General features: G+C 68.8%; 179 protein-coding genes, 1 other RNA gene and 1 pseudogene. 88 read left to right on the top strand and 93 right to left on the bottom strand.

The window, feature by feature from the left end; all coding sequences use genetic code 11:
• Nucleotides 1-1,047: arginine deiminase (locus tag AC1DF3_RS15755; RefSeq protein WP_478140124.1), on the bottom strand; the 1,047-nt coding region annotated here is incomplete at its 3' end.
• Between the two features lie 116 nt (nucleotides 1,048-1,163).
• Nucleotides 1,164-2,585, bottom strand: coding sequence for a basic amino acid/polyamine antiporter (locus AC1DF3_RS15750; RefSeq protein WP_478140120.1), 1,422 nt, complete (start codon nucleotides 2,583-2,585; stop codon nucleotides 1,164-1,166).
• Nucleotides 2,586-2,951: 366 nt separating this feature from the next.
• Between AC1DF3_RS15750 and AC1DF3_RS15745 the strand changes: the two genes are divergently transcribed.
• Genes AC1DF3_RS15745 through AC1DF3_RS15735 form a run of 3 tightly spaced genes read left to right on the top strand, consistent with a single transcriptional unit; the run spans nucleotide 2,952 to nucleotide 5,228 of the window.
• Nucleotides 2,952-4,004 carry an SAM-dependent methyltransferase gene (locus tag AC1DF3_RS15745; protein ID WP_478140119.1) on the top strand — a complete coding sequence of 351 codons (1,053 nt, stop codon included), beginning with the start codon at nucleotides 2,952-2,954 and terminating at the stop codon, nucleotides 4,002-4,004.
• Nucleotides 3,997-4,809 (top strand): DUF1295 domain-containing protein, encoded by an 813-nt coding sequence (locus AC1DF3_RS15740; protein ID WP_478140118.1) that lies wholly within the window; start codon nucleotides 3,997-3,999, stop codon nucleotides 4,807-4,809. The genes AC1DF3_RS15745 and AC1DF3_RS15740 overlap by 8 nt, the downstream gene beginning before the upstream one ends.
• Nucleotides 4,806-5,228 carry a DUF2177 family protein gene (locus tag AC1DF3_RS15735; protein ID WP_478140117.1) on the top strand — a complete coding sequence of 141 codons (423 nt, stop codon included), beginning with the start codon at nucleotides 4,806-4,808 and terminating at the stop codon, nucleotides 5,226-5,228. Before AC1DF3_RS15740 ends, AC1DF3_RS15735 begins: the two co-directional genes overlap by 4 nt.
• A gap of 21 nt (nucleotides 5,229-5,249) precedes the next feature.
• On the opposite strand, the gene AC1DF3_RS15730 is transcribed toward AC1DF3_RS15735, so the two are convergent.
• Both AC1DF3_RS15730 and AC1DF3_RS15725 read right to left on the bottom strand, forming a co-directional pair.
• Nucleotides 5,250-5,909 (bottom strand): ChrR family anti-sigma-E factor, encoded by a 660-nt coding sequence (locus tag AC1DF3_RS15730; protein WP_286537983.1) that lies wholly within the window; start codon nucleotides 5,907-5,909, stop codon nucleotides 5,250-5,252.
• The gene (locus AC1DF3_RS15725; RefSeq protein ID WP_478140116.1) at nucleotides 5,906-6,568 is read right to left on the bottom strand and encodes a sigma-70 family RNA polymerase sigma factor; all 663 of its coding nucleotides are present in this window, start codon (nucleotides 6,566-6,568) and stop codon (nucleotides 5,906-5,908) included. The genes AC1DF3_RS15730 and AC1DF3_RS15725 overlap by 4 nt, the downstream gene beginning before the upstream one ends.
• 114 nt (nucleotides 6,569-6,682) lie before the next feature.
• Here AC1DF3_RS15725 and AC1DF3_RS15720 point away from each other — a divergent pair, with 114 nt between their 5' ends.
• From AC1DF3_RS15720 to AC1DF3_RS15700, 5 genes are all read left to right on the top strand, one after another.
• Entirely contained in the window at nucleotides 6,683-8,053 is a 1,371-nt protein-coding gene (locus AC1DF3_RS15720) for an NAD(P)/FAD-dependent oxidoreductase (protein WP_478140115.1), read from the top strand.
• Nucleotides 8,050-8,847, top strand: a complete 798-nt coding sequence (locus AC1DF3_RS15715) for a DUF1365 domain-containing protein (RefSeq protein WP_478140114.1) — start codon at nucleotides 8,050-8,052, stop codon at nucleotides 8,845-8,847. The genes AC1DF3_RS15720 and AC1DF3_RS15715 overlap by 4 nt, the downstream gene beginning before the upstream one ends.
• Entirely contained in the window at nucleotides 8,844-10,106 is a 1,263-nt protein-coding gene (locus AC1DF3_RS15710; RefSeq protein ID WP_478140113.1) for a class I SAM-dependent methyltransferase, read from the top strand. Before AC1DF3_RS15715 ends, AC1DF3_RS15710 begins: the two co-directional genes overlap by 4 nt.
• Before the next feature lie 76 nt (nucleotides 10,107-10,182).
• Complete coding sequence (locus AC1DF3_RS15705; RefSeq protein WP_478140112.1) at nucleotides 10,183-10,740, top strand: fasciclin domain-containing protein; 558 nt, start codon at nucleotides 10,183-10,185, stop codon at nucleotides 10,738-10,740.
• 46 nt (nucleotides 10,741-10,786) lie between these two features.
• Entirely contained in the window at nucleotides 10,787-11,074 is a 288-nt protein-coding gene (locus AC1DF3_RS15700; protein WP_478140111.1) for a DUF4148 domain-containing protein, read from the top strand.
• Here AC1DF3_RS15700 and AC1DF3_RS15695 read toward each other — a convergent pair.
• Nucleotides 11,071-11,550: an Lrp/AsnC family transcriptional regulator gene (locus AC1DF3_RS15695; protein ID WP_286537972.1), complete on the bottom strand. Its 480-nt coding sequence runs from the start codon at nucleotides 11,548-11,550 to the stop codon at nucleotides 11,071-11,073. The two genes, AC1DF3_RS15700 and AC1DF3_RS15695, sit on opposite strands and share 4 nt — an antisense overlap.
• A 142-nt stretch (nucleotides 11,551-11,692) precedes the next feature.
• Here AC1DF3_RS15695 and AC1DF3_RS15690 point away from each other — a divergent pair, with 142 nt between their 5' ends.
• Nucleotides 11,693-12,889 carry an amino acid aminotransferase gene (locus AC1DF3_RS15690; RefSeq protein ID WP_478140123.1) on the top strand — a complete coding sequence of 399 codons (1,197 nt, stop codon included), beginning with the start codon at nucleotides 11,693-11,695 and terminating at the stop codon, nucleotides 12,887-12,889.
• Entirely contained in the window at nucleotides 12,886-13,266 is a 381-nt protein-coding gene (locus AC1DF3_RS15685; RefSeq protein WP_286537969.1) for a RidA family protein, read from the top strand. The genes AC1DF3_RS15690 and AC1DF3_RS15685 overlap by 4 nt, the downstream gene beginning before the upstream one ends.
• 3 nt (nucleotides 13,267-13,269) lie before the next feature.
• Here AC1DF3_RS15685 and AC1DF3_RS15680 read toward each other — a convergent pair whose 3' ends face one another.
• Nucleotides 13,270-13,668 (bottom strand): tautomerase family protein, encoded by a 399-nt coding sequence (locus AC1DF3_RS15680; protein WP_286537967.1) that lies wholly within the window; start codon nucleotides 13,666-13,668, stop codon nucleotides 13,270-13,272.
• A 108-nt stretch (nucleotides 13,669-13,776) separates the two neighbouring features.
• Here AC1DF3_RS15680 and AC1DF3_RS15675 point away from each other — a divergent pair, with 108 nt between their 5' ends.
• Both AC1DF3_RS15675 and AC1DF3_RS15670 read left to right on the top strand, forming a co-directional pair.
• Nucleotides 13,777-14,646 carry a LysR family transcriptional regulator gene (locus AC1DF3_RS15675; protein WP_286537966.1) on the top strand — a complete coding sequence of 290 codons (870 nt, stop codon included), beginning with the start codon at nucleotides 13,777-13,779 and terminating at the stop codon, nucleotides 14,644-14,646.
• Between the two features lie 24 nt (nucleotides 14,647-14,670).
• A complete protein-coding gene (locus AC1DF3_RS15670) occupies nucleotides 14,671-15,342 on the top strand; it encodes a M23 family metallopeptidase (protein WP_286537965.1) in 672 nt (223 codons plus the stop codon).
• Between the two features lie 18 nt (nucleotides 15,343-15,360).
• Here the strand turns inward: AC1DF3_RS15670 and AC1DF3_RS15665 are convergent, their stop codons facing one another.
• Nucleotides 15,361-16,431, bottom strand: a complete 1,071-nt coding sequence (locus AC1DF3_RS15665) for an ABC transporter substrate-binding protein (RefSeq protein WP_478140110.1) — start codon at nucleotides 16,429-16,431, stop codon at nucleotides 15,361-15,363.
• Nucleotides 16,432-16,489: 58 nt separating this feature from the next.
• On the opposite strand from AC1DF3_RS15665, the gene AC1DF3_RS15660 reads away from it, so the two are divergent.
• Together AC1DF3_RS15660 and AC1DF3_RS15655 are read left to right on the top strand one after the other, a co-directional pair.
• Nucleotides 16,490-18,961 carry a sensor histidine kinase gene (locus AC1DF3_RS15660; RefSeq protein WP_286537961.1) on the top strand — a complete coding sequence of 824 codons (2,472 nt, stop codon included), beginning with the start codon at nucleotides 16,490-16,492 and terminating at the stop codon, nucleotides 18,959-18,961.
• Nucleotides 18,958-20,097: an adenylate/guanylate cyclase domain-containing protein gene (locus AC1DF3_RS15655; protein ID WP_478140109.1), complete on the top strand. Its 1,140-nt coding sequence runs from the start codon at nucleotides 18,958-18,960 to the stop codon at nucleotides 20,095-20,097. Before AC1DF3_RS15660 ends, AC1DF3_RS15655 begins: the two co-directional genes overlap by 4 nt.
• Nucleotides 20,098-20,106: 9 nt before the next feature.
• On the opposite strand, the gene AC1DF3_RS15650 is transcribed toward AC1DF3_RS15655, so the two are convergent.
• Both AC1DF3_RS15650 and AC1DF3_RS15645 read right to left on the bottom strand, forming a co-directional pair.
• A complete protein-coding gene (locus AC1DF3_RS15650; protein ID WP_286523703.1) occupies nucleotides 20,107-20,229 on the bottom strand; it encodes a hypothetical protein in 123 nt (40 codons plus the stop codon).
• Nucleotides 20,230-20,289: 60 nt separating this feature from the next.
• A complete protein-coding gene (locus AC1DF3_RS15645) occupies nucleotides 20,290-20,487 on the bottom strand; it encodes a hypothetical protein (protein WP_286537955.1) in 198 nt (65 codons plus the stop codon).
• A gap of 243 nt (nucleotides 20,488-20,730) precedes the next feature.
• On the opposite strand from AC1DF3_RS15645, the gene AC1DF3_RS15640 reads away from it, so the two are divergent.
• Together AC1DF3_RS15640 and AC1DF3_RS15635 are read left to right on the top strand one after the other, a co-directional pair.
• On the top strand, nucleotides 20,731-22,647 hold the full coding sequence (locus tag AC1DF3_RS15640; RefSeq protein WP_478140108.1) for a tannase/feruloyl esterase family alpha/beta hydrolase: 1,917 nt from the start codon (nucleotides 20,731-20,733) through the stop codon (nucleotides 22,645-22,647).
• A gap of 57 nt (nucleotides 22,648-22,704) precedes the next feature.
• Nucleotides 22,705-23,199: a MarR family winged helix-turn-helix transcriptional regulator gene (locus tag AC1DF3_RS15635; protein WP_478140107.1), complete on the top strand. Its 495-nt coding sequence runs from the start codon at nucleotides 22,705-22,707 to the stop codon at nucleotides 23,197-23,199.
• Nucleotides 23,200-23,220: 21 nt separating this feature from the next.
• On the opposite strand, the gene AC1DF3_RS15630 is transcribed toward AC1DF3_RS15635, so the two are convergent.
• Nucleotides 23,221-23,922, bottom strand: coding sequence for a glycosyltransferase family 32 protein (locus tag AC1DF3_RS15630; RefSeq protein ID WP_478140106.1), 702 nt, complete (start codon nucleotides 23,920-23,922; stop codon nucleotides 23,221-23,223).
• A 118-nt stretch (nucleotides 23,923-24,040) separates the two neighbouring features.
• Between AC1DF3_RS15630 and AC1DF3_RS15625 the strand changes: the two genes are divergently transcribed.
• Nucleotides 24,041-26,137 (top strand): O-linked N-acetylglucosamine transferase, SPINDLY family protein, encoded by a 2,097-nt coding sequence (locus AC1DF3_RS15625; protein ID WP_478140105.1) that lies wholly within the window; start codon nucleotides 24,041-24,043, stop codon nucleotides 26,135-26,137.
• Nucleotides 26,138-26,176: 39 nt separating this feature from the next.
• On the opposite strand, the gene AC1DF3_RS15620 is transcribed toward AC1DF3_RS15625, so the two are convergent.
• Complete coding sequence (locus AC1DF3_RS15620; RefSeq protein WP_478140104.1) at nucleotides 26,177-27,484, bottom strand: ClC family H(+)/Cl(-) exchange transporter; 1,308 nt, start codon at nucleotides 27,482-27,484, stop codon at nucleotides 26,177-26,179.
• A 261-nt stretch (nucleotides 27,485-27,745) separates the two neighbouring features.
• Here AC1DF3_RS15620 and AC1DF3_RS15615 point away from each other — a divergent pair, with 261 nt between their 5' ends.
• The gene (locus AC1DF3_RS15615) at nucleotides 27,746-28,891 is read left to right on the top strand and encodes an FAD-binding oxidoreductase (protein WP_478140103.1); all 1,146 of its coding nucleotides are present in this window, start codon (nucleotides 27,746-27,748) and stop codon (nucleotides 28,889-28,891) included.
• On the opposite strand, the gene AC1DF3_RS15610 is transcribed toward AC1DF3_RS15615, so the two are convergent.
• Nucleotides 28,866-31,067, bottom strand: a complete 2,202-nt coding sequence (locus AC1DF3_RS15610; RefSeq protein ID WP_478140102.1) for an ATP-binding protein — start codon at nucleotides 31,065-31,067, stop codon at nucleotides 28,866-28,868. The two genes, AC1DF3_RS15615 and AC1DF3_RS15610, sit on opposite strands and share 26 nt — an antisense overlap.
• 18 nt (nucleotides 31,068-31,085) lie before the next feature.
• On the opposite strand from AC1DF3_RS15610, the gene AC1DF3_RS15605 reads away from it, so the two are divergent.
• The gene (locus AC1DF3_RS15605; RefSeq protein ID WP_478140101.1) at nucleotides 31,086-31,658 is read left to right on the top strand and encodes an FmdB family zinc ribbon protein; all 573 of its coding nucleotides are present in this window, start codon (nucleotides 31,086-31,088) and stop codon (nucleotides 31,656-31,658) included.
• 58 nt (nucleotides 31,659-31,716) lie between these two features.
• Here AC1DF3_RS15605 and glmS read toward each other — a convergent pair whose 3' ends face one another.
• Complete coding sequence (gene glmS, locus AC1DF3_RS15600) at nucleotides 31,717-33,597, bottom strand: glutamine--fructose-6-phosphate transaminase (isomerizing) (protein WP_478140100.1); 1,881 nt, start codon at nucleotides 33,595-33,597, stop codon at nucleotides 31,717-31,719.
• 134 nt (nucleotides 33,598-33,731) lie between these two features.
• Between glmS and AC1DF3_RS15595 the strand changes: the two genes are divergently transcribed.
• On the top strand, nucleotides 33,732-34,211 hold the full coding sequence (locus AC1DF3_RS15595; protein ID WP_478140099.1) for an Lrp/AsnC family transcriptional regulator: 480 nt from the start codon (nucleotides 33,732-33,734) through the stop codon (nucleotides 34,209-34,211).
• A gap of 13 nt (nucleotides 34,212-34,224) precedes the next feature.
• On the opposite strand, the gene glmU is transcribed toward AC1DF3_RS15595, so the two are convergent.
• The gene (gene glmU, locus AC1DF3_RS15590) at nucleotides 34,225-35,661 is read right to left on the bottom strand and encodes a bifunctional UDP-N-acetylglucosamine diphosphorylase/glucosamine-1-phosphate N-acetyltransferase GlmU (protein ID WP_478140098.1); all 1,437 of its coding nucleotides are present in this window, start codon (nucleotides 35,659-35,661) and stop codon (nucleotides 34,225-34,227) included.
• Nucleotides 35,662-35,686: 25 nt separating this feature from the next.
• Between glmU and AC1DF3_RS15585 the strand changes: the two genes are divergently transcribed.
• The gene (locus AC1DF3_RS15585) at nucleotides 35,687-36,562 is read left to right on the top strand and encodes a DUF6279 family lipoprotein (protein ID WP_478140097.1); all 876 of its coding nucleotides are present in this window, start codon (nucleotides 35,687-35,689) and stop codon (nucleotides 36,560-36,562) included.
• 64 nt (nucleotides 36,563-36,626) lie between these two features.
• Nucleotides 36,627-37,559, top strand: a complete 933-nt coding sequence (locus tag AC1DF3_RS15580; protein WP_478140096.1) for a hypothetical protein — start codon at nucleotides 36,627-36,629, stop codon at nucleotides 37,557-37,559.
• A gap of 19 nt (nucleotides 37,560-37,578) precedes the next feature.
• On the opposite strand, the gene AC1DF3_RS15575 is transcribed toward AC1DF3_RS15580, so the two are convergent.
• The 7 genes from AC1DF3_RS15575 to AC1DF3_RS15545 all read right to left on the bottom strand — a co-directional run bounded on the left by AC1DF3_RS15575 (nucleotide 37,579) and on the right by AC1DF3_RS15545 (nucleotide 44,583).
• A complete protein-coding gene (locus tag AC1DF3_RS15575) occupies nucleotides 37,579-38,670 on the bottom strand; it encodes an NAD-dependent epimerase/dehydratase family protein (RefSeq protein WP_478140122.1) in 1,092 nt (363 codons plus the stop codon).
• A gap of 2 nt (nucleotides 38,671-38,672) precedes the next feature.
• Entirely contained in the window at nucleotides 38,673-39,773 is a 1,101-nt protein-coding gene (locus AC1DF3_RS15570) for a Gfo/Idh/MocA family protein (RefSeq protein WP_478140095.1), read from the bottom strand.
• On the bottom strand, nucleotides 39,770-40,642 hold the full coding sequence (locus AC1DF3_RS15565) for a glycosyltransferase (protein ID WP_478140094.1): 873 nt from the start codon (nucleotides 40,640-40,642) through the stop codon (nucleotides 39,770-39,772). The genes AC1DF3_RS15570 and AC1DF3_RS15565 overlap by 4 nt, the downstream gene beginning before the upstream one ends.
• Nucleotides 40,642-41,535, bottom strand: coding sequence for a glycosyltransferase (locus AC1DF3_RS15560; protein ID WP_478140093.1), 894 nt, complete (start codon nucleotides 41,533-41,535; stop codon nucleotides 40,642-40,644). The genes AC1DF3_RS15565 and AC1DF3_RS15560 overlap by 1 nt, the downstream gene beginning before the upstream one ends.
• 3 nt (nucleotides 41,536-41,538) lie before the next feature.
• Nucleotides 41,539-42,774, bottom strand: coding sequence for an ABC transporter ATP-binding protein (locus AC1DF3_RS15555; RefSeq protein ID WP_286533865.1), 1,236 nt, complete (start codon nucleotides 42,772-42,774; stop codon nucleotides 41,539-41,541).
• Nucleotides 42,764-43,603, bottom strand: a complete 840-nt coding sequence (locus tag AC1DF3_RS15550) for an ABC transporter permease (RefSeq protein WP_478140092.1) — start codon at nucleotides 43,601-43,603, stop codon at nucleotides 42,764-42,766. The genes AC1DF3_RS15555 and AC1DF3_RS15550 overlap by 11 nt, the downstream gene beginning before the upstream one ends.
• 209 nt (nucleotides 43,604-43,812) lie before the next feature.
• Nucleotides 43,813-44,583 (bottom strand): Crp/Fnr family transcriptional regulator, encoded by a 771-nt coding sequence (locus tag AC1DF3_RS15545; protein ID WP_286533867.1) that lies wholly within the window; start codon nucleotides 44,581-44,583, stop codon nucleotides 43,813-43,815.
• A gap of 91 nt (nucleotides 44,584-44,674) precedes the next feature.
• On the opposite strand from AC1DF3_RS15545, the gene AC1DF3_RS15540 reads away from it, so the two are divergent.
• On the top strand, nucleotides 44,675-45,070 hold the full coding sequence (locus AC1DF3_RS15540; RefSeq protein WP_286533868.1) for a BLUF domain-containing protein: 396 nt from the start codon (nucleotides 44,675-44,677) through the stop codon (nucleotides 45,068-45,070).
• Nucleotides 45,071-45,088: 18 nt separating this feature from the next.
• Here AC1DF3_RS15540 and AC1DF3_RS15535 read toward each other — a convergent pair whose 3' ends face one another.
• Nucleotides 45,089-45,400, bottom strand: coding sequence for a DUF2917 domain-containing protein (locus AC1DF3_RS15535; RefSeq protein WP_286523751.1), 312 nt, complete (start codon nucleotides 45,398-45,400; stop codon nucleotides 45,089-45,091).
• Between the two features lie 141 nt (nucleotides 45,401-45,541).
• Here AC1DF3_RS15535 and AC1DF3_RS15530 point away from each other — a divergent pair, with 141 nt between their 5' ends.
• Nucleotides 45,542-46,525 (top strand): LysR substrate-binding domain-containing protein, encoded by a 984-nt coding sequence (locus tag AC1DF3_RS15530; RefSeq protein WP_286533869.1) that lies wholly within the window; start codon nucleotides 45,542-45,544, stop codon nucleotides 46,523-46,525.
• Between the two features lie 21 nt (nucleotides 46,526-46,546).
• Here AC1DF3_RS15530 and AC1DF3_RS15525 read toward each other — a convergent pair whose 3' ends face one another.
• A complete protein-coding gene (locus tag AC1DF3_RS15525) occupies nucleotides 46,547-47,164 on the bottom strand; it encodes a 5-formyltetrahydrofolate cyclo-ligase (RefSeq protein WP_478140091.1) in 618 nt (205 codons plus the stop codon).
• 9 nt (nucleotides 47,165-47,173) lie between these two features.
• On the opposite strand from AC1DF3_RS15525, the gene AC1DF3_RS15520 reads away from it, so the two are divergent.
• The 8 genes from AC1DF3_RS15520 (at nucleotide 47,174) to otsA (ending at nucleotide 56,665) form a co-directional block, all read left to right on the top strand.
• Nucleotides 47,174-49,195, top strand: coding sequence for a lytic transglycosylase domain-containing protein (locus tag AC1DF3_RS15520; protein WP_478140090.1), 2,022 nt, complete (start codon nucleotides 47,174-47,176; stop codon nucleotides 49,193-49,195).
• Nucleotides 49,196-49,214: 19 nt separating this feature from the next.
• Nucleotides 49,215-49,847, top strand: coding sequence for a mechanosensitive ion channel domain-containing protein (locus AC1DF3_RS15515; protein WP_478140089.1), 633 nt, complete (start codon nucleotides 49,215-49,217; stop codon nucleotides 49,845-49,847).
• Nucleotides 49,848-49,928: 81 nt separating this feature from the next.
• On the top strand, nucleotides 49,929-50,492 hold the full coding sequence (locus tag AC1DF3_RS15510; RefSeq protein ID WP_478140088.1) for an MgtC/SapB family protein: 564 nt from the start codon (nucleotides 49,929-49,931) through the stop codon (nucleotides 50,490-50,492).
• A 32-nt stretch (nucleotides 50,493-50,524) separates the two neighbouring features.
• Entirely contained in the window at nucleotides 50,525-51,208 is a 684-nt protein-coding gene (locus tag AC1DF3_RS15505; RefSeq protein ID WP_478140087.1) for a glutathione S-transferase family protein, read from the top strand.
• Nucleotides 51,209-51,236: 28 nt separating this feature from the next.
• Nucleotides 51,237-52,502, top strand: a complete 1,266-nt coding sequence (locus tag AC1DF3_RS15500) for a multifunctional CCA addition/repair protein (protein ID WP_478140086.1) — start codon at nucleotides 51,237-51,239, stop codon at nucleotides 52,500-52,502.
• Between the two features lie 62 nt (nucleotides 52,503-52,564).
• Complete coding sequence (otsB, locus tag AC1DF3_RS15495) at nucleotides 52,565-53,332, top strand: trehalose-phosphatase (RefSeq protein WP_286533878.1); 768 nt, start codon at nucleotides 52,565-52,567, stop codon at nucleotides 53,330-53,332.
• Nucleotides 53,329-55,197 (top strand): glycoside hydrolase family 15 protein, encoded by a 1,869-nt coding sequence (locus AC1DF3_RS15490; protein ID WP_478140085.1) that lies wholly within the window; start codon nucleotides 53,329-53,331, stop codon nucleotides 55,195-55,197. The genes otsB and AC1DF3_RS15490 overlap by 4 nt, the downstream gene beginning before the upstream one ends.
• An 82-nt stretch (nucleotides 55,198-55,279) precedes the next feature.
• Entirely contained in the window at nucleotides 55,280-56,665 is a 1,386-nt protein-coding gene (gene otsA / locus AC1DF3_RS15485) for an alpha,alpha-trehalose-phosphate synthase (UDP-forming) (RefSeq protein ID WP_478140084.1), read from the top strand.
• A 12-nt stretch (nucleotides 56,666-56,677) separates the two neighbouring features.
• On the opposite strand, the gene AC1DF3_RS15480 is transcribed toward otsA, so the two are convergent.
• Nucleotides 56,678-57,007: a hypothetical protein gene (locus AC1DF3_RS15480; protein ID WP_478140083.1), complete on the bottom strand. Its 330-nt coding sequence runs from the start codon at nucleotides 57,005-57,007 to the stop codon at nucleotides 56,678-56,680.
• Between the two features lie 177 nt (nucleotides 57,008-57,184).
• On the opposite strand from AC1DF3_RS15480, the gene AC1DF3_RS15475 reads away from it, so the two are divergent.
• Together AC1DF3_RS15475 and AC1DF3_RS15470 are read left to right on the top strand one after the other, a co-directional pair.
• Nucleotides 57,185-58,639, top strand: coding sequence for an aminotransferase-like domain-containing protein (locus AC1DF3_RS15475; RefSeq protein WP_478140082.1), 1,455 nt, complete (start codon nucleotides 57,185-57,187; stop codon nucleotides 58,637-58,639).
• A 115-nt stretch (nucleotides 58,640-58,754) separates the two neighbouring features.
• Nucleotides 58,755-58,892, top strand: coding sequence for a hypothetical protein (locus tag AC1DF3_RS15470; RefSeq protein ID WP_478140081.1), 138 nt, complete (start codon nucleotides 58,755-58,757; stop codon nucleotides 58,890-58,892).
• A gap of 47 nt (nucleotides 58,893-58,939) precedes the next feature.
• Here AC1DF3_RS15470 and AC1DF3_RS15465 read toward each other — a convergent pair whose 3' ends face one another.
• Nucleotides 58,940-59,578: a hypothetical protein gene (locus AC1DF3_RS15465; RefSeq protein WP_478140080.1), complete on the bottom strand. Its 639-nt coding sequence runs from the start codon at nucleotides 59,576-59,578 to the stop codon at nucleotides 58,940-58,942.
• Between the two features lie 148 nt (nucleotides 59,579-59,726).
• Here AC1DF3_RS15465 and AC1DF3_RS15460 point away from each other — a divergent pair, with 148 nt between their 5' ends.
• Genes AC1DF3_RS15460 through cydB form a run of 5 tightly spaced genes read left to right on the top strand, consistent with a single transcriptional unit; the run spans nucleotide 59,727 to nucleotide 65,664 of the window.
• Nucleotides 59,727-61,478 carry a GMC oxidoreductase gene (locus tag AC1DF3_RS15460; protein ID WP_478140079.1) on the top strand — a complete coding sequence of 584 codons (1,752 nt, stop codon included), beginning with the start codon at nucleotides 59,727-59,729 and terminating at the stop codon, nucleotides 61,476-61,478.
• Between the two features lie 28 nt (nucleotides 61,479-61,506).
• Nucleotides 61,507-61,833 (top strand): Rieske (2Fe-2S) protein, encoded by a 327-nt coding sequence (locus tag AC1DF3_RS15455; RefSeq protein ID WP_286533887.1) that lies wholly within the window; start codon nucleotides 61,507-61,509, stop codon nucleotides 61,831-61,833.
• Between the two features lie 18 nt (nucleotides 61,834-61,851).
• Entirely contained in the window at nucleotides 61,852-63,237 is a 1,386-nt protein-coding gene (locus AC1DF3_RS15450) for an aldehyde dehydrogenase family protein (RefSeq protein ID WP_286533888.1), read from the top strand.
• A gap of 13 nt (nucleotides 63,238-63,250) precedes the next feature.
• On the top strand, nucleotides 63,251-64,660 hold the full coding sequence (locus AC1DF3_RS15445) for a cytochrome ubiquinol oxidase subunit I (RefSeq protein WP_286533889.1): 1,410 nt from the start codon (nucleotides 63,251-63,253) through the stop codon (nucleotides 64,658-64,660).
• A complete protein-coding gene (gene cydB / locus AC1DF3_RS15440; RefSeq protein ID WP_478140078.1) occupies nucleotides 64,657-65,664 on the top strand; it encodes a cytochrome d ubiquinol oxidase subunit II in 1,008 nt (335 codons plus the stop codon). The genes AC1DF3_RS15445 and cydB overlap by 4 nt, the downstream gene beginning before the upstream one ends.
• 20 nt (nucleotides 65,665-65,684) lie before the next feature.
• Here the strand turns inward: cydB and AC1DF3_RS15435 are convergent, their stop codons facing one another.
• The 9 genes from AC1DF3_RS15435 to AC1DF3_RS15395 all read right to left on the bottom strand — a co-directional run bounded on the left by AC1DF3_RS15435 (nucleotide 65,685) and on the right by AC1DF3_RS15395 (nucleotide 75,451).
• Complete coding sequence (locus AC1DF3_RS15435) at nucleotides 65,685-66,611, bottom strand: ROK family protein (RefSeq protein WP_286533891.1); 927 nt, start codon at nucleotides 66,609-66,611, stop codon at nucleotides 65,685-65,687.
• A 174-nt stretch (nucleotides 66,612-66,785) separates the two neighbouring features.
• On the bottom strand, nucleotides 66,786-66,980 hold the full coding sequence (locus AC1DF3_RS15430; protein ID WP_286504649.1) for a DUF2905 domain-containing protein: 195 nt from the start codon (nucleotides 66,978-66,980) through the stop codon (nucleotides 66,786-66,788).
• Between the two features lie 785 nt (nucleotides 66,981-67,765).
• Complete coding sequence (locus tag AC1DF3_RS15425) at nucleotides 67,766-68,713, bottom strand: LysR family transcriptional regulator (protein ID WP_478140077.1); 948 nt, start codon at nucleotides 68,711-68,713, stop codon at nucleotides 67,766-67,768.
• 35 nt (nucleotides 68,714-68,748) lie between these two features.
• Nucleotides 68,749-69,915: a CaiB/BaiF CoA transferase family protein gene (locus tag AC1DF3_RS15420; RefSeq protein WP_478140076.1), complete on the bottom strand. Its 1,167-nt coding sequence runs from the start codon at nucleotides 69,913-69,915 to the stop codon at nucleotides 68,749-68,751.
• Between the two features lie 15 nt (nucleotides 69,916-69,930).
• Entirely contained in the window at nucleotides 69,931-71,040 is a 1,110-nt protein-coding gene (locus AC1DF3_RS15415) for a zinc-binding dehydrogenase (RefSeq protein ID WP_301803297.1), read from the bottom strand.
• 10 nt (nucleotides 71,041-71,050) lie between these two features.
• Nucleotides 71,051-72,352, bottom strand: a complete 1,302-nt coding sequence (locus AC1DF3_RS15410) for a TRAP transporter large permease (RefSeq protein WP_478140075.1) — start codon at nucleotides 72,350-72,352, stop codon at nucleotides 71,051-71,053.
• A complete protein-coding gene (locus tag AC1DF3_RS15405; RefSeq protein WP_478140074.1) occupies nucleotides 72,349-72,894 on the bottom strand; it encodes a TRAP transporter small permease in 546 nt (181 codons plus the stop codon). The genes AC1DF3_RS15410 and AC1DF3_RS15405 overlap by 4 nt, the downstream gene beginning before the upstream one ends.
• Nucleotides 72,891-73,928, bottom strand: coding sequence for a TRAP transporter substrate-binding protein (locus tag AC1DF3_RS15400; protein WP_301803303.1), 1,038 nt, complete (start codon nucleotides 73,926-73,928; stop codon nucleotides 72,891-72,893). Before AC1DF3_RS15400 ends, AC1DF3_RS15405 begins: the two co-directional genes overlap by 4 nt.
• A gap of 68 nt (nucleotides 73,929-73,996) precedes the next feature.
• Complete coding sequence (locus AC1DF3_RS15395; RefSeq protein ID WP_301803305.1) at nucleotides 73,997-75,451, bottom strand: aldehyde dehydrogenase family protein; 1,455 nt, start codon at nucleotides 75,449-75,451, stop codon at nucleotides 73,997-73,999.
• 217 nt (nucleotides 75,452-75,668) lie between these two features.
• On the opposite strand from AC1DF3_RS15395, the gene AC1DF3_RS15390 reads away from it, so the two are divergent.
• Nucleotides 75,669-76,529, top strand: coding sequence for an HpcH/HpaI aldolase/citrate lyase family protein (locus AC1DF3_RS15390; RefSeq protein WP_478140073.1), 861 nt, complete (start codon nucleotides 75,669-75,671; stop codon nucleotides 76,527-76,529).
• Between the two features lie 17 nt (nucleotides 76,530-76,546).
• Here AC1DF3_RS15390 and AC1DF3_RS15385 read toward each other — a convergent pair whose 3' ends face one another.
• From AC1DF3_RS15385 to AC1DF3_RS15375, 3 genes are read right to left on the bottom strand one after another with little or no spacing between them, the layout of a single operon-like run.
• Entirely contained in the window at nucleotides 76,547-77,011 is a 465-nt protein-coding gene (locus tag AC1DF3_RS15385) for a RidA family protein (protein ID WP_478140072.1), read from the bottom strand.
• A 44-nt stretch (nucleotides 77,012-77,055) separates the two neighbouring features.
• Nucleotides 77,056-77,838, bottom strand: a complete 783-nt coding sequence (gene hisN, locus AC1DF3_RS15380) for a histidinol-phosphatase (RefSeq protein WP_286533892.1) — start codon at nucleotides 77,836-77,838, stop codon at nucleotides 77,056-77,058.
• Between the two features lie 40 nt (nucleotides 77,839-77,878).
• Entirely contained in the window at nucleotides 77,879-78,976 is a 1,098-nt protein-coding gene (locus AC1DF3_RS15375) for a class I SAM-dependent methyltransferase (protein ID WP_286533893.1), read from the bottom strand.
• Between the two features lie 21 nt (nucleotides 78,977-78,997).
• Here AC1DF3_RS15375 and AC1DF3_RS15370 point away from each other — a divergent pair, with 21 nt between their 5' ends.
• The 10 genes from AC1DF3_RS15370 to AC1DF3_RS15325 all read left to right on the top strand — a co-directional run bounded on the left by AC1DF3_RS15370 (nucleotide 78,998) and on the right by AC1DF3_RS15325 (nucleotide 96,919).
• On the top strand, nucleotides 78,998-79,792 hold the full coding sequence (locus AC1DF3_RS15370; protein ID WP_286533894.1) for an SDR family oxidoreductase: 795 nt from the start codon (nucleotides 78,998-79,000) through the stop codon (nucleotides 79,790-79,792).
• Nucleotides 79,789-80,178, top strand: coding sequence for a dihydroneopterin aldolase (locus AC1DF3_RS15365; RefSeq protein WP_286504645.1), 390 nt, complete (start codon nucleotides 79,789-79,791; stop codon nucleotides 80,176-80,178). The genes AC1DF3_RS15370 and AC1DF3_RS15365 overlap by 4 nt, the downstream gene beginning before the upstream one ends.
• 1 nt (nucleotide 80,179) lies before the next feature.
• Nucleotides 80,180-81,088, top strand: coding sequence for a tRNA 2-thiocytidine(32) synthetase TtcA (gene ttcA / locus AC1DF3_RS15360; protein WP_478140071.1), 909 nt, complete (start codon nucleotides 80,180-80,182; stop codon nucleotides 81,086-81,088).
• A 2-nt stretch (nucleotides 81,089-81,090) separates the two neighbouring features.
• The gene (locus AC1DF3_RS15355) at nucleotides 81,091-81,738 is read left to right on the top strand and encodes a DUF4136 domain-containing protein (protein WP_478140070.1); all 648 of its coding nucleotides are present in this window, start codon (nucleotides 81,091-81,093) and stop codon (nucleotides 81,736-81,738) included.
• A gap of 5 nt (nucleotides 81,739-81,743) precedes the next feature.
• Nucleotides 81,744-82,382, top strand: coding sequence for a histidine phosphatase family protein (locus AC1DF3_RS15350; RefSeq protein WP_286533897.1), 639 nt, complete (start codon nucleotides 81,744-81,746; stop codon nucleotides 82,380-82,382).
• Between the two features lie 350 nt (nucleotides 82,383-82,732).
• Nucleotides 82,733-89,419, top strand: coding sequence for an amino acid adenylation domain-containing protein (locus tag AC1DF3_RS15345; protein WP_478140069.1), 6,687 nt, complete (start codon nucleotides 82,733-82,735; stop codon nucleotides 89,417-89,419).
• Nucleotides 89,420-89,430: 11 nt separating this feature from the next.
• The gene (locus AC1DF3_RS15340) at nucleotides 89,431-94,437 is read left to right on the top strand and encodes an amino acid adenylation domain-containing protein (protein WP_478140068.1); all 5,007 of its coding nucleotides are present in this window, start codon (nucleotides 89,431-89,433) and stop codon (nucleotides 94,435-94,437) included.
• 10 nt (nucleotides 94,438-94,447) lie between these two features.
• A complete protein-coding gene (locus AC1DF3_RS15335; RefSeq protein WP_478140067.1) occupies nucleotides 94,448-95,173 on the top strand; it encodes a 4'-phosphopantetheinyl transferase family protein in 726 nt (241 codons plus the stop codon).
• Nucleotides 95,170-95,976 carry an alpha/beta fold hydrolase gene (locus tag AC1DF3_RS15330; RefSeq protein ID WP_286533903.1) on the top strand — a complete coding sequence of 269 codons (807 nt, stop codon included), beginning with the start codon at nucleotides 95,170-95,172 and terminating at the stop codon, nucleotides 95,974-95,976. The genes AC1DF3_RS15335 and AC1DF3_RS15330 overlap by 4 nt, the downstream gene beginning before the upstream one ends.
• A complete protein-coding gene (locus tag AC1DF3_RS15325; protein ID WP_286533904.1) occupies nucleotides 95,969-96,919 on the top strand; it encodes an alpha/beta fold hydrolase in 951 nt (316 codons plus the stop codon). Before AC1DF3_RS15330 ends, AC1DF3_RS15325 begins: the two co-directional genes overlap by 8 nt.
• A gap of 16 nt (nucleotides 96,920-96,935) precedes the next feature.
• On the opposite strand, the gene AC1DF3_RS15320 is transcribed toward AC1DF3_RS15325, so the two are convergent.
• Complete coding sequence (locus AC1DF3_RS15320) at nucleotides 96,936-100,070, bottom strand: efflux RND transporter permease subunit (RefSeq protein ID WP_286523799.1); 3,135 nt, start codon at nucleotides 100,068-100,070, stop codon at nucleotides 96,936-96,938.
• Nucleotides 100,067-101,308: an efflux RND transporter periplasmic adaptor subunit gene (locus AC1DF3_RS15315; RefSeq protein WP_286523800.1), complete on the bottom strand. Its 1,242-nt coding sequence runs from the start codon at nucleotides 101,306-101,308 to the stop codon at nucleotides 100,067-100,069. The genes AC1DF3_RS15320 and AC1DF3_RS15315 overlap by 4 nt, the downstream gene beginning before the upstream one ends.
• Before the next feature lie 205 nt (nucleotides 101,309-101,513).
• Here AC1DF3_RS15315 and AC1DF3_RS15310 point away from each other — a divergent pair, with 205 nt between their 5' ends.
• The 7 genes from AC1DF3_RS15310 (at nucleotide 101,514) to mdoH (ending at nucleotide 109,458) form a co-directional block, all read left to right on the top strand.
• The gene (locus AC1DF3_RS15310; RefSeq protein ID WP_286533906.1) at nucleotides 101,514-102,011 is read left to right on the top strand and encodes a hypothetical protein; all 498 of its coding nucleotides are present in this window, start codon (nucleotides 101,514-101,516) and stop codon (nucleotides 102,009-102,011) included.
• A 120-nt stretch (nucleotides 102,012-102,131) separates the two neighbouring features.
• Nucleotides 102,132-103,499, top strand: a complete 1,368-nt coding sequence (gene miaB / locus AC1DF3_RS15305; RefSeq protein WP_478140066.1) for a tRNA (N6-isopentenyl adenosine(37)-C2)-methylthiotransferase MiaB — start codon at nucleotides 102,132-102,134, stop codon at nucleotides 103,497-103,499.
• Nucleotides 103,499-104,926: a sensor histidine kinase gene (locus AC1DF3_RS15300; RefSeq protein ID WP_286523804.1), complete on the top strand. Its 1,428-nt coding sequence runs from the start codon at nucleotides 103,499-103,501 to the stop codon at nucleotides 104,924-104,926. The genes miaB and AC1DF3_RS15300 overlap by 1 nt, the downstream gene beginning before the upstream one ends.
• 32 nt (nucleotides 104,927-104,958) lie before the next feature.
• Nucleotides 104,959-105,591, top strand: a complete 633-nt coding sequence (locus tag AC1DF3_RS15295) for a hypothetical protein (protein WP_286533908.1) — start codon at nucleotides 104,959-104,961, stop codon at nucleotides 105,589-105,591.
• A 28-nt stretch (nucleotides 105,592-105,619) separates the two neighbouring features.
• Nucleotides 105,620-107,056, top strand: a complete 1,437-nt coding sequence (locus AC1DF3_RS15290) for a sigma 54-interacting transcriptional regulator (RefSeq protein ID WP_478140065.1) — start codon at nucleotides 105,620-105,622, stop codon at nucleotides 107,054-107,056.
• A gap of 195 nt (nucleotides 107,057-107,251) precedes the next feature.
• On the top strand, nucleotides 107,252-107,455 hold the full coding sequence (locus AC1DF3_RS15285) for a hypothetical protein (protein WP_301813781.1): 204 nt from the start codon (nucleotides 107,252-107,254) through the stop codon (nucleotides 107,453-107,455).
• A gap of 5 nt (nucleotides 107,456-107,460) precedes the next feature.
• Complete coding sequence (mdoH, locus tag AC1DF3_RS15280) at nucleotides 107,461-109,458, top strand: glucans biosynthesis glucosyltransferase MdoH (protein WP_301813779.1); 1,998 nt, start codon at nucleotides 107,461-107,463, stop codon at nucleotides 109,456-109,458.
• 361 nt (nucleotides 109,459-109,819) lie between these two features.
• Here mdoH and ffh read toward each other — a convergent pair whose 3' ends face one another.
• The gene (ffh, locus tag AC1DF3_RS15275) at nucleotides 109,820-111,205 is read right to left on the bottom strand and encodes a signal recognition particle protein (protein ID WP_286533916.1); all 1,386 of its coding nucleotides are present in this window, start codon (nucleotides 111,203-111,205) and stop codon (nucleotides 109,820-109,822) included.
• Nucleotides 111,206-111,285: 80 nt separating this feature from the next.
• Between ffh and AC1DF3_RS15270 the strand changes: the two genes are divergently transcribed.
• The 8 genes from AC1DF3_RS15270 (at nucleotide 111,286) to AC1DF3_RS15235 (ending at nucleotide 121,716) form a co-directional block, all read left to right on the top strand.
• Nucleotides 111,286-112,095, top strand: coding sequence for a cytochrome C assembly family protein (locus AC1DF3_RS15270; protein WP_286533917.1), 810 nt, complete (start codon nucleotides 111,286-111,288; stop codon nucleotides 112,093-112,095).
• On the top strand, nucleotides 112,092-112,328 hold the full coding sequence (locus AC1DF3_RS15265; protein ID WP_286523811.1) for a PP0621 family protein: 237 nt from the start codon (nucleotides 112,092-112,094) through the stop codon (nucleotides 112,326-112,328). The genes AC1DF3_RS15270 and AC1DF3_RS15265 overlap by 4 nt, the downstream gene beginning before the upstream one ends.
• 22 nt (nucleotides 112,329-112,350) lie before the next feature.
• Complete coding sequence (locus tag AC1DF3_RS15260) at nucleotides 112,351-114,039, top strand: two-component system sensor histidine kinase NtrB (RefSeq protein WP_478140064.1); 1,689 nt, start codon at nucleotides 112,351-112,353, stop codon at nucleotides 114,037-114,039.
• Between the two features lie 4 nt (nucleotides 114,040-114,043).
• The gene (locus tag AC1DF3_RS15255) at nucleotides 114,044-115,555 is read left to right on the top strand and encodes a sigma-54-dependent transcriptional regulator (RefSeq protein ID WP_478140063.1); all 1,512 of its coding nucleotides are present in this window, start codon (nucleotides 114,044-114,046) and stop codon (nucleotides 115,553-115,555) included.
• Nucleotides 115,556-115,760: 205 nt separating this feature from the next.
• The gene (gene ampD, locus AC1DF3_RS15250; RefSeq protein ID WP_478140121.1) at nucleotides 115,761-116,405 is read left to right on the top strand and encodes a 1,6-anhydro-N-acetylmuramyl-L-alanine amidase AmpD; all 645 of its coding nucleotides are present in this window, start codon (nucleotides 115,761-115,763) and stop codon (nucleotides 116,403-116,405) included.
• A 339-nt stretch (nucleotides 116,406-116,744) separates the two neighbouring features.
• Nucleotides 116,745-119,660 (top strand): ribonucleoside-diphosphate reductase subunit alpha, encoded by a 2,916-nt coding sequence (locus AC1DF3_RS15245; protein WP_478140062.1) that lies wholly within the window; start codon nucleotides 116,745-116,747, stop codon nucleotides 119,658-119,660.
• A gap of 149 nt (nucleotides 119,661-119,809) precedes the next feature.
• Entirely contained in the window at nucleotides 119,810-121,039 is a 1,230-nt protein-coding gene (locus tag AC1DF3_RS15240) for a ribonucleotide-diphosphate reductase subunit beta (RefSeq protein ID WP_286533923.1), read from the top strand.
• Between the two features lie 197 nt (nucleotides 121,040-121,236).
• Entirely contained in the window at nucleotides 121,237-121,716 is a 480-nt protein-coding gene (locus AC1DF3_RS15235; RefSeq protein ID WP_286523818.1) for a histone H1-like DNA-binding protein, read from the top strand.
• A 63-nt stretch (nucleotides 121,717-121,779) separates the two neighbouring features.
• Here AC1DF3_RS15235 and AC1DF3_RS15230 read toward each other — a convergent pair whose 3' ends face one another.
• The 7 genes from AC1DF3_RS15230 to AC1DF3_RS15200 form a co-directional block, all read right to left on the bottom strand.
• Entirely contained in the window at nucleotides 121,780-122,682 is a 903-nt protein-coding gene (locus AC1DF3_RS15230) for a carbohydrate kinase family protein (RefSeq protein ID WP_286533924.1), read from the bottom strand.
• A 45-nt stretch (nucleotides 122,683-122,727) separates the two neighbouring features.
• Entirely contained in the window at nucleotides 122,728-123,960 is a 1,233-nt protein-coding gene (locus AC1DF3_RS15225) for a zinc-ribbon and DUF3426 domain-containing protein (RefSeq protein WP_478140061.1), read from the bottom strand.
• Nucleotides 123,961-124,004: 44 nt separating this feature from the next.
• Nucleotides 124,005-124,889, bottom strand: coding sequence for a 50S ribosomal protein L11 methyltransferase (gene prmA, locus AC1DF3_RS15220; RefSeq protein WP_478140060.1), 885 nt, complete (start codon nucleotides 124,887-124,889; stop codon nucleotides 124,005-124,007).
• A gap of 15 nt (nucleotides 124,890-124,904) precedes the next feature.
• Nucleotides 124,905-126,254: an acetyl-CoA carboxylase biotin carboxylase subunit gene (accC, locus tag AC1DF3_RS15215; protein ID WP_286523824.1), complete on the bottom strand. Its 1,350-nt coding sequence runs from the start codon at nucleotides 126,252-126,254 to the stop codon at nucleotides 124,905-124,907.
• 2 nt (nucleotides 126,255-126,256) lie between these two features.
• Nucleotides 126,257-126,721: an acetyl-CoA carboxylase biotin carboxyl carrier protein gene (gene accB, locus AC1DF3_RS15210; protein ID WP_286533930.1), complete on the bottom strand. Its 465-nt coding sequence runs from the start codon at nucleotides 126,719-126,721 to the stop codon at nucleotides 126,257-126,259.
• 115 nt (nucleotides 126,722-126,836) lie between these two features.
• Nucleotides 126,837-127,370, bottom strand: coding sequence for a TlpA family protein disulfide reductase (locus tag AC1DF3_RS15205; protein WP_286533932.1), 534 nt, complete (start codon nucleotides 127,368-127,370; stop codon nucleotides 126,837-126,839).
• Nucleotides 127,367-127,966 (bottom strand): hypothetical protein, encoded by a 600-nt coding sequence (locus AC1DF3_RS15200; RefSeq protein WP_286533933.1) that lies wholly within the window; start codon nucleotides 127,964-127,966, stop codon nucleotides 127,367-127,369. The genes AC1DF3_RS15205 and AC1DF3_RS15200 overlap by 4 nt, the downstream gene beginning before the upstream one ends.
• 67 nt (nucleotides 127,967-128,033) lie before the next feature.
• Here AC1DF3_RS15200 and mpl point away from each other — a divergent pair, with 67 nt between their 5' ends.
• Both mpl and AC1DF3_RS15190 read left to right on the top strand, forming a co-directional pair.
• Entirely contained in the window at nucleotides 128,034-129,521 is a 1,488-nt protein-coding gene (gene mpl / locus AC1DF3_RS15195; protein ID WP_478140059.1) for a UDP-N-acetylmuramate:L-alanyl-gamma-D-glutamyl-meso-diaminopimelate ligase, read from the top strand.
• Between the two features lie 7 nt (nucleotides 129,522-129,528).
• Complete coding sequence (locus AC1DF3_RS15190; protein ID WP_286533935.1) at nucleotides 129,529-130,029, top strand: cupin domain-containing protein; 501 nt, start codon at nucleotides 129,529-129,531, stop codon at nucleotides 130,027-130,029.
• 24 nt (nucleotides 130,030-130,053) lie between these two features.
• Here the strand turns inward: AC1DF3_RS15190 and AC1DF3_RS15185 are convergent, their stop codons facing one another.
• The 3 genes from AC1DF3_RS15185 to rodA form a co-directional block, all read right to left on the bottom strand.
• Nucleotides 130,054-131,172 (bottom strand): 3-deoxy-7-phosphoheptulonate synthase, encoded by a 1,119-nt coding sequence (locus AC1DF3_RS15185; protein ID WP_286533936.1) that lies wholly within the window; start codon nucleotides 131,170-131,172, stop codon nucleotides 130,054-130,056.
• Nucleotides 131,173-131,468: 296 nt separating this feature from the next.
• A complete protein-coding gene (gene tldD, locus AC1DF3_RS15180) occupies nucleotides 131,469-132,929 on the bottom strand; it encodes a metalloprotease TldD (RefSeq protein ID WP_478140058.1) in 1,461 nt (486 codons plus the stop codon).
• 34 nt (nucleotides 132,930-132,963) lie between these two features.
• Complete coding sequence (gene rodA / locus AC1DF3_RS15175) at nucleotides 132,964-134,118, bottom strand: rod shape-determining protein RodA (RefSeq protein WP_286533939.1); 1,155 nt, start codon at nucleotides 134,116-134,118, stop codon at nucleotides 132,964-132,966.
• Nucleotides 134,119-134,198: 80 nt separating this feature from the next.
• Between rodA and AC1DF3_RS15170 the strand changes: the two genes are divergently transcribed.
• Genes AC1DF3_RS15170 through ruvC form a run of 8 tightly spaced genes read left to right on the top strand, consistent with a single transcriptional unit; the run spans nucleotide 134,199 to nucleotide 141,777 of the window.
• The gene (locus AC1DF3_RS15170) at nucleotides 134,199-134,789 is read left to right on the top strand and encodes a YqiA/YcfP family alpha/beta fold hydrolase (protein ID WP_301813750.1); all 591 of its coding nucleotides are present in this window, start codon (nucleotides 134,199-134,201) and stop codon (nucleotides 134,787-134,789) included.
• Between the two features lie 36 nt (nucleotides 134,790-134,825).
• Nucleotides 134,826-136,883 carry a ribonuclease catalytic domain-containing protein gene (locus AC1DF3_RS15165; protein ID WP_286533942.1) on the top strand — a complete coding sequence of 686 codons (2,058 nt, stop codon included), beginning with the start codon at nucleotides 134,826-134,828 and terminating at the stop codon, nucleotides 136,881-136,883.
• Entirely contained in the window at nucleotides 136,880-137,737 is an 858-nt protein-coding gene (locus tag AC1DF3_RS15160; RefSeq protein ID WP_286533943.1) for an energy transducer TonB, read from the top strand. Before AC1DF3_RS15165 ends, AC1DF3_RS15160 begins: the two co-directional genes overlap by 4 nt.
• 10 nt (nucleotides 137,738-137,747) lie before the next feature.
• Nucleotides 137,748-138,593 carry a shikimate dehydrogenase gene (gene aroE, locus AC1DF3_RS15155; RefSeq protein ID WP_478140057.1) on the top strand — a complete coding sequence of 282 codons (846 nt, stop codon included), beginning with the start codon at nucleotides 137,748-137,750 and terminating at the stop codon, nucleotides 138,591-138,593.
• A complete protein-coding gene (locus AC1DF3_RS15150) occupies nucleotides 138,590-139,339 on the top strand; it encodes a transglycosylase domain-containing protein (protein WP_286533946.1) in 750 nt (249 codons plus the stop codon). Before aroE ends, AC1DF3_RS15150 begins: the two co-directional genes overlap by 4 nt.
• Nucleotides 139,340-139,366: 27 nt before the next feature.
• Entirely contained in the window at nucleotides 139,367-140,158 is a 792-nt protein-coding gene (locus AC1DF3_RS15145; RefSeq protein ID WP_286534397.1) for a lysophospholipid acyltransferase family protein, read from the top strand.
• A complete protein-coding gene (locus AC1DF3_RS15140; RefSeq protein WP_286533948.1) occupies nucleotides 140,159-141,223 on the top strand; it encodes a phosphatidate cytidylyltransferase in 1,065 nt (354 codons plus the stop codon).
• Between the two features lie 5 nt (nucleotides 141,224-141,228).
• On the top strand, nucleotides 141,229-141,777 hold the full coding sequence (ruvC, locus tag AC1DF3_RS15135; protein WP_286533949.1) for a crossover junction endodeoxyribonuclease RuvC: 549 nt from the start codon (nucleotides 141,229-141,231) through the stop codon (nucleotides 141,775-141,777).
• A gap of 186 nt (nucleotides 141,778-141,963) precedes the next feature.
• On the opposite strand, the gene AC1DF3_RS15130 is transcribed toward ruvC, so the two are convergent.
• The 33 genes from AC1DF3_RS15130 to AC1DF3_RS14970 form a co-directional block, all read right to left on the bottom strand.
• Entirely contained in the window at nucleotides 141,964-142,140 is a 177-nt protein-coding gene (locus AC1DF3_RS15130; protein ID WP_286504600.1) for a hypothetical protein, read from the bottom strand.
• A gap of 13 nt (nucleotides 142,141-142,153) precedes the next feature.
• A complete protein-coding gene (gene lpxC, locus AC1DF3_RS15125) occupies nucleotides 142,154-143,077 on the bottom strand; it encodes a UDP-3-O-acyl-N-acetylglucosamine deacetylase (RefSeq protein ID WP_286533950.1) in 924 nt (307 codons plus the stop codon).
• A 205-nt stretch (nucleotides 143,078-143,282) separates the two neighbouring features.
• Nucleotides 143,283-144,488: a cell division protein FtsZ gene (gene ftsZ / locus AC1DF3_RS15120; RefSeq protein WP_286523849.1), complete on the bottom strand. Its 1,206-nt coding sequence runs from the start codon at nucleotides 144,486-144,488 to the stop codon at nucleotides 143,283-143,285.
• 162 nt (nucleotides 144,489-144,650) lie between these two features.
• A complete protein-coding gene (ftsA, locus tag AC1DF3_RS15115; protein WP_286368870.1) occupies nucleotides 144,651-145,880 on the bottom strand; it encodes a cell division protein FtsA in 1,230 nt (409 codons plus the stop codon).
• 22 nt (nucleotides 145,881-145,902) lie between these two features.
• The gene (locus AC1DF3_RS15110) at nucleotides 145,903-146,685 is read right to left on the bottom strand and encodes a cell division protein FtsQ/DivIB (RefSeq protein WP_478140056.1); all 783 of its coding nucleotides are present in this window, start codon (nucleotides 146,683-146,685) and stop codon (nucleotides 145,903-145,905) included.
• Entirely contained in the window at nucleotides 146,685-147,668 is a 984-nt protein-coding gene (locus AC1DF3_RS15105) for a D-alanine--D-alanine ligase (protein ID WP_478140055.1), read from the bottom strand. Before AC1DF3_RS15105 ends, AC1DF3_RS15110 begins: the two co-directional genes overlap by 1 nt.
• Nucleotides 147,665-149,116: a UDP-N-acetylmuramate--L-alanine ligase gene (gene murC, locus AC1DF3_RS15100; protein WP_286523855.1), complete on the bottom strand. Its 1,452-nt coding sequence runs from the start codon at nucleotides 149,114-149,116 to the stop codon at nucleotides 147,665-147,667. Before murC ends, AC1DF3_RS15105 begins: the two co-directional genes overlap by 4 nt.
• Entirely contained in the window at nucleotides 149,113-150,174 is a 1,062-nt protein-coding gene (gene murG, locus AC1DF3_RS15095; protein ID WP_301813732.1) for an undecaprenyldiphospho-muramoylpentapeptide beta-N-acetylglucosaminyltransferase, read from the bottom strand. Before murG ends, murC begins: the two co-directional genes overlap by 4 nt.
• Nucleotides 150,171-151,463, bottom strand: a complete 1,293-nt coding sequence (ftsW, locus tag AC1DF3_RS15090; RefSeq protein ID WP_286533955.1) for a putative lipid II flippase FtsW — start codon at nucleotides 151,461-151,463, stop codon at nucleotides 150,171-150,173. Before ftsW ends, murG begins: the two co-directional genes overlap by 4 nt.
• Nucleotides 151,460-153,190 carry a UDP-N-acetylmuramoyl-L-alanine--D-glutamate ligase gene (murD, locus tag AC1DF3_RS15085; protein WP_478140054.1) on the bottom strand — a complete coding sequence of 577 codons (1,731 nt, stop codon included), beginning with the start codon at nucleotides 153,188-153,190 and terminating at the stop codon, nucleotides 151,460-151,462. The genes ftsW and murD overlap by 4 nt, the downstream gene beginning before the upstream one ends.
• A 4-nt stretch (nucleotides 153,191-153,194) precedes the next feature.
• Nucleotides 153,195-154,373, bottom strand: a complete 1,179-nt coding sequence (mraY, locus tag AC1DF3_RS15080; protein ID WP_286523864.1) for a phospho-N-acetylmuramoyl-pentapeptide-transferase — start codon at nucleotides 154,371-154,373, stop codon at nucleotides 153,195-153,197.
• Between the two features lie 54 nt (nucleotides 154,374-154,427).
• Nucleotides 154,428-155,879, bottom strand: coding sequence for a UDP-N-acetylmuramoyl-tripeptide--D-alanyl-D-alanine ligase (locus AC1DF3_RS15075; protein WP_478140053.1), 1,452 nt, complete (start codon nucleotides 155,877-155,879; stop codon nucleotides 154,428-154,430).
• Entirely contained in the window at nucleotides 155,876-157,384 is a 1,509-nt protein-coding gene (locus AC1DF3_RS15070) for a UDP-N-acetylmuramoyl-L-alanyl-D-glutamate--2,6-diaminopimelate ligase (protein ID WP_478140052.1), read from the bottom strand. The genes AC1DF3_RS15075 and AC1DF3_RS15070 overlap by 4 nt, the downstream gene beginning before the upstream one ends.
• The gene (locus AC1DF3_RS15065; protein WP_478140051.1) at nucleotides 157,384-159,132 is read right to left on the bottom strand and encodes a peptidoglycan D,D-transpeptidase FtsI family protein; all 1,749 of its coding nucleotides are present in this window, start codon (nucleotides 159,130-159,132) and stop codon (nucleotides 157,384-157,386) included. Before AC1DF3_RS15065 ends, AC1DF3_RS15070 begins: the two co-directional genes overlap by 1 nt.
• Nucleotides 159,132-159,473, bottom strand: coding sequence for a cell division protein FtsL (ftsL, locus tag AC1DF3_RS15060; protein ID WP_286533960.1), 342 nt, complete (start codon nucleotides 159,471-159,473; stop codon nucleotides 159,132-159,134). The genes AC1DF3_RS15065 and ftsL overlap by 1 nt, the downstream gene beginning before the upstream one ends.
• 1 nt (nucleotide 159,474) lies before the next feature.
• Nucleotides 159,475-160,401, bottom strand: coding sequence for a 16S rRNA (cytosine(1402)-N(4))-methyltransferase RsmH (rsmH, locus tag AC1DF3_RS15055; protein ID WP_478140050.1), 927 nt, complete (start codon nucleotides 160,399-160,401; stop codon nucleotides 159,475-159,477).
• 8 nt (nucleotides 160,402-160,409) lie between these two features.
• Nucleotides 160,410-160,838, bottom strand: coding sequence for a division/cell wall cluster transcriptional repressor MraZ (gene mraZ, locus AC1DF3_RS15050; protein ID WP_286523971.1), 429 nt, complete (start codon nucleotides 160,836-160,838; stop codon nucleotides 160,410-160,412).
• 260 nt (nucleotides 160,839-161,098) lie between these two features.
• Nucleotides 161,099-162,421, bottom strand: a complete 1,323-nt coding sequence (gene hslU / locus AC1DF3_RS15045; protein ID WP_286523872.1) for an ATP-dependent protease ATPase subunit HslU — start codon at nucleotides 162,419-162,421, stop codon at nucleotides 161,099-161,101.
• A 17-nt stretch (nucleotides 162,422-162,438) separates the two neighbouring features.
• Nucleotides 162,439-162,987: an ATP-dependent protease subunit HslV gene (gene hslV, locus AC1DF3_RS15040; protein ID WP_286533963.1), complete on the bottom strand. Its 549-nt coding sequence runs from the start codon at nucleotides 162,985-162,987 to the stop codon at nucleotides 162,439-162,441.
• 53 nt (nucleotides 162,988-163,040) lie between these two features.
• Nucleotides 163,041-164,603 carry an STAS domain-containing protein gene (locus AC1DF3_RS15035; RefSeq protein WP_478140049.1) on the bottom strand — a complete coding sequence of 521 codons (1,563 nt, stop codon included), beginning with the start codon at nucleotides 164,601-164,603 and terminating at the stop codon, nucleotides 163,041-163,043.
• A 31-nt stretch (nucleotides 164,604-164,634) separates the two neighbouring features.
• Nucleotides 164,635-165,522 carry an RNA polymerase-binding protein DksA gene (dksA, locus tag AC1DF3_RS15030; protein WP_286533966.1) on the bottom strand — a complete coding sequence of 296 codons (888 nt, stop codon included), beginning with the start codon at nucleotides 165,520-165,522 and terminating at the stop codon, nucleotides 164,635-164,637.
• A 205-nt stretch (nucleotides 165,523-165,727) separates the two neighbouring features.
• On the bottom strand, nucleotides 165,728-166,780 hold the full coding sequence (locus AC1DF3_RS15025) for a CobW family GTP-binding protein (RefSeq protein WP_286523880.1): 1,053 nt from the start codon (nucleotides 166,778-166,780) through the stop codon (nucleotides 165,728-165,730).
• Between the two features lie 89 nt (nucleotides 166,781-166,869).
• Nucleotides 166,870-168,072 carry a class I SAM-dependent rRNA methyltransferase gene (locus tag AC1DF3_RS15020; protein WP_478140048.1) on the bottom strand — a complete coding sequence of 401 codons (1,203 nt, stop codon included), beginning with the start codon at nucleotides 168,070-168,072 and terminating at the stop codon, nucleotides 166,870-166,872.
• Nucleotides 168,069-169,100, bottom strand: coding sequence for a tyrosine recombinase XerC (locus AC1DF3_RS15015; protein ID WP_478140047.1), 1,032 nt, complete (start codon nucleotides 169,098-169,100; stop codon nucleotides 168,069-168,071). Before AC1DF3_RS15015 ends, AC1DF3_RS15020 begins: the two co-directional genes overlap by 4 nt.
• Nucleotides 169,084-169,701, bottom strand: coding sequence for a YdcF family protein (locus AC1DF3_RS15010; RefSeq protein ID WP_478140046.1), 618 nt, complete (start codon nucleotides 169,699-169,701; stop codon nucleotides 169,084-169,086). The genes AC1DF3_RS15015 and AC1DF3_RS15010 overlap by 17 nt, the downstream gene beginning before the upstream one ends.
• Nucleotides 169,698-170,387 (bottom strand): DUF484 family protein, encoded by a 690-nt coding sequence (locus tag AC1DF3_RS15005; RefSeq protein ID WP_286523886.1) that lies wholly within the window; start codon nucleotides 170,385-170,387, stop codon nucleotides 169,698-169,700. The genes AC1DF3_RS15010 and AC1DF3_RS15005 overlap by 4 nt, the downstream gene beginning before the upstream one ends.
• The gene (dapF, locus tag AC1DF3_RS15000) at nucleotides 170,384-171,259 is read right to left on the bottom strand and encodes a diaminopimelate epimerase (RefSeq protein WP_478140045.1); all 876 of its coding nucleotides are present in this window, start codon (nucleotides 171,257-171,259) and stop codon (nucleotides 170,384-170,386) included. Before dapF ends, AC1DF3_RS15005 begins: the two co-directional genes overlap by 4 nt.
• Before the next feature lie 44 nt (nucleotides 171,260-171,303).
• Nucleotides 171,304-171,807 carry an ABC transporter ATP-binding protein gene (locus AC1DF3_RS14995; protein WP_478140044.1) on the bottom strand — a complete coding sequence of 168 codons (504 nt, stop codon included), beginning with the start codon at nucleotides 171,805-171,807 and terminating at the stop codon, nucleotides 171,304-171,306.
• 24 nt (nucleotides 171,808-171,831) lie between these two features.
• A complete protein-coding gene (locus AC1DF3_RS14990; protein ID WP_478140043.1) occupies nucleotides 171,832-172,332 on the bottom strand; it encodes a nucleoside deaminase in 501 nt (166 codons plus the stop codon).
• A gap of 21 nt (nucleotides 172,333-172,353) precedes the next feature.
• The gene (locus AC1DF3_RS14985; protein ID WP_478140042.1) at nucleotides 172,354-173,550 is read right to left on the bottom strand and encodes an amidohydrolase family protein; all 1,197 of its coding nucleotides are present in this window, start codon (nucleotides 173,548-173,550) and stop codon (nucleotides 172,354-172,356) included.
• 5 nt (nucleotides 173,551-173,555) lie between these two features.
• Complete coding sequence (corA, locus tag AC1DF3_RS14980; RefSeq protein ID WP_478140041.1) at nucleotides 173,556-174,530, bottom strand: magnesium/cobalt transporter CorA; 975 nt, start codon at nucleotides 174,528-174,530, stop codon at nucleotides 173,556-173,558.
• A gap of 64 nt (nucleotides 174,531-174,594) precedes the next feature.
• Nucleotides 174,595-175,374: a slipin family protein gene (locus tag AC1DF3_RS14975; RefSeq protein ID WP_478140040.1), complete on the bottom strand. Its 780-nt coding sequence runs from the start codon at nucleotides 175,372-175,374 to the stop codon at nucleotides 174,595-174,597.
• A gap of 6 nt (nucleotides 175,375-175,380) precedes the next feature.
• Nucleotides 175,381-176,727: an NfeD family protein gene (locus AC1DF3_RS14970; protein WP_478140039.1), complete on the bottom strand. Its 1,347-nt coding sequence runs from the start codon at nucleotides 176,725-176,727 to the stop codon at nucleotides 175,381-175,383.
• A gap of 82 nt (nucleotides 176,728-176,809) precedes the next feature.
• Between AC1DF3_RS14970 and AC1DF3_RS14965 the strand changes: the two genes are divergently transcribed.
• Nucleotides 176,810-178,495: an MBL fold metallo-hydrolase gene (locus AC1DF3_RS14965; RefSeq protein ID WP_478140038.1), complete on the top strand. Its 1,686-nt coding sequence runs from the start codon at nucleotides 176,810-176,812 to the stop codon at nucleotides 178,493-178,495.
• A complete protein-coding gene (locus tag AC1DF3_RS14960) occupies nucleotides 178,492-179,202 on the top strand; it encodes an RNA pseudouridine synthase (RefSeq protein ID WP_478140037.1) in 711 nt (236 codons plus the stop codon). Before AC1DF3_RS14965 ends, AC1DF3_RS14960 begins: the two co-directional genes overlap by 4 nt.
• Before the next feature lie 66 nt (nucleotides 179,203-179,268).
• Here AC1DF3_RS14960 and rnpB read toward each other — a convergent pair.
• Nucleotides 179,269-179,605, bottom strand: an RNA gene (rnpB, locus tag AC1DF3_RS14955) — RNase P RNA component class A.
• Nucleotides 179,606-179,677: 72 nt separating this feature from the next.
• Between rnpB and cysK the strand changes: the two genes are divergently transcribed.
• A complete protein-coding gene (cysK, locus tag AC1DF3_RS14950; protein WP_478140036.1) occupies nucleotides 179,678-180,598 on the top strand; it encodes a cysteine synthase A in 921 nt (306 codons plus the stop codon).
• A gap of 108 nt (nucleotides 180,599-180,706) precedes the next feature.
• On the opposite strand, the gene AC1DF3_RS14945 is transcribed toward cysK, so the two are convergent.
• Complete coding sequence (locus tag AC1DF3_RS14945; RefSeq protein ID WP_478140035.1) at nucleotides 180,707-181,117, bottom strand: type II toxin-antitoxin system VapC family toxin; 411 nt, start codon at nucleotides 181,115-181,117, stop codon at nucleotides 180,707-180,709.
• Nucleotides 181,092-181,358 carry a ribbon-helix-helix protein, CopG family gene (locus tag AC1DF3_RS14940; RefSeq protein WP_286368833.1) on the bottom strand — a complete coding sequence of 89 codons (267 nt, stop codon included), beginning with the start codon at nucleotides 181,356-181,358 and terminating at the stop codon, nucleotides 181,092-181,094. Before AC1DF3_RS14940 ends, AC1DF3_RS14945 begins: the two co-directional genes overlap by 26 nt.
• A gap of 77 nt (nucleotides 181,359-181,435) precedes the next feature.
• Between AC1DF3_RS14940 and AC1DF3_RS14935 the strand changes: the two genes are divergently transcribed.
• Complete coding sequence (locus tag AC1DF3_RS14935; protein WP_478140034.1) at nucleotides 181,436-183,100, top strand: NAD(P)/FAD-dependent oxidoreductase; 1,665 nt, start codon at nucleotides 181,436-181,438, stop codon at nucleotides 183,098-183,100.
• On the opposite strand, the gene htpX is transcribed toward AC1DF3_RS14935, so the two are convergent.
• The 7 genes from htpX to AC1DF3_RS14900 form a co-directional block, all read right to left on the bottom strand.
• The gene (htpX, locus tag AC1DF3_RS14930; RefSeq protein ID WP_286533987.1) at nucleotides 183,101-183,976 is read right to left on the bottom strand and encodes a protease HtpX; all 876 of its coding nucleotides are present in this window, start codon (nucleotides 183,974-183,976) and stop codon (nucleotides 183,101-183,103) included. It lies immediately after the preceding gene.
• Nucleotides 183,977-184,127: 151 nt separating this feature from the next.
• Nucleotides 184,128-184,898 carry a DUF3025 domain-containing protein gene (locus AC1DF3_RS14925; RefSeq protein ID WP_478140033.1) on the bottom strand — a complete coding sequence of 257 codons (771 nt, stop codon included), beginning with the start codon at nucleotides 184,896-184,898 and terminating at the stop codon, nucleotides 184,128-184,130.
• A gap of 10 nt (nucleotides 184,899-184,908) precedes the next feature.
• The gene (locus AC1DF3_RS14920; RefSeq protein WP_478140032.1) at nucleotides 184,909-185,700 is read right to left on the bottom strand and encodes an NYN domain-containing protein; all 792 of its coding nucleotides are present in this window, start codon (nucleotides 185,698-185,700) and stop codon (nucleotides 184,909-184,911) included.
• On the bottom strand, nucleotides 185,697-186,737 hold the full coding sequence (gene pyrC / locus AC1DF3_RS14915; RefSeq protein WP_286533991.1) for a dihydroorotase: 1,041 nt from the start codon (nucleotides 186,735-186,737) through the stop codon (nucleotides 185,697-185,699). Before pyrC ends, AC1DF3_RS14920 begins: the two co-directional genes overlap by 4 nt.
• Nucleotides 186,738-186,763: 26 nt before the next feature.
• Nucleotides 186,764-188,206, bottom strand: coding sequence for a UdgX family uracil-DNA binding protein (locus AC1DF3_RS14910; protein ID WP_478140031.1), 1,443 nt, complete (start codon nucleotides 188,204-188,206; stop codon nucleotides 186,764-186,766).
• Nucleotides 188,206-189,468, bottom strand: a complete 1,263-nt coding sequence (locus AC1DF3_RS14905) for a putative DNA modification/repair radical SAM protein (RefSeq protein ID WP_478140030.1) — start codon at nucleotides 189,466-189,468, stop codon at nucleotides 188,206-188,208. The genes AC1DF3_RS14910 and AC1DF3_RS14905 overlap by 1 nt, the downstream gene beginning before the upstream one ends.
• 90 nt (nucleotides 189,469-189,558) lie before the next feature.
• The gene (locus AC1DF3_RS14900) at nucleotides 189,559-190,473 is read right to left on the bottom strand and encodes a LysR family transcriptional regulator (RefSeq protein WP_478140029.1); all 915 of its coding nucleotides are present in this window, start codon (nucleotides 190,471-190,473) and stop codon (nucleotides 189,559-189,561) included.
• Between the two features lie 129 nt (nucleotides 190,474-190,602).
• On the opposite strand from AC1DF3_RS14900, the gene AC1DF3_RS14895 reads away from it, so the two are divergent.
• The 9 genes and pseudogenes from AC1DF3_RS14895 to AC1DF3_RS14855 form a co-directional block, all read left to right on the top strand.
• Entirely contained in the window at nucleotides 190,603-192,729 is a 2,127-nt protein-coding gene (locus AC1DF3_RS14895) for a 3-hydroxyacyl-CoA dehydrogenase NAD-binding domain-containing protein (RefSeq protein WP_478140028.1), read from the top strand.
• Between the two features lie 29 nt (nucleotides 192,730-192,758).
• Nucleotides 192,759-193,949 (top strand): acetyl-CoA C-acyltransferase, encoded by a 1,191-nt coding sequence (locus AC1DF3_RS14890; RefSeq protein WP_478140027.1) that lies wholly within the window; start codon nucleotides 192,759-192,761, stop codon nucleotides 193,947-193,949.
• Between the two features lie 72 nt (nucleotides 193,950-194,021).
• A complete protein-coding gene (locus AC1DF3_RS14885) occupies nucleotides 194,022-195,230 on the top strand; it encodes an acyl-CoA dehydrogenase family protein (protein WP_478140026.1) in 1,209 nt (402 codons plus the stop codon).
• Between the two features lie 10 nt (nucleotides 195,231-195,240).
• On the top strand, nucleotides 195,241-196,377 hold the full coding sequence (locus tag AC1DF3_RS14880) for an acyl-CoA dehydrogenase family protein (RefSeq protein ID WP_478140025.1): 1,137 nt from the start codon (nucleotides 195,241-195,243) through the stop codon (nucleotides 196,375-196,377).
• On the top strand, nucleotides 196,377-197,576 hold the full coding sequence (locus AC1DF3_RS14875) for a CaiB/BaiF CoA transferase family protein (protein ID WP_478140024.1): 1,200 nt from the start codon (nucleotides 196,377-196,379) through the stop codon (nucleotides 197,574-197,576). The genes AC1DF3_RS14880 and AC1DF3_RS14875 overlap by 1 nt, the downstream gene beginning before the upstream one ends.
• 19 nt (nucleotides 197,577-197,595) lie before the next feature.
• On the top strand, nucleotides 197,596-198,594 hold the full coding sequence (locus tag AC1DF3_RS14870) for a Bug family tripartite tricarboxylate transporter substrate binding protein (RefSeq protein ID WP_478140023.1): 999 nt from the start codon (nucleotides 197,596-197,598) through the stop codon (nucleotides 198,592-198,594).
• Between the two features lie 66 nt (nucleotides 198,595-198,660).
• Entirely contained in the window at nucleotides 198,661-200,601 is a 1,941-nt protein-coding gene (locus AC1DF3_RS14865) for an acyl-CoA synthetase (protein ID WP_478140022.1), read from the top strand.
• A 34-nt stretch (nucleotides 200,602-200,635) separates the two neighbouring features.
• Nucleotides 200,636-201,622: a Bug family tripartite tricarboxylate transporter substrate binding protein gene (locus tag AC1DF3_RS14860; RefSeq protein WP_478140021.1), complete on the top strand. Its 987-nt coding sequence runs from the start codon at nucleotides 200,636-200,638 to the stop codon at nucleotides 201,620-201,622.
• A gap of 30 nt (nucleotides 201,623-201,652) precedes the next feature.
• Nucleotides 201,653-201,801, top strand: a pseudogene (locus tag AC1DF3_RS14855) (electron transfer flavoprotein subunit beta/FixA family protein); the annotation flags it as partial.

Raw genomic sequence — 201,801 nt, 5'->3', positions numbered from 1 at the left:
TGCATAAACCACGCCCGGCGATGCACAGACCAGGTTGGCGCCGCTGTCCCACTGGGTGCGCTCGCGCTGGTAGTCGCTGCCGCCGGCCTCGACCACGCGCAGCTTCTTGAAGCCGAGCGCCTGGGCCACGACGTCGACGAAGGGCTTGTTCTCGGCATGCAGTTCGACGCCGCTCGGATGGCTGCTCGGACGGTACGAGTAGGTGCGCGTCTGGTTCATGAAGTCCGGCGCCAGCAGCACGCAGTCGCGGTCGGCGAAGGTGAACACGGTGTCGAGGTGCATCGCGGCGCGGATCTTGGGCATGGCCGCGACGATGACGCGCTCGGCTGCGCCCTTCTTGAACAGCGTGGCCGCCAGCTGGCTGATGGCCTGGCGCGAGGTCCGCTCGCTCATGCCGATCAGCACGTTGCCCTTGCCTATCGGCATCACGTCGCCGCCTTCGAGAGTGGCCAGGCCGTGGTCTTCGGTCGGGTCGCCCCACCAGACGTTGACCTTGCCGGCGAAGTCGGGGTGGAACTTGTAGATCGCGGTGGTGAGGATGGTTTCCTCGTGGCGCGCCGGCCAGTACAGCGGGTTCAGCGTCACGCCGCCGTAGATCCAGCAGGTGGTGTCGCGCGTGTAGAGCGTGTTGGGCAGCGGCGGCAGCAGGTATTCGGTGACGCCTGCGGCCTCGCGCACGACCTCCAGCGCCTTGCCGCCGACCGACTCGGGGAAGTCGTTGGTCGACAGCCCGCCGATCAGCGTCTCGGCCAGCTTGCGGTTGTCCAGGCCCTCGAGGTAGCTGCGCAGCTCGTCGATGAAGCCGAGGCCGACCTGGTTGGGCACGACCTGGTTGTCGAGGATCCACTTCTTGCCCTCGGGCACCGCCACCGTCTCGGCCAGCAAATTGTGCATCTCGACCACCTCGACGCCGCGGTCGCGCATCTTGGTGACGAAGTCGAAGTGGTCGCGCTTGGCGTTCTCGACCCACAGCACGTCGTCGAACAGCAGCTGGTCGCAGTTGCTCGGCGTCAGGCGCGAATGGGCCAGGCCGGGGGCGCACACCATCACCTTGCGCAGCTGCCCGACTTCCGAGTGCACGCCGAAGGTTGTCTCTTTCGCTTCTTTGGTCGCCATGATGTTCTCCAGGAATCCGATGAGTGAACGGTATATCCAGCCTGTGACTAGATGGTGATGGTGCCGGTCGCGAGCCCGTAGATGCCCACCACGGCACCCACTGCCGCGACCAGGAAAATGACCCAGTCAGTGACCGTGAAGACGGTCTTGTCCTGCTCGCGCCGGGCCCAGATATAGAGCAGCGTGCCGGGCGCATAGAGCACCGCCGACAGCAGGATGAACTTGAGGCCGCCGGCGTAGATCATGAAGACCGTGTAGATCACCGCCACCGACGCCATGACCAGGTCGCGCGTGCGCTCCTCGGGGCGCAGTTCGTACGTCTCTGCGCGCTTCGAGATCATGAAACCGTAGGCGGCCACGAACAGGTACGGGATCAGCGCCATCGCGCTGGTGAGGTTCAGCATCAGCGCGAAGGCATCGTTCGAGAAGTAGGTGGTGATCACCAGCAGCTGGACGATGATGTTCGACAGCCACAGTGCGTTGGCCGGCACCTGGTTGGCGTTCTCCCTGGCGAAGATCGCCGGCATGTCCTTGGTCTTCGCCGCGGTGAACAGCACCTCGGCGCAGATCAGCGACCAGGCCAGGTAGGCACCCAGCACCGAGATGATCAGCCCGACACTCACGAAGATGGCACCCCAATGGCCAACCACCGCCTCCAGCACCGCGGCCATCGAGGGCTGGCGCATGCCGGCGATGTCCGCGCGCTGCAGCGCCGCATAGGGCAGCATCGTCACCAGCACCATCAGGCCGGTGACGCCGATGAAGCCCAGGATGGTGGCCTTGCCGACGTCCGCGCGCTCCTTGGCAAAGCGCGAATAGACGCTGGCGCCCTCGATGCCGAGGAACACGAACACCGTGACCAGCATGGTGGCGCGCACCTGCTCGAAGATCCCGCCCTCCAGCCCGCCGCCGTACAGGTTGGCGCTGAACAGGTCCATCTTGAAGGCGAAGGCCAGGAGCACGATGAAGACCAGGATCGGGATGATCTTGGCGACCGTGACCACGCTGTTGATGAAGGCCGCCTGCTTGATGCCGCGCAGGATCATGAAGTGGAACAGCCAGATGCCCACCGAGGCGACCACGATCGCCACCACCGTGTTGCCGTCGCCGAAGATCGGAAAGAAGGCGCCCAGCGTGGACTTGATGAGCACCCAGTACGACACGTTGCCGATGCAGCTGCCGATCCAGTAGCCGAAGGCCGACAGGAAGCCGGGGTAGTCGCCGAAGCCGGCCTTGGCATAGGCGAAGACGCCGGCGTCGAGGTCGGGCTTGCGTTCGGCCAGCGACTGGAAGACCCGCGCCAGCATGTACATGCCGGTGCCGGCGATGAGCCATGCGATGACGGCGCCGAGCGGGCCGGTCGCGTTCGCGAAGGTGCGAGGCAGGGAAAAGATCCCCGCGCCGACCATCCCGCCCACCACCATCGCGGTGAGCTGCATGCGCGACATCTTCTGGTCAGTCGAAGCCATTCCTACTCCTTGTTCTTCTATGCGAAATGTTTCGGCTGCAGGATTGATCCGTCAATGGGGTTTGTCAAGGCGCACGCATACGCACGCTGCGGAGTCCGGGTGGGCACGAACTCCCACACCAGGCAGGCACCGACCTCGCACAGGTTGTCCTTGCGGCGCAGCAGCACGCTGTTGTCGAGCCATGCCCCTTTTTTGGGCATTGAACACGGACCCTTCCGCGTCGGCAATCCGGACGAAAAGGACAGTACGTCTTGACAATGCCGGCAACTCTGCCCTCTCGGCCACCGCGCTGATCCAAACGACAGCAGGCCGCGTAGAAGCGACCGGGGCACCGCGTCGGTGCCGACCGTTCGAGGAAATGCGGGCATGCCGAATCACATCGCAGGAGCGATCAGCTGGGTCGAGAAGGGGCGGGTGCCGGACCGCGTCGTGCGTTTCGGCATCCGTCGACTGCTGAAAGACCGACTGGCCGAAATGAAAGCCGGCGACAGGGCCGCCACCGCCCGGCTGACGCGCGAATTCATCGCCGCGATGCACGGCGCAGAGTTGGCACCCCTGGCCGACAAGGCCAACGAACAGCACTACGAACTGCCGGCGGGCTTCTTCGCGGAGGTGCTTGGCAACCACCGCAAATACAGCAGCGGCTACTGGCCCGCCTCCGACTTCACGCTCGACCAGGCCGAGGCCGCGGCGCTCGCGCAGACATGCGAGCGCGCCGGGCTGGCCGATGGCCAGGACGTGCTGGAGCTGGGATGCGGCTGGGGCTCGCTGAGCCTGTGGATGGCCGAGCGCTATCCGGCCAGCCGGATCACCGCGCTGTCGAATTCGCAGAGCCAGCGTCAACACATCGAGGCCGAGGCCCGGCGCCGCGGCCTGCGCAACCTGTGGGTCGTCACCCGGGACATCAATGCCTTCGACACCCACGAGCGCTTCGATCGGATCGTCTCGGTGGAGATGTTCGAGCACCTGCGCAACTGGCCGAGGGCCTTCGCGCGTGTCTCGCGCTGGCTGGCGCCGCACGGCCGCTTCTTCATGCATGTCTTCACGCATCAGGAGGCGCCCTATGCCTTCGCGGCGCGCGACGACAGCGACTGGATGAGCCGCCACTTCTTCTCGGGCGGCATGATGCCGAGCGACGACCTGGCGGCGCGCTGCCAGGACAGCCTGCGGTTGGTGGAACAGTGGCGCTGGGACGGCACGCATTACCAGCGAACGGCTGAAGCCTGGCTTCGCAACATGGACCGGCGGGCGCAAGCCCTGCGCCCGCTGTTCGCGGCCACCTACGGCGCCGAGGCCGACATCTGGTGGAACCGGTGGCGCGTGTTCTTCATGTCGGTGGCCGAGCTGTTCGGCTTTGCCGGCGGCCGGCAGTGGGGCGTGAGCCACTACCTGTTCGAGAACGCGCAGCGCGATGCTTGAAAGATCGGCGCTGCCGCATGTCGCATTCGTCGGCCTGGCCGGGCTGGCATTGATCGTCGGCCTCGCGCTGCTCACCTGGCTGGCCAGCCTGCGCCAGCGCGACGCCAGCCTGGCGGACCGCGCCTGGCCGGCCTTCATGGGCGGCGCGACGCTGGTCTACGCGGCACTGCTGCCCGCCTCCGGCGTGCGCAGCCTCTGCATGGTGGTGCTCGCCCTCGCCTGGTCGCTGCGGCTGGGTATCTACATCACGCTGCGCAACCGGGGCCACGGCGAAGACCGCCGCTACCGGCAGATGCGCGAGCGCAACCAGCCGAATTTCGGATTCAAGAGCCTGTACCTGGTGTTCGGATTGCAGGCGCTGCTGGGATGGACCGTCACGGCGCCGCTGCTGGTCGGCATGGCGGGAACCCGCCCCTTCGGCCGGCTCGATGCGGCGGGGTTCGCGCTGGCGGCCTTCGGCGTCGTCTTCGAGGCGGTCGCCGATGCCCAGATGGCGCGTTTCAGGTCCCTTCCAGCGCAGCGCGCACGCGTGATGGACCGCGGCCTGTGGCGCTACAGTCGGCATCCCAACTATTTTGGCGAAGCTTGCGTCTGGTGGGGGGTCTGGCTGATGGCCCTGTCCGCCGCCGGGTGGGCGGGTGCCTGGTCCGTCATTTCGCCTGCGCTCATGACGTTCCTGCTGCTGCGCGTGTCCGGCGTCAGCCTGCTCGAGCAGGACATCGCCGAGCGCCGGCCCGCCTACCGGGACTACATCGCGCGCACCAACGCCTTCATCCCCGGCCCGCCGCGCAAGGACCCCGCATGACATTCAGACAATTCGCCATCGCCTATGGCGCCACCGCCGCGGTCTTCCTGACGCTCGACGCCATCTGGCTGAGCCTGATGGCGGATCGCCTGTACCGGCCGGCCCTGGGCCACATCATGCTGGAGCGCTTCGCGCTGGCTCCCGCCATCGGCTTCTATGCGATCTACATCCTGGGCGTGGTGGTGTTCGCGGTGGCTCCCGCGCTTCGGCAGCGCAACTGGCCGGCGGCGCTCGGCTTGGGCGCCCTGCTCGGGCTCGTCGCCTATGCGACCTACGACCTCACCAACCAGGCGACGCTGAAGGGCTGGCCCTGGCCGGTGACGTTGGCCGACCTGTGCTGGGGCACGGCCGTGACCGGCGTGTCGGCGGCGGCGGCCTGCTGGACGGCTGCCCGCTGGGGTGGCCGAGCTGCGGGCTGAAGCGGCTGCACGCCGCTCCGACTACATCCCGACCAGCGACCCCAGCATGCGGGCAATCGCGCCCTGAAACATCACGCGCCCCTCGACCGAGGCCAGGCAGATGCATTCGCCGGCCGCCAGCACCTTGGGCTGGTGATGGATGTCGCCGTCGGCCTCGTCGAAATCGCCCGGACCGAACAAGGCCCGGCCATCATGGAAGGCACCGTGCAGCACCTGGGTCAGCTCGCTCCGGCTGTGGGTGTGGAAGGGCAGCTCCTTGCCGGCGCCGATGCGCAGCAGAAAGACATTGGCCGCGGGGTCGTAAGGCACGGTGACCCGACTCCAGCGCATGCCGGGCCCGAGCCAGCGCCAGGCCGTGGCGCTGCAGCCATGGAGCGCGCGAGGCCACGACATGCCCGCGGGCAGCGCTGGCCGGCTGCTGCGCCGAGGCGCCGCCTTGGCTTTCGGCGCCGGGGGCGGCGCGTCGATCGCCGCCATGGCTTCGGCGAGCGACTGCGAAGGCAGCACCGCGGGGGCCAACTGCTCCAGCATGGCGCCGCCGATCGATTCGAGCTCGCGCAGGCGGGCCTGGCACTCGGCACACCCTTCCACATGGCTGGCGACCAGCAGCGAATGCCCGCTGGAAAGGGTGCCGGCCGCCTGGGCCAGCAAGAGTCCGTCGTCCGGATGATGGTGGATCATGGTTCAAGCTCGTCGAGCAAACGACGCAGGTGGTTCACGGCCAGCCGCACGCGGGACTTGACCGTGCCGAGGGGAATGCCCAGGTCTTGCGCGATCCGGGCATGGGGCTGATCCTCGTAGAAAGAAAGATGCAGCACTTGCGCCTGCTCGGCGGACAGCCGGGAAAGCGCTTCGCGCACGCTGCGCTCGCGGCGCCCGGCGCGCAACTGCTCGTCGAGCGGCGGGGCGGTGTCGGGCAGTTCGGCGCCGTCGTTGTCTTCGCCATCGACGAACACGCCTTGGCCCTGGCGCCGGAAATGGTCCACCCGCAGGTTGCGCGCGATGGTGAAGATCCAGGTCGACACGCCGGCCTGGCGCGGATCGAACATCGCCGCCTTGCGCCAGACGCTGACGAGGGTTTCCTGGGCCAGCTCCTCGGCCAGTCCCTCGGCACTGCCGCCGCGCATCAGGTAGGCCTTGACGCGCGGCGCGAAATGGCGAAAAAGCACGGCGAACGCCTGCCGGTCGCCCTTTTCGGCCACGGCCCGCAGCAGCTCGCTGAGTTCTTCGCTAGTCGGCATCGCTCCCCGGTTCTGATGCAGCGTCAGGATGGACCGGCTGGGCGGCCTGGGCAGGTCAGGCCTCGCGGCCGCTGCGGAGGACTGTCGCGCGGTGTTCATGGCCTTTGGTACGCACCAGGCCCGAAATTAGATCACAGCGATTTGCCGAAAAGTAATCCAAAGGCCGGCGGCCGGCGTAGAAGCCCGGGACCACCAGTGCCAGGATCGCCCGCCATGACAACCCATTTCGCGCCCGACGGCGTCTCCGCCACCCGCGCCGCCGACCGGCCCGCCCTCGACATCGCGGTGATCGGCAGCGGCATCTCTGGCCTTGCGGCCGCCTGGCTGCTGTCGCAGAAGCACCGTGTCACGCTGTTCGAGGCCGACCAGCGGGCCGGCGGCCACAGCCACACGGTCGACGTGCCGGCCATCGGCGGCCCGATCGCGGTCGACACCGGCTTCATCGTCTACAACGAGGCCGCCTATCCGAACCTGAGCGCGCTGCTGGCCCACTTGAAAGTGCCGACCCAGCCTTGCGAGATGTCCTTCGGGGTCAGCCTCGACGACGGCGCCCTGGAGTATTCGGGCAGCGGCCTGCGCGGCCTTTTCGCGCAGCCGAGCAACCTGGCGAGCCCGCGCTTCTGGTCGATGCTGCGCGACCTGGTCCGCTTCTACCGCCAGGCCCCCGGCGACGCCGAGCGCATCGGCATGATGCCGCTGGACGCCTACCTCGACCAGCGCGGCTACGGACGCGCCTTCCGCGACGATCACCTGTACCCGATGGCGGCGGCCATCTGGTCGACGCCGGCGGCACAGATCGGCAGCTATCCGACCGAGGCCTTCGTGCGCTTCTGCGAGAACCACCAGCTGCTCCATCTCGGCCAGCGCGATGCCTGGCGCACCGTGCAGGGTGGCAGCCGCAGCTACGTGCGGCGGATCACCGGCCTGCTCGGCGAACGGCTGCGGCTGGACAGCGCCGCGATCGAGGTGCGGCGCGGCGAGCAATGCGCCTTCGTGCGGTCCGCGCTCGGCGCCGAGGCCGAGCGCTTCGACCACGTGGTGATCGCGACCCACGCCGACCAGGCGCTGCGCCTGCTGCCCGACGCGAGCCTGGACGAGAAGCGCTTGCTCGGCGCCTTTCGCTACAGCCGCAACCGCGCCGTGCTGCACAGCGACCCGGCGCTGATGCCGCATCGCCGAGCGGTCTGGTCGAGCTGGAACTACGCGGCCGACCGCCGACGCCCGGACGCGTTGAGCGTCACCTACTGGATGAACCGGCTGCAAGGCATTCCCGAGGCCACGCCACTGTTCCTGACCTTGAATCCGATGCGAGACCCCGCCGCCGGCCACCTGATCCGCAGCGAGGTCTACGAGCACCCGATGTTCGATGCGGCGGCGATCCGCGCCCAGGCCGGGCTCTGGTCGCTGCAGGGCCGCGGCCGCACCTGGTTCTGCGGTGCCTACTTCGGCTCCGGGTTCCACGAAGACGGGCTGCAGGCCGGGCTGGCCGTGGCCGAGGCGGTCGGCCAGGTGCGCCGGCCATGGAGCGTCGCCAACGAATCGGGCCGACTCCGGTTGCCGACAGCTGGGTCGACGGTGGCATGAGCCTCCATTCGGCTCTCTACGTCGGCCGCGTGATGCACCAGCGGCTGCGGCCGGTGCGGCATCGGCTGGACTACCGGATGTTCTCGCTCCTGGTGGACGTGGACGAATTGGCCGATCTCGATCGGCGGCTGCGGGTCTTCTCGGTCGATCGCTTCAACCTGTTCAGCCTGCACCAATGCGACTACGGCGACGGCCGCGGCTTGCGCTCCCACGTCGATCGGCAGCTCGCCGCGGCCGGGCTTGGCACGGGCGGCCCGATCCGCCTGCTGAGCATGCCGCGCATCCTGGGCCATGTCTTCAATCCGTTGTCGGTCTATTTCTGCCACCGTGCGGACGGTGCGCTGCAGGCGATCCTGTACGAGGTCAACAACACCTTCGGCGAACGCCACGGCTACCTGATCCCGGTCGACGCCGCCGAAGCCAGCGGCGACTTGATCGCGCAGCAGTGCGACAAGCGCTTCCACGTCTCCCCCTTCCTCGGACTCGAGATGCGCTACGGCTTCCGCGTCGAGCCGCCGCGACCGGACCGGGAGGGGCTGGTCATCGGCGTGAGCGCGAACGACGCCAGCGGCGCGGTGCTGCATGCGCGGCTCGATGCCCGGCGCCGTCCACTCGGCGACGGCGCACTGCTGCGCGTCTTCGTCACCCATCCCCTGCTGGCGCTCAAGGTCGTGGCTGCGATCCACTGGGAAGCGCTGAAGCTGTGGATCAAAGGGGTGCGCCTGCACGCACGCCCAGCACCGCCGGCCACGCCGGTCACCATCATCCAGACCACCAAGGCCAGAGATTCATGAGTGCTTCTTCCTCTTCCTCCAACGGCTTCGCCGCCAACGCGAGCGCCGTCCGCCCGCCCGCCAGACCCGGTGCCGCTGGCGGCGGCCCGCTTCGCAAGCTGCTCGCGCGGCTGCTGCACGGCGTGAGCCATGGTGCGCTCAGCGTGCAGTTGCCGGATGGCGCCCGCCTCGAAGGCCGCGGCGTGGCCGACGGACCGCAGGCCTCGATCACGCTGCATCGCTGGCGCCCGCTGGCCCGGCTGCTGCTGCATGGCGACCTCGGGCTCGCGGCGTCGCACCGCGACGGCGACTGGAGCACGCCCGACCTGACCGCGCTGCTGGAGTTCGGCATCCGCAACGAAGCCAGCTGGGGCCGGGTGCTCGAAGGCTCGTGGTTGGCGCGTCGGCTCGGCGACCTGTTCCGTGCCAGCCGCGCCAACACGCGGCGCGGCAGCCGGCGCAACATCGCCTTCCACTACGACATGGGCAACGACTTCTATGCCCAGTGGCTGGACCCGGCACTGATCTATTCGAGCGCACTCTATGCGACAGGAGACGAGTCGCTCGAAGCCGCGCAGGCGGCGAAGCTCGATCGCATCATCGCCCTGCTCGATTTGCAGCCGCGCTCGACGGTGCTCGAGATCGGCTGCGGCTGGGGCGCCCTGGCCGCGGCGCTGGCCGCCCGCCACGGCGCCCGCGTCACCGGCTTGACGCTGTCGACCGAACAACTCGCGCATGCCCGGGAGCAGGTGCGTGCGCAGGGCCTCGGCGACGTCGACCTGCGCTTGCAGGACTACCGCGACGTGGATGGACGCTACGACCGCATCGTCTCGATCGAGATGCTGGAGGCGGTCGGCGAGCGCTACTGGCCGGTGTACTTCGACACGCTGCGCGAGCGGCTCGCCCCCGGCGGCTCGGGCGTGCTGCAGGTCATCACCATCGCCGAAGACTACTTCGACCGCTACCGGGGCAGCACCGACTTCGTCCAGCGTTTCATCTTCCCGGGCGGCAAGCTGCCGTCGGTGAGCGCGATGACGGCGCACGCCGAGCGCGCCGGACTCAGGCTGCAGACCGCGGAATCGTTCGGCGCGAGCTATGCACTCACCCTGGCCGAATGGCGCCGCCGCTTCCACGCGGCCTGGCCGGCCATCGCCGCACTGGGCTACGACGATGCGTTTCGCCGGCTGTGGGAGTACTACCTGTGCTATTGCGAAGCAGGCTTTCGCAGCGGCCGCGTCGACGTGGGTCTTTTCAGTTTCTCGCACGCCTCGAAGAGCTGATCCGCTGCGCCCGCGCCTGCGTATCAAGAGCAGCCGTCGCGCATCTCGTGGCGGTGCACTCAACCAGGAGCACTCCATGCAGATCAGATTCAAACGCGCCGCTTCCATCGCCCTCGCCGTCTCGCTCGCCGTCGGTGCCGCTTCGGCCATGGCGCAGGTGATGGTCGGCGGCGCGCCGATGCTGCCGACCAAGGACATCATCGACAACGCGGTGAATTCGAAGGACCACACCACGCTGGTGGCGGCGGTCAAGGCCGCGGGCCTGGTCGACACGCTCAAGGGTCCGGGCCCCTTCACGGTGTTCGCGCCGACCAACGAAGCCTTCGCCGCGCTGCCCGACGGCACCGTCGACATGCTGCTGAAGCCGGAGAACAAGGGCAAGCTGACCACCATCCTCACCTACCACGTGGTGCCCGGCAAGATCGACGCCGCGACCTTGCTGAAGCAGATCAAGGACGGCGGCGGCATGGCGTCGCTGAAGACGGTGGCCGGCGGCGCACTGACCGCCAAGACCGCGAACGGCAAGGTGATGGTCGTCGACGCCAACGGCAACGCGGCCAACGTGACCATCGCCGACGTCATGCAGTCCAACGGCGTGATCCACGTGGTCGACAAGGTGCTGCTCCCAAAGTAAGACCCCGGCGCATCGCCACGCTCATCCAATTCACCAGGACAACGCCATGAACTCCAGACAGATCGCCATCGCGGCCCTGTGCGGCCTCTCGGCTTTCGGCGCCCAGGCTTTCCAGGGCGAGCAGAACCCGCTGCCGCCGCCGCCCTTCCAGTCGATGCAATCGCGCGCCGAAGTGCGCGCGCAAGCCCTGCAGCCGATCGCGATCAGCAATGGCGGCACCGGCGTCGCGGCGCGGGTCGACATGGCCGACCGCGCGCAGGTGCGCGCCGGCGCGCGCGCCATCAGCGCCGAAGGCGCCGCGGCCTACGGCGACACGACGACGCGCTGGCGCTAAGCCGGCAGCGCCGGAATCGGCAGGTCGTCGAAGCGCCGGAACTCCTGCAGCGAGAAGCTGCTCTGCACCTGCCTGGCACCCGGCAGGCGGTGCAGCCGGGTGGTCAGCAACTCCGAATAGGCATCGAGGTCCTCGGCCACCACCATCAGCAGGAAGTCGGCGTTGCCGGTGATGCCGTGGAACATCACGACCTGCGGGATCGCCAGCACCGCCTCGACGAACTCGCTCGAGCGCGCCTCGGTCTGGAAGTCGATGCTGATGCTGACGAAGGCCACCACGCCATAGCCCAGCGCCCGGCGGTTCAGCCGTGCGTGGTAGCCATCGATCAGCCCCGACTCCTCCAGCCGCTTGATGCGGCGCCAGCAGGGCGATTGCGAGAGCCCGGTCATCTGCGCCAGCTCGCCGGTGGTCAGGCGGGCGTTCTGCTGGAGGGCGGCCAGCAGCTGGCGGTCCGTGTCGTCCGATTCGACGCGCATAAAAAAACCTCCAATGGATTCTCTCTGGACAAAATTATGCGTCGATGAAAAAACAGTTGGCATGACGATCCTTCGAACGAAGAATCCGGGCCTGGCCTTGCCCTTCTCGACGGACTTCTTCATGACCACCCCCACCACCTCGCTGTTCAGCCATGTCCCGCCCTACGAGGGCGACCCCATCCTTTCGCTGATGGAGGCCTTCCAGGCCGACCCGCGGCCGCACAAGGTCAGCCTCAGCATCGGCGTCTATTTCGACGGCGAAGGCCGCCTGCCGGTGCTGCCTTCGGTGCGGCAGGCCGAGACCGCGCTGTCGCAGGACATCGGTGCCCGGCCCTACCTGCCGATCGAAGGCATCGCGGATTTCCGCGCCGCCGTCCAGCGCCTGCTGTTCGGCGCCGGCCACGAGGCCGTGGCCAGCGGCCGCATCGCCACCCTGCAGACCCTCGGCGGCTCCGGCGGCCTCAAGGTCGGCGCCGACTTCCTGCGCCGCTACTTTCCGGGCGCCGGCGTCTGGGTCAGCGACCCGACGTGGGACAACCATCGCGCCATCTTCGAAGGCGCAGGCCTCGAGGTCCGCAGCTACCCCTACTACGACCCGGCCACCGGCGGCCTCTGCTTCGACCGCATGCTGGCCAGCCTCGATGCCCTGCCGCGTCGCAGCATCGTGCTGCTGCACGCCAGCTGCCACAACCCGACCGGGGTCGATCTATCGAAGACCCAGTGGCAGGCGCTGATCCCGGTGCTGCGCGAACGCGAACTGATTCCATTCGTCGACATCGCCTACCAGGGTTTCGGCGATGGGCTCGACGAAGACGCCTTCGCGCTGCGCGCGCTGGCCGACGCCGGCATCCAGTTCTTCGCCGCCAATTCGTTCTCGAAGAACTTCTCGATGTACGGCGAGCGCTGCGGCGGCCTCAGCGTGGTGTGCAGCGACCGCGCCGCCGCCGACACCGTGCTGGGCCAGTTGAAGGCGACGGTGCGCCGCAACTACTCGACGCCGCCCACGCACGGTGCCCGCGTCATCAGCCGCGTGCTGAACGACCCCGCCCTGTTCGCGCTCTGGCGCGACGAAACGGCCGCCATGCGCCAGCGCATCCGCGCCATGCGCGAACGCCTGCTGGCGGTGCTCGACGAGAAGTTCCAGGGACGGCGCGACTTCGGCTACCTGGTCCGGCAGCGCGGCATGTTCAGCTACACCGGCCTCGACGAGGCCCAGGTGGCACGACTGCGCGACGACCACGCGGTCTACCTGGTGCGCTCGGGCCGGATGTGCCTCTCTGGACTGACCGGCGCCAATGTCGACCACGTGGCGCAGTCGATGGCGGCGGTGCTCGCGTGAAGCAGGTGGTCGACACCGGGCTGCCGCCGCTGGCGCAGCCGTTCTCGTGGGCGGTCAAGGCCAGGGGCCTGCTGTTCACGGCCCACGGGCCGGTGCGCGCCGACGGCAGCATCGACACCGGCACGATCGAGGACCAGGCCCGCCTGACCTTCGGCAACCTGCAGCGCGCGGTTGCCGCCGCCGGCGGCAGCCTCGAAGACGTCACCCAGGTGCTGATCTGCATGACCGATGTCAAGGACATGCCGCAGGTCGATCGCGTCTACCGCGAGTTCTTCGCCCCACCCTATCCGAACCGCTCGAGCATGGGCGTCTCGGGGCTGGTGGTGCCGGGCATGAAGATCGAGATCGTCGCCTACGCGGCGATCGACGACGACTAGGGGTCAGACCCCCGCCTGCTGGTGCCGGAACTCCTGCGTCCTGCCGCCGTAGCCGTAGGCAGCGGCGCGGGCATCGATCAGGTGCACGTACGAGACCTCGTGCAGGTTGCTCCTGAGCGCGGCCATGGCGTCGAAGATCGCGCGCAGGTAGCGCGCCTTCTCGGCCTTGGTGTTGGTCTCGTCGGTGATGCTGATGTCCAGGTGGAAGGCCGACTTCCCGAGTTCGGCGAGCGACTGGCCGCCGATGAACCAGCTCTCGGCGCCGATGTATTGCACCGTGATCGCGATCACGGGCAGCTTCTTGTCGAGCACGGACTGGGTCAGCTCGGCCACCGTATCGACCACCTTGCGCGTGAGCTGCGGGTCGGGCTGGCCGGACAGATGAATGACGATGTGGGGCATGGTGCGTTGCTTTCCTCGTTGATCGAAGGCCCATTGTGAAATTCGCAGATCCTCCTGAAAAGCGGGAAGATATGATACGTGCCATCTGTTTCATGAATGAATGTGCGCATGCAGCCGCTCGATCTCGAACAACTGAAGACCCTGGTCGCCGTGGTCGATGCGGGCAGCCTCACGGCGGCGGCGCCGGTGGTGTTCCTGTCGCAGTCCGCCGTCAGCGAGCAGATGCGCAAGCTCGAAGAGCGCTGCGGCCATGCGCTGCTGACCCGCAGCAAGGCCGGCGTGGCGCCGACGCCCGCGGGCCTTCGCCTGCTCGACCATGCCCGGCGCCTGCTCGCCGCCAGCGACGAGGCCCTGCGCGACCTGAGCGGCGAGACGCTGCAGGGCGAGCTGCGGCTGGCCGTCACCGACTATTTCCGGCCCGGTGATCTGAGTCGGCTCCTGAGCCGGCTCGGGCAGGACTACCCGCAGCTGCGCCTGCACGTCAGCGTGCTGCAGGGCAGCGCCATGGAGGCCGCCTTCGGCCGCGGCGATTTCGATATCGGCCTCGCGATGCGGATCAATCCCGCGGCCCCCCGGGCCGGCGCCCGCGGGCCCGCCTCGCCATGGCGTCGCGAAGCGCTCGCCTGGGTCGGCGCCGAGGGCCTTCGCATCCGGCGAGGCGAGCCGCTGCGGCTGCTGGTGCTGCCCGACAGCTGCTCGCTGCACCAGTTCACGGTCCGGCTGCTGCGCCAGCGGCGCGTGCCGCATGCGGTGGCGCACGTCGCCTCGGGCGTGGCGGGCCTGCAGTCGGCCCTGGCGGCGGGGCTGGGCGTGGCCTGCCTCAACGAATCGGCGCTGTGCCCCGGTGTGGCCCGGCTGCCGGCGCCGCACGGCCTGCCGGCGCTGCCGCGGGTCGCTTTCCAGTTCCTGCCGGCACGGCGCGGCGAAGCCGAGCTGGTCACGCGCGTGCGCGAGCTGCTGGCCTCCCAGCTGGGCTGAACCGGCTGCCTTTAAAGTCGACCCATGACAGCTCAGTACAGGACATCCATCGGCCGCCGGGCGGCAGCCATCGCCTGCGCCGTGGCGGGCGCGCTGCTGGTCGGCTGTGCGTCGACATCGTCACCGCCGCCGAAGCGGGCAACGCCGGCCGCCGCCCCCTCGGAGGCGGCTTCCAGCCCCGGCGCCCGCGCCAACCCCAGCCCCCGCGCCGAGTCTTCGCGCAGCGCCAAGGCAGCCAAGCCCAAGCAGGACAAGGCGCAGCCGCGCGCCCGCGCCGACAAGCCGCAAGCCACGGCCAAGGTCGACCGCAGCTTCCTGCGGCCCTCGAGCGGCGCGGTCGTGTCGCGCTTCGACGGCGGCTCGAACAAGGGCGTTGACTTCGGCGGCGCCAAGGGCGATCCGGTCCGAGCCGCCGGCGACGGCAAGGTGGTCTTCGCGGCCGCCACGCTGCGCGGCTACGGCCGGCTGGTCATGATCAAGCACGACGCCACCTACATGTCGGCCTACGCCCACAACAGCGAGCTGCTGGTGAAGGAAGGGCAAGCCGTCAAGCGGGGCCAGGTCATCGCCCGCATGGGCAACACCGAATCGACCACCGTCAAGCTGCACTTCGAGCTGCGCCGCAACGGCAGCGCGATCGACCCGATGCCGTTCCTTACGGCCAGCGGGGGCGGTGCGAATACCGCCGACGACTGAGCGCCCCCGCGCAGGGGTTCACTGGATGATCCGGTCGGCCCGGTTCAGCACCGCCCGCGGAATGATCACGCCGAGGCGCTTGGCGGTCTGCAGGTTGATCAGCAGCTCGAACTTGGTCGGCTGCTCGATCGGCAGGTCCGCCGGCCGGGCGCCCTTCAGGATCCGGTCGACATAGCGGGCGCCGTCTTTGCCTTCCATGCCGTAGCCGGGCCCGTAGGCCATCAGGCACCCGTTCTCGGCATAGTCGCCGCGGGCACAGATCGACGGCAGCTTGTGGGCGATCGCCAGTTCCGCGATCTGCCGCTGGTTCGAATTGGCGACCGGGTTCAGCGTCACCCACACGGCGGCGCTGCGCGCCTTGACGGCTGCGTCGAAGGCCTCGGCATAGCTGTCCGGGCTGCTGGCTTCCATCGAGTAGAGCTGGAGGCCGAGTTTCTCGGCCGGCACCTGGCTGGCCTCCCATTGGGGCACGGAGCCGGGCGCGCGAGGGTCCCACAGCACCGCCACCCGGGTGATGCCCGCCAGGGTCTCTTTCAGGATCTCCAGCCGCTTGCCGGTGAGGATCGCCGCCACGTTGGTGATGCCCGTGCTGTTGCCGCCGGGCCGCGCCAGGCTTTCGGCGAGCCCGGTGGCGATCGGGTCGGTGACGCCCATGAAGACGATCGGCACGGTCCGGGTCGCCTTGCTGGCCGCCTGCGCCGCATTGGTCGTGACGGCGACGAGCACGTCGATATCGAGCCGGACCAGTTCGTCGGCCAGGCCCGACAGGCGCTGCAGGTCCTGGCTCTCGTGACGGTACTCGATCAGGATGTTCTGACCTTCGACATAGCCAAGATCGCGGAGCCCGCGGCGAAACGCCTCCAGCCGCGGCGCGTCGGCGCTGGCCGAGACGGCCGCCAGGTAACCCAGGCGCGGAATCTTCTTCTGCTGCTGGGCCCGCGCCAGCGGCCCGGCGACCGCCAGCGCCATGCAAAGAAGAATCCACCACCACCACCTGCTGCGCATCACGTCACTCCTCGGGGCCGGCAGCCGCGCCCAGCGATTTTGCGCCGCCGCGGGCGTCGCGAGCGCGATGGGCAGGTCGGCCATGAGGCCTAGGCGGCCGGGCTTCCCATCGCGCAGGCGACGGGTGTCCAATCGACAGGCCATGACGGCCCCGGATTCGTTTCCCGCCTCGCTCTCGGGCGAGCTTGCCTCGACGGCCCACAGCCGGCGCTCGGCCCATTTGCCGCCGGGCACGCGCGACGTCCACCGGGGCCGCCTGTTCCGCAAGTACCTGCTGCTGATCCTGTCGCTGGTGACCACGGTGCTGCTGGCATCGAGCGCCATCAGCCTCTATTTTTCCTACCAGGAGAACAAGTCGGCCCTCGCCAGCCTGCAGCATGAAAAAGCGCTGGGTGCGGCGTCGCGCATCGAGCAGTACGTGCAGCAGGTGTCGGAGCAGCTGGCCTACGCCTCGCTGGCCCAGCTCGAGGCCTCGGACCTGGAGTCCCGGCGGGCGGAATTCTGGCGGCTGCTGCGCCAGGCGCCCGAGGTCACCGACATCGCGCTGCTCGACAGCACCGGGCGCGAGCAGATCGAGGTCTCGCGGGTCGGCATGGACGTGCTGGGCTCCGGCCGCAACCGGGCGTCGGAGGCCGCCTTCCGGGGCGCCCTGCCCGACGCGCCCTGGTTCGGCCCGGTGTACTTCAACCGCGGCACCGAGCCCTACATGGCGGTCGCGATCCGCTCCGGCGGGCCCAAGGGGCCGGTCACGATTGCCGAGCTCAACCTGAAGTTCATCTGGGAGGTGGTCTCGCGCATCCACATCGGCGAAGCGGGCAAGGCCTACGTGGTCGACAGCAACGGCCTGCTGGTGGCCGACCCCGACATCGGCCTGGTGCTGCGCAAGACCAGCCTGGCCGCATTGCCGCATGTGCAGGCGGCGGCCGGCGGTGTGCCGCAGGGCCAGGCGATGGTGTCGCGCGACCTGCAGGGCGCCTCGGTCCTGACCTCGATGGCGCCGATCCAGCCGCTGGGCTGGAAGGTGTTCGTCGAGCAGCCGATCGGCGAGGTCTACGCCAAGCTCAACGACTCGTTCCTGCGCGCCGCGGTGCTGCTGCTGGCGGGGCTGGCGATCTCGGCACTGGCGGCGTCGCTGCTGGCGCGCAGCATGGTGCGGCCGATCCGCACCTTGGCGCGCGGCGCGCGGCGCATCGGCCAGGGCGACCTCAACCAGCAGATCGAGGTCAGCACCGGCGACGAGCTGGAAGGCCTGGCCCACCAGTTCAATCGCATGTCGGCCCAGCTGCGCGAGTCCTACGGCGAGCTGGAGCGCAAGGTCGAGCAGCGCACCGCCGAGCTGAGCGCAGCGCTCGAGCACCAGACCGCCACAGCCGAGATCCTGCGCGTGATCAGCCGCTCCCCGACCGACCTGCAACCAGTCCTGCAGGCCGTGGCCGAGCGTTCGGCGGCGCTTTGCCGCGCCTATGGGTGCAGGATCTGGCTGCCGGAGGAAGACCACCTCCGCTCCATGACCGGCTACCTGGGCGTGCGGGGCGACGAGGCCGTGGCGGGCCGCGACGAGGTCCTGCCGCTGACCCGCGGATCGGTGGTCGGCCGCGCTTTTGCCGAGCGCCGGACCGTCCATGTGCAGGACGTCACCCGGCTGTTCGATGCGGAGTATCCGGATTCGCGCGAACCCCAGAGCCGCCACGGATTCCGGACCGTGCTGGCCGTTCCGATGGTGCGCGACGGCGCATCGGCCGGCGTCATCGCCGTGATGCGCCGGCAGGTCCAGCCGTTCTCGAATGCCGAGGTCAGGCTGGTCGAGACCTTCGCCGACCAGGCGGTGATCGCGATCGAGAACGCGTGGCTGTTCCGCGAGATCGAGGAGAAGAGCCGCCAGATCGAAGTGGCCAACCAGCACAAGTCGGAGTTCCTGGCCAACATGTCGCACGAGCTGCGCACGCCCCTGAACGCCATCATCGGTTTCTCCGAGGTGCTGACCGAGCGGACCTTCGGCGCCGTCAATGACAAGCAGATGGAATACCTGCGCGACATCCATTCGTCCGGGCAGCACCTGCTGACCCTGATCAACGACGTCCTGGATCTGTCGAAGATCGAGGCCGGACGGATGGAGCTGGACCTGAGCTGCTTCGACCTCGGCCTGCTGCTGGAGAACGCCCTGACGCTGGTGCGCGAACGCGCGCAGCGCAGCGGCCTCTGGCTGTCGCTCGAAGTCGGCGACGGACTCGCCGAATGGGTCGCGGATGCGCGCAAGGTCAAGCAGGTGGTGGTGAACCTGCTGTCGAACGCGGTCAAGTTCACGCCGGCCGGCGGCCAGGTGCGGCTCATGGCGCGGCGCATCGAGGGCGCCGACGGCCACGCCATGGCCGAGGTGAGCGTCGCCGACACCGGCGTCGGCATCGCGCCCGAAGACCATGAATGGGTGTTCGACGAGTTTCGCCAGGCCGGCGACGACTACTTGCGCAAGGCCGAGGGCACCGGCCTGGGCCTGTCGCTCGCGCGGCGTTTCGTCGAGCTCCATGGCGGCACGCTGGCGCTCGACAGCCGCCTGGGCGAAGGCGCCACCTTCACCTTCGTTTTGCCGCTGATGACACGCGAGGCCGTCGAATGAATGCACAAGCGAACGCCCATATCCTGGTGGTCGACGATGTCGACAAGAACGTCCGGCTGCTCGCGGACATCCTGACCGCGCGCGGCTATCGGACCAGCACGGCCGCCTCGGGCGAAGAGGCCCTGGCGCGCATTGCCGACGACCCGCCCGACCTGGTGCTGCTGGACGTGATGATGCCGGGCATGAACGGCTATGACGTCTGCCGTGCCATCCGCGCCGACCCGGCCCAGGCGGTGCTGCCGGTGGTGCTGGTGACGGCGCTGAACCCCGAGCAGGAGCGCGTGAACGGCCTGAACGCCGGGGCCGACGACTTCCTGAGCAAGCCGATCCATCAGGCTGAACTGCTGGCCCGCGTGCGTTCCCTGCTGCGCGTGAAGACGCTGTACGACGAGGTCCAGCGGCAGCGGGCCGAACTGCTGGCCTGGAACCGCACGCTCGAGCAGCGCGTCGCGGAAAGCGTGCAGCAGCTGGAGCGCGTCGGCCAGCTCAAGCGATTCTTCTCGCCCCAGCTGGCGCAGGCGATCATCGCCGGCGGCGCCGACGATCCGCTCAAGAGCCACCGGCGCGAGATCACCGTCGTCTTCCTGGACCTGCGCGGCTTCACCGCCTTCACCGAGACCGCCGATCCCGAGGAGGTGATGGCGGTGCTGGCGCAATACCATGCTGCGATGGGCCGGCTGGTGCTCGACCATCAAGGCACGCTGGAGCGCTTCTCGGGCGACGGCATGATGATCTTCTTCAACGATCCGCAGCCCATGGACGACGCGCCCGCCCGGGCCTTGCGGATGGCGGTCCAGATGCAGCGCGAGATGGCGGCCCTCAGCGGGCAATGGCGCCGGCGCGGCTACGACCTGCACATGGGCATCGGCATCGCGCAGGGCTTCGCCACGCTGGGCGGCATCGGCTTCGACGGCCGCATCGACTACGGCGCCATCGGCACCGTCACCAACCTGGCGGCCCGCCTTTGCGGTGAAGCGGCGGGTGGCGAGATCCTGGTCTCTCAACGCATCAAGGCGGCCTTGCACGACATGGCGCTCGAGGCCGAATGGTCGATCGAGGCGGTCGGCGAGATCGAGCTCAAGGGCTTCCATCGCAAGGTGGCCGCCTGGCGCGTGTTCGGCGGGGTGGATCGCTGAGACGGCTGTTCAGGGCGCCCGCAGCAGGACCACCACTTCGGAGGTCAGCACGATCCAGCCCATGATCAGCAGCAGCCAGGCCGGCGGCCAGGCCAGGCGCTGAAGCAGCACGAGGATCGCGTAGAGCAGCATCGCCGCATTGTCCGGGCGACACTGCGGCGGGGGAATACCACCGAAGGGGGAGGCTGGCAGTCAGCGGCCGGACAGCGAACCCGAGGCCGTGTCGAAGCCCAGGGTCGTGGCGCATTCCCGCGCCAGGGCGGCCGAGCGAGACACCTGCTCGGTCATCCGGTCGTTCAGGTGCCTTCCGCCGCGCCATGCCATCCAGACCCACCCCGCCGACACGGCGATCAGGCTGGCGCCAAGCCAGATCAGGTGAACGAACTCCATCGACAAGCTCCTCGTATTGGAGGCGCGAGTCTGTCTGCAAGGCGCGTCATCGACATCCTACGGATTGGGGATGCGACGCAAGGCCGGGCCCCGTCTCGATACGGGTATGTCCCGAGCAATTCGTTAATTTAAATAACTATTCTGCGCTTCTCGCTCTGCCCGTTTCGTTGCCCACGCAACAAGCAAAGCGCGGCGCGAACAGCGAGGAATCGCTGCAAAGAATAGTTAACCACAGGAGACATCATGGAGTCCCACGCCACGTTGAAGGTCTTGATTGCGGGTGCCCTGTCCGCTGCCGCTGTGAGCGGTTGCGGCGGCGGGGGCGGCGGATTTTCGTTGCCGATCGCAAGCGCCCCCGCCCCTGCCCCCGCGCCCGCGCCAGCCGCTCCTCCGCCGCCTTCCGCATCGGCGCAGCCGCCGCTTCTCAACAACCCCGACGCCGCGGCCGGCTGCGCTGCGGTGGCGACGCTGGCGTCCGAACTGTCGGCGACCGGTCGCAAGGTCAGCATCACGTCCACCACGCTGTCGAAGACCACCGCCACCGACGCGAACGGCAATCCGCAGACCTATTGCGCCGTGGTCGGCACCATCAACGGCGGCCGGACGGGCTTCAAGGCCGCCGGCCAGACCGACGCGCAGACCACCTATGCGATCGGCTTCCAGATCAACCTGCCCAGCACGTGGAACAGCCGCCTCTTCTTCAGCGGCGGCGGCGGAACGGACGGATCCATCCCCAACACGACGGGCGTCATCACCAATGCCGAGGCGGTCAATCCGCTGCTTTCCGGCTACGCGACCGTATCGGACGACAGCGGGCACAGCGACAGCATCAACAGCGACCCGAACAACGCCGGCAGCTCGGCCTTCGGCCTCGATCCGCAGGCGCGCCTGGACTTCGGCTACAACGCCATCGGCCAGACCAAGCAGCTCGCCAACCAGTTGATCACGCGCTACTACGGCAAGAAGCAGGACTACGCCTATTTCATGGGCTGCTCCGAGGGCGGGCGCGAGGCGATGATGGTGTCGCAGCGCTTCGGCGACGAGTTCGACGGCGTCGTGGCCGGCGACCCCGGCTCCGATCTGCCCAAGGCGTGGCTGGCGGAAGCCTGGGACACCCAGCAGTTCGCTGCGGCAGCGGCCGCACAGCAATTGTTCGAGAGTGCCGGCCCAGGGGCCGGCACCACGCCCCTTCTCTCCTCGGCTTTCACGATGCCGCAATGGAAGGCCATGCAGACGGCGATCCTCGCCAAATGCGATGCCGACGACGGCCTGGTCGACGGCATGATCAACAAGTCATGCAACTTCGACGTCAGCACGCTGGCCTGCGGCGCCACGGGCGCGCCGGCGGATTGCCTCGTCCCGGCACAGGTCACGGCCATGCAGAAGGTCATGGGCGGCCCGAAGAACAGCGCCGGCACCGCGCTCTACGCGGACTGGCCGTGGGACGCAGGCATCGGCTCGACCGGCTGGCTGATCTGGAAGGTGGGAATCCCCGGCTTCGGCGCACCGGGCGTGAACGGCGCGATCAATGTGACGCTCGGCGGTGGCGCCGGTCCGCTGGTCTTCACCACGCCGCCCACGCAAGGCCTGTCGACCGCGAACTCGCTGGTGCAATACCAGTTGCATTTCGACTGGGACAACGACGCACCGAAGATCACCACCACCAGCGGCATCTACGGCACATCGGCCTATGACTTCATGGGCACGCATTCGACCGACCTGTCCACTTTCAAGAACAAGGGCGGCAAGCTGATCGTCTATCACGGCACCAGCGATCCGGTGTTCTCGTTCAACTACACGGCCAACTGGTACAGCGCGCTGAGTCAGACCGCCGCCAACGGCACGGTCAAGGACTTCGCACGGCTCTTTGCCGTCCCCGGCATGAACCATTGCAGCGGCGGTCCGGCAACCGATTCGTTTCCGGCCTTCACGGCGGTCGTGAACTGGGTCGAAAAAGGACAGGCGCCGGACCGGCTGATCGCGCGTTCCAGCACCACGACACCGGCCCAGTTCGGCTGGACGCTGCCGACAGGGGCGACGACCCGGGTACGGCCGCTGTGCCCCTATCCGCAGTACGCGAAGTACACCGGCGCGACAGGCACTTCGCAGACTGCGCTGGCAGCGCAGAACGATCCGGCCAACTACGTCTGCACGCCCTGAAGCGCTCCTGCGTGCCGGCATGACCGGCAGAAGGCGGCCGCTACACTGGCCGCCGACATGACGGCACGCACCTCAACCCCTACGCACGAGCCCGCCGTGCATTCCCCTCGCGGCGGCCTGGAGGACGAGCGCATGCGCCGGCTTCTCGGCTACAGCCTCGTGCAGGCAGCGATCCCCACGACCAACCTGTTCCTCAAGCACGTGGGGGAGCCATTCGATCTCCGGCGGGTCGAATATTCGCTGCTCGTGCTGGTCGACTCGAACCGCGATGTCGCCCCGAAACAGCTGGCGCGCGCGCTCGCCGTGTCAGTGCCCTACCTCACGGTGACGCTCGACCGGCTGGAGGCCCGCGGCTTGCTGAGTCGCAGCCGCAGCGAAGTCGATCGGCGCTCGCAGCATGTGCGGCTGACCCGCAAGGGCGCCGACCTGGTCAAGAAGGCGGAGGCGGTCGCCCTGTCGATGGAGAAGGAACTTCTGGGCCATCTGACGCCAGGCGAAAGTGCTTTGCTCTTCGAGTTGCTGCAGCGCGTGTCCGCGCATCGACGCGGCTGAGTCAGAACACGCGGAGTCGCTTCAGCCCGGCAGGACGACCGGTTCGTCGAGTGCCGAGTAGTGGGGCCGCGATTCGTACACCAGTTTCCTGTACTGAGGCCCCAGCGCATTGAAGATGAACCCCATCTTGTAGTTCGTCCTCTCAAGATGGTAGTTCGCGCTCTTGAGCAAAGGCACGATGGCCTCGGTGTAGGCAACCGGACCGGTCGTGTAGAAGACCCCTTCGGGGCCTACGCCGAACCGTTCGACCGTGTAGTTCTCGATGTTGTTCAGCACGTGTTCGATGACGGCTCTGAGAATGACGTGGCGGGGCGCAGCGGCCACATACCAGTTCTGGAACTCGCCTTGCGGGAAGTTCGAGAAGTGCCCGCCCCATCCGGGATGCGTTCCATCCGGCCCGTTGTCCCAGTGCGAAAGCAGATACTCGTGACTTGAAACGATGTCGTCGAGCCTCTTGGTCAAGCCGCTCTTGAGGTCCAGGTAGACGCCGCCCACCCTGTAGATCAACAGATAGCGAAAGAAGTCCGCCCGCGCAGCCCCGTACCGGGGATTGATCCTGTCATACGCCTTCTGGATCCGCGGGTCGTAGTTCTTGCGGATGAATTCGACGCAGGCGTTGTCATCGTAGAACTCGTAGCGCCAGCCCGGGTTCTGAACCTGAAGCTTCCGGACGTGCTCGGCCAGCTCCGCGGGAAGCGCGGCATGGGCATTGGTCTGATGCAATATCCTGGGTATGCGGGTAAGCAATGGCTTTTGAAGCATGCGTCGTCGAGAAGCTCAGCCTGGGTGGCGCGATTCTACGCTTGGCGTTCAAATCGAATCCCCATAGACTCGCGACCCCATGGACGTCCAGATCGCATGGGCCGAGCGCTACTTCCGCGCCGGCCAAATCAAGAGCGCAGAACCGCTGCTGCGCCAGATCGTAGCCAAGCCGAACCCTCCGTCCAAGGCCTACGAACTGCTGGCCTACATCTGCGGCAACCGCGGCGAGACGGAGGCTTGCGAGGAATACCTGACGAAGGCCGCCCAGCTGTCCAAGTGCTCGCCGGAGTGCTTGTTCTATCTCGGTCGTGTGCAGCTCCAGAGCGGCCGGGCGCGCGAGGCGACGACTTCATTCGAACGCTCGCTCAAAGCGGGCGGCGACTACTTCGAAGCGCTCCACGAACTCGGTGTCGCCTATGCCGCTTTGCACGAGGACGAACGCGCCGTGGCCGCGTTTCGCCGCGCCGAGCGCAAGAATCCGCGTTCGCCGTTGCTGTTGCACAACCTCGCGAATGCCTTGACCGGTTTGGAGCATTTCAACGAAGCGCTGGATTGCTACGACCGCGCCCTGGCGCTGGAACCGGATCGTGCCGGCGCCTGGAGCGATCGCGGCTCGGTACTCACTCGCCTCGGCCGCGGGCTCGAAGCGCTGCAGAGCTACGACCGCGCGCTGGCCCTGGACCCCGGCAATGTCGCCGTCCTGGAGGATCACGCCACCAGCCTGCTTGCGATGCGGCGCTATCCGGAGGCGCTGGCGGCCTACGAGGCGTTGGCGAAAGTGGCTCCGGACAGCGACTACCTGCCCGGCCACCTGCTGCATCTGCGCATGCACGAGTGCATCTGGCAGGACTGGGAACGCGACACTCAGGGATTGTTGGCGCGGGTCGGGCAGGGCGAACGAGTCGCGACCCCGTTCTCGTTGATGGGAACTCCGGCGGATGCTGCGACGCTGCAGGCCTGCGCGCGAACCTTCGCCGAGAGCAGGTATCCGGCGCGCGACGACGACGAGTCGGCAGCGGCGAGTGCGCCGCCTGGTGACGCCAGCCGAAAGCTTCGCATTGCCTACTTCTCCTCCGACTTCCGGAACCACGCGACATCGCAACTCATGGTCCGGCTTTTCGAATGCCACGACCACACGCGGTTCGAGTGGTTCGGCTATTCGCTCGACCGCGGCGAAGGCGACGAACTGGGTCGCCGGGTCAGCGAGGCCTTCGATCATTTCATCGAGGTCGGCGATCACAGTGACGCCGAGATCGCCGACATGGCACGCGAGGCGGGCATCGATATAGCTGTCGATCTCAACGGCTTCACACAGGGTTTTCGTGCCGGCATCTTCGCCCGTCGCGCGGCGCCGCTGCAGGTCAACTACCTCGGCTTCCCCGGGACGATGGGTTGCACCTACATGGACTACCTGATCGCCGATCCGCGCCTGATACGCAGCGGCGAGGAGGCGCACTACACCGAGAAAGTGGTGCGGCTACCCGAAAGCTACCAGGCGAACGACAACACCAAGCGAATCGCAGGAGACGTGCCTTCCCGAGAAGCCATGGGCCTTCCGGCGCAAGGCTTCGTCTTTGCCTGTTTCAACAACAGCTTCAAGCTCACGCCCGACGTATTCGACGTCTGGATGCGCCTGCTGCGCGATGTGCCTTCCAGCGTGCTGTGGCTGCTGGCGGGCAGCGAGCGCATGCAGGCCGAGGTCGCCGCCGAGGCGAAGGCGCGCGGCGTGGCGTCCGAGCGCATCGTCTGGGCCAGCCGGGCACCCCTGGCCGAACACCTGGCGCGCCACGCCCATGCCGACCTGTTCCTCGATACCTTCCACTGCAATGCGCACACCACCTGCAGCGATGCGCTCTGGGCCGGCCTCCCGGTGCTGACTTTGGCAGGAAGCACCTTCCCTGCACGCGTGGCGTCCAGCCTGCTGCATGCGGCTGGCCTGGATGAGCTGGTCACGCACAGCGTGGCCGACTACGAAGCGGCGGCACGAAGACTCGCAAACAACCCGGATGAACTGGCAGGCCTGCGCGATCGCCTGCGCGTGGACCGCGACCGGTTGCCGCTCTTCGACACGCCGCGCTTCGCTCGCCACATCGAGGCCGCCTATGAGGCCATGGCGGAGCGCAGGCGAAATGGGCTCGAGCCCGATCACCTTTGGATCGACGCGTTGCCGATTTGAAATGGCCCGGCCACGCGGCGGAGGCTTCCACCCCTCGTTCTATCCGGCGGTACGCAGTTTGCGTTCGGCCCGTTCGCGCAACAGGTCGTAGATCGGCGGGATGCCGAGCAGGTTCATCACCACCATGGCGCCAAAGCAGGCAGCCAGCATCGGCAGCAGCAAATTGACGCTGCCCGTCATCTCCACGGCCAGGCAGATGCCCGTCAGCGGCGCACGGACGACTGCGGTGAAGAATGCGGCCAGGCCGACTACGGCGTAGGCGGTCGGAGACGCGCTGTCCGGAAACCACTGCCCGTACAGCCGACCGAAGACGAGGCCGATCTGCGCGCCGAGGACGAGCATCGGCGCGAACAGGCCGCCGGGCGTGCCGGCCGCATAGGAAAGCGGACCGAACGCGAACCGGAATGCAAAGATCAGGCCGATGGTGGACAGGGATCCGGCGTTGAGCAGCGCTTGCTGCGTGAGCGCGTCTCCGCCTCCGACCCATTGGGGCGCCAGCCAACCCAGGAGGCCGACGCCGACGCCGATCAACGCCGCCCGAGCCGCTACCGGAATCCCGTCAGCCTGATCGGCCATCGCCAGTGCGCCCATGACGGCGCGCGTGTAGGCGGCAGCCGCGAGCGCTGCAACGACACCGAGGGCCACATGGACCGGCACCGTCGCGAAGCCCGGGAAGGCTTGCGCCGGCACGGCGAAATCCGGCTCCACGCCCACGAACACGCGCGCCACAGCGATCGCGCCCGCCGAGGCGCCCAATGCCGCGGCTGCGGTGCGCGTGTCGAAACGCCGCAGCAGTTCCTCCAGCACGAACACAGCGCCGGCGATCGGGGCGTTGAAGGCCGTGGCGAGCCCCGCGCCCGCGCCCGCGGCGAACAGCACGCGGGCGTCGACCTGACCGCGCCGGAACAACCGGCCGATCAGGTCCGCGATCGAGTGACCCATCTGCACACTGGGCCCTTCGCGACCGAGGGCGAGGCCGGAGCCGATGGCGAGCACTCCGCCGACGAACTTGACGATGGCGGTGCGCACGGGTCGGCCCGGTTCGCCGCCGTTGATCGCCGCCTCGACCTCAGGGATGCCGCTACCTGCCGCATTCGGGGAAATCCTGCTCACCAGCGCTGCGGCAAGCGCAGTCGCCGCAGCGGTGCTGGCGACGACGAGCAAAAAGCCGACGAGCCCCTCCTGATGCGCCCAGGCAATGTACTCGCCTCGCAGCGCATCGGCCGCTTGAAGCAGGCGCCTGAATACGGCGCAGACGAGCCCCGTGGCACATCCCACAAGCAGCGACAGCAGCGCGAGAACCAGCGTGCCGGCTCTGCTGTCGTCCTGATCGAGGTCTGGCGCCATATTGTTGTCACTAGAGGGGACTGCCTGCAGTGAGGCGATTTTGCAAGCTGGAGCACGTGCTGGTCTCACTATCTGGCGACCGTTTCGGCGTGTTACCAATCTTGCGCCGAAGCTTGCAGGGCACCAGCGTCGGCTGGCACTGTCGATTTCAGCGCTTGAAATCTGCCGCTCGATTGCCTTGGCCTGGTCGTCGTCGGCGCCGGAGTAAAGTGCTCCACTCGCAGGACTTCAGCGGAGGGCGCATGACGCATCGGTGGCCTGATGATCCACTTGGGCGCAATGAACGGCGTCATCGTCGATCCTTCGGCCCGGCGGGCGGTATGCGGCGGCGGCGCGACCTGGGCGAACATCGACGCGGCGACGCAGCTGCACGGGCTGGCGACTCCCGGCGGCTTCATCAGCCACACCGGCGTCGCGGGTCTCACGCTCGGGGGCGGGATCGGGTGGCTCACCAAGATGGCCGGACTCTCGTGCGACAACCTCGTGGCCGCTGAAGTCGTGACCGCGGACTCGCGCATCGTCCGCGCGTCAGCGGAAGAAAACCCCGAGCTATTCTGGGCGCTGCGGGGCGGCGGTGGCAACTTCGGCGTCGTCACATCATTCGAATTTGCTCTTCACCCCGTGGGCCCTCTGGTCAACCTCGGGCTGTTCTTCTTCGGTCTCGACAACGGGTCCGAGGCCTTGCAGTTCGCCCGCGGATTCGTCAAGACCTTGCCCACCGACGCGACCGCCTTCCTGGCGATCGGCTTGAGCGCGCCACCCGCGCCATTCGTGCCCGAACAGTATCGGTTTCGGCCCGGGCATGCGCTGCTGGTCGCGGGCTTCGGGTCGGCCGAGGCGCACCGCGAGGCCGTGGCCCCGATCCGCGAGGCCGTGACGCCGCTTTTCGAATTGGTCACGCCGATTCCCTACGTCGCGCTCCAGCAGATGTTCAACGAAAGCGCCACCTGGGGCACGCTCGGCTACGAGAAGGCCCTCTACCTCGACGAGTTGTCGGACGCGGCGATCGCGGTCATCGGCGAACACGTGCCGAAGAAGAGCTCTCCGCTGTCGTTCTGCCCGACGTTCATCATGCCCGGCGCCTACTGCACGCCTGGCGACGCCGACACGGCCTTTGGCGGAAGCCGATCTGCAAGCTACGTGTTCAACATCGGAGCCGCCGCCCTTGACCGCGAGTCGTACGAAGCCGATCGAACCTGGGTGCGCAATTTCTGGGAAGCGATGCGACCACATGCGACGGGGTCGGGCGGCTACGTGAACTTCATGATGGAGGTTGACGACGACCGCGTGCGCGCCTCGTACGGCGAGGCCAAGTACGAGCGCCTTGCACGCATCAAGGCCGAATACGACCCGGACAACATCTTCAGCCTCAACGTCAACATCAAGCCGACGCCGCAGGCTGCGTGAGATTCGGCTGGAATGCCATGGCCAGTTCGATAGCCTCGTCGATGTTCGGTATCCGCCCCTCCGCGAAGGCCGCCTCGACCTCTTCCTTGTGGCGATCGAACCAAAGCCTGGCCCTGCCGAGCTCCACCATGTTGGCGCTCGCGGACCGGAGTGAGCCGATCGAGTCATATACAGTGCGCACTTGCTCTACGCCGATGACGCGCAGCAGGACAGCGGTGCGAAAACCGTCGCCCAACGATTGATATATCGCCAGCGCTTGCTTCCACAAATCCAGCGCGAGTTCATTCTTGTGTTCCTCGTGCTTGTTTTGCCCCATATGCCAAAGCGTGAGGGCGACGCCCCAGAGGTCATCGACTTCGCGCATCATGCGCTGGCTCTCTGCGAAACGCTGGTCGGCCAGTGCGAAGTCCCGCTCCTCTACTGCGGACACGCCCAAGAAGTCGAGCGCATACGCCTCGCAGCGGCGATCTCCGCAGGCTTGGGCCATCTCCAAGCCTTGATGCAAGGCCTGCTGCATCGTGGACCTGTCCCCCTTGAAAAAGGAGATGTAGCCCAGGAAGAACAGCGCCCATGCATGGTCGGCAGGGTACTCGGCGGCATTCGGCGCCGCCATCGCGCGACGTAGCCAAAAGACGCCTTCGCTGTATTCGCTGCGGATGGCCCAGTATCGTCCAAGGCGGGATGCCAATCGAAGCCCAGGCAGCGTTCTGTGAGCGCTGGCCGCCCATTCCAGCGCCGCACGAACGTTGTCACCCTCCGTCTCTATCGCCTGAAGTGCAGCGAGCTGACCTGCCCCATACAAGCGCGGTTCGGCACCTTCGACGAGCTCCACGAAATGGTCGAGATGGCGATCGCGAACGACATCCAATTCCCCCGCCTCGACCAGCTTTTCAACGGCGTACTGGCGGACGGATTCGAGCAGTTGATAGCGCACCTTCTCTTGCTCTTCCCGCACGCCGACCAGCGACTTGTTGACCAGATGGCTCAGTGCCTCCAGCACGTCGATCTCGATCTCCGCACCCGACGCAACAGCCTCTGCGGCAACCAGCGTGCAGCCACCCGCGAACACGGAGAGCCACCTCAACAGTGCACGTTCGGGCGCTGGCAGAAGATCGAAGCTCCAGTCGATCGCGGCCCGGAGCGTCTGCTGGCGCGGCATGGCCGTCCGGCTGCCTCCGGTAAGCAAGCGGAATCGGTCGTTCAGGCGCGCAAGAATCTGATGGACGCTGAGCACCTTGGCGCGGGCTGCCGCCAGCTCGATCGCCAACGGTATGCCGTCCAGCCGGATGCAGATCTCCGCAACCGATGGCAGGTTCTGCCTGTCTGCTGCAAAGGACGGCTGGGCCGCAGCCGCCCTCTCGACAAACAACCGGACTGATTCGTATTGCAACAGAGATTTGGGCTCGGCGAGCGGGCTGGCGCCGACTTCAGGCATCGTGAGGGGACGGACCTGAAATACGAGCTCGCCTGGAACGGCCAGTGCCTCGCGGGTGGTGGTGAGAACCGTGATCGCAGGACACCGTGCCAGCAGCCGCTGGGCGAGTCGCGCCACTGCCTCGATCATGTGTTCGCAGTTGTCGATGACCAGCAGGACCTGCTTGTCCTTCAGGAAATCCGTTAGCACATCTTCGGGCTTGCGCACGCCCTCCTCACGCAGCCCGAGGGCATGGGCAACCGCACTCGGCAGAAACGTTGGGTCGGACACCGGCGCGAGTTCCACGAACCGTGTCCCGTCGACGAACGCATCGGCCACCGACGAGGCGACCTGAATCGATAGCCTGGTCTTGCCGGAACCTCCCGGACCCGACAAGGTGAGCAGCCTGGTCAGACGCAACTGCTCACGGATCGCGGCAAGTTCAACTTCACGGCCGATGAAGCTGGTGAGCGGGATGGGGAGGTTGTTCGGTGTCGCGCGCTGTGCCCCGAGGGACGGAAACTCGCTGCGCAGCCCGGGTGCCGCGAGTTGAAAGATTCTTTGCGGTTGCGCGAGATCCCTCAGTAGATGCTCGCCCAAGTCACGCAACGTCACCTCCCGGGGCAGGCGGTCGCTCACGAGCTCAGCCGTCGTCAACGACAACAACACTTGGTCGCCGTGGCCAGCGGACAGGATGCGCGACACACGGCTCAGCGTGATCCCAGAGACGCGGATCCCATCGCATCGGGGAAGTGCTGCCATAGCCTGGTGCTGCCCTCGATGTCGGTGAACAGAAAGGTGACCGTGCCCGTGGGGAGTTGCGTCATAGGTCACCGCGGGACGCAAATGGGCGCACCGTCCGACAGAACGCCCGCGATCCCGGCGCGGGGAAACGGCCGGTCGGCTTGGTTCATCGGTGGTGCAGGAACTGGTGACGGCATCCATTGTCGCGTGCATCCGCTGTGGATGACAATCATCTCCTCGCCAGAGAGCATGAGTTCGACGAGGCGATTTGAACGCTCCATACCTCGGTCGGCGCTGGCGAACAGACAGTCACGGCCAATCGCTGACCTCCACCACGTCCCGAAAGTGTTTCCACGGAAGCGCCATCGTCGTAGGATGAGACGCCAGGAGCGGGGCGCTTCCCTCATGGAACTTTCCCAACCCGCTCTCGGGTGGAGAAATGCCATGCCTACGTACCAATATCGTTGCTCAAAGTGCGGCGCGGTTTTCGAGCACATCGAACACGTCGCCGAGCATGAGACTGCTCGCCTGCGTTGCCCGAAGTGCGCCAGTGAGGCCGTTGAACACCAGCCGACGCAGTTCTTTGCGAAGACTTCCAAGAAAAGCTAGGCCATCCACCCGAATCCGCCGCCGCCGCCGCGCGCGCGCCGACCAGCACAGCGGGCCTCTATTCCACCGTCACGCTCTTCGCCAGGTTGCGCGGCTTGTCCACGTCGGTCCCGCGCGCGCATGCCGTGTGATAGGCCAGCAGCTGCAGCGGCACGACGTGCAGCAGCGGCGACAGCGCACCGTAGTGCTCCGGCATGCGGATCACGTGGACGCCCTCGCTGTTCTCGATCCGCGTGTCGCCATCGGCCAGCACGTAGAGCACGCCGCCGCGGGCGCGCACTTCCTGCAGGTTGCTCTTGAGCTTCTCGAGCAGCGCGTCGTTCGGCGCCACCGTCACGACCGGCATCTCGCTGGTCACCAGCGCCAGCGGCCCGTGCTTGAGTTCGCCGGCGGCGTAGGCCTCGGCGTGGATGTAGGTCACTTCCTTGAGCTTGAGCGCGCCTTCGAGCGCGATCGGATAGTGCAGGCCGCGGCCGAGGAAGAGCGCGTTCTCCTTGCGGGCGAAATCCTCCGACCAGCTGATGATCTGCGGCTCGAGCGCCAGCACCGACTGCAGCGCCACCGGCAGGTGCCGCATCTCCTTGAGGTAGCGCGCCTCGTCGGCATCGCCGAGCCGGCCCTTGGCCTGCGCCAGCGCCAGCGTGAGCAGGAACAGCCCCGCCAGCTGCGTCGTGAATGCCTTGGTGGATGCGACGCCGATCTCGACCCCGGCACGGGTGATGTAGGCCAGCTTGCATTCGCGCACCATCGCGCTGGTGGCCACGTTGCAGATGGTCAGCGTCTGCTCCATGCCCAGCGACCGCGCATGCCGCAGCGCCGCCAGCGTGTCGGCGGTCTCGCCCGACTGGCTGATGGTCACGACCAGCGTCTTCGGATCGGGCACCGAGTCGCGATAGCGGTATTCGCTGGCGATCTCGACCTGGGTCGGGATCTTCGCGATGCCCTCGAGCCAGTACTTGGCGGTGCAGCCGCTGTAGTAGCTGGTGCCGCAGGCCAGGATCAGCACGCTGTCGATTTCCTTGAAGACGCGCCATGCCGCCGCGCCCGGAGCACCATCGACGCCGACGCCGTCGAACAGCTCGGGCACGATGCCCTCGACGCCTTCGAGCGTGTCGGCGATCGCGCGCGGCTGCTCGAAGATCTCCTTCTGCATGTAGTGCCGGTAGGGGCCGAGCTCGGCGGCGCCGCTGTGGGCGTGCACGGTGCGCACGGTGCGGGTCACCGGCTTGTGCGCCCGGTCCACGATCCAGTATTTGCCGGGCTGGATGTCGACCACGTCGCCCTCCTCGAGGTAGACGATCTGGTCGGTCACGCCGGCCAGGGCCATCGCATCGCTGGCCAGGAAGTTCTCTCCGCCATCCTGGCCGACGCCGAGGATCAGCGGCGAGCCGGCGCGGGCGCCGACCACCCGCTGCGGCTCGTCGCGGCAGATGGCCGCGATCGCATAGGCGCCGTGCAGCTGCTTCACGCTGGTCTTCACGGCCTCGAACAGGTCGCCGTCGTAGTGGCTGTCGATCAGGTGGACGATGACCTCGGTGTCGGTCTGGCTCGCGAACACGTAGCCCTTGGCCTGCAGCGCGGCGCGCAGCGCCTCGTGGTTCTCGATGATGCCGTTGTGCACCAGGGCCACGCGGCCGGGCCGGCCGGTCTCGGCATCGGCGCCCGGGCCGTGGCTGAAATGCGGGTGCGCGTTGTGCACCGCCGGCGCGCCGTGCGTGGCCCAGCGCGTGTGGGCGATGCCGGTGCTGCCCTCGATCTGGTCGTCGCGCACATGGGCCAGCAGGTCGGCGACCCGCGAAGTGGTGCGCGCGCGCTGCAGGCCGTTGGCGTTGACGGCCACGCCGCACGAGTCGTAGCCGCGGTATTCGAGCCGCTGCAGGCCCTGAACAAGGACCGGGACGATATTGCGACCGGAAACGGCGCCGACGATGCCACACATGTGATCTGCTCCTGAGGTTGGAGCCCAGATGCTAGGCTTCGCCGGTTGAAATTTGAGATCGAATTATCATATTTTTTGTCTAGATATTTCATGAATCCAATGGCATCAAGTTTTCTTTCATAATCCACATTGAAATGAAATTTGAAGACCTGGACGACATCGACCTTCGCCTGCTCGACGCCTTGCAGCGCGACACCTCCGCCAGCAACCAGTCGCTGGCGGAGCGCCTGAACATCTCGCCCCCGACCTGCCTGCGTCGGGTGCGGCGCCTGCGGGCGGGCGGATGGATCGCCAGCGAGGTCGCGATCCTCGACCCGGTGCGGCTCGGGCCGCTGCTCACCGCGGTCATCGAGGTCTCGCTCGACCGGCAGGATGCGGACTCGCTGGAGGCCTTCGAGCGGCGAGTCGCGCCGGACGACGCGGTGCAGCAGTGCTACCGCGTCTCGCCGGGGCCGGACTTCGTGCTGATCGCGACCGTGCGCGACATGCCCGCCTACCAGGCGCTGGCGCAGCGGCTTTTCACCAGTGACGCCAACGTGCGCAACGTCAAGGCCTTCTTCAGCCTGCACCGGGCCAAGTTCGCGCCGCGGCTGCCGCTGCCCGCCCCGGCCTGAGGCGCGACGCGGCTCAGGACTTCGGGGCCTTCTGCGGCCGCTGCCAGTCGGCGTAGCTGGCCTGCTTGGCGCGCGAGATCGTCAGGGCGCCGGGCTCGGTGCTCTTGGTGATGGTCGAGCCGCCGCCGATGGTGCCGCCGGCGCCGATCGTGATCGGCGCCACCAGCACGCAGTTGCTGCCCACGTGGACGTCGTCGCCGATGATCGTGCGGTGCTTGTTGGCGCCGTCGTAGTTGGCCGTGATGCTGCCGGCACCGTAGTTGACGCGCTGGCCGACCGTGGCGTCGCCCAGGTAGGCCAGGTGGTTGGCCTTGGCCCCGGCCGCGAGCGTGGAGTTCTTGACCTCCACGAAATTGCCGATATGCACCTCGGCGCCCAGCCGGGCTCCGGGCCGCAGCCGCGCGAACGGCCCGACCAGGGCACCGGCGCCCACCGTCACGCCGGCCTTCTCGCCGTCGATGTGGGTGAACGGATGGATCACGGCGCCGGTCTCGATGCGCGCGTTGGCGATCACGCAGTTGGCGCCGATGCGCACGTCCGCACCGAGCGAAACCGCGCCCTCGAAGACGCAGTTGACGTCGATCTCGACGTCGGATTCGCAGACCAGCGTCCCGCGCAGGTCGAAGCGCGCCGGATCGGCCAGCCGGACGCCCTGCGCCATCAGGGCGTGGGCCTGGCGCAGCTGGTGGGCGCGCTCCAGCGCCGCCAGCTGCGCCGGGCTGTTGACGCCGGCCACCTGCAGGGCATCGTCGGTGCGGTGCGCGACCACCGGGACGCCGTCCACGGCGGCGAAGCCGACGATGTCGGTCAGGTAGTACTCGCCTTGCGCGTTCCTGTTGTCCAGTCGCGCCAGCCAGGTCTTGAGCAGCCGGGCCGGCACCGCCATGACGCCGCTGTAGATCTCGCGGATGGCGCGCTGCGCCTCGGAGGCGTCCTTTTCCTCGACGATCGACTGGACCTCGCCTTCGGCGTCCTGCTGCCCCTGCACCCGGACGATGCGCCCATAGCCCTGCGGGTCGTCGACCTCGATGGTCAGCAGCGCCAGCCGGCGGCCCGCGCTCTCGGCCACCAGCGCGCGCAGTGTGTCGGCACCGATCAACGGCACGTCACCCGACAGCACCAGCACCGTCCCATCGTCGGGCAGCAGCGGCGCCGCCTGCTGCACGGCGTGCCCGGTCCCGAGCTGCGGCATCTGGCGCGCAAATTGCGGCGTCACGCCGGCCACGGCGCCCTCGAGCGCCGTCTCGACATCGGTGGCGCCATGGCCGGTCACGACCACGACATGGCGGGCGCCGATCCCGGCCGCGGTATCGATCACATGGGCGACGAGCGCGCGCCCGCCCAAACGATGCAACACTTTAGGCAGGCTGCTTTTCATGCGCGTGCCCTTTCCGGCCGCCATGATGACGACGTCGACCGGCTCCTGGTTGTCCTTCTGAATCTGATTCATGCCACTTTCCCGAATGCGTTGCGCAATGCTGGCGCGGATTATCGGCGCGCTGATGGCCGCCGCGCTGCTCGCTTCCTGCAGCGCGCTCAAGCTCGCCTACAACAACCTGCCCGAAGTCGGCTACTGGTGGCTCGACGGCTACGTCGACTTCGACGACGCGCAGACGCCGCGGGTGCGCGAAGAACTGCAGCAGCTGCTGGCCTGGCACCGGCGCAACGAGCTGCCGAAGCTTGCCGACCTGCTGCAGCAGGCCCGGTCCCTGGCGCCGGGCGAGATCACGCCGACGCAGGCCTGCGACTTGCTCGACGCCTTCCGGGCGCGCTTGCTGACGGTGGCGCAACGCGGCGCGCCGGCCGGCGCCGAACTCGCGCGCAGCCTGAGCGAGGCGCAGTTGCGGCAGATCGAGCGCAAGTACCAGAAGACCAACGCCACCTACGCCGAAGACTGGCTCGCGCGCAGCCCGGCCCAGCAGCGCGAGAAGCGCTACGACCAGTTCCTCGATCGCAGCGAGGATTTCTACGGTCGGCTCGACGCCGGCCAGCGCGAGCTGCTGCGCCAGCAGGTGGAACGTTCGGCCTTCGATCCGCTGGCGGTCGACGCCGACCGCAAGCGGCGCCAGCAGGACGTGCTGGCCCTGCTGCGCCGGGTCCAGACGCAACAGCTGCCGCCGGGCGAGACGCAGGCGCTGATCCAGGCCTACGTGCGCCAAGTGGCCGAGCCGGCGCCAGGCCCCGCCGCCGCGCGGCAGGCGGCGATGATGCAGGAGGCCTGCGACACGATGGCGGTGCTGCACAACCGCACGACCGCGGCTCAGCGCGAGAAGGCGGCGCGGCGCTTGCAAGCCTACGCCAACGACCTGCGCCAGCTGGCGGATGCGCAAGGCGGCGCCGACACACCCTGAACGCGCCCTGAACCCTACCTTTAGAACGTTTGTTTACAATCAGGCCCAAATCGTAACCAGATCCATGACCATCACGCTCTGCACTCTGTTCGAAGGCAACTACCACTACGGCGTTGCCGCCCTGTCGAATTCGCTGATCGCCTCGGGCTTCGTGGGCGACTTCTGGGTCGGTTACCGCGGTGAACTGCCGGCGTGGATCGCGGACTCCCCCGACTTCGACCGGGCCAGCGGCGAATTGCGGGTCGCGCCGACGCTGAAGCTGCACATGGTGGAAATCGACACCCCGCTGCACTTCGCGTACTACAAGCCGACCTTCCTGCGCCAGGTCTTGGAGCACCACGCACCCGAGGCGACGCGGGTCGCCTACCTGGATCCGGACATCGTCCTCAAGTGCACGTGGCCAGCATTCGCCGCCTGGTTCACGGACGACGGGATCTCGCTGTGCGAGGACGTCAACCCCAACTTTCCCGAGCGGCACCCGAAGCGCCTGCAGTGGCAGCGCTTTTTCGCGGCGCACGGCGTCACCTCGCAGCGCAGCATCGGGCGCTACTACAACTCCGGCTTCATCGCCGTCCCGCGCGCGCACATCGAGTTCCTGGGTCTGTGGGGCCACTTGTGCGACCTGGTGGTCGACCACAACAAGGGCGTCAAGCACTTGAAGGCGGGCGATGCGAACTCCATCTTCCATTCCACGGATCAGGACGCGCTCAATTTCGCCCTCACCGTGAGCGAGGTGCCGCTCAACACGGCCGGGCCCGAAGCGATGGACTTCTTGCCGGGCGGCTACTACCTGTCGCATGCCATCGGCTGGCTCAAGCCGTGGGACGGCAAACACATCCTGCAGGCACTGCGCGGACAACCGCCGCGGCTCGCGGCCAAGGCGTACTACCAGTTCGCGAATGCGCCGATCAAGGTGTGGGGGGACGGCGATCTCGCGTGGCGGCGGATCAAACTGAAGATCGCCACCGCCATCGGCCGCGTCTACCGCTCGGCCTGACCCTGCCGGACTCGCGGCCTCAACGCTTCGCGGGGGGCTCGGTGACCCACAGGCCCGCGAGCCAGCGCGCGCTGCGGTCCAGCCCTTGCGCAGCGCCCAGCGGCGGCGCATAGCCGAGCACCTCGACCGCGCGATCCATCGGCAATCGCGTCGCGCAAGTGTGCAACTGGCTGATCTCGTAGTCCGCCGATGGCGAAGGCGCCTGCGGCAGCAGGAAGCCACTCGCGATCGGGGGTGCCGTGTAGCGCTCGAGACCGGCCTTCACCGCATCCTTCAGCCGCCGGCTGAACATCGGAAGGATCATCCGTGACGCCGGCACCTGCTTGGCCCACGCCACGCGGTCGCGCAGCGAGCGCGTCGGCATGCCCGCCGCCGGCACCTCGCGGAAGTCCGACATGTCGAAGCCGAGCGCCTGCGCCAGCGGCTGGTAGAACTCGCGCCACGTCATGCAGGTGCTGTCCGCGACATAGAAGGCGCCCTCGGCCGCGCGCGCATGCGTGAGGCCCAGCTCGATCGCATGAATCAGGTTGTCGACGTAGATGTGGTTGCAGAACCCATGGCCGCCCTCGACCAGGAACGCCTGCTTCGAATGCAGCGCGCGCGGCAGGCCGCCGAACCACTGGCAGCGCGGCCCGTAGACGATGYCCGGCCTCAGGATGCAGACCTCCACGCCCGAGGCTTCGCGCAGCACGCGCTCGGCCCGCACTTTGGCGTTGTTGTAGTCGTTGGGCTGGTCGTCCTTGAGCGGCGTCGCATCGTCGGTGCCTGCCGGCGGGTTCTGCCCGTGCACGGAGGCGCTGCTGAGGTAGACGAGCCGGCGTACGCCCGCGGTCTTGCAAGCCTGCACCGCAGCCTGCGCGGCGGCGACGATCTGCGCGGCATCGCCGACGATCGCATGCACCATCGCGTCGCAGCCGCGAACCGCTTCGGCCAGCGAGGCCGCGTCGAAGATGTCGGCCTGCTTCCAAGACGGCAACGCAAAACGCGCCATGCGGGCGAGGCTGTAGGGGCTGCGCACGATCGCACGCACATCGTGCGTGCCGCCGAGCACCCACTTCTCCATCAGGCGGGTGCCGACGAATCCGGAACCTCCGAGCACCGCGACTTGCATGGTCACGCCGCCTCCACGAGCTGGTGGGCGCGGACGGACTCTTCCGGATCGAAATAAGGCATGTCCATCAGTCGCTTGCGGGCGTACATGGTTTCGACGAGCGACAGCGCGGCCATGGCCGTGCCGCCGCTGACGCGGGGCTTTCGGTTCTCGCGGACCGCATCCACCACGTCCTTCCACTGCGCGGTGAAGGCGCCGAGGTACCCGTGGGCCGGGGTGGAGTACGTGGCGGTGCTGCCGTATTGCAGGCGGCTCGTTGCCAGCTGCGGGACGGGCACGCCGTCGATCTCGATCAGCAGGTCGGTCGCCTGCCCGGTGCGCCACGTGACGGTCGCGCGTTCGAACTCGACGCGATAGCAGTTGGCCAGCTCCACATCCCAACTGAGGCGGATGTCGGCCTCGGTTCCGCCGGGCCAGCGCAATTTGGCGGCGCTGTTGATCTCCACGCCTCCCATGGCATCGTCGGCATAGTCCACGACCTCGGGCAGGCCGAGCCACGACACCAGGATTTCGAGCATGTGGATGCCGATGTCCAAGGTGACGCCGCCGCCGCCCTCCTGCCGGGTGAAGAAACCCGCCGTCGCGGCCGGCCAGCGGAACATGCCGCCCTCGTCGGCCACGATGCGGCGCACCGGCCCGAACACCCCGGAGGCGATCATGGTGCGAATGGTCTCGATGGCCGGGAAGAAGCGCCGGAAGTGCCCGACCGCGAGCATGAGGCCCAACCGATCCGCTTCGCTGCGCATGCTGCGCGCCTCGGCGACGGTGGCACAGATCGGCTTTTCGACCAGCAGGTTGTAGCCGCGCCCGAGCAGCGACAGCGCGAGATCCGCATGGCTGCGCGCCGGCGTCGCGATCAGCGCGATGTCGGCTTCGCGCGCGTGCTCGAGGTCGTTGTAGCACTTGGCCGAGGGGAAGAGGTGCTGGCAACGCGCCAGTCGCTCTTCGCTGCGGTCCACCAGGCCGACCACTTCGAGCCACCCTTGCCGCTCTGCCGCGCGCGCCGCCGGGCCCTGGTATTCCTCCACCACCGCGCCGCAGCCGATGATGAGGACCTTGAGCGGAGCCTCCGCCTTGTTCTCGATTGCGCTCTCGCTATTCATTTCTTGATCCGAAAAACCAGTCGTAGTTGCCGGACCAACAGGACGGGATTGCGCAGCAGGATGCCGGCTGCACGCAACTTGCCGCCGGGTGAGCGGACCACGTCCCGCAGCAGCGGCCGCATCGTCAGCGAGAAGCCGGCGAAGCCGGCACGCCTCGCCTCGCGGCACGCACGGCAGTCCGCATGGGCGGGCGCATTGCGGCCGATGACCCGGCTCCCGGCGCGCCACATCACTTCCACGTTCCTGCTCATGCTGCCCGGCACGATGCGGTAGACGCTGCGCATGTCGCGTGCGAGCCCGAATTTGCCGCCAGCCGCGGCGATGCGCAGCCAGAGGTCCCAGTCCTCGCAGGAGCGCAGGCTGACATCGAAGAGACCGACTTGCGAGAGGATCTCGCGGCGTATGACGAAGGTGTTCGGGGGGCCGATGCAGCTCCGCAGCAGCGTGTGCAAGGCATCGACGGAGAGGTCCCGCCCGCCGAACTCGCTGATGACCGTGTCCCCGCCTTCGTCCACCACGTCGGCATAGCCGTGCACCACATCGAGGTCTGGGGACTGCGCGAAGGCGCGCGCCGCCGCGGCGAGCATGCCGGGGCGCAGGAAGTCGTCCGAATCGAGGAACAGCAGATACCGGCCGCTCGAGCGCAGGATGCCGCGATTGCGGGCCGCGCACAGCCCCGCATTCGGCTGACGGATCACGATCACGCCTTCATAGCGGCTCGCGACTTCGGAGGCGTTGTCAGGCGAACCGTCGTCCACCACGATCACCTCGAGATCCACGTCGCGCGCCTGCGCCAGGGCCGCCTCGATCGCCTTCGGCAGCAGATGCGCCTGCTTGTAGCACGGGATGATGACGCTGAACTCCGGCATCAATGCGACCCTTGCCGCCGCCACAGACTGGAAACACCGTCCCGCAGCACCAGCGGCCAGAAGCACACCGGCAGCCGCGCCACTTCGCGCAGCGCCGCCGAGATCGACGTGCGCGCGCGCTGGCGCAGCATCGGTGCGAAGGCCATGTTGTAGACGTAGCGCGCGCCGCCCTGCAACGCATGGCGCGCAGTGACGCGACGCAAGGTCGGCGAACCGACCGGCAGGCGAGACGCCATTCCGACCACCTGCCGGATGCCTCGCCACATGGCCTGCCCGTTCTTGCTCAGCGAGCCGCCGCGCAGGCGGTACACCGCGAGCGAGTGGTCCATGCGAACCCACTTGTCGGTCGCCGCCGCGATGCGCAGCCAGAGGTCGAGGTCCTCCGCGTGATGAAGCCCGGGCCGGAACAGGCCGGTGCGCGCCAAGACCTCGCGCCGCACGATGACGCCGTTGGTCGGCACCGGTTCTCCGCGCAGGACGCTCAGGAAGGCCGTCGGTTGCAGGCTGGGCGCGCCATGGCGGTCGACCGGACGGCCTTCGTCGTCGACGACCTGCATGCCGCAGACGAACACATCGGCATCCGGATTCGCAGCCAGCGCCGACTCGAACGCTGCGCGGTAGCCCGGCAGAAGCAGATCGTCGCTGTCGAGGAACAGCACGAATTCCGCCCGGCTTTCGAGGATCGCGCGGTTCCGCGCCACCGAAGGGCCGGCATTGCGCTGGCGGATCACGCGCACGCCTTCACAACGCTCGGCGTAGTCGGCCGAGCCGTCGCTGGAGCCGTCGTCCACCAGCAGCACCGGAACACGGTTGTCCCCCCACGCCGAGGCGAGGGTTTCCGACAGCGTCGCGGCAGAGTTGTACGAGGCCGTGAGGGCTTCCAGCGTCGCCATGGCTCACGCCTGTTGCGAAACGATGCTGTGGGCAGACAGGCGGCTCGCGAGCCTCAGCACACCATGGCGGCCTTCATAGGCGCGCGGCGCACCGGGCAGGGCGACGGGATGCACTTCGAGTTGCACGCACTCCGGCGCGGAAAACACTTCCTTGCCCGCCACGTCGTGCATATAGAAATCGATGAAGTAGCGGCCCGGCATCAGGCTCATGCGCTCCAGCGCGAGCCGGAACGTGAAGCGCCCGTCGTAGCGCTGGAAATCCACCGATTCCTCGGGTCCCCAGACTTCGGAAAGGGTGACGCCGTTGGAGTCGTGCCAGCGGAAGAACGGAATGCACAGCGGCGTCGGTTCGATCGCCTCGAGTTCGAACTCGATCTCCAGGGGCTCCAGGAAATCGATGTCGCCCACGGCCGTCTGCGCGCCGTTGATCAGCAGGTCCACCAGTTGCAGCTTCGACGACTTGCCGTACCGCGCCTGCACCGCAACCGGCGCCCGCGTCGCGTATTCGGCCAGCACCTCGTCGACCGAGCCCTGGCGCTTCAGCTTGCCGCCCTGGAGCAGCAGGCCCTTGTTGCACAGCGCCTTCACCGCGGCGATGTTGTGGCTCACGAAGAGCACCGTCTTGCCTTCCTGGCTGCTGACGTCCTTCATCTTGCCCAGGCACTTCTGCTGGAACTGCGTGTCGCCGACCGCGAGCACCTCGTCGACGATCAGGATCTCGGGGTTCAGGTGCGCGGCCACCGCGAACGCGAGGCGCACGTACATGCCGCTCGAATAGCGCTTGACCGGCGTGTCGAGAAAGCGCTCGACCTCGGCGAAATCGACGATGGCGTCGAACTGCCGGTCGATGTCGCGCTCGCGCATCCCGAGGATCGAGCCGTTGAGGTAGATGTTCTCGCGCCCGGTGAGCTCGGGATGAAAGCCCGTCCCGACCTCCAGCAGCGAGCCGACCTTGCCGTACAGGCGCACTTCGCCCGCCGTCGGCTCGGTGATTCGGCTCAGCACCTTCAGCAGCGTGCTCTTGCCCGCGCCATTGCGGCCGACGACGCCGACCACGTCGCCCTTCTTGACGTCGAACGACACGTCGTCGAGCGCCCTGAAGGTCTCGTACTCCTGGCGGCGGAAGACGTTCTTGAGCGCCGCGAATGCGGCCTCGGTGACCCGGCTGTGCTGGGCCATGTGCGCGATGCGGTACTCCTTGCTGAGTCCACGGACGGAAATCGCCAGATCAGATGACATCGGCAAATCTCCGCTCTGCGCGTTGGAAGATCATGGCGCCCACGGCGAACAGCACCACGGAAACCACGGCGCTCCAGACCACCGAGCCCCAGTTCATCGTCGGCGTGCCGAGCACGGCCCACCGGAACGATTCGAGGATGCCGACCATCGGGTTGATCGCGGCGAGCCATTGCGCCGACTGAGGAATGCTCGATGCAGCGTAGGCCACCGGACTCGCCCACAGCAGGAACTGGCTGAGAACCGGAATGACGTAGCGCACATCGCGATAGCTGACATTGAGCGCCGCGGTCCAGAAACCGAGCCCGAGCGCCAGCAGGATCGCCATGAGCATCGAGACCGGCAGGAAGAGCAGCGCGAAAGTCGGCGGAATGCGGTAGATCACGAGCAGCACCGACATGACGACCGCGCCGACCCCGAAGTCCAGCAGCACGCCGCGCACCGTCGACAGCGGCAGCACGATGCGCGGGAAGTAGATCTTGCTGACCAGCCCCGAATTGCCGACCAGCGAATCGCTGGCCTTCTGGAAGATCTGAAGGAACGTGTTCCAGATCAGCAGGCCGGCAAAACCGAAGACGAAGTATGGAATGCGCGCGTCGCCGGTCGGCAGGTTGGCTACCGCCCCGAAAACGAAGGCAAACAGCGCCGCACCGATGAGCGGCTGCAGCACCACCCAGAGCACGCCGACCGCCGTCTGCCTGTAACGCAGCCGCACGTCGCGCAGCGCGAGGATGCGCAGCAGGTCGCGGTACTCCAGCACATCCCGCCAGGGGAAGAAAGCCGCACGACGCTGCGGCTTGATAACAAGGTGAGGTTCACCTGCATTCGACATTGACGAGAGACCTTCCGAGCCTGAGAGAGCACCGAGGAGTCCTGCGAGACAGCCTCAGAGACATTAGTTGCACGATGATACACGTCAAGATTAACTCTTAACTACTAACATTCGGCCGACTGTGCGAAACGACACGGTGTTATGCCTCTCGCAGTATCTGCCGAAGGCGGTGTTGACTGCAGCGCGCGCCGAAACATCACGGCGACGGCTCAGATCAGCGGCAATGGCTGCATCGGCCGTTCGAAATAGTCGCCCAGCGTCTCCAGGGCGTGCGGCTCCAGGATGCGCAGCCAGCCGCTGTCGAGCTTGTAGAGCCCCAGGCGCTGCAGGCGCCGCAGCGTCTTGTTGGTGTGCACCAGCGACAGGCCCAGCGCATCGGCGATGTGCTGCTGGTTGAAGGGGAACTCGGTCCAGCCGTCGCGCACCATGCCGGCGCGCTCGGCACGCCGGTACAGGTGCATCAGCAGCATCGCGACCCTTTCGCTTGCATTGCGCCGGCCGGCCGTCACGAGGTTGTCGTCGACCAGCTTCTCTTCGCGCGCCGCCAGCCAGGTGATGTGATAGCCGAGCTTGGGACGGGCATGGAACAAGTTCCACAAAGTGTCGCGCTCGAAGCTGCACATCGTCGTATCGGTCACGGCCTCCACACCGTGCGTGTGGCCGTCGGCGAATTCGTCCTGCAGGCCGATGAAATCGCCCGGCAGCAGGAAGCCGAGGATCTGGCGCCGGCCGTCGCTCAGCGTCTTGTAGCGAAAGGCCCAACCCGAATACAGCGTGAAGAGCTGGGGCGAGGGCCGGTCCTCGCTGACGATGACGCCGCCGGCCTCGACCACCCGGGTGCCGCTGCGGAACGACTGGATGGTGCGCACCTCGTCGGAGCCGACCGCGAGAAACGTGGGGTTCGCGCGCAGCGTGCATTCCTCGCAAGGGTGGGCACACCGCGGGGGGTGGGATGGCGCTGGATAGTCCTCGAACTTCACTCGAACACTATAGGGCAGAGCGCTGTGTCTTTTGACGTTTTCTAGGGGCGGGACGACTCCTACACTTCGGGCGCCCTCCCTCGGACAAAGAATGCCGGAACTCGAAGAAATCCTCTATTGCAGCCTGTTGGCAGCCGATCAACCCACCCATGTCGTCGGCCGTATCGTGACCCAGGCCCGTTCGCGCAACGCCAGCGCGGGCATCACGGGCATCCTGGTGTTCGACGGCATGCGGTTCTGCGAGCATATCGAGGGGCCGGCGGAGCCGCTGCGCGCGCTGTGGGCGAGGCTTCAAGCCGACCCGCGCCATACCGACGTGCGCGTCCTGCACCAGGGCAGCGTGGCCGCCCGGCGCTACCAGCGTTTCGAAATGGGGCTGGCCGAGGTTGAGTTCGAGGACGACCTGGCCGGCATCGCGCAACTGCAGGGCGGTGAAGCCCTGCAGCGGTTCCTCGCGCTGCGGCCACGCTTCGACATCGGCGGCTGAGCCTCGGGCGCTCGAGGCTCAGGCGGCGTCCCAGCTGTAGGTGGCGCCGTGGCTGTCCCACGGTTCCATCACGATCCGCTCGCCGGCGGCCACCGCCAGCGACTCGCCGGGCGCCAGCACCAGGTCTTCGCTGCCGGCATGGGCGGTGGCGTCGCGGGTCACCCAGACCCGGCCCTGGCGGATGCGCAGCACGCTCGCGCCCGACGCCTTGAGGCTCATGGCGTGGCCGGCATCGAGCTGCCAGGCACCGCGGCGCACGGCCGGCGGCACGGCAGCCGGGCGGGCCAGGGTGGCGGACGAAAGCGAGGGCGAGGTGTAGACGGCGGACATGGGGGACTCCTGAGGTGACTGTGCGCAAAGGCGCGCTTCGGGAATGAATGATCTTCCTCGGCTCGTTGGCGGTCCAATGAAAACGCGGTAGCCTACTGATTCCGGTTTCGCATCAATCCACCTTCGGCCGAGGCCCGTCCCGTGCTCCATTCCCAGACCCATCTGCGTTCCAGGCCGATCTCGGCCGGCCACCTGCGCGCCTTCGAGGCGGTCGCCCGGCACCTGAACTTCCGCGCCGCCGCCGAGGAAATGGCCCTGACCCAGTCGGCCGTCAGCCGCCAGATCCAGTCGCTCGAAGAAGAGGTCGGCGTCAGCCTGTTCCTGCGCCATACGCGGGCGGTGGAGCTCACCGGCGCCGGGGCCCAGCTGCTGCTGGCGGTGCAGCAGTCGCTGCCGCGCATCGACGGCGCGGTGCGCCAGATCCGCCAGAACGCGGGCCGCAAGAGCGTCTCGCTCACCACCTTCGCCTCGTTCGCGTCGATGTGGCTGATCCCGCGCCTCGAGGCCTTCCAGCGCGACAACCCCGAGATCGACATCCGCATCGACGCCAGCGACGTCGCGCTCGACATGGACATCGCCGACGTCGACATCGCGCTGCGCTACGGGCCGCGCGAGCACATGCCGCCGGGCGCGCACCGGCTGTTCGGCGAAACCATCACGCCGGTGGCCAGCCCCTGGCTGATCAAGAGCAACCCGGCGATCAAGGCGCCGGCCGACATCGCCCGCTTCACCTTGATCGAGGCCGGCGACGCCCATCGCACGCACCTCGAATGGCTGACCTGGCGCCGCTGGTTCGAGGTCAACGACATGCTGCGGGCCCAGCCGCGGCGCTGGCTGTACTTCAACTACGCCTACCAGATGGTGCAGGCCGCATTGACCGGCCAGGGGGTGGTGCTGGCGCGCAGTTCGCTGATCGCCGAGAGCCTGGCCAACGGCGACCTGGTCGAGGTGCTGCCGCACCACCGCATGGATTCGCCGATGGCCTACTGGCTGATCACCGGCCCGCGCAGCGCGCCCCGGCCCGAGATCCAGGCCTTCTGCGAGTGGCTGCAGGCCCAGGCCGAGACGACCCGGGAAACGATCGGCGAGGTGCCGGACCCCGACACCGTCGACCAATTGGACTGAAAAGCGTGGCCCGGCCCGAGATCAGCCGATCGGCCAGACGACGCCGTTGTCGTTCAGGATGGCGTCCAGCGGGAGATCGTGCGCTTCCGGCTCGAAATCATCCAGGAAGCCGCCGGTGTAGCCGAGCCCGACCGTGAACGGGCGCGGCTCCAGCGCGGCCAGGGTGCGGTCGTAGAAGCCGCCGCCGTAGCCCAGCCGGTAGCCGCCCGCGCTGTAGCCCAGACAGGGCACGAACAACAGCGTCGGCACGATCAGCTCGGTGTCCTTGGGCTTGGGGATGTCGAAGGCGTCGTTCTCCATCGGGCAGCCGGGATACCAGGCATGGAAAGTCAGCGTCTTGTGGACCCGGTCGACCACCGGCAGGCCGATGCGGCGGCGCTGCGGCTCGTCGAGCAGCTCGCCGTCTTCCTTCCAGCGGTGCAACGCCGGCAGCGGATCGAATTCGCCCTTGATCGGCCAATAGGCGCCGATGACGGTGTCCGGCCGGCCCACCAGCCAGATCCGCATCACGCGCTGGAGCAGGTCGGCGCGCGCGAGGCGGTCGGGCATGGCCAGGCGCTGCTCGATCAGCGCGGCACGCAGTTGTCCCTTGAGAAAAGTGGCCGTTTCCGAGGTGTCGGCACCCTTTGACTTGTCCATAATCCCCCGATGCAGTTCGCAAGCATTTTGGCACCCGCGCGGCGCCTTCCCCGCACCTCTTTTTCCACCCTCGCTTTTTCGCTCGTCCTGGCCACCGCCGCCCTGTGGCAGCCGGCCCGTGCGCAGAGCGGCGGCGACGACGTCCTGCTGCAAATGAAGCAGGCCTCCCAGCGCGGCGACAAGGCCCGCCTGTCGGCCCTGCTGCCGCAGGCGCGCGGCCATGCGCTCGAACCCTGGGCCGCCTATTGGGAGCTGAAGGCCCGGCTCGGCGAGAGCAGCACCCAGGAAGTACAGGATTTCCTGGCCCGCTACGCCGGCACCTACCAGGAAGACCGGATGCGCAACGACTGGCTGCTGCTGGCCGGCCAGCGCCGCGACTGGGACAGCTTCAGCAGCCTCCACCCGGCCTACCGCATGAACGACGATGCCCAGGTGAGCTGCTATGCGATCCTGGTCGAGACCCTGCGCTCGGGCACCGCCAGCCAGGCCCAGGCCGACGAGGTCCGTCGCCACTGGTTCGCCCAGCGCGATCTCGATGACGGCTGCCTGACCGCCGCCGACCGCATGATCGGCGCTCGCCTGATGTCGCCGAACGACGCCTGGAAGAAGGCCCGGCTGGCGATCGAGGCCAACCGGCCGCAGGCAGCCCGCGCCGCGGTCATGCTGGTGGCACCCGACGCCATCGCCCTGTTCGACGAAATGAACGCCAACCCGGTCAAGTTCCTGGCCGGCCGCGCCACCGCGGTCGCCAAGTCGCGTCGCGAGCTGGTGGTGCTGGCCCTGATCAAGATGACCGTCGCCGATCCGGGCGTGGCCGCCGCGCAGCTCGAGGGCAAGTGGGACACCACGCTGTCGACCGAGGAGCGCAACTGGCTCTGGGGCGCCATCGGCCGCCAGTTCGCGACCAAGCTGTCGCCGCTGGCCGGCAGCTATTTCGCCAACGTCACCAAGCTCGGCGACCTGACCGACGACATGCTGGCCTGGAAGGCCCGCGCGGCGCTGCGCACCGGCAGCTGGAAAGACGTCCAGGCCGCCGTCGACGCCATGAGCGTGGCGCAGCAGCAAGACCCGACCTGGGTCTACTGGAAGGGCCGCGCCCTGCTGGCCGGCGGCGGCGAAGAGCGCCGGGCCCAGGCCCGCATCCTGTTCGAGAGCATCGCCGGGACCCGCGGCTTCTACGAGCTGCTGGCGCTCGAGGAGCTCGGCCAGCGCGCCGCCGTGCCGACCAGGCCGGCGCCGCTCACGCCGGAAGAGAAAGCCGCCGCCCGCAGCAACCCGGCGCTCAACCGCGCGCTCTACGCGATCGCGATCGGGCTGCGCCCCGAAGGCACGCGCGAATGGAACTACGCCACCAACCTGCACGACAAGGGCGGCATGGGCGACCGCGAACTGCTGGCCGCCGCCGACCTGGCCTGCCAGCGCGAGGTCTATGACCGCTGCATCAACACCAGCGAGCGCACCAAGGGCGTGATCGACGTCGACCAGCGCTTCCCGATGCCCTTCCACGACGCCGTGCTGCGCAAGAGCCAGGAGATCGGCCTCGACCCGGCCTACGTCTACGGCCTGATCCGGCAAGAGAGCCGCTTCATCATGGACGCGCGCTCGGGCGTCGGCGCCTCCGGCCTGATGCAGGTGATGCCCGCCACCGCGCGCTGGACGGCCAAGAAGATCGGGCTGGCCGACTTCACGCCGGGCCAGATCACCGACCGCGACACCAACATCACGATCGGCACCAACTACCTCAAGCTGGCGCTGGACGACTTCGACGGCTCGATGGCGCTGGCCGCGGCGGCCTACAACGCCGGCCCGGGCCGGCCGCGCAGCTGGCGCAACGGACCGACCATGGAAGCCGCGATCTGGGCCGAGAACGTGCCCTTCAACGAAACCCGCGACTACGTCAAGAAGGTGCTCGCGAACACCACCAACTACGCCGCCGTGATCAGCGGCCAGCCGCAGTCGCTCAAGTCGCGGCTGGGCAACGTGGGGCCGCGCAATGCGGCCGAGCCGGAGCCCAACAAGGACCTGCCCTGAGGCGCTCGCGAACCGGGCAATGAACCGAACCCTGCAGGGCCTGCGCGCCCAGCTCCCTCCCTGGGCCATCGAATGGCTCGAGGTCATCGTCCCGCTGGCGCAGGTGGCGCTGATCCTGCTGGGCGCCTGGCTCCTGGTGCGCTTCGCGCGGCGCCTGATCGAGCGCGTGACCACCGGCTATGCGTTGCCGGGCAACGTCGACCTGGTCACGCGGCGCACGGTCGCCTTCCTGATCTACGGCGGCGCGCTGCTCTGGGGCCTGGAGCGGCTGGGCGTCTCGGGCACCGTGCTCTGGACCGCCTTCACCAGCTTCGCCGCCGTCGGCGCGGTGGCCTTCTTCGCCGCCTGGAGCGTGCTGTCGAACATCTTCTGCGCGCTGCTGATCTTCACCACACGGATGTTCTGGCCCGGCGACACGATCGAAGTGCTCGAGAACGGCGAGAAGCCCGGCCTCAAGGGCCGGGTGCTCGACATCAACCTGGTTTTCACCACGCTGGAAGAAAGCGGCAGCGCGCAGGGCGGAACCACGCTGAAGATCCCCAACAGCATGTTCTTCCAGCGCGCCGTGCGCCGCTGGCACGGCAGCGCCCCCGCGTTGCCGCGCACCGTCGACCTGACGCCACGGCCCTCCACCGAGGCCCCGCCCGGCTGAGCGGCGCGAAAGTGCCGCCGTCCTACAGTCGGGCGCGCGCCGCCCGGCGACACTTCGGCCACCCCGACTTCCGCCCGCAGCATGGCCGCCTCCGTCTGGGCGGCGACCACCGAGGTGCTCGCCGCCGAGTTCTCCGACGTTCCCGATCTCCCGCAGGTGCTGCGCATCGCCGTGCGCCTCACGCTGGCCTCGGTGCTCGGCTTCCTGCTCGGCTTCGAGCGCGAGCAGCACGGCAAGGCTGCCGGGGTGCGCACCCACATGCTGGTGGCGATAGGCTCGGCGATGTTCGTGCTGGTGCCGCAGCAGGCCGGCATCGAGCCGGCCGACATGAGCCGGGTGATCCAGGGCCTGGTGGCGGGCGTCGGCTTCCTGTGCGCCGGCACCATCCTCAAGCAGGGCCGGGACGAGCAGCAGGTGCAGGGCCTCACGACCGCGGCCGGCCTGTGGATGACGGCCGCGATCGGCATGGCCTGCGGCCTCGGGCGCGAAGTGACCGCCGTGCTCAGCGCCCTGCTGGCGCTGGCGGTGCTGGCGCTGGTGCCCCGGCTGGTGGCGCTGATCGAACGGGTGGTCGGGCCGCCCGCCGACAACGGCGCCAAGCCCCGCGTGATCGCTCCGCCGGACGACGCGGCCGGGCGCCGCTAGCATTGAGGGCTTTGCATCACCGGAGGCCCTTCATGACCCAGCTCTACATCGGAAACAAGAACTACTCGTCGTGGTCGATGCGGCCCTGGGTGCTCATGAAGCAGGCCGGCATCCCGTTCGAGGAAGTGATGGTGCGCTTCGACTCCTTCGACGCCGGCTCGCAATTCAAGAACGCCATCGGCGCGCTCAACCCGGTCGCCAAGGTGCCGGTGCTGGTCGACCATGGCCTCGTGGTCTGGGACACCCTGGCCATTGCCGAGTACCTGGCCGAGACCCATCCCGACAAGAAGCTGTGGCCGCAGGCGACGGCCGATCGCGCCCGGGCGCGCAGCATCTGCGCCGAGATGCACGCGGGATTCGGCGGGCTGCGCGGCCATTGCGGCATGAACATCGAGGCCTCGCTGCCCGAAGTCGGCGCCCGGCTGCTGCGCGAACAGCCGGAGGTGAAATCCGATCTCGAGCGCATCGTCCAGATGTGGGGCGACCTGCTGGCCCAGCACGGCGGTCCGATGCTGTTCGGCGAGTTCACGATCGCCGACGCCTACTTCGCGCCGGTCGGAACCCGCATCAAGACCTACGGCCTGCCGGTGCCTGCCGCCATCACGGCCTACATCGAACGCGTGCAGGCCCTGCCGGGCGTCAAGGCCTGGATCGACGACGCGCTGGCCGAGAAGGACTTCCTTCCCTTCGAGGAGCCCTATCGCAGCGGCCGCTGAGCCCGCCTGCTGCGCCTAGACTCGCGGCATGCAAACCTATCTCGTCGGCGGCGCGATCCGCGATGCCCTGCTCGGCCGCGCCGGCAGCGACCACGACTGGGTCGTGGTCGGCGCCACGCCCGAGCAGATGGCGGCGCGTGGCTTCCTGCCCGTGGGGCGCGACTTCCCGGTCTTCCTGCACCCCGAAACCCGCGAGGAATACGCCCTGGCGCGCACCGAGCGCAAGAGCGCGCCGGGCTATCGCGGCTTCGTGGTCCACGCGGCGCCCGACGTCACGCTCGAACAGGACCTGGCGCGGCGCGACCTGACGATTAACGCGATCGCGCTGCCGGCGGACAGGCTCGCCGCGTCGGACCGGCTGGACATCGACCCGGCCGACCTGGTCGACCCTTTCCACGGCCAGCGCGACCTGCAGCGCAAGCAGCTTCGCCACGTGACCGAGGCCTTCCGCGAAGATCCGGTGCGCATCCTGCGGGTCGCGCGCTTCGCGGCCCGCTTCGCCGATTTCGACGTCGCGCCCGAGACCCTGGCCCTGATGCGCGAGATGGTCGCGGCCGGCGAGGCCGACGCCCTGGTGCCCGAGCGGGTCTGGCAGGAACTCGCGCGCGGACTGATGGAAGGCCGGCCCTCGCGCATGTTCGAGCTGCTGCGCGCCTGCGGCGCCCTCGCGGTGCTGCTGCCCGAGGTCGACCGCCTGTGGGGCGTGCCCCAGCCCGAGGCGCACCATCCCGAAGTCGACACCGGCGTGCACCTCATGATGGTGCTCGACATGGCGGCCCGGCTCGCGGCGCCGCTGGGCGTGCGCTTCGCCTGCCTGGTGCACGACCTCGGCAAGGGCACGACGCCGGCCGACGCGCTGCCGCGCCACATCGGCCACGAGCAGCGCAGCGCCCGGCTGCTGCGCGCGGTCTGCGAGCGCTGGCGGGTGCCGGTGGAAGTGCGCGAGCTGGCCGACGTGGTGGCGCGCGAGCACGGCAACATCCATCGCAGCGGCGACCTGAACGCCGCCGCCATCGTCCGCCTGCTGGAGCGCTGCGATGCATTCCGCAAGCCCGAGCGCTTCGACGAGGTGCTGCTGGCCTGCGAGTGCGACGCACGGGGGCGCCTCGGCCTGGAGGACACGCCCTATCCGCCGCGCCCCCGCCTCCTGGCCGCCCTGGCGGCGGCGCGGGGGGTGGCCACCGAGCCCATCGCCCGCGAAGCGCAGGCCAACGGGGCCGCGGGCCCGAAGATCGGCGAGGCCATCGCTCGGGCCCGGGTCGCGGCGGTCGCGGCCGCATTGCCCGCACCCTGAGTTCCGAATAGGGACATTGGCCGACGCGCCGCGGCGCGCGACTCTGCTATGGTTTTCCCTCCATGCAGAAGCCTCCCCGACTCACGCCCGACGCGGCCCTGTTCCTCGACTTCGACGGCACGCTGGTGGACCTCGCCGAAACGCCCGAGGCGATCCACGTGCCACCCGCGATGGTTGGGCTGCTCGGCGACCTCCGCGATCTGCTTGGCGGCGCGCTGGCGGTCGTCTCGGGGCGCCAGATCGACGTCCTCGACCGCTTCCTGGCCCCGCTGCGACTGCCCGCCGCCGGCGAGCACGGCGTCCAGCGCCGCGACGCCGAAGGTCGGATGCAGGAGCAGCGCGCCCCCGACCTGACGCGGGTCCTCGATGCCGCCAACGAACTGGCGCGGGTACACGAAGGCCTGCTGGTGGAGCGCAAGCACGCCGCCATCGCCCTGCACTACCGGCTCGCACCGCAGCTCGAGGCGGTCTGCCGCGACGCCATGGCGCGCATCATCTTCGACCAGCCGCAGCTGGAGCTGATGCACGGCAAGTTCGTCTTCGAGGTCAAGCCCGCGGGCATCCACAAGGGCGGCGCGATCGCCGCCTTCATGGACGAGGCGCCGTTCGCCGGCCGGGTCCCGGTGTTCGCCGGCGACGACACCACCGACGAGAACGGCTTCGCCGTGGTCCAGCCGCGCGGCGGCATCGCGATCAAGGTGGGCTCCGGTCCCAGCCAGGCACTGCACCGGCTCGACTCGCCGCGGGCGGTGTTCGAGTGGCTGATCGCGGCCCGCGACCAGCTGGCCTCGCCGCCCCTTCCAGAAACCCCGAAAAGGACCGACGAATGACATCCGCCACCGCAGAGGCCGCCGCCGCAGAAGACCACGCGGGCCCCTCCCCGGCGCCCGCGCCAGGGGGCTTCGGTCCGCCGGCGCCCGCCTCGCTGGATGTCGGCGTGATCGGCAACTGCGCCTACAGCGCCCTGGTCGACGCCCGCGGCCGCGTGGTCTGGTGCTGCCTGCCGCGCTTCGATGGCGACCCGGTCTTCAACGCGCTGCTCGACCCCGGTGCGGACGCCAGCGCCTGGGCCATCGAGATCGAGGATTTCGCCTCGTCGACGCAGTGGTACGAGCCGAACACCGCGGTGCTGCGCACCCGGCTTTACGACAGCGCCGGCCAGGGGATCGAGATCACCGACCTGGCGCCGCGCTTCCACAGCCGCTCGCGCTACTTCCGTCCGCTCACGATGGTGCGGCGGGTCAAGCCGATCAAGGGCACGCCGCGGATCCGCGTGTCGCTGGCACCGCGCTTCAACTGGGGCGCGCAGCCACCGGTCATCACCCGCGGCAGCAACCACATCCGGTACGTCGGGCCCGAATTCACGCTGCGGCTCAACACCGATGCCTCGGTCTCGCACATCCTGTCGCGCCAGCCCTTCGTGCTCTCGCGCGAACACAACTTCGTGCTCGGCGCCGACGAGACGCTGACCGACGGCATCGCCGACACCGCGCGCCATTTCGAGCAGGAAACCATCGCCTACTGGCGCACCTGGAGCAAGCGGCTGGCGATCCCGTTCGAATACCAGGAGGCCGTGATCCGCGCCGCGATCACGCTCAAGCTTTCGCTGTACGAGGACACCGGCGCGATCGTCGCCGCGATGACCACCAGCATCCCCGAGGCGCCGGGCAGCCAGCGCAACTGGGACTACCGCTACTGCTGGCTGCGCGACGCCTTCTTCGTGGTGCGCGCGCTCAACAGCCTGTCCGAGGTCGGCACCATGGAGGACTACCTGCGCTGGCTGTCGAACGTGGTGATCGGCTCGCACGGCGAGCACATCCAGCCGCTCTACGGCATCGGGCTCGAGCCCGAGCTGCCCGAGTCCTTCGTCGAAGGGCTGGGCGGCTACCGCGGCATGGGGCCGGTGCGCGTCGGCAACCAGGCGCAGGAGCATTTCCAGCACGACGTCTACGGCAACATCGTGCTCGGCGCGGCCCAGTCCTTCCACGACCACCGGCTGCTGAGCCGGGCCGGGGTCAACGAGTTCCCCTACCTCGAAGCGGTCGGCGAACAGGCGATCCGGGTCTACGGCACGCCCGACGCCGGCATGTGGGAGCTGCGCACGCGGGCCCGCGTCCACACCAGCTCGGCCCTGATGAGCTGGGCCGCCTGCGACCGGCTCGCGAAGATCGCGCGCACCCTGAACCTGCCCGAGCGCGCGGCCTACTGGCACGGCCATTCGTCGCGGATGCGCGAGGAGATCCTGGAGAAATCGTGGTGCGAGGAGCGCCAGGCCTTCGCCGAGAGCTTCGGCGGCCACGAGCTCGATGCCAGCGTGCTGCTGATGGTCGAGGTCGGTTTGATCGACGCCCGCGACCCGCGCTTCATCTCGACCGTCGAGGCGATGGAGAAGTCGCTCTGCGACGGCCCCTACATGCGCCGCTACGAGGCCGCCGACGATTTCGGCAAGCCCGAGACCGCCTTCAACATCTGCACCTTCTGGCGCATCGACGCCCTGGCCAAGATCGGCCGCAAGGCCGAGGCCCGGCAGATCTTCGAGACCATGCTGGCGGCGCGCAACCCGCTCGGGCTGCTGTCCGAGGACACCCACCCGGTGACCGGCGAGATGTGGGGCAACTTTCCGCAGACCTACTCGATGGTCGGCATCATCAATGCGGCAGTGAGGCTGTCGGCGCCCTGGGATTCGTGCATATGAGCAACGCCGGGCCGCCCCAAGTTGCGAGGGCCCCCTCGGGGGGCAGAGAGGACACGCCAGTGCCGAACGTGGGGGCTCGCATATGAGTCGCCTGGTCGTCGTATCGAACCGGGTCGCCGACCCGCGCAAGCCGGCTGCCGGCGGCCTTGCCGTGGCGCTCGGCGAAAGCCTGCAGCAGAGCGGCGGCCTGTGGTTCGGCTGGAGCGGCGCGATCGTCGAGGAAGGCCCGACCGGCGAGGGAGAACTGCACAGCCAGCAGGCCGGCAAGGTCACGCTGGCCACCATCGACCTCAGCCGCGAAGACCACGACAGCTACTACCTCGGCTACAGCAACGACGTGCTCTGGCCGGTGTTCCACAACCGGCTCGACCTGGCGCACTTCGATGCCGGCTTCATCGGCGGCTACCGGCGCGTGAACCAGCTGTTCGCACGCAAGCTGATGCCGCTGCTGCTGCCCGACGACATCATCTGGGTCCACGACTACCACCTGATCCCGCTGGCGGCCGAACTGCGCGCGATGGGCTGCAAGCAGCGCATCGGCTTCTTCCTGCACATCCCGCTGCCGCCGCAGATCATCATCGCGGCCATTCCGCAGCACGAGTGGCTGATGCGCTCGCTGTTCGCCTACGACCTGATCGGCTTCCAGGCCCAGCAGGACGTGCAGCACTTCGAGCACTACGTGCGCAACGAGGCGCACGGGGAATTGCTCGGCGATCACCAGTACCGCGCCTACGGCCAGACCGTGTGCTGCAACGCCTTCCCGATCGGCATCGATGTCGACGAGTTCGCCGCGCTCACCCACGCCAAGGAATCGCGCGACATGTACGAGACCATGAAGCGCGAGTATTCGAGCCGCCGCCTGCTGCTGGGCATCGACCGGCTCGACTATTCGAAGGGCATCCCGCAGCGCGTGCGCTCGTTCCGCGAGCTGCTGGCCAACTACCCCGAGAACCGGCGCAGCGCGACCCTGATCCAGATCGCCTCGCCGACCCGCGAGACGGTCGATGCCTACGGCGACATCCGGCGCGAGCTCGAATCGCTGTGCGGCGCCATCAACGGCGACTACGGCGAGCTCGACTGGATGCCGGTGCGATACATCCACCGCATGGTCGCCCGCAAGCGCGTGCCGGGCCTGTGCCGCGCCGCCGCGGTCGGGCTCGTGACACCGCTGCGCGACGGCATGAACCTGGTGGCCAAGGAATACATCGCGGCCCAGGACCCGGCCGATCCGGGCGTGCTGGTGCTGTCGCGCTTCGCCGGCGCGGCCGAGCAGCTCAAGGAAGCGCTGCTGGTGAACCCGTACGACACCCACGGCACCGCCGAGACCGTGCAGCAGGCGCTGCAGATGCCGCTGGAGGAGCGCCGCGAGCGGCACCAGAAGCTGCTGGCGCGCATCCGCGAGCAGGACGTGCACTGGTGGCGCGAGGGCTTCCTGAGCGCCCTGCGAGCGGCAGCGAACCTGCGCTGAGCCTGCAGGCCTCTACTGGCCGCGCCAGGCGACCTGGCCGGTGAGCAACTGCACCAGCCGTGCCACCAGGGGGGCGGCCGGCGCCGGCTGCGCAGCGGGCAGGGCCCGGAACTCGGCCGGCGACAGCGCGCAGATCTCGATCCAGCCGCCGCGCTCGACCACGTGGACATCGCCCGCCTGCAGCGGCGTCTTGACGCTGAACACGGTGTCGCCGAACCATCCCGGCGGCGACACCACGTTCAAGCAGCCTTCCAGCACCCACAGCGCATGGCCGGGATCGACCGCCACTCGCAGCGCCTGGCCCGGCAGCAGCCGCGTGGTTTCGTGAAGCTCGCTTGTCATGGAACACCTCGGAAGGTTGTTGGGGATGGGGTCATCGTAGGCAGGCGGGCGCCCAGAAAACAGGCACAACCGCCGCCCTTCGAGGGCACAACAGAGCGCGACAATGGCCATCTGTTACGGCCATTCTTCTAGAATCTGCATCTGTTTAAGACCGGGAGCGTGCGCCAGCATCGAGCCATGGAACAGGCACCTCTCTACCGCCAGCTGGCCGTCCACTACCTCGACGCGATCCAGGCCGGCTCGCTCAAGGCGGGCGACAAGCTGCCCTCGCTGCGGGCGCTGATGCGGCTGCACGACATCAGCCTGTCGACCGCGCTGCAGCTGTGCCGCACCATGGAAGGCGAAGGCTGGGTCGAGGCCCGCGACCGCTCGGGCTACTTCGTGCGGCGTCCGCGCCGGCTCGCGATCGCGGCCATGGAAGAGCCCGCGGCCCATGTGGCGCCCGATCCGGCGCAGTACGTCGGCATCCATGCGAAGGTCTCGGAATTCGTCGCCCGCCGGCGCCAGGGCGAGGTGCGGATCGACTTCTCGCTGGCGCGCGGTGCGCCGGAGCTCTATCCCGCGCAGGCGCTGCAGACGATCATGATGCGGCTGCTGCGCCAGCGGCCCGCGCTGCTGACGACCGCCGCGCCCTCGCGCAGCCTCACGCCCTTGCGCGAAGCCGCGGCGCGGCGCGGACTGCGCGCGGGCATGACGCTCGCGCCCGAAGAGGTGCTGTCGACCAATGGCTGCATCGAGGCGCTCAACCTCGCGCTGCGCGCCGTGGCCCAGCCGGGCGACACGGTGGCGGTCGAGTCGCCGACCTTCTACGGCCTGCTGCAGGTGCTCGAGAGCCTGGGCATGCGCGCCGTCGAGATTCCCACCAGCCCGCAGACCGGGCTGTCGGTCGAGGCCCTGGAGATGGCGCTCCAGGCCTACGACAACATCAAGGCGGTGGTGGTGGTGCCGCATCTGCAGAACCCGCTGGGCAGCGTCATGCCCGATGCGCACAAGCAGCGCTTGGTCGCGCTCTGCGAGCAGCACGGCGTGGCGCTGATCGAGGACGACACCTACAGCGAACTGCTCGACACCGACACGCCGGCGCGGGCCATCAAGTCATGGGACCGCACGGGCAACGTGATCCACTGCGCCTCGCTGCACAAGATCCTGGCGCCGGGCATGCGGCTGGGCTGGATCTCGGCCGGACGCTGGCATGGGCGGGTCGAGATGCTCAAGTACACGCAGACCCGCAGCAACGAGGAGCTGTCGCAGTGGACCGCCGGCGAATACATGGCCACCGGTGCCTTCGACCGGCATCTGCGGCGGCTGCGCGAACGCCTGCGGGAGCAGCGCGAGCGCACGGCCGATGCCATCGCGGCGCACTTCCCCCCCGGGACGCGGCTGAACCTGCCGCCGGGCGGACTGCAGCTGTGGGTGGAGCTGCCCGACCGGCTGTCGTCGATGACCGTTTTCGACCGGGCCTTGCGCGAAGGGATCCTGGTGGCGCCCGGCGCGTTGTTCTCGAACTCGTCGCGCTTCGATCACTACCTGCGCATCAACTGCGGCTGGCCCTTCACCGACGCGATCGAGGACGGGCTGCGGCGGCTGGGGGAGATTGCTTGCGAGTCGGGGGCGGTGCGGATGGCGGCTTGAGGGCCGGAGCGCGTACCAGCCCAGATCCGTCCAAGGAGACCACAATGCCCACTTACCCAGGAGACCGCGCAGCACGCATCCGGACACCATCCTGCGCCTGGGCACCAAGGACGTGTTGGTCGACACGCGCGACCTGCCCTTCGGCGGCGATGCGGTCCGCGTAGAAAGCCTCGACGCGCTCGCGGCCGGCCTGCCCGATCGCCTGCGCCACGGCGCGCGCGGGCCACGACGCATCATGTTGCGGACCGGCTGAGCAGATCGCGCGGTCCACATCGGGCCTGGAGCCGTCCTCGGGCTGCGTCAGTCCCACGCCTTGAGCTGCTTCGCCGCCGTGCCGAACTGACCCAGGTGGTAGATCGCAGCGCCCTTGAACGAAAAGCCGAAGGGCTCGAACGGTTCGGCAAGCATCGTGTCGAGGTACTTGCGCGCCGCCACCCCGGTCGTGACGTGCGGATTGAAGTGATCCCCGGAGGCCTTCGGCACGAACACCGAGACGTACTGGATGAGCGCCGGGTCGATGACGGGGTCTTCCGGCGTGGTGACGAACGCGGCCGAGTCGCCGGTCTCCACCGTGAACGGCGTCACCGCCTCGATCAGCGCCTGCTGCAACGCGAGCAGTTGCGCAGTGGGCTTCGCGACGATGCCCGCCAGCCCGATCTCCTGGCTCGGAATGTAGTAGTACTTGAAGGCCTCCAGCCGGATGTCGCCCAGCCGAACGCCCGCGAGAACGTTGCCGACTGCGGCATACACGTTGTCCAGGTCTGCGGTGCGCACGAAGCGCTGGACCAGCGTGACGTGAGGACGGTGCGTCGCGTCCAGCGCGAACCCCATTGGAAAGACCTTGCGCAATCGAGCGTTGTTGGCCTCGGCATGCTCCTGCATCGTCGAGTCCGGCTCGAGCAGGATGTCGATGGCCACGGTGTCTGAGGGATGCTTCATCTCCGAACCCCCTGTGTTCAGGATTGAGACACCGTCGAGCTTAAACGCCGCCATGGCGCGCGTCGCTGTCAGATGCCACGTACGTGGTCTAGGTGGCCACCGGGATGTTCAAGTTCCGTGCCCGAGTACAGACTGCCTCATTCGAAAAATGCGCGAGGTCATGATGGCCGATTTCGACTATGACGTGATCGTGATCGGCTCCGGATTCGGCGGCAGCGTCGCGGCGCTGCGCGCGACCGAGAAGGGCTACCGGGTGGGCGTCATGGAAGCCGGACGCCGCTGGCCCGACAGCGCGATCCCCAAGACCAACTGGGACATCCGGAAATACCTGTGGCAGCCCGAGGCCGAGATGTACGGCCTGCAGCGCCTCAGCTTCCTCGACGATGTGCTGGTGCTGCATGGCGCCGGCGTGGGCGGCGGCTCCCATGTCTACGGCAGCACGCTCTATGTTCCGCCGAAGAAGTTCTTCGCCGCCCCCGACTGGTCCTATATCACCGACTGGTACGACGAGATGCCCGCGTACTTCGACCAGGCCCAGCGCATGATGGGCGTCAACCGCGTGCCCTACATGGACAGCGACAAGGATCGGCTGATGCGCGAGATCGCCGTCGAGATGGGGCATGGCGACACGTACAACAAGGCGCCCGTGGCCACCTTCTTCGGGTCCCCGGGCGTCGAGGTCGACGATCCGTTCTTCGGCGGCGCAGGCCCGCGCCGAACCGGCTGCGTGAATTGCGGCAACTGCATGATCGGCTGCGGCCGCGGAGCCAAGAACAAGCTGACGGAGAACTATCTCTATCTGGCCGAAAAGAACGGCTGCGTGATCCATGACCTGCACGAGGTCATCGAACTCGCACCACTCGACGGCGGCGGCTACGAGGTGATCGCCAGCCACCCCGGCTGGGTGCAGCGCGCGGCCCATGTCGATCGCCATCGCTACACGGCCAGGCAGGTCGTCGTCTCCGCGCACGCCTACGGGTCGGCGCGGCTGCTGCACCACATGCGGCATGTCGACAAGCTCACCGGGCTGTCCGATCAGCTGGGCAAGCTGGCCCGCACCAATTCCGAGGCGCTGATCCTGGTCACGCGACCCTATGTAGCCTGGAAGAAGGACCCGGACCGATTCATCATCACGCCCGGCAGCGTCGCCATCACTTCGGGTGTCTGGCCTGACCCGGACACCAGCATCGAGCCGGTGTCCTATGGCGTGGGCAGCGACTTCTTCGCGCTGGCCACGACCTACTACGCGTCCGGCCCGCAGAAGCACCCCACGGAGACCTGGCTCAAGCACCTGATGGAGCATCCGGTCCAGACCCTCGGCCAGACCTTCGACGCACGGCACTGGTCGGAGCGCGCGATCACCCTGTTGTGCATGCAGACCACCGACACCTCGATCGACCTCTACTTCAAGGACGGCATCCTGCGCAGCCGGCATGGCTCCGGCGATCCGCCGCCCACCCACATCCCCGCCGCCGACGAGTTCGCGAAGCGGCTCGCGGCCAGGATGGGCGGGCTCGAAGCGGCCCTGGATTTCGAAGTCGTCAATCGCACGGCGTCGGCGCACTTCATCGGCGGCATTCCGATCGGCGACTCGCATGAAAAGGGCGTGGTCGATCCCTACCAGCGCGTCTTCGGCCATGCGGGCCTGCATGTCATGGACGGCAGCGTGATGCCCGCGAACCCGGGGGTCAACCCCTCGCTCACTATCCTGGCGCTGGCCGAGCGGGCAATGTCGTTCTGGCCGAACAAGGGCGACGCCGATCCGCGGCCTTCGCTGGGTGCCGGCTACCAGCGCCTGGCGCCCATCATGCCGCGCGCGCCCGCGGTGCCGGCGCAGGCGCCCGGCGCCTTGCGCTTCGACAAGCCGCAGCGCGAAGTGATTCCCGAGTATCCGTACTGAGTCGAAGGCCGACGCACAGGAGACGAGCATGGCGAACCCGACAGTCGAGTACCGAGACCTGGGCCCATCGGACCGATTGCCAGACCGGTCCGTCAATCCCTATTACCTGGCCGACCGCAAGCTGCGCGTGTCCGTCGCTCGCGTCGGCAAGAGCCTGTTCGCCTTCGACGACCTCTGCCCGCACGACGGCTGTCAACTCTCGGCGGGCATCCTGACCGGCACGACGCTGATGTGCCCCTGCGACGGCTCCCGCTTCGACCTCTCCACGGGCAGCGTGGCGGGTGGCCCGTCGAAGCAGCCGCTCCCCACCTACGAAGTGCGCGAGCAGAACGGAGAAATCTGGGTTCGCGCCTGACACCAGGAGTTCATTGCCATGTCCGTCCCCGACTACGCTTCGCTCGTCGCCCGCCAGCGCGCCTTCTTCCTCGAGGGGCATACGCGCCCGGTGGCGTGGCGCAAGACCCAGCTCGAAGCGGTCAAGGCCCTGTTCACCGATCACCACGACGAACTGTGCGACGCACTCTGGAAAGACCTGCGCCGCAACGTGAACGATGCCGACCTGATGGACGTCGACTACTGCGCCAAGGAGGCCGCCTACGCGCTCAAGCACATCGACACCTGGACCAAGCCGCTCCACGAGCCGATGCCGCTGGTGTTCGAGCCCGGCTACATCCGGGTGAACCGGGATCCGCTCGGCGTGTCGCTGATCATCGGCGCGTGGAACGAACCTTTCATGCTGGTCTTCGGTCCGCTGGTGGCGGCGCTGGCCGCCGGCAACACGGCCGTGCTGAAGCCTTCGGAGATTGCCGCCCACTGCGCTGCCGCCGCGGCGCGCCTCGTGCCCGAGTACTTCGATCCGCGCACGGTCGCGGTCGTCGAGGGCGCCGTCCCCGAGACCACCGCGCTGCTGGCGCAGCAGTGGGACATGATCTTCTTCACCGGCAGTCCGCCCGTCGGCAAGATCGTGCACCAGGCCGCCGCGAAGAACCTGACGCCCTGCGTGCTCGAACTCGGCGGCAAGAACCCGACCATCGTGCATTCGTCGGCGAACCTCAAGGCGGCCGCGCGGCGCATCGCCTACGGGCGCTACCTGAACTCCGGCCACATCTGCACCGCGCCCGACCATGTGCTGGCGTGGCCGGAAGTGAAGGACGAGTTCCTGCAGCACATGAAGGACACGATCCGCGAGTTCTACGGCGACGACCCCAAGCAGAGTCCGGACTACGGACGCGTGATCAACCGGCGCAACTTCGATCGCCTGGCCGCGCTGCTCGGAAGCGGCAAGGCGATTGCCGGCGGCCAGACAGATGCCGACGAGCTCTACATCGCGCCGACGGTGCTGGTGGACGTCGCGGTCGACTCGCCGATCATGAAGGAAGAGATCTTCGGGCCGATCCTGCCGGTGCTCGAGATCGATTCGGTCGACTCCGTCATCCGGTGGGTCAACAGCAGGCCGAGCCCGCTCGGCCTCTACATCTTTGCCGAGGACAAGGAGGTGATCGACACGATTCTGTCGGCCACGCGCTCGGGCGATGCGGAGGTCAACGACTGCGCCATCCACCCGCTCTTTCCCGAGCTTCCGTTCGGCGGCGTGGGCAACTCCGGCATGGGCAAGTACCACGGGCGCTGGGGCTTCGAAGCCTTCACCAATGCGCGCGGCGTGCTTCACCACAGCAGCACCGTCGACCCCGGTGTGCGCTATCCGCCTTACGCGAAGCACGGCCTCGAGCGCGTCGCCGTCAACAAGCTGATGCCATAGAGGCGACATCGAAGTGAACCTCGACCCCGTCCTCCTGTCGCGGATCCAGTTCGGGTTCCTGATCAGCTTCCACATCATCTTCCCCGCCTTCACGATCGGGCTGGCGGCATGGCTGGCAACGATCGAGGGGGCGCGGCTGGCGACCGGCAACGCGCTCTATCGCCGGGTGTTCGACTTCTGGCTGCCGATCTTCGCGGTCTCCTTCGGCATGGGCGTGGTCACGGGCATCGTCATGGCCTTCCAGTTCGGCACCAACTGGGGCGTGCTCGCCGTGAAAACCGGCTCGATCCAGGGCCCGCTGCTCGGCTACGAGGGTTTCACGGCCTTCATGCTCGAGGCGACCTTCTTCGGCGTGATGCTGCTCGGGCGCGACCGGGTATCGCCGCGCTTCTACTTCTTCTCGTGCTGCATGGTGTCGCTGGGCACGATGTTCTCGTCCTTCTGGATCCTCGCCAACAACAGCTGGATGCAGGTGCCGCTCGGCCACACGGTGGTGGACGGCAAGATCATTCCGACCGACTGGATGCAGATCGTGCTCGGGCCGGTGCAGATGGTCCGCTGGCCGCACATGCTGCTGGCCGCCTTGTTGACGACCTCGATGTGCGTGTCGGCGACCGGTGCCTGGTACCTGCTGCGCCGGGTTCACTTCGACGAAGGCCGGATGATGCTGCACTGGGGCCTCGGCCTGGCCGCGGTGCTGATCCCGGTCCAGCTCTTCTTCGGCCACCTGACCGGCGAATACGTGCTCAAGCACCAACCCGCCAAGTTCGCCGCGATCGAAGCGCGCTGGAAGAACGAGCAGCCCGCCAGCGAGGTGCTGATCGCCATTCCCGACGAGGCCAACGAGCGCAATCTCTACGCCATCTCGGTCCCGAAGCTGGGCAGCTTCATCGCCTCGGGCAATTTCACCTCCGCTGAAAGAGGGCTCGAATCCTTCCCGCGCGAAGACCGGCCGCCGGTGCTGATCCCCTTCTTCGCCTTCCGGCTGATGGTCGGCATGGGTCTGGTCATGCTGGCGGTCTCGTGGCTCGGCAACTTCCTGCGCTGGCGCGGCAGGCTGGAGTCGTCGCGCTGGTTCCTGTGGGGCGCGTTCATGTCGTTCCCGACCGGCTTCGTCGCCATCCTGACCGGCTGGTACACGGCCGAGATCGGCCGCCAGCCCTGGGTGGTCTACGGCCTGCTGCGAACCCGTGACGCCGTCACGCCCTCCCTGACGACCAGCGACGTGCTGGCTTCGCTGCTCATCTACGTGGCGGTGTATTGGCTCTTCGTCTGCTTCGGCATCTACTACATCTACAAGCTCCTGCGCGAAGGGCCGCGCGCGAAAACCGAGGCCACGGCCAACGTCACCGGCAGCCGGCCCCTGGCCGTTGCCGCGCGCACGGACACTCCAGTCAACGACAGAGCCGGAGGCACGGCGTGAGCCCGGCGGCCGCCAGCGATCTGGCGCTTTTCTGGGCGGCGGTCATTGCCGTCTCGATCCTGGTCTACGTGATCCTGGACGGCTTCGATCTCGGCGTCGGCATCCTCTTCGGCACCACCCGCGAAGAGAGCCACCGCCTGCACATGATGGACACCATCGCGCCGTTCTGGGACGGCAACGAGACCTGGCTGGTGGTCATCGGCGCCGGCCTGTTCGCAACCTTTCCGGTGGTGTATGCCGTGTTCCTGGGTGCGTTCTACCTGCCTGTCCTGCTGCTGCTCGTCGGCCTCATCTTCCGCGGCATTGCCTTCGAATTCCGCTACCGCAGCGTCAAGACGCGCTGGCTGTGGGACCTGGGGTTCTTCCTCGGATCAACGGTGGTCGCCTTCGTGCAAGGGGCCGCCGTGGGCGCATTGATGCGCGGCCTTCCGGTGGCGCAGGGCCAGTTCGCCGGCACCTCCTTCGAATGGCTGCATCCGTTTTCGGTGCTGACCGGCGTCGGCCTGGTCTTCGGCTATGCGTTGCTCGGCGCAGGGTGGATCGTGCTCAAGAGCGAAGGCGAACTGCGCGACTGGGCCTATCGCCGTATTCCGTGGCTGGCCGCGGCTGTCTTCGGCGTGCTCGGCCTGGCGTTCGCCGTGTCGTTGAGCGTCGATGCGGGCGCGATCGCGCAAAGCCATCTGAAGGACCGGCCCTGGGGCTGGTCCCTGGTCGCGCTGGCGATCGCCGCGCTGGCCGGCGTGGTGGCGGCCGCCCGGGCGCGCCGCGACGGCTTCGCGTACACGTTGACCGTGCTGTTCATCGGCGCCTCGTACCTGACGCTCGGCACGATGTTCTGGCCTTACATGGTCCCGTATGCGGTCACGGTGGCCAGCGCAGCGGCGCCGGAGGAGTCCCTGCGGTTCCTGTTCTATGGCGGCGTGGTGGTCTTGCCGGTGATCGCCGCCTACACCATCGGCGTCTACTGGGTGTTCCGCGGCAAGGTCCGCAGCGGCTACCGCTAGCGACTGCCTGGGTTGCAGGCTCAGTCGAGCAGCGCCATCGCCCCGTAGTCGCCGACCCGGTCGCCCAGGCCGGCCGCCACCAGCACCGCGCCCCGGGTCAGGGCCGCGAGCTTGCCGTCGATCTGGGCCTGCAGCCGCGGCAGCAGGAAGTCGCGGTTGTTCCAGAACACGCTGCCGCCGAGGCTGATGCGCTGCAGGTCGAGGGTGGCGACCAGGTTGAAGAGCATCCGGCCCATCACGCGGCACAGCGCGTCGGTGGTGGCCAGGGCCTTGGCTTCGCCGCGGGCCGCGGCGGCGAACAGGTCGACCGCCGGCTCGCCGAAGCGGCGTGCGATCGCATTGCCGGCCACCAGCCCCTCGACGTCGCCGAAATTGCCGCAGCCGCACAGCGCCTGGTTGTCGTCGTCGGACACGAAGCTGTGGCCGGCATGGCCGGCGTTGCCGTTCTTGCCGCGCAGCACGTGGCCGTCGACGCACAGCCCGACGCCCACGCCGGTGCTCCAGGTGACGAAGGCGCAATGGTCGACGCCCTGCAGCGCGCCCCAGCGGCGCTCGGCCTCGAGGGCAGCGACCGCGTCGTTTTCGACCCGCACATGGGCGAAGCGCCGCTTGAGCGGGGCCTCGATCAGCGCCGTCATCCACTCGTTGGGGAGCCCGCGCGCCGGGCCGGCGATGCCGCCGCAGATGTTCGGCGACGCCAGCTCGACCATGCCGTCGCGGATCTCGAAGGGGCCGGCAGAAGAGACGCCGACACGGTCGATCGAGGCGCTGGCGATGTTCTGCTCGGCGCAGGCCTCGTCGATCAGCCGCAGGATCTGCAGCGCCACCGCGTCGTTGCCGCCGGTCTTGGCGGTCGGTTCGCTGCGCCGGCCGACCAGCGGCGTGTGGCTGTCGGCGGAAAGGCTCACGGCGATCTTGGTGCCGCCGATGTCCACGCAGGCTCTCATGCGTGCCCCCACGCTCGGCACTTCGTGTCCTCGCTGCCCCCCGAGGGGGCGCGAGCTTGCTTGGGGCGGCCCGGCGCTGCGCTCATGTGCCCCCACGCTCGGCACTTCGTGTCCTCGCTGCCCCCCGAGGGGGCGCGAGCTTGCTTGGGGCGGCCCGGCGCTGCGCTCATGTGTTCATATCCATCGCGCGACCAGGGCCGCGATCATGCTCAAAACGACCGTGCTGGCGATCGGCAATTGCCATTCGCGTCCGAACGCACGGAACTCGAAATCGCCGGGCAGCCGCCCGAAACCGAAGCGCCGCAGCCAGGCCGTCAGCCCGCTCATGAGCACCAGGGCCAGGACGACGACGATCAGCCAGCGAATCATGGATGCAGTTTAGGGCTAGAGACCCGCCGCCTCGCGTGTTGTTTTATCGCAACCCTCGGGCAGCTGAGTGAGTGTCGGAGGTCGCTGGATCACGACCACGGCGATTCGTAGAGAATGCGCTACGGGCAGCCACATTGCCATTGCATACCGTGCCAGCGCGGTTTGTACGGAGCGGCGCGTTGAACGGACCGATCACCAGAGTGACACCGTAGGGCTCCTTCGAAGTCCTAGGATCCGCCCCTACTTTGAGGTGTAGCCGTCGTTGATCCGGATAGTCTGGCCGGTGACCCTACTGCTGTGGCGTGCAGTCAATCAGCAGGCCTCGAACTTGCTGACCTGCTGCAGCTGCCCATGACAGAGCGGCGGCCAAGCGCGTCCACCACCGCGCAACTCCCACGAGAACACAGCTGCCGGCGAACACGTACAGTCAGTCGAAACGTGGCGCACGCCACCCGATTCAAAATGCAGCCGCAATACGGGTGAACAGCAAGGCAAGCGACACGGCTTTGCCATACGCGCTGGATGGCCTTTGACGACGCGTTCGAGTCGAGGTGATCTTCCTTTCGTACGCAGCGCCTTTAGCGAGCGTTTTCGGTGGTGACATGAAGTGATCTGCATACATGTGTACGGCTCGCGGGTGAGCGCATCGAACCATGTCCGCAATCTCGATGAGATCCGCACACCCAGTCCTTGACAAATCGAAGACTCGGGCCCGAAGGCACAGCCGTCACGGAGAGCAGGTTTCAAATTGCGGGCAAGCTCCCCGACCTTCCGGGGCCGCAGCCTCAGCGGCCGTCAGAGCGCCTGCCGTCGGTCCACCAGCCCTTTTCCAGTTCCTGCGCAAACAGGGTCTTCAAGATCTCCTTGACCCGCCGCGCGGCGCGCGACAGCGGCCTGCCCGTGGTGTGGGCGATCGATATCCTTCGGTCGATGGTCGGCTTGACGATGCGCGCCGTCACCAGCGCGCCTTCGGACGGATCGTTCTGAATTGCCGCCAGTGAGAGGATAGTGAAGCAGCCGGTGCGGCGCACCATCTCCTTGAGTTGCTCGGTCGCATCGACCTCGGCCGTCACGTGCAGGCTGACGCCGACCTTGTCGAGCGCCCCTTCGACCACCGATCGAAGCCCGTGCTCGCGTCCGGGCAGCACCATCGGGAGGCCGGCCAGACGGCTGGCCGGCACCTGCCCCTTCGCTTCCAACAAGCCGTCGAGGTCGCACCGGGCGCGGGCGGCGAGGAACAGGTTCTCGTCCAGCACCCATTCGAGATCGAGGCCCGGCGCGCTCGAGGACGCATAGACCAAGCCGAAGTCGATCGCGCCTTCGGGCAGCCAGCGCGCGATGTGACCGGACAGGCCCGACACCACGCGCAGCTGCACGTTCGGCATCTCCTGTCGCACCGTCTGGATCAAGGGCACGGTCAGCAGCGAGGTGAGAGATCCCGGAATGCCGACCGCCACACACCCCACCTCCGACGACTGATGCACCCGCATGCTCGAGGCGGCGGCCTCCACCGCATCCAGCACCGTGCGGGCGTGGACCAGGAAATCCCGGCCCTCGGGCGTGAGGATGGCGCCGTCGAAGCGGCGCTCGAAGAGCTGAACGCCGAGCTCCTCCTCCAGCAGCTTGATCTGCGCACTCACCGAGGGCTGCGAAATATGCAGGACCTGCGCAGCCTGCAGGAAGGACCGCTGCTCCGAGATGGCGACGAAATACCTGAACTGCTTGAGATTCACCTTGGGCCTCTGGACGCTGCACAAGCGCCCAAGTATCAGGCCAACCGGTCAAGCTCCGCGAGGATCTCCAGCGTGTGCTCGCCGAGGCGCGGTGCCGGGCGCGTGAAGTTGCCCGGGCTCTCCGAGAGGCGCGGCACGATGTTGTGCATCGGGATGCTGCCGAGTTCGCGGTCCTCCATCTCGACGATCGCCTGCCGGCCGGTCACGAAAGGATGGTCGATCAGGTCGGCAACGGAGCACACCGGACCGACCGTCACGCCGGCCGCCTCGAAGGCATCGAGATTGGCTTGCTGAGTCCGCGCGCCGATGAAGGCCGCGATGATCGCATCGAGGGCATCGCGGTTGGCGACGCGGGCGTCGTTGGTGGCGAAGCGTTCGTCACTCTTCAGCTCCGGCCGGCCGATGGTGTCGAGGATGCGCATCGCCATCGACTGCATGGAGCCCGAGAGCGCGACGAACTTGCCGTCGAGGCATTCGTAGATGTTGCGCGGTGCGGTATGGGTCGACTGGTTGCCCGAGCGCATGGTCGGCACACCGGTGAGCTTGTACTTGGCCGCCTCCGAGGCGATCACCGAGAAGATCGGCTCGAACAGCGACAGGTCAATCACCTGCCCTCGCCCTTCCCCTTCGGCCACCCGTAGCGCGGTCAGCACGCCGGCCGCGCCGTAAATGCCCGCGATCATGTCGGCCAGCGCCAGCGGCGGCAGCACCGGAGGTCGATCAGCGTAGCCGTTCAGGAAGGCGAAGCCGGACATCGCCTCGACCAGCGTGCCGAAGCCCGGCTTGTGGTTGAAGGGTCCGGTCTGCCCCCAGCCCGAGATGCGCACCACCACCAGCGCCGGATTCAGCTCGAGCAGCAACGCGGGTGCGAGGCCCATGCGCTCCAACCCGCCGGGCACGAAGTTCTCGATGAAGACCTGCGAGTGCCGCACCAGCTTTCTGAGTCGTTCCAAGCCCTCGGCCGACTTGAGGTCGAGCACCAGCGAGCGCTTGTTGCGGCCGTAGACCTTCCAGTAGATGTCCTGGTCTTCCTCCCGCCAGCTGCGCAGGTCGTCGCCGACGCCATCACGCTCGACCTTGATCACGTCGGCGCCGAAGTCGGCCAGGTAGACGCTCAGCATGTTGCCCGCCACCAGGCGCGACAGGTCGAGCACGCGCACGCCCTCGAGCGGGCCCTTCGCATCGGAGTCGAATCGTTGCATCTTCTTGCTCCCGGCCTAGACGAGGATCACGGGCTTGATCTCCTGCATGTTCCGCATCCGCTCCAGGGCGATGTTCACGTCGTCAAGCTTGTAGCGCCCGGTGATCATCTTTTCAAACGGGAAGTCGTGGAGGTGGGTGGAGATGAAGTCGAGCGCCAGCGAGTAGCTGCGCGCATCGCCCGAGAAAGAGCCGACCACCGTGATGTTCTTCTTCACGATCAGCGAGGGCGCGAACTCGGTCTTGCCTTCGCCCAACTGCCCGACGATCAGGTACCGGGCGCCCCTGCGGCACAGATGCAGCCCCTCGACGAAGGCCGCCGGCACCCCGGTGAACTCCAGCACGATGTCCGCGCCGCGACCGCCGGTGAGAGCCTGCACCATGTCCAGCCGCTCCTGCGCCGTAGTCTCATCCACAGAGATGCAGAGATCGGCGCCGAACTCGCGCGCCAGTTCCAGCCGTGCGGCCGGAGCGCCGATCACGATCACCTTGCGTGCGCCGCGCACCTTGGCGTTGGCGGTCGCGAGCAGGCCGAGCGGCCCCGCGCCCTGCACCACCACCACCTCGCTCGGGTCGATCTCACCGAGCTGCGACATCGCGTTCATCACCGAGCGCAGCGCGCAGCTGGACAGGCTCGCCAGCTCGTTGGGCACGTTGTCCGGCACCTTGAGGCGGCCCGCCTGCGGCAGGACGTAGCCGTATTCCGAGAAGCCGCCCAGCAGGTAGGGCTCCTGCTCCATGTTCTCGTACATGTATGCGCGCCGGTTCATGCACAGTGTCGGCTTGCGCGCTGTGGTGCAGAAGAAGCAGCTGCCGCAAGCGGTGTGGGTGTAGAGCACACGGTCGCCCACGCGCAGCGGGTTCCCAACCGAGTCGCGGTCGGCCCCGTAGCCCAGCTTGAGCACGCTGCCCACCATCTCGTGGCCGATGATGACCGGCAGGTTGACAGTGAGCGAGAGCGAGCCCTGCCACAAGTGGACGTCGGTGCCGCAGATCGAGCAGGCCTCGATCTTCACCAACGCGGCGCCGGTTTCGACGTTGCGCGGAATCGGCACGTTCTCGATCTGCAGCGGCGCCTTGAACTTGCGGAGCACCGCGGCGCGGGAGAATTCTGGAAGGGTCGTCATGGGGTTTCGTTCAGAAGAAATAGCGATACCAGAGAGAGAGCTGGGGCACGTAGGTGATGGTGGCCATCACCAGCAACGCGGCGACCAGGAACCAGCCCAGATAGCGCAAAAGGCTCACCAGATCGGCGTTGTTGGTGCGCGCCGCGACGTAGAGGTTGGCCGCCATCGGCGGGGTGAGCAAGCCGATCTCGATATTGGTCACGAGGATGATGGCGAAATGCACCGGGTCGATGCCGAACTTGGCCGCCGCCGGCGCCAGCAGGGGGCCCATCAGCAGGGTCGCGGCGTTGGTCTCCATGAACATGCCGATCAGCAGCAGAACCAGGTTCACCACCAGCAGGAACACCAGCGCGCTGTCGGTGAAGCCGGTGGCGTAGCCGGCGATCGACTGCGGCACCTGTTCCAGCACCATGGCGCGGTTGAAGATGCTCGTAAAGCCGATGATCACGAGGATCGCGGCGGACGACAGCGCGGCCCGGGCAAAGATGCCATTGAGTTCGCCGAATTTCGTCATCCGCCCGAGAACCGTCACCAGCAAGGCGTAGAGCGCCGCCACCGCAGCCGCCTCGGTCGGCGTGAAGATGCCCGAGTAGATGCCACCCAGCACCAGGACCGGCAGCATCAGCGCCGGGATCGATCGGGTCATGATGGCGGCCATCGAGCGCTGGACCATCCGGCCGTCAACGGCGGCATGGGTGGTCGGCTGCGCACCGGCCACCAGCTCCTGCCCGCCCGGCAGCACGTGCCGCGACATCCAGGCGTGCACCACCCCGAGCGCCAGCATCATCACGATGCCCGGCATCACCGATGCCAGGAACAGCTGCGTGATCGAGACGCCAACAATCGAGCCGTAGAGGATCAGAGGGATCGACGGCGGAATCAGCACACCGAGCAGGCCCGCCGAGGCATTGAGCGCCGCGGTGTAGCCGCGCGGGTAGCCGCGCAGCGACATCTCCCGGCCGACCGTGCCGCCGATGGCCGCCACGGTCGCGACCGACGAGCCCGTGATAGCGCCCATCAGCGCACTCGCGAGGATCATCACGTGGCCCAGCGGCGCCCGCACCCATCCCAGCAGGATGTCGCAGACTGCCGTGAGCTGGCGGATCAGGCCGCCTCGGTTCATGAGTTCGCCGCCCAACAAGAAGAGCGGGATGGCGAGCAGCGGAAAGCTCGACACCGTGTCGTAGGGAATCGACGCCAGCGACGACAAGTCGATGCTCCAGGCCTCGGCCCGGACCATCACGATCAGCGCGAAGGCCACGCCCACAGGCACGCCGACCACCAGCAGAACCAGCAGCGCCAGCGCGATCATGTCAGCGACTTCTCATCGATCGGCAGTCGGTTGGTCAGGACGCGCCACAGCTCGACCGCCGCATGCAGCAACATCAGCAACATGCCCAGCATCAAGAAGAAAACCGGCACGACCACCGGTGTGCCCATGTCGAGCATGCGTTCGCCGGACTGCTTCATGTCGATGAAGAACAGGGCGCCGATCCAGGCGTAGACGCCCGCGAACCCCAGCAGGCACAGTGCGACCACACCGCGCGCGGCGCGCCTGATGGCGGCGTTGGGCATCAGCTTGACCACGTCGACCGCGATGTGCGACTGGGCGTAGGTGCACATCGCGGCGCCGATGAAAGTCAGCGGCGACATCGCGACGATGGCCCATTCGGCCACGTTCGGAAGTCCGAGATTGAAGTAGCGGGTCGCCACGCTGATCGACACCGTCAAGAGCATCACGAGGAGGCTCAGGACGCAGATCCAGCGTTCGATCCGGAAGACGCGGTACTCGAAGCCGTCTAGCCCATGGCTCGACGACGGCGAGGCGCGATGCATCAGCGCGGCGTGACTCACGGCTTGCGCAGTTTCGCGACTTCTTCGCGCAATGCCTTGATGCGCTCGGTGCCGTAGATCGGCGCCAGCTTGTCCCACAGCGAATCGCCGACCCGCTGGAACTCGGCCATCGCCTCCGGCGTGGGCACCGTGACGCGCACGCCACCGTCACCGATCTTCTTCAGGAAGGTCGCATTGAGCTCGCGGTTCTTCTGGATCTGCCGGGTGGAAACTTCGGCCGCCGTGTCCTGCAGGATTTTCCTCTGTTCCGCGCTCAGGCGGCCCCAGAACCGTTCGCTCGCGGTGATGGCGCCCATCGCGTAGACGTGGTTGGTGGTCGTCATGAACTTCTGCGCCTCGAACAGGCGCGAGTTGTAGGTGATGCTGGCGCCGTTGTCCTGGCCGTCGACCGTGCCTTGCTGCAGGGCCGTGAAGAGTTCGGGGAACGGCATCGCGACCGCCTGTGCGCCGGCGGCTTCGAAAAAGCCCTTGATGCCAGCCGAGCCCGGCACCCGCAGTTTGAGCCCCTTCAGGTCCGAGACCTTCTCGACCGCCTGCTTCGAATTGGTGACGGCGCGGAACTCCAGCTCGAAGAATCCGAGCGCCTGCATTTTGTGCCTGGCAAGGGTCGTGCGCAGGGTCGTCTGCAGCACGCCCTGCGGGTTATAGAAGATCGCATCCGCTTCTTTGAAACTGGTCGCGATGTAGGGCAGGTAGTGGATGTCCAGCAATGGGTCCAGGCCCGCCAGCGAGCCGGGATTCAGGAAGGCGAGTTCGATGGAGCCGCGCGACAGCTCGCGCGCCAGCGCCTCATCGCCGCCCAGCTGGCTGTTCGGGAACAGCGCGACGGTGATCTCGCCATTGGTGCGCTCCGACACCAGGCGCGCGAAGTCTTTGCTCGCCTCGTCGACCGGGCTGTTGATCGCGAACACATGGCCGAGCCGGATTTTCATCTCGGCGGCTGCCGTGCCGGCTCCCAGGGTGCCGACCGCCGTGACGACCAGGGTGGCAAGGACGCGCTTCGCCTTTCGCAACAGGGTTGCGTGATTCTTCATGTCTGTCTCCGTTCGTTTATTGTTGAAAAAGCGGCAGGGGCCACAGGCGCCCTTGAGTGAACCTGTTGTCAGCCGTGGTTCAGCACGATGGTCTTGGCCACTGTGTATTCGCGCAGCGCCTCGAAACCCTTCTCGCGGCCGTGACCGCTGCGCTTGAAGCCACCGAAAGGAAGCTCGATGCCCCCGCCCGCACCGTAGCCGTTGACGTAGACCTGGCCCACCCGCAGCTTCTTCGCCACCCTGATCTGGCGAGCACCGTTCTCGGACCAGACGCCGGCAATGAGGCCGTACTCAGTGCCGTTGGCGATCCGCACGGCGTCGCTCTCGTCGTCGAAGGGAATCACCACCAGCACCGGACCAAACACCTCCTCGAAGGCGAGCTCATGGCTGAGCGGCACTGGACCCAGCAGCGTCGGCTTGACGAAGAAGCCGTTCTTGCTCGCGCGCTCGTCAATGCGCCCTTCGCCGATCACGGGGATGCCGTCCTTGCGGGCGCGCTCCAGGAAGCCCATCACACGGCCGTGCTGCACCTTGCTGATCAGCGGGCCGCAGTCCAGGTCGGCCTCATGCGGGCCGACCCGCACCGCGTTCATTCGCGCCGCCAATGCACTCACCACCTTCTCGTAGATCGATCGCTGCACCAGCACCCGACTGCCGGCCGAGCAGGTCTGGCCAGCGTTCTGGATGATCGCGTTGATCACCACCGGCAGTGCCTTGTCGAGGTCCGCGTCCTCGAACACGAGCTGGGGCGACTTGCCGCCGAGCTCCAGCACGCAGGGCACGTGGTTGTCGGCTGCGGACTTCTGGATCAGCGTCCCGACCTCGGGCGAACCGGTGAACGAGAGGAAGTCGATGCCTGCGTGGCTCGCCAGAGCCGCACCCGCCTCTTCGCCGTAGCCCGTGACCAGGTTGATGGCCCCCGCCGGGATGCCGACCTCCGCGGCCAGCTGCGTCAGCCGTACGATGCTGAGACAGGCCTCCTCGGCGGGCTTGAGCACGGTCGCGTTGCCGGTGGCGAGGGCCGCGCCCAGGGTGCGGCCGAACATCTGGGCCGGATAGTTCCAGGGGATGATGTGGCCGGTCACACCGCGCGGCTCGCGCACGATCATCACCTGGTAGCCGTCGAGAAAGGGAATGGTGTCGCCGTGCAACTTGTCGGCCGCGCCGCCGTAGTACTCGAAGTAGCGCGCGGTCGCGATCACGTCGCTGCGCGCGAGCTTCAGCGGCTTGCCGGTATCGTTGGCCTCCAGCTGCGCCAGCTCTTCCTGGTTCGCCAGGATCGCCAAGCCCAGCCGCGAGAGCAGCCTGCCGCGCTCGGTTGCCGTGGTGCGGCCCCATTCGCCCTCGAAGGCGCGGCGCGCGGCGGCCACGGCAGCATCGATGTCCTCGGCGCCACCGCGGGCGATCTGCCCGATCACGTGGCCGTCGCTCGGACAGATCATTTCGATCGCGGCAGTGGAGGCGGGGCGCACCCATTGGCCGTCGATGTAGTTCAAGGGGGGAAGATCGGTCGTGAAAGGCATGGTCTCTTGTCTCGTCTCGCTGTGATGGGTAACTGGCTGCGAAGAGTACAAGTGACTGCGCTCCAGCAATAAATACTATTTAGCTGGAACCGCTGAAGCGAGGCCCTATAGGCCGAGCCGACGGCTACAGGCAAATCTGATAACGGCTAACCGAACATTCGATTTCCGCAAGCGGGTGCGGCGAACTACGATGCCATGCCCTTCAAGGAACATCTGCATGAGGACAACCCGCTACCGCTCTTTTCTCTTCGTCCCGGCGGACAACGATCGACTGCTGCAGAGCGCCGTCGCAAAGCCCTGCGACGTGATCATCCTCGACCTCGAGGACGGAACACATCCGAGCCGCAAGGCCAGCGCGCGCGCCACGCTGCACGCGTCCATCGAGCGCGTGAAGGAAGCCGGCAAGACGGCCGCGGTCCGTGTCAACGGCGACCTGGACACGGCCGTGACCGACCTTCGCGTGGCAGTAAGCGAAGGGCTGGACATGGTGCTGCTCCCGAAAGTCGAACACCCGCGAGACGTGCAGTTGCTGTCGGGCCTGGTCGCCGCGCTCGAGGCTTCCGCGGGCATCGCGGCCGGGCGAGTTCGCTTCTTGCTGCAGATCGAGAGCGCCGCCGCCCTGCCCCGGCTGCATGAGATCGCCGCGGCCGATGCGCGCACCATGGGAATGATGCTCGGCAGCGAGGACTTCTCGCTCGACTGCGGTGGCCTGCCCACCCCGGAAGCGCTAATGCAGCCGAGCCTGATGGTGCTTCATGCGGCCCGTGCCGCGCGCATTCAGGCGATCGGCTTCGTCGGCTCGATCGCCGACCTCGGGGATGTCGCGGAGTTCATGCGGAAGCTCGAGCAGGCGCGCTCATTCGGCTTCAGAGGCGCCGTCATCGTGCACCCGAAGTTTCTCGATGCGGTGAACACCTGCTACACGCCCGCGCCCGAGGCGCTCGCCGAAGCGCGCGAAGTCGTCGCTGTCTTCGAGGCAGGCGATGCCAAAGGCATCGGCGCCATGAAAGTGAACGGCAAGATGATCGACAGGCCGGTCTATCGAAGAGCGCTGGAGCTGATCGCGGAAGCCGACTAGTCTATAGCTAAGAGCCGTCACTCGAACTCGACGACCGCTTCGATCTCGACAGCAAGGCCCTTTGGCAACGAACCCACGCCGATTGCAGATCGCGCATGAACGCCGCGGTCACCCAAAACGGCAACCAACAGATCGGAGCAGCCGTTGATGACTTCCGTGTGCTCGGTGAAGTCCGGCACGGCATTCACCATGCCAAACACCTTGGCGATCCTCTTGACGCGGGACAGGTCGCCAAGCGCATCCTTCAAGAGCGCGAGGATGTAGAGCCCGACGTCGCGGGCGTGGCGTTGCGCCTCGACCACCGACACCTCTGCACCCACTTTCGGCACCGCGCCCGCGCCCTGGCGCAGCGGCGCGCCCTTGCCGGAGATGTAGATCGTCGACCCCACAACGACGTAGGAGGCGAAGTTTCCGCGCGGCTTGGCCACTTCAGGAAGTTGGAGGCCCAGGGCGGCAAGTTTTGCCTCGGCGGATTCGTTCATCGAGTTTCCTTCGGACGCGCACATCAGAGATGAAAGGGGAAGATTCAGGCCGCGAGCAGGTCCAGCGCCTGTCGGTGGAGTTCGCGTGTGGCCGCGGCGACCACCCGGCCGTCGGACTGCAGGCCCAGCGGCCGGCCCTGCCAGTCGGTGACGATGCCGCCGGCGGCTTCGATGAGGCCGGTCGGACCGAGGTAGTCGTAGGGCTGCAGGCCGGTCTCGACCACCAGGTCGATGGTGCCGCCGGCGAGCTGGGCGTAGCCGTAGCAGTCGCCGCCGAAGCGGCGCATCGCGCAGCGCCGGCTCAGCCGGTCGAAGGCGGCCCAGTCGGCGGCGTCGAAGATGTCGGGCGAGGTGGTCACGATGCGGGCCTCGGCCACGGCGGCGCAGCCGCTGACGCGCACCGCCTGCCCATTGCGCTGGGCGCCGGCGCCGGCCTGGCCGATCCAGCGCTCGCCGAGCACCGGCATGTCGACCATGCCGAGCTCGACGCGGCCGTGGCGCAAAAGGCCGATCAAGGTGCCCCAGAGCGGCGAGCCGGTGATGAAGCTGCGGGTGCCGTCGATCGGGTCGAGCACCCAGACGCGCTCGGCGTCGACCCGCTCCAGCCCGTGCTCCTCGCCGTAGATGCCGTCGGCCGGGCATTCGGCGCCGAGGATCTCGCGCATGGCGGCCTCGGCGGCGCGGTCGGCCTGGGTCACGGGGCTTTCGTCGGCCTTCGAGATGACGTCGAGCGGGGTGCGGAACAGGCGCATCGAGTGCGAGGCCGCCGCATCGGCCAGTGCGTGGGCGACGCGCAGGTCGTCGGCCGGTGTGAAGGTGGAACTCATGGGAGGATTAGAACCCAGCCTCCGCCCGCGGCAGCGGCCATCACAGCGTGTGGCTGCGGTCGCCTTCGGCAAAGCCGATCGCGTCCCAGGGCTCGCCCACCGCGAAGCCGATCACCTTGAACAGCTCGCCCATCTCGTGTTCATGGATCAGCCGCGCGGCCATCGCGCGTTCGGCCAGCGGGGCCGCTTCCATCATCGGCAGGATGCCGGCGTTGAGCAGGAATCGCGCCTGGCTGCAGTAGCCGAGCACCTGGAGGCCGGCGTCCTGTCCCGCCAGCGCCACCCCGGTGAAGTTGACGTGGGCCGTGATGTCCTTGGTGCCGACATCGGCCAGCGGATCGCCGTCGGCCTGGTGGCCGCGGTGGCACATCACGGTGCCCATGTGGCGCTGCGGATGGTAGTACTCGGCCTCCGGAAAACCGTAGTCGATGAAGAAGGCCGCGCCCTGCTTCAACCGGTCGGCCAGGGTGGCGACGAAGGCCTCGGCCTGGGGGTGGATTTCGGTCAGGTAGTCGTGAGGGCCGGCCACTTCGACCGGTGGGCGCAGTTCGGTCGGCCGGTCGGCCCAGGCGAAGCCGTCGCCCTGGCGGACCACGCCGCGTTCGTGCCATTGGCCGGCGGTGCGCACCAGCAGCTGCACCGGCATCGCATCGAGCACCTCGTTGCCGACCACCACGCCGCGCATCTCCGGCGGCAGTTCGGCCAGCCATTCGACTTTGCCGGCATGCCCGGCGAGCGTCTGCTGCTGGCGTTCGCGCAGCGTGCCGGAGAGATCGACGATGCGCAAGCGCTCGACTTTGTCGCCGAGGGCGTCGAGCAGCTGCAGGGCCAGCGCGCCGGTGCCGGCGCCGAACTCCCAGAGCTCCCGGGTGCCGGTCTTTTCGAGCGCCTCGGCCACCTGCACCGCCAGGGTGCGGCCGAACAGCGGCGTCATTTCGGGTGCGGTCACGAAATCGCTGCCCGAGGCCGGCATCCGGCCGAACTTGCGGCTCGCGCTGGCGTAGTAGCCCAGCCCCGGGGCGTACAAGGCCAGGGCCATGAAGCGGTCGAACGGCAGCCAGCCGCCGGCCCGCTGCAGCGAGGCATCGATAATCTTGGTCAACGGGGTGGCGCGTTCGGCGCCCTGCTCCAGGTTCATAAGTAACGGAAATCTATCAGGATGGCTGAATCGACCCCACGCCGAGGCGTGCTCGTGACCGGCGGCGGCCAGCGACTGGGCGCCGCGGTCTGCGAGGCTTTCGCGCGCGCGGGCTGGCGGGTGTGGTGCCAGTTCCGTGCCTCGCGGGTGCAGGCGCTGGCATTGTGCGCGCGCCTCGCCGACGAGGGCCACGAGGCCACGGCAATCGAGGCCGACATCGGCAGCGAGCCGGGCCGCGTCGCGCTGGTCGACCAGGTTTCGGCCGCGGAGCCGCTGGCCTGCATCGTCAACAACGCCTCGGCCTTCGAGCCCGACACCGGGCTCGACTTCGACGCCGACGCCGCGCTGCGCCAGCTGGGCGTGAACCTGATCGCGCCGCTGTCCTTCGCCCGGCTGCTGGCGCAGCGCGCCAGTCCCGACGACGGCATCGACCGCTCGGCGATCCACGTGCTGGACCAGAAAGTCTACAACCTGAACCCCGACTATTTCTCCTACACCGTGTCCAAGCTGGCGCTGGAGCGCGCCGTGGCGCTGCAGGCGCAGTCGCTGGCGCCGGCGCTGCGCGTCTGCGGCGTGGCGCCGGGCATCCTCTACCGCAGCGGCCCGCAGACCGAGGATAATTTCGCCCGGGCGCGCCAGGCCAACCTGCTGCGCCGTCCGATCGATGCGGCCGACGTCGCCCGCGCCTGCGTCTTCCTGGCCGCCACGCCCAGCGTGACCGGCACCACCCTTTGCGTCGACAACGGCCAGCACCTGGTGCCGCTGGCGCGCGACATCATGTTCGTCGTCGACGAACTGCTGAAAGCTTCACCATGACCACAGCCGCCCTCGACCCCCTCCTGCTGACGTGCCGGCGCGTCTTCCTGCGCGACTACGAGGTCTGGATCAACATCGGCGTGCACGAATTCGAGAAGCGTGCCGAGCAGCGCGTGATCATCAATGTCGACCTCTACGTGCCGCTCGACGTCTCGACGCCGAAGGCGGACGAACTCGACGAGGTGGTCGACTACGACTTCATCCGCCGCACCGTCGCCACCCGCCTGAGCAAGGGCCATATCCACTTGCAGGAAACGCTGTGCGACGACATCCTCACGCAGGTGCTGGCGCATCCGAAGGTGCAGGCTGCGCGGGTGTCGACCGCCAAGCCCGACGTGTATCCCGATTGCGACGCCGTCGGCGTCGAAGTGTTCCGGAGCAAGTGACATGAGTGCCGTATGGATCGACGAGACGCCCTCGTCCAACAATGACTTGAAGATCGAGCGCGAAACCCACAAGCTCGAGAAGCGGCTGTGCCGCGAGGTCGGGCGCGCCATCGTCGACTACAACATGATCGAGGATGGCGACAAGGTCATGGTCTGCGTGTCGGGCGGCAAGGACAGCTACGCCCTGCTCGACATCCTGCTCAAGCTGCGGGCCAGGGCGCCGATCCATTTCGACATCGTGGCGGTCAACCTCGACCAGAAGCAGCCGGGCTTTCCGGAAGACGTGCTGCCGGGCTACCTGAAGGCCCTCGGCGTCCCCTTCCACATCGAGGAGCAGGACACCTACTCGATCGTCAAGCGCGTGATCCCCGAAGGCAAGACCACCTGCGGCCTGTGCAGCCGGCTGCGCCGCGGCATCCTCTACCGTGTGGCCGACGAGCTGGGCGCCACCAAGGTCGCGCTGGGCCACCACCGCGACGACATGCTGCAGACCTTCTTCCTCAACATGTTCTTCGCCGCCAAGCTGAAGTCGATGCCGCCCAAGCTGGTGAGCGACGACGGCAAGCACATCGTGATCCGGCCGCTGGCCTATGTGGCCGAGAAGGACCTGGTGCGCTGGGCCCGGCACCGCGAGTTCCCGATCATTCCCTGCACCTTGTGCGGCAGCCAGGAGAACCTGCAGCGCAAGCAGGTCGGCGAGATGCTGCGCGAATGGGAGCGCAAGTTCCCGGGCCGGATCGAGAACATGTTCAGCGCCATGCAGAACATCGTGCCCTCGCACCTGCTCGACACCCAGGCCTTCGACTTCAAGGGGCTGAAGGCCACCGGCGTGGCCGACGAGGAAGGCGACAAGGCCTTCGATCCGCCGGAACTCCCGGCGCCATCGCCGCTGCGCATCGTGCAGCTCTGACCATGAAGGCCGTGCTCGGCGCCCTGCTGCTGGTACTCGGCCTGAGCGGCTGCGCCACGCGCTGGGTGGTCGACAGCGAGGTGCGCAGTTTCTCGGGCATGGACAGCCTGCCGTCCGGCGCCAGCTACCGCTTCGAGCGGCTGCCGTCGCAGCAGATCGACGAAGCCGCGCAGCAGCAGCTGGAGGCGTGGGCCGGCGCCGCCCTCGACGGCGTCGGCCTGCGGCACGACGACGGCACCCCGCAATTGAGTGCCCTGATCGGCGCCCGCGTGACCTCCGAACTCTCGCCGTGGGCCGACCCCTGGATGTTCGGCAACCCCTGGCCGGGCTGGGGCGGGCCGGGCTGGTGGGGCCCCCGGGCACCGGGCTGGGGTCCGCGCGGCTTGTACGGCGGTGGCTGGTATGGCGGCGGCTGGGGGCCGGCGTTCGGGCCGCCACCGACGCCCTGGTTCGGGCGCGAGGTCAGCATCGTGCTGCGCGAGCTGCCGTCGAACCGCGTGGTCTACGAGACGCACGCCCGCAACGACGGCCCCTACAGCAACAGCGCCGCCATCCTGCCGGTGATGTTCCAGGCCGCGCTGCAGGGCTTCCCGAATCCGCCGCCCGGCGAGCGGCGGGTCGACATCGAGCTGCCGCGCAAGACGCCCTGACCACCATGGAAGCCACCCGCGTCATCGCCGTACGCCATGGCGAAACCGCCTGGAACGTCGACACCCGCATCCAGGGCCAGCTCGACATCGGGCTCAACGACACCGGCCTCTGGCAGGCCCGGCGGGTCGCGCGGGCGCTCGAGGAGGAGCCGATCGCGGCGATCTATGCCAGCGACCTGTCACGCGCCTGGCAGACCGCGCAGGCGATCGCCCAGCCGCGCGGGATGGCGGTGGCCGCCGACCCCGGCCTGCGCGAGCGTGCCTTCGGCCTGTTCGAAGGCCGCACCTTCGCCGACATCGACGCCAGCCTGCCGGCCCAGGCCCGGCTCTGGCGCACTCGGGATCCCGAATTCGCGCCAGAAGGTGGTGAGTCATTGCTCACTTTCAAGGCACGCGTCACAGGCACGGCCGCGCGGCTCGCGGCCCGGCACCCCGGGGAGCTGATCGTCCTGGTGGCCCACGGCGGCGTGATGGACGTGCTCTATCGGAGCGCCACCGGCCAGGAACTGCAGGCACCACGGACCTGGGCCCTCGGCAACGCGGCCATCAACCGCCTGCTCTGGACGCCGCAGGGTTTCACGCTGGTCGGCTGGGCCGACGTCGGTCACCTGGACGACGACACGCTCGACGAAGCCTCCGCCTGAGCGCGCACCCGCTGGCACACGCCTTGCAGATCTCAAATAGAACTTTCCTATCGATTTAGTCGCGGAACTGGCGCCGCACGTCAGCTTTTTGTACTCATTTTTGAGAAAGAAGGGCACAATGCCCCGGCGCACTTTTCGTTTGTCAAGAAGGCAATCGCAACCAAGTGCGTCCGATGTAGCGGCCGCGGCGAGGGATGTATGCCTTTCGGCATGACTTTCGACAGGTGGCGAACGATGCGGCCCGAGTGCAAGATGCGAAAAATGGCAAAGTGACTGCTTTGTTATTAGTCTCTGTACATCGACACATCGTGTTGCGTTGATTTCGAGCTGATGGAGAGAGGGATTCCAAGGTGACCACATTCGTACCCCTACACCAACGCGTTGCGGCACTCGCGGCCACGCAGCCCGGTGCCGTGGCGGTCAGCGACGCTAGCGAATCCATCTCTTACGAGCAACTGAACCGACGCGCCAACCAGCTGGCGCGCCGACTGCAGCGCGCCGGCGCGGGGCGCGACCAGCTGATCGCCATCGGCATGGAGCGCTCGGTCGACATGGTGGTCGGCCTTCTTGCGATCCTGAAATCGGGCGCTGCCTACCTGCCCATCGATCTCGACTACCCGATGGACCGGATCGAGTTCACGCTCGGCGATGCCCGGCCGGTGGCCTTGCTGACCTCGTCCGCCAGCGCCGCCGCCTGGCCGAAGACCGACGTGCCGGTGGTGCTGATCGACGACCAAAGTCTGGCCGACGAGCAGGCCGGCGACATCGGCGACGCCGACCCCGAGGCCCTGGCCTACGTGATCTACACCTCCGGGTCCACCGGCCGGCCCAAGGGCTGCCTGGTGACCCATGCCAACGTGGCGCGCCTGTTCGACGCCACCGACGCCTGGTACGGCTTCGGTGCCGACGATGTGTGGACCTTCTTCCACTCCCATGCCTTCGACTTCTCGGTCTGGGAGATCTGGGGCGCGCTGGTCTACGGCGGCCGGGTGGTGGTGGTGCCCTACACGATCACGCGTTCGCCGGCCGAGCTGCTCGACCTGCTGGTGCGCGAGCGGGTCACGGTGCTCAACCAGACGCCGTCGGCCTTCCGTTCGCTGATCGAGGCCGACCGCCGCGCGGCCCTGCCGCCCGAGGCGCTGGCGCTGCGCTACGTGATCTTCGGCGGCGAAGCGCTGTCCTTCGAGACCCTGCGTCCCTGGTTCGACCGCCACGGCGATGCCCGGCCGCAGCTGGTCAACATGTACGGCATCACCGAGACCACGGTCCATGTCAGCTGGCGGCCGATCGCCCGTGAAGACCTCGAGGCGCGGCGCGGCAGCATGATCGGCCGCGCGATCCCCGACCTGCGCATCGACATCCTCGACGCCCAGCTGCGGCCGGTGGCGGCCGGGGAAACCGGCGAGATCGTGGTCAGCGGCGCCGGTGTGAGCAACGGCTACCTGCGCCGTCCCGAGTTGACGGCGGAGCGCTTCATCGACTGGACCGATCCGGCCAGCGGCCAGACGCTGCGGGCCTACCGCTCGGGCGACCTCGGCCGGCGCGGCGAGGACGGCGACATCGAGTGCCTGGGGCGGATCGACCACCAGGTCAAGATCCGCGGCTTCCGCATCGAGACCGACGAGATCGAGACCCTGCTGCTGCGCCATGCCGAGGTGCGCGAATGCGCGGTCATCGCCCGCACCGACACGCCCGATGGCGAAGCCCGGCTGGTGGCCTACGTGGTGCCGAAGGCACGGCCCTTGCCGATGGCCGAGCTGCGGGCCCTGCTGGCGAAGGACCTGCCCCAATTCATGCTGCCGTCGGCCTTCGTCGAACTGGCGGCCCTGCCGATCACCGAGAACGGCAAGCTCGACCGCCGGGCGCTGCCGGCACCGCCGCGCCAGCGCCCTGAACTGGCCTCGGTCTATCGCGAACCGGCGGGCCGGCTCGAGACCCGGGTCTGCCAGGTGTTCGCCGAAGTGCTCGATCTCGACCGCGCCGGCGCGCTCGACAATTTCTTCGAGCTGGGCGGCACCTCGCTGGCCGTGCTGCGCGTGATGCGCGAGCTCGAAGGCGCGGGCTCGCGCCGGCTGGTCGCCAACGACTTCTTCCAGGACCCGACGCCGCGCGCGCTGGCGCTGGCCCTGGGCGAGCCGCAGCCGGAGGCTGGCGCGGCGGCTGCCGCGCCCCTCGTGGCCCCGCCGGCCGCGGCGCTCGAACCCGTGGCCATCATCGCGATGGCGGGCCGCTTCCCCGGTGCCGCGGACATCGAACAGTTCTGGGACAACCTGCGCGCCGGCCGCGACACGATCCGCTTCTTCGACGATGCGACGCTCGACCCGTCGGTCGGCGCCGCACTTCGCAGCGACCCGGCCTACGTGCGGGCCCGCGGCGTGGTCGACGGCATCGAGATGTTCGATGCCGCGCACTTCGGCATCAGCCCGAAGGAAGCCGAGGTGATGGACCCGCAGCAGCGCCTGTTCCTCGAGCTCTGCTGGGAATGCCTGGAGCGCGGCGGCTACGCGCCCGACAGCACGCCCGGGCCGGTCGGCGTGTTCGCCGGCATGTACGGCAACAGCTACTTCCAGCATCACCTGCTGAGCCGGCCCGACCTGATCGAACAGCTCGGCGAGCTGCCGGTCGCGCTGGCCAACGACAAGGACTTCATCGCGACCCGCGTGGCCCACCGGCTCAACCTGACCGGCCCGGCGATCAGCGTCCACACGGCCTGCTCGACCTCGCTGGTGGCGATCGCCCAGGCCTTCTCGGCGCTGCGCAACGGCGATTGCGACATGGCACTGGCGGGCGGCGCGGCGGTGACCTGCCCGCCGAACAGCGGCTACCTCTACCAGGAGGGCGCGATGCTCTCCCCCGACGGCCACACCCGCAGCTTCGACGCCAAGGCCCAGGGCACGGTGTTCAGCGACGGCGCCGCGGTGGTGCTGCTCAAGCGCCTGTCGGCCGCGCTGGCCGACGGCGACCCGATCCATGCGGTGCTGCGCGGCGCAGCCGTCAACAACGACGGCGGCGTCAAGGCCAGCTTCACCGCGCCCAGCATCGACGGCCAGGCCCGGGTGGTGACGGCGGCGCTGGCCTCGGCCGGCGTCGATGCCCGCAGCATCTCCTATGTCGAGACCCACGGCACCGCGACGCCGATGGGTGACCCGATCGAAATCGCCGCGCTGGCCAAGGCCTACGGGGCCCACACCGCCGACACCGGCTTCTGCGGCGTCGGCTCGGTCAAAAGCAACATCGGCCACCTGGTGGCCGCCGCTGGCGCCACCGGGCTGATCAAGACCACCCTGGCGCTGCGCGAGCAGGTGATCCCGGCGTCGCTGCACTTCGAGTCGCCCAATCCGGCCATCGCCTTCGAGGCCACGCCCTTCCGCGTCGTCGACCGGCTGCAATCCTGGCCGCGCGGCGCGACGCCGCGGCGCGCCGGCGTGAGCTCCTTCGGCGTCGGCGGCACCAACGCCCACGTGGTGGTCGAGGAAGCGCCGCCGGCCGCGGCCGCCGAAGCCGGCAGCGGGCCGCAATTGCTGCAGCTGTCGGCGCGCACGCCGACCGCGCTGGCGGCCGCCACGGCGCGCCTGGCCGACCACCTCGCCGCCCACCCGGACGCCTCGCTGGCCGATGTCGCCCACACGCTGCGGGTCGGCCGCAAGGCATTTGCGCACCGCGCCTGCGTGGTCGCCGAATCGGCCGCCCAGGCCGTCGAGGCGCTGCGCACCGACGATCCATCGAGCCGCGCCACGGGCGAGATCGCGGCCTGGGTGCCGCAGGCCGTGTTCCTGTTCCCGGGCCAGGGCGCGCAGTATGCGGGCATGGGCCGGGCACTGCATGCCGGCGAGCCGGTGTTCCGCGCCGCCTTCGACGAATGCCTGCAGGCCTTCCAAGGCGTGCTGTCCTTCGACCTGCGCGAGCGCATGTTCTCGGACGACGACGCGGCGCTCAAGCCGACCTCGGTGACCCAGCCCGCCACCTTCGCGCTCGAATACGCGCTGGCACGCCAGCTGCAGTCGCTCGGTGTCCGGCCGGCGGCCCTGATCGGCCACAGCGTCGGCGAATTCGCCGCCGCCGTGCTGGCCGGCGTCATGCAGCTGGGCGACGCGGCGCGGCTGGTGGCCCGCCGTGGCGCGCTGATGCAGTCGATGCCCGAGGGCGACATGCTGTCGGTGCGGATGCCCGCGGACGAGCTTGCGGCGCAACTGCCCGAGGGCATCTCGCTGGCGGCCGAGAACGGTCCGAACGCCTGCGTTGCCGCCGGCCCGGCGGCGCTGATCGAAGCGTTCCGCCAACGGCTTGAAGCCGGCGGCGTGGCGGCCAAGCTGCTGCAGACCTCGCATGCCTTCCACTCGCAGATGATGGAAGGCGCGGTCGCACCGTTCGAGGCGCTGGTGCGCGAAGTCCGGCTGGCGGCACCGACGACGCCGATCTACTCGACCTTGACCGGACGCCTGCTCAGCGATGCCGAGGCGATCGACCCGGCCTACTGGGCCCGCCACCTGCGCGAGACGGTCCGCTTCGCCCCGGCCGCCCTGGCGGCGCTGGCGCAGACCGAGCACCCGCTGTTCATCGAACTGGGGCCGCGCAACACCTTGACGACGCTGGTCCGCCAGCATGCGTCGCGGCAGCGCCCGGTGACCGCCGTGGCCCTGCTGGCCGACGCGCCCGCGCGCGAATGCGCGAGCTGGCGCCTGGCCGCCGGCCGGCTCTGGACGCTCGGCCTCGACATCGACCCGGGCCGGCTCGACGGCCGCATCCGCAAGCTGCGCCTGGAGCTGCCCACCTATCCGTTCGAGCGCAAGCGCTTCTGGGTCGACATCGCGACTTCTGCAGCCGCTGTCGCGCCCGTGCCCGCTCTCTCCCTGCCACCCTCTTCACCGATCCCGGAGTTGACAATGACTGTCGCCGTTCCTGCCGCCAGCGCCGCCCCTGCGCGACGCGCTTCCCTCGCCATCCGACTGCGCGACTTGTTCGAGGAACTCTCGGGCATCGCCATGGCCGACGTGGCCGGCGCCTCGCCCTTCGTCGAAATCGGCCTCGACTCGCTGACCCTGACGCAGGCGGCGATCCAGGTGAAGAAGCAGTTCAAGGTCAACCTGAGCTTCCGCCAGCTGATGGAAAGCTACCGCAGCTTCGACGCCCTGGCCGAGTTCCTCGATGCCAACCTGCCGCCCGACCCGGTGGCCGCTGCGGCCACGGTGGCACCCACGTCGGCGGCGGCCATCGCCGTACCGCAACCGGCCGCCGTCGCTTGGGCGGCAACGGCGCCGGCGGCGCTGCCCGTGGCCGGCCCGGGCGCCGGTACGCTGGTGCAGCAGGTGATCGCGCAGCAGATGCAACTGATGCAACAGCAACTCGCATTGCTGTCGGCGGCGCCGCCGATGCCGACCAGCCCTGGGCTGCCGGCAGCGGCGGTGGAGCAACCTACGCCCATGGCCACCGCCGCGGCCACGGCGTCCACATCGCCCGCAGCCGCCGACGCCGAAGAGCCGGCGCCGCTGCAGAAATACGACGTCAAGAAGGCGTTCGGCGCGATCGCCCGCATCCATACGCAAAGCAAGGAACCGACCGAACGCCAGAAGGCGCGGCTGGCCGCCTTCATGCGCCGCTACACCGAGCGCACGGCCAAGAGCAAGGCCTTCACCGAACGGCATCGCCCGCAGATGGCCGATCCCCGCGTCGTCAACGGCTTCCGGCCGGCGACCAAGGAGATCACCTACCAGATCGTGGTCGAGCGCTCCAAGGGCTCGCGGCTCTGGGACCTCGACGGCAACGAATACGTCGACGTGCTCAACGGCTTCGGCATGAACCTGTTCGGCTGGCAGCCCGACTTCATCAACGATGCGGTGCGCGCCCAGCTCGATCGCGGCTACGAGATCGGGCCGCAGCATCCGTTGGCCGCCGAGGTCTCGGAACTGGTCTGCGAGCTGACCGGCTTCGACCGTGCCGGCCTGTGCAATACCGGCTCTGAATCGGTGATGGCCGCGATGCGGATCGCGCGCACCGTCACCGGCCGCAGCACGGTCGTGATGTTCACCGGCTCCTACCACGGCACTTTCGACGAAGTGCTGGTTCGCGCCGGCCGCAATGCCAAGGGCATGTCGGCGGCGCCCGGCGTGCTGCAGGGGATGTTCGGAGAGATCCGGGTGCTGGACTACGGCACGCCCGAATCGCTCGAGTTCATCCGCGCCCACGGCGACGAACTCGCTGCCGTGCTGGTCGAGCCGGTGCAGAGCCGCCGGCCCGACTTCCAGCCGCGCGAGTTCCTGCGCGAACTGCGCGCCATCACCGAGAAGTCCGAGACCTGCCTGATCTTCGACGAGGTCATCACCGGCTTCCGCTGCGACCTGCACGGCGCCCAGGCCCTGTTCGGCGTGCGTGCCGACCTCGCCTGCTACGGCAAGGTGATCGGCGGCGGCTTCCCGGTCGGGGTGATCGCCGGCAAGCGGCACTACATGGACGCGCTCGACGGCGGCGCCTGGCAGTACGGCGACGACTCGGTGCCGACCGTCGGCGTGACCTATTTCGCCGGCACCTTCGTGCGGCACCCGCTCGCGCTGTCGGCCGCCAAGGCCGCGCTGGAGCACCTGAAGCGCGACAACGGCGCGCTGCAGCAGACGCTGAACCTGCACACCGCGGCCATGGCCGACGAGTTGACGGCCTTCTGCCGCGAGGTCGGGGCGCCGATCGAGATCCGCTACTTCTCCTCGCTCTGGCGCGTGACCTGGCTGGAAGACCATCCGCTGCAGGACCTGCTGTTCGCGATGATGCGCAGCCGCGGCGTCCACATCCTCGACAACTTCCCCTGCTTCATGACGACCGCCCACAGCCAGCAGGACATCGCGACCATCAAGTCCGCCTTCAAGGAATCGGTGGCGGAGTTGCAGGATGCCGAACTGCTGCCGCGTCGCGCCGCGACCAAGCCCGACGTCGATCCGTCGCAGCCGCCGGTGCCCAATGCCCGCCTCGGCCGCGACCGGGACGGGCAGCCGGCCTGGTTCGTTCCCGATCCCGCCGCACAGGGCAAGTACGTGAGGTTCCAGGCATGATGGCCGCAGTCATGGACACACCGGAAGACGACGCCGCCGAGTTCGACCCCTTTGCGGGCGGCTCGATCGAGCAGGTCGTCGCGACCACCGAGGCCCAGCGCGAGGTCTGGCTCGGCGACCGGCTGGGCCAGGAAGCCTCGCTGGCCTACAACGAGGCGACGGCGCTGCGGCTGCGCGGCGCACTGGACGAACAGGCCCTTGCCAAGGCGCTCGATCGCCTGGTCGAGCGCCACGACGCCCTGCGAGCGACGATCTCCCCCGACGGCACCCAGTTGCTGATCGGCGGTGCGACGCCCGTGGCACTGGCCCGGCACGACCTCGGCGCACTCGATGCCGCGGCCCAGCGCCAGGCCATCGACGCCCAGGGCGCCGCCGCCGTGCGCGAGCCGTTCTCGCTCGAGCATGGCCCTCTGTTTCGCGCTGCCCTCTCGCGGCTCTCCGCCGACGAGCACGTGCTGCTGCTGTCGGCGCACCACGCGGTGTGCGACGGCTGGTCCTGGGGCGTGATCACCGAAGACCTGGGCCGGCTCTACGCCGAGGAGCTCGGCGCCGGCCCGACACCGGATGCGCCGGCCCGCTACGTCGACTACGCCGCCTGGGAGACCGACGAAGCCGCCGGCCCGGCAATGCAGGCGCACGTCGACTACTGGCTCGCGCGCTTCTCGGGTGGCACGCTGCCGGTGCTCGAGCTGCCGCTCGACCGCGCGCGCCCCGCGGTGCGCACCTTCCGTTCGAAGCGCATCGACCACCTGCTCGAGCGCGATCTGGTCGACGCCCTGCGCAAGCTCGGCGCAGGTTCGGGCACCAGCCTGTTCGCCGCGATGCTGGGCGGCTTCGCCGCGCTGCTGCACCGCCTGACCGAGCAGGACGACCTGGTGGTCGGCATCCCGGCCGCCGGGCAGATGGCCAGCGACATGCCCACGCTGGTGGGCCACTGCGTCAACCTGCTGCCCTTGCGCCTCGCGGTCGACGCCCAGCTGCCGTTCCAGACGCTGGTGCGCCAATCCGGCACCCTGCTGCTGGACGCCTTCGAGCACCAGACGCTGACCTATGGCGCGCTGCTGCGCAAGCTGCCCGTGCCGCGCGATCCGAGCCGGCTGCCGCTGGTCAACGTGATGTTCAACGTCGACCGCGACGCGGTCGCGGGCCAGGGCACCTTCCCGGACCTGGACGTGGCGCTGAGTTCGGTCCCGCGGGCCTACGAGAATTTCGAGCTGTTCCTCAACGTCACGCCGGTGGCGGGCGGGATGCAGGTCGAGACCCAATACAACGCCGACCTGTTCGACGACCAGACCGTGCGCCGCTGGCTGGCGATGTTCGAATGCCTGCTGCGCTCCGCGGTGCGTGACGCGGGCCAGGGGATCGCGGCCCTCGACATGCTGCCGGCCGCCGAAGAAGCCGCCGTGCGGGCCCTGCAGCCGGCGGCGACGCCGCTCGCCGGACTGCCGCTGATGCATGCGGGTTTCGTGGCCCAGGCGGCCGCAGCGCCGGAGCGCGCCGCGCTGCGCGATGGCGCCGCGCGGTGCAGCTACGCCGAACTCGACCAGGAGTCCAGCCGCCTGGCGCGCGCCCTGCGCGAGCGCGGCGTGCAGCGCGGCCAGCGCGTGGGCCTGTGCCTGAACCGCGGCACCGACATGGTGGTCGCCCTGCTGGCGGTGCTGAAGTCCGGCGCCGCCTACGTGCCGCTCGACCCCGAGTTTCCGAAGGCCCGCCTCGACTACTACGCCGAGGACGCCGGCCTCTCGCTGCTGCTCACGCAATCGTCGATCGCCAGCGCGCCGCGCGCGTGGCGCGGCGATGCCGCCGGGCGGCTGTTCGAGATCGACACCGACGCCGCCTGGCGCAACCTGTCCGGCGCGCCGCTGGCGGCCGGCCCGATGGACGCCCAGGCCGACGATGCGGCCTACGTGATCTACACCTCGGGCTCCACCGGCAAGCCCAAGGGCGTCTGCGTTCCGCACGGCGCGGTCGCGAACTTCCTGCAGAGCATGCGCGGCGAGCCCTCGATCGCCGCCGACGACCGGCTGGCGGCGGTGACCACGCTGTCCTTCGACATCGCCGTGCTCGAACTGCTGCTGCCGCTGCAGGTCGGGGCCGAGATCGTCATGGTGCCGCGCGAGGCCGCCATGGACGGTCAGGCGCTGGCCACCCTGCTGGACGACAGCGGCGCCACCATGATGCAAGCCACGCCGGGCATGTGGCGCCTGCTGGTCGACGCCCAGTGGCCGGGACGGCCGGGCTTCCGGGCACTGGTCGGCGGCGAGAGCCTGCCGGCGGACCTGGCCCATGAGCTGCTGCGGCGCTGCGGCGAGGTCTGGAACATGTACGGGCCGACCGAGACCACGGTCTGGTCGACCCTCTGGCGCGTCAGCGCGGCCGGCCTGGCCGAGCGCAGCGTGTCGATCGGCCGCCCGATCGCCAACACCACAGTCTGGATCGTCGACGCCCAGGGCAAGCCCTGCGCGATCGGCGTCCCCGGCGAGATCTGGATCGGCGGCGCCGGCGTCACGCTCGGCTATCTCGACCGGCCCGAGCTGACCGCCGAGCGCTTCGTCCAGGCCCGCCTGGACGGCAGCCCGGCCCGGATGTACCGCACCGGCGACCGCGGCCGCTGGCGCAACGACGGCCTGCTGGAGCACATGGGCCGCTTCGACTTCCAGGTCAAGGTGCGCGGCTACCGCATCGAGCTCGGCGAGATCGAGGCACGCTGCGACGAAGCCCCCGGCGTGGCGCGCAGCGTGGTGATGGCGCGCGAGGACCAGCCCGGCGACGTCCGCCTGGTCGCCTACCTCGCCATGGCGCCCGGCGCGGTTCTCGACGAAGCCGCCCTGCGCGAACAACTGCGCGCACGCCTGCCGCAGTACATGCTGCCGCAGCACGTGATGGTGCTGCCGGCGCTGCCGCTGCTGCCCAATGGCAAGGTCGACCGCAAGGCGCTGCCGCGCCCGACCGACCTGCGCCCGCAGGCAGCTGAACGGCTGGCACCGCGCAACGAGCGCGAGAAAGTCGTGCTGGCGACCATGGAAAAAGTGCTGAACCTGCCCGGCCTCGGTATCCGCGACGACTTCTTCGCGCTCGGCGGCCATTCGCTGCTGGCGGCCCGGCTGGCGACGCTGCTCGGACGCGAATTCGAACTGAAGGTGCCGCTGCGCACCCTGTTCGAGGCGCCCACGGCCGAGCGCCTGGCCGCCGCCATCGATGCCCTGAGCGCGCACGGCGCGCCGCGCGCCGAGCCGATCCCGCGCCAGCCAGGCCGCCGCAGCGCGCCCCTGACGCCGATGCAGGATCGCGTGCGCTTCGTCGAGGAGATGCATCCTGGCCGCTCGACCTACAACGCGCCCTCGGCGCACCGCTTCGGCGGTCCGCTGGATGTCGCGAAGTTCGAGGCGGCCGTGCGCGCCATCATCAGGCGCCAGCCCACCCTGCGCACCGCCATCGGTCCCGATCCGCAAACCGGCGCGCCCGCCGCCCTGATCGCCCAGCAACTCGACTACACGCTGCCGGTGGTCGACCTGAGCGGGCTTGGCACGGACGAGCGCGAGGCCGCCCTGGCGGCCCGCATGCGCGAGCTGGCGGACCGCGCGATCGACATCCGCCGGGCGCCGCTGTTCCATGCGACGCTGTTCCGGATGGCGGCCGACGACCATGTCTTCGTCTTCGTGCCGCACCATCTGATCTGGGACGGCTGGTCCTTCGACATCCTGCAGAACGAGCTGTCGGCCGTCTATGGCGCGCTGGTCAGGGGCGAACCCGACCCGCTGCCGGCCCTCGAAGTGACACACGGCGACTACGCCGAGTGGTTCTCGCGCTGGCTCGAGACGCCCGAATGCGAGGCCCAGCTGAAGTTCTGGAAGGACCGCTTCGCGAACTCGCCTGCGCCGAAGGCACCGCGCACCGACATGCCGCGCCGCGCCGGCATGAGCGGCCAGGGCAGCTCGCACTGGATCCGGGTCGACCTCGAACTCACCGAGCGCCTGCGCGAACTGAGCCGCCGCCACGACGTGACGCTCAACATGCTGACGCTGGGCGTGTTCATCCTGATGATGGGCAACATCGTGCGCAGCGATTCGATCGTGATCGCGACCCCGGTGCGCGTGCGCGAGGCGCCGGAGCTCGAATCGGTGATGGGCTTCTTCAACAACCTGCTGCCGCTGTCCTTCCAGATCGATCCGTCGCTGGGTTTCGGCGACTTCATGCGCTACGTGAAGACGGAGCTGCTGGCAGTCATGGGCGCCCAGCAGATCCCGTTCGAGCGCCTGGTCACCGAGCCCGAATTCGTCGAGCGGGCCCAGGGCGTGGGCCTCTACCAGGCGCTGTTCTCGTTCCAGGATGCGCGCGAGCGATCGCTGACCATGGGCGGCCTGGCCGATCGCCAGCTGCACCTGACGCAGAGCGGTGCCACCGACGATCTCGGCCTCTGGCTGATGGAAAAGCCCGGCGGCCTCGAGGGCGCGGTGATCTACAACACCGACATCTACCTGAGCGAGACCGGCGCCGCCTTCAAGGAGCGCTACGTCGAGTTGCTCGGCAAGCTTGCCGACCAGCCCGCACTGACGCTCGCAGCCCTGACCGACGCCGGCGACTCGGCCAGCGCGCGCTACCTGGAGCGATTGGCCGCCAGCGACGAGCCGATCGCCCCGGCACCCACAGCCACGGCCGAGCCGGTGTTCGCCGCAGCGGCGCCGCGGCAGACACTGCTGCTGCCCGAGCAGGCCCGACTGGCCCAGATCTGGGCCAGCGCGCTGAGCATCGACGTCAACGAGATCAGTCCGCACGAGACCTTCTTCGACCTCGGGGGCGACTCGCTGCTCGCGATGCGCGTGATCCAGCAGGCCGAGCAGGTCATGGGCTTCCGGGTCGAGCCGCGCCGCTACGTGTTCGAGACGCTGGGGCAGCTGGCCTCGGCCGCCGCGGGCACGCCGCTCGACGTGGGACCGGTCGAGGCCGTAGCGCCGCAGGGCGAGGCGCGGCGAGGACTGCTGGGACGCGTGTTCTCGGGTTGGGGCCGCAAGGGCTGAGGGGCGCGCCATGACCCTCGTGCAGCTTCCCGCCAGGTCCCACTGCCAGCTGTGGCGGGCCGACCTCGACAGCGCGCCGACCCCGGCCGCCGTCGCCTGCCTGTCCGACGACGAATGGGAGCGCGCCCGGCGCTTCGTCTTCGCCCGCGACCGGCATCGCTTCGTCGCCGCCCATGCCGCGTTGCGCAGCACGCTGGCCCAGCAGACCGGCATCCCCGGCGCCCTGTTGGACTTCACGCTCGGCGCGTTCGGAAAACCCCTCCTGATCGAGCCGGTCGGGCTGCACTTCAACCTCAGCCACAGCCAATCGGTCGCCCTGATCGCGATCAGCAACGGCGCCGAGATCGGCGTCGACGTCGAGTTGCTGCGCCCGATGCCGGACGCTGCCGCGCTGGCCGCCGACTATTTCACCGCCGCCGAGCAGCGGGCACTGGCGTCGTTGCCGTCCGAGCAGCGCGACCGGGCCTTCCTGGTCGGCTGGACCCGCAAGGAGGCGTGCCTCAAGGCCGTCGGAACGGGGCTCGGCATCGATACGCGCAGCTTCGAGGCGGGCCTGGAAGAAGACGCACGCGAAGTCCGGCTGCCCCTCGATGGCAGAATGGCGCGGCTCGCCCTGCACTCCTTCGATGGTGGCGAGGGCGTGGTGTGCGCCATCGCCCGGGTGCTCGAAACCGACGCGGGGGCGCCCGCGGTCGCGCCACGCCCTGTCCTCCAAGACAACGAGACTTACGCATGACCCCGATGCTCTTCGGACCGCCCCAGCGCCGCCTGTTCGGGCTTTTCCATCCGCCCGAACGCGAGCGTGACATCGCGGTCCTCGTCTGTGCGCCGTTCGGGCAGGAAATGGTCCGCACCCATCGGCTGTTCCGGGTGCTGTCCGACCGGCTCGCCCGCGCCGGCGTGGCGGTGCTGCGCTTCGACTGCCACGGCACCGGCGATTCGTCCGGCGACGACACCGACGGCGACCTCGAAGGCTGGCGGCGCGACGTCTGCACCGCGCACGAAGAGTTGCACCGGCTGACCGCCCCGCGCCGCATCGTGTGGCTGGGGTCGCGCCTGGGCGCCACCTTGGCGGTGCTGGCGGCCCGCAGCGGCCGCAGCGACCCGTCGCGCGTCATCCTCTGGGACCCGATCGTGGACGGCGCGGGTTACCTCGACACGATGCGGGAGAAGCACGTCTCGGCGCTCGAGGCCTCCTACTGGGTTCCCGACCGTGCCTGGCGCCGGCGTCTGACGGCCGACAAGGACGCCTTCACCGACGAACTGCTCGGCTTCGCCGTCTCGCCCACGCTGCGCAACCAATTGCGCGCGCTCACTCCGCAGTCGCTCCAGCTGACGGCATCGCATGAGACTATCGTGCTGGCCGACCCCGAGGACGAAGCCGCCAACCGGTGGGCGAAGATGCAGGCCGAGCGCCAGACCCCGGTCCGGTTGTCGCCGTTCCAGCACTCGCTGGTCTGGACTTCCGACCCGTTCCCCAACAGTGCCATGGTCCCGGCCGAGGCTTTGCAACGCTTGGTGGCAGAAATCAATGGATGACTACAACGAAACCCCTGTGCAGTTCGGGCCCGACGGCTCGCTGATCGGCATCATCACGACGCCTGGCGACGGTCCGATGGTACCGGTCGGCTGCATCCTGATGAACATGGGTGCGATCCACCGCATCGGCCCCCGGCGCACCAATGTGAAGCTGGCACGGCAGATGGCTGCCTGCGGCATCAGCAGCATCCGCATGGACCTGGCCGGACTCGGCGACAGCCGGCCGGCCGGCGAGACGGCGGACTTCAGGACCCAGGCAGTGCTCGACGTGCAGGCCGCCATGAATCTGGTGGGCACGATGCTCGGCGTCCATCGCTTCGTGCTGATCGGCCTGTGTTCCGGTGCCCACAACGGCCTTTCCATCGCCGTCGCGGACCCCCGGCTGATCGGCCTCCTGATGTTCGATGGGCCCAACTTCCCCGGCCGGCGCGCACGCTGGGAACGCAGCCTGCGCCGGGCGCTCGCGGATCCCAAGCCGGGTGCGTTCTTCGGCCGGGTCGTGGGCGTGATCCGGCGCACGCTGCTGCCGCGGCAACAGCAGGCGCCCGGCGACCAGAACATCTTCGACTCGACGGGGCCGCGCGACTCGGCCGACTACTTCTGCCGCTCGATGAACCAACTGGCCGAGCGCGGTGTCGCGACCATGATGTTCTTCACCGGCAGCGTCCAGACCAAGGACCGCCGGCGCGACCTGCTCGGGCCCTTCGGCAAGGAGCCCTTCGCGCGCCGGCTCGACTACCGCTTCGTCCCCGAGATCGATCACGGCCTGATCTCGCAGGCGTCCCAGCAGGCCTTCATGAAGCTGACGTGCGACTGGGTTCTGCGCGTGATTCACGGCGATGGCAGCCCGGCCTCGCCAGCGCTGTCGGCCGCCGGGCAATCTGCCCGAGGCCCGCGGGCCGCCAGCTCTCTGGCGACCAAGCTCGAGCACGCGGGCTCCTGAGTTCGAGCGGCGCCCCTCAGGCCGCGGCGACGTGCTCGCCCGGCAGTTCCTGCAGCGGCCCGCTGCCGCTGTAGCGGTCGAGCGCCAGGTAGATCGCCGGCGTGATGTAGAGCGTGATCACCTGCGAGAAGATCAGCCCGCCGACCACCGCGACGCCCAGCGGCTGGCGCAGCTCGGCACCGGCGCCGAGGCCGAGCGCCAGCGGCAGCGCACCCATCATGGCGGCCAGCGTGGTCATCAGGATCGGCCGGAAGCGCAGCCGGCAGGCTTCCCGGATCGCGTCCTGCGGCCGCATGCCCTCGCTGCGCTGGGCCTCGAGCGCGAAGTCGATCAGCATGATCGCGTTCTTCTTGACGATGCCGATCAGGAGCAGGATGCCGATGGTCGCGATCAGGGTCAGGTCGAAACCGAACAGCTTGAGCGACAGCAGCGCGCCCACCGCCGCCGACGGCAGGCCGGCGAGGATGGTCAACGGGTGGATGTAGCTTTCATAGAGCACGCCGAGCAGCACGTAGATCACCAGCACCGCCAGGATCAGCAGCGCGGCCTGGCTGCCCTGCGAACTCTGGAACACCGCCGCGTCGCCGCCGTAGCTGGTGATGATCGATTCCGGCATCTTCAGATCGGCCTTGAACTGGTCGATCTTGGCGGTGGCATTGCCCAGCGGCACGTCCGGCGCGAGATTGAAAGACACCGTCACCGCCTGCAGCTGGCCCTGGTGATTGACCGAGGTCGGGCCCACCGTGCGCTTGACGGTCGAGAAGGCCGACAGCGGCACCAGCTGCCCGGCCTTGTTGCGCACCGACAGGCGCGACATGTCCTCCTCGAAGCGGCGGTCGTCGTCGGCCGCCGAGAGGATCACCTGGTAGGTGTTGCTGGCGCCGTAGATGCTGCCGATCTGGCGATCGCCGTAGGCGTTGTAGAGCGCGGTGCGCAGGTCGCCGACCGCGACGCCGAGCACGCCCGCCTTGTCGCGGTCGATGTCCAGCGTGGCCTGCAGGCCGCGGTTCTGCGAGTCGCTGGTGACGTCGCGGAAGGCCGGGTCGGCGCGCATCTTCTCCATCAGACGGTCGGCCCAGACCCCCATGGTGCCGGCGTTCACGCTTTGCAGCGTGTACTGGAAGCGGGCCTTGCTCTGGCGGCCGCCGAGGCGCAGGTTCTGCACCGGCTGCATGTAGACGGCGATGCCCGGGATCTCGCGGAAACGCTTGCGCAGCGACTCCAGCACCTGGGCCATCGGCGGACGCTGGCTGCGCGGCTTCAGCACCGCGAACAGGCGGCCGGAGTTCTGCGTCGCGGTCGGGCCGCCGACGCCGATGAAGGAATTCACGTAGTCGACGCTCGGGTCGTCCTGCAGCGCCTGGGCCACGCGGTCCTGCAGCGCCTTCATGGCCGGGAACGAGATGTCCTCGGCGGCCTCGGTCGTGATCTGGATCTGGCCGATGTCCTCCTCGGGGAAGAAGCCCTTCGGGATCGTGATGAACATCCAGGCCGTGAGCGCGAAGGTCGAGGCCGCGAGGATCAGCATCAGCGGGCGGTGGCCGAGCGTCCAGTCGAGCGAGCGCATGTAGCTGCCGTGCACCCAGCGGTAGCCGCGTTCGAAGGCGCGGCCGATGGCGGTGCCCGGCTCGGGATGCTGCTCCTCGTGGTCGAGCGTGCCGTGCGCGCGCGGCGTGTGCTTGAGCAGCCGGCTCGCCAGCATCGGCACCAGGGTCAGCGAGACGATCGCCGAGACCATCACCGCCAGCCCGACCACCACCGCGAACTCGTGGAACAGCAGGCCGATCACGCCCGGCATGAAGAAGATCGGGATGAACACCGCGACCAGCGAGATCGAGATCGAGATGATCGTGAAGCCGACCTCGCGGGCACCGCGCAGGGCCGCCGCGAACGGCTCCATGCCCTTCTCGACGTAGCGCATGATGTTCTCGAGCACCACGATGGCGTCGTCCACCACCAGCCCGACGGCCAGCGTGATGCCCAGCAGCGACACGTTGTCCAGGCTGTAGCCGAAGGCATAGAGAAGCGCCACCGCGCCGATCAGCGAGATCGGGATCGTCAGTGCCGGGATCAGCGTCGCCACCAGCCGGTGCAGGAACAGGAAGATCACCAGCACCACCAGCAGGATGGTGCCGAGCAGCGTCAGCTGGACGTCGTGCACTGCCTCGCGGATCGACAGCGAGCGGTCGTTGACCAGGTTGATCTCGACCGATTGCGGCAGCTCGGCCTTGAAGCGCGGCATCAGCGCGCGCACCGCGTCCACCACCTGCACCGTGTTGGCGTTGGGCTGGCGCTGGACCGCCAGCGAGATCGAGCTTTCGCCGTTGAAGCTGCTGGCGGTCTTGACCGACTCGAAGCTGTCCTCGATGGTCGCCACCTCGTCCAGCCGCACCGGCGCGCCGTTGCGCTGGCCGACGATGACCTTGGCGAAATCAGCCGCCTTCAGCATCTGCTCGTTGGCCTGGATCGTCAGCGTCTGGCGCGGACCGTCGAGCACGCCGACCGGCGTGTTGGCGTTGGCCAGCCGCACCGCGTTGGCGAGTTCGTCGAGCGTGATGTTGCGGGCATTGAGCAGGTTGGCGTCGGCCTTGATGCGCACCGCGAAGCGCTTCTGGCCATAGACCGCCACCTGCGCCACGCCGTCGATGGTCGACAGGGTCGGCGAGATCAGGTTCTCGGCATAGTCGTTGAGCTCGGCCGGCGTCATCGAGTTCGACACCATCGCGATGAACAGCACCGGCGCGTCGGCCGGATTGACCTTGCGGTAGGACGGCAGCTGCGTGAGCTCGGCCGGCAGCTGCCGCTGGGCCCGCAGCAGCGCCGCCTGGACGTCGACCGCGGCGGCGTCGATGTCGCGCGTGCTGACGAATTCGAGCGTGACCGAGGTCACGCCCTGGGTGTTCACCGAGCTGATCGTCTGCAGCCCCGGGATGGTCGAGAACTGCTTCTCGAGCGGCAGCGCGACCGACGAGGCCATGGTCTCGGGGCTGGCGCCCGGCAGCTGCGCCGAGACGTTGATGACCGGCGTGTTGTAGCTCGGCAGCGCCGCCACCGGAATCTGGAAGTAGGCAAAGATGCCGATCACCACCACGGCGGCGGAGAGCAGCACCGTCATCGCAGGACGACGGATGCACAGCTCGGAGATGTTCATGTGCGCTCCCGGTCCGCGACGACGCTGGCGCTGGACGGCGCGACCGAGGCCGCGCTGCCCGGCGAGGGCCCGGGTGCCGCGTTGCCGGGCTGCTGCGGCTGCTTGTCGGGTTGCGCCTGGGGCGCGTCGATGCGCACCTTGCCGCCAGGGCGCACGTTCTGCTTGCCTTCGGTGACCACCTGCTCGCCGGGCTCGACGCCCTTCACCACCACCTGGGTGCCGAAGTTGTAGATCGCCTGCACCTTGCGCCGGGCGGCCTTGCGCTCGGCGTCGACCACGTAGACCGAGTTGCCGTCGGCCAGCATCATCAGGGCCGAGGCCGGCAGCACAGTGGCGCCGTCGATCGTGCGCACCGTGACCCGGGTCTCGACGAACTGGCCGGGCCAGAGTGCCTGGTCGGCGTTGTCGAACACCGCCTTGGCGCGCACCGTGCCGATCAGCGGGTCGACTGTGTTGTCGACGAAGCTCAGGGTGCCCTTGAGCGGCGCCTTGCGCCCGGTCACCAGGGCCTCGACCGGCGTGTGCTCGCGGGCCGCCTGCAGCAGGTCCTGCAGCTTGCCTTCAGGCACCGGGAAGCTCACGGCGATCGGATCGAGCTGGGTGATCGTGACCAGCGACAGGCTGGGCTGCACCAAGGTGCCCGGGTAGATGTTGACCGCGCCGATGCGCCCGGCGATCGGCGCCTTGAGCGTGGCATAGCCCAGCGCCACCTGCGCCGACTGCACGGCCGCCCGATCGGCCGCCACCGCGGCGCGCTGCGCCTCCAGCTGCGACAAGGTCGCATCGGCGGCGCTCTTGGCGATGAAGTTCTGCGCCACCAGGTCCTGGCTGCGCTTGTACTGGCGCTCCAGGTCGGCCAGCATGGCCTCGTCGCGCTGCTGCTGGGCCCGCGCCTTGGCCAGGTTGGCCTGGTCCGGGCGGTCGTCGAGCGTGAAGAGCAGCTGGCCGGCCTTGACGAACTCGCCTTCCTTGACATGCACCTCGCGCACCGTGTTCGTCACCTGCGGCCGCAGGTCCACGCTGTTCAGCGACACCACGCTGCCGTTGACCTGGACCGTGACCGGAACGTTCTGCCGCTGGGCCGACGCCAGCGTGACCAGCGCCGGGGCACCGGCGCCGGGGGCGGCGGCCTGGGTGGCCGCGGCGCTGCGGGTCTTGGCGCCCGACCACCACCAGGTGCCGCCCGCGACGGCCACGACCAGCACGCCGGAAAGGGCGAGAACGAGATTCTTCTTCATGGGGTTCCAGATGGATCGGGATGGATCGAGGGGGCGCGGTCACACTAAATATCGCGGCGGCAACTATTGGAGCAGCGAGCCGGGAAAAGAGCCCGCGCTTGCCGTAAAGAAATGTAAAGCGTCTGGGCAGAATGGCACGTTGAGCGAATCATTCTGCGCCCCCAGGCCGCTAGAATCCGCGCTCCACAGCCTCTGGATATACCCCATGAACCGCTGCAAGAAGCCTTTTCCCAGCCTCCTGTCGATCGCCCTCGCGGTGCTGATCGTCCCCGCCGGCGCGCTCGTTGCCGGCCCTGCCGCGGCCCAGGAGCTCGACCCTTCGGCGACCCAGAACGAAGCCGCCAACGGCGGTCGCAACTTTCCGCCGGGCACCCTGCGCGGCAGCTTCTTGGTCGTGAACCCGCCCGAGATCCAGCTCGACGGCAACGCCGAGCGGCTCGCCCCTGGCGCCCGCATCCGCAGCGCCGACCGCATGCTGGTGATGCCGGCCTCGATCACCGGCCAGAACCTGCTGGTGAACTACACCCGCGACGCCGCCGGCATGGTGCGCGACGTCTGGATCCTGACCCCGGACGAAGCCCGTGCCAAGCGGGCCTCGGCCGAAAAGCCGCTGCTCAATTTCTGGCCTTTCGTTTCGGCCGACAGCGGCCCGCGCGACGACGGCAAGACGCCCTTCAACCAGTTGCCGATCTTCGGCCAGTAGACCGGCTTCGCCGGTCTACTGGCCTGCGGCCCTCATGGGAAGCGCCGCACTGCGGCGCATGGCGCCCCATGGTGGCGCGCTGATGGATCGATCACGCCAACCTGCTCCCGGGAGAGCCTTATGACCCCCAAAGTTTTCATCAAGACCTTCGGCTGCCAGATGAACGAGTACGACTCGGACAAGATGGCCGACGTGCTGCGCGCCGCCGAAGGCTACGAGCCGACCACCAACGTGGACGAGGCCGACCTGATCCTCTTCAACACCTGCTCGGTGCGGGAGAAGGCCCAGGAGAAAGTGTTCTCCGACCTCGGCCGGGTCAAGCACCTGAAGGCCAAGGGCGTGAAGATCGGCGTCGGCGGCTGCGTCGCCAGCCAGGAAGGCGCGGCGATCATCGCCCGCGCGCCCTACGTCGACGTGGTGTTCGGGCCGCAGACGCTGCACCGGCTGCCCGAGATGCTGAGCCAGGGCGCCCGCGAGGGCCGCCCGCAGGTCGACATCAGCTTCCCCGAGATCGAGAAGTTCGACCACCTGCCGCCGGCCCGGGTCGAGGGCGCCACCGCCTTCGTCTCGATCATGGAAGGCTGCTCGAAGTACTGCAGCTACTGCGTGGTGCCCTACACCCGCGGCGAGGAGATCAACCGGCCGCTGGACGACGTGCTGGTCGAGATCGCCGGGCTGGCGGACCAGGGCGTGCGCGAGGTCACGCTGCTGGGCCAGAACGTCAACGCCTACCGCGGCCGCATGGGCGACACCGCCGAGATCGCCGATTTCGCCACCCTGATCGAGTACGTCGCCGAACTGCCGGGCATCGAGCGCATCCGCTACACCACCAGCCACCCGAACGAATTCACCCAGCGCCTGATCGACGCCTATGCCCGCGTGCCCCAGCTCGTGAGCCACCTGCACCTGCCGGTGCAGCACGGCAGCGACCGCATCCTGATGGCGATGAAGCGCGGCTACACGGCGATGGAATACAAGAGCACGGTGCGCAAGCTGCGCGCGATCCGCCCGCAGCTGGCGCTCAGCAGCGACTTCATCGTCGGCTTCCCGGGCGAGACCGACGAGGACTTCGGCAAGATGATGCGGCTGATCGACCAGCTCGAGTTCGACGCCAGCTTCAGCTTCATCTTCAGCCCGCGGCCGGGCACGCCGGCGGCGGCGCTGCACGACGACACGCCCCATGCGGTCAAGCTGGCGCGGCTGCAGCAGCTGCAGGCCGTGATCGACGGCAACGTGCGGCGCTTCGGCGAAAGCCGCGTCGGCACGGTCCAGCGGGTGCTGGTCGAGGGCGCCTCGCGCAAGGACGCGGGCGAGCTCATGGGCCGCACCGAGTGCAACCGGGTGGTCAACTTCGAGGGCGACGCCCGCCTGGTCGGCCAGATGGTCGACCTGCGCATCACGCGCTCGCTCGCCTACACGCTGCGCGGCGAGGTCGTCACCTCCGAATCCACCGCCGCCGGCCGCTCGGCCGCGCTGCCGGTCGCCTGATGGCGAAGCTGAGCGCAGCCCGCGGCTCGTTCCAGCAACTGCTGCTGTTCGCGTTCCTCCTGATCACCGCGCTGCTGGTGGGCGTGGCGCTGCGGGCGGTGTTCCAGTACGACATCCTGATGACCCAGAGCCGCGACGCGGCGGCGCGCGCGCTCACGCTGTCGGGCGCCGCGCAGTCCCTGGCCGAGCGCAGCGCCGCGATGGAGCGCGCCGGGCGCCAGTCGCTGGTGCTCAACGACGGCGTGCTGCGGCGCCGCTTCGAAGACGCCGCGCGCGACGCCCGCCAGGTGCTCGGCCGGCTCTCCGCCAACGGCCTGGGTCCCGACGGGCCCGACAAATGGCGCGAGCAGCTGGACGTGATCCAGGGCCTGATGAGCGGCGCCCCCGAGACCTCGCTGGCGCGCGAGAGCTCGATGGCGGTGCAGTTCCGCGAACTCGATGCGCTCAACACCCAGATCGCGCAGCAGGCGCAGTTCCTGATCGAGACCCAGAACAACGAGCTGGCCCAGCGCATCGAGACCGCGCGCAAGCGGCTGATGCGGCTGGTGATCGCCGCCAGCGCGCTGGCGGCGGCGCTGGCGCTGGCCTTCGGCGTCTGGCTGGCGCGGCCCTTCAAGCGCCTGGAGCGCGCGATCGTCGGCCTCGGCGAGAACCGGCTCGACGTGCCGATCGACATCCACGGGCCGTCCGACGTGCGCCGGGTGTCGCAGCAGCTCGAGTGGCTGCGGCTGCGGCTGACCGAACTCGATGCCGACAAGGCACGTTTCCTGCGACACGTCTCGCATGAACTCAAGACTCCGCTGGCCGCCCTGCGCGAAGGCGTCTCGCTGCTGGAAGACGGCGTGACCGGCGCGCTCAATCCGGCCCAGCACGAAGTCACGCAGATCCTGCAGCAGAACACGGTCGCGCTGCAGGGCCAGATCGAGGCCCTGCTGCGTTTCAACGCCGCCGCCTTCGAGGCCCGCGAACTGCGCCGCGAACGCACGCCGCTGCTGCCGCTGATCGAAGAGCAGATCGAGGCCCAGCGGCTGCAGTGGCAGGCCAACGGCCTCACGGTGCGCGCCGAGGGCGAGCCGATCTCGGTGGTGGTCGACCCGGTCAAGCTGGGCACCGCGGTGGCCAACCTGCTGTCGAACGCGATCCGCTTCTCGGCTCGCGGCGGCACCATCACGCTGACGGTGTCGAGCACCGCCGACACGGCGCAGATCGACATCGCCGACGCCGGCCCCGGCATCGCCGACGGCGACCGCGACCGCGTCTTCGAGCCTTTCTACCGCGGCGAGCGGCAGCCCCAGCATTCGGTCAAGGGCACCGGCATCGGGCTGTCGATCGTGCAGGAGTACATTGCAGCCCATGGCGGCCGCGTCACGCTGCTGCCCGAGGGACCGGGGGCGCGATTCCGCATCGCGCTGCCACGCTCCGCCTGACCTTCATCGCCCACGCGCCCATTCCTGAGTCCATGTTTTCTTCGATCGTTCGCGGACCCGCCATCGCCTTGAGCTGCGCCCTGCTGCTGGCCGGCTGCGCCGCGCCCCGCAAGCCGCCTCCCGCGCCGGTCGCGGTCGCGGTCGCCCCGACACCCGCGCCGCCGGCGATCACCCCGGTCGAGGCCGAGCCCCTGGCCCCCGCGACCCAGCCCGGCAGCCTCTTCACGCAATGGACCCAGGGCCCGGTGGGCGCCATGCTGGCCTATGCCGACAAGGTGCGGCCGCTGGGCGCACCCGAGCTGGCGGCCGAGCTCAACCGCCTGGGCGACCTGGTCGAGACGCCCGCGGTGCAGATGCAGATGGCGATCGTGCTGGCCCAGACCCGGGTCCCCGCCGACCTCGGGCGCGCCAGCGGCCTGCTGCAGCGCGTGATCTCCAATCCTTCCGCCGACGCCCTGCCGCTGCAGCCGCTGGCCCGCACGCTGGCGGCGCGCTACGCCGAGCAGCGCAAGGTCGAGGACGACCGCGACAAGCTGGCGCAGCAGCTGCGCGACAGTCAGCGCCGCATCGACCAGCTCAACGACCGCATCGAAGCCCTGCGCGCCATCGAGCGCAGCTTCTCGCGGCCCAATCCGGCGCCGGCGGCGCCGAAGCCGGCGCCATGAGCGCAATGCGAAGCACGAAGGTCCCTTCATGAGCAGCGCGCCGCCCCCGGCACCGAAGCCGCCCGATACAGCCGCGGTCCCGACGGCCCGCGGCGCCCGCCTGCTGGTGGTCGACGACGACGCCGACATGCTGCGCCTGCTGTCGATGCGGCTGATGTCGGCCGGCTACCAGGTCACGGCCGTGACCTCGGCCGAGTCGGCGCTGACCCAGCTCGAGATCGAACATCCCCAGCTGGTGCTCTCCGATGTCCGCCTGCCGGGCCGCGACGGCCTGGCACTGTTCGACGAGATCCGCAAGCGCCATCCGACCCTGCCGGTGATCCTGCTGACCGCGCACGGCACCATTCCCGACGCGGTCGAGGCCACGGCGCGCGGCGTCTTCACCTACCTCACCAAGCCCTACGACGCCCGCGAGCTGCTCGAGAAGATCGCCCAGGCGCTGGCCCTGGGCGCGCCGGCGGCGGCGCCCGGCAAAGGCGGCGACGAAAGCTGGCGGGCCGAGATCGTGAGCCGCAGCAACCGCATGGCCGAGCTGCTGGCCGAGGCCCGGATGGTAGCCAAGTCCGACGCCAGCGTGCTGCTGCGCGGCGACAGCGGCGCCGGCAAGGAAGTGCTGGCGCGCGCCATCCACCGCGCCAGCGCGCGCGCCGACAAGCCCTTCGTGGCGGTCAATTGCGGCGCCATTCCCGAGGCGCTGCTCGAATCCGAGCTGTTCGGCCACATGAAGGGCGCCTTCACCGACGCGGTCGCCAACCACAAGGGCCTGTTCCAGCAGGCCGACGGCGGCACCCTGCTGCTCGACGAAATCGGGGACATGCCGCCGGCGCTGCAGGTCAAGCTGCTGCGGGTGCTGCAGGAGCGCGCGGTGCGCCCGCTCGGCGGCAGCCAGTCGATCGCGGTCGACGTCCGGATCATCTCGGCCACCCACCGCGACCTCGACGCCGCGATGGAGGCCGGCCAGTTCCGCGAAGACCTGTACTACCGCCTCAACGTCGTGACACTCAGCCTGCCGCCGCTGTCGGCGCGGCGCGAGGACATCCCGCTCTTGGCCAATCACTTCCTGCAGCGGCTGTCGACCAAGTACGGCAAGCGGCTGTCGGGCTTCGCGCCCGAGGCGCTGAAGGCGCTGACCACCGCCTCCTGGCCCGGCAACGTGCGGCAGCTGTTCAACGTGGTCGAACAGGTCTGCGCGCTGTCGAGCTCGCCGCTGATCCCGCTGGCCCTGGTGCAGCGCGCGCTGCGCGTGCCGAGCGTCGAAGTCCAGACCTACGCCGAGGCCAAGCAGCGTTTCGAGCGCGACTACCTGGTGGGCCTGCTCAAGCTGACCGACGGCAACGTGGCCGATGCGGCCCGCCTGGCCGACCGCAACCGCACCGAGTTCTACCGCCTGCTGCAGAAGCACGAACTCACGCCCGGCCACTTCAAGGCCGAGACCCCGTCGCCGGGGGGCGAAAACGGTCGCTGACCAGCGACACGCCAAGTCGTTGATTTGATTGGGTTTTGTCGGTCAGGCTCGCAGGCTGTCGGGCCCAGGCGACAAATTCGGGGGTCTGGCGGCCTTTCTGGGGTCCGAGCTCCCCCGAAAAACCGGAAATTCAGTCCAAGCGATTGATTTCAAAGGGTTTTTCAGCCCTGGCACAGGGTTTGCCCCTGTACAGGCATGACAGCACTCACCAGCCCCTCTTTCGCACTGCGTCCGCAGCGCGACGGCCTGCGTCAAAAGCAGTTTTCCCTCTCGCGGCCCCGTGCCGCGGGTCAGTTGCTGGCATCCCAGGCGGGCGCCGGCCATTTCGCGCCCGAGAGCGTGTTCAAGCGCTTTCCGGCAATCGGCGACACGCCCTCCTTCGACAAGCAACGCGGCTGAAGCACATGAAGCCCACCCACTACGCCCAACCGAAGCTGCTGGCCGAGAGCGATTTCTCGCACCGCAGCCCGCTGCGCGAGGAACGCCACCCGAATTCGGTGACGGCGCCCCCGATCAACCGCGGCTCCATGGCGCCCCGCCCATGGCGTGGATTCTGGAACAGCATCGGCACCGCCCTGCTGGTCAAGCTCGGCGCCGGCCGCAATGCCGCCGCCCAGGCCGCGCCCTCGGCAAGGCAACCTTGGCAGCGCGCCGCGTCCCAGCGCCGCCTCGCCTTCCTGGCGCTGACGGTGCTCAGCACGGTGGCAGCCGCGACGCTGTTCGCCCGGGTCCAGCCCGACTACGACAACCTGTGGCTCGAATACAGCCAGATCGCGCTCTACGCCGTGCTGTCCGGTTGGGTCGTGACCGGTTTCGTGACCGCGCTGATGGGCTTCTATGTCTCGGTGCGCGGTGACAAGCACGCGCTGTCGGGCAAGCAGGTCGCCGACCATCCGATGAACCCCGAGGCACGGACGGCGATCATCATGCCGATCTGCAACGAGGACGTGGCGACCGTGTTCGCCGGCCTGCGCGCCACCTGCGAATCTGTGGCCGCCACCGGCCACGCGAAACAGTTCGACGTCTTCGTGCTGTCCGACAGCTACACGCCCGAGATCGCGGCCGCCGAGCGCGCCGCCTGGGAAGACCTGCGCGCCGCGCTGGCCGACAGCCCGAACCAGCCGCAGGTCGAGGTCTACTACCGCCTGCGCACCCGCCGCACGCACCGCAAGGCCGGCAACGTGGCCGACTTCTGCCGCCGCTGGGGCAAGGACTACCGCTACATGGTCGTGCTCGACGCCGACAGCGTCATGAGCGGCGACTGCCTGACCTCGATGGTCAAGCTGATGGAAGCCAACCCAACCGCCGGCATCATCCAGACCGCGACCCAGGCCATCGGCCACGTCACGCTGCACGCCCGCGCCCAGCAGTTCGCCTCGCGCATGACGGGCCGCCTGTTCACGCTCGGCATGCAGTTCTGGCAGCTCGGCGAATCGCACTACTGGGGCCACAACGCGATCATCCGCGTCCAGCCCTTTATGGACCACTGCGCGCTGGCGCCCATCAAGGGCAAGGGCGGCATGGCGGGCGGCATCATGTCGCATGACTTCGTCGAAGCCGCGCTGATGCGCCGCGCCGGCTTCCACGTCTGGCTGGTCGCCGACCTGGTCGGCAGCTACGAGCAGCAGCCGCCGGACCTGCTGTCCGAGCTGCAGCGCGACCGCCGCTGGTGCCAGGGCAACCTGCAGAACGCCCGCCTGATGGCCGAGCCCGGCCTGCACCCGGTGCACCGCGCCATGTTCGTCACCGGCACCATGGCCTACCTCTCGGCGCCGCTGTGGCTGGCCTTCCTGACCCTGGGCACCGCGCTGTGGCTGACCGGTTCGAGCGTGGTCGAGCACTGGCTCGCGATGCCGATGGAACTCGTCGGCCTCTGGCTGTGGACCCTCTGCCTGCTGTTCCTGCCGCGCATCCTGGGCCTGGTCGCGGTCGTGATCCGCGGCGAGCAGCGCCAGTTCGGCGGCATCGGCGGCCTGCTCAAGAGCGCCACGCTCGAAAGCGCGATGGCCATCGTCCAGGCACCGGTGCGCATGCTGGCCCACTCGCTGTTCGTGGTGGTGGCCCTCACCGGCCTCAAGCTCGACTGGAAGTCGCCCCCGCGCGAAGCCGCCGCCGTGTCCTGGCGCATCGCGGTCTCGCAGCTGGCTCCGATGTCCTTCGTGATCGCCGCGCTGGCCGTCGGCATCGCGCTGATCGATGCCAGCGCCCTCACCTGGCTGATGCCGGTGGGCCTGCCGCTGCTGCTGGCGATCCCGCTGACGGTGCTGACCAGCCAGATCGGCTTCGGCATCGCGCTGCGCGAACGCGGCTTCCTGCTGATCCCCGAGGAATCGCGCTCGCCTGCGGTGCTGCGCAGGGCCTGGATGCATGCGCTGCGGCTGTCGCGGCCGGTTGCGGCCTGAGCAGGTTCTAGCCTTTGAGAGAAAGCCCCGCGATGCGGGGCTTTTTCGTTGGCGGCTGCGGCCGGGGCGGGCTCACGCCGACGGCGTACTCTGCTCCGCGAATGTCCCCCGCCCTTCGGGCTCCTCCTTTATTTCGCTGCGCAGAGCACACCATCGGCGCGAGCCGTCAAGCCGGTGGTTCATCCTCGGCAGCACCCCACGGCGCTACCYGTGCCGAGGGCACCGGGTGGCCCCCGCAGCGAAGTAAAGGAGGAGGCCGCAGGCCGGGGGACATGAGCGGAGGGGGCCACCCGGTGCCCTCGGCACGCGCCCCAGCAGACCAGGGGTGCGCCAGAAAAGGCGCCTGCGCGGATCCAAGGACTCAGAAGCGCGGCATCCCGCCCCCGCCGCCCATCGGCGGCATGCCCTTCATGCCACCCATGCGCTTCATCATCTTCATGAGGCCGCCGCCTTTCATCTTCTTCATCATGGTCTGCATCTGCTCGAACTCGTTGAGCAGCCGGTTCACTTCCTGCACCTGAACCCCGGCGCCGGCGGCGATGCGGCGCTTGCGGGTGGCCTTGAGCAGCTCGGGCTTGCGCCGCTCCTGCGGCGTCATGCTGTTGATGATCCCTTCCTTGCGCCGGATGTCGCGCTCGGCCCGGGTCATGTCGGCCTCGGTGGCCTTGGCCGCCATCTGGGCGGGCAGCTTGTCCATGATGCTCGACAACCCGCCCATCTGCTTCATCTGCTGCAGCTGGCCGAGGAAGTCGTTGAGGTCGAAACCGACGCCGCTCTTGACCTTGGCCGCCAGCTTCTGCGCCGCCGCCACGTCGACCCCGGCCGTGACCTGCTCGACCAGCGCGACGATGTCGCCCATGCCCAGGATGCGGCCGGCATGGCGCTCGGCATCGAAGACCTCGAGGCCATCGATCTTCTCGCTGACGCCGGCGAACTTGATCGGCACGCCCGTGACCTGCCGCACCGACAGCGCGGCCCCGCCGCGCGAGTCGCCGTCGGTCTTGGTCAGGATGATGCCGGTCAGCGGCAGCGCTTCCTTGAAGGCCTTGGCGGTGTTGATCGCGTCCTGGCCCTGCATCGCGTCGACCACGAACAGCGTCTCGACCGGGTCCAGCGCCGCGTGCAGCTGCTGGATTTCCTGCATCAGCACCTCGTCGATGGCGAGGCGGCCGGCGGTGTCGACCAGCAGCACGTCGAAGAAGTGCCGCTTGGCGTGGTCGAGCGCGGCACGCGCGATGTCGAGCGGCTTCTGGTCGGGCGTGCTCGGGAACCACTCGGCGCCAGCCTGCTTCGTCACCGTCTTGAGCTGCTCGATGGCGGCCGGCCGGTAGACGTCGCCGGACACGGTCAGCACCTTCTTCTTGCGCTTCTCGATGAGGTGCTTGGCCAGCTTGGCGGTGGTGGTGGTCTTGCCGGCGCCCTGCAGGCCGGCCATCAGGATGACGGCCGGCGGCTGGGCGGCGAGGTTGATGTCGGCCACGCCCTCGCCCATGGTGGCGGCGAGCTCGCGGTTCACGATGCCGACCAGCGCCTGGCCGGGCTTCAGCGAGCCCAGCACCTCCTGGCCGAGCGCCTTTTCCTTGACGCGGGCGACGAAGTCGCGGACCACCGGCAGCGCGACGTCGGCCTCGAGCAGGGCCATGCGCACCTCGCGCAGCATGTCCTGGACGTTGCTTTCGGTGATGCGGGCCTGGCCGCTGACCTGTTTGACGAGGCGGGAGAATTTTTCTGTGAGGGCGCTGGCCATGATGCTTCCCGCTGGACGGGACCGGTATGAAGACGGGAGCGGCGGCATTCCGCAGAAGGCGAGAAGCTAAACTCCAGCCGATGATTTTAGCGATCCCCTCCCCGCTCGGCGTGGCACTGGGCATCGCCACCGCCGCCGCCTATGGCGTCACCGCCGCCGCCGCCTCCCGCCTCAGCCGCTCCTCGACCCAGTGGCTGCTGGCGCTGGCCTGGCTGCTGCACGGCCTGACGCTGGCCACCGGGCTGGCCGGCGGCACGCCGCGCTTCGGCTTCGCGCCGGCGATTTCGGTGACGGCCTGGCTGGTGTTGACGGTCTACGCCATCGAAAGCAGCCTCTATCCCCAGCTCAAGGTGCGCCGCGCGCTGGCGGTGCTGGGCGCGGTCGCGGTGATGCTGGCCGTGCTGTTGCCCGGCACGCCGCTGCATGTCTCGGCCTCGCCGTGGCTGCCGCTGCACCTGGCGCTGGGCATCGCTTCCTACGGCCTGTTCGGCGCCGCCGTGGTCCACGCCTGGCTCATGACGCGGGCCGAAAAGCAGATCCGGCTGGCGGCCGAACCGCAGGGCGGCGTCCCGCTGCTGACGATGGAACGGCTCACCTTCCGCTTCGTGACCGCGGGCTTCGTGCTGCTGTCGGCCACGCTGCTGGCCGGCCTGCTGTTCAGCGAGACGCTGTACGGGGGCGCGGTGCGCGGCTGGAAGTGGGACCACAAGACCGTCTTCTCGGTGCTGGCCTGGCTCACGTTCGCGATCCTCCTGACCGGCCGCGCCCGCTTCGGCTGGCGCGGACGCACCGCGCGGCGGGTCCTGTACGCGGGCTCGGCGCTGCTGCTGCTGGCCTACGTGGGCTCGCGCTTCGTGCTCGAAGTCGTTCTTTCTCGCGCCATCTCATGAAATACCTGCTCGTCTTCGCGGTGGTCTTCATCGCGGTCTGGCTCTGGCGCAAGAATCGGCGCGAAGAGATGCAATCGCGCCCGCCGCCGCAAAAACCCCCCGCCGTCGGCGCGCCGCAGGCCATGGTCCGCTGCGCCCACTGCGGCCTCCACCTGCCCGCCGCCGACGCGATCGCCGGCCCCGACGGCGCCGTCTTCTGCAGCGTCGCCCACCGCCAGGCCGCGAGCCGATGAAACAGCCCGCGCCGCGTCTGCCATGACCGCGCTCCTGCGTGCCCGGGGCGAGCCGGCGACCGACTGGAGTTCGCTCGAACACTTCGACGGCCAGAGCACCGCGCTGAAGCGCCTGTGGCGTGGCTTCGTGGCCGCGCGCTGCTTCGTGGCGATGGTGCTGCTGCTGCTCCAGGCGCTGGCCTTCGTGCTCGGACAGGCGACCCAATCGGCCACCGTCGCCCTGTGCGCCGGCTATCTGGTCGCCACCCTGCTGGCCGCGCGCTATGCGCCGGTGCAGCAGATCCGCAGCCTGGGCCGGACCTGGATCGCGACCATCGGCATCGACCTCGTGGTCTTCGCCGCGCTGCAGGTGCTGCAGGTCGGGGGCATCAATTACTCGCCGCTGTTCGCGCTGCCCGTGCTGATGGGGGCCGTGCTGGGCAGCGGCGCCGTCGGTCTCGGCACCACCGCGGCCGCCACCCTGCTGCTGCTGGGCCACGCGACCTGGTACTGGCTCGAACAGCCGGGCGACACCTCGCCGCGCTTCGTGCAGGCGGCGCTGACCGGCACCGGCCTGTTCGTGGTCGCGCTGATCGCCCACGAGATGGCCCGCCGGCTCACGCGCGAGGAAGCGCTGGCCCAGCGCAACCGCAGCGCGGCGCAGATGCACGCGCTGGTCAACGACCTGGTGATCGAGACCCTCAGCGAGGGCGTGCTGGTGCTCGATTCGGAGGGTCAGGTCCATGCCGCCAACCCCGCCGCGGATGCGATCCTGGGCCAGGGCCTGGCCCAGATGGAGCTGCCGTTCAAGCTCGACGCCCACCCGGCCTGGGTCGCGCTGGCGGCGCTGGCGCGCCAGACCTTTGCCCGGCGCAGCCCGCAGTCGAAAGAGATCCCGGTCGCCCAGGCCCAGGGCGCGGCGCGCGAGGTGCGGGTGCGCACCCGGCTGACCCGCTCGCCGGACCCGAACTCGGAGAGCCTGTGCGTGATGTTCCTGCAGGACCTGCGCGAGCTCGAGGCCCGCATCCGGACCGAGAAGCTGGCCGCCATGGGCCGCATGTCGGCCGCCGTGGCGCACGAGATCCGCAATCCGCTGGCCGCGATCACCCAGGCCAGCGCCCTGCTGGCCGAGGACCTGGTCGACCCGGCGCACCGCCAGCTGACCACCATGGTGCAGCAGAACGCCCAGCGCCTGTCGCGCATCGTCGACGACGTGCTCGACGTCGCCCGGGCCCGGCAGCAGCGCGTGCTGCCGCTGGGCGAGCAGGTGGCGCTCGACGCCACCGTGCGCACGCTGGCCGAGGAGTGGGTGCTGCATTCGCAGCGCCAGGGCGTGCTGCTGGTGCTCGACGCGCCGGGCCGCGACGTCCGCTTCGACATCGAGCACCTGCGCCGCATCCTCGTGAACCTGCTCGACAACGCGGCGCGCTACGCCGGCGATCGCGACGGCTCGATCCAGGTGGCGACCCGGCTCAACCCCGCCGGCCGGGCCACGCTGCAGATCTGGAGCGACGGCGCGCCGCTCGAGCCGGCGGTGCAGCGGCATCTGTTCGAGCCCTTCTTCTCGTCCGAGAGCCGCTCGAGCGGCCTGGGCCTGTTCCTCTGCCGCGAGCTGTGCGAGCGGCACGGCGCCACCATCGGCTACGAACGCCGCGCACTGTCCGCGGCCGGGCCCGAAGGCAACGAGTTCTTCGTTTCGTTTGCCGACGCCGAGACCCGGCTGACACAATAGCCGCGTGAGCACCCCCCATCCGTCCACGCCGCGCCCCGCCCAGATCCTGGTCGTCGACGACGAACCCGACCTGCGCACGCTCTATGAACTCACGCTGCTGCGCGAGGGCTACCGGGTCGAAGCCGCCGGCAGCGTGGCCGAGGCTTCCCAGCACCTCGACGCCGGCCGCTTCGACGCCGTGATCACCGACATGCGGCTGCCCGACGGGCTCGGCATGGAGATCCTGCAGCGCATCCAGCAAGACCAGCGCGGCGAGCGCTGCGTCGTCATGACCGCCTACGGCTCGGCCGAGAACGCGGTCGAGGCCCTCAAGGCCGGCGCCTTCGACTACCTCACCAAGCCGGTCGACCTGAAGCAGTTCCGGGCCGTGGTGGCTTCCGCGGTGCAGGCCACCGCGCAGCTGGCCGGTGCGCGGGCGGCCCGGCCAGTCGACGACCGGGTCGACGACGGCGCCAAGATCGCCAGCGCGGTCGGCAGCGGCGGCGCCGCCGCACTCGAGCGGCTGGTCGGCGACTCCGAGCCGATGCGCATCGTCAAGGCCCGCATCGCCAAGGTGGCGCGCGGCATGGCGCCGGTACTCGTGCGCGGCGAATCCGGCACCGGCAAGGAACTGGTCGCCCGCGCCGTCCATGCCTGCAGCCAGCGCAGCGACGGTCCCTTCGTCGCGGTCAACTGCGGCGCCATTCCCGAGAACCTGCTCGAAGCCGAGTTCTTCGGCGCCCGCAAGGGCTCCTACACGGGCTCCGCACAAGACCGCGATGGCTATTTCCAGGCTGCGCGCGGCGGCACGCTGTTCCTCGACGAGATCGGCGACCTGCCGCTGGCCATGCAGTCCAAGCTGCTGCGCGCGATCCAGGAACGCAGCGTGCGGCCGATCGGCTCGACCCAGGAGGACGCGGTCGACGTCCGCATCGTGAGCGCCACCCACAAGGACCTTCAGGCCGAGGTCCAGGCCAGCCGGTTCCGGCAAGACCTGTTCTATCGCCTCAACGTGATCGAGATCGCGGTGCCCGCGCTGCGCGAGCGCCGCGGCGACCTGCCGGCGCTGTGCAAGGCCCTGCTGGCGCGGATCGCGCGCGATGCCGGCATGCCGGTGCCGACCTTGTCGGCCGAGGTGCTGCAGCTGCTCGCCGAGCATCCGCTGCACGGCAACGTGCGCGAACTCGAAAACCTGCTGCACCGGGCCGTGGCCTTGAGCGACGGCGACATGCTGCACCTCGACTTCGTCGACAGCACCTTGCAGCCGAGCGAGCTGCCGCTGCGCGAGCCGGCCGCGCCGATCTACGCCGCGGCCGCCATCGCGTCGCCCCCGAAGGGCGGCGCCGCCGAGGTGCCGAACGACCTGCAGGGCTACCTCGACCAGCAGGAGCGCGAGATCCTGATCCGCGCGCTGCAAGAAACCGGCTTCAACCGCACCGCCGCGGCGGCCCGGCTGGGCCTGAGCCTGCGGCAGATCCGCTACCGGATCGCGCGCCTCGGCATCGCGACGCCAAACGGCGACGGCGCCGATGAATGAGCCCCCACGCTCCCCCACTGCGTGTGGGTCGCTGCCCCCCGAGGGGGCCGCAGGCCGCCTTGGGGCGGCCCGGCGCCAGCCTGAATCGCCCCCACGCTCCCCCACTGCGTGTGGGTCGCTGCCCCCCGAGGGGGCCGCAGGCCGCCTTGGGGCGGCCCGGCGCCAGCCTGAATCGCCCCCACGCTCCCCCACTGCGTGTGGGTCGCTGCCCCCCGATGGGGCCGCAGGCCGCCTTGGGGCGGCCCGGCGCCAGCCTGAGCCCCCGCTCTGCGCCACGGGTCTCTGGCACGACGGCTGGTATCGCTTCGCGCGCCCGCTGTGCTCGCCCAACTTCGGACCGCGGCCGGCCGGCGCCGAGATCGACCTGATCGTGCTGCATTCGATCAGCCTGCCGCCGGGGCAGTACGGCGGCGACCAGGTCCAGCAGCTGTTCACCAATCGCCTCGACTGGGATGCGCATCCCTACTTCGGCAGCATCCGCGGCCTCGAGGTCTCGGCGCACTTCTATGTGCGGCGCAATGGCGAGCTCTGGCAGTTCGTGAGCTGCGACGACCGCGCCTGGCATGCCGGTGCGTCGTCCTGGCGCGGCCGCGCGAACTGCAACGACGATTCGATCGGCATCGAGCTCGAAGGCATCGAGGGCGGGCCCTTCGAAAATGCCCAGTACGAGACCCTGGCCAGTCTCTGCCCGGCGATTGCGCAGCGCCATGCGATCCGCTTCATCGCCGGCCACCAGCACATCGCACCCGGCCGCAAGGAAGACCCGGGCGCCGGCTTCGACTGGCGCCTGCTGCGCGAGCAGCTCGGCTGGGACGGCGCGATGTTTCCCCCGGACACCATCAGCCGCTAGTTTTTTTCAATCGCCGGACGGCTCGCGATGCGTCCGCACGACGGCTTGCCCAGAGCGGCCCAAGTGCAGCAACCATGCGGTTTCCAAGCCCAAAAACGGCCGCAACGCCCGTCGGGCATGGGCTGCGCTACCGTCGATCAACGGACACGGGGCACAAGCGCATTCCAGCCCCGCCATGCACCTAAAAACATTTTTTAACATTTATGGAAAACACTACATCTAGTGGGTTGTAGACCCACCAGACCCTAGATATAGTGTGTCCTGCCCGGCGCCCGACGCCCACACCCATGGCCGCCCTGGCACCGCCGCCCCAACAAGAATTGCCAACCGAGGTTTCGCATGCAAACTGCCCTGAGCACCCCCTCCGCCCCCCATTCCTCCTCGACGCCGCTCCAGCAGCGCGATGTCGCCGGCTCACCCGCCAGCAACGCGCTGGCCCACTACCAGATCATCCGCCGCAACGGCGCGGTGGTGCCCTTCGAGCCCAACAAGATCGCGATAGCGATGATGAAGGCCTTCCTCGCCGTACACGGCACCCAGGGCGCGGCATCGGCCAGCGTGCGCGAGACGGTCGACACCCTGACCCAGGCCGTGGTGCGCGCAATGGTGCGCTCGCGTCCCGGCGGCGGCACCTTCCACATCGAAGACGTGCAGGACCAGGTCGAACTCGGCCTGATGCGCGGCGGCCACCACGAAATCGCACGCGCCTACGTGCTGTACCGCGAGCGCCGCTCCCAGGAGCGCAGCAAGCAGGGCGAACAAGAAGCCCCGATCGCGGTCTCCACGCTGCACGTGCTGGACCGCGGCGAACGCGTCGCGCTCGACCTCAACGAGCTCAAGGGCCTGATCGAATCCGCCTGCACCGACCTCGGCGAGAGCATCACGGCCGGCCCGATCGTGGCCGAGACCATGCGCAACCTGTATGACGGCGTGCCGCTCGACGAGGTCTACAAGGCCTCGATCCTGGCCGCCCGCACGCTGATCGAGAAAGACCCCGACTACACCTTCGCCACCGCCCGCCTGCTGCTGCACACGATCTTCAAGGAAGTGATCGGCCGCGAAGTGCCGCTGGGCGAACGGGCCCAGGCCTACGCCGACTACTTCCCGCACTTCATCAAGAAGGGCGTCGACAACGAGCTGCTCGACGAGAAGCTGCTGCAGTTCGACCTGGCCCGCCTGGGCGCGGCGCTCAAGCCCGAGCGCGACCTGCAGTTCGACTACCTCGGCCTGCAGACCCTGTACGACCGCTACTTCCTGCACGTGCGCAAGTCGCGCATCGAGCTGCCGCAAGCCTTCTTCATGCGCGTCGCGATGGGCCTGTCGCTCAACGAGATCGACCGCGAAGCCCGCGCCATCGAGTTCTATGAGGTGATGTCGTCCTTCGACTTCATCTCGAGCACCCCGACCCTGTTCAACAGCGGCACTCTGCGCTCGCAGCTGTCGAGCTGCTACCTGACCACCGTGCCCGACGACCTCGACGGCATCTACGAATCCATCAAGGAAAACGCGCTGCTGTCGAAGTTCGCCGGCGGCCTCGGCAACGACTGGACCCGCGTGCGCGCCCTCGGCAGCCACATCAAGGGCACCAACGGCGAATCGCAGGGCGTCGTGCCCTTCCTCAAGGTGGTCAACGACACCGCGGTGGCGGTCAACCAGGGCGGCAAGCGCAAGGGCGCCGTCTGCACCTACCTGGAGACCTGGCACCTCGACATCGAGGAATTCCTCGAGCTGCGCAAGAACACCGGCGACGACCGCCGCCGCACGCACGACATGAACACGGCCAACTGGATCCCCGACCTGTTCATGCGCCGCGTCATGGAAAAGGGCAGCTGGACCCTGTTCTCGCCGTCGAACGTGCCCGACCTGCACGACAAGTTCGGCCTCGACTTCGAGACCGCCTACGTCGCCTACGAAGAAAAGGCTGCCCGCGGCGAGATCACGCCGAGCCGCACGCTGCAGGCCTCGGACCTGTGGCGCAAGATGCTCACGATGCTGTTCGAGACCGGCCATCCCTGGATCACCTTCAAGGACGCCTGCAACGTGCGCTCGCCGCAGCAGCACGCCGGCGTGGTCCATTCGTCGAACCTCTGCACCGAGATCACGCTCAACACCAGCGACACCGAAACCGCGGTCTGCAACCTCGGCTCGGTCAACCTGCTGCAGCACCTGAAGGACGGCAAGGTCGACCAGGCAAAGCTCCAGCGCACCATCTCCACCGCGATGCGGATGCTCGACAACGTGATCGACATCAACTACTACGCGGTCAAGAAGGCGCGCGACTCCAACCTGCGCCACCGCCCGGTCGGCCTCGGCCTGATGGGCTTCCAGGACGCGCTCTATGAGCTGCGCATCCCCTACGCCTCGCAGGACGCCGTGCAGTTCGCCGACGAATCCATGGAAGCGATCTGCTACCACGCCTACTGGGCCTCGACCGAGCTGGCGCGCGAACGCGGCAAGTACTCGAGCTACAAGGGCTCGCTGTGGGACAAGGGCGTGCTGCCGCCCGACACCCTCGACCTGCTCGAGAAGGCCCGCGGCGGCTACGTCGAGGTCGACCGCTCGTCGACGCTCGACTGGGACGCGCTGCGCCAGAAGATCAAGACCGACGGCATGCGCAACTCCAACTGCGTCGCCATCGCGCCGACCGCAACCATCTCCAACATCATCGGCGTCGACGCCTCGATCGAACCCTGCTTCGGCAACCTGTCGGTCAAGTCGAACCTGTCGGGCGAGTTCACCGTCATCAACCACTACCTGGTGCGCGACCTCAAGCGCCTGGGCCTGTGGGACGACGTGATGGTGATGGACCTGAAGCACTTCGACGGCTCGCTGCGCCCGATCGACCGCGTGCCGCAAGACGTCAAGGCGCTCTACGCCACCGCCTTCGAGGTCGAGACCACCTGGCTCGTCGAGGCCGCGGCACGGCGCCAGAAGTGGATCGACCAGGCACAGTCGCTCAACATCTACATGGCCGGCGCATCGGGCAAGAAGCTCGACGACACCTACAAGCTGGCCTGGCTGCGCGGTCTCAAGACCACCTACTACCTGCGCACGCAGAGCGCGACGCACGCCGAGAAATCGACCGTGCAATCGGGTCGCCTCAACGCCGTGTCGTCGGGCAGCGGCGATGCTTCATCGGGCATGAGCGCACTCGAAGCGGCAGCGCGCGCAGCGCAAGCGCAACTCAGCGCGATGCCCGCCACCGACATCGCGTTCTGCGGCGTCGACGATCCGACCTGCGAAGCCTGCCAGTGATGTCGGCCTGAAGTTGTCGTGGTTCGCGGCATCGACTGACAAATTGCGATGCATGCGAACAACATAACGACCACATAATTGAAGCGCGATGTGAGGAGCACTTTGCAACTCACATCGTTGCTCACATAATTTGAGCATTGGATTTTTCTATGTTGACCTGGGACGAAGAAGTCAAGCCCTCCTTGCCAAAGGATCTGCCTCAAGGATTGCGGCACCCATCGAACAGCGGCGCGCCAGTCGCCCGCTCGTCGGAGTTCCCGACTTCGCAAATTGCTCCCCAAGTTTCTTCCGCTGCGCGCACGCTCGATGACGGCGCAGCGCTGCGCCCCGCGCAGGCCGCAGTGCCCGTCGCGCCGGCCGCGCACCGCGTCAAGGCCGCCGACAAGCGCATCATCAACGGCCAGACCGACGTCAACCAGCTGGTGCCGTTCAAGTACAAGTGGGCCTGGGAAAAGTACCTCGCCACCTGCGCCAACCACTGGATGCCGCAGGAAGTGAACATGACGCGCGACATCGCGCTCTGGAAAGACCCCAACGGCCTGACCGAGGACGAGCGCCGCATCGTCAAGCGCAACCTCGGCTTCTTCGTGACCGCCGACTCGCTGGCCGCCAACAACATCGTGCTGGGCACCTACCGCCACATCACGGCGCCCGAATGCCGCCAGTTCCTGCTGCGTCAGGCCTTCGAGGAAGCGATCCACACGCACGCCTACCAGTACATCGTCGAATCGCTGGGCCTGGACGAGAGCGAGATCTTCAACGCCTACAACGAAGTGCCGTCGATCCGCGAAAAGGACCAGTTCCTGATCCCGTTCATCGACGCCATCAGCGACCCGAACTTCAAGACCGGCACCCACGAGACCGACCAGACCCTGCTGAAGTCGCTGATCGTCTTCGCCTGCCTCATGGAAGGCCTCTTCTTCTACGTCGGCTTCACGCAGATCCTCGCGCTGGGCCGCCAGAACAAGATGACCGGCGCCGCCGAGCAGTATCAGTACATCCTGCGCGACGAGTCGATGCACTGCAATTTCGGCATCGACCTGATCAACCAGCTCAAGCTCGAGAACCCGCAGCTCTGGACGGCCGAGTTCAAGGCCGAGATCAAGGCCCTCTTCATGAAGGCCGTCGAGCTCGAGTACAAGTACGCCGAAGACACCATGCCGCGTGGCGTGCTCGGCATGAACGCCTCCATGTTCAAGGGCTACCTGCGCTACATCGCCAACCGGCGCGCGCAGCAGATCGGCCTCGAAACGCTCTTCCCGAACGAAGAAAACCCCTTCCCCTGGATGAGCGAAATGATTGACCTCAAGAAGGAGCGCAACTTCTTCGAAACCCGCGTGATCGAGTATCAATCGGGCGGTGCGCTCTCCTGGGACTGAGACTTTCCGACAAGAACAAAGTGCATTCAGAAAAAGCCTTCAGCAACACACTGCACCGGAGAGTGCGGCATTGCTGAGGGCGACGGTGTTCATGGTGCTGGAATCCGTTCCAACGCCATGAATCGCTTCACGCTGACCAACATGCGTGGAGTGCTTCAAAAGGTTGATTTTTTCAACTTGATCAAGGAGAAATAGAAATGGCAACTGCAAAGAAAGCGCCGGCTAAGAAAGCCGCTGCAAAGAAGGCTCCGGCAAAGAAGGCTCCCGCCAAGAAGGTCGTAGCCAAGAAGGCGCCGGCAAAGAAGGTCGCGGCCAAGAAGGCTCCGGCGAAGAAGGTAGCGGCCAAGAAGGTCGCCGCCAAGAAGGCGCCTGCCAAGAAGGCCCCCGCCAAGAAGGTAGCAGCCAAGAAGGCCCCGGCGAAGAAGGCCCCTGCCAAGAAGGCAGCAGCCAAGAAGGCCCCGGCGAAGAAGGCCGCTGCGAAAAAGGCGCCTGCCAAGAAGGCCCCGGCGAAGAAGGCTGCGGCGAAAAAGCCCGCTGCCAAGAAAGCCGCGAAGAAGCCCGCTGCCAAGAAGGCTGCGAAGGCTCCCGCCAAGGCTGCCGTAGCRCCTGCTCCTGCTGCCCAGACCACGCTGAACCCGCAGGCTGCCTGGCCGTTCCCGACGGCCAGCAAGCCCTGAGTCTTCCAGCGGCCTTGAAGGCACAAGCCCGGCACCGAAAGGTGCCGGGCTTTTTTCATGGGGTCAGAGGCCCAGAGCGTTGCGGTCGACCTGGTAGTTCTGCGGGCCGCGCTGGGCGATCTTGAGCGCCCCCAGGTGGTTGCCCAAGGCAGCGCAACGCGCCAGCGCCCAGCCCTGCTCGAGTCCGAACAGCAAGGCGCCGCGCCAGGCGTCGCCGCAGCCGGTCGGCTCGACCACCGCCGCGGGAGTGACCGCCGGCACATGTTCGCGCTCGCCGTTCGTCCACACCTCGCAGCCCTCGGCCGCCAGCGTCACGACCAGGCCTTCGACCCGCTTCGAGATCTCCGCCAGGCTCCATCCGGTCCGCTGCGACAGCATCTTGCCCTCGTAGTCGTTGACCACCACCCAGCTCGCCAGGTCGACGAAATGCGCCAGTTCCTTGCCGTCGAACATCGGCAGGCCCTGGCCCGGATCGAAGACGAACGGGATGCCGGCCGCCTTGAACTGCTCGGCATGCTGAAGCATGGCGTCGCGGCCGTCGGGCGCGACGATGCCGAGCTTGATGTCGTCGCGCGCGGCCACCTTCGTGATGTGCGCCTGCTGCATCGCGCCCGGATGGAAGGCCGTGATCTGGTTGTTGTCACGGTCGTTCATGATCATGGCCTGGGCCGTGAAGGTATCGCCGACCTGGCGCACGAACTCGGTGCTGATGCCCAGCGTGCGCAGGCGCTCGATGTAGTCGGCGCCGTCGCTGCCGACCGTCGCCATCGGCAGCGCGGTGCCGCCGAGGGCGTTCAGGCTGTAGGCGATGTTGCCGGCGCAGCCGCCAAAGTCCCGCCGCAAGCCCGGCACCAGGAAGGACACGTTGAGGATGTGCAACTGGTCCGGCAGGATCTGGTCCGCGAACCGCCCTTCGAAAGTCATGATGGTGTCGAACGCGAGGGAACCGCAAATCACTGCTGCCATGGATGAGCCACTGGTTGGATTGAAAAAGCTGAAAGGCCGTGGCGCTCAGGGATAGAGCGCCTCGAGACGAAAGCCGGCGACCGGCGGCATCGAAGCCGCCTCGTCGCCGCTGAGGCGAAGAGCCAGCGAGGCCGAGCGCTCGGCGTGCGCCGGCAGCACCGCCGGCGCACCGAAATCGGAAGGCATGAGCACGCGCCGCACCACGGCCCGCTCCTGGGTATCGAGCAGCGACAACTCCACTGCGGGCATCGCCAGCGGCAGGGTCGCGCTGTTGCGCACCGTGAAGCCGAGGTGGAAACCGTCGCCCTCCTTGTCGCGCGCGAACGAGGCGCCGTCGATCTTGATGTCGTTGATCTGCCGCAGGGCGGTCAGCGTGCAGCCGGTGACGCGGCACAGGCCGTCGAGCAGCGGCCGCAAGGCGGGCTGGCGGGCCGCGATCAGGTCGCGCTCCTGATGCAGGACCTGCGCCAGCAGCAGCAGTGCGGCCAGCACGGCGGCAACGACCAGCGAGCGTCGCACCGCGGGTCGCCGCCAGCCGATCGGGGCTTCGTCGATGCCCAGGAAGGCCGGCAACGGCTCGGCGTCCAGCGCGGTCGCGGATGCCGCATCGGCTCTGCCCGCTGCCGGCTCGGGCTCGCTCGCGGCCTGCACCACCGGCGCGACCTCGGCCACGGCAGCGGCAGCGGCCTGCTCCTTGGCTTTCGCGCGGGCGATCTTGGCCGACTTGATGCGGGCGCGGCGCAGCGCCTTCTCGAGTTGCATGTGGCCGCTGTCGTCGGCCTCCGGCGGCGTGACCGCGCTCGCCAAAGGGGCAGGACGCGACGGCAGCGCGAGGTCGATGTCCGGGAAGGCCAGCGGCGGCGGCACGGGAGGCCGCACGGCCGTGCGCCCTTGGTCGCCGAGCAGCAGCGAATCCGCATCGGGCCACGACATGGGGCTCGGAGCAAGGAAGCCGTCAGAGGGGGCCAGCGGTGCCGGGCCCGACGCCTGTTCGTCGTCGAAGAAGTCGGTCTCGGCGATCGCTTCCGCAGGAGCGTCGGCCGTTTCGGCTGCGGTGGCCGCCGGCGGCTCCGGCTCGGTGTGCGGCGGCGGCTCGCCCGGCTCCGGCGCCGCGACCGCAGGACCGGAGGAGGCCGGCGGTGTTTCCTGCAGGTCGATGGTGGCGTCGAACACCTGGCTGCAGCGTCCGCAGCGAACCCACCCGTCCGAGATGCGAAGCTGGTCCCGCACCACCTTGAAAGTGGTGTCGCACGCGGGGCAGCGGGTGACCAGGCTCATGTGGCGCCGATTGTATTGTTGCCGGAGGCAACAGCCTCGGCGTTCTACAGCCTTGCGGTCATCAGGATCCAGCCGTCCTCGCTGTCGCTGACCTCCAGCGCCGCGTAGGGCGCATAGGCGGCCTTCAGCTCGTCGGCCTGGCGCTCGAGGATGCCGGCCAGCACCAGCGCGCCGCCCGGCGCGACATGTGCGCAGAGCAGCGGAGCCAGCACCTTGAGCGGTGTCGCGAGGATGTTCGCCAGCACGACGTCGTAGCGGCCGGCCGATGCATCCGGCAGGCCGGCCTTGAGCCGGACGCCGTTGGCGTCGGCATTGAGGCCGGTCGACTCGACCGCGGCCGGATCGATGTCCACCGCGTCGATGTCGGTGGCGCCGTGTTTCGCCGCGCCGATCGCGAGAATGCCCGAGCCGCAGCCGTAGTCGAGCACACGCTGGCCGGCCAGGCCGCCGCGCGTGGCGATCCAGCGCAGGCACATGCGCGTGGTCGGATGCGTGCCGGTGCCGAAGGCCAGCCCGGGATCAAGCCGGATCACCTGGCGCGCCTGCGCCGGCGGCTCGTGCCAGGTCGGCACGATCCAGAACTCGGGGGTGATCTCGACCGGCGCGAACTGCGACTGCGTCAGCCGCACCCAATCCTGCTCCGGCACCTCGGCCAGGCCCAGCAGGCGGCACTCGGCGAAGAAGTCCTGCGCCTCGAGCAGCGCCGCTGCTTCGCGCGCCAGGGCCTCGGTCGCGAACAGCGCGATCACGCGCGACCGCTGCCAGCCATCCTTCGGCGGCGGCATGCCGGGCTCGCCGAACAGGGCCTGCTCGGCGTCGGTCTGGGCGTCGGCGTCCTCGACCGACACGCTGAGCGCATCGAGCGCGTCGAGCGCGTCGCTGACGGTCTCGACCAGGTCTTCAGGCGCCAGCAGGCGGAGTTCGAACATGGTTGATTCGCCCGCTCAGCGCTTGTGCGCAGCGAGCCACTCTTCCAGATAGTGGATGTTGGTGCCGCCACCCATGAACTTGGCGTCGACCATCAGCTCGCGGTGCAGCGCGATGTTGGTCTGGATGCCCTCGATCACGGTCTCGTTGAGCGCCGTGCGCATGCGCGCCATGGCCTGCTCGCGGGTATCGCCGTAGACGATGATCTTGCCGATCATCGAGTCGTAGTTCGGCGGCACGAAGTAGTTGGTGTAGACGTGGGAATCCACGCGAACGCCCGGCCCGCCCGGCGGGTGCCACATCGTGATGCGGCCCGGCGAGGGCGTGAACTTGTACGGATCCTCGGCGTTGATGCGGCACTCGATCGCGTGGCCGCGGACCTCGATCTGGCGCTGGGTGAACGGCAGCTTCTCGCCCGCCGCCACCATGATCTGCGTCTTCACGATGTCGATGCCGGTGGTGAACTCGGTCACCGGATGCTCCACCTGCACGCGGGTGTTCATCTCGATGAAGTAGAACTCGCCGTTCTCATAGAGGAACTCGAAGGTGCCTGCACCGCGGTAGCCGATCTTCTTGCAGGCCGCCGCGCAGCGCTCACCGATCTTCTCGATCAGCTTGCGCGGGATGCCCGGCGCCGGCGATTCCTCGATCACCTTCTGGTGGCGACGCTGCATCGAGCAGTCGCGTTCGCCGAGGTACACCGCGTTCTTGTGCTTGTCGGCGAGGATCTGGATCTCGATGTGGCGCGGGTCCTGGAGGAACTTCTCCATGTAGACCGCCGGATTGTTGAAGGCCGCGCCGGCCTCCGCCTTGGTCATCTGGATCGCGTTGACCAGCGCCGCCTCGGTGTGCACCACCCGCATGCCGCGCCCGCCGCCGCCGCCCGCGGCCTTGATGATGACCGGGTAGCCGATCGCCCGGGCGATGCGCTTGTTGGTGGCGGCGTCGTCGGAGAGCTCGCCCTCGGAGCCCGGCACGCAGGGCACGCCGGCCTTGATCATGGCCTGCTTGGCCGACACCTTGTCGCCCATGATGCGGATCGATTCGGGCGACGGGCCGATGAACTGGAAGCCGCTCTGCTCCACCCGCTCGGCGAAGTTGGCGTTCTCGCTCAGGAAGCCGTAGCCCGGATGGATCGCCTCCGAGTCGGTCACTTCGGCCGCCGAGATGATGGCGGGCATGTTCAGGTAGCTCTGCGACGACGGCGCGGGGCCGATGCATACCGCTTCCTCGGCCAGCTTGACGTACTTGGCATCGCGATCGGCTTCGGAATAAACCATCACCGCCTTGATGCCGAGTTCGCTGCAGGCGCGCTGGATTCGCAGCGCAATCTCGCCGCGGTTGGCGACCAATATCTTCTTGAACATGCTCACTCGATGATGAACAGCGGCTGGCCGTATTCGACGGCTTGGCCGTTCTCGCCGAGGATCTGGGTCACGGTGCCGGACTTGTCGGCCTCGATTTCGTTCAGTATCTTCATCGCCTCGATGATGCAGACCGTGTCGCCTTCCTTGACCTGGCTGCCGATCTCGACGAAGGCAGGAGCGCCCGGGCTGGAGGAGCGGTAGAAGGTGCCGACCATCGGCGATTTGATCGCGTGGCCGGTGGCGGCGGCCGCGGCCGGCGCGGCGGCGGGCGCAGCAGCCGCCGGTGCGCCAGCGGCCGGCTGGGCGCCGGCTGCGGCCGGCGCGGACAGCGTCTGGACATATTGGACCGGCGCGGCGACACCACCCTTGACGATGCGGACCTTGCCTTCGGCTTCGGTGATTTCCAGTTCGGAAATGTTGGATTCGGACACCAGGTCGATCAGTGTCTTGAGCTTGCGTAGATCCATGGGACTCCAGCGCCGGCTTTGCCGGTCATTTGAATGTAACTCGCCTGAAGATCCGGTTATTTCGGCGTTTCAACGCCAACTACCGGATTTGTAGGGGCTGGATTCTAGCCGCGAACTAGGCCCGTCGCCACGCTTGAAGATCGCCGGCGTCGAGCTTTCCCATTTTACGCGCCGCGATCGAGCCGCCGGCATCGATCACGAGGGTGAACGGCAGGCCGCCCGCCGTGTTGCCCATCTGCTTGACCAGATCGGTGCCCTGTAGCCCGGCCAGCCCGATCGGGTAGCTGACCGGCGTCTTGGCTAGGAACTTGCGCACCGCACTGGGCTGATCGATGGCCAATCCGACAACTTGCCAGCCGTTGGCGGCATTTTCGCGAAAGAAGGCGTCGATCATCGGCATTTCCTCGACGCAGGGCGGGCACCAGGTGGCCCAGAAATTGACCACCAGCGGCTTGCCGCGGAGACTGTCGAACACCACCTCGCCGCCCTCGGGCCGCTCGAAACGCTGGGCCCAGAAAGCCGCGTCGAGCTTCTCGCCGCCGCCCGCGCCGCGGCGCTGGGTCCACCAGGCGCCGCCGACCCCGGCGGCCGCGGCGACCAGCGCCACGCCCCCATAGAGCCAGCCTCGGCGCGTCGAGCTCGAAGTCATCCGTTGTCCTTTTCTTTTTCCATCAGCCGCCGCAGCGCCGCCAGGTTGCCGCGCGGCACCCGGCCCTGGGTGTCGGGCTTCAGCGCCCCGCGCAGGTCGTCCAGGTCGTAGACCAGCAGATGGACGCCGATCTCTTCGCCCAGCGCGCGGCTGGCGGCATGCACGCTGAGCGCCTCGACCTGCTCGCCGTGAAAGCCGGTGACCATCCGGGGCTCGTAATCGACGTGATGATCGATCAACGCGATCTCGGCCGACTTGGAGTCGTCGCAGAACAGCTGAATATAGATGTCCGACAGCCGCGTCGCGGTGCCGTGCCAGACGGCGCCGCCGACGTGGGGACGGAACTGCGCCATGCGCTCCATCCATTCGAGCGCCAGCAGGCGCAGCGCATGCAGTTCCTGCGGCTGGGTGTCGGCGCAGTAGAGCTGGATGTAGTCGCGGACCTCGGCCTCGATTTCGTCGTTGTTGGGCAGCGCGGTGCGCGCGGGCAACCCGAGATCGCGCACCGCCCGGCGCTTGGCGGGTCCGTATTCGAGCCCCTCCTCGACCACGAGGCGGGCCGCGGTGGCGGCAATTTCCTGCTTCGACGTGTCCATCGGTCCATTTTGCCCGGACTGCGCGGCTTGCAGGCGGATGGCCCTTGCGCATCCCTAGAATCGACTGATGCACATTCACATTCTCGGCATCTGCGGCACCTTCATGGGAGGGGTGGCGGCACTTGCTCGCGAAGCCGGCCACCGGGTGACCGGCTGCGACGCCGGCGTCTATCCGCCGATGAGCGACCAATTGCGGTCGCTCGGCATCGAGCTGATCGAGGGTTTCGGCGCCGACCAGCTGGCGCTCAGGCCGGACGTCTTCGTCGTCGGCAACGTGGTCTCCCGGGTCCGGCTGGCGGATGGCAGCCCCAAGTTCCCGCTGATGGAGGCCATCCTCGACGCCGGCGCGCCCTATACCAGCGGTCCGCAGTGGCTGGCCGAGCAAGTGCTGCAGGGACGCCACGTGATGGCGGTCGCCGGCACCCACGGCAAGACCACCACCACCTCGATGCTGGCCTGGATCCTCGAGCGCGCCGGCCGGGCGCCGGGCTTCCTGGTCGGCGGCGTGCCGCTCGACTTCGGCGTCTCGGCCCGGCTGGGCGGAGCGAAAGCGGCCCAGGCCGGCGCCGGGCCGCTCCCAAGGCGGCCTGCGGCCCCCTCGGGGGGCAGCGAACCACACGAAGTGGGGAGCGTGGGGGCCGCATTCGTCATCGAGGCGGACGAATACGACACAGCCTTTTTCGACAAGCGCAGCAAGTTCGTCCACTACCGCCCCCGCACCGCGATCCTGAACAACCTGGAATTCGACCACGCCGACATCTTCGACGACCTGGCGGCGATCGAGCGGCAGTTCCACCACCTGGTGCGCACGGTCCCGGGCCAGGGGCGGGTGGTGGTCAACGCCACCGAGGACAGCCTGCAGCGCGTGCTGGCCCAGGGCTGCTGGAGCGAGCTCGCGCGCTTCGGCGCCGGCGGCGAATGGCAGGCCGCGGGCCCGCACGACGCCTTCGACGTGCTGCGCGGCGGCGAACGGGTCGGGCGGGTCGAATGGGCGCTGTCGGGTCTGCACAACCAGATGAACGGGCTGGCGGCGATCGTCGCCGCCGAGCATGTCGGCGTCGCGCCGGCCGAGGCCGCCGCCGCGCTGGCGAGCTTCCGGAACGTGCGGCGGCGCATGGAACTGCGCGGCACCGTGGAACGCGCCACGGGGACGATCACGGTCTACGACGATTTCGCCCACCATCCGACCGCGATCCGCACCACGCTCGACGGCCTGCGCCAGAAACTCGATGCCGCCGGGCGCCGCCAGGACCGCATCCTCGCGGTGTTCGAGCCGCGCAGCAACACGATGAAGCTCGGCACCATGGCGGCCCAGCTGCCCTGGAGCCTGGAGGCCGCCGATCTGTCGTTCTGCCACAGCGGCGGCCTCGACTGGGATGCGGGCGCGGCCCTGGCACCGATGGGTGCGCGGGCCCGGGTGGCGAATGCCATCGAGCCGCTGGTCGCGCAGGTCGCGGCGGCGGCGCACCCCGGAGACCACATCGTCTGCATGAGCAACGGCGGCTTCGGCGGCGTGCACGACAAGCTGCTTTCGGCGCTGCGCGCGCCACAATGAGCGACTTATGCGCGCCCGCCAACTGATCGAAACCCTCCAGCTGCAGCCCCACCCCGAGGGCGGCTGGTACCGCGAGATGTTCCGCTCGTCGGCGCAGGTGCTGCCGGCCGACGGCCGGACGGCGCGCGATGCGCTGACCACCATCTACTTCCTGCTCGAAGCCGACCAGCATTCGCGCTGGCACCGGGTGCAGTCCGACGAGGTCTGGATCCATCTCGAAGGCGCGCCGCTGGCACTGTGGACCAGCGACGCGGCGCTGCGCACGCCGCCCGCCCACCTGCGGCTCGGCGCGGTCGACGTCCACGGCACCCGGCCCCAGCACACCGTGCCGGCCGGCCAGTGGCAGGCGGCGCGGCCGATCGTCGGGCCCGTGGGCCCCGACTACACGCTGGTGAGCTGCACCGTCGGACCGGGCTTCGACTTCGACGACTTCGCCTTCATGCAGCCCGACGGCGACGAGGCGGCGCTGCTGCGCCACCACTGGCCGGACCTGGCGGCGCTGATCTGATCGAGATCGGCGCCGGGCGGCGCTTCACTTCCGGCGCTTCTTGACCGCCTGCGAGAGAATTTCCAGCACCTGGGTCGAATCCTCCCAGCCCAGGCAGGCATCCGTGATGCTCTGGCCGTATTCGAGCGCGTCGATCGGGTCCTTGCCGGGCGTGAACTTCTGCGCCCCGGCTTTCAGGTGGCTCTCGACCATCAGGCCGAACACGCTGTGGCTGCCGCCCGCGACCTGGTCCGCAATATCGCGCGCGACCTCGATCTGCTTCTGGTGCTGCTTGCTGCTGTTCGCGTGGCTGCAGTCGACCATCAGCTTGGGCGGCAGCTTGGCCGCCTCGAGATCCTTGCAGGCCGCCGCGACGCTGGTGGCGTCGTAGTTGGGCGCCTTGCCGCCGCGCAGGATGACGTGGCAATCGCGGTTGCCGTTGGTCTGGACGATCGCCACCTGGCCGTTCTTGTGCACCGACAGGAAGTGGTGGCCGCGCGCCGCCGCCTGGATCGCATCGGTGGCGATGCGGATGTTGCCGTCGGTGCCGTTCTTGAAGCCGATCGGCGCCGACAGGCCCGAGGCCAGTTCGCGGTGCACCTGGCTCTCGGTGGTGCGGGCACCGATCGCGCCCCAGGAGATCAGGTCGCCGATGTACTGGGGCGAGATCACGTCCAGGAACTCGCTGCCGGCCGGCAGGCCCAGGCGGTTGATGTCGATCAGCAGCTGGCGTGCGATCCGCAGGCCCTCGTCGATGCGGAAGCTCTCGTCGAGGTAGGGGTCGTTGATGAGCCCCTTCCAGCCCACCGTGGTGCGCGGCTTCTCGAAGTAGACGCGCATCACGATCTCCAGGGTGCCCGCGTACTTGTCGCGCTCGGCCTTCAGGCGGCGCGCGTAGTCGAGCGCAGCGGCCGGGTCGTGGATCGAGCAGGGACCCATGATCACCAGCAGCCGGTCGTCCTTGCCGGCCATGATCTTGTGGATCGCATGGCGGGTGCCGGTGATCAGTGATTCGACCGGCGTCCCGGCGATCGGGAAGAAGCGGATCAGATGTTCGGGGGGAGGCAACACAGTAATGTCCTTGATGCGTTCGTCGTCGGTCCGGCTGGTTTTCTCGACGTTCGCGTACCAGGTGTCGCTGGGCGGGGCGGCTTTCGTGCTCATGTGTGCTTCCTTCGATGGGTCTGGATGTTGGTGGGGCAAAAAAAAACCGCCGGTGCTTGGGGCACCGGCGGTTTTGGGAGGTTCTGCTGTCTGCTTGCTTTACGCGCGCGCCTCTCGTCCGCCGGAGACCGGGAACCAAAAGAAGGCAAAGTAATAAGCGCGAGCTGCGGACATGGGGGTGGAATGTAGCACAGGCAGCGCGTTCACGGCTGCATTTACGAATCGGCGAAGGGATTTAGTCAGTTGAGGACAGAGCAAAAATTGCTACGCAATCTCTTGATCTGTCCCGCAAGGTCTCAGGCTGTACCGCCGACCGTCAGGCCGTCGATGCGCAATGTGGGCTGGCCGACGCCCACGGGCACGCTCTGCCCTTCCTTGCCGCAGGTGCCGACCCCCGAATCGAGCGCCATGTCATTGCCGATCATGGTCACGCGCGTGAGCGCATCGGGGCCATTGCCGACGATGGTCGCGCCCTTGACCGGGTACTGGATCTTGCCGTTCTCGACCCAGTAGGCCTCGCTGGCCGAGAACACGAACTTGCCGCTCGTGATGTCGACCTGGCCGCCGCCGAAGTTGGTGGCGTAGAGGCCCTTCTTGATGCTGGCGACGATTTCTTCCGGCACCCGGTTGCCGCCCAGCATGTAGGTGTTGGTCATGCGCGGCATCGGCGCGTGGGCATAGCTCTCGCGGCGGCCGTTGCCGGTGGGTTTGGCCTTCATGAGGCGGGCGTTGAGCGAGTCCTGGATGTAGGCCTTGAGGATGCCGTCCTCGATCAGCACGTTGCGCTGGGTCGCGTTGCCTTCGTCGTCGACATTGAGCGAGCCACGGCGGTCGGCGATGGTGCCGTCGTCGAGCACGGTCACGCCCTTGGCCGCGACGCGCTCGCCGATGCGGCCCGAGAAGGCGCTCGAGCCCTTGCGGTTGAAGTCGCCTTCAAGCCCGTGGCCGATGGCCTCGTGCAGCAGGATGCCGGGCCAGCCCGGGCCGAGCACGACGGTCATCTCGCCGGCCGGTGCCGGGCGCGAATCGAGATTGGTGAGGGCCGACTTGACCGCCTGGTCGACGTACTCGGCGATGTGCGCGTCGTCGAAGTAGGCCAGGCCGAAACGGCCGCCGCCGCCGCCGGAGCCGACCTCGCGGCGGCCGTTCTGCTCGGCGATCACGGTGACCGACAGGCGCACCAGCGGCCGGACGTCGGCCGCGAGGGTGCCGTCCGCGCGCGCCACCAGCACCACGTCGTATTCGCTCGCCAGGCCGGCCATGACCTGTGCCACCCGCGGGTCACGCGAGCGGGCCAGCTGCTCGACCTTCTCGAGCAGCTTGACCTTGGCCGTGCTGTCCAGGGTCGAGATCGGGTCGATGCCGTTGTAGAGCGAGCGGCTGCCGGCGATCTTGCGCGCCGGCGCCTTGACCCGCGCGGTCTTGCCGGCGGAGGAGATGCTGCGCACGGTGCGTGCGGCATCGAGCAGCGAGGCCTCGGAGATGTCGTCCGAATAGGCGAAGGCGGTTTTCTCGCCGCTGACCGCGCGCACCCCGACGCCCTGGTCGATGCTGAAGCTGCCGGTCTTGACGATGCCCTCTTCGAGGCTCCAGCCTTCGCTGCGCGTGTACTGGAAGTAGAGATCGGCGTCGTCCACCTTGTGCGCCTTGATCTCGGCGAGCGCACGCGACAGGTGCGATTCGTCGAGACCGAAGGGCGTGAGCAGGAGGTTCTGCGCCGTGGCGAGGCGCTCGATGGTGGGTTCGCGAGAAATCATCAAGGCATTCTAGGAGCGGAATGCCAGAAGGACGTCAGCTCTGGATCAATCGCTTGGCGCGGGATATGGACATCAGGATGCCCAGCCCCAGCCCCAGGGTGACCATCGCAGTGCCGCCATAGCTGATGAAGGGCAGCGGCACCCCCACCACCGGCAGGATGCCGCTCACCATGCCCATGTTCACGAAGGCGTAGGTGAAGAAGATCATGGTGACCGCGCCGGCCAGCAGACGGGAGAACAGGGTCGGCGCGTCGAGCGCGATCGCCAGGCCGCGGAAGATCAGGAAGATGAAGGCGGCGATCAGCGCCAGGTTGCCGGCCAGGCCGAATTCCTCGGAGTAGGCGGCGAAGATGAAGTCGGTGGTGCGCTCGGGGATGAACTCGAGGTGGGTCTGGGTGCCCTGCATGAAGCCCTTGCCGCCGACGCCGCCGGAGCCGATGGCGATCATGCCCTGGATGATGTGGAAGCCCTTGCCGAGCGGGTCCTTGGTCGGGTCGAGCAGCGTGCAGACGCGCTGCTTCTGGTAGTCGTGCAGGATCTTCCAGTCGAAACCGTTGGCGCACAGCTGGGACTCGAAGCCGACGATCAGCGCCACCACGACCAGGCCGATCACCACCGGCGGCAAGATCAGCTTCCACGACAGGCCGGCGAAGAAAATCACGGACAGCCCGGTGGCCAGCACCAGCAGCGCGGTGCCAAGGTCGGGCTGCTTCATGATCAGGCCGACCGGCACCGCCAGCAGCAAGGTGGCGACGATGAAGTCGAGCGGCCGCAGCTGCCCCTCACGGCGCTGGAACCACCAGGACAGCATCAGCGGCATCGCGATCTTGAGGATCTCGCTGGGCTGGATCACGACGCCGACATTGATCCAGCGCTGGGCGCCCTTCTTGGTGATGCCGAACAGCGCCACCGCCACCAGCAGCGCCACGCCCAGGGTGTAGATCGGCACTGCGGCCATCATGAGGCGCTGCGGCGGCACCTGGGCCACCACGAACATGATGAAGGCGGCCAGCAGCATGTTGCGGCCGTGGTCGACGAAGCGGGTGCCATGGTCGTAGCCGGACGAATACATGGTCAGCATGCCGGCACAGCCCAGCAGCAGCACGGCGAAGGCGAGGAAGCCGTCGAAGCCCTGGAACACGGGCAACACGCGCCGTGCGAGCGAAGGTTGATTGAAGACGGCCGACATGGGGTGGGGATTATCGCCGCCCGAGGCCCTCCGGATGGGCCCCAGGGCCAATTCCGGCCCCGGTTCCGGATAATCGCCGCATGCCGCCCACCACCCACCTGCTCTATCTCCACGGCTTCCGCTCCTCGCCCCGGTCGACCAAGGCCAGCCAGATGGCGCAGCGCGTGGCCAAACTGCACCCGAACCTGCATTGGTGGTGCCCCCAGCTGCCGCCCTCGCCGCGCGAGGCGGTCGCGCTCGTGATGCGGGGCATCGCCGGCTGGCCGCGCAGTTCGATGGCGGTGGTGGGCTCGTCGCTCGGCGGCTTCTACGCCACATATGTAACAGCCACCACCTATTGCCGGGCGGTGCTGCTGAACCCGGCGGTCGACCCGGCGCGCGACCTGGTGCGTCACATCGGCGACCAGACGCTCTGGCACGACCCGTCCGAGCATTTCCACTTCCGCCCCGAATACATCGCCGAGCTGCGTGCGCTCCAGGTCGGGCCGCTGGACCGGCCGGAGCAGGTCTTCGCGGTCATCGCCAAGGGCGACGAAGTGCTCGACTGGCGCGACATGTCGGACCGCTACCCGGGCAGCCGGATCAAGCTCCTCGAAGGCGGCGACCACGCGCTGTCGGACTTCGAGGCCCAGCACCTGGACGAGGTTCTGGCCTTCATCGACCCTGTCTGAGCGGCCTGCGCCGCTGCGCATGGGAGAATCCGCGCCATGTTTGTATTGTTCGAAGAAGCCGGCAAATACCTGGGCGGCCGCGTCCTGTCGGAGGCCGAAGCCTCGGCCCAGGTCGAGCTCGAGACCGGCAAGCGGGTCAAGGTCAAGAGCGCCAATATCGTGCTGCGCTTCGAGAAGCCGGCGCCGGCCGAGCTGATCGCCGAGGGCCGCGCGCTCGCCGCCACGGTCGACCTCGACCTCGCCTGGGAATTCGCGCCCGAGGGCGAATTCGGCTTCGACGAGCTGGCCACCGAGTATTTCCAGGCCCGTCCGACGCTGGTCCAGCAGGCCGCGGCACTGCTGGCGCTGTTCGACGCCCCGCACTACTTCCGCCGTGCCGGCAAGGGCCGCTTCAAGAAGGCGCCGGCCGAGATCATCCAGCAGGCGCTGGCCGCGATCGAGAAGAAGAAGCTGGTGCAGGCCCAGATCGCCGAATGGGCGGGCCAGCTGGCCGCGGGCGAATGCCCGGCGCCGGTGCGCGAGCAGCTGTTCAAGATCCTGTTCAAGCCGGACAAGAACGCGCCCGAATACAAGGCGGTCGTCGACGCCGCCCGCGCCACCCAGCGCCCGCCGCTCGAGCTGCTGAAACAGGCCGGCGCAATCGACTCGGCCTACCAGTTCCACTGGCGCCGCTTCCTGTTCGAGAACTTTCCGAAAGGCACCGGCTTCCCGGCGCTGCAGGCGCCGGCGATCGCCGACGAACTGCCGCTGGCGGCCGTGCAGGCCTTCTCGATCGACGATTCGCAGACCACCGAGATCGACGACGCCCTGTCGGTCCAGGGGCTCGGCAGCGGCACCGTGGTGGTCGGCATCCACATCGCGGCGCCCGGGCTGGCCCTGGTGCCGGGCAGCGCCATCGACCAGGTGGCGCGCGCGCGCATGTCGACGGTCTACATGCCGGGCCACAAGATCACGATGCTGCCCGACCACGTGGTCGAGGCCTACACGCTGCAGGAAGGGCGCGACTGCCCGGCCGTCTCGCTCTACGCCACTTTCGACGAAGAGACGCTGGCGCTCAAAGGCACCGAGACCCGGCTCGAACGGGTGCCGATCGTCGCCAACCTGCGCCATGACCAGCTCGACGCGGTGATCAACCAGGAGTGGCTGGAAGACGCCTCCGTCGGCGCCGCGGAAACGCCGGCGGCGCTGGCGCCGCTGCGCGCGCCGCTGTCCTTCCTGTTCCGCTTGGCGAAGCAGCTGAAGGCACAGCGCGAGGTGGCGCGCGGCAAGCCCGAGAACTTCAGCCGGCCCGACTACACCTTCCGCCTGCTCGGCAACGAGGGCGAGCCGACCGGCAGCGAGCAGGTGCAGATCGGCACCCGCCAGCGCGGCGCGCCGCTCGACCTGATCGTCTCCGAGGCGATGATCCTGGCCAACAGCAGCTGGGGCGGATGGCTCGGCGAGCTCGGCGTGCCCGGCCTCTACCGCAGCCAGGCCAGCCTGGCGCCCGGCATCAAGGTGCGGATGGGCACGCGGGCACTGCCGCACGCGGGCCTCGGCGTGAAGAGCTACGCCTGGAGCACCTCGCCGCTGCGCCGCTACACCGACCTCGTGAACCAGTGGCAGATCATCGCGGCGGCGCGCCACGGCAAGACCGCCGCGCTGGCGGCGCCGTTCAAGCCCAAGGACGCCGACCTGTTCTCGATCCTCTCGGGCTTCGATGCCGCCTACAGCACCTACAACGGCCACCAGGGCGGCATGGAACGCTTCTGGACCCTCAAGTACCTGCAGCAGGAAGGCATCACCGAGCTCGAGGCCACCCTCATCAAGGAACTGCCGAACGGCGCCCTGGCCCGGGCCGACCAGCTGCCGCTGGTGTTCGAGGTGACCGGCACGCAAGGCCTGCAGCGCGGCGCGCGGGTGCGCGTGCGGCTCGGCGAGATCGACGAGATCGCGCTCGACGTCCATGGCACGGTCATCGAACGGCTCGATGCCGCACCGGCCGACGCCGCCACGGACGACAGCGGCGAGGACGAGGAAGAAGTCGCCGGGCCGATCGCCATCGCGGTCGACCTCGCCGACAGCGAGGCCGCTCCGGAGAACGCACCGGTATGAACCTGCGCGACCTCAGCACGCTGCAGATCGCGCTCGGCCTGTCGGTCGCCGCGCATGCCGCCTTGCTGGCGGTCCGCTTCGTCGACCCGGAGTCCTTCAACCGGGTCTTCCAGGAGACGCCGCTCGAGGTGATCCTGGTCAACGCCCGGACCAACGAGCGGCCCGACAAGGCCCGCGCGATCGCCCAGGCCTCGCTGGCAGGCGGCGGCGACCTCGACCGCGGACGCGCCACCAGCCCGCTGCCGCCCTCCACCTTCACCGCCATCGGCGATTCGATGGAAGATGCCCAGCGCCAGGTCGAAGCCATGCAGCAGCAGCAGATGCTGCTGCTGGCCCAGATCAAGCAGCAGCTCGCCAGCATGCCGCTGCCCGATCCGCGCGCCAAGGGCAACCCCAGCGAGAGCGCGGCACGCGAAGAAAAACGGCGCCAGCTGGTCGAGCTGCTGGCCGAGATCGAGCGCCGCGTCAACGAAGAGAATGCGCGGCCCAAGAAGCGCTACATCAGCCCGGCCACGCGCGAGGCGGCCTACGCGGCCTATGTCGACGCGCTGCGCCGCAAGATCGAGGTGCGCGGCACCGAGAACTTCCCCGAATCGGCGGGCAAGAAGCTCTACGGCGAGCTGACGATGATGGTGACCGTCAACCACGACGGCACGATCCTCGCGACCGACATCGTCGAGGGCTCGGGCGACCGCACGCTCGACCGCCGCGCCCAGGCGATCGTTCGCAGCATCGGCAGCTTCGGCAAGTTCACCGATGCGATGCGGCGCCAGACCGACCAGATCGTGCTGCCGTCGCGCTTCAAGTTCACCCGCGACGAGACGCTGGAGACCCAGCTGTCGTCCAGACAATGAGCGACTGACGATGACCGACCTGTATTGCGTGATGGGCCACCCGGTCGAACACAGCCGCTCGCCCTGGATCCATGCCCGCTTCGCCGAGCTGACCGGACAGCAGCTGGAATACGGCCGGCGCCTCGCGCCGCTGGACGACTTCGCCGGCGCGGTGGCGGCGTTCCGCGCCCAGACCACGGGCACGGCGCGCGGCTGCAACGTGACGGTGCCGTTCAAGTTCGAGGCCGCGGCGCTGTCGCAGCACCTGACGCCGCGCGCGGCGCTGGCCCAGGCGGTCAACGTGCTGAGCTTCCGCGACGACGGCGTGCACGGCGACAACAGCGACGGCATCGGGCTGGTCAACGACATCCGGGTCCACGCGGGCGTCGCGCTGGCCGGCAGCGAGCTGCTGCTGCTGGGCGCAGGCGGCGGCAGCGCGGGCGTGCTGGGGCCGCTGCTCGAAGCCGGACCGCGCCGGGTCGTGGTGGCGAACCGCACCCTGTCCAAGGCGATCGCCCTGGTGCAGCGGCATGCGGCGCTGGCCTTGCAGCATGGGGTCACGCTCGAGGCGCAGGCGCTCGACAGCGTGCCGGGCCGCTTCGACGTGCTGGTGAACGCGACCGCGTCGAGCCTGTCCGGCGGCGAGGTGCCGGTGCCGGCCAGCGTGCTGAAGCCCGGAGCGCTCGCGGTCGACATGATGTATGGCGCCGCCGCAGCAGGCTTCATGGACTGGGCCCGCGTCCACGGCGCGGTGCCGCGCGACGGCCTCGGCATGCTGGTGGAGCAGGCCGCCGAGGCCTTCGAGATCTGGCGCGGCGTGCGGCCGCCGACCGCCCCGGTGCTGGCCGAGCTGCGCGCCCTCGTCGAGGCCAAGTGATCGCCGCCCTGCGCTGGCTCGGCTGCGTGCTGATCGCGGCCTTCGCGCTGCAGCTCTTCTTCATCCTCCGGATCGCCGCGATGGCGGTGATCGATCCGCAGTCGACGACCTTCCAGCGCTCCGAGGCCTGGCAGCTCGCCACCCAAGGGCGCAGCAACGGCGAGCGCGAATGGCGGCAGCAGTGGGTGCCCTACAGCCGGATCTCCGACAGCCTCAAGCGCGCCGTGATCGCCAGCGAGGACAGCGAGTTCATCTACCACCAGGGCGTGGAGTGGGAGGCCATCGAGCGGGCCCGGCAACGCAATGCCAAGGCCGAGGAGATCGCCGCCAGGCGCGCCGCCCAGATGCGCGCGCGCGGCAAGGAACCGCGCCCGGCGCCCTTGCGCGGCGGCTCGACCATCACGCAGCAGTTGGCCAAGAACCTGCTGCTGTCGAGCGAGCGCACGATGCTGCGCAAGGGCCAGGAACTGGTGCTGGCCACCGCGCTCGAGACCTTTCTGAGCAAGGAGCGGATCCTCGAGATCTACCTCAACAACGTCGAATGGGGCGAAGGCATCTTCGGTGCCGAGGCGGCGGCGCAGCACTATTTCAAGAAGCCCGCGGCACGCCTCGGCGTCAACGAGGCGGCCCGGCTGGCCGTGATGCTGCCGAGCCCCAAGTTCTTCGAGCGCCGGCAGGGGTCGGGCTATCTCGCGAGCCGCACGGCGACGATCGCCGCGCGCATGCCGGCGGCGGAATTGCCCTGAGGACGGCCCCGTATCATCGGGACCATGTTGCTTGCAAAGTTCACGGGGTGGGGATTGCTGGGCCTGATCCGGCTGCTCACCGGCGCCCAGGCGCGCTGGTGGGGCTGCCCGCCCAAGGCCGAGCAGCGCATCTACTTCGCCAACCACCAGAGCCATCTCGACCTCGTGATGATCTGGGCTGCCCTGCCCGAGGAACTGCGCGGCATCACGCGGCCGATCGCGGCGCGCGACTACTGGGCCAACACGCCCTTCAAGCGCTGGATCACGACCGAGGTGTTCCACGCGATCTATGTCGAGCGCGGCGGCGGCGCGCCGGTGGTGCCGCCGGCACCGCCCGAGCCACCGCCCGCGGTCCGTATCGAACCCTCGCTCGACGAGGCGCCCGCCGCATTCGCCGCGGCCGAGCCCGCCGGCGCGCAGTTCGAGATTCCGCTGTCGCAGCCGGCCCCCGAACCGGAGCCTTCGCCGCTCGCGCCGCCGGGCAGCGCCGAAGCGCTGGCGCCGCTGCAGCCGCTGATCGAAGCCCTGCAGGGCGGCTACTCGATCATCATCTTTCCCGAGGGCACGCGCGGCCACACGGGTGAACCGCAGAAATTCAAGTCGGGGCTGTTCACGCTGGCCCAGATGTTCCCCGAGGTCGTGCTGGTGCCGGCCTGGATCGACAACGTGCAGCGCGTGATGCCCAAGGGCGAGGTGGTGCCGGTGCCGATCCTGTGTTCGGTCACCTTCGGCGCGCCGATCAAGCTCGAAGAGGGCGAGGAACGCCGGCCCTTTCTCGACCGGGCGCGCGAGGCCGTGGTGGCGCTGCGGAACGTCTAGATGAACAACTACCTGCGCAGCCTTTCCCCGACGCACCAGGTCGCGGCCCTGTTCGTCATTGTCTTCGGCCTGCTGTTCATCGTCAGTACCGTCGCCTTCCTGCTGAGCTTCAGGGAGCGCCGCAACCCGGTCCACGACGAGATCTGGCAGCGCGAGCTGCGGCATTTCCGCGCGCTGCTGAGCACCACCTGGTTCATGGTGGTGGTGTTCTGGGTCGGCTGGGCCCTGGGCGAACGGGTGGCGACCCTGCTGTTCGCACTGATCGCCTTCCTGGCGCTGCGCGAGTTCATCACGCTCTCGCCGACCCGGCGCGGCGACCATCGCAGCCTGATCCTGGCTTTCTTCGTGGTGCTGCCGATCCAGTTCTGGCTGGTGGCGACCGCCCACTTCGACCTCTTCACGGTGTTCATTCCGGTCTACGTGTTCCTCGCCATTCCGGTCGTGAGCGCGCTGGCCGACGACCCGAGCCACTTCCTCGAGCGCAACGCCAAGCTGCAGTGGGGCATCATGGTCTGCGTCTACGGCATGAGCCACGTGCCGGCCCTGCTGCTTCTGTCCTTTCCGGGCTACGAGGGCAAGAGCGCCTTCCTGGTCTTTTTCCTGGTGATCGTGGTCCAGAGCTGCATGTTGGTGCAGCACCTGGTGTCGCGGCGCAAGGCGATGCCGGACGAGGGCGCGCCGGCACCCGAGCGCCTGCCGGGCCTGCTGGGCGCGATCCGGTACCGGCTGTTCATGCAGCCGCCCTTCGCCCCGAACGTCAGCCGCAGCTTCAACTGGACCAGCTGGGCGCTCGGCATGGCGATCGCGGGCGTGGTCGGCGGCCTGTTCTCGTTCATCACGCCGTTCAAGTTCGGCCAGGCCTTCGCGATGTCGCTGATCGCCTGCGTGGCCGGCTCGATGGGCCATCTCGTGATGAAGGCGCTCAAGCGCGATCGCGGCATTCCGAACTGGGGCCGGCGCGGCGTCGGCGTGACCGGTGCCAACGGCCTGCTCGACCGGGTCGATGCGCTGTGTTTCGCGGCGCCCGTTTTCTTCCACGCCGTGCGCTGGTACTTCCAGGTGTGACGCCCATGCGCATCCTCGGCATCGACCCCGGACTGCAGACCACCGGCTTCGGCGTGGTCGACGTCGACGGCCACGCGCTGCGCTATGTCGCCAGCGGCACCATCAGCACCCGCCACCTCGGCACCGGCGAGCTGCCGGCGCGGCTGAAGGTGCTGTTCGACGGCATCGGCGAACTGGCGGCGCGCTACCAGCCCGACGCGGCCGCGGTCGAGATCGTCTTCGTCAACGTCAATCCGCAGTCCACGCTGCTGCTGGGCCAGGCCCGCGGCGCCTGCCTCACGGCCCTGGTGACCCGCGATCTCGCGGTGTCGGAATACACGGCACTGCAGATGAAGCAGGCCGTGGCGGGCCACGGGCGGGCCGCCAAGGCGCAGGTCCAGGAGATGGTCAAGCGGCTGCTACATCTGCCGGGGCTGCCGGGCAGCGATGCGGCCGACGCACTCGGCATCGCGATCACGCATGCCCACGTGGGCGCGTCGCTGGCGCGGCTCGGGCAGGCGACCGTGCTGGGGCGCAGCACGAGTGGGCGTTATCGGGACGGCCGGACGCGCTGAGATCTAATCAGTTGAGGACAGAGCAAAAACTGCTGCGCAGTTTCTTGGTCTGTCCCGCAAGGTCTCACGAGGTCGAGGACAGAGCAAAAACTCCTGCGCAGTTTCTTGGTCTGTCCCGCAAGGTCTCACGAGGTCGAGGACAGAGCAAAAACTCCTGCGCAGTTTCTTGGTCTGTCCCGCAAGGTCTCAGAAAGCCCGCTCCGCGATCAGCACCGCAAAGAAGCCGAAGGCCGCCAGCAAGGTCCACTTGAGCACGATCCAGCCGAAGCGCCGGTACTTGAGCTGCCCGGTGCCGGCGTAGAACGCGAACGAGACGCCGGCCGCCAGCAACAGCAGCAGGATGGCCCAGCGGAACAGAAGCATCGGCGCCGCCGCGCTACCAGGCGCGCGCGACTTCGGCGAAGCCGGACGGGGCCCGCTTCTCGTCGTCGAAGGTCACGACCTCGTAGGCATCCGGATGGGCGAGCAGCTCGCGCAGCAGCTTGTTGTTGAGCGCATGGCCGGAGCGAAAGGCGCTGTAGGCGGCCAGCAGCGGCCGCCCGATGACGTACAGGTCGCCCATCGCGTCGAGGATCTTGTGCTTGACGAACTCGTCGTCGTAGCGCAGCCCGCCGGCATTGAGCACCTTGGTGTCGTCCATCACGATCGCGTTGTCGAGCCCGCCGCCGAGCGCCAGTCCCTTGGAGCGCATGTACTCGACTTCCTTGGTGAACCCGAAGGTGCGCGCGCGTGCGATGTCGCGGCTGTAGGAGCCGCTGCCGAGGTCGAACTCGACCCGCTGGCCGGTCGAGTTGACCACCCGGTGGTCGAAGTCGATCTCGAAACTGAGCTTGTAGCCGTGGTAAGGCTCGAGCCGCGCCCACTTGGCATCCGCGCCCTCGCCTTCGCGCACCTCGACCGGCTTGGTGACCCGGATGAAGCGCCGCGGCGCCGCCTGCGGCTGGATGCCCGCGCTCTGCAGCAGGAAGACGAAGGACGATGCCGAGCCGTCGAGGATCGGCACCTCGTCGGCCGTGATGTCGATCAGCAGGTTGTCGATGCCCAGGCCGGCGCAGGCCGACATCAGGTGCTCGACGGTCTGGACCTTGGCGCCGCCCGCCGAGACGGTCGACGCCAGCCGGGTGTCGGTCACCGACTCGGCCGTCATCGCGATCTCGACCGGCTCCGGCAAGTCGACCCGGCGGAACACGATGCCGTGGTCGACCGGTGCCGGCCGCAAGGTGAGCTCGACCCGCTGGCCGCTGTGCAGCCCCACGCCAACGGCGCGGGTGATCGACTTGAGGGTTCGTTGGGACAGCACGGAGGGCATTTTAGAGGCGCGCGCCGTCCGCTGCGCCGCACGCCTCGCTATGTCCCCGATAGCCGTCATATGGGCCTATGCGGATTGATTGATGGTTCGAAAAGCGTAGCGAGCGCTCCGAGGTTGCGCCGAGAAGCGGAGCCGTACCTGGGTACGGCGAGCATCGCAGGCGCAAAATCGGGGCGCGCAGTAGCTTTGCGAACCATCAATCGGCCTGGCGGCGCAGGAAGGCCGGGATCTCGAAGTCGTCCATGCCGCCCGACGACAGCGCATCGACCTTGGCCGCGGCCATGGTGCGGTTGGTGCGCCACACGCTGGGCACCGCCATGCCGTCGTAGTTCGGCTGGCTGGCGGCGTGGCCGGTGCCGGTGCCGAGGGTCGGCACGGTGAACGCGATGTTGTCGGTGCCGGTGCGGATCACTTCGAGCGTCGGTGCCTGGCGGCGTGCATCCTGGCGCGACAGGCCGGTGGCCACCACGGTGACGCGCATCTCGTCGCCGAGGGCGTCGTCGTAGGCGGCGCCGTAGATCACGTGCGCGTCCGGCGATGCGTAGGCGCGGATGGTGTTCATCGCGAGCTTCGATTCGCTCAGCTTGAGCGAAGACTTCGAGGCCGTCACCAGCACCAGCACGCCCTTGGCGCCCGACAGGTCGATGCCTTCGAGCAGCGGGCAGGCCACGGCCTGCTCGGCGGCGATGCGGGCGCGGTCCGGGCCGCTGGCCGCAGCCGTGCCCATCATCGCCTTGCCGGGCTCGCCCATCACGGTGCGCACGTCTTCGAAGTCGACGTTGACGCCGCCGTATTCGTTGATGATCTCCGAGATGCCGCCGACCGCGTTCTTCAGCACGTCGTTGGCATGGGCGAAGGCCTCGTCCTGCGTCACGTCCTCGCCGAGCACGTCGAGCAGCTTCTCGTTGAGCACCACGATCAGCGAGTCGACGTTGGCTTCGAGTTCGGCCAGGCCCTGGTCGGCATTGGTCATCCGGCGGCCGCCTTCCCAGTCGAAGGGCTTGGTCACCACGCCCACCGTGAGGATGCCCATCTCCTTGGCGATGCGCGCGATCACGGGCGCCGCACCGGTGCCCGTGCCGCCGCCCATGCCGGCCGTGATGAACAGCATGTGCGCGCCGGCGATCGATTCGCGGATGTCGTCGATCGCGGCCTCGGCGGCGTCGCGGCCCTTCTCGGGCTTGCTGCCGGCGCCCAGGCCGTTGGTACCGAGCTGGATCGTCTTGTGGGCGTTGCTGCGCGACAGCGCCTGGGCGTCGGTGTTGGCGCAGACGAACTGCACCCCTTGCACGCCGCGCTCCATCATGTGGGCGACCGCGTTGCCGCCGCCGCCGCCGACGCCGATCACCTTGATCTGGGTGCCCTGGTTGAACTCTTCGATCTCGATCATTTCGATAGCCATTTTTCTGACTCCTTGAATTTGCAGTTGCCGTTTATTGATGAATGAATTTGTTGTGGGTATGCAGTTGAGCGCGGTCAGGGCGGAGGTCCGGTTCGCCGCCATCGCTCGTTGAAATGCAGCGGGGGACTGCCCCGCGCCAGCCAGAGACGGTGGGGTGTCATGTCAGAAGTTCCCCACGATGAAGTCCTTGAAGCGCCCGAACGCGGTCTTGACCGAGCCGTTCTTCTGCGCCACCTTGAAGCCGCGCAGGCGCGCATAGCGGGCCTCCTCGAGCAGGCCCATGACGGTGGCGGCGCGCGGCTGCGCGACCATGTCCGACAGCGCGCTCGAGTACTTCGGAATGCCGCGCCGCACCGGCTTCAGGAAGATGTCCTCGCCGAGCTCGACCATGCCCGGCATCACGGCGCTGCCGCCGGTCAGCACCACGCCCGAGGACAGCACTTCCTCGTAGCCCGACTCGCGCACCACCTGCTGCACCAGCGAGAAGATCTCCTCGATCCGCGGCTCGATCACGCCGGCCAGTGCCTGCTTGCTCAGCATCCGCGGGCCGCGGTCGCCCAGGCCCGGCACCTCGACCTGGGTGTCGGGGTCGGCCAGCAGCTGCTTGGCGTAGCCGTTCTCGACCTTGATGTCCTCGGCGTCCTTGGTCGGGGTGCGCAGCGCCATCGCGATGTCGCTGGTGATCAGGTCGCCGGCGATCGGGATCACGGCCGTGTGGCGGATCGCGCCGTTGGTGAAGATCGCGACGTCGGTGGTGCCGGCGCCGATGTCGACCAGCACCACGCCGAGTTCACGCTCGTCCTCGGTCAGCACCGCGAGGCTGGAGGCCAGCGGGTTCAGCATCAGCTGGTCGACCTCGAGGCCGCAGCGGCGCACGCACTTGATGATGTTCTCGGCCGCGCTCTGGGCACCGGTCACGATGTGCACCTTGGCCTCCAGCCGCATGCCGCTCATGCCGATCGGCTCCTTGACGTCCTGGCCGTCGATCACGAACTCCTGCGGCTCGACCAGCAGCAGGCGCTGGTCGCTCGAGATGTTGATCGCGCGTGCCGTTTCCACCACGCGGGCGACGTCGGCCGGCGTGACTTCCTTGTCCTTCACCGCCACCATGCCGCTCGAATTGATGCCGCGGATGTGGCTGCCGGTGATCCCCGTGTAGACCCGGCTGATCTTGCAGTCGGCCATCAGCTCGGCCTCCTTGAGGGCCTGCTGGATGCTCTGCACGGTGGCGTCGATGTTGACCACCACCCCGCGCTTGAGCCCGTTGCTCGGCGCGATGCCGAGCCCGGCCAGCTTGAGCTCGCCGTTGGGCAGCACCTCGGCGACCACCGCCATCACCTTGGCGGTGCCGATGTCGAGGCCGACAACGAGATCTTTGTACTCTTTGGACATGTGCTTCCTCTGTTCGCTCTCTCTACTTTTTCTTCGGGTCGGCAACGACCGTCGTCACGCCACGCAACCGCAGCGCATAGCCCTCGTTGTGTCGCAGGTCGGCGCCCTCGACCGCCGCCACCGTGCGCCCGTACTGGCTCGCCACCGGCGTCACGGTGCGCAGGAAGCGCTCTGTGCGGGCCACCACCTCATCGCCCTGCCCGCGTCCGAGTTCGAGCACGGCGCCGGTGTCGAGCTGCGCCCGCCAGCTGCCGCGACCGGTCAGCGTGAGCTCGTCGATCGCGAGGTCGTAGGGCTTGAACAGCGGCGCCAGGACCCGGTACATGCCCAGCACCTGGCCGGCCTGCTCGGGCGGGCCGTCCAGCCGCGGCAGGTTGTCGTCGACCTCGGCCACGTTGGCTTCGAACACCTCGCCGAAGCCGTTGATCAGCTTCGAGCCGGCCTCGTCGCCCCAGTGCGCCACCGGCACGTGCTCGGTCAGCGTGGCGCGCAGCTTGTTCGGGAACTCGCGCCGCACCACCGCCTTGCGCACCCACGGCACCGACTCGAAGGCGGCGCGCGCGCGCGCCAGGTCGACCGTGAAGAAGTTGCCCGCCAGCTGCGGCGCCACGTTGGCGCGCAAGGTGACCGCGTTGTTGTGCGTGACCTCGCCATCGACCTTGATGCCGGCCAGCGGGGAGAAGGGTTGGCGCAGCACCCACCAGCCGCCCGCCGCCAGCAGCATGAGCGCGAACAGCGCGAACACGAGGGTCGCGAGCACGTTCATGAGCTTGACGTCGAAGGGGACGGAGATGCTGTCGGCCATCAGTTCGCCTCGCTGCGGTTCGGCGTTCCGGAATCGAGCGTGGCCGTCGCCAGCACGCGCAGGCAGAGGTCCTCGTAGGCGATGCCGGCGGCCCGCGCCGACATCGGCACCAGCGAGTGGCTGGTCATGCCGGGCGAGGTGTTCATCTCGAGCAGGAAGGGCTTGCGGTCGCTGGCCCGGATCATCAGGTCGGCGCGCCCCCAGCCGCGGCAGCCGAGCTGGTGGTAGGCGGCCAGCGCGATGCGCCGGATCTCGTGCTCTTCGGCCTCGGGCAGGCCGCTCGGGCAGTGGTACTTGACGTCGTCGGTGAAGTACTTGTTCTGGTAGTCGTAGGCGCCCTCGGGCGCGGCGATGCGCACCACCGGCAGCGCCACGGCGTCGAGGCCGCTGCCCAGCAGGGCGCAGGTGACCTCTTCGCCCTCGATGAACTCCTCGCACAGCACGTCGGCGTCGTAGCGCACCGCCAGCGCCACCGCATCCTGCATCTGCGAGTAGCCCTCGACCTTGGTCACGCCGATCGAGGAACCCTCGCGCGGCGGCTTCACGATCAGCGGCAGGCCCAGCACGTCGGGCACCGCGTTGATCTGCTCGCGGCTCTGCTGGTCGAAGGCCAGGCGCACATAGCGCGGCGTCGGCAGGCCGTCTGCCTGCCAGATGCGCTTGGTCATGACCTTGTCCATGGCCACGCTCGACGCCATGACGCCGGAACCGGTATAGGGAATGCCGAGCAATTCGAGCGCGCCCTGCACTGTGCCGTCCTCGCCGTGGCGTCCGTGCAGCGCGACGAAGCAGCGGGCGAAGCCCTCGCGCCTGAGTTCGGCCAGATCGCGATCGGCCGGATCGAAGGGGTGGGCATCGACGCCGCGCGAACGCAGCGCCTCCAGCACGCCGGTGCCCGACATGATGGAGATCTCGCGCTCGGCCGAGCTGCCGCCGAACAGCACCGCCACCTTGCCCAGGGCCTGGGGTTCCACGACGCTCACAGCGCCCTCCCTTCGCGCGTGAAGCGCTCCGACTTCTGCGGCGCCAGGGCGCCGATCTCGACCACCTTGGCCGGCACGGCGCCGATCGATCCGGCGCCCATGCAGATCAGGACATCGCCATCGCGCGCGTTGTCCAGGATCGCCTGCGGCATTGCCGCGATCTCGTCGACGAACACCGGTTCGACCTTGCCCGCGACGCGCAGCGCACGCGCCAGCGAGCGGCCGTCGGCGGCCACGATCGGGGCCTCGCCGGCGGCGTAGACCTCGCCCAGCAGCACCGCGTCGGCCTGGCCGATGACCTTGACGAAATCCTCGAAGCAGTCCCGGGTGCGCGTGAAGCGGTGCGGCTGGAAGGCCAGCACCAGCCGCCGGCCCGGAAAGGCGCCGCGCGCCGCGGCGATGGTGGCCGCCATTTCGACCGGGTGGTGGCCGTAGTCGTCAATCAGCGTGAACTGACCCGGACGGCCGCCCGGCAGCGCCACTTCGCCATAGCGCTGGAAGCGCCGGCCCACGCCCTTGAAGTCGGCCAGGCCGCGCTGCACCGCTTCGTCGGGCACGCTGAGCTCGACCGCCACCGCGATCACCGCCAGCGCGTTGCGCACGTTGTGCTCGCCCGGCAGGTTCAGCACGATGTCGAGGTCGGGCAGCGTGACGCCGTTGCGGCGCTGGGCCGTGAAGTGCATCTGCGAACCCACCGCGCGCACGTTGACCGCGCGCACCTGGGCTTCCTCGCCGAAGCCGTAGCTGGTCACCGGGCAGGACACCTGGGTCACGACCTCGCGCACCGCCGGATCGTCGGTGCACAGGATCGCGACGCCATAGAAGGGCATGCGGTGCAGGAAGTCGACGAAGGCCTTCTTGAGCTTCGCGAAGTCGTGCCCGTAGGTCTCCATGTGGTCGGCGTCGATGTTCGTGACCACCGCCATCACCGGCAGCAGGTTCAGGAACGAGGCATCGGATTCATCGGCCTCGACCACGATGTAGTCGCCGCTGCCGAGCTGCGCATTGGCGCCGGCGCTGTTGAGCCGGCCGCCGATCACGAAGGTCGGATCGAAGCCGGCCGCGGCCAGCACGCTCGCCACCAGGCTGGTGGTGGTGGTCTTGCCGTGGGTGCCGGCGATCGCGATCCCCTGCTTGAGCCGCATCAGCTCGGCCAGCATCATGGCGCGCGGCACCACCGGGATGCGCTTCTCGCGCGCCGCCACCACCTCGGGGTTGTCGGCGTTGACCGCGGTCGATGTCACGACCGCGTCGGCGCCCGCGATGTGGGCCGCGTCATGGCCGACGAAGGTCGCGATGCCGAGGCTGGCCAGGCGCTTGAGGGTCGCGCTGTCGGCCAGGTCCGAGCCGGAGATCTTGTAGCCGAGGTTGAGCAGCACTTCGGCGATGCCGCTCATGCCCGAGCCGCCGACGCCGACGAAGTGGATGTGACGAATGGCGTGCTTCATTTGGCAAGCTCCTCGCAAGCGCGGACGACGTGGTCGACCGCTTCGGTTTTCTGCATCGACTTGGCCTTCACGGCGCGTTCGAGGAGCGCAGCGCGCCCGGTGTTCTTTAGCAATTCGGCCAGCAATTCGGGTGTCAGTTCGGTTTGTTGAACGAGCCAGCCACCGCCGGCGTCGACAAGGAAGCGGGCATTGGTGGTCTGGTGGTCGTCCACGGCGGAGGGAAATGGCACGAACAGCGCTGCTGCGCCGACGGCCGCGATTTCGGTGACGGTGCTGGCACCGGCACGGGCGACGACCAGGTCGGCGTCGGCATAGGCCTGCGCCGTGTCGTCGATGAAAGGAGTGAGTTGGCCGTCGACGCCGGCGGCGGCGTAGTTGGCCCGCAGTTCGTCGATCTGCTTGGCACCACTCTGGTGGGTGACCTGCGGCCGCTCGGCCGGGGCGATCAGGGCCAGCGCCTTCGGCACCACGGCGTTGAGCGCGCGGGCGCCGAGGCTGCCGCCGACCACCAGCAGCTTGAGCGGACCAGCGCGGCCGGCGAAGCGCGCAGCCGGCTCGCCCTGCTTCAGGAAGGCGGCGCGCAAGGGGTTGCCCACCCACTGCGCCTTCTTGATGACGTTCGGGAACGCCGTGAAGACGCGGTCGGCCACGCTCGCGAGCACCTTGTTGGCCAGGCCCGCGACCGAGTTCTGCTCGTGCAGCACCAGCGGCTTGCCGAGCAGCACGCTCATCATGCCGCCCGGGAAGGTGATGTAGCCGCCGAGGCCGACCACCACGTCGGGCTTGACGCGGCGCACCACGGCAATGCTCTGCAGGAAGGCGCGCAGCAGGCGCATGGGCAGCAAGGCCAGGGTCAGCGGTCCCTTGCCACGCACGCCGCCGAACTGCACCGGTTCGAAGGCGAAGCCGCGCGGCGGCACCAGCTTTTCTTCCATGCTGCCCGGCGCACCGAGCCAGTGGACACGCCAGCCGCGCTCGCGCAGGGCCTCGGCCACGGCCAGGCCCGGGAAGATGTGTCCTCCCGTGCCGCCCGCCATGACCAATGCCGTTCTGCTCATACGCGGCCTCCGCGCATGAGAACGCGGTTCTCGTAGTCGATCCGCAGCACCACGGCCAGCGCCACCACGTTCAACAGGATGGCCGACCCGCCGAAGCTCATCAGCGGCAGGGTCAGGCCCTTGGTCGGCAGCGCGCCGAGGTTCACCCCCATGTTGATGAAGGTCTGGAAGCCGATCCAGATGCCGATGCCCTGCGCCACCAGGCCCGAGAACACGCGGTCGAGCGCGATCGCCTGGCGGCCGATATGCATGATCCGGCGCGTGAGCCAGAGGAACAGCGCGATCGCCAGCAGCACGCCGACCAGGCCGAACTCCTCGCCGATCACGGCCATCAGGAAGTCGGTGTGGGCCTCGGGCAGCCAGTGCAGCTTCTCGACGCTGCCGCCGAGGCCGACGCCGAAGACTTCGCCGCGGCCGATCGCGATCAGCGAGTGCGACAGCTGGTAGCCCTTGCCGAGCGCGTGCTCCTCGCTCCAGGGGTCGAGGTAGGCGAAGATCCGCTCGCGCCGCCAGGGGCTGGTCGCCACGATGGTGCTGAAGGCCACCACGACCAGCGCCGCGATGACGAAGAACATCCGCGCATTGACGCCGCCCAGGAACAGGATGCCCATGGCAATCACCGCGATCACCATGAAGGCACCCATGTCGGGCTCGGCCATCACCAGCATGCCGACCACCACCACCGCGATGCCCATCGGCAGCACGGCGCGGAAGAAGCGCTCCTTGATCTCCATCTTGCGCACCATGTAGCTGGCCGCATAGAGCACCATCGCGAGCTTGGCCAGCTCCGAGGGCTGGAAGCGCATGAAGCCCAGCGGCAGCCAGCGGCGGGCGCCGTTGACATTGATGCCGACGTGCGGCACCAGCACCGCCACCAGCAGCAGCAGCGAGGCGACGAAGAGCCAGGGCGCGGCGCGCTCCCAGGTCTTCATCGGCACCTGGAAGGCCAGCAGGCCGGCGATCGCGGCGATCACCAGCGAGGCCGCGTGGCGCGTGAGGAAGAAGGTCGGCGTGTAGCCGGCGCGGGTGAAGCGCGGGCTGTCGGACAGCGCGATCGAGGCCGAATAGACCATCACCAGGCCCCAGGCCAGCAGCGCCACGGTGACCCAGACCAGGGCCTGGTCGAAGCCGAGCACGCGCACCGGGGCCGCCTTGGTCTGCGTCATGCCGGCGTTGCCGAGCCGCACCGGCAGGTGCATGGGCAGGGCATCGATGCCGCTCTTGGCACGGCTGAACCAGCCGCTGAAGCGGCCGGTCTTGTTGGACGTGGCGGCGCTCGCGCTGTTCATGACGCCTCCGACACGGGGTTCGACGGCAGATCGGCCAGCGCCTCGACGGCCTCGCAGAAGACCTGCGCACGGTGCGCGTAGTCGCGGAACATGTCGAAGCTGGCGCAGGCCGGCGACAGCAGCACGGCGTCGCCCGGGTGCGCGCGGCCGGCCGCCAGTGTCACGGCCTCGGCCAGCGAGGCGGCGCCCAGCAGCGGGATGCCGGTGGCCACGAGCGCGGCCTCGATCAACGGCGCGTCGCGGCCGATCAGGATCACGGCGCGGGCGTACTGCGCCACCGGCGCGGCCAGCGGCGTGAAGTCCTGGCCCTTGCCCTCGCCGCCGAGGATCACCACCAGCCGGCGCTCCTCGCCGAGGCCCACCAGCGCGGCGACGGTGGCGCCGACATTGGTGCCCTTGCTGTCGTCGAAGTACTCGACGTCGCCGACGATCGCCACCGGCTCGACCCGGTGCGGCTCGCCGCGGTATTCGCGCAGCCCGTAGAGCATCGGCGCCAGCTGGCAGCCCGCGGCGGTGGCCAGTGCCAGCGCCGCCAGCGCATTGAGCGCGTTGTGGCGGCCGCGGATGCGCAGCGCATCGGCCGGCATCAGGCGCTGGATGAAGATCTCTTCCTCCTCGACCGCGGCACCCCGCTTGCGTTTCTGGGTCTCGTCGGCTTCGAGCGCACGCACCAGCCAGGCCATGCCGTTGAGGCGCTCGATGCCGTAGTCCCCGGGCCGCAGCGGCATCGCCGCGCCGAAGGTGATGACGCTGCGCGCCACCTGGCCCCGCGCCAGCTTGACCGGCGCCGGCCGCATCGCCATGACGGCGGCATCCTCGCGGTTGAGCACCATCACACCCTTGCGGCCGAAGACGCGCGCCTTGGCCGCGGCGTAGGCGGCCATGTCGCCATGCCAGTCGAGGTGGTCCTGCGACAGGTTCAGCACGGTGGCGGCGGTCGGCTCGAAGTCCTGCACGCCGTCGAGCTGGAAGCTCGACAGCTCGAGCACCCAGACCTCGGGCAGGTCGTCGGCGTCGATCCGGGCCGACAGCGTGTCGAGCAGGGTCGGGCCGATGTTGCCGGCCACGGCGACGCTCTTGCCGGCGCGCTCGACCAATTGGCCGGTGAGCGCGGTCACGGTGGTCTTGCCGTTGGTGCCGGTGATGGCCAGCACCGCGGGCGTGTAGCCCTTGGGCGCCGGCGGCACGACCACCGGCTCGGCCAGCGGGGTGAACGAATCGTCGTCATCGTCGGGCAGCGCGGCGGCGGGTTCAGGTGCTTCGGCCGCCTCGGCGGCATCGGCGGTATCGGCGGTATCGGGCTCGACGGCGTCGGGCGCGGGCTCCGCGTGCGCGGCCGGCTCCGGCGCCACGACCGCTTCGACCGCCTGCGCCTCTTCCACGATCCGCAGGTCCGCCAAGGCGCGCGCGAACAGGTCCAGTTCGCCCCCCACCGGCAGGCCCATCGCCCGGGCCGCATCGATCACCGGCGCCACCGACGCCGGCGACAGCCCCGGCGAGCGGTACACCGCGCGCACCGGCGTGCCTTCGACCAGCGCGGCCGTCAGCGGTCCGCCGACGAACACGGCGCCGGGCAGCTCGGCGCGCAGGGCCGCCAGCTGCGGCGGCGCCTCGCGGGTGTCGGCGACCGTGAGCACGGCGCCGTGGCGCGCGCACCAGCGCGCCATCGCCAGCCCGGACGCACCGAGGCCGAGGACGAGGACGTGGAGGTCTTTCAGATGCCGCATGGTGTCAACGCAGCTTCAGGCTGGACAGGCCGACCAGGCACAGCAGCATCGTGATGATCCAGAAACGGACCACGACCTGGGTCTCGCGCCAGCCGCTCTTCTCGAAATGGTGGTGCAGCGGCGCCATCTTGAGCACGCGCCGGCCTTCGCCGAAGCGCTTCTTGGTGTACTTGAAGTACGTGACCTGGGCCATCACCGAGATCGCCTCGACCACGAAGATGCCGCCCATCACGAAGAACACGATCTCCTGGCGGACGATCACGGCGATGGTGCCGAGCGCGCCACCGAGCGCGAGCGCGCCGACGTCGCCCATGAAGACCTGCGCCGGATGGGTGTTGAACCACAGGAAGGCCAGGCCGGCGCCGGCCATGGCCGAGCAGAAGACCAGCAGCTCGCCGGAGCCCGGGATGTGCGGGAACAGCAGGTAGCGCGAATAGACCGCGCTGCCCGTGACATAGGCGAACACGCCGAGCGCCGAGCCGACCATGACGACCGGCATGATCGCCAGCCCGTCGAGGCCGTCGGTGAGGTTCACGGCGTTGCTGGCGCCGACGATCACCAGGTAGGTCAGGATCACGAAGCCGATGCCGCCGAGCGGATAGCTGACTTCCTTGAAGAAGGGCACCAGCAGGTTGATCTTGGGCGGGAAGTCGAGGTCGAAACCCGAGCGCACCCAGGCGTAGAACAGTTCGAGCACGCGCCAGTTGGAGCTCTCGGAGATGCTGAACAGCAGGTAGAAGCCGGCCACCAGCCCGACCACCGACTGCCAGAAGTACTTCTCGCGCGAACGCATGCCCTCGGGGTCCTTGCGCACCACCTTGCGCCAGTCGTCGACCCAGCCGATGGCGCCGAAGCCCAGCGTGACCCACAGCACGATCCAGACGAAGCGGTTCGAGAGGTCGAACCACAGCAAGGTCGAGAACGCGATCGAGAACAGCACCAGCACGCCGCCCATGGTCGGCGTGCCGCTCTTGGTCAGGTGCGTCTCCATGCCGTAGCTGCGCACCTGCTGGCCGATCTTGAGCGCCGTCAGGCGCCGGATCACGAAGGGACCGGCGGCCAGGCCGAGCAGCAGCGCGGTGAGCGAGGCCATCAGGGCGCGGAAGGTCAGGTACTGGAAGACCCGCAGGAAACCGAAATCCGGCGACAGGCTTTGCAGCCACAGGGCGAGGCTCAGCAGCATGGGCGGAACCTCGGCGCGAAATGGGGCATGGGTGAACGGGCCTCGATGCGCGACTCATGCGGCATGACCGGCCTCCTTGTCTTGTTGTTGTCGTGATTCGGCCCAGCCCGCGGCGGCCTGGACCACGCGCTCCATCTGCATGAAGCGCGAGCCCTTGACCAGCACGCTGCCGGCCAGCGGCAGCTGCGCCAGCACGGCGGCGTTGAGCGAATCAATGTCGTCGAAATGGCGGCCCGCGGCCGGGTCCTGGAAGGCGGCGATGCTGTGCGCCGATTCGCGGCCGAGCGCGTACACCGCGTCGATGCCGCGCTCGCGCGCCCGCTGGCCGACCTCGGCATGGAACTGCGGGCCCTGGTCGCCAACCTCGCCCATGTCGCCGATCACCAGCAGGCGCGGGCCCGGCAGCGCGGCGAGCACGTCGATCGCGGCCAGCATCGAATCGGGATTGGCGTTGTAGGTGTCGTCGACCAGGGTGATCGTCCGGCCGCCGGCCAGCCGCAGCGCGATCGCCCTGGAACGGCCCTTGACCGGCTCGAAGGCGGACAGCCCTTCGGCGATGCGGTCGAGCGACACGCCGCTGGCAAGCGCGCAGGCGATCGCCGCCAGCGCATTGATGACGTTGTGGCGGCCGGCGATGCCGAGCCTGAAGCGCAGCTCGCCCAGCGGCGTGCGGGCCTCGACCCGCCAGGCGCCGTCGGCCCAGTCGGCGGACCCCAGCGCGATGTCGGCACCGGCCTGGTCGCCGAAGCTCAGGCAGCGCCGGGACGCCGCCCGATGGGCGATCTCGCTCCACAGCGGCGCGAATTCGTCCGCGTGCGGGAAGACGGCCGTGCCTTGCGGCGGCAGGGCCTCGAAGACCGCCCCGTTCTCGCGCGCCACCGCCTCGACCGTGGCCATGAACTCCTGGTGCTCGCGCTGGGCGTTGTTGACCAGGGCGATGGTCGGCCGCGCGATCCGCGCCAGCCGCGCGATCTCGCCCGGGTGGTTCATGCCCAGCTCGACCACCGAGCGCTGGTGGCGCGCGCGCAGGCGCAGCAGGGTCAGCGGCACGCCGATCTCGTTGTTGAAGTTGCCGGCCGTGGCCAGCGCGCCCTCGCCGCAGGCGGCGCGCAGGATCGACGCGATCATCTGCGTCACGGTGGTCTTGCCGTTGCTGCCGGTGACCGCGATCAGCGGCAGGTCGAACTGAGCGCGCCAGCCCGCCGCCAGGGCGCCCAGTGCCACCAGGCTGTCCGCCACTTCGAGACCCGCCAAGCCGGCCGCCTCGAGCCCGCCATGGGCGATCGCGGCCACGGCGCCGCGCGCCCGGGCATCGCCCAGGAACTGGTTGGCGTCGAAGCGTTCGCCCTTCAGCGCGACGAACAGGTCGCCGGCCGCGAGGCTGCGGGTGTCGGTGTGGACGCGCAGGATCGGCGTCGCCGGATCGCCGACCAGCCGGGCGCCCCGGATCCAGGCCAGGGCCTGGCCGAGCGTCATCATGGGGGTCGCTGCCTGCGCGTCGGTCATGCACCGCTCCTTGCCGTGAGCGCATCGAGCGCATGCGCCCGGTCCGAGAACGCAATGCGCTCGCCGGCGATTTCCTGCCAGGCCTCGTGGCCGCGGCCCGCCAGCAGCACCACATCTTCCGGGCGGGCCTGGGCCAGGGTCTCGGCGATCGCCCGGGCCCGGTCGGGCTCGACCTGGGCCGCTTCGGGGCGCGCCAGCCCCAGCAGGATCTGGCTGATGATGGCCGACGGCTTCTCGCTGCGCGGGTTGTCGCTGGTGACGACCACGCGGTCGGCCTGCGTCTCGGCCACGGCGGCCATCATCGGCCGCTTGGCGCTGTCGCGGTCGCCGCCGCAGCCGAACAGGCACCACAGCGCACCGCCGCGCTGGCGCGCCAGCGGCCGCAGGCCGGCCAGCGCCTTGTCGAGCGCATCGGGCGTGTGGGCATAGTCGACCACCGCCAGCGGCCGGCCGGGCAGGCTCAGGCGCTCCATGCGGCCCGGCACGCTGTCGAGCCCGGTGCAGGCCCGCACCGCCGCGTCGAGCGGCAGGCCGAGCGCCCGCAAGGCGCCGATCACGCCGAGCAGGTTGGCGACGTTGTACTGGCCGATCAGCGAGGTGGCCAGGCGCTGCGCCGGCGCACCGTCCTCGACCACCGTGAAGGTCAGGCCCTGGGCGTCGTAGCCGACGTCCTGCGCCATCAGCCGGGCCGGAGCGCCCGCGGCCGAGACGGTCCAGACATCGAGCGCGCCGACACCCTGCTCGAGCAGGCCGGCCACCAGCGAAGCGCCGTGCAGGTCGTCGATGTTGACCACCGCGGCGCGCAGGCCGGGCCAGCGGAACAGCTCGGCCTTGGCCTGCCAGTAGGCCTCCATGCTGCCGTGGTAGTCCAGGTGGTCCTGGGTGAAATTGGTGAACACCGCCACCGCGACCCGGCTGCCGTCGAGCCGGCGCTCGGCGATGCCGATCGACGAGGCCTCGATCGCGCAGGCGCCGAAGCCGCGCTCGACGAAGCCGCGCAGCTCGCGCTGCAGCATGACGGGGTCGGGCGTCGTGAGCCCGGTGTAGGTCAGATCGGGCGGCACGCCGATGCCCAGCGTGCCGACCACGGCGCAGGACGAGCCCACCGCATCGGCGGCCTTGGACGACAGCGCCTGCGCCAGCCACCAGGCGGTCGAGGTCTTGCCGTTGGTGCCAGTGACGGCGATCAGGTCCAGGCTGGCCGAGGGGGTGTCGTAGTAGGCGGCCGCGATCGGGCCGGTCGCGGCCTTGAGGCCGGCGTAGGTGGCGATCGCCTCGCCCTCGAAGCCGAAGGCCGCGCTGCCCTCGTGCTCGACCAGGCAGGCCGAGGCGCCCTGGGCCAGCGCAGCGGCGACGAAGCGCCGGCCGTCGGTCGCCGCGCCGGGCCAGGCGATGAAGCCATCGCCGGCGCCGACCGCGCGGCTGTCGGCGTGCAGCGCGCCGCGCACGCGCGAACGCAGCCAGCGGGCGGCTTCGGCGGGGTTGTGCAGCGTCGTCACGCCCATCAGAAGCTCTCTTCCACACCCTTGGTCACGACCAGGGGTTTGACTGCGAGATCGGGCGCCACGTTCATCATGCGCAGGGTCTGCTGCACGACTTCGCTGAACACCGGCGCCGCCACCAGGCCGCCGAAGTACTGGCCGGCGCTCGGCTCGTCGATCATCACCGCGACGATGATGCGCGGCTTCTCGATCGGCGCCATGCCGGTGAACCAGGCGCGGTACTTGTTGCTGGCATAGCCCTTGCCGACCTGCTTGTGCGCGGTGCCGGACTTGCCGCCGACCGAGTAGCCGACGGTCTGCGCCAGCGGCCCGGTGCCGCCCGGGCCGGCCGCCATCTGCAGCATCTTGCGCACCGCCAGCGCGTTCTGGGCCGAGAACACCTTGACGCCGACCGCCGGCTCGCTGCTCTTGAGGATGGTCGCCGGAATGATGTCGCCGTCGTGCGCGAACGCGGTGTACGAGTGCGCCATCTGGAACAGCGACGCCGACAGGCCATAGCCGTAGGCCATGGTGGCCTGCTCGACCGGCTTCCACGACTTCCAGGGCCGCAGGCGGCCGGTGACGGCGCCCGGGAACTGGATCTGCGGCTTCTGGCCGTAGCCGAGCGCGGTGTAGGTGTCCCACATCTCGCGCGGCGTCATCCGCTGGGCGATCTTCAGCGCCCCGATGTTGCTCGACTTCTGGATCACGCCCTCGACCGTGAGCGCGCCGTAGTTGTGGGTGTCGCTGATCGTGAAGCCGCCGATGCTCATGCGGCCGGGCGCTGTCGGGATCACGGTCTGCGGTGTGACGCGGCCCGCCTCCAGCGCCATGCCGACGGTCACCGGCTTCATGGTCGAGCCGGGCTCGAAGACGTCGGTCAGGGCCCGGTTGCGCAGCTGTTCACCGGTCAGGTTCTGCCGCTTGTCGGGCACATAGCTCGGGTAGTTGGCCAGCGCCAGCACCTCGCCGGTGATGGCATCGAGAACCACCACGCTGCCGGCCTTGGCCTTGTGCATCGTCACGGCGTCGCGCAGCTTCTGATAGGCGAAGAACTGGACCTTGCTGTCGACACTGAGCTGGATGTCCTTGCCGTCCACCGGCGGCACCTGCTCGCCGACCCCCTCGACCACTCGGCCCAGGCGGTCCTTGATGACGCGCCGCGAGCCGGCCTTGCCGCCCAGGTCCTTGTTGAAGGCGAGTTCGATGCCTTCCTGGCCGTTGTCCTCGACATTGGTGAAGCCGACCACGTGCGCCGCCGCCTCACCCTCGGGGTACTGACGCTTGTATTCCTTGCGCTGGTAGATGCCCTTGATGTTGAGCGCGGCGATCTGCTTGGCGATCGGTTCGTCGACCTGGCGCTTGACCCAGACGAAGGTCTTGTCCTCGTCCTCGAGCTTCTTGTCGAACTCCTTCTGCGGCATCTCGAGCAGCTTGGCCACCTGCCTGAGCTTGGCCTTGACCTCCGGGTCGTCGCGTTCGATGTCCTCGGGGATCGCCCAGATGCTCGGCGCCACCACGCTGGAGGCCAGCAGCAGGCCGTTGCGGTCGAGGATCCGGCCGCGGTTGGCCGGCAGCTCCAGCGTGCGGGTGAAGCGGACTTCGCCCTGGCGCTGGAAGAAGGCGTTGTCGAGCACCTGCACGTAGGCGGCGCGGGCGGCCAGCAGCGCGAAGCCGCCGGCGATCGCGGCGACGATGAACTTGCTGCGCCAGACCGGCGTCTTGCTCGCCAGCAGCGGGCTGGTGGTGTATTGGACGCTCCGGCGCGGCATCAGTGGGCTCCCTTCGACGGCGCGGCACGGCCGGGCGGCGTGGCGGGCGCAGGCGCCACCACGGCCGGGATCACGGTGCCGTCGGCGCGCACGTACTGCGTGATGGCCGGCGAGGTGGTGCGCATCTTGAGCTGCTCCTTGGCCAGTTTCTCGACCCGCAGCGGCGTCGCCTGCGCCCGTTTCTCGACCTGCAGCCGGTCGCGGTCGAGCTCGAGCCTGCGGGCCTCGAGTTCGATCCGATGCAGCTCGGTGAAGAGCTGGCGCGACAGGTACTGCGTGTGGACGAGGTACATCGCCGAGCCCAGCACGGCGATCAGCAGCAGCAGGTTGAGGCGCGCCATGTCAGAGGCCCTCGCCGGTGCGCTCGGCCACGCGCAGGATCGCGCTGCGCGAGCGCGGGTTGCCCTCGACCTCGGCCTTCGAGGGCTTGACGCGCGCCAGGGCCTTGAGCTTCATCGCCTTCGGCACCGCGAAGGGCGCGCGGCGGTCGTAGACCTCCTTCGAATGCTGGGCGATGAACTGCTTCACGATCCGGTCTTCCAGCGAATGGAAGCTGATCACGGCCAGGCGCCCCCCGGGCTGCAGCACGGCCAGGCTCGCCTCTAGCGCCTGTTGCAGCTCTTCAAGCTCGGCATTGATGAAAATCCGAAGAGCCTGAAATGTGCGCGTTGCAGGGTTCTGGCCCGGCTCGCGGGTTTTGACCGCGCCAGCCACGAGCTCGGCCAGCTCGGCGGTGGTTGAAACTGGGCCCCGTTCTTGTCGGCGAGCAACAATCGCCTTTGCAATCTGAACAGCAAACCGTTCTTCGCCATAGTCACGAATCACCTCCGCAATCTGTTGCTGCTCGGCTGTCGCCAGCCATTCGGAAACGCTCTCGCCGCGCGTGGTGTCCATGCGCATGTCGAGCGGTCCGTCGAAACGAAAAGAAAAACCCCGTGCGGGGTTGTCGATCTGGGGAGAGCTGACACCGAGGTCCATCAGCAGGCCTGCCACACTGGACCGCGGCAGTTCCCCCAGGTCCCTGAAGCCCTGGTGGCGGATGGAAAAACGCGCATCCTCGATGCGCGCTGCTTCGGCCACCGCTTCCGCGTCCTTGTCGAACGCGATCAGCCGGCCCGCGGGCCCCAGCCTCGCAAGGATCGCGCGGGCATGCCCCCCGCGTCCGAAGGTCGCGTCCACGTAGGTGCCCGCGGCCTCCGAGGCATCGGGGAAAAGTGCATCCACCGCTTCCTTCAACAAGACGGTGGTGTGGGTCCACGGCTGTTCCACTGCGCGCCTCAGAACGAGAAGTCCTGGAATACGTCCGGCATCTGGCCCTGGGTGGCCTCGGCCTCCTTGGCATCGTAGGTCGCCTTGTCCCAGAGTTCGAAGTGGTTGCCCATGCCGAGCAGCAGGGCATCGCGCGTGATGCCGGCGGCGGCGCGCAGTTCGGGCGAGACCAGCACGCGACCGGTGCCGTCCATCTCGACGTCCATCGCGTTGCCGAGGAAGACCCGCTTCCACCACTGCGCCGACATCGGCAGCGCGGCGATGCGCTCGCGGAACTTCTCCCACTCGGGACGCGGGAACAGCATCAGGCAGCCGTGCGGATGCTTGGTGAACGTGAGCTGGCCGCCGGCGGTCGCGCTCAGGACGTCACGATGCCGGGTCGGCACGGAGAGCCGCCCCTTGGCATCCAGACTGAGCGATGAAGCGCCTTGAAACACGACCACGAGACCCCGGTGGTGGGAATTGTCGCGAGGCCCGAATCAGGCCTTGCTCGACACTTTTTCCCACTTAACTGCACTTTTTTCCACTGTAGCAGGAAACGCCTACTCCGCAACCGGGGCTCGCGGGTATTTTTTGTAATGGAATCAACGACTTAGCGGTGTTTTTGCACGCGCAAAAACACCGAATTCCGTTGCAAATGAAGCACTTAGCTCACGCAATGAAAGTAATGCATGAGCCGCGTCCTACGCCAGGCGATTCAGAGGATGAATCGAGAAAGGTCTTCGTCGTGACTTAGTGCCTGGAGGCGTTCGTCGACATAGGCGGCGTCGATGCGCACCGCCTGGCCATCGAGCTTCGCGGCATCGAAGCTGACTTCGTCGAGCAGCCGCTCCATGACGGTCGACAGCCGCCGCGCGCCGATGTTCTCGGTCCGCTCGTTGACATCGAAGGCGATGCTCGCGAGCCGCGTGATGCCCTCGGGCGTGAATTCGAGCGTGACGCCCTCGGTCGCCAGCAAGGCCTGGTACTGCTTCACCAGCGAAGCCTGGGTCTGGGTCAGGATACTCTCGAAATCGGCCACCGACAAAGACTGCAGCTCGACCCGGATCGGGAAGCGGCCCTGCAGCTCGGGAATCAGGTCGCTCGGCTTGCTGAGGTGGAAGGCGCCACTGGCGATGAACAGGATGTGGTCGGTGCGCACCACGCCGTACTTGGTGCTCACCGCCGTGCCCTCGACCAGCGGCAGCAGGTCGCGCTGCACGCCCTGGCGAGAAACGTCGGCGCCCTGCGCCTCGCTGCGGGTCGCGACCTTGTCGATCTCGTCGATGAAGACGATGCCGTTCTGCTCGGCGTTGTGGATCGCCTGGCTGCGGATCTCGTCCTCGTTGACCAGCTTGGCGGCCTCTTCGTCGATCAGGAGCCGCATCGCCTCGGCGATCTTGAGCTTGCGGGTCTTGCGCTTGGCCTGCCCCAGCTGGCCGAACATGCCGCGCAGCTGCTCGGTCATTTCCTCCATGCCGGCCGGTCCCATGATCTCGAGCGGCTGGCGGGTCTCGGCCAAGTCGATCTCGATCTCCTTGTCGTCGAGCGCATGCTCGCGCAGCTTCTTGCGAAAGGCCTGGCGGGTCGGGCTGGCGCCATCGCCGGCAGCGCCGTCGGGCAGCCGTGCCGGCGGCAGCAGCACGTCGAGGATGCGCTCCTCGGCCGCATCCTCGGCCCGCATGCGGACCTTGGCGCTCTCGGCTTCGCGGGTCTGCTTGATCGCGATCTCGGCCAGGTCGCGGATGATCGAATCGACGTCCTTGCCGACATAGCCGACCTCGGTGAACTTGGTGGCTTCCACCTTGATGAAGGGCGCATCGGCCAGCCGCGCCAGCCGGCGCGCGATCTCGGTCTTGCCGACCCCAGTCGGGCCGATCATGAGGATGTTCTTGGGCGTGATCTCGGCGCGCAGCTTCTCCTCGACCTGCTGGCGGCGCCAGCGGTTGCGCAGCGCGATCGCGACCGCGCGCTTGGCCTGGGGCTGCCCGACGATGTGGTGGTCGAGCTCGGAGACGATTTCCTGGGGGGTCATGGACATGGAGGGGCTCGCGATTCTCAGAGGGTCTCGACCGTGTGGTGCATGTTCGTGTAAATGCAGAGTTCGCCGGCGATCTCCAGCGATTTCTTCACGATCTGCTCGGCGGGCAGCTCGGAGTTGTCGAGCAGCGCCTTGGCCGCGGCTTGTGCGTAGGCACCGCCGGAACCGATCGCGATGATGCCGTTCTCGGGCTCCAGCACGTCGCCGTTGCCGGTGATGATCAGCGAGCTGGTGGCGTCGGCCACGGCCAGCATGGCCTCGAGACGGCGCAGCACGCGGTCGGTGCGCCAGTCCTTGGTCAGCTCGATGGCCGCGCGCGCCAGGTGGCCCTGGTGCTTCTCGAGCTTGGCCTCGAAGCGCTCGAACAGGGTGAAGGCATCGGCGGTGGCGCCGGCGAAACCGGCCAGCACCTTGCCGTGGTAGAGCCGGCGCACCTTGCGCGCGGTGCCCTTGATGACGATGTTGCCCAGCGTGACCTGGCCGTCGCCGCCGATGGCGACCTGGTCGGCGGCCCCTGCAACCTTGCGGCGGACGCTGACGATGGTGGTTCCATGAAATTGTTCCATCGAAGCAACTTCAGGGCGAAGGGCCCGATCTCAACCCCCGGCCGGCGCCGACTTCAGTCTTTTCTGAGGGCGACCGAGGCGTGGTCGGCGATGCCGATGACGTCGAAAAAGGCCGCCGCCAGGCGGTGGACGTCGGTGAACTGCACGCTGCGGCCGCTGCCGTGGTGGTCGGTGACCCAGTTGAGCAGGGTCCCGGCGGCGGCGAAATCGATCCGCACCAGGGCCGCACAGGACACCACCGGCGACGCCGCGTCGCCCAGGTCGGCGTCGAGCCGCTGCCAGGTCGAGAGCGACTCGCCGATCAGGTCGCCGACCAGCTGGCTGTGGCCCGGCTCCGGCGCGGCGGGCTTGTGCGGTTCGTCGGCGCCGAAGGAGAAAGCCCTCGCGGGAGCGTCTGCCGCCGGCGCGGCGTCCAGCGACGCGAAGTCGCCCTTGGGATCTTCCCAGGGCGGCGGCGACACTTCGTAGGTGATGCAGTAGTTGAGCGCCAGCAGCTCGAATTCGTCGCCGCGGTGCATCACCCGCAAGGCCGCCATGTGGAGTTGCCACCACACGGCATCGACGCCGCGGTCGTTGGCCGGCGTGGCTTCGGCGAGCACCAGCAGCAGCCGGTCGGCGCCGCGGAAGCGCAGCTGCACGGTCGAGTCGGCCCAATGGGTGAACAAGGCCCGCAGCGGCCCGGCCGCATCGGGCTCGATGGCGTCGAGCGCGCTCCAGTCGAGCCGCCACGACGGGCCGGCGGCGCCCAGGGCACGGGTCAGGCCGATCAGGCCCTCGCGCGCGAGCCGCGGCGGGCTGGCCCAGTCGGCATCGCTCGCCGGCGCCGGCACCGGCTGGCCCGGTGTCGCGGCGCGGGCCGAGTTGGCCAGGGCACGGAACGAGATCCACTCGGGCGCGGCCTGCTTCATCCGCTGGGCATAGCGGGTGCTGGCGGCCTCGAATTTCTCGGCGTCGCCGGTGGCGCGGTAAAGATCGAGCAGGGTGCGCCAGGTGTCGTCGTGCGAGCCGGTCGGGCTGTCGGGCGCCAGCGCCTGCAACAGGATCGCCTCGGCGCCGGCATCGTCGCCGTGGGCATAGCGGATCGCGGCTTCCTCGATGCTGCCGTCATGGGCGGGCAACTGGACCTGGAGCCCCTGGACCCCGCCCTGCGGCACGCCCGGCACCGTGTCGGCATAGGCGCGCGCATGCTGTTCGGCCATGTGCGGCGCGCCATCGGCCGGCGCACCTTCGGCGGCCGGGGCCGCGGCGCGGGGGTCGCGCCCCTTCCACCACTGCTGGGACATCTGCTCTTCGATCTCGTCGATCTTCTTGAGCGTGAGCGCCCGGCCATCGGATTTGTCGTTGGTGCTGCTGACGTTGAACGACGACGGCGTGGCCGCCGGGTCGCGCCCGCCGGCCGCCTCGCGCTGGCGCAGCTTGCGCAGCATGTCGAACTCGCGGCGGCGCACGAAGTCGTTGCGCTGCCGCCGCTCGATCATTTCCTTGAGCATTTCACGGCTGTAGCCGTTTTCGAGCGTCGACGACTCGTCGGCGTCGAGCTCGGACCAATCCTTGAGGGGATTGCGAACGAACTTCGCCACCTTCGACAGCAAGCGACCGGTTTCTTCCTTGGCCATGCGCAGCGTCTCCGTCCGGCTCCCTGGGTGATCAGTCGCCGAACATCTTCTGCTTCAGTTCGCGCCGCTGCTGTGCCTCGAGCGACAGCGTGGCGGTCGGACGGGCCAGCAGGCGGCCGACACCGATCGGCTCGCCGGTCTCGTCGCAGTAGCCGTAGTCGCCGGCGTCGATGCGCTGGATCGACTGCTCGATCTTCTTGAGCAGCTTGCGCTCGCGGTCGCGGGTGCGCAGTTCGAGGGCGTGCTCTTCCTCGATCGTGGCGCGGTCGGCCGGATCGGGCACGACCACCGTGTCCTCGCGCAGGTGCTCGGTCGTCTCGCCGGCGTTCTCGAGGATGCCGCGCTTGAGTTCCTGCAGCTTCAGGCGGAAGAACGCCATCTGCTTCTCGTTCATGTACTCGGTGTCGGGCATCGCGATGACTTCGGCATCGCTGAGCTCCTCGGCCGACTTGGTCTTCCAGTTGTTGACCAGTTTCGGATCTTTCTTGACCGCGATCGGCGGCGGCGGCACCAGCGCGTTCGAGCTGATCTGCACGAAGCTGGACTTGGCCGCGGTGGACGCCACCGATTGCGGCATGGAGGGGACCGTCAGCTGTGACAGCCGCGACACACGGCCGCCGCGTGCGGGAGCGGGGGCGGCAGTCGTTGCGGGTGTCGCCGGGGCGGAAGAGGATGAGGCGGCAGCCGTTTTTTTCATGGGACTCGATGGTGCAGGTGGCACGGCGTGGGCGCCGGCCGGTTTGGATGAGGGGGCGCCCGCGGCGGCCGCCGGCGCCTTGCTCTTGGCGGCGGGCTTGGGCGGCTCGGCAGCGGGCTTGGCGGAAACCTTCTTCGCCGCCGGTACCGCCTGCTTGGCAACCACCGTCTTCTTGACGGCCGGCTTCGACGCGGGCTTGGCTGTTGCGGCGGGTTTCTTCACGGTGACTGGCTCCTTCGATGGACTCGGACGCGCATTCAGATCATGGGGGCTCGCCGATGGCGAACCCCGGGGTTATACCCCCGAATCCAGCCCCGATACGCGCCCGACCCTATGCCGGAAGTCACACTTCGCCCCAGAAGGACGTGTCTGGCTCCCGTAACAGGCGCGCGATTGTATAGAGAGAACCGTCCCCAGGGCGGTCAAATCAGACCAGACACTGGTCGAGGCCCTGTTCGAGGATCTCGCGCGGCAGGTCGATGCCGATGAACACCATGCGGCTGGTGCGCTTTTCGTCGGCGCCCCAGGCCGGCCCGAGGTCGCTGCCCATGAGCTGGTGCACGCCCTGGAAGATCACCTTGCGCTCGGTGCCCTGCATGTGCAGCACGCCCTTGTAGCGCAGCATCCGCGGACCGTAGATGTTGACGATCGCGCCCAGGAAGTCTTCCAGCCGGGCCGGATCGAAGGCCCGGTCGGAGCGGTACACAAAGCTCTTGACATCGTCGTCGTGATGGTGGTGGTGGCCATGGCCTTCGTGCGCATGCGAGGGATGGTCGCAATGCTCGCCGTGAGCGTGGTCATGGTCGTGGTCGTGCGCCTCTTCTTCCTTGAGGAAGTCCGGGTCGATGTCCAGCTTGGCGTTGAGGTTGAAGCCGCGCAGGTCGAACACGTCCTTGATCGGCACCTCGCCGAAATGCACCTTCTGCTGCGGCGCGCGCGGGTTCATGTGCTTGAGGCGGTGGATCAGCGCCTCGGTCTCTTCCTCGGCGACCAGGTCGCTCTTGCTGATGAAGATCTGGTCGGCAAAGCCGACCTGGCGCCGGGCTTCCTGGCGGTCGTTGAGCTGCTGCGGAGCATGCTTGGCATCGACCAGCGTCAGGATCGAGTCGAGCAGGTAGCTCTCGGCGATCTCGTCGTCCATGAAGAAGGTCTGCGCCACCGGGCCGGGATCGGCCAGGCCGGTGGTCTCGATCACCACCCGGTCGAAGTCCAGCAGGCCCTTGCGCTTCTTGGCCGCCAGCAGCTGCAGCGCCTCGCGCAGGTCCTCGCGGATGGTGCAGCAGATGCAGCCGTTGCTCATCTGGACGATCTGCTCCTTCGACTCGGTAACCAGGATGTCGTTGTCGATGTTCTCCTCGCCGAACTCGTTCTCGATCACCGCGATCTTCTGGCCATGGGCCTCGCTCAGGATCCGCTTGAGCAGGGTGGTCTTGCCGGAGCCGAGGAAGCCGGTGAGGATGGTGGCGGGGATGAGGGCCATGGGAATGCTCCGGGGAGAAACGGGGAAACGGGGGGGAAGGCGGGAAGTTTAGCGACGCCGGCTCGGCCGCGCCGCGGCAAGGGCAAAGGCTATTTGCGCACCACCACCAGGCCTTTCAAGTACTCGCCTTCGGGGAACTCGATGGTCATCGGGTGGTCGGGCGCCGCGCCGAGGCGCTCGGTGATGTAGCCGTCGACCCCGGCGTCGATGCCGGCCGAGGCCACGATCTTGTGGAACAGGTCGGCGCCGATGCCGCCCGAACACGAGAAGGTCAGCAGGTGGCCGCCCGGCGCCAGCAGCTTGAAGGCCTGCCGGTTGAGGTCCTTGTAGGCGCGCGCGGCGCGTTCGGCGTGCGCCACCGTGGGGGCGAACTTCGGCGGGTCGAGCACGATCGCATCGAACTGCCGCCCCTCCTCGACGAAGCGGCGCAGGCTGGCGTTGACGTCGGCATCGAGGAATTCGCAACGGGCATCGTCGAAGCCATTCAGGGCCACGTGGGCCCGGGCGCGCTCCAGCGCCGGCAGCGAGGAATCGATCGAGACCAGCTCGGCGCCCTCGACCGCGCCCGCCGCCTTCAGGCCGGCCAGGGCGGCGACCGTGAAGCCGCCGGTGTAGCAGAAGCAGTTCAGCACGCGGCGAAAGCGCCGCCGCGCGGCCAGCTCGGCGAAGCGCTGGCGGCTGTCGCGCTGGTCGAGGTAGAAGCCGGTCTTGTGGCCGGTCGCGATGTCCAGGCCCAATTGCCAGTCGTGCTCGCGGATGCGCAATTCGGTCGGGCCGCTGCCGCGCAGCCAGCCGGTCTGCGGCTTCAGGCCCTCGCGCTCGCGGCCGCTGGCATCGGAGCGCTCGTAGAGCTTTTCGAGGCCGGTGGCGGCGAGCAGCGCGTCGGCCAGCGGCGCCTTCCAGCGCTCGACGCCGGCCGACAGGAACTGCGCCACCAGCGTGTCGCCATAGCGGTCGACGATCAGGCCCGGCAGGCCGTCGGCCTCGCCGTGGACCAGCCGCAGGCCGTCGCTCTGGAGGTCGAACAGCAGCCGGGCGCGGACCGCTTGCGCGACCCTCGCCGCCAGGAAGGCGGCATCGATGCGCTGCCCCTCGTCGAAGCTCCAGGCGCGGGCCCGGATCTTCGAATGCGGGCTGTACGCGGCCCAGGCCAGGAAACGGCCGTCCTCGGCCTCGATGCGGACGGTTTCGCCGGCATCGCCGCCGCCCTTGGCGATCGCGGATTCGAACACCCAGGGGTGGCGGCGCAGCAGCGAGCGCTCCTTGCCGGGACGCAGACGCAGAAGCTTCATGAATGACCGTTCTTGTTGCCGCGCCGCGAGCCGACGCCCGCAGGCGGCCCCTCGTCGCGCGCCTGGGCCCGGGGATGGGCGGCGTCGTAGGCCTTGGCCAGGTGCTGAAAATCCAGCCGGGTGTAGACCTGGGTGGTGGAAATGTTGGCGTGCCCCAGCAGTTCCTGCACTGCGCGCAAGTCGCTGCTGGATTGCAGCAGGTGGCTGGCGAAGGAGTGCCGCAGCATGTGCGGATGGACCGGCGCCGACAGGCCGGCCTTGAGGCTGCGCCCGCGCAGCTGCTTCCAGACCGAATGGGCCGAGCAGCGGGTGCCGTTGCGGCCGATGAACAATGCCGCCGCGTTGCCGGGGTCGCGCAGCCGTGCGGCCTCCAGCGCCGCACAGTCGCCGCGCACGGCCAGCCAGGCGGCCAGCGCCTCGAGCGCCTTGCTGCCGACCGGCACCAGGCGGCGCTTGCTGCCCTTGCCGAGCACGTTGGCCTCGGCGGCATCGAGGTCGATCCAGCCCCGCGCCGTGCCGCTCGGCTGCACGTCCAGCCCGATCAGTTCGCCGACCCGCAGGCCGCAGCCATAGAGCAACTCGACGATCGCGCGGTCGCGCGCCTCGTCCCAGGGGTCGGCCTCTGCGTCGTGCAGTTCGGCCAGCCGCACCGCGTCGTCGACCGCCAGCGCCTTGGGCAGCGGACGCGCCGCCTTCGGCGCATGGACGTCCTGGACCGGGTTGGCACCGATCAGCCCCTCGTTGCCCAGCCAGCGGTAGAAGCTGCGCCAGCACGAGAGCACCAGCGCGATGCCGCGCGACTCGCGGCCGGCGCCATGCAGCTGGGCCATCCAGCGGCGCACGTGGGCGGTCTGGACCTGGTCGAGCGCCAGCCCGGCGGCGGCGGCGTTCTGCGCCAGCGCCGCGAGGTGGATGGCATACAGCTCGACCGTGCGCGCCGCCAGCCGGCGCTCGACCCGCACGTGCTCGAGGTACTTCTCGATCGCAGCCGGCATCGCGGCCAGCGCCGCTTCAGTGGAGGTAGCCATTGAACGCATTGTTCACGATCGCCAGCGGCTCGCGCAACGCGCCCTTGAAGGCCATGCCCCAGGTCTGCCAGCAGCTGCTCGGCGCGGCGGCGAACTGGACATCGAACTGGCGGTCGAAGCCGCCGGCGTGCACCAGCCGCTCCGCCCGCCAGAGGTGATAGGGCTCGGTGACGATGACCACGCTGTGGATGCCGGCGGCCTGCAGAACGGCGCGCGACAGCGCCAGGTTCTCGCGCGTCGACTGCGAGCCGTCCTCCAGCAGCGCGCTTCCGGCATAGCCCACGCTGCGCGCATGCCGCGCCATCACCTCGGCTTCGATGCGACCGTCCTCGTGATCGACGCCGCCCGAGAACACCAGTTGGCGGACCGCCCCGGCCTTGGCGAGCGCGACGCCGGCGTCGACCCGGCCGGTCATGCAGGGGTTCGGCCGGCCGTCCTTGTAGGCCCGGTTGCCGAGCACCAGCGCCGCATCGGCGGGACGCGCCGGGGGATCGGCGAGGCGGGTGAGCGCATGGCGCCACACCATCAAGTAAATCGCCGCATAGCCCCCCAGGAGGATCGCCAGCACGCCCCAGGCGGCGCGCCGCAGGGTCCGGTTCAAGGGCGCAGCCGCGACAGCGCGCCCGAGGCAAGCTCGGCGATGCGCTCCAGGAAATCGGTGCCCATCTCGGCGTTGAAGCGCTGGGCGTCCGGCGAGGCCAGCACCAGCAGGCCGAAGGCCGGGGCCTCGGGCTCGGCCCGCAGCGGGATCAGGGCGATCGACACCGCGGCCTGCGGCTCGGCCAGCCAACCGGCCGCCTCGAAGCCGGAGTTCAGGCCGCAATAGGGGGCGGTCAGCGAGGTGGCGAGCGCCTTGACGTCGTCGCTGACCCACTGGGCGTAGGCCTCGTCCCGGTAGGCGCTGTCGCAATCCCAGACCTTGATGGCCGTCTGCGGCACCAGGAAAAGCGACTGCAGCTGGCCGGCGATCTGCCCCGGCAGCCCGCGCGGGTCGCGCGTGGTGAGCAGGCCGCGGGTCCAGCGCTGCAGGCGGTCGGCCGTGACCACGTTCTCGGTGCCGTGGCGCACCATGTCCATGACGCGATGCTCGAGCGCCTTGATCTTCTCGCGCAGCATCTCGGCCTGGCGCTCCTGCAGGCTGACGGCACGGTTGCCGTGCGGGCTGGTCAACTGGACCTGGCCGAGCAGCTGGGCATGGCGCTCGAAGAAATCGGGCGTGTTCGCCAGGTAGTTGGCAATGTCGTCTTCGGTGATCGGGTTCATGGCGTTGGCGTTGAAATTGTTCATGACGGGTCCGGCACCTCGATGTCGCCCTCGAAGACGGTGAGCGCGGGGCCGGTCATCAGCACCGGGGCACCCTCGCCGGCCCATTCGATGGTGAGCAGTCCGCCGCGGGTCTGGACATCGACCCTCGCGTCGAGCAGGCCGAGCCGGATGCCCGCGACCACCGCGGCGCAGGCGCCGGTGCCGCAGGCCAGGGTCTCGCCGGCGCCGCGCTCGAAGACCCGCAGCCGCACGTGGGCGCGGTCGACCACCTGCATGAAGCCGGCATTGACGCGTTGCGGGAAGCGCGGGTGGTGCTCGATCAGCGGGCCCTGCACCCCGACCGGTGCGGTGTCGACGTCGGCGACGATCTGCACCGCGTGCGGGTTGCCCATCGACAGCACGGCGACGGCCACGATCGCGCTGCCCGCATGGGTGCCGAGCGCCAGGTGCCAGGTGTGCCATCCGCCTTCGGGCTGCGGGTCGAGCCCTGCGGGATCGAAGGGCACCCGGGCCAGGTCGAAGACCGGGGCGCCCATGTCGACCGTGACCCGGCCGTCGGCCCCCATCCGCGGCTCGATCACGCCCGACAGCGTCTGCACCCGCACCGCGTCCTTGGCCGTCAGTTGGCGCTCGCGCACGAAGCGCATGAAGCAGCGCGCGCCGTTGCCGCATTGCTCGACCTCGCCGCCGTCGGCGTTGTGGATCACGTACTGGAAATCGATGCCCGGCGCCGGCGACGGCCGCACCGAGAGGATCTGGTCGGCGCCGACGCCGAAATGGCGGTCGGCCAGGAAGCGGTACTGCGCGGCGTCGAGGCCGAGCGTGCCGCGGGTTTCGTCCAGCACGACGAAGTCGTTGCCGGCGCCCTGCATCTTGGTGAAGCGGATTCGCATCCCGGGATTATCGGCTGACCATCCCGCCGGCCCCGGGCCGGACTTCAGAACTTGCGGTTGTAGGTGAAGATCAGGCCGGCGGTGCCGAGGGTCCCGATCTGCACCGCATCCGCCTTCGTGAACTTGTAGCCGATCGCGGGGATGATGCCGAGGCCGAAGCCGTCATGGTTGAAGGGCACCTTGTCCTTGTACTGGCCCACGTAGCCGTAGATGATGCCGCCCGACAGCTTGAAGTACAGCGACGGATTGCCGAACAGGTTGTCCCAGCGATAGCCGTAGTAGGCATACGCGGACGCCTGGCCGAAGGAATTCTGGAACGCCGACAGGCCCCACATCCAGCCGTCGGGCCGGTTGCGCTCGAGGCCCAGCAGGTACACGTGCGTGTGTTCGTCCTCGTTGCTGAAGTGAACCGCGAAAGGGCCGACGACCAGCTCCCACCATGGTTCTTTACTGAACGAATCCTGAACATCCGACGGCTGGCCGAAGGCCGTGTGCGATGCCAGGGAAATCAATGCGATGCCAAGGAGCGAGCCAGTCCGAAATTTCATGTGGGCCGGATTCTGCCCGGAAGATCATTCGAATTCCACCTTTCGTGCTACAGCCCAATCTGAAAGAACCTGTATCGCATCGTCGGCCATCCGCTGCTGGGCCGGTGGCTGGCGTCGCTCCAGCGGCGCGCCGGCCTCGGCGCGCAGCGCCTCGACGTCGATCGGATGGCGGGCCGCCACCGGCACGCCCTCGAAGGCCGCGCCCGATTGCGCCAGCGAGGCGGCGTAGTAGAGCTGGCCGATGCCGGCGATCCGCATCGCCGCGACGCACAGGGCGCAGGGCTCGCACGAGGTGTAGAGCTCGCAGCCGCCGAGGTCGACGGTCTTCAGGTTGCGGCAGGCGTCGCGAATCGCCTCGATCTCGCCGTGCGAGGTCGGGTCGAAATGCGCCACCGAGTGGTTGAAGCCCTCGCCGACGACCACGCCGTCCTTCACCACCAGCGCCGCGAACGGCTCGGTGCCGGGCGTCGTCAAGGCCTGGGCCGACAACGCGATGGCGCGCTTCATGAATTCTTCCTGGTACATCGTGTTTTCTCCGTGGGGATGTCAGATCAACGAGCCGTTGCGCGCGCAGATGCGCCCGCCGGCCACGACCAGCCGGCGCGGCGGCCGCGCCACGATCGCCTCGGCCACGGTCTGCGCATCGACCAGCACCAGGTCGGCCCGGTCGCCCGGTGCCAGGCCATAGGCCTCGAAGCCGCAGCCGCGCGCACCGGCATGGGTGACGCAGTCGAGCGCGACATCGAGTTCGTCGTCGCGGCGCAGGTTGTAGCGCAGGCCGATCAGCATCGCGCGCTCGAGCATGTCGGGGTTGCCGTAGGGCGACCAGGTGTCGCGGATGCCGTCGTTGCCGCCCAGCACCGTGAGGCCGGCCTGGCGGCAGGCCAGCAAGGGCGGCACGCTGCGCGACGGCGGCGCGCTGGTGATCAGCACCATGCCGAGCTGCGCCATGCGCGCGATCAGCGGGTCGCGCTCGGCCGGCGGCAGGTCGCCGAGGCAGAAGCCGTGGCTGATCGCCACCTTGCCCTGCATGCCGAGCGCGGCGATGCGGTCCATGATCAGCCCGAGCGAGAAGGCGCCCATCGCTCCCGGTTCGTGCAAGTGGATGTCGAGGCCGCAGCCGCGGCGTTCGGCGATGCCGAAGAGCGTGTCGAGCGAGCGCACCGGGTCGCCGTCGATCGCGCAGGGATCGAGCCCGCCGAGCAGGTCGGCGCCCGCGCCCATCGCCTGCTCGAGCAGCGCCGCGGTGCCGGGCCGCTGCAGCAGGCCGGACTGCGGGAAGGCCACGATCTGGATCTGCTGCAGGGCCTGCATGGCCTCGCGCGTGCGCACCACGCCCTCCAGATGGCGCAGCCCGGCCTGGGTGTCGATGTCGACATGGGTGCGCAGGCGGGTCGTGCCGCGGACCAGGAAGGCCCGGGCCAGCGCCAGCGACTGGCCCGCCGCATCGTGGCCGCTGGCCTGGCGGAAGGCGCGTTCGTTGTCGATCTTGTCGACCAGCCGGGTGCCGACTTCGTTGCGGTACCAGGCCATGCCCCAGAGGGTCTTGTCGAGATGGGTGTGGCCCTCGACCAGGCCGGGCAGCAGCAAGGCGCCGCCGCCGTCCTCGATGTCGACCGGCCCCTGCGGCGCCTCCAGGGCGCTGCCGATCGCCGCGATCCGGCCGTCGCGCAGCAGCAGGTCGACCGGCGCCCGGCCCAGCGGGCGCACGTTGCGGATGAGGAGGGCATCGGGCGGGGACATGGCCCTCAAACCCAGCCGGCGCGCCGGAAGCGGTAGTACAGATAACCGGATATCGCCGCGATCAGCAGCAGCGCCAGCGGATAGCCGAAGCGCCATTGCAGCTCGGGCATGTGCTGGAAGTTCATGCCCCAGATGCCCGCGAACGCGGTGCAGACCGCGAAGATCGCCGCCCAGGCGGCCAGCCGCTTGGTGACCTCGCCATCCTCGATCGTGACCATGGACAGGTTGACGCTGATCGCCGTGCCGATGGTGTCGCGGCTGGCATCGACCGAGGCGTTGATGCGGCCCAGGTGGTCGACCACATCGCGGAAATACTCCTGCGAGCCGGCGCAGAGCTGCGGCACCCGGCCGCCGTGCAGCTTGCCGACGCCTTCCAGCAGCGGCGCGACCGCGTGCTTGAGCACCGTCAGCCGCCGCTTCAATGCGTAGAGCCGCTCGATGCTCTCGCGCGCCGAGCCCTTGGTGAAGATCCGCAGCTCGATCTTCTCGAGCTCGACCTCGAGCGCGTCGATCACCGGGAAGTAGCGGTCGACCACCGCATCCATGAGCGCGTACAGCACGAAGCCAGGCCCCTGCCGCAGCAAGTCGGGCTCGCGCTCGCAGCGCTGGCGGACTTCGACGAAGCCGTGCTCGCTGCGGTTGCGCACCGAGACCACGTAGTTGCGGCCGACGAAGACATCGACCTCGCCAACGCCGAGCTCGCCCTGGTCGAGCCCATCGGGCTCCAGCAGGTGCATCACCGCGAACAGCGAATCGGCGTACTCCTCGACCTTGGGCCGCTGGTGGCCATGCTGGGCGTCCTCGACCGCCAGCGGATGGAGGTCGAATTCCTGCTGCAGCTCGGCCAGCTCCTCGGCCGTGGCTTCGTGCAGCGCCACCCACACGAAGCAGCCCGGCCGCGACAGGTAGTCGCTGATCTCGGAAACCGGAATGTCGGCGAGCTTGGAACCGTCCTGGTAGACGACGCAGTTGATGAGCATGGCGGGGGGCCCGGGCGATGGAGACGGATGATCTTGCCACGCGCAGCGCGGCGGCGAGAAAGGCTCAGGCGCGCGGCGGCCGCTCGTCGAGCCGCTGCAGCAAGGTGCCGATGAGGTCGATCGGCAGCGGGAACACGATGGTCGAGTTCTTGTCGGCGCCGATCACCGTGAGCGTCTCCAGGTAGCGCAGCTGCAGGGCCTGCGGATGCCGGCCCAGGATCTCGGCCGCCTCGGCCAGCTTGACCGAGGCCTGCAGTTCGCCCTCGGCGTGGATCACCTTGGCGCGCCGCTCGCGCTCCGCCTCGGCCTGGCGAGCGATCGCGCGCACCATGTTCTCGTTGAGGTCGACATGCTTGATCTCGACATTGGTCACCTTGATGCCCCAGAGGTCGGTCTGAGCCGCGAGGATCTTCTGGATGTCGAGATTGAGCCGCTCGCGCTCGGCCAGCAGGTCGTCGAGCTCGTGCTTGCCGAGCACCGCGCGCAGCGTGGTCTGGGCCAGCTGGCTGGTGGCCTCGAAGTACTTCTCGACCTGGATCACCGCCTTCTCGGGGTCGACGACGCGGAAATAGAGCACCGCGTTGACCTTCACCGACACGTTGTCGCGCGTGATCACGTCCTGGCTCGGCACGTCGAGCACCATCACGCGCAGGCCGACCCGCACCATCTGCTGCAGGCCGGGGACCAGGATCACCAGGCCCGGCCCCTTGACCTTCCAGAAGCGCCCGAGCTGGAACACCACGCCGCGCTCGTACTCGCGCAGGATGCGCAGCGAGGCCGCTGCGAGCATCGCCACCAGCAGGACGAACAGCGCCAGCAGCACCATGTTGAAGTTGAAGAACATGTCTCATCAAGCCCGCCACGGGCCCTCCGTGTTGTCCTCCGCCACCTGCAAGGCCAGCCCCTGCACGCGCATCACGCGGATGCGGCGGCCCGCGCGCAGGCCCTGCGCGCCGCGCACCTTCCAGTAGTCGCCCTGAATCTGCGCCCAGCCCTCGCCGTCGGCGAATTCGACCAGCTCGCCGGTGGCCCCGACCAAGGTCGAGACCCCGAGCACCGGCGGCCGCCGCCGGCTCCTGGCGGCAGCACCCGCGACCACCACGACGAAGCCGGCCGAGACCACCGCCAGCGCGCCGACCAGCCACAGCGGGACACCGAAGCCGGGTGCCTCGTTGTCGATCAGCAGCACGGCGCCGATACAGAAGGCGGCGATGCCGCCGACCCCGAGGGCACCGAAAGTCGGCAGGAAGGCCTCGGCGATCAGGAAGGCCACGCCGAGGAAGATCAGCCCCAGCCCGGCGTAGTTGACCGGCAGCATCTGCAGCCCGAAAAGCGCCAGCAGCAGGCTGATCGCCCCGACCACGCCCGGCAGCACGAAGCCCGGGTTCGAGAACTCGAACAGCAGGCCGTAGATGCCCAGCATCATCAGCACCAGCGCCAGGCTCGGCTCGGTGATCACCGACAGCACCCGGCTGCGCCAGTCGGCTTCGAACACCAGCACCTGGGCCTGCCGCGTCGACAACCGCAGCGTCCCCTGCGCCGTGCGCACCTCGCGGCCGTCGACCTGGCGCAGCAGGTCGGCCACATCCTGCGCGATCAGCGTGATGACGTTCTTCTGCAATGCTTCGGCCGCCGACAGGCTGGCCGACTCGCGCACCGCCAGCTCGCCCCAGTCGGCGTTGCGCCCGCGCAGCTGCGCCAGGCTGCGCAGGTAGGCCGAGGCGTCGGCCAGCCGCTTGGCGGCCATCGTGTCCGGCACGGCCGGGGTCGGCGCCCCGATCGCCACCGGCGTCGCGGCGCCGAGGTTGCTGGCCGGCGCCATCGCGGCGATGTGGCTGGCGTAGAGGATGTAGGTGCCGGCGCTGGCGGCGCGGGCGCCGTCCGGCGCCACGAAGGTCGCCACCGGCACCGGGGAGGCCAGGATGTCCTTGACGATGTCGCGCATCGAGGCGTCGAGGCCGCCGGGCGTGTCGAGCTGGATCACGGCCAGCCGGGCCTGTTCGCGGACCGCCAGCCGGAGGCCGCGGCGCACGTGGTCGACTGCGGCCGGACCGATGGCGCCGTCGAGCTCCATCAGGACGACGGTGCCGGGCGAAGCGGGCGCGGGGGCAGCGGCAGGCACGGCTTGGGCGCCGGCCGCTCCCATCGCATGGGCGAGGAGGACCAGTCCCATCAGCCATGTGGTGGCGGACCGCATCCGATGATTCTAGGCACCGCCGCAAGGTGTGTCACATGACGCTCGTCGCACGCGGCGCCCGATCTCCCGATAATCGCGAGCCATGGTACGCCCCACCCAATATCTCCATCCCCAGCGCGAGCCGGCGCCGGTCCGCGCCGCCGCGACCGTGCTGCTGCTGCGCGACACGGCCGACGGCATCGAAGTGCTGATGACCCGGCGCTCCGCCAACGCCAGCTTCGCGCCCGGCGCCTATGTGTTCCCCGGCGGGCGCATCGACGAGGGCGACACCACCGCGCGCGCGATCGCGACGCGCCGCCGCACCCAGAGCCGGGTGCAGCTCACCCAGGCCATCGCGGCCATCCGCGAGAGCTTCGAGGAACTGGGCGTGCTGCTGGCGCATCACCCCGACGGCCGGCCCGTGAGCGCCGAGGAAGTCGCCGCGATGGACCGCGGCACCGCCAGCACCACGGTGGCTTTCGCCGACCAGTGCGTGGCGCGCGGCTTGCTGTTGTCGACCGACAAGGTGTTCACCTTCGCCCACTGGATCACCGACCGCGACCTGCCCAAGCGCTTCGACGTCCCCTTCCTGGTGGCGCGCATGCCCGAGGGCCAGACGCCGACCGCCGACGAGACCGAGCAGTTCGAACCCTGCTGGGTGCGCCCGGCCGACGCGCTGGCGCGCCATGCGGCCGGCGGCTTCTTCATGATCTTTCCGACCGTGCGCACACTCGAGCGCATGGTCGCCTACCCGACGGTCGACGCGGTGCTCGACGCCTGCGCCAACCGCGCCGCCGGCGAAGGCCCGATCTGGACCAGCTGCCCGCGCGCCGGCTGGCTGGCCGGGCAGGAAGCCCGCTACATGGAGACCGAGTCGGCCTTCGGCGAACTGGCGCTGGTCAGCCCCGACGGCCAGATCGTCCACACGCTCGACTGGCAGAGCACGCAGGCGGTGCCGCTCTTGAAGAACGTGCAGCGCCTGACCGCGCCGAACCCGGGCGCCATGACCGGCCCCGGCACCAACAGCTACATCGTCGGCGACGCCGACAGCGGCTACATCGTGATCGATCCGGGTCCGAACGACTTCGACCACATCGGCCGGCTGTGGCGCGCGACCCAGGGCGACATCCGGATGATCGTCTGCACCCATTCGCATGCCGACCATTCGCCCGGGGCCCTGCCGCTGCAGAAGCTGTGCAAGACGAGCCCGCCGATCCTCGGCCTGGCCTCGGCGCCGACGGCCCGCTCCACCGCCCGCTTCACGCCCGACCGGGTGCTGCAGGACGGCGAGCGCCTGGTCCTGACCACGCCGGCCATCAGCGACAGCGGCGAGACGCGGGTGCCGCTGCACACGCTGCGCGTGATCCACACGCCGGGCCATGCGGCCAACCACCTGTGCCTGGTGCTCGAAGAAGACGGACTGCTGTTCTCGGGCGACCACATCCTCAACGGCAGCACCACCGTGGTCGATCCACCGGACGGCAACATGAACGCCTACCTCGACTCGCTCGACAAGCTCGACGCGGCCTGCGCCGACGGCGGGATCGGCTTCATCCTGCCGGCCCACGGCTACGTGCTGGGCGAGGCCCGCGCCGCCATCGCCCACCTGAAGGCGCACCGCCTGAAGCGCGAGGCCAAGATCGCCGCGGCGATGCGCCAGTTGCCCGAGGGCACGCCCGAGCAGTGGCTGCCGCTGGCCTACGACGACGTGCCCGAGCGCATGTGGCCGGTGGCGGCGCGCTCGCTGGCGGCGCATGTCGAGCGCATCCAGCAGATGGCCAAGCCATGAAGGACGCCGACGACGAAGGGATCCGGCTCGCCAAGCGGGTCGCGGCGCTGGCCGGCTGCTCGCGGCGCGAGGCCGAGTTGCTGATCGAGAACGGCGCGGTGCGGGTCGACGGCCAGCCGGCGCTGGTGCCGCAGGCGCGGGTGCATGCGCACCAGCAGGTCGAGATCGAATCCGGCGCCCGGCCCGAGCCGGTGGTGCCGGTCACGCTGCTGCTGCACAAGCCCGCCGGCATGGCGACCGAGACGGCGCACCGGCTGCTGGTGGCGGCCAACCACCACGAACCCGAACGCGCCGGCCTGCGCTTCCTGCCGCGCCACGTGGCGGCCCAGCGCTGCATGACGCCGCTGGAGACCGGCGCCAGCGGGCTGGTGGTGTTCACGCAGGAGTTCCGGGTCGAGCGCAAGCTGCAGGAAGACGCCGGCATCATCGAGCACGAGGTGATGGTGGACGTCGCCGGCCCGGTCGGTCCCGAGACGCTGGCCCGCCTGGAGCGTTCGCCGGCGCGCGTCAGCATCGGCCAGCAGGCCGAGGGCCACACCGGCCTGCGCTTCGCGCTGAAGGGCGCGCGTCCGGGCCAGATTGCCCACATCTGCGACGACGCCGGGCTGCAGATCCTGGCGATGAAGCGCATCCGCATCGGGCGGGTGCCGTTGTCGGGGCTGTTGCCGGGGCAGTGGCGTTACCTGACGCCGAACGAACGCTTCTGAGACCTTGCGGGACGGACCAAGAAACTGCGCAGCAGTTTTTGCTCTGTCCTCAACTGATCAGAAAAAGTGTGGAGCACGCCTGTAAGCCGGATTCTGTGCACTGAGGACTCTTGCGAGCCCCCAGCGTGACCGCCATTACTCTGGGCCGTTTGTCGCCAAACGGCTCGATGCCACCTACCCGCCAGCTCTGCGGAACCACATCGACGCTGGCCTACTTGGTGTTGCTGCGCGCAGAGATTGCCCGTTTCACCCGGCCGGGGTTGCCCCTGGCCGACTCGTCTCTGTTGCTCTGATCCTCACCTCGCGGTGGGGAGCCGTTAGCTCCTGCGCTGTCCTGTGCAGTCCGGACGTTCCTCCAGTGCGCTCTTTCGAGACTTGCACCAGCGGCGGTCCGGCGTGCTCCACCCGCGGATTATCGCCACAATGGCGCTCCTCCCCTTTTTCCGACCCCGGGGCCCGGCCCCAAGGAGACCGAATGAAAGCCGACACCATCCTGCAAACCATCGGCGGCACGCCGCATGTCCGCATCCAGCGCCTCTTCGGCCACGCCACGCAGAAGGTCTGGATCAAGTGCGAGCGCGCCAACCCCGGCGGCTCGATCAAGGACCGCATCGCGCTGTCGATGGTCGAGGACGCCGAGCGCTCGGGCGCGCTGAAGCCTGGCGGCACCATCGTCGAGCCGACCTCCGGCAACACCGGCATCGGCCTCGCGATGGTGGCGGCGGTCAAGGGCTACAAGCTGATCCTCGTGATGCCCGACAGCATGTCGGTCGAGCGGCGGCGGCTGATGCTGGCCTACGGCGCCAGCTTCGACCTGACGCCGCGCGAGAAGGGCATGAAGGGCTCGATCGCGCGCGCCGAGGAAATCGTCGCCGGAACCCCCGGCGCCTGGATGCCGCAGCAGTTCAACAACCCGGCCAACATCGAGGTCCACGAACGCACCACGGCCGAGGAGATCGCGGCCGACTTCCCCGATGGCATCGACGTGCTGATCACCGGCGTGGGCACTGGCGGCCACATCACGGGCTGCGCCCGCGTGCTCAAGAAGAAGTGGCCGAAGCTGCAGGTCTTCGCGGTCGAGCCGGTGGCCTCGCCGGTGATCTCCGGCGGCCAGCCCTCGCCGCACCCGATCCAGGGCATCGGCGCCGGCTTCATCCCGAAGAACCTCGACACCGCCCTGCTCGACGGCGTGCTGCAGGTCGACGCCGAGCCGGCGCGCGAAATGGCGCGCCGCTGTGCGCGCGAGGAAGGCATGCTGGTCGGCATCTCGTCGGGCGCGACCCTGGCCGCGATCGCGCAGAAACTGCCCTCGCTGCCGGCCGATGCGGTGGTGCTGGGGTTCAACTACGACACCGGTGAGCGCTACCTGTCGGTGGATGGGTTTTTGCCTGGGTGAGACCTTGCGGGACAGAGTGAGACTTTGCGGGACAGACCAAGATACCGCGCAGCGGTTTTTGCTCTGTCCTCAACTGACTAGATGCGCCGCCCTAGATGCAGCCGCCCGTCAATCCTTGACCCAGATCCGCTTCAGCCGCTGCCCACGCGGACTTCGATAGCGGTCGAAGTCCTTGCGATCCACCGTCAGCACGTTGTAGATGCCGGTCCGATCGGCGGCGAAGACCAGCGCCACGTCCGCCAGGTCGGCGTAGCGCTCGGTGAAGTCGGYGATCTCGGACAGGTCGGCCGGGTCGCTTGCCAGCACGGTCAGCCGACCGGCGGCGGCCCAGCGCAGCAGGTGGAGCCACGCGCGATCGTCGAGCAGGTGACCGGCCTCGGTCAGCACTTCCCAGACCGTGTAGAGACGCCTGCCGGACAGCTGCTGCAGCATCGCGACGGCGCCCGCATGGTGGGCGTCGCCGTCGTTGAAAAGCGCGACCAGGAAGCCGGTGTCAGCGAGCGTATCCGTGCTTTTCACGCAGCCGCTCCAGGATCGCGCGCTTGGCCGGATTCGCCACCTGCCCGGGCTGCCGCAGGCCGCCGCCCTGGCCGATGTACATCGCGTCGATCTCGCTCGCCGCACGGTCGATCGGCATCACCTTGGCCGCATAGGCGGCGATGCTGCGGCGGATGAATTCCGATTTGCTGATGCGCAGGGCCTCGGCGGCGCGCTCGAGCAGCACCTCGTCTTCCGCCGGCAATCGAATCGACAGGGTCATGGATCGTCTCCGTAATACAAAATTGTAATACACTCGCGGGGTCACAGCCCTTGCCCGATCGATACGGGCCTCCAGCCATGATCCGCATCTCCGAAATCAAGCTCCCCCTCGCCCACGACGCGGCGGCCCTGCCCCAGGCCATCGCCTCCACCCTCGGCATCGGTGCCGACGCCATGGCCGGCCACACGGTCTTCAAGCGCAGCTTCGACGCCCGAAAGGCCGAACTGCTGCAGGTCTACATCGTCGACGTGGCGATCTCCGATCCGGCGCTCGAAGCCCGCCTGCTGGCGAAGTTCGCCGAAAACCCGCGCATCGGCGCGACACCCGACATGTCCTGGCAGGCACCGGTCGAGGCGCCCGCCGCGCTGTCGCTGCGTCCGGTGGTGGTCGGCTTCGGCCCCTGCGGCATCTTCTGCGCCCTGATGCTGGCCCAGATGGGCTTCAAGCCGATCGTGCTGGAGCGCGGCAAGACCGTGCGCCAGCGCACCCGGGACACCTGGGGCCTGTGGCGCAAGAGCGTGTTGAACCCGGAGTCGAACGTGCAGTTCGGCGAAGGCGGCGCCGGCACCTTCTCCGACGGCAAGCTCTACAGCCAGATCAAGGACCCGCGCTTCCTCGGCCGCAAGGTGATGGAGGAGTTCGTCAAGGCCGGCGCGCCGCCCGAGATCCTCTACGTCGCGCACCCGCACATCGGCACCTTCAAGCTGGTCAAGGTGGTCGAGAACATGCGCGAGCAGATCGTCCGGCTCGGCGGCGAGATCCGCTTCGAGCAGCGCGTGACCGACGTGCTGCTCGAGGACGGCCCGGATGGCGGCAAGACGCTGCGCGGCCTGGTCGTGCGCGACCAGCAGACCGGCAAGATCGAAGAGCTGCGCGCCGACCACGTGGTGATGGCGCTCGGCCACAGCTCGCGCGACAGCTTCGAGATGCTGCACTCGCGCGGCGTCCACATCGAGGCCAAGCCTTTCTCGATCGGATTCCGGGTCGAGCATCCGCAGGGCCTGATCGACCGCGCCCGCTGGGGCCGGCATGCCGGCCATCCGCTGCTCGGCGCCGCCGACTACAAGCTGGTGCACCACGCGAGCAACGGCCGCTCGGTCTACAGCTTCTGCATGTGCCCGGGCGGCACCGTGGTGGCCGCCACCAGCGAGCCGGGCCGGGTCGTGACCAACGGCATGAGCCAGTACTCGCGCAACGAGCGCAACGCCAACGCGGGGATCGTGGTGGGGATCGAGCCGCGCGACTTCCCGGGCTGGGAAGACGGCCGCACCGGCCCGGCGCTGGCCGGCATCGAACTGCAGCGCTCGCTGGAATCGAATGCCTTCGTGCTCGGCGGCGGCGACTACCGCGCGCCGGGCCAGCTGGTCGGCGACTTCATCGCCGGCCGGCCCTCGACCGCACTCGGCAGTGTCGAGCCGTCGTACAAGCCGGGCGTCACGCCCGGCGATCTGCACGCCGCGCTGCCGGCCTATGCGATCGAAGCCATGCGGGAGGCCTTCCCGGCCTTCGGCCGCAAGATCAAGGGCTTCGACCTGCACGACGCGGTGCTGACCGGCGTCGAGACCCGCACTTCGTCGCCGATCCGCATGACCCGCGGCGAGGACTTCCAGAGCCTCAACGTGCGCGGCCTGTACCCGGCCGGCGAAGGCGCGAGCTATGCGGGCGGGATTCTCTCGGCGGGGGTCGACGGCATCAAGGTCGCCGAAGCGGTCGCGCGCAGCATGGCCGCGCGCGCCGGCTGATCAACCCTGCGCGCCCTGCAGCGCCGCGATGCGCTGCTCGATCGGCGGGTGGGTGGCGAACAGGCTGCCGAGCTTGCCGGTGATGCCCATGGCCTCGACCGACTTCGGCAGCTCGCCGGGCGGCAGGCCGCCCAGGCGCGCCAGCGCATTGATCATCGGCTGCTTGCGGCCCATGAGCTGCGCGGCGCCGGCGTCGGCACGGTATTCGCGCTGGCGCGAGAACCAGGCCACCACGATGGCGGCGGCGAAGCCCAGCACGATGTCGAGCACGATGGTGGTCACGAAGTAGCCGATGCCCGGACCCGACGAGCGTTCGTCGTTGCGGCGCAGGAAGCTGTCGACCGCATAGCCGATCACGCGCGACAGGAACACGACGAAGGTGTTCATCACGCCCTGGATCAGGGTCATCGTGACCATGTCGCCGTTGGCGACGTGCGCCACCTCGTGACCGATCACGGCCTCGACCTCTTCGCGCGTCATGTTCTGCAGCAGGCCGGTCGACACCGCCACCAGCGCTGAGTTCTTGAAGGCGCCGGTGGCGAAGGCGTTCGGGTCGCCTTCGAAGATGCCGACCTCGGGCATGCCGATGCCGGCCTTGTCGGCGAAGTTGCGCACGGTCTGCACGATCCAGGCCTCGTCGGGCGACTGCGGGTCGTTGATGATCCGCACGCCGGCCGACCACTTGGCCATCGGCTTGCTGATCAGCAGCGAGATGATCGCGCCGCCGAAACCCATGATCAGGGCGAAGCCGAGCAGCGCCCCGAGGTTGAGCCCGTTGGCCGTGAGGAAGCGGTTGACGCCCAGCAGGCTGGCAACCACGCCCAGAACCGCGACCACCATCACGTTGGTCAGGACGAAAAGAAGGATGCGTTTCAAGTTGGATTCTCCGTGGGAAAACAGGGGTGTCCGCCTCTGGACATGAGGGTCGCGACCCGGCTTGCAAGGGTTCGGGCGCCATCATAGGAGGAACCGTGGGAAGCAAGATTAAGTCCCTCAGGGCTGACAAAGCACCGAATACCAACTGGAATCAGAAGGAAATCTCGCGCCGCGGCCGCGGGCTCCTGAACACGAACGGGTCGTCGTAGAAGGCCGGCGCCTCGTTGGGCGCCCACCAGCCCGGGACGCCCAGCACCGGCAGCGGCACGAAGGGCTTGGTGGCGAGCCAGGCGGGATCGAGCGCAGCCGCGATCCTTGTGTCTTCCGGGCCGAGCGACGGGCTGGCGCCCGGCGCCACCAGCACATGGGCGGTGGCCGCCTTGCGCGGGGCGGCCAGCTTCTCGAGCAGCGCGTGGCCGAAAACCTGCAGCCGGGCGTCGCGCCACAGGTCCCGCCGCGTGACGAAGAGCCGCTGCCAGTCGCGCGCGAGCAGCGCCTCCCACAAGGCTGCGGGGGCTTCGAGCACCGCGCCGTTCTCGTCGAAGAGGGTCAGCGCATCGCGCAGCGGCCCGCGGGTGGCACCGATGCCGGCGCGTGCGATCTCCGCCGCCTGCAGTTCGTTCAGGCGCCGCTTGGCGCGCGGAAAGCGCAGCCACGCCAGGCCGTTGAAGAGATCGTGCAGGTTGTCCCGCGTCGGCACGCCCGCGGTACGGAAGATGAAAGCCTCGTAGGCTTCTGCGCCCGCGCTGTCGCCCGCGACGAAGCGCAGCGGCCCGGCGGCCAGGTCGATGGGCGACGGCTCGCTCGCCAGCGCCTCGGCCACGCCGAGGCCGGATGACGTGCTTGCCGCCACCCGTTGCGCCCAGGGCGCAAAGGGCGCCAGCCAGGGCGCTGCGGCGTCGACGGCCAGTCCGGCAGCCATCGCCGTCGCCTCAGGCCGGCATCGGCCCGATGTACTGGACCTTGTTGGGCGTCTTCTCGGGGGTCAGCAGGAACAGCTCGGGGTATTTCTTGAACAGCTTGGGCGAACTCGCACTCTTGCCGAGCAGCTTGGCGGCGCGCAGTCGCTCGGCCGCGACGTTGAGCTCGACCTTGTTGCCCATGCCGAGCTCGGCCACGGCATCGAGGATGTGCAGCACGTCATCGGGCAGCACCGGGGCGCGCGGCGCCGGGGCGGGCGCTTCGGCCTTGGTGCGGCGCGGCGCACGCGCGGTGCGCTTGGCGGCGGGCTTGGGTGCGGGCTCCGCTTTGGCGGCCTGCCGGGCGGCGGGCCTGGCGACGGCGGCCTTGCTCGAAGACGAATGATGCTGGAGGTCGACGAAGCTGTCGTAGATCGCCACGGTCTCCTCGCCGGTCTTGCCCTGCTGGCCGATGCCGCAGACGCGGCAGCCCTTTTCACGCAGCCGGATCACCAGCGGCGCGAAATCGGAGTCGGACGACACCAGCACCACGACATCCGGCCGCTCGGCGATCACCAGGTCGATGGCGTCGACCGCCAGCGCGATGTCGGTGCTGTTCTTGCCGGCCGACAGGTTGACCATCGGCCGGATCGACAGCCGCTTGAACAGCGACTGCTGCTTGAGTGCGGTCTCTGCATTGCAGTAGGCGCGCCGCACATGCACCGCGCCGTGCTCGGCCAGGGTGCGTTCGACCGCCTGCTCGATCACGTCGGCCGACACGTTGTCGGCGTCGACCAGCAGCATGACTCTTGGCGAAAGACTCATGCGAGCCTCCAGGCCACGGTTTCGCCGCCTCGCAAGGGCTTCAGCGTGGCGTCGCCGTAGGGCACGGTCTCGGGCACGGTCCAGCTTTCGCGCCGCAGGGTCACGCTGTCGGTGTTGCGCGGCAGGCCGTAGAAGTCGGGGCCGTGGAAGCTCGCGAAGCCTTCCAGCTTGTCGAGCGCACCGGCGTTGTCGAAGGCCTCGGCGTAGAGCTCGATCGCGGTCAGCGCGGTGTAGCAGCCGGCGCAGCCCAGCGCATGCTCCTTGAGCGCAGCCGGGTGGGGCGCGCTGTCGGTGCCGAGGAAGAAGCGGTCGCTGCCGCTGGTGGCAGCCTCGACCAGCGCCACGCGATGGGTCTCGCGCTTGAGCACCGGCAGGCAGTAGTAGTGCGGCCGGATGCCGCCGGTGAAGATCGCGTTGCGGTTGTAGAGCAGGTGGTGCGCCGTGATCGTGGCGGCGGTGAAGCGATTCGCATCGCGCACGTAGTGGGCGCCCTCCTTCGTCGTCAGGTGCTCGAACACCACCTTGAGCTCGGGGAAATCGCGCCGGAGCGGGATCATCACGCGGTCGATGAAGACCGCCTCGCGGTCGAACAGGTCGACCGCCGGGTCGGTCACCTCGCCGTGCACCAGCAGCAGCAGGCCGTGCTTCTGCATCGCCTCGAGGGTGGCGTAGGTCTTCTTGATGTCGGTCACGCCGGCATCGCTGTTGGTGGTGGCGCCGGCGGGGTAGAGCTTGAGGGCGCGGACGCCGGCCGCGGCGGCGCGCTCGATCTCGTCGGGCGGCAGCTTGTCGGTCAGGTAGAGCGACATCACGGGCTGGAAAGCGGAGCCGGCGGGCAGCGCCTCGAGGATACGGGTGCGGTAGTCGAGCGCCTGCTGCGCGGTGGTCACGGGCGGGCGCAGGTTGGGCATGATCAGCGCGCGGCCGAACTGGCGGGCCGAATGCGGCAGCACGGCTTCGAGCGCGGCGCCGTCGCGCACATGCAGGTGCCAGTCGTCGGGGCGGGTGATCGTGAGGGTGTCGGCGGGGGTGGTCATGGGGTCGATTGTCCCATCGCGCAGCGTCAGTCCCGCTGTCGGGCAAGGGCCAGGTCGGCCAGCCAGCGCGCCCAGGCGTCGGCCCGCTGGTCGTCGGGCAGCCGCAGCAGCGCCGAGGGATGCAAGGTCACGAAGACCGGCAGGCCGTCGCTGCGCTCCCGGAGCCAGATCCCGCGCTCGGACTGCACCGCTACCGGCCGGCCGAGCAGGGCCCGTGCCGCGGTGGCACCCAGGGCGACCAGAGCGCGCGGGCGCACCAGCGCGATCTCGTGCGCCAGCCAGCCCGCGCAGGCCTCGGCCTCGCGCTGGGCCGCCGACTTGTGGATGCGGCGCTTGCCGCGCAGCTCGTACTTGAAGTGCTTGACCGCGTTGGCCAGGTAGACCGCATCGCGCGGCCAGCCCAGGTGTGCCATGGCCTGGTCGAGCAACTGCCCGGCCGGGCCCACGAAGGGCCGGCCCTCCAGGTCCTCGAGGTCGCCGGGCTGTTCGCCGACCAGCATGTGCGCCGGCTGCGGCGGCCCTTCGCCGCAGACCGCCTGCGTCGCCAGGGCGCCGATCGGGCAGGCCCGGCAGGCATTGGCGGCAAGTCGCAGTTCGTCGAGCGACCGTGGCACGGCGCCCTCCGCCGGCATCGGATGCAGCGGGATCGGCGCCCGGATGCGGCGGGCCGGCGTCGGCGGCGCTTCGATCATGGCGCGGCTGCGCTCGCCGGCCGCTGCCGACAGCGGCTCGATCAGCGCCGCCTCGGGCAGGTTATGCCAGTAGCGACGCGGCATCTCGCGCCGCATCATCGCCAGCTTGAGCCGCGCCGGATTGAAGATGTGGGCGTAGTAGGTCAGCCAGAGCTGCTCGCCGGCATCGGGCGGCGGCTTCTCGCGGCGGTCGGCACCCGGGCCGAAACGCAGATCGGCGCCGTCCCATTCGACGCAGCGCTCGGGCGTCAGGATGGCCCAGCGCATCTGGGCGAAGCGGCGCATGAAGAAGGGCGCATTGGCTTCGACGATGTGGTGCTCGGGCTCGAACCAGGCGACATGGCGCTCGCCGTCGACGCGGGTGAAGCGCACGAACGCACGCATCTTGTGGATGTCCCGGCGGACCTCTCGGGCCAGTTGCTGCGCCCGCAGCAGATCGGCGTCGAGGGGATCGTGCCGCAGGGCGGGCTCGCGCAGCAGCCGCCAAAGCAGGCGGTAGAGCAGCCCGAAGCGCTGGGGTTCGCTGTGCAGCAGGGCTTCGTCGCACAGCGCCGCGAAGCCTGCGGGCACGCGCACCACCGCTGGCGCTCCCGGCGCATGGCCGGGCTCGCCGGGCGCTTCGTCGCCCCACAGCGAGCCCGTGGCGCCGCGCGGCGTGTCGTCGTCCGACCAGTCGACCTCGGAGGGCTCGGCACCCTGCCCGAGCAGCCGCCTCGCTTCGCGCCGGAAGCCCTCGCGGTCGGCCGCGCCGTCGAGGCGCACGCTGTGGCGCGCCATCAGAACAGCGGCGCCTGCTGCTGCCGTGCCTGGCGCGCGCGGGCCTCGTGCACCGCGCGCGGCCGCGCCGCGGGCCGGTGGCCGTCGACCTGCACGAAGGGCAGCACCTTGCGCGCCGGCAGGTGCAGCCGCTGCAGGTCCTCGGCCCGCAGGCGCCGCACGCGCCGGGCTTGCAGCAGGCTCGCGACCGCCTTGACGCCGAGGCCGGGCACGCGCAGCAGCCATTCGCGGGGGGCCGTGTTGAGGTCGACCGGAAAACGTTCCTCATGCGCCAGCGCCCAGGCGAGCTTGGGATCGACGTCGAGCCGCAGCAGCCCGTCCGGTGCGGCCACGATCTCGTCGTGCGCAAAACCGTAGAAGCGCATCAGCCAGTCGGCCTGGTAGAGCCGGTGCTCGCGCATCAGCGGCGGCGCCTGCAGCGGCAAGGCGCGCGCCGCATCGGGAATCGGGCTGAAGGCCGAGTAGTACACGCGCTTCAGGCGGTAGGCGCCGTAGAGCGTGGCGCTCGACGCCAGGATGCCGCGGTCGTCGGTGGCGTCGGCGCCGACGATCATCTGCGTGCTCTGCCCGGCCGGCGCGAAGCGGGGCGGTTTCACGGCCCTGGGGGCCGCGGCCGGCAGCGCGCGGATCGGCAGCACGCGGCGGGCGTCCTCCTCGCGCTCGTCGATGTGCAGCCGAAGCCGCGCCATCGAGCGCCGGATCGCGCCCTCGTCCTTCTCGGGCGCCAGCGCCTTCAAGCCGGCGGCCGTCGGCAGCTCGACGTTGATGCTCAGGCGGTCGGCGTAGCGGCCCGCGCGCAGCAGCAGCTCGTCGCTGGCATCGGGAATCGTCTTCAGGTGGATGTAGCCGCGGAAGTCGTGGTCTTCGCGCAGCGCGCGGGCCACCTCGACCACCTGCTCCATCGTGTGGTCGGGCGATTTCACGATGCCGCTCGACAGGAACAGGCCCTCGATGCAGTTGCGGCGGTAGAAGTCGAGCGTCAGCTGCACCACCTCGTCGACGCGGAAACGCGCGCGCGGCACGTTGCTGGAGGCCCGGTTGACGCAGTAGAGGCAGTCGTACTGGCAGTGGTTGGTCAGGAGGATCTTGAGCAGCGAGATGCAGCGGCCGTCGGGCGCGTAGCTGTGGCAGATGCCGGCGCCCTCGGTCGAGCCGATCCCGCGGCCGCCGAGCGAGTCGCGCTTGCTCGTGCCGCTGGACGCGCACGAGGCGTCGTACTTGGCGGCGTCGGCGAGGATGGCGAGTTTCTGCTGGAGGTCCATGGGGCGCCAGTTACTGGATGAATAAACAGTATTTTGACCGCGCCGCAAGACCCTCCGCGGCGCGTTGGCATCGGAGCGCAACGAAGCCCGCTACGGCGCGGGCGGCTCCGCCGCAGCGTTGCCCCGCACCCGCTCCAGAATGAAATCGATGAAAGTCCGGATCGCCCGCGTGTGCTGGCGGTTCGGCATGTAGAGCATGTACATCCCGGTGCCGAAGATGCTGAGCCGCCAGTCGTCGAGCGTGGTCAGGACCTCGCCGCGGCGGACGTCGTCCAGCACCACGTAGTCGGGCACCAGCCCGATGCCCAGCCCGGCCAGGATCGCCTGCCGCAGGAACAGGAAGTTCTCCGAGATCAGCGTCGGCTCGAGGATCACCTCGCGCCGCTCCTCGCCCTGGTAGGCCGACACGCGCAGCTGGCGCCCGACCACCGCCGAGGTGACGACCGGCGCGCCCTGCAACTGGTCGAGCTGGGTCGGCAGGCCGTTCGCCTCGGCGTAGCCGCGCGAGGCGCAGGCCACGTAGCGCACCGGCCCGAGCTCGCGCGCCACGAGGTTCTGCGGCGGCTCGGGTATCACGCGGATCGCGATGTCGACCTCGTCGCGCAGCAGGTCCTCGATCCGGTTCTCGAACAGCACGTCGAGCACGATGCCAGGGTACATGCGCTTGAAATCGATCAGCCAGCCCGACATCACAAGCTGGCCGTAGCCGCTCGGCACGCTCAGGCGCACCCGGCCCTGCAGGCTCTGGCCCAGCGTGGTGACCGATTCCCGGGCCGCCAGCAGCTCGCCCTGGATCGCCAGGCCGTGCTGGTAGAGGCGCAGGCCGATCTCGGTCGGCTCGGCGCGCCGAGTGGTGCGGCGCACCAGCTGGGCGCCGACCGAGCGCTCGAGCTGGTTCAGGTGGTAGCTGACGTTGGCGCGGCTCATCTTGAGCCGCCGCGCCGCCGCGCTCAGGTTGCCGGCATCGAGGATCTCGACCAGAAGGGTCAGCGATTGCAGGTCCATGGCCACATTGTGTCAAAAATCCTTTGACAGTCTGTCAATGGTCAATGCAATTGTCAAAGGCCGGAGCCGGGTCAAGAATGCTGGGTTCATCCCGGACCCATCGCCCCGTCAAGCAATCGGAGACACCCCATGGCCCAGACCACCCCCTCTTCCGCCTCCCCCGTGAGCTTCACGCGCCAAGCCGACGTGCTGGTCGTGACCATCGACAACCCGCCGGTCAACGCCTTGGGCGTCGACGTCCGGCGCGGCCTGGCCGCCGCGATCGCCGCGGCCGAGGCCGACGGCGAGGCCAAGGCCGTGCTGATCGTCGGGGCCGGACGCAACTTCATCGCCGGCGCCGACATCCGCGAGTTCGGCCAGACGCCGCAGCCGCCGTCGCTGCCCGAGGTCTGCGCCGCGATCGAGAACTGCAGCAAGCCGGTGGTGGCCGCGATCCAGGGCGCGGCGCTGGGCGGCGGGCTCGAGATCGCGCTGTCGGCCCACTATCGCCTGGCCGTGCCCTCGGCCAAGCTGGGCCTGCCGGAAGTCGCTCTGGGCCTGCTGCCGGGCTCGGGCGGCACGCAGCGCGCACCGCGCCTGATCGGCGCCAAGGCCGCGCTCGAACTGATCTTGAGCGGCCGCCACGCCGGCGCCAAGGAAGCGCTCGCGCTCGGCCTGGTCGATCGCCTCGGCGAAGGCAGCGAGGCCCTGCCCGAAGGCCTGGCCTATGCGCGTGAACTGGTCGCCGCCAAGGCGCCGGTGCGCCGCACGCGCGACGCCCAGGCGCTGGCCGATGCCGAAGCCAGCCGCGCCGCGCTCGAAGCCGCGCGCGCCGACACCGCGAAGAAGAGCCGCGGCCTGTTCTCGCCGATGAAGATCATCGAAGCCGTCGAAGCCGCGCTCACCAAGCCCTTCGACGAAGGCATGGCGCTCGAGCGCAAGCTGTTCCTGCAGTGCATCGACAGCCCGCAGCGGGCCGGCCTGATCCACGCCTTCTTCGCCGAACGCGAGGTGCTCAAGGCGCCGGAGACCAAGGCCGCCAAGCCGCGCGCCCTCGAATCGGCCGGCATCATCGGCGGCGGCACCATGGGCGCCGGCATCGCGGTGGCGATGCTCGACGCCGGCATGCCGGTGACGATGATCGAGCGCGACGATGTGCAGCTCGCGCGCGGCCGCGCCAACGTCGAGAAGGTCTACGACGGCCTGGTCAAGAAGGGCCGCATGACGCCCGAGGCCAAGGACAGCGTGATGGCGCGCTTCTCGGGCTCGACCTCCTACGATGCGCTGGCCAAGGCTGACATCGTGGTCGAGGCGGTGTTCGAGGACATGGCGGTCAAGAAGGCGGTGTTCGCCGAACTCGACCGCGTCTGCAAGCCCGGCGCGGTGCTGGCCACCAACACCTCCTACCTCGACATCGACGAGATCGCGGCCAGCATCTCGCGCCCCGGCGACGTGGTCGGCCTGCACTTCTTCTCGCCGGCCAACATCATGAAGCTGCTCGAGATCGTGGTGCCGGCCAAGGTCAGTGCCGACGTGGTCGCGACCGGCTTCGAGCTGGCGAAGAAACTCAAGAAGGTGCCGGTGCGCGCCGGCGTCTGCGACGGCTTCATCGGCAACCGCATCCTGGCGGTGTATCGCCAGGCAGCCGACCACATGATGGAAGACGGTGCCTCGCCGTACGAGATCGACGCGGCGGTGCGCAACTTCGGCTACCCGATGGGCCCGTTCCAGGTCTCGGACCTGGCCGGCGGCGACATCGGCTGGGCCACGCGCAAGCGCAAGGCCGCCACGCGGGACCCCCAGGCGCGCTACGTGCAGGTGGCCGACCGCATCTGCGAACGCGGCTGGTTCGGCCAGAAGACCCAGCGCGGCTACTACCTCTATCCCGAAGGCGCACGCACCGGCCAGCCCGACCCCGAAGTGCTCGCCATCATCGATGCCGAGCGCCAGCGCGCCGGCATCACGCCGCGCAGCTTCAGCGAGGACGAGATCATGCGCCGCTACATGGCGGCCATGATCAACGAGGGCGCCAATGTCGTGCACCAGCGCATCGCGCTCAGGCCGCTCGACGTCGATGTCACCTTCCTCTACGGCTATGGCTTCCCGCGCTTTCGCGGCGGGCCGATGAAGTACGCCGACATGGTGGGCCTGCCGAAGGTGCTGGCCGACATCCGCGAATTCGCCAAGCAGGACCCGGTGTTCTGGAAGCCCTCGCCGCTGCTGGTGGATCTGGTGGAGCGCGGCGCTGATTTCGCCAGCTTGAATCAATCCGAGTAATCGCCCAAGTCCATCTCAGGAGACACCCCATGCGCGAAGCCGTCATCCTTTCCACCGCCCGCACCCCGCTCACCAAGGCGCACCGCGGCGAATTCAACATCACGCCGGGCGCCACGCTCGCCGCCTTCGCGGTCAAGGCCGCGGTCGAGCGCTCGGGCCTGGACCCGGCGCTGATCGAGGACGCGATCCTCGGCTGCGGCTACCCCGAAGGCACGACCGGGCGCAACATCGCGCGCCAGAGCATCATCCGCGCCGGCCTGCCGATCTCGATCGCCGGCACCACGGTCAACCGCTTCTGCGCCTCGGGCCTGCAGGCGATCGCGATGGCCGCCGGCCGCATCGTGGTCGACGGCGCCCCGGCGATGATCGCGGGCGGCGTCGAGAGCATCTCGCAGATCCGCACCCGCAGCGCCACCGATGCCGGCGACAGCGGCATCGACCCCTGGATCCAGGAGCACAAGCCGGCGCTCTACATGGCGATGATCGAGACCGCCGACATCGTGGCCCAGCGCTACAACATCGGCCGCGAAGCGCAGGACCGCTTCTCGGCCGAGAGCCAGCGCAAGACCGAAGAGGCGCAGCTCGCCGGCCGCTACAAGGAAGAGATCGTGGCCTGCACCACCACGATGGCCGTGACCGACAAGGAGACCAAGGCCGTCACGCATCGTGAAGTGACCGCCACCGAGGACAACTGCAATCGCCGGGGCACCACCTACGAGGCGCTCGCCAAGCTGAAGCCCGTGATGGGCGATGACAAGTTCATCACCGCCGGCAATGCCTCGCAGCTGTCGGACGGCGCCTCTGCCTGCGTGCTGATGGAAGCCAAGGACGCGGAGCGCGCCAACCTCAAGCCGCTGGGCGCCTTCCGCGGCCTCGCCGTGGCCGGCTGCGAGCCCGACGAGATGGGCATCGGCCCGGTGTTCGCCGTGCCCAAGCTGCTGGCGCGCCATGGCCTCAAGGTCGACGACATCGACCTGTGGGAGCTCAATGAAGCCTTCGCCTCGCAATCGATCTACTGCCAGGAGAAGCTGGGCATTCCGTCGGAGCGGCTCAACGTCGACGGCGGCGCGATCTCCATCGGCCATCCCTTCGGCATGACCGGCGCACGGCTCGCGGGCCACGTGCTGATCGAGGGCAAGCGGCGCGGCGCGAAGTACGCGGTGGTGACGATGTGCATTGCGGGCGGCATGGGCGCGGCGGGATTGTTTGAGATCTATTGAGACCTTGCGGGACAGACCAAGAAACTGCGCAGCAGTTTTTGCTCTGTCCTCAACTGACTAGAAGGACCCACCATGGACCTGAACTTCACCCCCGAAGAAGAAGCCTTCCGCAGCGAAGTGCGCGCCTTCCTGGCCGACAAGCTGCCGGCCCGCCTCTCCGACAAGGTCGCCACCGGCAGGCATCTGTCGAAGGCCGACATGCAGGAATGGCATGCCATCCTCAACGCCCGCGGCTGGCTCGCCAACCACTGGCCCGAACAGTACGGCGGCCCGGGCTGGACCGCGGTCGAGAAGTTCATCTTCGAGAACGAATGCGCGCTCGCCCATGCGCCGCGCATCGTGCCTTTCGGCGTCAACATGCTCGGCCCGGTGCTGATCAAGTACGGCAACGAGGCGCAGAAGCGCCACTGGCTGCCGCGCATCCTCGACGGCAGCGACTGGTGGTGCCAGGGCTACTCCGAACCCGGCGCGGGCTCCGACCTGGCCTCGGTCAAGACCCAGGCGGTGCGCGGCATCGACGCCCAGGGCGACCACTACATCGTCAACGGCCAGAAGACCTGGACCACGCTCGGCCAGCACGCCGACATGATCTTCTGCCTGGTGCGCACCAACCGCGAAGCCAAGAAGCAGGAAGGCATCAGCTTCCTGCTGATCGACATGAAGTCGCCCGGCGTCGAGGTGCGGCCGATCATCACGCTCGACGGCGAGCACGAGGTCAACGAGGTGTTCTTCTCCGACGTGCGGGTGCCGGCCGAGAACCTGGTCGGCGAGGAAGACAAGGGCTGGACCTGCGCCAAGTACCTGCTGACCTACGAGCGCACCAACATCGCGGGCGTCGGCTTCTCGGTGGCTGCGATGGCGCAGCTCAAGGCGATTGCCGCCAGGCAACGCAAGAACGGCCGCCCGCTGGCCGAGGATCCGGCCTTCGCCGCGCGCATGGCCCGGGTCGAGATCGACCTCGAGAACATGAAGACCACCAACCTGCGCGTGATCGCGGCGGTGGCCGGCGGCGGCGTGCCGGGGGCCGAGAGCTCGATGCTGAAGATCCGCGGCACCGAGATCCGGCAGGAGATCTCGTCGCTGGCGCGGCGTGCGATGGGCGCGCAGGCGCGGCCCTTCGTGGCCGAGGCGCTCGAGGACGGCTTCGACGGCCATCCGTTCGGCCCCGAGTATTCGGCCGCCGCGGCGGCGCGCTATTTCAACAACCGCAAGCTGTCGATCTTCGGCGGCTCCAATGAAATCCAGAAGAACATCATCTCCAAGATGATCCTGGGGCTCTGAAGGCAACGCCATGAATTTCGAACACAGCGAAGACCGGCGCATGCTCGCCGACAGCCTGAACCGCTTCATCGCGGAACAGTACGCCTTCGACACGCGCGACCGCATCGCGAAATCGCCCGAAGGCTTCAGCGCCGATATCTGGCGCCAGTTCGCCGAGCTCGGCGTGATCGGCGCGCTGTTCGGCGAGGCCGACGGCGGCTTCGGTGGCGGCGGCTTCGATATCGCGGTGGTCTTCGAGGCGCTGGGCCGCGGCCTGGTGGTCGAGCCGCTGCTGGGCGCCGTGATGGCCGGCGAGGCGATCTCGGCCGCGGGCAACGAGACGCAGAAGGCCCTGCTGGCCGAAATCATCGGCGGCACCACGATCGCGACGCTGGCCCACGACGAGGCCGGCAGCCACTACGAACTCGCGCGCGTCGAGACGCGTGCCGCGCGAAGCGCTGACGGCTGGGTGCTCGACGGCGCCAAAGTGGTGGTGCAGCAGGGCGCGCAGGCCGACCTGTTCGTGGTCTCGGCGCGCACCGCGGGTGCGGTCGACGACGAAGCCGGCATCTCGCTGTTCCTGGTGCCGGCGAAGACCGCCGGCCTGGCGGTGCGAGAGTGCCCCGCGATCGATGGCGGCCGCGTGGCCGAGCTCCGCTTCGACAAGCTCGCGCTCGGCGCCGATGCACTGCTCGGCACCGAAGGGCAGGCCCACGCCACGCTGGAGCGCGCCATCGGCCGCGGCGTGCTCGCCCTGTGCGCCGAGGCGCTGGGCGCCATGGAAGCGGCCAAGACCGAGACGCTCGAGTACCTGCGCACGCGCAAGCAGTTCGGCATGCTGATCGGCAGCTTCCAGGCGCTGCAGCACCGCATGGCCGACCTGCTGCTCGAGATCGAGCAGGCCCGCTCGGCGGTCATCAACGCGGCAGCGGCCATCGACGCCGACCGCGTGACGCGCGAGCGCGCGCTGTCGGCGGCCAAGTTCAGCATCGGCCGCATCGGCTCGCTGGTGGCCGAAGAGAGCATCCAGCTGCACGGCGGCATCGGCATGACCTGGGAACTGCCACTGGCCCACTACGCCAAGCGCCTGGTCATGATCGACCACCAGCTCGGCGACGAGGACCACCACCTGCAGCGCTACATCGCGCTCGGCAAGGAGGTCCACTGATGAACGGCGCGCTGCCGCTCGCGGGCGTCCGCGTGCTCGACCTCTCGCGCATCCTGGCCGGCCCCTGGTGCGGCATGGTGCTGGCCGATTTCGGCGCCGAGGTGATCAAGGTCGAGCACCCGGTGCGCGGCGACGACACGCGCGACTGGGGCCTGCGCGTCGGCAACACCGAGACCGCCTACTTCAACAGCGTCAACCGCAACAAGCGCTCGGTCGCGATCGACCTGCAGACCGCCGAAGGCCAGGAGATCGTGCGCGAGCTGGTCAAGAAGTGCGACGTGCTGATCCAGAACTTCAAGTTCGGCGGCATCGACAAGCTCGGCCTGGGCTACGAGGCCCTGCGCGAGATCAACCCGGGCCTGGTCTATTGCTCGATCTCGGGCTACGACCGCACCGGCCCCGAGGCCGCGCGCCCCGGCTACGACCTGGTGGTGCAGGGCGAGGCCGGCCTGATGGCGATCAACGGCGAAGCCGACCAGCCGCCGCTCAAGTTCGGTGTCGCCGCGGTCGACCTGTTCACCGGCATGTACTCGGCGCAAGCCATCCTGGCGGCGCTGTTCGAACGCCAGAAGACCGGCCGTGGCCGCCACGTCGAGATGGCGCTGTTCGACTGCGGCCTGATGATCACGGCCTACTACGGCCTCGAGGCGCTGCTGCTGGGCGAAGACCCGCCGCGTTACGGCAACGCGCATCCGTCGATCGTGCCCTACGGCGTGTTCGACGCCGAAGACGGACCGCTGGTGATCACGGTCGGCAACAACAGCCAGTTCGCGCGCTTCTGCACCGACGTGATCGAGCGGCCCGACCTCGCGGCCGACGAGCGCTTCAAGACCAACATCCTGCGTTCCGCCAACCGCGCGGCGCTGATGCCCGAGATCAACCGCGAGCTCGGCCGTCGCAAGCGCGGCGCGCTGCTCGCGCAGCTGACCCGCTCGGGCATCCCGTGCGGCGAGGTGCTCGGTCTGCTCGAGGCGCTGCAATCGAAGCGCGCCACCGAGGCCGGCCTCGTGACCACGCAGCCGCATCCGGTGGCCGGCACGGTCAACGTGCTGGCCCCGCCCTACCGCTTCGACGGCGAGCGGCTGCCGGTGCGCAATGCACCGCCCCAGCTCGGCGAAGGCACGCACGAGGTGCTGCAGTCGCTGCTCGGCCTGTCCGACGAAAAGCTCTCGCAACTGAAATCCAACGGTGTCCTCTGACGCCACTGAACCGTACCCAATGTCCTTTCGCCTTCCCGTTTCCGTTCGCAATCCGGCGCGCCGCGCCCTGCTCTCCCTGGCACTGCCGCTTCTCGCCGGCGGCGCCTTCGCCCAGGCTTTTCCGACCAAGCCGATCACCATCATCGTGCCCTTCCCGGCCGGCGGCCCGACCGACGTCGCGACCCGCATCATCGGCCAGAAGATGGCGCAAGGCCTCAAGCAGCCGGTGCTGATCGACAACCGCGGCGGCGCCTCCGGCACCATCGGCGCAGCGATCGCGGCCAAGGCGGCGCCGGACGGCTACACGCTCGTGATGCTGGCCACGCCGACCCTGCTGGCCGGCCACCTCTACGGCCCGACCAGCTACGACATCTTCAAGAACTTTACGCCGGTCGGCACCACCTACGACCTGCCGATCGTGATGGTCGTGAACCCGAAGGCGCTGCCCGAGGTCACCGGCCTGCAGCAGCTGATCGCCAAGGCCCGTGCCGACGGCGGCAAGTTCAACTACACCACCGCGGGCGCCGGCAGCTTCGGCCACCTGACGACCGAAAGCCTCAAGAACGTGGGCAAGTTCGAGATGCAGCACGTGCCCTACCGCGGCAGCGCGCCGGCCGTGACCGACCTGATCGGCGGCCAGGTGCCGATGATGTTCTCGGACCTGATCGCGGTGCTGCCGCACATCCGCTCGGGCACCCTGCGCGCGATCGCGGTCGGCTCGTCGAAGCGGCTGAGCCTGCTGCCCGATGTCAAGACGGTGGCCGAACAGGGCTTCCCCGGTTTCGACGCGACTTCGTGGGGCGGCATGCTGGCACCGGCCGGCACGCCCAAGGACGTGATCGCACGCCTGAACACCGAACTGAAGAAGGCATTGGCCGACAAGGAAGTACAGGAGAAGCTCGAGGGCGTAGGCACCTTCGCGGCTTTCCAGACGCCCGAGCAGATGAGCGCGCGCATGCGCCAGGACTACGAGCGCTGGGGCAAGGTCATCCGCGACAACAACATCAAGAACCAGTAGACACGGTAGGCGCCGGCGCCGGGCCGGCGCATGATGGCAAGGAAGAAACTGCAGGAGACACGACCCATGAGCAGCCGCATCGAACCCCGGGCCGCAGCGCCCTTCAGCGCATCGTTTCCGATCCGCAGCCTCGACGACATCCGCAGGCTCGAGGCCACGCCGCTGGCCGATGCGCTCACGGTGCGCAGCACCTACGAGATCTTCCGCAATGCCGGCGCCGCCTTCGGCGACAAGACCGCGCTGACCTTCCTGCGCAGCGGCGATCCGGCGGACGAACCGATCCGCTGGTCCTATGCCCAGCTGCTGGCCGGCATCCACCAGACCGCGAACCTGCTGCACCGGCTCGGCGTCGGCCCCGACGACGCGGTGGCCGTGCTGCTGCCGGGCTGCCTCGACTACCACCTCGCGCTGTGGGGCGGCGAGGCGGCCGGCATCGTGCAGCCTCTCAACCCGCTGCTGACCGACGACAAGCTGGTTGCGCTGATGACCGCGGGCCGCGCCAAGGTGCTGATCGCCTACGGCTCCGATGCCGACTCCGGCATGTGGGCCAAGGCGATGCGGCTGCGCGGCCAGGTGCCGACGCTCACGACGCTGCTGCGCGTCGCGCCGCACGACGAGGCGCCCGGCAGCGCGGACGAACTGCCCGCGGGCGTGGCCGACTTCGGCGCCCTGCGCGCCGCCGAGCCCGACGACCGGCTCGTGAGCGGCCGCGACATCGCGCCGGGCGACATCGCCGCCTACTTCCACACCGGCGGCACCACCGGCGCGCCCAAGCTCGCCCGCCACAGCCACGGGGCGCAGGTCTTCACCGCCTGGGCCAGCGTCAACATGACCGGCCAGGGCCCGAACGACGCATCGATCAACGGCTACCCGCTGTTCCACGTGGCCGGCGTGCTGCCGGCCTCGCTGGCCTCGCTGTCGGCCGGCGTCGAAGTCATCATCCCGACCACCACGCTGCTGCGCAACAAGCAGGTGCTGGCCAACTACTGGCGGCTGGTCGAGAAGTACCGGCCGACCTCGCTGTCGGCGGTGCCGACGGTGCTCGCGGCGCTGGCCAACGTGCCGCTGGACGGCGCCGACATCTCGTCGATCAACTACTGCCGCACCGGCGCGGCGGTGCTCGCGCCCGAGCTCGCCGCGCGCTTCGAGCGCCTGTTCGGCCTGCACGTGCACGAGAGCCTCGGCATGACGGAGATGGCCGGGATCTCGACCATCACGCCGCCGGGCGTGGTCGGCCCCGCGGGCTGCGTCGGCTTCCGCCTGCCCTATTCGCAGCTGCGCATCGTGGCGCTCGACGAACACGGCAACGCCAGCGAGCGCGACCTGCCCGTGGGCGAGCAGGGCATGGTGCTGTTCAAGTCGCCGAACCTGTTCTCGGGCTTCGTCGATCCGGCCGACAACGCCAAGGCTTTCACCGCCGACGGCTGGCTGGCCACCGGCGACCTCGGCTGGCTCGACGCCGAGGGCCGGCTCAACCTCAGCGGCCGCTCGAAGGACCTGATCATCCGCAGCGGCCACAACATCGACCCGAAGGTGATCGAGGACGCGCTCGGCGCCCATCCCGCGGTGCAGCTGTGCGCCGCGGTCGGGGCGCCCGATGCCTATGCGGGCGAGCTGCCGGTGGTTTTCGCGACCCTGATCCCGGGCGCCTCGGCGAGCGAGTCCGAACTGCTCGACTTCACGGCCGCGCGGGTCGACGAAGCCCCGGCCAAGCCGCGTTCGGTGATCGTCATCGAGACCATGCCGATGACCAACGTCGGCAAGATCTACAAGCCCGAGCTGCGCGCGATGGCCGCGCGCAAGGTCGCCACGGCGATGGTCGACGAAGCCTGCGCGGCGCTCGGCATCGCCAGCCCGGCGCGGCCGCAGGTGCAGGCCGACGGCGACAGCGCGCTGCGGGTGCTCATCGATGCGGCCGCCACCGGCACGCAGGCCGAATCGCTGCGACTGCAGCTGCACGATGCGCTGGGACGGCTGCCGTTCAAGACGCAGGTGCTGCTGAAGTAGCCCCACTTTCAAGAAACCGAACCGGAGACAAGCCTTGACCCCCCTGCTCTCGAACCGCCGCGCGTGGCTCTGCGCCGCCGCCCTCTGCGCCATCGCGCCCGCCCAGGCGCAACAGGCCTACCCGAACAAGCCGATCAAGATGGTCGTTCCCTTCGCCGCCGGCGGCGCCACCGACGTGCTGGCACGCGTGATCGGCGAGAAGATGGCGGCCGGCATGGGCCAGCCCGTGATCATCGACAACAAGCCCGGCGCCGCCGGCATCATCGGCACCGACGCGGTCGCCAAGGCGGCACCGGACGGCTACACGATCGTGCTGTCGCTCAGCAACTCCCTGCTGACCAACCAGTTCCTCTACGAGAAGCTGCCCTACGACACGCAGCGCGACCTCACGCTGGTCTACCAGATCGCGATGGCCCCGCTGGTGCTGGTGGTGCATCCGAGCGTGCCGGTCAAGACCGGCCCCGAGCTGCTCCAGTACGCCAGCGCCCACAAGGGCAAGCTGGCCTACGGCTCGTACGGCGTGGGCGCCTATCCGCACCTGGCCGGCGCCCACATGAGCCTGACGCAGAAGGCCGACATGAACCATGTCGCCTACAAGGGCGAGGCGCCGATGCTGCAGGACCTGATCGGCGGCCAGATCCAGATGGCCTACGCCAGCGCGCTGGTGGCCAAGCCGCACATCGAGGCCGGCAAGCTCAAGGCCATCGGCGTCACGGGCGAACGCCGGATGAGCACGCTGCCCAACGTGCCGACACTGGCCGAGCAGGGCCTGAAGGACGAGGCCTACCGGGTCACCGGCTGGCTGGCGATCGCCGCGCCGGCCAACACGCCGAAGCCGATCGTGCAGCGGCTGGCCGACGAGGTGCGCAAGGCGACGCAGCAGCCCGACGTGCAGGCCAAGGTCGCAGCGATGGGCTTCGAGATCAAGGACAGCTCGCCCGAGGCATTCGCGGCCGCGTACCAGAAGGAGCGCCCGATCTGGGAGCGCCTGATCAAGCAATCGGGCGCCAAGCTCGAGTGAACTCACATCCAGACTGAAGGAGTGCCAACCATGAAGATTCTTGTTCCCGTCAAGCGGGTCGTCGACTACAACGTCAAGGTGCGCGTGAAGAGCGACGGCACCGGTGTCGATATTGCCAACGTCAAGATGAGCATGAACCCCTTCGACGAGATCGCCGTCGAAGAAGCCGTGCGCCTGAA

Source organism: Variovorax sp. 10N432 (assembly GCF_056394465.1).
The sequence above is the reverse complement of the archived record's forward strand: the minus strand, read 5'-3'. Positions and strand labels throughout refer to the sequence as shown.

What these genes read in the sequence shown, in the direction of transcription:
- AC1DF3_RS15390 (WP_478140073.1), top strand. Translation starts at nt 75,669, where the DNA reads ATGAGGACAACCCGCTACCGCTCTTTTCTCTTCGTCCCGGCGGACAAC.
- AC1DF3_RS14885 (WP_478140026.1), top strand. Translation starts at nt 194,022, where the DNA reads ATGGACCTGAACTTCACCCCCGAAGAAGAAGCCTTCCGCAGCGAAGTG.
- AC1DF3_RS15535 (WP_286523751.1), bottom strand. Translation starts at nt 45,400, where the DNA reads ATGTCCGCCGTCTACACCTCGCCCTCGCTTTCGTCCGCCACCCTGGCC.
- AC1DF3_RS14925 (WP_478140033.1), bottom strand. Translation starts at nt 184,898, where the DNA reads ATGGCTGCCGGACTGGCCGTCGACGCCGCAGCGCCCTGGCTGGCGCCC.
- AC1DF3_RS15130 (WP_286504600.1), bottom strand. Translation starts at nt 142,140, where the DNA reads ATGCTTCTGTTCCGCTGGGCCATCCTGCTGCTGTTGCTGGCGGCCGGC.
- AC1DF3_RS15715 (WP_478140114.1), top strand. Translation starts at nt 8,050, where the DNA reads ATGAGCCTCCATTCGGCTCTCTACGTCGGCCGCGTGATGCACCAGCGG.
- AC1DF3_RS15190 (WP_286533935.1), top strand. Translation starts at nt 129,529, where the DNA reads ATGCGCGCCCGCCAACTGATCGAAACCCTCCAGCTGCAGCCCCACCCC.
- ftsZ (WP_286523849.1), bottom strand. Translation starts at nt 144,488, where the DNA reads ATGGCTATCGAAATGATCGAGATCGAAGAGTTCAACCAGGGCACCCAG.
- AC1DF3_RS15015 (WP_478140047.1), bottom strand. Translation starts at nt 169,100, where the DNA reads ATGGCTACCTCCACTGAAGCGGCGCTGGCCGCGATGCCGGCTGCGATC.
- AC1DF3_RS15480 (WP_478140083.1), bottom strand. Translation starts at nt 57,007, where the DNA reads ATGACAAGCGAGCTTCACGAAACCACGCGGCTGCTGCCGGGCCAGGCG.
- AC1DF3_RS15475 (WP_478140082.1), top strand. Translation starts at nt 57,185, where the DNA reads ATGGAACAGGCACCTCTCTACCGCCAGCTGGCCGTCCACTACCTCGAC.
- AC1DF3_RS15460 (WP_478140079.1), top strand. Translation starts at nt 59,727, where the DNA reads ATGCGCGAGGTCATGATGGCCGATTTCGACTATGACGTGATCGTGATC.
- AC1DF3_RS14985 (WP_478140042.1), bottom strand. Translation starts at nt 173,550, where the DNA reads ATGTCCCCGCCCGATGCCCTCCTCATCCGCAACGTGCGCCCGCTGGGC.
- AC1DF3_RS15285 (WP_301813781.1), top strand. Translation starts at nt 107,252, where the DNA reads ATGACAGCACTCACCAGCCCCTCTTTCGCACTGCGTCCGCAGCGCGAC.
- AC1DF3_RS15005 (WP_286523886.1), bottom strand. Translation starts at nt 170,387, where the DNA reads ATGAACAATTTCAACGCCAACGCCATGAACCCGATCACCGAAGACGAC.
- AC1DF3_RS14960 (WP_478140037.1), top strand. Translation starts at nt 178,492, where the DNA reads ATGAAGGACGCCGACGACGAAGGGATCCGGCTCGCCAAGCGGGTCGCG.
- AC1DF3_RS15585 (WP_478140097.1), top strand. Translation starts at nt 35,687, where the DNA reads ATGCTGGCGCGGATTATCGGCGCGCTGATGGCCGCCGCGCTGCTCGCT.
- AC1DF3_RS14880 (WP_478140025.1), top strand. Translation starts at nt 195,241, where the DNA reads ATGAATTTCGAACACAGCGAAGACCGGCGCATGCTCGCCGACAGCCTG.
- AC1DF3_RS15205 (WP_286533932.1), bottom strand. Translation starts at nt 127,370, where the DNA reads ATGACTTCGAGCTCGACGCGCCGAGGCTGGCTCTATGGGGGCGTGGCG.
- AC1DF3_RS14990 (WP_478140043.1), bottom strand. Translation starts at nt 172,332, where the DNA reads ATGTACCAGGAAGAATTCATGAAGCGCGCCATCGCGTTGTCGGCCCAG.
- AC1DF3_RS15395 (WP_301803305.1), bottom strand. Translation starts at nt 75,451, where the DNA reads ATGCCTTTCACGACCGATCTTCCCCCCTTGAACTACATCGACGGCCAA.
- accC (WP_286523824.1), bottom strand. Translation starts at nt 126,254, where the DNA reads ATGTTCAAGAAGATATTGGTCGCCAACCGCGGCGAGATTGCGCTGCGA.
- AC1DF3_RS14870 (WP_478140023.1), top strand. Translation starts at nt 197,596, where the DNA reads ATGTCCTTTCGCCTTCCCGTTTCCGTTCGCAATCCGGCGCGCCGCGCC.
- mraY (WP_286523864.1), bottom strand. Translation starts at nt 154,373, where the DNA reads ATGCTGCTGAGCCTCGCCCTGTGGCTGCAAAGCCTGTCGCCGGATTTC.
- AC1DF3_RS15365 (WP_286504645.1), top strand. Translation starts at nt 79,789, where the DNA reads ATGACCACAGCCGCCCTCGACCCCCTCCTGCTGACGTGCCGGCGCGTC.
- AC1DF3_RS15735 (WP_478140117.1), top strand. Translation starts at nt 4,806, where the DNA reads ATGACATTCAGACAATTCGCCATCGCCTATGGCGCCACCGCCGCGGTC.
- AC1DF3_RS15340 (WP_478140068.1), top strand. Translation starts at nt 89,431, where the DNA reads ATGGACACACCGGAAGACGACGCCGCCGAGTTCGACCCCTTTGCGGGC.
- AC1DF3_RS15595 (WP_478140099.1), top strand. Translation starts at nt 33,732, where the DNA reads ATGAAATTTGAAGACCTGGACGACATCGACCTTCGCCTGCTCGACGCC.
- AC1DF3_RS14900 (WP_478140029.1), bottom strand. Translation starts at nt 190,473, where the DNA reads ATGGACCTGCAATCGCTGACCCTTCTGGTCGAGATCCTCGATGCCGGC.
- AC1DF3_RS15680 (WP_286537967.1), bottom strand. Translation starts at nt 13,668, where the DNA reads ATGCCCCACATCGTCATTCATCTGTCCGGCCAGCCCGACCCGCAGCTC.
- AC1DF3_RS15355 (WP_478140070.1), top strand. Translation starts at nt 81,091, where the DNA reads ATGAAGGCCGTGCTCGGCGCCCTGCTGCTGGTACTCGGCCTGAGCGGC.
- AC1DF3_RS15565 (WP_478140094.1), bottom strand. Translation starts at nt 40,642, where the DNA reads ATGCCGGAGTTCAGCGTCATCATCCCGTGCTACAAGCAGGCGCATCTG.
- AC1DF3_RS15270 (WP_286533917.1), top strand. Translation starts at nt 111,286, where the DNA reads ATGATTTTAGCGATCCCCTCCCCGCTCGGCGTGGCACTGGGCATCGCC.
- hslU (WP_286523872.1), bottom strand. Translation starts at nt 162,421, where the DNA reads ATGTCCATGACCCCCCAGGAAATCGTCTCCGAGCTCGACCACCACATC.
- AC1DF3_RS15200 (WP_286533933.1), bottom strand. Translation starts at nt 127,966, where the DNA reads ATGGACACGTCGAAGCAGGAAATTGCCGCCACCGCGGCCCGCCTCGTG.
- mdoH (WP_301813779.1), top strand. Translation starts at nt 107,461, where the DNA reads ATGAAGCCCACCCACTACGCCCAACCGAAGCTGCTGGCCGAGAGCGAT.
- AC1DF3_RS14965 (WP_478140038.1), top strand. Translation starts at nt 176,810, where the DNA reads ATGGTACGCCCCACCCAATATCTCCATCCCCAGCGCGAGCCGGCGCCG.
- AC1DF3_RS15510 (WP_478140088.1), top strand. Translation starts at nt 49,929, where the DNA reads ATGGCCGCCTCCGTCTGGGCGGCGACCACCGAGGTGCTCGCCGCCGAG.
- AC1DF3_RS14875 (WP_478140024.1), top strand. Translation starts at nt 196,377, where the DNA reads ATGAACGGCGCGCTGCCGCTCGCGGGCGTCCGCGTGCTCGACCTCTCG.
- AC1DF3_RS15465 (WP_478140080.1), bottom strand. Translation starts at nt 59,578, where the DNA reads ATGAAGCATCCCTCAGACACCGTGGCCATCGACATCCTGCTCGAGCCG.
- AC1DF3_RS15720 (WP_478140115.1), top strand. Translation starts at nt 6,683, where the DNA reads ATGACAACCCATTTCGCGCCCGACGGCGTCTCCGCCACCCGCGCCGCC.
- AC1DF3_RS15325 (WP_286533904.1), top strand. Translation starts at nt 95,969, where the DNA reads ATGGATGACTACAACGAAACCCCTGTGCAGTTCGGGCCCGACGGCTCG.
- AC1DF3_RS15615 (WP_478140103.1), top strand. Translation starts at nt 27,746, where the DNA reads ATGATCCACTTGGGCGCAATGAACGGCGTCATCGTCGATCCTTCGGCC.
- AC1DF3_RS15500 (WP_478140086.1), top strand. Translation starts at nt 51,237, where the DNA reads ATGCAAACCTATCTCGTCGGCGGCGCGATCCGCGATGCCCTGCTCGGC.
- AC1DF3_RS15725 (WP_478140116.1), bottom strand. Translation starts at nt 6,568, where the DNA reads ATGAACACCGCGCGACAGTCCTCCGCAGCGGCCGCGAGGCCTGACCTG.
- AC1DF3_RS15430 (WP_286504649.1), bottom strand. Translation starts at nt 66,980, where the DNA reads ATGATTCGCTGGCTGATCGTCGTCGTCCTGGCCCTGGTGCTCATGAGC.
- AC1DF3_RS15330 (WP_286533903.1), top strand. Translation starts at nt 95,170, where the DNA reads ATGACCCCGATGCTCTTCGGACCGCCCCAGCGCCGCCTGTTCGGGCTT.
- hisN (WP_286533892.1), bottom strand. Translation starts at nt 77,838, where the DNA reads ATGAGTTCCACCTTCACACCGGCCGACGACCTGCGCGTCGCCCACGCA.
- murD (WP_478140054.1), bottom strand. Translation starts at nt 153,190, where the DNA reads ATGCGGCATCTGAAAGACCTCCACGTCCTCGTCCTCGGCCTCGGTGCG.
- AC1DF3_RS15695 (WP_286537972.1), bottom strand. Translation starts at nt 11,550, where the DNA reads ATGCGCGTCGAATCGGACGACACGGACCGCCAGCTGCTGGCCGCCCTC.
- ftsW (WP_286533955.1), bottom strand. Translation starts at nt 151,463, where the DNA reads ATGAACAGCGCGAGCGCCGCCACGTCCAACAAGACCGGCCGCTTCAGC.
- AC1DF3_RS15435 (WP_286533891.1), bottom strand. Translation starts at nt 66,611, where the DNA reads ATGAGAGCCTGCGTGGACATCGGCGGCACCAAGATCGCCGTGAGCCTT.
- AC1DF3_RS15230 (WP_286533924.1), bottom strand. Translation starts at nt 122,682, where the DNA reads ATGGCAGCAGTGATTTGCGGTTCCCTCGCGTTCGACACCATCATGACT.
- AC1DF3_RS15540 (WP_286533868.1), top strand. Translation starts at nt 44,675, where the DNA reads ATGCCGGAACTCGAAGAAATCCTCTATTGCAGCCTGTTGGCAGCCGAT.
- murG (WP_301813732.1), bottom strand. Translation starts at nt 150,174, where the DNA reads ATGAGCAGAACGGCATTGGTCATGGCGGGCGGCACGGGAGGACACATC.
- AC1DF3_RS15455 (WP_286533887.1), top strand. Translation starts at nt 61,507, where the DNA reads ATGGCGAACCCGACAGTCGAGTACCGAGACCTGGGCCCATCGGACCGA.
- AC1DF3_RS15025 (WP_286523880.1), bottom strand. Translation starts at nt 166,780, where the DNA reads ATGGCCCTCATCCCCGCCACCATCCTCACCGGCTTCCTCGGCTCCGGC.
- accB (WP_286533930.1), bottom strand. Translation starts at nt 126,721, where the DNA reads ATGGATCTACGCAAGCTCAAGACACTGATCGACCTGGTGTCCGAATCC.
- AC1DF3_RS15035 (WP_478140049.1), bottom strand. Translation starts at nt 164,603, where the DNA reads ATGGCCAAGGAAGAAACCGGTCGCTTGCTGTCGAAGGTGGCGAAGTTC.
- corA (WP_478140041.1), bottom strand. Translation starts at nt 174,530, where the DNA reads ATGCTCATCAACTGCGTCGTCTACCAGGACGGTTCCAAGCTCGCCGAC.
- AC1DF3_RS15020 (WP_478140048.1), bottom strand. Translation starts at nt 168,072, where the DNA reads ATGAAGCTTCTGCGTCTGCGTCCCGGCAAGGAGCGCTCGCTGCTGCGC.
- AC1DF3_RS15550 (WP_478140092.1), bottom strand. Translation starts at nt 43,603, where the DNA reads ATGTCGAATGCAGGTGAACCTCACCTTGTTATCAAGCCGCAGCGTCGT.
- AC1DF3_RS15400 (WP_301803303.1), bottom strand. Translation starts at nt 73,928, where the DNA reads ATGAAGAATCACGCAACCCTGTTGCGAAAGGCGAAGCGCGTCCTTGCC.
- AC1DF3_RS15700 (WP_478140111.1), top strand. Translation starts at nt 10,787, where the DNA reads ATGAACTCCAGACAGATCGCCATCGCGGCCCTGTGCGGCCTCTCGGCT.
- AC1DF3_RS15515 (WP_478140089.1), top strand. Translation starts at nt 49,215, where the DNA reads ATGAACCGAACCCTGCAGGGCCTGCGCGCCCAGCTCCCTCCCTGGGCC.
- hslV (WP_286533963.1), bottom strand. Translation starts at nt 162,987, where the DNA reads ATGGAACAATTTCATGGAACCACCATCGTCAGCGTCCGCCGCAAGGTT.
- AC1DF3_RS14865 (WP_478140022.1), top strand. Translation starts at nt 198,661, where the DNA reads ATGAGCAGCCGCATCGAACCCCGGGCCGCAGCGCCCTTCAGCGCATCG.
- AC1DF3_RS15740 (WP_478140118.1), top strand. Translation starts at nt 3,997, where the DNA reads ATGCTTGAAAGATCGGCGCTGCCGCATGTCGCATTCGTCGGCCTGGCC.
- AC1DF3_RS15415 (WP_301803297.1), bottom strand. Translation starts at nt 71,040, where the DNA reads ATGACGACCCTTCCAGAATTCTCCCGCGCCGCGGTGCTCCGCAAGTTC.
- AC1DF3_RS15675 (WP_286537966.1), top strand. Translation starts at nt 13,777, where the DNA reads ATGCAGCCGCTCGATCTCGAACAACTGAAGACCCTGGTCGCCGTGGTC.
- AC1DF3_RS15520 (WP_478140090.1), top strand. Translation starts at nt 47,174, where the DNA reads ATGCAGTTCGCAAGCATTTTGGCACCCGCGCGGCGCCTTCCCCGCACC.
- AC1DF3_RS15240 (WP_286533923.1), top strand. Translation starts at nt 119,810, where the DNA reads ATGTTGACCTGGGACGAAGAAGTCAAGCCCTCCTTGCCAAAGGATCTG.
- AC1DF3_RS15290 (WP_478140065.1), top strand. Translation starts at nt 105,620, where the DNA reads ATGAGCAGCGCGCCGCCCCCGGCACCGAAGCCGCCCGATACAGCCGCG.
- AC1DF3_RS15295 (WP_286533908.1), top strand. Translation starts at nt 104,959, where the DNA reads ATGTTTTCTTCGATCGTTCGCGGACCCGCCATCGCCTTGAGCTGCGCC.
- AC1DF3_RS15110 (WP_478140056.1), bottom strand. Translation starts at nt 146,685, where the DNA reads ATGGCCGACAGCATCTCCGTCCCCTTCGACGTCAAGCTCATGAACGTG.
- dapF (WP_478140045.1), bottom strand. Translation starts at nt 171,259, where the DNA reads ATGCGAATCCGCTTCACCAAGATGCAGGGCGCCGGCAACGACTTCGTC.
- AC1DF3_RS15070 (WP_478140052.1), bottom strand. Translation starts at nt 157,384, where the DNA reads ATGGGCGTGACGACGCTGCACAACCCCGCCGAAGCCGCCCGCTGGCTG.
- AC1DF3_RS15705 (WP_478140112.1), top strand. Translation starts at nt 10,183, where the DNA reads ATGCAGATCAGATTCAAACGCGCCGCTTCCATCGCCCTCGCCGTCTCG.
- AC1DF3_RS14940 (WP_286368833.1), bottom strand. Translation starts at nt 181,358, where the DNA reads ATGACCCTGTCGATTCGATTGCCGGCGGAAGACGAGGTGCTGCTCGAG.
- AC1DF3_RS15300 (WP_286523804.1), top strand. Translation starts at nt 103,499, where the DNA reads ATGGCGAAGCTGAGCGCAGCCCGCGGCTCGTTCCAGCAACTGCTGCTG.
- AC1DF3_RS15245 (WP_478140062.1), top strand. Translation starts at nt 116,745, where the DNA reads ATGCAAACTGCCCTGAGCACCCCCTCCGCCCCCCATTCCTCCTCGACG.
- AC1DF3_RS15670 (WP_286537965.1), top strand. Translation starts at nt 14,671, where the DNA reads ATGACAGCTCAGTACAGGACATCCATCGGCCGCCGGGCGGCAGCCATC.
- AC1DF3_RS15185 (WP_286533936.1), bottom strand. Translation starts at nt 131,172, where the DNA reads ATGAGCACGAAAGCCGCCCCGCCCAGCGACACCTGGTACGCGAACGTC.
- ftsA (WP_286368870.1), bottom strand. Translation starts at nt 145,880, where the DNA reads ATGTCCAAAGAGTACAAAGATCTCGTTGTCGGCCTCGACATCGGCACC.
- AC1DF3_RS15610 (WP_478140102.1), bottom strand. Translation starts at nt 31,067, where the DNA reads ATGGCAGCACTTCCCCGATGCGATGGGATCCGCGTCTCTGGGATCACG.
- AC1DF3_RS15660 (WP_286537961.1), top strand. Translation starts at nt 16,490, where the DNA reads ATGACGGCCCCGGATTCGTTTCCCGCCTCGCTCTCGGGCGAGCTTGCC.
- AC1DF3_RS15745 (WP_478140119.1), top strand. Translation starts at nt 2,952, where the DNA reads ATGCCGAATCACATCGCAGGAGCGATCAGCTGGGTCGAGAAGGGGCGG.
- AC1DF3_RS15635 (WP_478140107.1), top strand. Translation starts at nt 22,705, where the DNA reads ATGACGGCACGCACCTCAACCCCTACGCACGAGCCCGCCGTGCATTCC.
- glmS (WP_478140100.1), bottom strand. Translation starts at nt 33,597, where the DNA reads ATGTGTGGCATCGTCGGCGCCGTTTCCGGTCGCAATATCGTCCCGGTC.
- AC1DF3_RS15560 (WP_478140093.1), bottom strand. Translation starts at nt 41,535, where the DNA reads ATGGCGACGCTGGAAGCCCTCACGGCCTCGTACAACTCTGCCGCGACG.
- AC1DF3_RS15505 (WP_478140087.1), top strand. Translation starts at nt 50,525, where the DNA reads ATGACCCAGCTCTACATCGGAAACAAGAACTACTCGTCGTGGTCGATG.
- AC1DF3_RS15350 (WP_286533897.1), top strand. Translation starts at nt 81,744, where the DNA reads ATGGAAGCCACCCGCGTCATCGCCGTACGCCATGGCGAAACCGCCTGG.
- AC1DF3_RS15420 (WP_478140076.1), bottom strand. Translation starts at nt 69,915, where the DNA reads ATGCAACGATTCGACTCCGATGCGAAGGGCCCGCTCGAGGGCGTGCGC.
- AC1DF3_RS15570 (WP_478140095.1), bottom strand. Translation starts at nt 39,773, where the DNA reads ATGAATAGCGAGAGCGCAATCGAGAACAAGGCGGAGGCTCCGCTCAAG.
- AC1DF3_RS15645 (WP_286537955.1), bottom strand. Translation starts at nt 20,487, where the DNA reads ATGGAGTTCGTTCACCTGATCTGGCTTGGCGCCAGCCTGATCGCCGTG.
- tldD (WP_478140058.1), bottom strand. Translation starts at nt 132,929, where the DNA reads ATGATTTCTCGCGAACCCACCATCGAGCGCCTCGCCACGGCGCAGAAC.
- AC1DF3_RS15165 (WP_286533942.1), top strand. Translation starts at nt 134,826, where the DNA reads ATGTTTGTATTGTTCGAAGAAGCCGGCAAATACCTGGGCGGCCGCGTC.
- AC1DF3_RS15160 (WP_286533943.1), top strand. Translation starts at nt 136,880, where the DNA reads ATGAACCTGCGCGACCTCAGCACGCTGCAGATCGCGCTCGGCCTGTCG.
- AC1DF3_RS15620 (WP_478140104.1), bottom strand. Translation starts at nt 27,484, where the DNA reads ATGGCGCCAGACCTCGATCAGGACGACAGCAGAGCCGGCACGCTGGTT.
- AC1DF3_RS14975 (WP_478140040.1), bottom strand. Translation starts at nt 175,374, where the DNA reads ATGTTCTTCAACTTCAACATGGTGCTGCTGGCGCTGTTCGTCCTGCTG.
- AC1DF3_RS15310 (WP_286533906.1), top strand. Translation starts at nt 101,514, where the DNA reads ATGAACCGCTGCAAGAAGCCTTTTCCCAGCCTCCTGTCGATCGCCCTC.
- AC1DF3_RS15655 (WP_478140109.1), top strand. Translation starts at nt 18,958, where the DNA reads ATGAATGCACAAGCGAACGCCCATATCCTGGTGGTCGACGATGTCGAC.
- AC1DF3_RS14970 (WP_478140039.1), bottom strand. Translation starts at nt 176,727, where the DNA reads ATGCGGTCCGCCACCACATGGCTGATGGGACTGGTCCTCCTCGCCCAT.
- murC (WP_286523855.1), bottom strand. Translation starts at nt 149,116, where the DNA reads ATGAAGCACGCCATTCGTCACATCCACTTCGTCGGCGTCGGCGGCTCG.
- AC1DF3_RS15450 (WP_286533888.1), top strand. Translation starts at nt 61,852, where the DNA reads ATGTCCGTCCCCGACTACGCTTCGCTCGTCGCCCGCCAGCGCGCCTTC.
- AC1DF3_RS15665 (WP_478140110.1), bottom strand. Translation starts at nt 16,431, where the DNA reads ATGGCCGACCTGCCCATCGCGCTCGCGACGCCCGCGGCGGCGCAAAAT.
- AC1DF3_RS15605 (WP_478140101.1), top strand. Translation starts at nt 31,086, where the DNA reads ATGTCGGTGAACAGAAAGGTGACCGTGCCCGTGGGGAGTTGCGTCATA.
- AC1DF3_RS15170 (WP_301813750.1), top strand. Translation starts at nt 134,199, where the DNA reads ATGCCGCCCACCACCCACCTGCTCTATCTCCACGGCTTCCGCTCCTCG.
- AC1DF3_RS15370 (WP_286533894.1), top strand. Translation starts at nt 78,998, where the DNA reads ATGGCTGAATCGACCCCACGCCGAGGCGTGCTCGTGACCGGCGGCGGC.
- AC1DF3_RS15335 (WP_478140067.1), top strand. Translation starts at nt 94,448, where the DNA reads ATGACCCTCGTGCAGCTTCCCGCCAGGTCCCACTGCCAGCTGTGGCGG.
- AC1DF3_RS15315 (WP_286523800.1), bottom strand. Translation starts at nt 101,308, where the DNA reads ATGAAGAAGAATCTCGTTCTCGCCCTTTCCGGCGTGCTGGTCGTGGCC.
- AC1DF3_RS15555 (WP_286533865.1), bottom strand. Translation starts at nt 42,774, where the DNA reads ATGTCATCTGATCTGGCGATTTCCGTCCGTGGACTCAGCAAGGAGTAC.
- AC1DF3_RS15320 (WP_286523799.1), bottom strand. Translation starts at nt 100,070, where the DNA reads ATGAACATCTCCGAGCTGTGCATCCGTCGTCCTGCGATGACGGTGCTG.
- otsA (WP_478140084.1), top strand. Translation starts at nt 55,280, where the DNA reads ATGAGTCGCCTGGTCGTCGTATCGAACCGGGTCGCCGACCCGCGCAAG.
- AC1DF3_RS14905 (WP_478140030.1), bottom strand. Translation starts at nt 189,468, where the DNA reads ATGGACCTCCAGCAGAAACTCGCCATCCTCGCCGACGCCGCCAAGTAC.
- aroE (WP_478140057.1), top strand. Translation starts at nt 137,748, where the DNA reads ATGACCGACCTGTATTGCGTGATGGGCCACCCGGTCGAACACAGCCGC.
- AC1DF3_RS15625 (WP_478140105.1), top strand. Translation starts at nt 24,041, where the DNA reads ATGGACGTCCAGATCGCATGGGCCGAGCGCTACTTCCGCGCCGGCCAA.
- AC1DF3_RS15140 (WP_286533948.1), top strand. Translation starts at nt 140,159, where the DNA reads ATGAACAACTACCTGCGCAGCCTTTCCCCGACGCACCAGGTCGCGGCC.
- AC1DF3_RS15490 (WP_478140085.1), top strand. Translation starts at nt 53,329, where the DNA reads ATGACATCCGCCACCGCAGAGGCCGCCGCCGCAGAAGACCACGCGGGC.
- AC1DF3_RS15260 (WP_478140064.1), top strand. Translation starts at nt 112,351, where the DNA reads ATGACCGCGCTCCTGCGTGCCCGGGGCGAGCCGGCGACCGACTGGAGT.
- glmU (WP_478140098.1), bottom strand. Translation starts at nt 35,661, where the DNA reads ATGAATCAGATTCAGAAGGACAACCAGGAGCCGGTCGACGTCGTCATC.
- AC1DF3_RS15225 (WP_478140061.1), bottom strand. Translation starts at nt 123,960, where the DNA reads ATGAGCCTGGTCACCCGCTGCCCCGCGTGCGACACCACTTTCAAGGTG.
- AC1DF3_RS15265 (WP_286523811.1), top strand. Translation starts at nt 112,092, where the DNA reads ATGAAATACCTGCTCGTCTTCGCGGTGGTCTTCATCGCGGTCTGGCTC.
- AC1DF3_RS15650 (WP_286523703.1), bottom strand. Translation starts at nt 20,229, where the DNA reads ATGCTGCTCTACGCGATCCTCGTGCTGCTTCAGCGCCTGGCCTGGCCG.
- AC1DF3_RS15410 (WP_478140075.1), bottom strand. Translation starts at nt 72,352, where the DNA reads ATGATCGCGCTGGCGCTGCTGGTTCTGCTGGTGGTCGGCGTGCCTGTG.
- AC1DF3_RS14935 (WP_478140034.1), top strand. Translation starts at nt 181,436, where the DNA reads ATGATCCGCATCTCCGAAATCAAGCTCCCCCTCGCCCACGACGCGGCG.
- miaB (WP_478140066.1), top strand. Translation starts at nt 102,132, where the DNA reads ATGACCCCCAAAGTTTTCATCAAGACCTTCGGCTGCCAGATGAACGAG.
- AC1DF3_RS15640 (WP_478140108.1), top strand. Translation starts at nt 20,731, where the DNA reads ATGGAGTCCCACGCCACGTTGAAGGTCTTGATTGCGGGTGCCCTGTCC.
- rodA (WP_286533939.1), bottom strand. Translation starts at nt 134,118, where the DNA reads ATGTCGGCCGTCTTCAATCAACCTTCGCTCGCACGGCGCGTGTTGCCC.
- AC1DF3_RS14910 (WP_478140031.1), bottom strand. Translation starts at nt 188,206, where the DNA reads ATGGCGCGCCACAGCGTGCGCCTCGACGGCGCGGCCGACCGCGAGGGC.
- otsB (WP_286533878.1), top strand. Translation starts at nt 52,565, where the DNA reads ATGCAGAAGCCTCCCCGACTCACGCCCGACGCGGCCCTGTTCCTCGAC.
- AC1DF3_RS14995 (WP_478140044.1), bottom strand. Translation starts at nt 171,807, where the DNA reads ATGAAATTTCGGACTGGCTCGCTCCTTGGCATCGCATTGATTTCCCTG.
- AC1DF3_RS14890 (WP_478140027.1), top strand. Translation starts at nt 192,759, where the DNA reads ATGCGCGAAGCCGTCATCCTTTCCACCGCCCGCACCCCGCTCACCAAG.
- ruvC (WP_286533949.1), top strand. Translation starts at nt 141,229, where the DNA reads ATGCGCATCCTCGGCATCGACCCCGGACTGCAGACCACCGGCTTCGGC.
- ftsL (WP_286533960.1), bottom strand. Translation starts at nt 159,473, where the DNA reads ATGGCGCGCCTCAACCTGCTGCTGCTGATCGCCGTGCTGGGCTCGGCG.
- AC1DF3_RS15065 (WP_478140051.1), bottom strand. Translation starts at nt 159,132, where the DNA reads ATGCCGCGCCGGAGCGTCCAATACACCACCAGCCCGCTGCTGGCGAGC.
- AC1DF3_RS15525 (WP_478140091.1), bottom strand. Translation starts at nt 47,164, where the DNA reads ATGGACAAGTCAAAGGGTGCCGACACCTCGGAAACGGCCACTTTTCTC.
- AC1DF3_RS15750 (WP_478140120.1), bottom strand. Translation starts at nt 2,585, where the DNA reads ATGGCTTCGACTGACCAGAAGATGTCGCGCATGCAGCTCACCGCGATG.
- ffh (WP_286533916.1), bottom strand. Translation starts at nt 111,205, where the DNA reads ATGGCCAGCGCCCTCACAGAAAAATTCTCCCGCCTCGTCAAACAGGTC.
- ttcA (WP_478140071.1), top strand. Translation starts at nt 80,180, where the DNA reads ATGAGTGCCGTATGGATCGACGAGACGCCCTCGTCCAACAATGACTTG.
- AC1DF3_RS14920 (WP_478140032.1), bottom strand. Translation starts at nt 185,700, where the DNA reads ATGAGTCTTTCGCCAAGAGTCATGCTGCTGGTCGACGCCGACAACGTG.
- AC1DF3_RS15580 (WP_478140096.1), top strand. Translation starts at nt 36,627, where the DNA reads ATGACCATCACGCTCTGCACTCTGTTCGAAGGCAACTACCACTACGGC.
- mpl (WP_478140059.1), top strand. Translation starts at nt 128,034, where the DNA reads ATGCACATTCACATTCTCGGCATCTGCGGCACCTTCATGGGAGGGGTG.
- AC1DF3_RS15075 (WP_478140053.1), bottom strand. Translation starts at nt 155,879, where the DNA reads ATGACCGACGCGCAGGCAGCGACCCCCATGATGACGCTCGGCCAGGCC.
- AC1DF3_RS15385 (WP_478140072.1), bottom strand. Translation starts at nt 77,011, where the DNA reads ATGAACGAATCCGCCGAGGCAAAACTTGCCGCCCTGGGCCTCCAACTT.
- prmA (WP_478140060.1), bottom strand. Translation starts at nt 124,889, where the DNA reads ATGTTCGAACTCCGCCTGCTGGCGCCTGAAGACCTGGTCGAGACCGTC.
- cysK (WP_478140036.1), top strand. Translation starts at nt 179,678, where the DNA reads ATGAAAGCCGACACCATCCTGCAAACCATCGGCGGCACGCCGCATGTC.
- AC1DF3_RS14895 (WP_478140028.1), top strand. Translation starts at nt 190,603, where the DNA reads ATGGCCCAGACCACCCCCTCTTCCGCCTCCCCCGTGAGCTTCACGCGC.
- pyrC (WP_286533991.1), bottom strand. Translation starts at nt 186,737, where the DNA reads ATGACCACCCCCGCCGACACCCTCACGATCACCCGCCCCGACGACTGG.
- AC1DF3_RS15730 (WP_286537983.1), bottom strand. Translation starts at nt 5,909, where the DNA reads ATGATCCACCATCATCCGGACGACGGACTCTTGCTGGCCCAGGCGGCC.
- AC1DF3_RS15375 (WP_286533893.1), bottom strand. Translation starts at nt 78,976, where the DNA reads ATGAACCTGGAGCAGGGCGCCGAACGCGCCACCCCGTTGACCAAGATT.
- AC1DF3_RS15710 (WP_478140113.1), top strand. Translation starts at nt 8,844, where the DNA reads ATGAGTGCTTCTTCCTCTTCCTCCAACGGCTTCGCCGCCAACGCGAGC.